The organism is Mesorhizobium ciceri biovar biserrulae WSM1271, assembly GCF_000185905.1.
GTDB lineage: Bacteria > Pseudomonadota > Alphaproteobacteria > Rhizobiales > Rhizobiaceae > Mesorhizobium > Mesorhizobium ciceri.
Genome location: NC_014923.1, coordinates 1697501 through 1922933, shown reverse-complemented (window position 1 = coordinate 1922933; position 225433 = coordinate 1697501). Strand labels below are relative to the sequence as shown.

Sequence of the window (225433 nt, the reverse complement as noted above, 5' to 3'; positions counted from 1 at the left end):
GGGCGATCGTCATGGCATAGACGACTATGGTGATGATGGCCGACAGTCCGATCCTGTCGGCCAGGATCCAGACCCCGAACGTGCCGGCAAATTGCACCACAGTGCCGCTCGCCGGGTCCTCGATCCGGCCCAGCGTCATCAGAGACAACCGGCCAAGCAGATAGCCGGCCGCAAGACTGCCGAGCGTGGACAGCAGGATCATCGGAACGGCGCTGCTCAGCAGAATGGAGCCTGCTGCCGCAGAAATCGCCATTCGGTAAATCAGCAGCGCGGTGGCGTCGTTAAGCAGGCTCTCGCCTTGCAGAATGGCAGTGATGCGATGCGGCACCTTGAACTGGCCAAGCACGGCCGATGCCGCAACCGCATCGGGCGGCGCCACGATGGCGCCAAGCGCTATGGCCGCGGCAATCGGCAGACCTGCCATCGCCCAGCCGGCCAGCGCCACCGTCGCTGTCGTGAAAAGGACGGCACCAAGCGCCAGCAGCACAAGCGGCACCTTGTAGCGGTTGAGATCGCGCAGCGACGTGTCATAGGCGGCGTCGAGCAGTACCGGCGCGATGAACAGGGCAAGCGCCAGTTCCGGGTCGATCTCGATGGTCGGCACGCCAGGCACGAAGGCGATGGCCACCCCTGCCAGCGCCAGCAAAGAGGGATAAGGAACCTGCACGCGCCGCGACAGCGCCGTCAGCGCAACGGCGATCAACAGCAGAACGAGTGTCAGTTCGAAAAGAACCATGGCCTCTTATAGCCGGGAAGCGAGATTCTGGCAGCGGCAAAGCGGCTGGAAATTGTTGATTGCCCGGCAAGCTCGAGCCGGCAGAAAATACCTCGAATTGCTTCCTGACAAATCGCCGTCCACACCGACATTGAAATCATCTGATATGGGGCTCGCTTAAACGCGGACTTCCCTGCACTGCAGCCCATGCCACGCGGGCGGAAGCATCCTTGCCCCTTCGCTAACCGGGATACAGCCATTCATTCCAAACAAGCGCAGCAGCCTAGTGCAGCACGAGCATATCGCTCGAAGAAAACGAGATCTCGGCCTTCTCACCAACTGCGGGGGGCGGCGTTGCCGGGCTGTTGAACGTGTCGAGCGAGACCGTGTTGCCGCCGATGCCGACACGAACCCGGATGACCGATCCGAGGAAATGCACTTCGGAGATTTCTCCGGAAAGGCTGGAGTCGCGGCCGGGCTGGCGCCCAAGCGAGATGGCTTCCGGACGCAGCGCCAGGGACAGCGTGTCGCCCGACTTGGAACCGTTGAGCTTGCCCTTGAGCGAGACCTGTTCGGAATTGACCCGCACCGTGCCCGCGGCGGCATCGGTGACGGTGCCTTCCAGCACATTCAGCGTGCCGACGAAATTGGCGACGAACTTGGTTGCCGGCCGGTTGTAGATCTCGAATGGCGTGCCGACCTGCTCGGCCTTGCCGCCATACATGACGGCGATGCGGTCCGAGATCGACAGCGCCTCTTCCTGGTCGTGCGTGACGAAGATGGTGGTGATGCCGAGCTTCTTCTGGATCGACCGGATTTCCTCGCGCAGCGACACGCGCACCTTGGCGTCGAGCGCCGACAGCGGCTCGTCGAGCAGCAGCAGCTTTGGCTTCGGCGCGATGGCGCGGGCTAGCGCGATGCGCTGCTGCTGGCCGCCCGAGAGCTGGTAGGGATAGCGATCCGCCATCTGCGGCAGCTTGATGATGCCGAGCATCTCGGCGACGCGGGCATCGATGTCCGCCCTCGGCATGCCGGCGACCTTCAAGCCGAAGCCGATATTCTGCGCCACGGTCAGGTTCGGGAACAGCGCATAGGCCTGGAACACCATGCCGACATTGCGCTGGTTGGGCTTCAGTCTCGTAATGTCCTTGCCGCTGACGACGATCGTGCCCGCGCTCGGCTCCTCGAAACCGGCAACCATGCGCAACACCGTCGTCTTGCCGCAGCCGGATGGCCCGAGGAAGGAGACGAATTCGCCGCGCTCTACGTCGAGATTGAAATCCTCCACCACCGTGGTGGCGCCGAAAGATTTTCGAACGTGCTGGATGGAGAGGAATGGGTCGGCCATGGCGTGGTTCTCTCGATCAATTTGGGCGGTTCGCCGATTTCGGCGCGAAGCGGGACAGGATCTGGATCAGCGACATGCAGCCCCAGGTGATGGCGAAGGCGATCACTGCAAGGGCTGCGGGCTCGTATGCACGGTTGGCGCCGATGTTCTGCAGATACGGGCCGAAAGCCGGACGGCTGAGCAGGCTGGCCATTGTGAACTCGCCAATGACGATGGCGAAAGTCAGGAATGCGCCGGACAACACCGCGATCAGCACATTGGGCAGGATGACGCGGGTGATGATGGTGCCCCAGCCCGCACCCAGAATTTGCGCGGCTTCGGTCAGCGTACGCACATCGATGGTGCGCAGACCGGTGTCAACGGCCCGATACATGTAAGGCAGAGACAGCGTCGTATAGCCAATGACAAGCAACGCGTTCGCACCCCAATTGCTTGCCAAGAATGGCAGCGGCGAGTTCGAGCCGTACATCCTGATATAGCCGAAGACGATGACGATTGCCGGAATGACCAGCGGCAAAAGGGTGATGAATTCGACGATTGGCCTGAGCTGAGGCAGACGCAGCCGGATCCAGTATGCCGCCGGCACCACGATCAGCACCCCCAGGATAATGGTGCAGAGCGCAGCGATGACTGAAAAGAGGAAAGTTGACTGGAAGCGCGCGTCTCCCAGCACGACTTGATAGGCGTCGAAGGAGTGGACGCCGCGCCGCATGCGCAGCGAGAACTCGACCGTCGCCATCAACGGAATAAAGAAATAGGCAGCCCCGACAACAAAGACGACCCAGGCCCAGAACTTACCCGACTTCATTTGAGCCACCTTTCGGACCGAGTCCGAAACCAGATGTAGAAGACATTCGCAAGCCCGGTGATGACGATCATGCCAAAGGCTATGGCATAAGCGAGTTGCGGGTTGTGCAGCACGTCGCCATTCATCTGCGAGTAGAGCTTGATCGGAACGATATTAAGCGTCGGACCGGCAAACGCATAAGCGGTGGCGATGGCGCCGAAGGCGTTCGCAAACAACAGGATGACCGTACCGAGAAAACTCGGCCATATCACAGGGATGACAACCATGCGCCAGTACTGCGCCTGCGTGGCACCGAGCGTGGCCGCAGCCTCGCCCCACTCCTTCTTCAGGCCGTCGATGGCTGGCACGATGATGACCACCATCAGGGGAATCTGAAAGAACAGATAGACCGCGATCAGGCCGGTTGTGGTGAGAAAATTGAAGCCCATCGCGTAAATGTTGATGTTGAGCACGTCACGCAGAAGCGTCGTGACGATACCGACACGGCCGAGCGTAGCCAGGAACGCGAAGGCGAGCGGCAAGCCGGCAAAATTCGAGGCGACGCCCGAAAACGTCAGGGTCGCGGAGCGCGTCCAGCTTGGCAGTCCGCCGCGCACGATCGCGATCGCGATGGCGAGCCCGGCAAACGCCCCGATGATGGCCGACCAGAAACTGATCTTGATCGAAGACCAGTAGGAATTGCTGATCGACGGATCGCTGACCAGCTGCAGAATATTGTCGAGCGTGAACCCGCCTTCACCGTTCCGGAAGGCTCCCACGACGAGATAGAGCGTGGGCAGGATCAAGAACATTAGGGCAAAGATGAAGAACGGCGCCACGCCTATCCATTGCGTCGGCAAGCGGAAGGCGGTCGCCTCCTTCGGCGGCACCGGCTTGGTGGCGAATGCCTGATTTGAAAGCGAGAGATCGGTCATGCGCCGGCTACCGTCTTCGAGGAAGGACCGGGCGGCCTCGCGGCCGCCCGGTGGATTTCAAGTCTTACTTGACGTTGGCGCCGACAGTGGCGTCCCAGTTCTTGCTGATAGCTTCCTTGGCCTTAGCCTGCTCGTCGAGCGACGGGAACGCGGCCGAGGCATAGGATTCCGCCGGCGGCAGCTTGGCCAGCACGTCCGCCGGGATCTTGCCGTTCTTGGCGAGATCGTTGAAGCGGATCGGGTGGCAATAGCCCTTCAGCCAGCCGATCTGGCCTTCGTCGGAGTAGAGGTATTCCATCCACAGCTTGGCTGCATTCGGATGCGGCGCGTAGGCGCTGATCGCCTGCACGTAGACGCCGGCGACGACGCCGGTCTTCGGCACGATGACGTCGACGGGCGGGTTGCCCTTCAGCGTGTCGCGGCCGGCGAGCGCGTTGTAGTCCCAGTTGATCAGGATCGGGGTCTGACCCTGGGCAAGCGTTGCCGGCTTGCCCACGACCGGAACGAAATTGCCGGCCGCGTTGAGCTTCTTGAAGAAGTCTAGGCCAGCAGTGCCGGCAGCTTCACCGGCTGCGGCGCCACCGGAAAGGCCGGCGGCGTAGACAGCCTGGATGGCCTGGTTTGAAACGCGCGGATCGCCGGCAAGAGCGACCGCGTTGGCGAATTCCGGCTTCAAGAGGTCGGCCCAGTCGGTGGGCGATTCCTTGATCAGGTCCTTGTTCACCATGAACGACAGAACGCCGTAATAGTCGCCGTACCAGAAGCCGTCGGCATCCTTGGCGCTGTCGGGGATCGAGTCCCAGGTCGACACCTTGTAAGGCTGGATCAGGCCATCGGCCTTGGCGGTCGGGCCGAAGGACAGGCCGACGTCGATGACGTCGGGCGCCTGCGGGCCCTTGTTGTCCTTGTTGGCCTTGATCGCCTCGACCTCGTCGCCGGAGCCGGCGTCGGGGTTGAGTTCGTTGACGGTGATTTCCGGATACTTCGCCTTGAAACCTGCGATGACATCGCCATAGCCGCACCAGTCATGCGGCAGCGCGATGGTGGTGAGCTGGCCTTCCGCTTTGGCGGCCTTGACGAGATCGTCCAGCGAATCCGCGGACGAAATCACCGTCGACGCGAAAAGCGCCGCGGCCGAAAGGGAAAGCACTTTCCCCGTGAACTTGAACATGTGTTCTCTCCGTTGAACTGACGCCGTTGGACGCCTGCGATGCGGTATCGTTTTCATGTGACAGCCAGATGAAAGCTTTGTGAAAGCGGCTGCTCGCAGTGCGAAAAAGTAAACTCTTTTTAACCTGATGTAGCAATCGCTCCGCGATTCTTTTTCCGGCTAACTAGTTTGTGCCTTGCCCGTCATCCTCCCCCTTGTTTTCATAGCCCCTTTTCAGATCACTTTGCGGCGCGGAAAACGCCTCAGACCGTGCCGGCAATGGCGTTTTCGAGCAAGGTCAGCGCCGCCTTCTTGGTCAGCTTGACCGGGTTACCGCCGGCGGTCGGATCGACCACCGCCATGTCGGCGATCAGCGCCTTGCGTTTCTTGTCCATGTCGAGCCCCTTGATAAGGCCCGGCAGCGCATGCGGCACCTTCAATTCCTTGCGCAGCTTGATAATCGCCTTGGCGAACCCGTCGAAGCCGCCCTTGATGCCGCAATAGGCGGCGAGCCGGCCGATACGCTCCTCGATGGAGTCACGGTTGAAGGCGAGCACATAGGGCATGAACACCGCATTGGTCATGCCGTGATGGGTGTCATAGAGCGCACCGACCGGATGCGACAGCGAATGGATGGCGCCGAGCCCCTTCTGGAAGGCAGTGGCGCCCATGGCGGCGGCGCTCATCATGTGGGCGCGCGCGACGAGATCCCTGCCGTTGGCATAGGCCTTCGGCAGGTTCTCGAAGACCAGCCTCACACCTTCGACGGCGATGCCGTCGGCCATCGGATGATAGCCCGGCGCGCAATAGGCCTCGAGACAGTGGGCGAGCGCATCCATGCCGGTGCCGGCGGTGATGAAGCCGGGCATGCCGACCGACAGCTCCGGATCGGCAATAACGATTGCTGGCAAAAGTTTCGGATGGAAGATGACCTTCTTGGTGTGCGTCGCCTCATTGGTGATAACGCCGGCGCGGCCAACTTCCGATCCGGTCCCGGCGGTGGTCGGCACGGCGATGATCGGCGCGATGGCGTCCGAATTGGCGCGCGTCCACCAGTCGTCGACATCCTCGAAATCCCATACCGGCCTGACCTGCCCGGCCTGGAAGGCGATCAGCTTGCCGAGATCGAGCGCCGAACCGCCGCCGAAGGCGATGACGCCGTCATGCTTGCCCTTCTTGAACACGGCGATGCCGGCGGTCAGATTGGACTCGACCGGGTTAGGCCTGACCTCGGAGAAGACGCCGTAGGGAACCTTGGCGTCGTCGAGTATCTTCAGCGTCGAGGCGACGACCGGCAGTTTCGCCAGTCCAGGGTCGGTGACGAACAACGGCCGCTTGATGCCGGTGGCCGCCAGCACCTCAGGCAATTCCTTGATGCGGCCGGCGCCGAAGCGGACGGTGGTGGGGTAGTTCCATTTGGAGATCAGCTTGGACATTTTTGTCTTTCAATAAATCAGATGGCTTCGCGCAGATGGAATGATTTCGGCCGGGTCAGATTGTCGTAGCCGATAGCCGACAAGCCCGCACCCTTGCCGGTGTCCTTGACGCCGGTCCAGACCAAGGCGGGGTCGAGGTAGTCGCAGCGGTTCATGAACACCGTGCCGGTCTCGACGCGGTTGCCGATCGTCACGGCATGCTCGGTATCGCGCGTCCAGATCGAAGCGGTCAGCCCGTAGGGACTGTCGTTCATCAGCGCGATCGCCTCTTCGTCGTTGCGCACCTTCATGATGCCGACGATCGGGCCAAAGCTTTCCTCGCGCATGACGCTCATCTGATGATCGACTTCTGTCAGCACCTCAGGTGCCAGATAAGGCGAACCAGCCTTGTCGTTAGCCACCTTCATGTTGATGTGCGCCTTGGCACCCTTGCGCAGCGCTTCCGCCTTCTGTTCACGGATCAGGTCAGCAAAGCGCGCCTGCGCCATCGGTCCCATCGTCGTCGCCTGGTCGAGCGGATTGCCGACGACATAGTTCTTGGTCTCGGCGATGAAGCCTTCGACGAATTCGTCATAGACCTTCTCGTGCACATAAACGCGTTCGATGCCGCAGCAGCACTGGCCGGAATTGTAGAAGGCGCCGTCGACCAGATTGGCGACCGCATGGTCCATCTTGGCGTCGGGCAGCACATAGGCCGGATCCTTGCCGCCAAGCTCGAGGCCGAGCGTCATGAAGGTGCCCGCCGCCGCCTTTTCGATGGCGCGGCCGCCGCCGACCGAACCGGTGAAATTGACGTGGTCGATCTTGCCCGAGCCGAGCAGCCTTTCGGTCTGGGCGTGGTTCAGCACGACATTCTGGAACACGCCCTTGGGCAGGCCGATCTTGTCGAAAGCCTGCTGAAAGCGCTCGCCGACCAGCAGCGTCTGCGCCGCATGCTTCAGGATCACGGTGTTGCCGGCCATCAGCGCCGGCACGATGGTGTTGACGGCGGTCAGATAGGGATAATTCCACGGCGCGATCACCATGACGACGCCGAGCGGGTCTTTCTTCACATAGCGGCGGAAACCGTCCTTCGGGTTGGAGGCCGGCACCGATTTGAGCGCCTGCTCGGCGATCTCGACCATGTAGTTGGTGCGTTCCTTGACGCCGCCGAATTCGCCGCCATAGCGCACGGGGCGCCCCATCTGCCAGGCGATCTCCGGCACGATCTCGTCGGTCATCGCGACCAGCGCTTCCAGCATAGCCAACATGTACTTGCCGCGCTCGACGATAGGTGTCTCAGCCCACTTCTCTTGCGCCGCCTTGGCGCGTTCCACTGCGGCGTTGATCGCCTGGTCTGTAGCAATCGGCCGCTCGGCATAGATCGAGTCATCGACGGGGGTAATGAGTTTGACCGTCTCGGTCATTTTGTAAGTCCTCGTATTCTACAACAAAATCGTATGGCCTGGCGCTGCCCCTCGTCTGCCTGCCGGCAGCCTCCCCCACGGGGAAAGGCTAAGAGTGAAGGGGGGGCGCCGACGAACCGTCGATACCTAATACCGCTCGAACCCTCTGTGCAGTTCCCAATCCGTAATCCGGCGGTCGTATTCGAACTGCTCCCACTTTGCGGTGTGGACATAGTGTTCGAGCACATCCTCGCCGAGCGCCTGCTTGAGCATCTTCGACTTCGCCAGCGTGTCGGTGGCATCGCGCAGCGTCTTCGGAATCTCCGGCAGGCGAGATGCTTGATAGGCATCGCCGACGAACGGCTTCTGCAATTCCAGCTTTTCGTCGATGCCGGCAAGGCCGGCGGCGATCAGGGCTGCGAAAGCAAGATACGGGTTGAGGTCGGCGCCACCGATGCGGCATTCCATGCGGATGCCCTTAGTGCCCTCGCCGCACAGGCGGAAGCCTGCGGTGCGGTTGTCCTCGCTCCACATGATCTTGGTCGGCGCGAAGGTGCCGGCCTGGAAGCGCTTGTAGGAGTTGATATAGGGCGCCAGGAACCAGGTGAATTCCTTGGCGTATTTGAGCTGGCCGGCGGCCCATTGCTGGCCGAGTGTCGACAGCGTCCAGTCGGCCTTTTTGTCGAAGAACAGCGGTGTCTTGCCGTCGGCGCTCCACAGCGAATTGTGGATGTGGCTGGAATTGCCGGCGAGCCCGTAATTATACTTGGACATGAACGAAATCGCCTTGCCCTCGGACTCGGCGATTTCCTTGGCGCCGTTCTTCAGGATGACGTGGCGGTCGGCCATGTCGAGCGCCTCGGCATAGCGCACATTGATCTCTTCCTGGCCAGGACCCCACTCGCCCTTGGAATTCTCGATCGGAATGCCGGCCGCTTCCATTTCGTTGCGAAGCCGGCGCATGACGCCTTCTTCCTTGGTGGTGATGCCGATCTGGTAGTCGCCGATATAGGGCGATGCGGTGTCGAGACCTTGCCAGTGCTTCTTGCGGGCCGAATCGTAGGTCTCGTTGAACAGATAGAATTCGAGCTCGGATGCGAAATAGCCGATATAGCCGCGCTCGCTCAGCCGCTTGACCTGCTTCTTCAAGATGGCGCGCGGCGAATGCGGCAGGTCGTCATGCGTGTGGTGATCGAGCACGTCGCAGATCACGAGCGCGGTCTTTTCCAGCCAGGGAATGCGCCGCAGCGTGGCGAGATCCGGCTTCATGACGAAATCGCCATAGCCCTTCGACCAGCTCGCCGCCTTGTAGCCCGGCACCGGCTCCATATCGATGTCTGCGGCCAGCAGATAATTGCATCCATGCGTTTCGTCATGCGCGGAATCGACGAAGTACTGCGCCAGGAAGCGTTTTCCCGCCAGCCGTCCCTGCATGTCGACGATGCAGGCCAGCACGGTGTCGATCTCACCGCTGGAGACCGCTTTCTTCAACTGATCGAACGAGAAATTTCCGGCCATTCCTTTGGCACTCCAGCGCTTGGGCTTTGAATGAGTTGAACGAAACCATGGCCGGCACGATGCCGGCCATGGCCATGATGGTCGAGGTCAGTGGCCGGTTTCGCCGACTGCCTGTTCGGCCGCCTTGATGGCCGCCTGACGCGCCGCAATGATGTCGCCGAGCGGCGGCCCCTGGAAGCGGCGCTTCTCGAAGCCGAACCAGACGACTGCCGTCAGGATGAAGAAGCCGACGGTGATGTAGAGCGCCCAATCGTTCGGCGGCTGGATGCCGATGATGAAGATCAGGATCATTGAGACGATCGACAGGAAGGCGAACAGCATGAACACGCCGCGCCCCATGTTCCAGGGACCCATCTTGTCCCACTTCGGCGTGCCCCAGGCGAGCATGCCGAGCACGATCGGCACGGTGAAGGAGAGGAACAGGAAGATGACGGTGCAGGAAACCACGATGGTGTAGGCCGAAGTGCCTGCGACCGAAACCAGCGTCGAACCCCAGACGAACAGCACCGACAGGATCGAAGCCGTCCAGATCGCCGCCACCGGCGTGCGGTAGGTCGGGCTGACCTTGGCGAGTGCCGCCGAACCCGGCAGGCCGCCGTCACGCGAGAAGGCGAAGATCATGCGCGAGGCAGACGTCACCGTGGCAAGGCCGCACAGCAGCTGTGCGACGAACACGACGAGGTAGACGAACTCCTTGATGCCGGGGCTTACGCGCTGGTCGAAGGCCCAGAAGAACACGTTCCAGCCCTGCTTGGCGGCATCGTCCATGTTCGGGATCATCAGCACGAAGGCGGCCAGGAACAGATAGCCGAAAACGGCCGACCAGATCACCGACATGACCATGGCGCGCGGCACGGAAGAAGCCGCCTTGATGGTTTCCTCCGAGGTGTGCGCGGAAGCGTCATAACCGGTGATCGTGTAGATCGGCAGCAACAGGCCGAGCGCGAACACCCAGGCATTCGAGACGGATGGCCACACGCCGGCGCCTGCGTCCCCGGAATAGTTCTTGAAGGTGAAGAGACGGCTGAAATCCCAGGTCTCAGCGGAAGCCAGGCAGACGATGGCGATCAGGATCGAGCCGAAGAAGATGAGATAGCCCGAGAAATCGGTCAGCTTCGCCGTCAGCTTGATGCCGAGATGGTTGATCAGCGCCTGCGCGCCGGTGATGATGATCAGAAAGATCATCTGGTTTGTCAGCGTGCCTTCGATTCCGAGCGTCGGGCCGAAAGCGCCGATGAAAAACGTCCAGGTGCCGACATTGATGGCGCCGAGCACGGTGATCAGGCCGAGCAGATTGAGCCATGCGGTGACCCAGCCGGTGCCGCGGTTGCCGAGGATCGAACCCCAGTGATAGAGGCCGCCGGCCGTCGGATAGGCCGAGCTGATCTGCGACATGGCGACGGCAAAGGTCAGCGAAACGAAGCAGCCGACCAGCCAGCCGATGCCGATGCCGATGCCGCCGGCGCCGGAGGTGGCCTGGGCCAGCGAATTGATGCCGCCCGACAGGATGCAGATGATGGAGAAGGAAACGGCGAAGTTCGAAAAGCGACTGAGGCGCCGCTCCAATTCCTGGGCATAGCCCATGCTGTGGAGGTGCTTTACGTCCTCCGCCTTGTCAACTTCAGTATAACCCGGTGCTGCCATTTTAGTGTCCCCTGTTGGTTTTCGGGTCGGGATGAGATCCCGCCCTAGCTAGCCGATTGAACTGACTTTCCGACTGAATGCGATCTGGTGTGTCCGGCCTCCTCTGGCTCCAGATCCGAAAAAATGCCCGTGAGCAGATCCGCCCATTTCCGCTGCCCGGTCTCGCCGGCGATTTCGTCATTGCGGATTTCGATCATCGTGCAGGGCAGTCCGCGCGAGCGCGCATGCCGTTCCAGCGTGAAATAGACGCGGTCATCAGGTGAATACGGCTCGTTGACCCCGACGGTGACACCGGAAAGCCGCTTCAGCGCCGATATCAGCGGCGCCGCCAGCCGGCGATCCTCGTCATGGATGATGCCGATATGCCAGGGCCGGTTGCGGCCCTTGTATACCGGCGTGAAGGAATGGACCGAAACCAGCCGCGTTTCCTGACCGTGTGACAGCCTGTGGCTGATGATATCCGCAATCGTATCGTGGAAAGGGCGCCACGAAAGCGCGACACGCGCGGCACGCTCACTTTCCGACAGGCCGGCATTGCCCGGTATGGCCGTTGTCTCACTGACCGGCGGCACCAGGTCGGGCGCGTCAAGCGGCCGGTTGCAGTCGATGACAAGGCGCGAAATGCGGGTTTCGACCAGCGTCGCGTCGAGCGCCTGCGCCATGCGGCGGGCAACCGGCAGCGCGCCGGGATCCCAGGCGATGTGGCGCGACAGGTCCTCGACAGCAAGGCCGAGCGTGCCGAATTCGGCGGGCAGGAAGTTCGAGGCGTGATCGCAGGTCAGCACGAAAGGGCTTGATCCGCCGGGGTTCGTCACCCTTACGGTATCAGACGATGCAAGGCTGGCGGGCCGTGCTTTCTCCATACTCTGCCGTCCCCGGGGAGCGCTGTATCGTATGTTACGTATTTTGCCTCATTGCGTCCCTGTGGATGATTTCATACAGTTTGTCCGGCTTTGTCAAATGCGATTTCGGAAAAGACCATCGACCGAGCCAGGGGTGGGGAAAAGATGATTTCCAACATTGCCGAACTGATCGCCGACCGCATCGGCACGATGCCGGCCAGCGAACGGCGCGCGGCCCAGACACTGATTGCCTTCTACCCGATGATCGGCTTGAAAACGGTCGCTGAATTCTCGGCCGCAGCCGGCGTTTCCTCGCCGACAATCCTGCGTTTCGTCGCCCGGTTGGGCTTTCAGAACTATCCGGAGTTCCAGTCGAGCCTGCAGGACGAACTGGCGGCGCAACTGCAATCGCCGGCGACAAGGACGCTCAATCCGCCCTCGCCCGGCGGCGGGACCGTGTCGCCGATGCTGGAAGCGACGCTCGACAATATGCGCGAGACATTCAGGCACCTGTCCGACAAGCAGCTTGCCGACATCGCCGCCCGGCTGGCGGACCGGCGCGGCAAGACCTTCCTGATCGGCGGCCGCTTCACCGATCCGCTGGCGCGCTACATGGCCGCCCACCTCGCCATCATCCAGCCGGATGTCTTTCACCTCGCCGGGCAGGAAAGCATGTGGCGTGACCGGCTGATCGACATGGGCAAGCGCGACGTGCTGGTCATCTTCGACATCAGGCGCTACCAGGACAGCCTCCTCCGCTTCGCCGAGAAGGCGCATCAGCGTGGCGTGCAGATCGTGCTGTTCACCGACCAGTGGCTGTCGCCGATCGCCCGCCTTGCTCGCCATGTCATCGCCGGACGAACCGCGGTGCCGTCGGCATGGGATTCATCGGCGGCCCTTTTCGTCGTCGCCGAAACGCTGATCGGCGCCGTCACCAGGCAACTGGAAGCAGAAGGCGCCAAACGCATTCGCGAGATGGAAAGTCTGCGTTAGTGCATATGCGATGATCCGAAGCGTTACGCATATTTTCTCAAACGTTACATATATTTAATGTGCGCAGCCCCCGGAGAATTGTCATAAAGACGCGATATCGAGGCGGCTTCTTTGCCTTACAATAGCCTCGCTGCGTCTGCTTCATTTCGGGAAACCGGTAGACGGAAGGATTGTTTTACCAACCGGAGTGCTGATGGCCGCCTGGAAACAGATACTTTTTGCACTCATGGTGCTGGTGGTGGCGGCAGCCGCCTGGCTGCGCTTTTATCCCGGCGCACCGGACGTGCTGGCACGTTGGGGCATCGACTGGGCTTACGCGGCAACGCCCCCGGCTGAAACCGGTGCCGCCAACGCGAGGCAGGCAAACGGCCGCAACGGCAACCAGCGGGTGAACGTGGTCGCCTTGGCGGCCACTTCGGCTGTTATCAACGACCGCCTGCAGGCGATCGGCACCGGCCGTGCCAACGCCTCGGTGACCGTCAATCCTTACAGCTCCGGCCGCCTCGCCGAACTGCTGGTCGAATCCGGCAGCCATGTCGAAAAGGGACAGATCCTCGCCACCCTCGATTCCGAGACCGAAGTGATCTCTCAGGACCGTGCCAAGCTCGCCTTGCAGGACGCTCAGTCCAAGCTCGACCGCGTTAAGTCCCTGCGTGCCTCCAATGCCGCGACCCCGGTAGCCGTGGCTGATGCCGAGGTGGTGCTGGCGGGCGCCAAGCTGGCGCTTCAGGACGCGGAACTTGCACTGCAGCGCCGGTCGATCCTGGCGCCGATCGCCGGCACCGTCGGCATCCTGCCGATCTCGGCCGGCAATTATGTCACCAACCAGTCGGCCATCGCCACGCTCGACGACCGGTCCTCGATCCTGGTCGATTTCCTGGTGCCCGAGCGCTTCGCCGCCGCCGTCAAGGTCGGTGCGCAATTGACGGCGACGCCGATCGCCAATCCCAGCAACGCCTATAGCGGCACCGTTTCGGCCATCGACAACCACATCGATGAAAAGAGTCGCACCCTGCTGGTCAAGGCCAAGATCGCCAACCCGGCCGATTCGCTGCGCGCCGGCATGTCGTTCGGCATCACCATGAAATTTCCGGGGCAAACCTATCCGGCCGTCAGCCCGCTGGCGATCCTGTGGGGGTCGGACGGCGCCTATGTCTGGCAGATCGAGGATGGCAAGGCCAGGCGGGTCCCGGTGCGCATCATCCAGCGCAACACCGAGACCGTGCTGATCGACGCCGAGATCGACAATGGCGACATGGTGGTCACAGAAGGCACCCAGAGCGTCAGCGAGGGCGGCGCGGTTCGCCTTGCCGGCGAAGAGCAGCGCGCCGCGGACGCCGCCGCAGGCTCATGACCGGAACCATCAACACCGCCAGCGAGACCGGCTTCACCGCCCTGTTCATCCGCAGGCCGGTCATGGCCTTCGTGCTCAACACGCTGATCGCGGTCGCCGGCCTGGCCGCTTTCTACGGCGTCGAGATCCGCGAACTGCCTGATGTCGACCGCGCGGTCGTCACTGTTTCCACCACCTTCGAGGGCGCGGCGGCCGAGACCGTCGACCGCGAACTGACCGACACGATCGAGGGCGCCGTCGCCCGCGTCTCAGGCGTCAAGTCGATCTCGTCGTCTTCCTCGTTCGGCTCGAGCCGCGTCACCATCGAGTTCAACGACGGCGTCGATCTGAATGTCGCCGCCTCGGACGTGCGTGATGCTGTCGGCCGCGTCGCCAACCAGATGCCCGACACCGCCGATCCGCCGCGCATCGTCAAGGCCGACGCCAATTCCGACGCGGTGATGCGACTGGCGGTAACCTCGGACAACATGTCGATCCAGGACATGACCGTGGTGGTCCAGGACCAGATCGAGGACGAGCTTGCCGCCGTGCCCGGCGTTGCAGACGTCCAGGTCTATGGCGACCGCGACAAGATCTTTCGCATCGATGTCGACCAGAACAAGCTGGCCAGCCTCGGCTTCACGGTTGCCGATCTCAGGGCCGCCCTTGCCTCGGTCGCTTTCGATTCCCCTGCCGGTTCGATCACCACGACCAACCAGGACCTGATCGTCCGCACGACTGCCGACGTGACCACGCCGGAAGAGTTCGAAAACATCATTGTCGGCGGCACGACGCGCATCCGCGACGTCGCCACCGTCACGCTCGGTCCCGACGTCGGCCAGACCACGCTGCGCTCGGACGGCAAGACCGGCATCGGCATCGGCATCATCCGCCAGGCGGAATCGAACACGCTGGACATCTCGACCGGTGTCCAGGCCGCCGTCGCCAAGCTGCAGGAAAACCTGCCCAAGGGCATGTCGATCAAGATCACCAGCGACGACGCCGTCTTCGTCAAGGGCGCGGTGCACGAGGTCGAGATCGCACTCGGCCTGTCCGTGACCATGGTGCTGATCGTCATCTATGTGTTTCTCCTCGACTGGCGCGCGACGCTGATCCCCGGCCTGTCGATGCCGGTCGCCATGATCGGCACCATCGCTGCCATCTATCTGGCCGGCTTCTCGGTCAACATCCTGACCCTGCTCGCTCTGGTGCTGGCGACGGGACTGGTCGTCGACGACGCCATCGTCGTGCTCGAAAACATCGTGCGACGACGCAATGAAGGCATGGGGCCCCGCGCCGCCGCCGTGCTTGGCGCGCAGGAAGTGTTTTTCGCCGTCATTGCCACCACCTTGACGCTGGTCGCCGTCTTCGTGCCGATTTCGTTCCTGCCCGGCCAGACCGGCGGCCTGTTCCGCGAATTCGGCTTCGTGCTTGCCATGTCGGTGCTATTGTCCTGCGTTGTGGCGCTGACGCTGTGCCCGATGCTCGCCTCGCGCATGCTGACCAGCGCATCGCTCCACCACGAAGGGGGCCATGGCATCGGCGCCCGCATCGGCGGCGCGCTCAGTACGGCCTACAAGCGCGGCCTACACGCCTGCCTCGACGCGCCATGGATCGTGCTTCTGGTGGCGGTGCTGTTTGCCGGCACCGCCTTCACGCTGTTCGGCACCATCCGCCAGGAGCTGACGCCGACCGAGGACCGCGCCGCCGTGCTTCTGCGCATCAGCGCCCCGCAAGGCGTCAGCCTCGACTATACGACGCAGCAGATGCAGAAGATCGAGAGACTGATCCAGCCGATGCGCGATTCCGGCGAGATCCGCTCGACCTTCGAGAATGCCGGCCAGAACGGCTCCTACAATTCCGGCTTCATGGTGATGACGTTGGCGCCGTGGAACGAGCGCAGCCGCAGCCAGCAGGAGATCATGGCCGAGATCAGCCAGTTGACCAGGCAGGTGCCGAGCGTGCGCATCTTCCCGGTACAGCCCAACAGCCTCGGCATCCGTGGCGCCGGCAACGGCCTGCAGTTCGCGCTGGTCGGCAACGACCGCAAGGCGCTCGGCGACGCAGCCGTGAAGATCATCGCCGAGATGCAGAAGGACGCGCGCTTCCAGACACCGCGCCTGTCGATCGACCCGACGCAACCGCAGCTCGCCGTGGCCATCGACCGCGAGCGCGCCTCCGACCTCGGCATCGACATATCGGGACTGGCCAACACCTTGCAGGCCATGCTCGACGGCAACGATGTCGTCGACGTCTACATCGCCGACCGCAGCTACGGCGTGAAGCTGGTCTCGACTACCAATCCGATCAACGATCCGACCGATCTGGAAAACATCTTCCTGAAAACATCAGACGGACGTTTCGTGCCGATGTCGACCATCGCCACGCTGACCGAACGTGCCGTGCCGCCATCGCTGTCGCGCGAACAGCAGCAGCCGTCGGTGGCGATCACCTCCAACCTCAGTGGCGACTTCGCGCTTGGCGACGCGCTCACCCGCGCCGAGGAGATCGCCACGCCGCTGCTGCCTGCGGGCAGCCGCATCCTGCCGCTGGCCGAGGCGGCGACGCTGGGCGAGACCAACAGCGCCATGGTCACCATTTTCGGCTTCGCGCTGGTCATCATCCTTTTGGTGCTGGCCGCCCAGTTCGAAAGTTTCGTCAGTGCCGTCATCATCATGGCGACGGTGCCGCTCGGACTGGCCTGCGCGATTTTCGCGCTTCTGCTCTCGGGCACCAGTCTCAACGCCTACAGCCAGATCGGCCTGGTGCTTTTGGTTGGCGTCATGGCCAAGAACGGCATCCTGATCGTCGAATTCGCCAACCAGCTGCGCGATCGCGGGCTTGGCGTGCGCGAAGCGATCGAGCAGGCCTCGATCATCCGCGTGCGGCCGGTGATGATGACGATGATCTGCACCGTGCTCGGCGGCTTGCCGCTGGTGCTGGCGAGCGGCGCCGGTGCCGAGGCGCGCGTCGCGCTCGGCTGGGTCATCGTCGGCGGCCTGGGGTTGGCCACCGTCTCGACGCTGTTCCTGACGCCGGTCGCCTATCTCCTGCTTGGCCGCTTCGTCACGCCGAAGACCCATGAGGAAGCGCGACTGAAGCGCGAGTTGGAGGAAGCCGCCTACACCAATGTGGAACCGGCGGAGTAAAGAAATCCAGGGAAAAGTGTGTAGCGGTTTTCCGTTCGGAATTTCGTAAAAAAAAATAGTTCCGCCTATCTCAAGAACCGGCCTTCGATCGACCAGCGCGCGGCGAGGAAATTCAGCACCGCCGCCACCACGACACCGGCGATCTTTGCCGGCCACACTCCGGCGATGCCGGCAAACAGCGCGATGGAGAGGCTGGAGACGCCGAGCGAAATCAGCCCTCCAAGCGAGGCGAAGCGAAGGAATGCGTCACGCAGCCGGATGGCTCGATTGCGCTCGAACGACCAGAAGCCGTTCGCCGCGAAGGAAAAGGTGACGGCGATGAACCAGGCAGCAACGTTGGCCGGCAGCGGCGAAGCACCGAGCTTGAGCAGCAGGAAGAAGCTGGCAAGGTCGATGGCTGTGTTGGCCAGTCCGACAATGGCAAAGCGGACGATCTTGTTGCCGGTCGAACGCGGGGGCCGCTCGGCGTCGTTCATCCCCTGCCATCCATGATTGCGACATTGGCGCGGGCCAGGCTGGCTCCGAACGCGTCCGATGCCAGGGCCGCGAATTCGACCTCGCGCGCACCTTGCATCGTGTCGCGCGCGCGCAGCGTCTCGTCGACATGGCCGGGATGGCACATGAACAGCCCTTGTTCCGGCAACCCTTCGACGGCGGCCTGCAGAACCGCAGTGAACTTTTCGGGCTGCCGCCAGTCATAGATGCCGGCGAGCGGCTGGAAAACGATGAAGCCGGCGCGCTGCATCGAACGGTTGAACCCGGCAGCGAGCGCGGCAATCGCGGCGACCTTCGACCCTGCGGCCAGCGCCGGGCCGCCGCGTAGGGCCGGCCTGTCGGCGCCTTCTGGAAACCGCGCGCGCAGCCATGTGCGCACGACGGGAAGGAAATGCACATGCTGATGCCCGTCGACGAAATCGGGGCGGCGGCCAAGCGCCTCGACGAAGCGGCTGTACTGGGCGTCAAGCTCGGCATGAACATGGCGCTCGCCGATGCGGCCGCGCAAAACAGGCAAGGCCAGTGCGCGGAGCGGTGGCAGCCGGCCTTCCGGCGCCAGGTTCGACCGGCCGGTAATGGCCAACTGGTCGGTCAAGGTGAGATGCAGCCCGACCGCGGCCCGGCCGCACAGCGGTTTTATGCGCGCTGCCTCCGCTTCCCATTCCGGAAACCCGGTCATGCAGCTGGTGCCGGTCAGGCGGCCGCGATCGAGCAGGTCGAGAATCGCGGCGGAAACGCCGGGCGCCAGGCCGTAGTCGTCGGCGATCAGGCGGATGCGCCGCGTCATCTGTTCGAAGTGCCCGGCTCCGGCCGATCGGCGGGGGCCACGCTGCGCACGACGTCGCGCACGAGATAGACCGGGCGATCCTTGCTCTCGCTGAGCGTGACCCAGACGTATTCGCCGATCAGGCCAAGCAAGGTCAGGTTGAGGCCGCCGAGCAGGACGACGGCAACCAGCAGGCTGGGGTAGCCCGGAACGGCAATGCCGTAGAAGATCACCTCGAAGAGCACCTTGGCGCCATAGAGCGCACCGGCCAACGCCGCGAGCAGCCCGCTGAGGCTGATGAGACGCAAGGGAATGACGGAAAAGGAAGTAAAACCTTCGAGCGAGAAGGCGATCAGGTTGAGCCGGCTCCATTTCGACGTGCCGCTGGCGCGGCCTTCCGGCGAATAGGGCAACGCCATCTGGCGAAAGCCGGCCCAGGCAAACAGGCCCTTGTTGAAGCGCCGCTTGTCGCGCAGGCTGGTCAGCGCGCGCGCCACGGCGCCGCGCATGACGCGAAAGTCGCCGGCATTTTCGGGAATATCGAAACGCTGGCTCGAGTTGATCAGGCTGTAGAAAAGCCGTGCAAGCTGGCTGCGCCGCCAGCTCGCCTCGCGGCGGTCGTTCTGCGCATAGACGACGTCGATGTCCGGATGGTCCACCAGCTCGGCGATCAGCTTCAGGCTGATGTCCAGGGAATGCTGGAGGTCGGCGTCCATGATCAGCACCATGTCGCCGCGCGACTGGTCGAGGCCGGCGAGCACCGCGACTTCCTTGCCGAAATTGCGGCTGAGGCGCACGATCTCCCACGACCCCGTCAGCGCTTGCGAAAACCGCACGGCACCATCGTCACGACTGCCGTCATCGACGAGGATCTTGTGTACGGTCATGCCGAAGCGTTGTGCCACGGCCACTTCGAGCTCGCCCAGCAGGCACGCGAAGGCCGATGCCGATGCCGCCTCGTTGAAGAACGGTGCGACAATATCGAGGCTCGGCCGCAACTCAACCATTCGCGACTCCCGCATTCACCACCTTTTCCCGTGCCTTGGCCCAGAACCACCAGATCAGCGAACCGGCGATAAAAGTGACGGCGACCGGCCGGAACCAGGGGAAGAGGAAATCGTGCACATGGCGCTCGACGCCGCTCAACCCGGTCACGAACAGCGTCGTCGACAGCACCGAGGCAAGGACGCCGCCCCGTTCTTCGCGCCACAACAGGGCGATGGCAAGACCGGCTGGTACCGCGATCATGGCAAAGGTGTTTGGCTCGACGCGCGGGTTGAAGACGCACATGTAGAAAGTGGCTGTCAGGAAGATCGCCAGCGCCGCCTTTCCCTGTTCGAGCCTGCGGTCGAACCAGATGACGGCAGAAAGCGTAAACAGGGCCATGACCATGCGCACGATCGTTGCGCCGATTTCCGGTATCGGCAGTCCTATCGTGGTGAACGGTGCCGTGAAATCGGTGGGCACGAAATGGCTGGTGTTGTCGACGGCCATGGAGGTCAGCATCTGGATGAAGACACGATACTGATCGTTGAGATAGCCGGCGGGAGCAAAAGCGTAAGGCAGTGCCAGCACGAACAGCAGCGCCAGCACCAGCACCGGTATCAACCGGAGCCGAAGGGCTCCTACCAACAACAGCATTATGATCGCGGTCGGCTTGGCGATGATGGCAAGCGAAGCCCAGAAGAACGTCTCCGCCCGCCGCCCTTCCAGCGCCGACAGGGTGAGAAGCCAGCAAGCGCCGGTCAAAAGGATCGTCGCCTGGCCGTTGCGGATCGCCCCCACCGCCATCGGCAAAGCGAGGAAAAGACCGAAAGAAAGCAGCCATGTCAGTTCGCCGCCGCCGAGCTTGCGCACCTGCCGCATCGCGGCGTAGGTCAGCACCGCAAAGCCAATGGAATGCCAAACCAAGCCGCCCAGATGCGGACCAAGCTTGACTATTGGAGTGTAGAGCGCGGCAAAGGCCGGCGCGTAGAGATACCCCATCTCGGACTGGGTGTCGTAGAGCGGCAGACCGGCCTGAAGCGCCACGCTGCCGTCGATATAGGCCTGCCATACCGTCCGCGTGTGCGGTGACCACAGGACCAGGGCAAGAACGACCAGGAACGCTCCGATCCACAGGCCAAACCCCAAACGGTCGAAAACCGGCTTGGAAATCGTCATCAAGGCGCTCCACACAATCCCGGAACTGGATCAGTCCAGCCTGTCCCGGCATTCGATGGCGGCGGCATATCACGGACGAAGCGGCGTGGCATAGGGGGCTGACGAACGTCAGGGCCGCACCTCCTTCGCCTCGAATATGCGTTCCCACCTTCATGGCTGCCGTCCGAGGCTGGCGACCTGACTAATCGTCAGTGAATTCGGGCAAACGAAAATAGGGGTTGCGCGGATCAAAGGGATATTTCGGCTCGCCCTTACCAGCAAGAACAGCCCCCGGAATCAGCACGCCTTTCGGCCCGAACTGATAGTCGATGCCGGCACAGAGGTGAGCGAGATCCTGGTAGTTGAAACTGCGCAACGCACTGCCACCTTCAAATGCAGCTGTTTTGAGTTGCTCAGGCATGAGCGGCCCGATCATCCTGTCGCGATAGGCTTTGATCTTGGCCTTGTTGAGTCTGGAGGCCTGACATTCGGCGCCGACGACCCGCGCCAGCATGATGTTCCTGACCGCAGTCCCGGCAGGATCATCCAGCGGGGCCGAATATTTCTTGAGAAAGTAATTCGTACCGGGATCGTTCGTCATCGCCTTGCGCCAAAACGGCGGGAACTTTTCGGCAGCCTGTTCTCACAAGCAGCCCCTTTTTTGCAGTAACTGGACTTCGCTCGCCAGCCATTTTCGTTCAAGGCCGGATGAACACCTTGCCGTTGGGTTTGGCCAGTTCGGCTGGCAGCCGCGCCATTGCTTCGGCAAGCGGCACCACCGCCGTCACGTCGGTCGACCAGCGCCCATCGGAAAAACGCTTCTGCGCTTCCAGGATCGCCGGGCCGCGACGGTCGCGGAACTGGCGCATCCACTCACTCAGCCAAAACCCTTCGATATGCTTGTGCTGGAAGATCAGTTGGCCGGGCTCGCGGATAACGGTGGCTTCGGGATCGAGCCGCCCATAGATGATCCAGCGCGACCGCTTCGGCATGACGTCGAAGATGGCGGAGGCAAGCGGCCCGGTTACCGCGTCAAGGAAGATGCGCGGCTGTTCGGCCTTCATCACCTCGCGCAGCGCCGCCTTGAAATCCGGCGCCCTTTCATTGAGCACGTGCGCCGCGCCAAGCGCATTCAGAGCCGCGATCTGGTCGTCGCGGCGCACGGTGACGATCGGCCGGAAACCCTCTTCGCTGGCCAGGCCGATGATCAGCTTGCAGAGCTGGCTGGCGCCGGCGGTCATGACGAAGGCCTTCTCGCCTTCCTCCTTGACGATGTCGAACATGGCGAGCGCCGTGAGCGGGTTGACGATCATCGCCGCACCGTCCTCGTCGCGAACGGTGTCGAGCAGCGGGATGCAGGCAGCCGCCTCGGCGACGGCATAGTCGGCCCACGAGCCCCAGTTGGTGACGCCGGTGGCAAAAGCCACGCGCTTGCCGATCAGGCTTTTGGGATAGGGCTCGTCCCCGCTGGCAACGACAATGCCGACACCCTCGAAGCCGGCCGGCTGGCCCTTGGCACGCGGCTGGCCGTACTGGCCCTTGACGAAGGCGACATCGGACGGATTGATCGAGGCGAGGCTGACCTTGATCAGCACCTGGCTGGGGCCCGGTGTCGGCACCGCGATGCTGCCCGGCTCGAGATAGGGCTCCATCGCCTCCAGCACACTGCCGCTCCGCGTCCTGGTGTAGCCATCGCCGACAAGCAGCAGCGCCTTCATTTCGGATGGGACGGTCATCGGAACACTCCTCGCTCGAGCCTCGGGTCGCGCCCGCATGACGATGCCGGCGCTCAGACCTTCTCCTGCGTGTATTTCCTCAACTCCGTCCGCGCCACCTGACGGCGATGCACGGCGTCCGGCCCGTCGGCAAGGCGCAAGGTCCGCAGATGCGTCCACGACCGCGCCAGCGGTGTGTCCTGGCTGATGCCTTGCGCGCCGAACATCTGCACCGCCTCGTCGGTGACCTTGAGCGCGACGCGCGGTGCGACCACCTTGATCTGGCTGATCCAGGGAGCAGCGGCCCGCACATCGCCCTGGTCGATCATCCACGCCGCTTTGAGGCAGAGCAGCCGCGCCATCTCGATCTCCATGCGGCATTCGGCGATGATGTCGAAATTGGCGCCGAGCTTTGCCAGCTTCTGGCCGAAGGCCTCGCGGCGCACGGAACGCTGGCACAGCATCTCGAGCGCCATCTCGGCCTGTCCGATGGCGCGCATGCAGTGGTGGATGCGGCCGGGACCGAGCCGCCCTTGCGCGATCTCGAACCCCCTGCCCTCGCCGAGGATCAGGTTCGACGCCGGTACGCGCACATTGTCGAAGCGAAGATGCATGTGGCCATGCGGCGCGTCGTCATCGCCATAGACCTGCATGGCCCGGACCTTGGTCACACCTTTCGTGTCTGATGGCACCAGGATCATCGAATGACGGCGGTGCTGCGGCTCCTCATCGCCATCGGTCCTGACCATGACGATGTAGATGGCGCAGCGCGGATCGCCGGCGCCCGAAGCCCACCATTTCTCGCCATTGAGCACATAGTCGCCGCCGTGGCGTTCACAACGCATGGCAATGTTGGTGGCATCGGATGAAGCGACATCCGGCTCGGTCATCAGATAGGCCGAGCGGATATTGCCGTCGAGCAGCGGTTCCAGCCATGCTTTCTTGTGGTCGGCCGAGCCGTATCGCTCCAGCACCTCCATGTTGCCGGTGTCGGGCGCCGAGCAGTTGAAGGTCTCGGCGCCGAGATGCGCCTTGCCCATCTCTTCGGCCAGATAGGCGTATTCGACGGTGGAAAGGCCATAGCCGCGTTCCGAGCCGGTCAGCCAGAAATTCCACAGGCCGCGCTCTCTTGCGGTCTTCTTCAGCCCTTCGAGGATCTCGCTCTGACGCGCACTGTAGACCCAGCGGCTGCCTGCCTTGCCCACTTCGCTGAGGAATTCATGGTCGAGCGGCATGATCTCGTCGCGCACCATGGCCGCGACGCGCGCGTGGATTGGCTTCAGCCGCTCGGTCATGCCGAGATTCATCTCCGTCATCGGTCGCTAACCCTTCATACACGCCAGGCATTTTGTCAGTGGCAAGGATGACCGTACTTCGGATAGCCTTGTCAACGAACTGTTTGCCCGCACGCCGAGCGCGGAGAATTGTGATGAGCTATCTGGACGAACTGTTTTCGGTGGCCGGCAAGACCGCGCTGGTGACGGGTGCGGCGACCGGCATCGGCCGCATGGCGGCGACCGCGCTTGTCAGGGCCGGCGCCAGCGTGATGATCGCGTCGCGCAAGGGCGAGGATTGTATCAAGGTCGCCGAAGAGTTGAACCAGCTTGGTGCACCGGGCCGGGCCGACGGCTTCGTCGGCGACGTTTCCAGCGAAGCCGGCATCGCCGCACTCGTCGCCGAGGTCAAATCGCGCACCGAACGGCTGAACATTCTGGTCAACAACGCCGGCGTCTCCTGGGGCGCGCCGCTGGAAAGCTTCCCCTATTCGGCATGGGCCAAGGTGTTTGGCGTCAACGTCACCGCGGTTTTCCACCTGACCCGTGAATTGCTGCCGCTGCTCGATGCCGCCGCCAGCGACGCCGATCCGGCCAGGGTGATCAACCTCGGTTCGGTGATGGGCACGCAGCCGCTGGCCGACGACGCCTATTCCTACACCGCCTCGAAGGCTGCGGTTCATCATCTGACGCGCACACTGGCGCTCGAGTTCGCCGCCCGCCGCATCACCGTCAACGCCTTTGCCCCCGGCCCCTTCCAGAGCCGGATGACGGCATTTGCCACCGCCACAGAGGAACAGGCCAGGCACGTCGGCAGCCATGTTCCGATCGGCCGTATCGGCGCACCGGATGACATTGCCGGCGCAACGCTCTATTTGTGCAGCCGTGCAGGCAGCTATGTCACTGGCGCCATCCTGCCGATCGATGGCGGACAGTCGGTGCAGCATGGGTTGACCTTGTTCAAGGAATGACATTTTCCGGCCACAGAAGCCGGGGGTGAACTGGAGGACATGAGCGTGGAACCGATCAGTCTCGATGTGCTTCTGGCCAGTGTCGGCAAGGAGGTCGGCGTGTCGCCGTGGCGGGTGGTCACGCAACGCATGATCGACCAGTTCGCCGACGCCACGGACGACCATCAGTTCATCCACTGCGATCCGGAGCGGGCGATGCGTGAAACGCCGTTCGGCGGCACCATCGCGCACGGCTTCCTGTCGCTGTCGCTGTTGTCGGCGATGACCTTCGAGACCATGCCGCCGCTGGAAAACGGCAAGATGGGCGTCAACCACGGCTTCGATTCGCTGCGCTTCCTGGCGCCGGTGAAAACCGGCGCGCGCATCCGCACCCGTTTCGTGCTGGCCGACGTCAAGGTCAGGCCGTCGGGCTGGGTGCAGACCGCGCATGACGTGACGATCGAGATCGAGGGCTCGAAGAAGCCGGCACTGACCGCGCGCTGGCTGACGCTGACCTTGATCGAACGCCAGCCCGAGACGGCATGAGTGATCCCGTTGTCGACCAGGCAGCGCTTGCGCCTTACCTCGAGGCGAACATACCGGGCTTTTCCGGGCTTGCTGCAGTCGAGAAGTTCAAATCCGGCCAATCGAACCCGACCTACCTTTTGACGGCGGCAAGCGGCCGTTACGTGCTGCGCGCCAAGCCGCCGGGGCAATTGCTGAAATCGGCGCACCAGGTCGACCGCGAATTCAGGGTGATGAGCGCGCTTGCCGGCACCGCCGTGCCTGTGCCTGCCATGCTGCACCTGTCGGCGGAAGGCTCGCCCATCGGCCGCATGTTCTACGTGATGGATTTCCTCGACGGCCGCATTTTCTGGGATCCGGCCCTGCCGGAGGCTGGCGACAATGATGAACGCGCCGCCATCTACGATGCCATGAACGACACCCTCGCCGCCCTGCACGAGGTCGATGTCGAGACTGTGGGGCTCGGCGATTTCGGCCGGCCGGGCAATTATTTCGAGCGCCAACTGGCGCGCTGGACGAGCCAGTACCGTGCCTCGGAAACCGGCACCGTCGCCGACATGGACCGGCTGATTGCCTGGTTGGAAACGCATATGCCCGTAGATGACGGCCGGATCTCACTGGTCCATGGCGACTACCGGCTGGACAATCTGATCTTCGCGCCGGACCGGCCAACGGTTCTGGCAGTGCTCGACTGGGAACTTTCGACATCAGGCCACCCCTTCGCCGATATCGCCTATCAATGCATGCAATGGCGGCTGCCGCACGCTTCCGGCTTTCGCGGCCTGGGCGGTATCGATCGTTCCGCACTCGGCCTGCCTTCCGAAGAGGACTACGTCGCCGCCTACTGCCGGCGGCGCGGGCTCACCGGTATCGGCAACTGGACGTTCTTCCTCGCCTTTTCCTTCTTCCGGCTGGCTGCAATCTGCCAAGGCGTCTTCAAACGGGCGCTGGACGGCAATGCCTCCAATCCCGAGAAGGCGAAAACCTATGGCGAGGCGGTGAAGCTGCTTTCGTGTCTTGCCGCAGAACTGATCGACAGGGAGGCGTGATGGGCCATTTCGAGAGAGGAACGGTGCTGATCACGGGGCTGCCAAATTACGACAAGCGTCGGCACGATCCGAAGCATACCGTTTGGGAACTTCCCGTGCCCTTGTCCGTTTCCGTACAGCGTATATAATTTAGCCAGTCACCAACCCAACCGAAGGCACCAGATCTTGCCGCAGAGCGTCCAGACACGCCGCGAGAAACAAAAAGCAGAACTGCGCTCCGAATTGCTCGAGGCCGCGCATAAGCTTGTCCAGGAAGAGGGCTATGAGGGCCTGACCATCCGCAAGCTGGCCAAGCGGGTCGGCTACGCCCCGATGTCCGTTTATTCCTACTTCGCCGACAAGCAGGACATCCTGTTCGCTCTGGCCGAGGACGCATTCGAGACGCTCGCTCGCCGCATCGAGGAGCATCCGTCCGATGATCCGATCGCAGCCTTGCAGGCGGTGATGACGGAATATGCCGCCTTCGGGCTCGGCAATCCCAACGAATACCGCACCGTATTCATGACCGAAAAGACCAAGCTGCCGGAAGGCAGGAGCTACGACGACATGGAAGAGAGCAACCCGGCGATGAAGGCGCTGATCAGCCGGGTCGAGGCCTGCGTTGCCGCCGGAAAATTGCAGGGCGATCCGCGCGCCATCGCCACCATGCTGTGGGCGGTCGGCCACGGCACGATCTCGCTGCTCATCACCTTTCCATTCTACCCCTTCGGCGACCCGCAGGCCTTCGTGAAGCGGATGTGCGATTTCACGCTCGCCACGCTCAGCACGCAAAACGTCCCGCCGTTGACCGAGACACCGGTCAACTGCTGAACGCCGTTTCCTTTCATTTCCATATTTTCTCTCTGCCCAGCCAAACCCTGGGGGGATTTCTTGGTTAACGAAAAATTTATCGTACGCGTACGGTTTTCCCTTGAATTCCCAATCGACGGTGTATACGTACAGCCTATCGTACATGTACGAGAAAAATTCACCCGTCGGTACGAATTGAATTCGACCCGGAAACCGGAGACTGACAATGAAAAAGACACTCCTCACCCTCGCCGCCGTGCTGGCACTTTCGGGCTCGGCTTTCGCCGCCAACACCACCCATCCGGTCAAGCATGCGCCGGTGGCGGCCTGCGTTGACACCAAGACCAATCTGAAGCTCGATTGCGCTTCGACCGGTTCGGTCGAGAAGAAGGGTGCCACGGAAAACACCGCTGAAGGCAAGGGCCCGCGGCTCGGCATCAGCATCAATCCGTGGATTGTGCCGAGCGCATTCTGATATCAGCAAAGATCACGTCTGGCCGGCACAAGCCGGCCAGCTTCAAGCGACCGAAATCGGCAGCTTCGCCGCTGAACTCTCAAAGGCTGCGTCGATCAGCTTCTGCATGTCGGCGGCGCGCCGGAACGACGGATCGCCATTCCGGCCTGCATCCAGCGCATCGGCAAAGCGTCGCGCATTGCGCTTGACACTGGGCAGATCCAAAGTCCGCCAGCGCTGAAGATCGACATCCCCGCCGAGGCAGGCCGACAGGCTCGATGCCTTGCCGTCGGTCTCGACCTTGATGGCGCCCTGGGTGCCGTGCAGGGCCAGCGACAGATCGTTGGCGTGGCCGGTCATATAGCGGCTCGCCACGATCGTGGCGAGCGCGCCGCAATCGAGCCGCGCCGTCATTGCCACGCTGTCATTGGCGTCCAGCACATAGTCGCCGATGCGCTCGCCCTCGGCCTTCGGAAACGTCACCAGATCGGCATGCAGGCTGACGATATCCTGGCCGGCGCCATAGGTGGCGAAATCCAGGATATGGATGCCGACATCGCCCAGCACGCCGGTCGAACCGTGCCGGCTGGACAAGCGCCACAGCCATTTGTCCTCGACCCGCCAGTCACCCCATGATTTGCTGACCAGCCAGCTTTGCCGGTAGCTCGCCTCGACATGGCGCAATGCGCCGATCTCGCCGGCCTGAACCATGCGCCGCGCCTTGTGGATCGCCGGTGAGTTGCGATAGGTGAGGTTGACCATGTTGATCACCCCGGCAGCCTCGGCCGCTTGCGTCATATCAAACGCGTCGGCGTAGTTCGGCGCCAGCGGCTTTTCGCAAAACACATGTTTTCCCACGCCGAGCAGCGCCAGCGTCGTCGCCCTATGCGCACCATCCGGCGTCGCGTTGATGGCGGCATCGAACTGGCCCCAGGCGATCGCCGCCTCCAGGCTCTCGAAAGAATCGCCGATCTTACTGGCCGCGGCGAACGCCGCAGCGCGACCGGGCACCTGGTCGACACAGGCGACGATGCTGCAGCCGGGAATCCCGGCAAACTCCTCGACATGATGCCCGGCGATACCGCCGGTGCCGAGCAGAAGAATTCGATGCATTAGCCCCAAGCCCCCAAAATCAACTCACGCCTTGGGCAACTCAGGCCCCGATCAGCTCAGGCCGCCCCAATCAGCTCAGGCCTTTGTCGCCATCGGCATGCAGGCGCAGCCCCTTCTGCACGATCTTCTCCTTGGCCGCATCCGTCGGCACGTTCGGCGCATTGGTGATGCCGGACCAGGCCGGCGCCGGGTTGTGCGCCCAATGGACTGCGTTTCGCAGCACCTGCTGCACGCCCTCATTGTGATAGATCGGATAGGTTTCGTGGCCTGGCGAGAAGTAGAAGATCCGTCCCGCGCCGCGCTGGTAGGTCAGCCCGGACCGGAACACCTCGCCGCCCTCGTACCAGGAGACGAACACCGTCTCCAGCGGCTCCGGCACCGCGAACGGCTCGCCATACATTTCGGTCTCGCCGATCTCCACGCACTCGCCAATGCCTTGCGCGATCGGGTGGCCGCGATTGATCGCCCAGACGCGCTCGCGCTCGCCCGCCTCGCGCCATTTCAGCGAACAGGGCGTGCCCATCAGCCGCTTGAAGATCTTCGAGTAGTGGCCGGAATGGAGCACGATCAGGCCCATCCCTTCCCAGACCCGCTTCTGCACCCGCTCGACGATCTCGTCCTTGACCTCGCCATGCGCCGCGTGGCCCCACCACAAGAGCACGTCGGTGGCCGCCAGGCGCTTTTCGCTCAGGCCGTGCTCGGGCTCCTGCAAGGTGGCGGTGGCCGCCTCGATGCCCTTGTCCTGATTGAGCGCGGCGGCGATGGTGCCGTGCATCCCCAAGGGATAGAGTTCGCGCACGGCTTCATTGGTCTGCTCGTGGACATTCTCGCCCCAAACGATCGCTTTTGTCGGCATTTTCATCTCCCAAAGCGCTTTAAATAGCATGTCCAAGGGGATTGAGAAGGTCCCGATGCCGCCTGGCCTGATGAAAACTACGTCTTGCGCTTGCGCCCCGGAACGGTCTTGGCCTTGCCCGGTTTCGCCGGTGCGCCGGGGATGGCGGTTCCGGTAATGGATACCGGATCGCTGGCCGGGAACGTGTCTTCGAGGCCTTCCTCGAGTTCCTCTTCGGCGCTCGGGGCTTCACGTCGCTCATGTTCGAGCGAGCGGACGGCCGATGTCTTTTTGACCGGCGACTTCGGCGCGGAATTCGACGGCATCGGCATTCTCCCTCGGCGTGCGGATGCAGAACGAGCGCGCCCTGCAAAACGTTCCGAGTTCAGACCGCCGCGTCCCGCGATCCCTCGGACAGGAAAGTAAAGACATAGTCCGAGAAGGAACGCCAGCATTCAACCCGGAAGGCGTCCGCGGCTGTGCGCAACAGCACGATCTCGGTCTTGCCCAGGATGGTGCGCGACGCCGCTCCAACCGGGAACGCGTCGAGCGACAGGTCTTGCGGGCAGCCCGCATTGATCGTCGCCGCTGCCCCCGCGCCCGTCACTGATATCGCGATGTTGCGATGCGAGATGCCGACCGCCGAGTGCAAAGCGGCAACCCCGGCGCAATCGGCCAGCGGATCGTTGCCGGCTTCATCGATGACAAGCCATTCGTCGGGGCCGAGCCACAAGGCGGTGCGCCCGCCCTTCGAGGCGGATGTCTTCGGCTTTTTCGGCAAGGTCACGCCGAGCGCCTTCGAAAGCGCTGCGGCCGAAGCCTCTGGCGCCCGCAATGAAACGCGCTCCACCGGCGGCAGCACCTCGACCTTGACGGCGGCGGCAGTGGTGCTGCGACCGGCCAGCGCCGGACGGCGTTCTACCGAAGACGATGCAGCTGGCGTCGTCTTTCTTGCAGCGGCCTTAGCCATTGAGGCGCCCTCCCGTTTCGTCGAAGAACACCATGCCGGTAACCTCCACTTCGATCACCCCGTTCGGCATCGGCACGTAGAGTGTCTCGCCGATGCGGTCGCGACCGCCGGCGACCAGCGCCAGCGCGATCGAGCGGCCGCAATTTTCCGACCAGTAGCTCGAAGTGACATGGCCGATCATCTTCATCGGGATCGCCTGCTTCGGATCCTCGACGATCTGCGCGCCTTCTTCGAGCACCACCTTGGGATCTTTGGTCTTGAGGCCCACCAGCTGCTTGCGGCCCTTGGCGACAAGGTCTGGCCGCGCCATGCCCCTGATACCGACGAAGTCGGTCTTCTTCTTGCCGACCGCCCAGTCGAGACCGGCATCGTTCGGCGTCACCGTGCCGTCGGTGTCCTGGCCGACGATGATGTAGCCCTTTTCAGCGCGCAGCACGTGCATGGCCTCGGTGCCGTAGGCGGCGGCGCCATGCTTCTGGCCTTCGGCCCACAGCGCTTCCCAGACCGCCTGGCCATAATCGGCCGGCACATTGACCTCGAAGCCGCGCTCGCCTGTGAACGACATGCGGAACAGCCGCGTCGGCACGCCGCAGATCTTGCCTTCGCGCACCGACATGTGCGGCAGCGCCTCGTCCGACATGTCGATGCCTTCGACCAGCGGCGCGATGATGTCGCGCGACTTGGGTCCCTGTACAGCGATGACCGCCCACTGCTCGGTGATCGAGGTCAGCCAGACATTGAGATGCGGGAACTCGGTCTGGAGATAATCCTCCATATGGTTCATGACGCGCGGCGCACCGCCGGTCGTCGTCGTCACATGGAAACGGTCGGGCGCCAGCCTGCCGACGACACCGTCATCATAGATGAACCCGTCCTCGCGCAGCATGATGCCGTAGCGGCAGCGGCCGGGCTCCAGCTTCTCCCAAGGGTTGGTGTAGAGCAGCTCCATGAATTTGGCCGCATCCGGCCCGACCACTTCGATCTTGCCCAGTGTCGAGGCATCGAACAGGCCGGCCGTCTTGCGCACGGCGACGCATTCGCGGTCGACCGCGGCATGCATGTCCTCGCCCGCCTTGGGGAAATACCAGGCGCGCTTCCACTGGCCGACATCCTCGAACACCGCGCCTTGCGCCTCGGCCCAGGGATGAATCGCCGTTTTACGCGTGGGGTCGAACAGCGGCCCGCGCGCATGGCTGACGATGGCGCCGAAGGTCACCGGCGTATAGGGCGCCCGGAACGTGGTCAGGCCGACCTCCGGGATCGGCTTTCCCAGCATCTCGGCGGCAATCGCCAGGCCGTGCATGTTGGAGGTCTTGCCCTGATCGGTGGCCATGCCGTTGGTGGTGAAACGCTTGACGTGCTCGATCGAGCGCATGCCTTCGTGCACCGCCTGGCGGATATCCTTGGCGGTGACGTCGTTCTGGAAGTCGACAAACGCCTTCACCGTCGTGTCCGGCCCGGCGCCAGGAGCCGCACCCAGCATGCCGCGCGACCAGCTCTCGGAGGCGTCGACCTTCGGCTTCGTACCCTTGGCGGTTTTCGCGCCCGCATCCCTGGCCGCTTTGGCGCCCGCGGCATAGGCCTCGTCGACCGTCGCCGATAGGCCGTCGGTACCATTGCAGGCGCCGACAGAGACGCAATCCTGCGCATAGGTGCCCGGCACGAAGCGCTTGGTCTCGTCGTTGAAGGCGACCTTGCCGCGCGACTGCGAGAACAGATGCACCGACGGCGTCCAGCCGGCCGACATCAGGATCGCGTCGACTGGAATGGTGCGTTCGCCGCCGCCATTCTTCGGCTGCACCGTCATCGAGGAAACGCGCAGCTTGCCGCCGGCGCGGATCACCGCGCGGCCGAAATTGACCTCGATGCCGAGCGCCCTCGCCTCGTCGATCACCGGTCCGGTCGGATTGTCGCGCAGATCGACGATCGCCGCCACGTTGACGCCGGCCTTCTTCAGGTCGATCGCCGCCGCATAGGCAGAGTCATTGGCGGTGTAGACGCCGACATTCCTGCCGACCGCGACGCCATAGTGGTTGAGATAGGTGCGCGCCGCGCCCGCCAGCATGATGCCCGGCCGGTCGTTGTCGGCAAACACCATGTGGCGCTCGATGGCGCCCGAGGCCAGCACCACGCGCTTGGCCCTGACCTGCCACAGCCGCTCGCGCGCCAGATCGTGGCCGGGAGCCTTCAGATGATCGCTGACACGCTCGACCAGGCCGACGAAATTCTGCGCGTAATAACCGAACGCCGTCGTGCGCGGGAGCACGCGGACATTGTCCATCGCAGTGAGTTTCGCCACCGCAGCTTGCGCCCAGGCAAAACCGTCCTGGCCGTCGATTTTCGCGCCGCTCTCGAAACGCAGGCTGCCGCCGAACTCGGCCTGCTCGTCGGCGAGGATGACGCGCACGCCGGTCTCCGCCGCTGCCAATGCCGCAGCGATGCCCGCCGCACCGCCGCCCAGCACCAGCACGTCGCAATGCGCGTAGCGTGACGAATAATGGTCGGGATCGGGCTGGTCCGGGGAAACGCCAAGCCCGGCCGCGGCGCGGATCTTTGGCTCGTACAGGCTCTTCCATGCCGCCTTCGGCCACATGAAGGTCTTGTAGTAGAAGCCGGCCGAAAACATCGGCGACGCGATGTCGTTGACCGCACCGACGTCGAAGGACAGCGACGGCCAGCGGTTCTGCGACTGCGCCTCGAGCCCGTCATAAAGCTCCTGCACAGTCGCGCGCACGTTCGGCGTCTTGCGTGCCGCGTCGCGCCTGATTTCGACCAGCGCGTTCGGCTCCTCGGCGCCCGCCGACAGGATGCCGCGCGGACGGTGGTACTTGAACGAACGGCCGACCAGATGGACGCCATTGGCGAGCAGCGCCGAGGCCAGCGTGTCGCCCTCGATGCCGGCATAGGACTGGCCATCGAAGCTGAAACGCGCGGTCTTGGCTTGGCTGAAGCGGCCGGCGCCGGAAATGCGGTGAGACGCGCCGCTCATTTGCCAACTCCTGGCAGCTTGGAGGGTTTGGGTTCGCCGGCCTTGTAGGTCATGACGAACCTGTCGGTGACGGTGTCGCGCACGGCGTTGAAGAAACGCGCGCAGCCATGCATGTGCCGCCACCGCTCATAGATGATGCCCTTGGGGTTGGAGCGGATGAAGAAGAACTTTTCGAAATCGTCGTCGCTCTCGCCGGCCATATTGGCCGAGCGCGCGATATGCGCCTCGCCGGCGTTGCGGAACTCGAGTTCCGGACGCTCTTCCTCGCAATAGGGGCAGCGGATGAGAAGCATTTGTTCGTTCCTACAATTCGCCGTGGCCGACGCGGGCGCCCGCCGGTTGATCGCAAAGCTTCTGTCCCAGGGTCGCGAACGGCGCGACGAGCCGGATGCGTTCCTCCACGCTTGCAGCGGGACGAAACAGATCGCGCGACGCCATGTTGCCGAGAGTGAGTTGCATCGGATCGGTGGTGACGATGACTTGACGCGGCTGGAATGTCTCGTCTTCGTCAAGCCCTTCGGGACGTCCCTCGAAGAACATCACCACCCGCTGGCCGCCGCTCCAGACGCAGGCCAGCGTGCCGTCGTCGACCGAAAACGGCCAGACGGTCTCGTTGCCGGTGCGGCTGATCGGTTGCGTGCGCACTTCGTCAGCCGACGGAAAATGGAACATGCCCCGTTCCCCCGCCAGCACGTGTTCCCCCGCCAGAATCAGCGGCATCGCGACAGCCATCCCAGCCATCATCAGTGCGCCACCGCCGCCGCCGCCGCCTCGTCGATGAGCCGGCCGGTGCGGAAGCGCTCGATGGTGAAGGGCGCATTGATCGGATGCGGATCGTCTTTGGCGATGGTGTGGGCAAAGACATGGCCCGAGCCCGGCGTCGCCTTGAAGCCGCCCGTGCCCCAGCCACAATTGACATAAAGCCCGGGCACCGGCGTCTTGGCCAGGATCGGCGAGCGGTCGGGCGTGACGTCGACGATGCCGCCCCACGAGCGCAGCATCTTCATGCGCGTGAAGATCGGGAACATCTCGCAGATGGCGTCCAGCGTGTGCTGCAATATGTGCAGGCCGCCGGTCTGCGAATAGGAGACATACTGGTCGGTGCCGGCGCCGATCACCAGCTCGCCCTTGTCGGACTGCGAGATATAGGCGTGCACCGTGTTCGACATGACCACGCAGGGCACCACCGGCTTGACCGGTTCCGACACCAGCGCCTGCAATGGATAACTCTCCAGCGGCATGCGCACGCCGGCCATGTTCATGATCACTGAGGAATGGCCGGCGGCAACGACGCCGACCTTCTTGGCACCGATGAAGCCGCGCGTCGTGTCGACGCCCAAAACCGCGCCATTGGCCGCCCGCTTGACCCCGGTGACCTCGCAATTCTGAATGATATGGACGCCGCGCGCCGAGGCGCCGCGCGCATAGCCCCAGGCAACCGCATCGTGGCGCGCCGTGCCGCCGCGCCGCTGCAGCGCCGCACCGACCACCGGATAGCGCGCATCCCTGGAGGTGTTGAGCGGCGGGCAGAATTCCTTCGCCTGCTCCGGCGTCAGCCACTCATTGTCGATACCGTTCAGCCGGTTGGCGTGCACGTGGCGCTTCAGCACCTGCACGTCGTGCACATTGTGCGCGAGCATCATGACGCCGCGCGCCGAATACATGACGTTGTAGTTGAGCTCCTGGCTCAGCCCATCCCACAGCTTCAGTGCATGGTCGTAGATGCCGGCGCTCTCGTCATAGAGATAGTTGGAGCGGATGATGGTGGTGTTGCGGCCTGTGTTGCCGCCGCCGAGCCAGCCCTTTTCCAGCACCGCGACATTGGTGATGCCGTGAACCGTGGCGAGGTAATAGGCGGTGGCCAGGCCATGGCCGCCGGCGCCGACGATGATGACGTCGTATTCTTTCCTGGGCTCAGGCGAGGACCACTGTTCTTCCCAGCCCTTGTGACCGCGCATGGCTTCACGGGCGATGGCGAATACCGAATATTTCTTCAACGTCCCAACCTCGCCCCAAAAAGGCTTCGCGAATGGCGGCCGGCGTTCATTCGGTCCCGGCGCGCGAGGTGTATCACTAGCGAAACAGCGCTTCCACCCTTGCGCTGTTTGCGACGGCGCTTGCCGTTTTGCGCCGTGGTGAAAAAGACGCATCCGGCGCGTCGGCGCTTTCCAGCATCTTGGCGAGTATCGGGTGGCTCGCTTTGCCTCGATCTGCGACCAAGCATCCCAACTGCCGGTCAAGCCGGCGCGAAGAAAAGGATGCAAAAATGTTCGCACTCGCCAACAAGGTCGCCATCGTCACCGGCGCCAGTTCCGGCATCGGCCGCGCCACGGCAAAACTCTTTGCCGAGGAAGGCGCCAAGGTCATCGTCGCCGCCCGCCGCCAGGCCGAGCTCGACGCGCTTGTCGCCGAAATCGCGGATGCCGATGGCATCGCCATCGCGCTTGCCGGCGATGTCCGCGACGAAGCCTACGCAAAGGCCCTTGTCGATCTGGCGGCCGAAAAGTTCGGTGGGCTCGACATCGCCTTCAACAATGCCGGCGCTGTCGGCCTGATGGGACCGATAGCCGAATTGCCGCTGGAAGGCTGGCGCGAGACGCTCGACACCAATCTCACCAGCGCGTTTCTCGGCGCCAAATACCAGGTGCCGGCAATGGTCGAGCGTGGCGGTGGTTCGCTGATCTTCACCTCCACCTTCGTCGGCCACACAGTCGGCATGCCAGGCATGACCAGTTATGCCGCAAGCAAGGCCGGCCTGATCGGACTGACACAGGTGCTTGCCGCCGAATACGGCCCGAAAGGCGTGCGGGTCAACGCGCTGCTGCCCGGCGGCACAGACACGCCGGCGGCAACCTTCAAGACCCCGGAATCACGGGCCTTCGTCGAAGGCCTGCATGCTTTGAAGCGTGTCGCTATGCCGGAGGAGATTGCCCGTTCGGCGCTCTATCTCGCCTCCGATGCCTCGAGCTTTACCACCGGAGCCGCTCTGTTTGCCGATGGCGGCGTGTCGATCAATCGGACGTGAAGACTTTTCGCGTCCGGAATGCATGCTCATAGCCGCCAGGCAGACGGCCGGTCTTGATTTTTCGCCGCGATTTGGCGATGCCGTTTCTGTCCAAAAGCGGGGTCTGGAACCATGTTGCTGATCAGAACCTATGTGACTGCGAGTGCGATCGAAGGCGTCGGCGTGTTCGCTGCGGAGCCGATCAGGAAAGGGGCTTCGATCTGGCGGCTCGATCCGGATTTCGACCGACTGGTCCCCATGGACAAATACGAAGCGGCCCCCCCGCATCTCAGGGAACTGCTCGACCGCTATGCCTATCCCAGCCCCGACCGGCCAGGTTTCATGGTCTATGAAGTCGACAATGGCCGCTTCATGAACCATTCCAGCAATCCGAATACGGATTTTTCGCAATATGGCGGGGCCACCGCGACCCGCGACATCGCCGTGGGCGAGGAGATCACCTGCGACTACGGCGAGTTCTTCGAGGATTTCGAGCTGCTGCACCTCGCGACGGCCTAGTCGGCTCCTTATCTCAAGGCAAACAGACTGCGGCTGACACCGCAAATTCATTTCCGCTGTGGACAGCGCGGCATGATTCTGCTATCAGCCGCCACAATTCGTGGTGTAAACCGCCGCGGAGGCTAGCGGCTATGATCGCTTGCCTGTTGATATCAAACCCGAAAGACAGGATTGCCCGTGCAGGTACTCGTCCGCGACAATAACGTTGATCAGGCGCTTCGCGCTCTCAAGAAGAAGATGCAGCGCGAAGGCATTTTCCGCGAAATGAAGATGCGCGGTCACTACGAGAAGCCGTCCGAGAAGCGCGCCCGCGAAAAGGCTGAAGCCGTTCGCCGCGCCCGCAAGCTGGCCCGCAAGCGCGCCCAGCGCGAAGGCCTGCTGCCGATGACGCCGCGCCCTGTTGCTGCCGGCGCCGCTGGTGGTGCAGCTGGCGCTCCGCGTCCGCCGCGGTTCTAACGCCAATTTTTCGTCCTTTTCGAAGGATATCAGAGGTGGCGCGATGTGGAATCGCCGCCACCTTTTTGTTTTGATGTGACCGGTCCGGAGGGGGAGCCGGATCTGAACGACGCGGCTTGAAGTGAGGACAGGGCAGACATGAACGCAACGAGCGTGGAGCGCGGGACCGCATTGCGTGGTTTCGCCCTGACAGCGGCCCTGCTCTCCGGACTGGCGCTTGCCGGCTGCCAAACGGCGGGCCCGACCGGTGAATTCAACAACATCGACAAGGCGCAAGGCTCGAGCGAGAACATTTCCTCGCTCTCGGCGGTCATCCAGCGCAATCCCCAGGATCCCGAAGGCTACAATGTGCGCGGCTCGGCCTATGGCCGTGGCGGTCAGTACCAGGCGGCGCTCAAGGATTTCAATCAAGCCATCCAGCTCAATCCGAATTTCTTCCAGGCCTATTCGAATCGTGCGCTCATCCAGCGCTTCCTCGGCAACCAGGAAGCCGCACTCGCGGACTACAACCGTTCGATCCAGATCAACTCGAACTATGACGCCGCCTATATCGGCCGCGGCAATCTCTACCGCAAGGCGGGTCGCACCCAGGACGCCTTCAACGACTTTCAGAAGGCGATCCAGCTCGATACGACCGACGCGCGCGCCTACCACAATCGAGGCCTGATCTATCAGAGCCAGGGCCAGCACAAATTCGCCATCGAGGATTTCTCGACCGCCATCTCGCTGGCGCCGGACGCCGCCGAGCCCTACAACGGCCGCGGCCTCTCCTATCTGGCGACCAATGACGAGGACAACGCCTTCTCCGATTTCAACATGGCGATCAAGCTCGACGGCAAGAACGCCGAGGCCTGGGCCAACCAGGCGCTGATCTACGAGCGGCGCGGTGACAAGGCGAAAGCCGCGAAATCCTATAAGGAAGCCGTTCGCCTCGACCCGACCTACCAGCCGGCCAAGGATGGCCTCGCCCGCGTCAGCTGATCTCGGTTTCGGCAAACGCTTCCCATACAAATCCGCGTGACATCCAAATGCCGCGGGATCCTTGGCGTGTCCGAAAAGACGCACTTCGCAACCGCGCATTAACCCCGGCAGGAGGCTTTCGGCCCCTGCCTTGATCGCGCCAAGTTTTCAGCGGAACGGTCTGGCCTCCCAAGCCGTTATCGAAAAGCAATTTGCGAAAGGACCCTCCCATGATCAAGAAACTCGGCTGCGCCGCTGCCCTCGCCACGACGATGTTCGCGGTGGCTCCAGCCAGCGCCGGCAAGCTGCAACTCGGCACGCTCGATTGCACCATCGACGGCGGCACCGCTTATATCGTCGCTTCCAACAAGGGCGTCTCCTGTGTCTTCCGGCCTCATCATCACGGGCCGTCCGAGGTTTACACAGGCGTCATCTCCAAGATCGGCCTCGATGTCGGCCAGACGCATCAGGGCCAGCTCGTTTGGGCCGTGCTGGCTGCGACCCGGGACCGTGACGGAGGCGATCTCGCCGGCAGCTATTACGGCCTCAACGCCGAGGCGAGCGTGGTGACCGGCGGCGGCGCCAATCTGCTGGTTGGCGGCTTGGACAGCGCCTTCATGCTGGAGCCGCTCAGCGTCCAGGCGCAGACCGGCGTCAACCTTGCCGTGGCCGTGACCTCGCTCCAGCTGATCCATTCATTCAAGTGATCGCATGGAGCCGTGCGCTCCATGACCCCTCACCCCGCGGCGCGGAACCAGATAGGATGGTTCCGCGCCGTTGATTTTTGAGGGGACCATCATGCTGAAGACAGCCATTGCTGCTGCCATATTCGCTACCGTGTTTGTCGGAGCAGCGCAGGCGCAGGACCGAGGCATAGAGCTCGGTACGCTTGACTGTGCCATTGGCGGCGGCACCGGCTTCATCTTCGGCTCGAGCAAGGATCTGAGCTGCACCTTCAACCCCGCCGACAAGAGCTTCGCGCCGGAAGCCTATTTCGGCGCCGTCAACAAATACGGCCTAGACATCGGCACGACGAAGCAGACGGTCATGCAGTGGATCGTGCTGACGCCGCTGAAGAACATCTACGCGCCGGGTGCGCTGGCCGGCGACTACATCGGCGCCAGCGCCGAGGTGACGGCCGCCGTCGGCGCCGGCGCCAATCTCCTGGTCGGCGGCTCCGCTCAGGCCTTCACCTTGCAGCCGCTCAGCTTGCAGACGCAGACCGGCATGAACCTCGCGATCGGCGTCAGCCAGTTCCAGCTGCGCAGCACCGAGAACTGATCGCGCAACGAACCCGCCAATCGGAAAGGCTGCCGCGCGAACGGTCCTCAAAAAACCGCTTGAGCTCAACCCCGGTTGAGGTTTTACAAGCCTGCCCCGAACGCAACAACGCCTCGATGCGGCGCCCGATCCGGCGCTGTCGAACCGCATGGTCCTGCCGGAAAGCCGCACTGGCTTCTGGCGTCCTGCGCTGGCGTCGAGATATGCAAGACAGGGGTGGAAATGACCGGGATCAGCACAAACAAGGTCGACTGGCGCGGATTATGGGCAAGCGGCGACCTGGCGCGCTTCTGCTTCATCAGCCTCGGCATCCTGTTGCACGCCACCAACGAGACGATGGTGGCAACGGTGATGCCGGCCATGGTCGGCGAACTGGCGGGCGTGCAGCTCGTCGGCTGGTCGCTGGCGATCTACGAACTCGGTGCCATCGTTGCCGGCGCGGCCGCCGGACGGCTGGTGAGTTATGTCCCCTTGCGCACCAACATGGTGGTCGCAGCCCTGCTCTACGCAGCAGGCGCCCTGATCTGCGCCACCTCGCCTTCCATGCAACTGTTCCTCGCCGGCCGCCTGATCGAAGGACTTGGCGGCGGTGCGCTGGTGTCGCTGGCCTTCGTCTCGGTCGAACGACTGTTCTCGCGCGCCATCTGGCCGCAGCTTTTCGGCATCATGTCGGCGATCTGGGGCGTCGCCGCCTTCAGCGGACCATTGCTCGGCGCGATCATGACCGAGCTTTTGTCATGGCGCTGGGCCTTCGGCATCTTCACCCTCGGCGGCGCAGCCATGGCGCTGGCAAGTTTCATCGTGCTCGACACGCCGGAGGCGACGAGGCCGAAGGCGAGCGCAGGCGGGGCGCCGCCCTTCCCGTTCGCGGCCCTTGCCTGCCTTGCCGTTGCCGTGGTGCTGATCGCCTCGGCCGGCGTCGACATCGCCTTGCTGCGCTCTTCGCTGCTGATGGCCTTCGGCCTCATCGGCCTGCTGCTGTTCTTCACCATCGACGCGCTGAAGCCGCTTTCGCGGCTGTTCCCGGCGCGGCTGTTCTCATGGCGCACGCCGGTCGGCGCCGGCATGACCATGGTTGCCGCCTTTTCGGTGGCCACCTGTTCCTTCGGCGTCTACGGGCCGCTGCTGCTGACCAGCCTTCACGACATTCCGCTGCTGACCACCGGCTACATCATCGCCGCCGAATCGATCGCCTGGTCGATCCTGTCGATCCTGGTCGCCAACGCGCCGCCGCGGCGCGAGCGGCTGATTATCATCGGCGGCGCGGTGATGATCGCGGCCGGCATCGCCGGCTTTGCCTACACGATACCCCTGGGTTCCATCCCGCTCATCCTGATCTGCGCCCTCTTGCAAGGCGGCGGCTTCGGCATCGCCTGGCCGTTCCTGACACGCGTCATCGTCGCCTCCGCCCCGAAGAGCGAGCAGACCATCGCCTCGGCGGCGGTGCCGACCATGCAGCGCATCGGCTACGCCGTGGGTGCAGCCCTTGCCGGCATCGTCGCCAATGCCAGCGGCTTTTCGCAAGGTTTGAACCACGACGCGGCGGCGAATGTCGCGTCCTGGCTGTTTCTTGCCTTCGTCCCGCTCGGCATTGTCGGCTGTCTCGCGGCCTTGCGGATTTCCAGGCCGCTTGGCCAGCAGCTGGAAGCTACTGGCTAGAAGCGCCCAACCCGCTCATTCGACCTCGCGCAGGCGGTAGCCGACGCCGGTCTCGGTGGTGATGTAGCGCGGCTGGTCGGGGCTCTTCTCGATCTTCTGCCTGAGCTGCCGCACATAGACCCTGAGATACTGCACGTCGGTCGAGTCGCCCCAGACCTGCTTCAACAGGAAATGGTGGGTCAGCACCTTGCCGGCGTGCTGCACCAGCATGCGCAGGATGTCGTATTCCTTCGGCGACAGCTTTACCTCCTTGCCCTCGACCTTGACGATGCGCTTGACCAGATCGACGCTGAGATCGCCGGTCTGGAAAATCGGCTTCTCTCCCTGCTGCTGGAACTTGTGGCGGAGCGCCACGCGGATGCGTGCGACCAGTTCGTTCATGCCGAAGGGTTTGGTGACATAGTCGTCCGCGCCGAGCTCCAGGGCCTGGACGATACCGGCCTCGTCGGTCCGGCTGGACAGGATGACCACCGGAATGTCGAGGCCGTCGTCGCGCCATTTGCGCAGCAACTCATGGCCACTCATGCCGGGCAGGCCAAGGTCGAGCAAGACGAGGTCCGGCTTCTCCGCCTCCATCAGCTCGATGGCCGCCCTGGCATTCGGCGCCTCGCTGATCGCGTAGCCCTGGCTGCCGAGGCCGACGCGCAGCAGCTTGCGGATCGGCGGCTCGTCATCGACGACCAGTATCCTGACGTTCGAGTTTGTCATGCCAGGTCACCCACATCGTCGGTATTCGAAGCGTCGAAATTGGGCGGATTTGCCGGCTTGGGCATTTTGATGGTGAAGACCGCGCCCGAACCGTCGGTCCGGTTTGCCGCCGTGATCGTGCCACCCATCGCCTCTATGAAGCCGCGGCAGATCGACAGGCCGAGCCCGGTGCCGGCGCGGATCTGGTCGCGCTTGCGCACCCGGTAGAAGGTGTCGAAAATCCGTTCCAGATCGCCGGGAGGAATGCCCGGCCCTTCATCCATGATCTGCAGCAGGACGGAGCCATTGTCGGTCCAGCCTTGGACGCGGATCGTCGAGCCGGCCGGGGCATATTTCGCCGCATTGTCGAGAAGATTGAACAACGCTTGCTCGAACAGCACCGGGTCGACCTTCAACATCGGCAAATCCCTGGGAATGTCCGTCTCGATCTTGTGCTCGCCGATGATTTTCCTGGCCCTTTGCAGGGCGGAGCCGACGATGTCGCCGACATAGTGAAAGGCGTAGTTCGGCTCCATCGCGCCGGACTCGATCTTGGTCATGTCGAGCAGATTGGCGATGAAGCGGTTCAACCGCTCGGATTCGTCGAGCACCGTCGACAGCAGTTCGGCCCGGTCCGGTTCGGGAAGTGCTGCTGAAAAATCCCGCAGCGTGCCAGCGGCGCCCATGATGGCGGCGAGCGGCGTCTTCAGATCATGGGAAATGGAGGTGAGCAGCGCCGAGCGCAGCCTGTCCGCCTCGGCGGCGAGCTTGGCCCGGTCGACGTCGGCGACCAGTTGGATACGCTCGATAGCGACCGCCGCCTGGTCGGCCAATGCGTCGAGAAGCCGCTGCTGCTCGGGCGTCAGCAGCGGCCCCTGCTTGTCGTTGTCGAGGCCGACGACCCCGATGGCCGTGCGTCCTGTCCGCAAGGGCAGATAGAGGCGCTTGGCGCCCGGAAGCGTGTCGGCGCCGCGACCCGCGGCACGATTATGCTCCCAGGCCCAGCGGGCGGCGGCGATGTCGGCTTCGGCCAGCGTGTCGTCAGGCGGATAGCCGGCCTTGACGGTGATCGTCCCGTCTTCCGGCAAAAGCAGCACCACGCGCAGCTTCAGCATCGAGGCGATCTGGAAGGCGGTGGCCCAGAGAACGTCGTCCAGCGTCCCGGCGCCGGCGAGCTTCTTCGAAAAGAGGTAGATATCCTCGGTCGCCCGCGCCCGCGAGCGGGCGGCGACCGCCTGGCGCTGCACGCGCGCCGTCAGATTGCTGGCAATGACCGCAACGACGAGAAAGACGCCAAGCGCGACGATGCTCTCCGGATCCCTGATCGTCAGCGTATAGCGCGGCTCCAGGAAGAAATAATTGAAAGCAAGGGCGCTGACGAAACAAGCATACAGAGCCGGCCACAGGCCGCCGGTCACCGCCGATGCCAGCACCCCGATGAGCAGAATGATCGCCAGATTGCGAACGTCGAGAAACTGATCGAGAAGGACGGCGAAGGCGAGCGAGCCGATGACAAAGGCCGTCGCCTTGAGATAGGGCCGGATTTCGAACTGCCGCTGCTCGTCGGCCGCCTTGACGCTCCGCGACGCCGCCTCGGTGCCGCGTTCGCTTCCCGAAATGACATGGACGCTGATATCGCCGGCATTGCGGATGAGATCGTAGGTGAGCGAGCCTTCGATCAATTCGCGCCAGCGCGACCGGGTCGGCCTGCCCACGACGATATGGGTAAAATTGTTCGCCGTCGCATAACGCACGATGTCCTGCGCCACATTCTGACCCGGAATGGTCGTCACCTCGGCGCCAAGCTGCTGGGCAAGGCGCAGGTTCGTCGCCAGCCGGTCCTTGTCATCCTCGGGCATGCTGGCCGAGCGCGTGCTGTCGACGTGCAGCGCCGTCCAAGGAGCACGCAGCCGGTCGGCCAGCCTGCGTGCATAGCGCACGCGGGCCGCTCCTCCAGGTCGCGCGTCGAGGCAGACGAGGACCCTTTCGCCTGCCGCCCACGGTCCGGGAATGGCGTGCGCCTGCATATGGATGAGCAACTGGTCGTCGACACGCTGCGCGGTGCGGCGCAGCGCCAGTTCCCTGAGCGCCGTCAGATTGCCCGGTGAGAAATAGTTCTCGATCGCGCGCTGCGCGGTGTTGGGGAAATAGACCTTGCCTTCCTCGAGCCGCTTGATCAGGTCGTCGGGGGTGAGATCGATGATCTCGACATCGTCGGCCTGGTCGATGATGGAATCGGGAACCGTCTCGCGGACCCTGACCTTGGTGATCTGGGCGACGACGTCGTTCAGGCTTTCGACATGCTGGATGTTGAGCGTCGTATAGACGTCGATGCCGTGCGTCAGGATCTCCTGGACGTCGAGGTAGCGCTTGGGATGGCGGCTGCCGGGCGCATTGGTGTGGGCGAGTTCGTCGACAAGAACCAGCGCCGGGCGCCGGGCGAGGATGGCATCGATATCCATCTCGTCGAGGATGCGCCCCTTGTAGTCGACCTTGCGGCGGGGAATGACCTCATAGCCCTCGACCAGGGCCAGCGTCTCCTTGCGGCCATGCGTCTCGACGACGCCGATCACCACATCCACGCCGTCGGCCAGCCTGGCGCGGCCCGACATCAGCATCTCATAGGTTTTGCCGACGCCGGGTGCCGCGCCGAGGAAAATTCTCAGGCGGCCGCGACCCTCCCGCTCGGCATGGTCAAGCAGTGCGTCGGGCGAGGGTCTGGTGTCGCTGCTTCTGTCGTCAGGCATCGGGATCGATCATGGATGGCGCCGGGGGTACTGTCGATCCCCGGCCGCCGCCATTCACTCTTTCGCTACGTCCAGCGCAAGGTTGAGGCCAAGCACATTGACCACAGGCTCGCCCATGAAGCCGAGTTCCCTGCCCTCGACTTGGGCATCGACAAGCGCCTTGACCCTGGCTTCCTCGATGCCCCTGGCCTTGGCCACCCGGGCGACCTGGAAGTAGGCGGCTTCCGGGCTGATGTCGGGATCGAGGCCACTGCCGGACGTCGTCACCAGATCCATCGGCACAGGCTGGTTCGGGTTTTCCGCTTTCAACTTCTCGGCCTCGCCCTTGATACGATCGATCAGCTTGGGATTGGTCGGACCGAGATTGCTGCCGCTCGAGGCGGCTGCATTGTAGCCGTCGCCGGCAGCCGAGGGGCGGCCGTGGAAATACTTGTCGCTGGCAAACCCCTGGCCGATCGATTCGGAGCCGATGATCTTGCCGTCCCTCTCGACCAGGCTGCCATTGGCCTGCCGCGGAAACAGCGCCTGGGCGATGCCGGTCATGCCCAGGGGATAGATCAGGCCGGTCAGGACCGTGAAGAAGACGATCATGATGATCGCGGGTCTTATCTGGGTGAGCATGGAGATGTTCCTCAAAGCAATTCCAGGAAAAGTGTGAAGCGGTTTTCCCTAGGGAATTGCGTTAAAACAAAGAGTTAAGCGAGGCCAAGCGTGGTGACGATCATGTCGATCGCCTTGATGCCGACGAAAGGCACGATGAGGCCGCCGAGGCCGTAGACGAGAAGATTGCGGCTGAGCAGCGCGCCGGCGCCGATGGCCCGATATTTGACGCCCTTCAGCGACAGCGGGATCAGCGCGATAATGATCAGCGCGTTGAAGATGATGGCCGACAGGATGGCACTCTGCGGCGTCGCCAGATGCATGACGTTGAGTGCCTGCAGCGGACCGGTCGTCTGTCCCGGTGCGACGTAGAAGACGGCGAACATCGCCGGGATGATGGCGAAATATTTGGCGACGTCGTTGGCGATCGAGAAGGTCGTCAGCGAACCCCGCGTCATCAAGAGCGCCTTGCCGATCTCGACGATCTCGATGAGCTTGGTCGGATCGCTGTCGAGATCGATCATGTTGCCGGCCTCGCGGGCGGCGACCGTGCCGGTGTTCATGGCGACACCGACATCGGCTTGCGCGAGGGCCGGCGCATCGTTGGTGCCGTCGCCGCACATGGCAACCAGCTTGCCCTTGGCCTGTTCGTCGCGGATCAGCTTCAGCTTGTCCTCCGGTGTGGCCTGGGCGAGGAAGTCGTCGACGCCGGCTTCCGCGGCGATCGCCGCCGCCGTCATCGGGTTGTCGCCGGTGATCATCACCGTGCGGATGCCCATGCGGCGCAGTTCGGTGAAGCGCTCCCTGATGCCGCCCTTGACGATGTCCTTGAGGTGGATGACGCCGAGCAGGCGGCCGTCGCGTTCGACCGCCAGCGGCGTGCCGCCGGACTTGGCGATCTCGTCGGCGATGGCCTGGAGATCCCTGACGGTATCGCTGCCGGGCCGCGTGGCATGGGCTGCGACCGTCGATTGGTTGACATGGGCAAGCACGGAATCCACGGCGCCCTTGCGCACCGACGAACCATCGATGTCGACGCCGCTCATACGGGTCTGTGCTGTGAAGGGCACGAAGGTGGCGTGCAGCGTTGCCATGTCGCGGGCGCGGATGGCGTATTTCTCCTTGGCCAGCACGACGATGGAACGGCCTTCCGGCGTTTCGTCGGCGAGCGAGGCAAGCTGGGCCGCGTCGGCCAGTTCCTGTTCGGTGACGCCCTTGACCGGGCGGAACTGCGTCGCCTGGCGGTTGCCGAGCGTGATCGTGCCGGTCTTGTCGAGCAGCAGCGTGTCGACGTCGCCTGCGGCTTCCACGGCGCGACCCGACATGGCCAGCACGTTGAATCGCACCAGACGGTCCATGCCCGCGATGCCGATGGCCGAAAGCAGCGCCCCGATCGTGGTCGGGATCAAGGTGACGAACAGCGCCACCAGAACGGTCACCGAAATATAGCCGCCCGAATAGGAAGCAAAACTCGGGATCGTCGCGGTCGCCAGCACGAAGATCAGCGTCATGCCGACGAGCAGGATGTTGAGCGCGATCTCGTTCGGCGTCTTCTGGCGCTCCGCACCTTCGACCAGCGAGATCATGCGGTCGAGGAAGGTGTGGCCGGAAGCCGCCGTGATGCGCACGCGAACCCAGTCGGACAGCACCTGCGTGCCGCCGGTGACCGCCGAACGATCGCCGCCGGATTCGCGGATCACCGGCGCGGATTCGCCCGTGATCGCGGCCTCGTTGACCGAAGCGACGCCTTCGATCACTTCGCCGTCGGACGGGATGATGTCGCCGGCCTCGACCAGCACGGCATCGCCGACCTTGAGGCTGGTGCCGGGCACAAGTTTGTATTTGGTGCGGTCTTCACCGGTCAAAAGCTTGGCCTTGGTCTCGGTGCGTGCCTTGCGCAGCGAATCCGCCTGCGCCTTGCCGCGGCCTTCTGCGACCGCTTCGGCGAAGTTGGCGAACAGCACGGTGAACCAAAGCCAGATGATGATCTGCAGCGTGAAGCCGAGATTGCCGCCGCCTGAGACCAGGTCCTTGACGAACAGCACCGTGGTGAGCGCCGAGACGACGGCAACGACGAACATCACCGGGTTCCTGGCCAGCGTGCGCGGGTCGAGCTTGCGGAAGGCGCCGCCGATGGCGGGAAGCAGGATGCCGGCATCCATGATGCTGGCTGATTTCGAGTTGCTCATTTTGAAGCTCCGGCTTCGGTGTTGTTGGACGGCACCGGATGATCGGATGCCGAAAAGAGATGGGGCGGCCCGTAGGCCAGCAGCCAGAGGACGAGCATGACTGCCGCAAGGCCGAGAAACGTCGATAGGGTCGGGAAAGGAGGAGGTCCCTCCTCCTTTCCGTGATCGTCCCTGTGGGCGACCTTGCGGCGCATGGCATTGAACCACGACATGGCGGCCTCAGAAGGTCTGCCCGTGAGCCATCGCCAGGTGCTCGATGATCGGTCCGACGGCGAGCGCGGGGAAGAAGGTGAGGCCACCGACGATCAGGATGACGCCGATCAGCAGCCCGACGAACAGCGGGCCGTCGGTCGGGAAGGTGCCGGCGGAGGCCGGAACCGTTTTCTTCGCCACCAGCGAGCCGGCAATGGCCAGCGCCGGGATGATGACCAGGAAGCGGCCCATCAGCATGCCGATGCCGATGGTGATGTTGTACCAGGGCGTGTTGCCGCTGAGGCCGCCAAAGGCCGAACCGTTGTTGGCCGCCGCCGACGTGTAGGCATAGAGGACCTCGGAGAAGCCATGCGGGCCGGCATTGCCCATCGACGCCACGCCGGTCGGCAGCACGACGGCGATGGCCGTGAAGATCAGCATCGCCAGCGGCAGGCACAGTATGGCCAGCATCGCCATCTTGACCTCCTTGGCCTCGATCTTCTTGCCGAGATACTCGGGCGTGCGACCGGCCATCAGGCCGGCGACGAAGACGGCGACGACGATGTACATCAGGATGCCATAGAGGCCCGCGCCGACACCGCCGACGATGACTTCGCCAAGCTGCATGTTGATGATCGGGATCATGCCGCCGAGCGCCGTGAACGAGCCGTGCATGGCGTTGACGGCGCCGCAGGAAGCGGCCGTGGTGATGACGGCAAACAGCGCCGACAAGGCGATGCCGAAACGTGTCTCCTTGCCCTCCATGTTGCCGCCGTCGATGCCCAGCGCATGCACCAGCGGGTTGCCGGCGGCTTCCGCCCAGTAGCAGATGGCGACACCGGCGATGAACATGACGCCCATGGCCGAGAGGATCGCCCAGCCCTGGCGCTGGTTGCCGATCATGCGGCCGAAGACATTGGTCAAGGCGGCGCCGATGGCGAAGATCGACACCATCTGGATCAGGTTGGAGATCGCGTCGGGGTTCTCGAACGGGTGCGCGGCATTGGCGTTGAAGAAGCCGCCGCCATTGGTGCCGAGCATCTTGATGGCCACCTGCGAAGCGACCGGGCCGACGGCGATGGTCTGCTGCGCGCCTTCGAGCGTCGTGGCGTTGACATAGGCGCCCAGCGTCTGCGGCATGCCGAGCCAGACATAGGCCAGCGTCAGCACGACGCAGAACGGCAGCAGCAAATAGAGTGTGGAGCGGGTCATATCGACCCAGAAATTGCCGATCGACTTGCCCGAAGCCCGGGCAAAGCCGCGGATCAGCGCGATGGCGATGGCAATGCCCGTGGCCGCCGAAACGAAGTTCTGCACCGTCAGCCCGGCCATCTGCACGAGATAGGACATCGTGCTCTCGCCACCATAGTTCTGCCAGTTGGTGTTGGTCATGAAGCTGGCGGCGGTGTTGAAGGCGAGCCCTGGTTCAACCGCTGTCATGCCGGCCGGGTTGTAGGGCAGGCTGCCCTGCAGGCGCTGCAGGGCGTAGAGCACCAGGAAGCCGGCGAGGTTGAAGAGCAGCAGGGCGACCGCGTAGGTGGTCCAGTGCTGTTCCTCCCGTTCGCTGGTTCCGCAAACACGGTACAGCCCGCGCTCGAGCGGGCCGAAGAGGGGCGAGAGCAGCGTCCGGTCGCCGTCGAAGACGCGGTGCATGTAGCCGCCGAGCGGCTTCACCAGCAATATCACGATCCCGCAATAGACCAGGATCTGTATCCAACCGTTCAGTGTCATGGCTGTGGCTTTCCGTGCCTTCAGAAGCGTTCTGGACGAACGAGCGCGTATGTCAGGTAGGCGAGCAGGAACAGCGTCACGCCGCCACCGAGAATATAGTCGACGATCATTTTTTCAGCCTCACTCTAGAGCGCGTCGCAAACTTTGATGTAGGCGAAACAAAGGGCGAAGAACAAAATTCCGATCCCGATAACGGATATATCCATTGTGTTATTCCTTTTGTTCTTTTGTACTTTGCGAATTCGACAGGAGATTTCGCAATATCTCGAAATTGTCCCGTCGTATCTTTGGCGACGAAACCGAATGTGTTTTCTGAAGGGAATATGGACCCGATCGCCATAAAGGTTCGAGACGGGGCGCAGTGGAAAGAAATAGGAATTTCATAAAGATTTTTGCGCGGGCTCTTCCCAACACTCCACGCAGGGATTGTCGCGCAAGGCAGGCGGCCAGCCACAGGATTGCGATTTGCTTGCGAGCTGCCGGAAACGGGAAAGCCCGGCTGGGGCCAGCCGGGCCTTCTATGGTGGTGTGGCTTTAGCCGCGCGGAGGGTATCGATCTTCAGGCGGCGTAGCCGCCATAGCCACGCGCAACGGCGTGCACGCCCGCCACCGGCTCGAGGTCCGGCCACAGGATACAAGAAGCTTGCGCAAACTGGACGAGCGCGTGGCGGGCCTGCTCGATGGTCACATAGCCTGGGATGGCGAGTTCACATGCTTCCACCGCGTTGCGGTAGAGCGGGCCGCGGCGGGAGGTCGTCCAATTGGTGAGGAAGTCGTGCATTTCGGCCAGCGACGCAATCTCGCGTTTGAAGCCAAGGCCGACCGAGAGTGCGACCGGGGAATGAAACAGCTTGTCGTGCATGAAGCGGGCTCCTGGTTTTTTTGCGCGCTTGGAGAGATATCCGGGCGGATCCGCGAACGGGACGCCGTGAAACGCGCAACGAGGCCGGAGGTTCCAGACTTGGGTCTTGGCAGTTTTTTGATTGTGCCTGGTCGGCGAAATTATCAATTTCGCAGCGCAACGATCGCGTGCCGGACGCTCAACGGCTCCGCAGTCCACTTGGCGACGGCAGGCTCTCCAAAATCCCGAAGGAGCCATCGAGATCGCTTGCCGCCCTGAGGCTCACGCCTTCTTCACGAACTCGGTCTTGAGCACCAGGCCTTTCACTTGCTTGGTGTTGCATTCGATCTCGCCGGGATTGCCGTTCAGGCGGATAGCCTTCACCAACGTGCCGCGCTTGATCGTTTCCGAAGTGCCTTTGACTTTGAGGTCCTTGATCAGCGTGACGGAATCGCCGTCATTCAATTGAGCGCCATTGCTGTCGCGCACGATTACATCGTTCGGCATGCCATCTCCTGTGATTGGCAGGTTTTTAGGGCAGAGCGCGGCGGGATGTTTACCGCCCTGCTTCGCGCAAAGGCTCGGGCTTGTCCTGCGAAGCTCGTAGAGCGAAGCAGGATGGCGGAGAGAGCGGGATTCGAACCCGCGTTACGGTCTCCCGTAAACACACTTTCCAGGCGTGCGCCTTCAACCACTCGGCCACCTCTCCGTCCATGCATGTCGCGTCGGCCGGTTTTGCCGCGCGGGTTGGGGAGATGCACCTCCCTTGGGGCAAGACGGAACTTTCGCCATCGGCGTCGCCAACCAGCAAACGCCTTCCCCTGCACCTGAGCCGTCGAAGCAACAGGCGCGGGGCTCATCTAGTCGATCCGACGGCGAATGCCAAGCCATAACGGCAGTCTATTCGCTTTGCCGGCCACACAGTCTTTCACGAGGCCGCCGGCATGCCCGTTTTTGCGGGCGCCGCCGCTGCAATGGTGTGCACAGGCAGGACCGCAGGGACGGCCGCCCTTGACTTCCCCCGGAGTTGCCTGTCGGGTGCCAAGGCTTTGCGGGGGCATTGTGCGGACATGACATCGAGCAATGGACAGACGCCAGTCAGGCGGCCGGACAGCGGACTGTCCTTCGTGCCGGTGGGCTGGCTTGTCTTCGTCATGGCGTGGTCAGTCTACGGCCTGATCTCCGTCTGGCCCGCGGTCGGCGCCACCGGCCTGCCAGACAGCGTGCTTTACCTTATCTATGGCGGGCTCGTCGTCGACATCGTCACCATCCTGTGGGGGCTTTACCTGCTCGGCCTCGCCTTCGGCCGCTCGGCCCGCTTCCCACGCCAGTTCACGATCTGGCAGATTGCCATAATCGTCGGGCTGCTGGTCATCCATGCCTATGCCCCTACGGTGCCGGGATTCGTCTTCTCGGGCCAGGCGCTTGTCATCACCGGCGCCGAAATCGCCATCGGCGCGCTCTGCATCTATCTGCTGCGCCATGGATCCGAAGCCGATGCCGTTTATGTCAATCCGAAAACCGAGAGCCCATCGGCCTTCGTCTCGGTCATCGCCGCGCTGCTCGGCATCGTCCTGGGCGCGGTCATCGGCGCCGTGGGCGGATTCGCCATCGGCTCGGTGATCGCCGATGCCACCGAGATGAGCTGTTTCGAGGGCGCCTGCGGCTATTTCGCCGTGTTCACCGGCCTGGCCGGTCTGGTGATCGGCGCCATCGGCGGCGGCGTCTTTGCTGTCTGGCGTGTCCACCGGCACAAAAGGAAGCCGGCCGCATAATTCGCGCGGGCAACAAATCCGGGTTCACACGGTCTTTGGAGACTTCGCCGGCGCGTCGGTTTGCGAGCACCAAACGCAAAACCCGCCTGTGCGGCGGGTCATCGGCGCAACTCGACGCCATACCGAAATCATTAGCATAGCTGCCCTCACATGTCAATGAAAAGCGACCCGACTGACTGTCGTCCGGCCCTCCGTTGACCTGAGTTTGGAGTCTGCAAATTCGCGTATGGCGATTGCGATCCAGCCATGCGCATTCTATCTCTGAAAAGTCCCTCGGGAGAGGACCAGCCCGGAGGAGGGTTCTGATGTTTCGCTTCGTCTTTCGTCTTGCCGCAATGGTCGCGCTGTCGATTTCCGTCATCATGGCGGTGCTCGACGCGACACGCACAGTGGCGGCCTCCGTGCTGGTGCTGACCCCGCTCAACAGCAGTTGGCTGGCGGTCTCGCCCGACACGCGGGCCGCCTTCGAGACCTTCATCCGAACCAAGACCAGCCCGCTGCTGTGGGATGGCGCCATCGCCTGGGTGCTGAACCAGCCGGGCTTCGCCGTGTTCGCGGTGCTGGCTTTCCTGCTCTATGCGATAGGCTACAGGCGGCAACGTCGCGCCGGACAGTTCGTCGCAAACTGATCCGCTTTCCGCGAAGAGAGGGAAACCCGCGCATGTTCTTTCTCAGCGATATGCTGAACAAGAAGCTCAATCTGCCGAAGCCCTCCGAGGCCCTGCCGGGCCGCGCCAGGGCGATCCCGACCGCATCCAGGCACAAGGTCTTGAAAAGACCGCTCAAGGGTCCTTATCCCGAGGGGCTGGAGACGGCCATGTTCGGGCTCGGCTGCTTCTGGGCTGCGGAGCGGCTGTTCTGGCAGATCGAAGGCGTCTGGGTCACCGCGGCCGGCTATGCCGGCGGCTTCACGCCCAATCCGACCTATCAGGAGACCTGCACCGGGCTAACCGGTCATGCCGAAGCGGTGCTGGTGGTTCATGACCCCGGGATCGTCTCCTATGCTGGGCTTCTGAAGCTGTTCTGGGAAAGCCACGATCCCACGCAGGGCATGCGCCAGGGCAATGATGTCGGCACCGCCTATCGCTCCGCGATCTACACGAGCGACGAGGCGCAACTGTTGGCGGCGAGCGCCTCGCGCGATGCGTATGAGACCTCGCTGCGCGGTGCCGGCCACGGCAGGATCACCACCGAGATCGCCCCGGCGGCCGAATTCTACTTCGCCGAAGCCGATCACCAGCAATATCTGGCAAAGAACCCTTACGGCACGTGCAACCTCAAAGGCACCGGTGTCGCTTGCGCCATCCCTGCCGCCGCCTCCGCCTGACACTTGGCGCAAGGACAAGCTGCGGTGCGGCTTGCCTGCACCAAGCTTTTCCAAAAGGTCAAAATTCCGCGTGAATTTTGTTTCGGGCCATGCCAGATTGCCGCCGAGCGGGAGGGAATACACTCCTGGCTGACGTCGCATGCCTGCCGGAGAACCGGGCCGGCATGCGGTGCGTAACGGAAAAAATAACCGACAGGGTGTGGATCACATGAAACGTATCGTTCTCGGCCTCCTGGCCGCAACCGCAATGGTTCTTCCGGCTTTCGCCGCGGATGTCCAGCCGGCCATCCTCTATGATCTCGGCGGCAAATTCGATAAATCCTTCAACGAGGCTGCCTATCACGGCGCCGAGAAATTCAAGACGGAAACCGGCACGGCCTACGTCGAATTCGAGGTCTCCAATGCCTCGCAGCGTGAGCAGGCGCTGCGCCGCTTCGCCGAGGACGGCCACAACCCGATCGTCATGGCCGGCTTCGCCTGGGAGGATGCGCTGAAGAAGGTCGCGGCCGAATATCCCGATCTCAACTTCGCCATCATCGACGACGCCGTCGACATGCCCAATGTCCGCTCGCTGGTATTCAAGGAAAACGAAGGCTCCTATCTCGTCGGCATCATGGCGGCGATGGCCTCGAAGTCGAAGAAGGTCTCCTTCGTCGGCGGCATGGACATCCCGCTGATCCGCAAGTTCGAATGCGGCTATGTCGGCGGTGCCAAATCGGCCGGCGCGACCGATGTCATCCAGAACATGACGGGTGACACGCCGGCTGCCTGGAACGATCCGGCCAAGGGCGGCGAGATCGCCAAGACGCAGATCGACCAGGGCTCCGACGTGGTCTATGCCGCGGCAGGCGGCACCGGCGTCGGCGTGCTGCAGGCGGCGGCAGATGCCGGCAAGCTCGGCATCGGCGTCGATTCCAACCAGAACGGCCTGCAGCCCGGCAAGGTACTGACCTCGATGCTGAAGCGCGTAGACGTCGCCGTCTACACCGCCTTCATGGACGGCAAGAACGGCACCTTCAAGGGCGGCGTCGAGAATCTCGGCCTCAAGGAAGGCGGCGTCGACTACGCCATGGACGAAAACAACAAGGCGCTGGTGACGGACGAGATGAAGGCGGCCGTCGAAAAAGCCAAGGCCGACATCATTGCCGGCAAGGTCGAAGTACACGACTATACGACTGACAACGCCTGCCCCTATTGAGCGGCACGAACACACAGCCATGATCTGCAAACCGCCGGGCGCCAGCCCGGCGGTTTTGCCTTTACCGGATCGAGCGAAACCTTCGCTCCGTGCCGGACACCGTTTCGAGATACAGATGCAGCCGACGATCGGACCCATGGGCGAGCACGACGTAGCAGCGGTCGCGCAACTGCGCCTGTCTGCCTTTTTCGAGGGAACCGGAAGGACTCTCGGGGAAGATGCTGCAGGGCTTCGCGACTTGATCGCCGGTGACGGTTTCGAGGCGGCATTCGTGGCCCGGATCGGCGACACCCCGGTCGGGACATGCCTGCTGGTCCGCCACGAATTGGAGCCCGCGCATGATCTGACGCCATGGCTGGCCGGGTTGGTTGTCGATGCAAGGTATCGACGCCAAGGCATCGCCACCGCGCTGGTCAAGGCAACGGAAGCCCATGCGGCGTCACGGGGCGTCGAGATGCTCTATCTCTACACATGGGATGCGCGTGGTTTCTACGCGGCCCTCGGCTGGAACATCGTTGAGATATGCAGTTCGGACGGCGAGACGATGGCTCTGATGTCTCGCCGGCCTCGCCTATAGCAGCTTCGCGACGAGACAACCGAGCGCGAACGCCACCATCAGTCCGGCGGCAACCACAAATCCACGCCGGCCGCCCAGCGCGTGGACGCCGACGCCGTATGGCCGCTGCGACAGGCTTCGGATCACGGTTGGCGGCCTGGCGTCGCTCAGGCCAGAACTACGCATCTGCGGCAGCTCGCCAATGCGCTGCGTGATCTGCTTCCAGCGCTCTTCGCCATCCCCCGGTTCGGCACGGTCGAAGACGTGCATGCGCTCGGCAAGTCGCACGACCTCGTCGCGGAAGGCCGGGTCGATCTCCAGATCACGTTCGGCCCGTTCGCGCTCCGCATCGTTCATCAGGCCACGCACATAGTCGCTGGCCCGTGCAATGCGATCGCTTTCACTGGCCATGGCGTGCGCCCTTCCCTTTTTCCTCACCAGTGCGGCGGCTTGGTTACAGGCACTTCATCTCCCGTCTGCTCCTCCAGCGCCAGGAAACGATCCGTCAGCGCGTCGAGCTTGCGCTGCATGCGCTCGATCACTTTCCACTGCTCGGCGATCTGGCCGGACAGTTCCTCGATGGTCTTCTCCTGCTCGGCGGCGCGGATTTCCAGCGTCGTCAGCCGGTCGGCGGGTATGGTCATGTGAATTCCCCAGTCTTCACCGCGATGTCTTGCGCCGCGATGTCTTGCGCCGCAATGCGAATTTCGGCTCCGTCATACTAGCGAATGTGAAGGCCCCGGCCACGTTGCAAATTGACAAGCGCACCGGGATTTGTCGAGAGTGAACCTGCTCCGCCAATTGGCACGGGCGGAGCGTCATGCTAGGCGTTTTGACCAAGCGATAAAAAAATAAGAGTGGGACAGGCTGCATGGCGCAAGCCGCAATCGAGTTGATCGGCATCAACAAGAGTTTTGGTGCGGTGCGCGCCAACCGGGACATCAATCTTGAGATCGGTCGCGGCACGATCCACGGCATTGTCGGCGAGAACGGCGCTGGCAAGTCGACGCTGATGTCGATCCTCTACGGCTTCTACCAGGCCGACAGCGGCGAGATCCGCGTTGGCGGCCAGCCGGCTTCGATCAAGACCCCCAATGACGCCATCGCGCTCGGCATCGGCATGGTGCATCAGCACTTCATGCTGGTCGACAATTTCACAGTGCTGGAGAACGTCATCCTCGGCGCCGAAAGCGATGCGCTCTTGAAGAAGAGCATCGCCAAGGCGCGCTCCGAACTGGAGCGGCTGGAGCGTGAATACGGGCTGGAAGTCGATCCCGATGCAATCATCGAGGAACTGCCGGTCGGCCTGCAGCAGCGTGTCGAGATCCTGAAGGCGCTCTATCGCGGCGCCGAGATCCTGATCCTCGACGAACCGACGGGCGTTTTGACGCCGGCCGAGGCCGACCATCTGTTCCGCATCCTTCGGCAGTTGAAGGACCAGGGCAAGACGGTGGTGCTGATCACCCACAAACTGCGCGAGATCATGGCCATCACCGACACGGTGTCGGTCATGCGCCAGGGCACGATGGTGGCAACCCGCGAGACCAGGAAGACGACTGTCGAGGAACTGGCCGAGCTGATGGTTGGCCGGCGCGTGCTCTTGCGGGTCGAGAAGGGCGAGGCAGAGGCCGGCGCCGTCAAGCTCGCAGTCAAGAACCTGACGGTCAGGGATACGCGCGGCGTCACCATGGTCGACGACATCTCCTTCGATATCAGGGCCGGCGAGATCGTCGGCATCGCCGGTGTCGCCGGCAACGGACAATCCGAACTGCTCGAGGCGATTTCCGGCATCAGGCGTGCCGTTTCCGGCTCGGTCATGCTGGATGGCAAGCCGATCGACCTGACCGGTGCCGCCGACCCCGGAGAGTTGCGCGACCGTGGCCTGGCGCATGTGCCGGAGGACCGCCATCACGTCGGGCTGGTGCTGGCCTTCGAGGAGAACGAGAATTCGATCCTCGGCTATCACGATGATCCCCGCTATTTGAAGGGGCCGTTCCTCAACATCGATGCCATCCGCAACGATGCCAGGGACAAGATCGCCAAATACGACATCCGCCCGGCCGACTGCCGGCTGAAGACCGCCAATTTCTCCGGCGGCAACCAGCAGAAGATCGTGCTGGCACGGGAGATGGAACAGGACCCGGGCGTGCTGATCGTCGGCCAGCCGACACGCGGCGTCGATGTCGGCGCCATCGAGTTCATCCACAAGCGCCTGATCGCCATGCGCGATCAGGGCAAGGCGGTGCTGGTGGTGTCGGTCGAGCTGGACGAGATCCGTTCGCTGTCCGACCGTATCCTGGTGATGTTTGCCGGCCGCATCGTCGGCGAGCGCGGCTCCGAAGCGACCGAAGGCGAGCTCGGCCTGCTGATGGCCGGCATCGAGCACCAGGAGGCAGCACTTTGAGCACGCCTTACGCCAAACTACCGGCCTGGGCCGACTATGGCCTGATCCCGCTGATCAATCTGTTCGTCGCCTTCGTCGTCGCCGGCTTCGTCGTGCTTCTCGTCGGCGAGAATCCGTTGCGCGCCGCCGTCATCCTGGTCGAAGGCGCCTTCGGCAAAGGCACTGGCATCGCCTTCACCCTGTTTTATGCCACCACCTTCATCTTCACCGGGCTTTCGGTGGCGGTTGCCGCGCATTGCGGCCTGTTCAACATCGGCACCGAGGGGCAGGCCTACATCGCCGGCCTTGGCATCGCCATCGTCTGCCTGAGCTTCGACAGTACACTGCCATGGTGGCTGACCTTCCCGCTGGCGATCATTGCTGCGGCGGCGGTGGGCGCATTGTGGGCGCTTATCCCGGCCTATCTGCAGGCCAAGCGCGGCTCGCACATCGTCATCACCACCATCATGTTCAACTTCATCGCCGCCTCGATCATGGTTTACCTGCTGGTCGGCCCGTTGAAGCCAGCCGCCTCGCAAGCGCCGCAGACGCGCAACTTCCTCGCCGGCGCGGAACTGCCCAAACTCAACTGGATCATCGAGCTGTTCGGCGCCAAGATCCGTTCGGCGCCGCTCAACGTCACCTTCCTGCTGGCGCTGGTCATGGCCTTCCTGGTCTGGCTGCTGATCTGGCGCACCAAGCTCGGCTACGAGATGCGCACCTACGGTCACAGCCCGAAGGCGGCACGCTATGCCGGCATTTCCGAAACCCGCATCATCATCACCGCCATGATGATCTCGGGCGCACTGGCCGGCATGATGGCGCTCAATCCGGTGATGGGCGATCAGCACAATGTCGCCATCGACTTCGTTTCCGGCGCCGGCTTCGTCGGCATCGCCGTGGCGCTGATGGGCCGCCTGCACCCTTTCGGCATCGTATTGGCGGCGGTCCTGTTCGGCATGCTCTACCAGGGCGGCGCCGAACTCGCCTTCGAGATGCCGGCAATCAGCCGCGACATGATCGTCATCATTCAAGGCCTGGTGATCCTGTTTGCCGGTGCCCTCGAGCACATGTTCCGGCCCTACATCCAGGCGCTGTTTGCCTCGTTCAGTCCGCGATCGGTCGGCATGGAAGCGGTCAAGGGGAAAGGTGCCTGAGATGGATGTGTTCAACGCGATCATCCAGACACTGGACTCCACCATCCGCCTCTCGGTGCCGCTGCTGCTTGCCTGCCTCGCCGGGCTCTATTCGGAACGCGCCGGCATCTTCGACATCGGCCTCGAAGGCAAGATGCTGGTCGGCGCCTTTGCCGGTGCGGCGGCCGCTTCCGTATTCCATTCGGCCTTTCTCGGCCTCGGCATGGCGGTCGTGATCTCGGTCGCCTTCGCCATGATCCACGGCTTTGCCTCGATCACTCATCGCGGCAACCAGATCGTCTCCGGCGTGGCGATCAATTTCATCGCCGCCGGCTCGACCATCATCCTCGGCCAGGCCTGGTTCCAGCAGGGCGGGCGCACGCCGGCGCTGCAACCGGGCGAGCGCTTCGAGGCCATCACCTTGCCGGGCGCCGAGGCCATCCGCGACGTGCCGATCATCGGACCGATCTATGCCGAACTCCTGTCGGGCCACTCGATCCTGGTCTATCTTGCCTTCCTGATGGTGCCGTTCACCTGGTGGGTGCTGTTTCGCACCCGCTTCGGCCTGCGCCTTCGCGCCGTCGGCGAGAACCCGGCCGCCGTCGACACCGCCGGCATCTCGGTCGCCTGGCTGCGCTACCGGGCGCTGATCTGCACCGGCATCCTCACCGGCATCGCCGGCGCCTATCTGTCGATGGTGCAGAATGGCGGCTTCGTGAAGGACATGACCGCCGGCAAGGGCTATATCGCGCTGGCCGCGCTGATCTTCGCCAAGTGGAAACCGGTCAACGCCATGTTCGCCTGCCTGCTGTTTGGCTTCCTGGACGCTGCGTCGATCCGCCTGCAAGGATCCCCGCTGCCCATCATCGGCAAGGTGCCGGCGCAGTTCATGCAGGCGTTGCCCTACATCCTCACCGTCATCCTGCTCGCCGGCTTCATCGGCAAGGCCATTCCGCCACGCGCCGGCGGCGTGCCTTACGTCAAGGAACGCTGAGCCGGAGCGACGCGGCGGCTTGGTGCCGGGTTTTGGACACGATCATCGGAGAGAACATTTGAATGTCGCATGATCTGTTCGAGGCCGCCAAGGCCGCCATGGCCAAGGCCTACGCGCCCTATTCGAAGTTTCCGGTCGGCGCTGCCCTGCGCACCGAGGACGGTCGCGTCTTTACCGGCGCCAACATCGAAGTCGCCTCCTATCCGGAAGGCTGGTGCGCCGAGACCACGGCGCTCGGCCACTACATCATGGGCGGCGGCGGCAAGATCGTGGAAATCGCCGTGCTTGCCGAACGCATGGCCAAATGCTCGCCTTGCGGCGGCTGCCGCCAGCGGCTTGCCGAATTCTGCCGGCCGGAAACAAAGCTCTATCTCTGCGACAATGCGGGTGTGGCCGAAACCGTGACCATGGGCGACATGCTGCCTTACGGCTTCCGCGGCGATATTTTGAAATGAGCAACAGGCTCAAATGAACAGCTGGCAACGATGACGGAAAAAGCCCTGGATCATCTCGTCGAAAAGCTGGACGGCCTGGCGCCGGCCACGGCACTGGTGCTCGGCTCGGGCCTCGGCGGTCTGGTCGACCAGATCGAGAACCCGATCCGCATCTCCTATGCAGACCTGCCCGGCTTTCCCAGAAGCGGTGTCACCGGGCACGCCGGCGAAGTGGTGGCAGGGCTGTTTGCCGGCGTGCCGGTGCTGCTGCTGTCGGGCCGTGCCCATTACTATGAGCACGGCAACGCCGCGGCGATGCGGCCGGTGCTGGAAGTGCTTGCCGGCATCGGCATCACGAAACTGATCCTCACCAATGCCGCCGGCTCGGTCGATCCGGACATGCCGCCGGGCTCGGTGATGCTGATATCGGACCACATCAATTTCTCGGGCACCAACCCGCTGATCGGCGAACCAAGCGACCGGCGTTTCGTCGGCCTGACCGAAGCCTATGATGCCGGCATCCGCCAGGCCATCGAACGGGCGGCAAAAGCGACCGGCACCACCCTGCACAAGGGCGTCTATATGTGGTTCTCCGGCCCATGCTTCGAAACGCCGGCCGAAATCCGCATGGCGCGCATCATGGGCGCCAATGCGGTCGGCATGTCGACCGTACCGGAGGTCATTCTCGCCCGCTTCCTCGGACTGCGCGTCGCCGCCTGTTCGGTCATCACCAATCTGGCGGCCGGCATGACCGGGGCCGAGCTTTCGCACCAGGAGACCAAGGACATGGCGCCGGTCGGCGGCGCGCGGCTGGCGACGATCCTGCAGCGCGTGTTCCGCGACGGACTGCTGGAGATCTGATGCTTCCCCAGGAAATCATCCGCCGCAAGCGCGATGGCCTCAGGCTGTCGGAGGAGGAGATCGCCGGCTTCGTCGCGGGCGTGACGTCAGGCGCCGTTACCGACGGCCAGGCCGGCGCCTTCGCCATGGCGGTGTTCTTCAACGGCATGAACCGCGACGAGGCCGTGGCGCTGACGCTGGCGATGCGCGATTCCGGCGATGTGCTCGACTGGTCTGACCTGCCTGGCCCGGTCACCGACAAGCATTCGACCGGCGGCGTCGGTGACAATGTCTCGCTGATGCTGGCGCCGATCGTCGCCGCCTGCGGCGCCTATGTGCCGATGATCTCGGGCCGTGGCCTTGGCCACACCGGCGGTACGCTGGACAAGATGGATGCCATCCCGGGCTACATCAGCCAGCCCGATGTCGCGCTGTTTCGCAAGGCGGTGCTCGAAACAGGCTGTGCCATCATCGGCCAGACCGCCGACCTCGCGCCCGCCGATCGACGACTCTATGCGATCCGCGACGTCTCCGGCACGGTCGAATCGGTGCCGCTGATCACCGCTTCGATCCTGTCGAAGAAGCTGGCGGCCGGGCTGCAATCGCTGGTGCTCGACGTCAAGGTCGGCAACGGCGCCTTCATGGAAAAATCGCGCGACGCCACCGCACTCGCCAACAGCCTGGTTGAGATCGCCAACGGCGCCGGACTGAAGGCCTCGGCGTTGATCACCGGCATGAACGAGCCGCTGGCGTCGGCCGCCGGCAACGCAGTCGAGGTGCGCAACGCCGTCGATTTCCTCACCGGCCGGTATCGTGACCGTCGGCTCGAAGATGTGACGCTGGCGCTGGCCGCCGAAATGCTGCAGTGGGCCGGGCTGGTGTCGTCCAACCAGGATGGCATGCGGCGCGCCACCGAGACGCTCGCCAGCGGCCGCGCCGCCGCCACTTTCGCACGCATGGTGGCCGCGCTTGGCGGCCCCGCCGATTTCATCGAGAAACCGGAAAAATATCTGCCTGCGGCGGCGATCGAACTTGCCGTCAAGGCGACCGCAAATGGCTTCGTCATCGGCATCGCCACCCGCGACGTCGGGCTCGCTGTGGTCGGCCTGGGAGGCGGACGCACGCGACCGGACGACAAGGTCGACCCCGCGGTCGGTATCACCAGGCTGTTGCCGGTCGGAGCCGAGGTTCGGGCTGGCGAGCCGTTGGCGCTGGTCCATGCCCGCTCATTGGCCGATGCCGAGGCCGCCGCCGACGCCGTGCTTTCAGCCTATACGGTCGGCGCTTCGAAGCCGGCCGCCGACAAGTCGGTCATCCGGCGGATTCTGCCGCGCGGCTAATGCAGGTCGCCCAAATGTGCGCAGCGGTTTTGGGAAAACGACATGCATAAAATCAAAGACCAAAGGCGCCTCGAACGCGACGCGCTTTAGTTACTGAACGAGCAGAAGCGTGCCGTTCTCGACCTGGTATTTGTCGAGCCGGTTGAGGAAGCTCATGCCGATCAGATTGGTGCGCAGCGCCCTGTCGTCGAGCACGATGGTCTGGACGTCGTTGACCGTGATGTTGCCGATCTGCAGGCGGTCGATCATGGCCACAGCCGCCTTGATGGTGCCGTTGGCGGTGTTGACCTCGCGGTTGAAGTCGGAAGCGTTCAGCGACAGGCCGATCCTGCGTGCCGTCGAAATGTTGATGGCGACCAATGTAGCGCCGGTGTCGATCATGCCGTCGACCTGACGTCCGTTGAGCTTGAAGGGTGACGAGAAATGCCCGCGTTCGTCTGCCGCGACGAGGACCTTGCGGCCCATCGGCAGCGGTGCCGCGGGCTTGTTGGGCACCGATGCCAGATTGACGTTCGGCTGGGCTTCGACCGCTTGTTTGCCCGGCACCGCCGACCTCAGCAGGTTTTCGACAAGTTGCGGATTCGACTGATACACAATCGGTATCGATGCCGATGTACCGGCGAAAACGGCGAGGATCAGAAGTTTGCGCAGCATGGATCGGCCTCGCCGCATGACCCCGAAAATCGGGAACGATTTTCGGAAAGGCTCATGCACAAAATCAAAGTGCTACAGCGTCCTTTGCGCGTCCGAAACGGACGCGCGGCGCTGTAGTGACAGCCGATCGTTAAGCCCGGATGGTGTTTGCCGCTTTAACGCGCGCCAAAACCGCGCCTTTGCGTAAATATTTGGTAAATCGTACCAGGCGACTTGGTCTGATATTACTTGGTCCCGTACATGCGGTCGCCGGCGTCGCCGAGGCCGGGCATGATGTAGCCCTTCTCGTTGAGCTGGCGGTCGATCGAAGCGGTGAAGACGGGAACGTCCGGATGCGCCTTGATGAAGCGCTCGATGCCTTCGGGCGCCGCCAGCAGGCAAAGGAAACGGATGTTGGTGGCGCCGCGCTCTTTCAGCTTGTCGATCGCCGCGATCGCCGAATTGGCGGTGGCCAGCATCGGATCGACGACGATCACCAGCCGGTCGGCGAGGTCGCTCGGCGCCTTGAAGAAATATTCGACCGCCTCCAGCGTTTCGTGATCGCGGTAGAGACCGACATGGGCGACGCGCGCCGCCGGTACCAGGTCGAGCAGGCCTTCCAGCAAGCCGTTGCCGGCGCGCAGCACCGAGGCGAAGACCAGTTTCTTGCCCTCGAGCGTCGGCGCTTCCATCGTTTCCATCGGCGTTTCGATGGTCGTCGTCGTCAGTTCGAGATTGCGGGTGACCTCGTAGCCGAGCAGCAGCGAGATTTCGCGCAGCAGCCGGCGGAAGCCCGCCGTCGAGGTTTCCTTCTTGCGCATGATGGTCAGCTTGTGCTGGACAAGCGGGTGGTCGACGACGGTGACGCCCTGCATGGTGTTCTCCTGATGCCTGCGCCCGAAAATGCGCGCATCGCCCTTTCGGACGCGCCGCTTCAAGCTGCCTGGGCGAACCCTAGCGGCAATGCGCCGGCCAAGGAACCGCTTGGCCCGCACCGACCACAGCTTTGTCGGCGGAAATCAGCGTGCCGCGCTGTTCAACCGGGCAAGAAGTGCCGTCTTTGTCTTTCTATCGACGAAAGCGGCCTCGATGGCCGTTCTGGTGACGGCGGTCAGCGCCTTGTCGTTCATCGAGAAATGCTCGGTAGCGATATCGTATTCACGCTTGAGCGAGGTCCAGAAATAGGGCGGATCGTCGGAATTGAGCGTCACCTTGCAGCCTGCCGCCTGCAGGGCCGGAAACGGATGATCGGCGAAACTGTCGAACACCTTGAGCGCGATGTTGGAACCGGGGCAGCATTCCAGCACGATGCCCTCGTCGGCGATGCGCCGGACGAGGTCCAGGTTCTCGATGGCGCGCACGCCATGGCCGATGCGGGACGGGCGGATGTGATCCAGCGCCGCCTGGACGGTCTCCCAGCCCGTCAGTTCGCCGGCATGGATGGTGATGCCGAGCCCGGCTTCGCGAGCGATCTCGAAAGCCCTGACATAGTCCTCCATATCACCGATCCGCTCATCGCCGGCAACGCCGAAACCGGTGACCAGCGGATGCCCGCAGCGCGCCGCGAAGCGCGCCGCCTGCTCGATCGACTCGACGCCGACATGGCGCACGCCGGTGACGATCATGCGGCCCTCGATGCCGGTCTTGGCCTTGGCGCGGGCCATGCCTTCGCCGAGCGCGTCGGTATAGGCCTTGGGCGACAGGCCGGCTTTTTTAGCGTGGTCCGGCGAGGTGAACACCTCGGAATAGATGGCGCCATCGCGGGCAAGGCTGGTCAGATAGTGGTCGGCCAGCCGCGCATAGTCCTCCTCGGTCCGGAACAGATCGGCGGAAAAATCATAAGCCGCCAGGAAGGAGGTGAAATCGTGCCAGACGAAGGAACCGTTCTGGATATAGGGCGAGGTGTCCTTGCCATATTTCTGCGCCTGGCGGATGACGAGTTCGGGCGCCGCTGCCCCTTCGATGTGGCAGTGCAGTTCCGCTTTCAAAGGCATTCAATCATCCCGTCGGTCCGTCCAGGTCTCGAAAACCCGCCACCTGGAAGCGCGGCTGAACACCGCGCCTTAAACAATAGCGCCCGCACCATCGATCGGCTATGGTCCCGCCGGTTTTATGACGGATCAAAAAAATGTCAGTTGAGAGAACCACGGCCGCGGGCGGCATGGAAACCTCCTATGGTTTCAAGCGTGTAGGGGCTGGCGACAAGCAGTCCCTGGTCAACGATGTTTTCCACAAGGTCGCCAACCGCTACGACCTGATGAACGATCTGATGTCGGCCGGCCTGCACCGTCTGTGGAAGGACGCCATGGTCACCTGGCTCAATCCGCCTAAACGGGCGGGCTGGAAGGTGCTCGACGTTGCCGGAGGCACCGGCGACATTGCCTTTCGCATCGTCGATGCCAGCCACGGCAATGCCCATGCCACTGTGCTCGACATCAATGGCTCGATGCTGGCTGTCGGCCGCGACCGGGCCGAAAAGAAGGGCCTGTCCGGCAACACCGATTTCGTCGAGGCCAATGCCGAGGAACTGCCCTTCCCTGATGCCACATTCGATGCCTATACCATCGCTTTCGGCATCCGCAACGTACCGCGCATCGAGGTGGCCTTGGGCGAAGCGTTTCGCGTGCTGAAGCCCGGTGGGCGCTTCCTGTGCCTGGAATTTTCCGAGGTCGAGATGCCGCTGCTCGACAAGGCCTATGAAGCCTGGTCGTTCAATGCCATTCCAAAGATCGGCAAGATGGTCACCGGCGACGGCGAGCCCTATTCCTATCTGGTCGAATCGATCGCCAGGTTTCCCAACCAGCAGAATTTCGCGACGATGATTTCCCGCGCCGGCTTCGACCGCGTTTCCTTCCGCAACTATTCCGGCGGTATTGCAGCACTTCATTCGGGCTGGAAGCTTTGAGGCCGGACCGCATTTCTCACAATCGACGCGTGCTATGCCGGTTCAAAGAGCCGGCAGGGTTGGCGCTGCCATGAGCAATGTCAGTGCAGGATTCCGGCTCGTAAGGGCCGGCTGGGTGCTGGTCCGCGAGGGTGTCGTCGCCGCTCTGCCGGGTGAGGAACTGTCCGGCCTGCCGAAGTTCGGCTGGCGGATGGCACGGCTGTTCACGCGCCGCCGCGCGCTGGCCTATGAGCGCAGCGACCGGCTGGCCAAGGCGGTCGTCCGGCTCGGTCCCTCCTATGTAAAGCTCGGCCAGTTCCTGGCGACACGGCCCGACGTCGTCGGCAACGACATGGCGCTCGATCTCGCCATGTTGCAGGACAAGATGCACACCTTTCCGAAGGCCGAAGCCATAGCGGCCATCGAAGCCTCGCTCGGGCGCAAAGTCGGCGATCTCTACGCGCAATTCGGCGATCCGGTCGCCGCCGCCTCCATCGCCCAGGTCCATGCCGCCGATGCCATGCATGACGGCGTTGCCACCAAGGTGGCGGTCAAGGTGATCCGGCCCGGCGTGCGCCGCCGCTTCTTCCAGGATCTCGAAAGCTATTTCCTTGCCGCTCGCCTGCAGGAGAAATACATTCCCTCCTCACGCCGGCTGCGGCCGGTCGAGGTCACCCAGACGCTGGCGCAGACCACCAGGATCGAGATGGATCTTCGCCTCGAGGCGGCGGCCCTCTCGGAGCTCGGCGAAAGCACCAGGCACGACCCCGGCTTTCGCGTGCCGTCCGTCGACTGGGAGCGTACCGGCCGCGACGTGTTGACCATGGAGTGGGTCGACGGCGTCAAGATGAACGACATTGCCGGACTGGTCGCGGCGGGCCACGATCTGAAAACCATCGCCACCAACCTGATCCAGTCGTTCCTGCGCCACACGCTGCGCGACGGATTTTTCCACGCCGACATGCATCCGGGCAATTTGTTCGTCGAGGCGAACGGCACCATCGTCGCCGTCGATCTCGGCATTGCCGGCCGGCTCGGCAAGAAGGAGCGCCGCTTCCTCGCCGAAATCCTCTACGGCTTCATCACGCGCGACTATCTGCGCGTCGCTGAGGTCCATTTCGAGGCCGGCTATGTGCCGCGCCAGCACAATGTCGCGGCCTTCGCGCAGGCGATCCGGGCGATCGGCGAGCCGATCCATGGCCAGCCGGCCGAGACCATCTCGATGGCCAAGCTTCTGACGCTGCTGTTCGAGGTTACCGAGCTCTTCGACATGGCGACGCGGCCCGAACTGATCCTGCTGCAGAAGACCATGGTGGTGGTGGAGGGCGTGGCGCGCACGCTCGACCCGGCCTTCAACATGTGGAAGACTGCCGAGCCGGTGGTCGGCGACTGGATATCAGGCAATCTTGGGCCGCGTGGCATGATGATGGATGCGCGCGATGGCGCCAAGGCGCTGCTGACGCTGGCCCGCCAGGTGCCCGAGCTTGCGGCGCGCACTGACCGGCTGTCGCGCGAGATCGACCTGATGGCCGAGCACGGCCTGCGCTTCGACGAGACCACCGCCCACGCCATCGGCAAGGCCGAGGCGCGCTACAGCCGTTCCGGCCGCTGGGCACTCTGGGTGATTGCCGTGACGCTGGTCTATATCGCCTGGAAGATGATCTGAGTTCTCGGTGACAGCAGTGCCGGCATTGCTATCATTGAAAGCATCGCTTTCATGGACTACGTTGAGGTAAGGAGCAAAAACATGAGCACACTTACCATCCGCAATCTCGACACCAACGTGAAGCAGAAACTGCGTGAGCGAGCTGCCGTGAGGGGAGTCTCCATGGAAGAGGAAGCGCGTAGCGTTCTTGCCAAGAGTGTTCTTTCGGACGGTGTGGACCAAGACCCTCGGGGAGAGTCACTCTATGCCGCGATTCGTAGGCTGGTTGAGCCCCATGGCGGTTTCGATGTCGAGTTGCCGGAGCGCGGCCCTACGCGCGAGCCACTGAAATTTGACTAACCATGTTCGTGCTGGATACGAATGTTATCTCGGAAACCTTCAAACCACGGCCGGATGCAGGGGTGGCTACCTGGATGGATAGCTCGCTCGCGACCCGCTCATATGTCACGGCGATGACCAAGGCAGAGCTGCTCGTTGGGCTTGCGAACATGCCGGACGGAACGCGTAAGGCTGCACTGGGTAGTGTCATCGGGGCCTTTTTCACCAAATGGCTCAAGACCCCAGTGCTCGCGTTCGGTGACCGCGAAGCCGAAGCATACGCGGAGATTGTTTCGAACAGACGATTTCTGGGACGTCCTATACGCGAATTTGACGCACAGATCGCCTCGGTTGCTCGCTCGCGGGGCTTTGCGATGGTGACTAGAAATGTTGCTGACTTTTCCGATTGCGGTATCAGCATAGTCAATCCTTGGGAGGGTGCATGAGCCTCTCCGGCAAGCGCATCCTGCTCATCATCGGCGGCGGCATCGCCGCCTACAAAGCGCTGGATCTGATCCGCCGGCTGCGCGAGCGCGGGGCCGCGGTTCGGGTGGTCATGACATCGGCCGCGCAGGAATTCGTCACCACGCTGTCGGTCGGCGCGCTCTCCGCCGACCATGTCTTCACCGAGCTGTTCGACCGCAATGACGAACACGATGTCGGCCATATCAGGCTGTCGCGCGAGGCCGATCTGCTGGTGGTGGCGCCCGCCACCGCCGACCTGATGGCGAAGCTCGCAAACGGCCACGCCAACGATCTGGCCTCCACCGTGCTTGTCGCCACCGACAAGCCGGTGCTGATGGCGCCGGCCATGAACCCCAGAATGTGGGCGCATCCGGCCACCCGCCGCAACCGCGCGACGCTGCAGAAGGACGGCGTCACCTTCGTCGGTCCGGCCAGGGGCGAGATGGCCGAAAGCAATGAGGCGGGCGAAGGCCGCATGGCCGAGCCGCTGGAGATCGTTGCCGCGGTCGAGGCGCTGCTCGATGTCGGCCCGAAGCCGCTGTCGGGGCGCAAGATCATCGTCACCTCCGGCCCGACCCATGAGCCGATCGACCCGGTGCGCTACATCGCCAACCGCTCGTCCGGCAAGCAGGGCCATGCGATCGCGGCAGCACTGGCCAGGCTCGGCGCCGATGTGCGCCTCGTCTCCGGCCCTGTCGGCATCGCCGATCCCCCCGGAGTGAAGACCATTCACGTCGAGCGGGCGCAGGAGATGCGCGACGCGGTGGAACGGCTCTTGCCCGCAGATGCGGCGGTGTTCGTCGCCGCCGTGGCCGACTGGCGCACCGAGAACTCGGCCGGTGAGAAGATCAAGAAGGTCGCGGGCGAAGGGCCGCCGGTGCTGCGCATGGTCGAGAATCCCGACATTCTCGCCGGCGTCGGCCATCACAGCCAGCGACCCGGCCTGGTTATCGGCTTCGCCGCCGAGACACAGGATCTCCTGCGCAACGCCGAGGCCAAGCTCAAGAAGAAAGGCGCCGATCTCATCGTTGCCAACGACGTGTCGCAGGGAAGCGGCGTCGGCTCTTCGGGCGTGATGGGCGGCGATCGCAACCGGGTGCGGATCGTGTCAAAGGCCGGTGTCGAGGAATGGCCGGAGATGAGCAAGGACGAAGTGGCGGCTCGGCTTGCCGCCCTGATCGCCGAACGGCTTAAAACAATCGTCGTTTGACTGAAAAATGTTCTGCTGCAGTGACGCACCGCCCTGCCGCGAGACTGCGTTCAGGCGGCGCGCGCTTTAAGTCCTGCGGCTCACATCAATTGGTCAAAAGCTCCGCGGTTCGGGCAAGTGCGCCGGCGAAGCCGTTGAGCGGAATGGAAAAGCTCACCGCTTGTCCGGTGTCTGCCGCGAAAGCGTCGATCTTCAGCGTGGTGCCTGATTTCAGCAGCGGCGTGACAGTCGCATCGAACATCACCGGCACCAGACAGCCGACGACCTGGCAGGTGTTGAACGCCAGGCTGCCGTCCAGCTTCTGATCGTCGATGGTCAGGCTCACCCCCTTGGCCAGCGCCAGCCCGAACGGCAGCGCAAGCGTTCCCGTGGCATCCTCGCCGGTCTTGCTCGACAGCTCGATCGCCAGCAGGCGCTGATTGTTTTGCTTGTTGAATTGCTGATGCGACAGGCTGCAGGTTTTGGTCGCGCCTGATATCTGGCAATTGACCGTCCAGTCGCCGTGGGTTTCGGACAGTGCCGACGCGCCACCGGGCAACTGCGGCGCATCGGCGGCAGCCGGTGCCGCGACCGCCTTGTCGCTCTTGGTTTGCGCCGCCACGGCCGGCACACCGACGGTGCAGGCAACACCCAGCATCGCCACGAAATACGCGAACTTCCTCATCAAGATCCCTCCCGCCCGGCTCCGCCTCGGGCCAGCTAGAAGCTAACCTTGAGAGACGCGCTGATCGCGTTCTGTTTAACCGTTTCGCCGAAGGCGCCATTATATCTGACGGACATGCCGACGCCATTGACGCCATTCAGTTCAAGGCCGGCGCCGACCCGATAGAGCGGCGAATCGACGGCCTCCGTCAAGTGCAATGCGGGGTTGCCAGGCAGATTCTCCGCCGCCGCGAAGCGACCTTCGATTTCCCACTCCTTGTTGGAAAACTCCGCCCCGGCCTTGCCGTAGACGCGAAGGCTGGCAATGTCGCTGAGCGCGATGTCGGTGCCGATCTCGATTGCAGGGGTTGCAGAATAGTAGGTGTTGGCCGAGCCATCGAAGTTGAAGGCGGCGACCGAACCCTCCTCCGTGCCTGAGACACGCAGCCAGCGCGCGTCGAACTGCACTGTCGGCTGCAGATAGAAGGCGCCCATCTCCCGGGTGAAACCCAACCGCGCCGAGCCGCCGAACATCGCGGTCTTCTGTGTGTAGGTGACGCTGCTGCCGATGCCAGGCAGCATTACCTCGTCGAGATAATCACCCGCCAACGTTTCGCCCGGAATGTAGAATGCCGGGTCGATATGGGTGTCGCGTTCGCCCTTGAACGAGCCCGTGCCGCCACCGAGTGCAAAGTCCACGAAGTAATTCTTGTTGGTATATTTGGCCAGCGCATAGGCCTGCCAGGCCTCACCGGTGGTCTCCGACAGCAGGTCGCCATTGAAGCCGATCTTGGAATCGAACTCTGTGCGGCCGATCGTGGCGCCAAGCGACCAGTTCTGGCCGATCTCGCCAATGCCGCCAAGCGACATCGTCTTCAGGACGTCGTCGCGGCTTGTAGTGCCAGCACCCGCGTCGCGGCCGTACTCGGCCTGCGGGCTGATCGTTGCCCAGACGCAGCGGCCGTCGGGATTCTTGTAGGCAGGCACACCAGTACACTCACGCGCCGCTTCCAGCATCATGTCGGCTTCGCGGTTGATCATGTCGAACGTATGCACGGCATAATGCGGTGTGAGCCGGGTCAATGCTGCACCCAGTTCCTCTTCATTGGGCAGGAAGCGCAGCATGTTGATCAGCCTGGCCATCGGGTTGTCCGGGGTCGATGCTGCCTCGACATCGTCAAGGTACTGCGCCATCTGGAACACGCCTGGATCGGTGGTGCCGGACCCCGGATCCTGCGCCAGTTCCAGGAATGTCGGGTTGTCGGCGTAAAGAACGAGATCGGTGCCGCCATCCACCCGGAACTGGAAGTTGAAGCCCACTGCCGGATGCAAGGTCTTCGCTGCTATGCCGGAGTCGGTCATCCCCGAGCCATTGGCGACCACATATTCCGTGAACAGCTTATCGATCGACAGGAAATTCAGCGGCGCTTCGCCGTTGAAGTCACCGGCCGCCGTTAGTGCCAGGGCATCCGTGATCTGGTTGTTGAGATCCACATCGGTGACGAAATCGCCGGAGAGGTTTTGTTTGAAGCCGCCGCCGACATCCACCTTCGCCACCACGCCGATGCCCTGGTTGGTATAGAGCCCGTCATTGGTGAACAGCCCGCCGCCGAGATCGATGGCTTTCAGTCCGACCATCGAGGCATCGGCAAAATTGTGGAAGCTGTTGTTGCCGCCGCCGAGATCGATGTTGCCGATGACGCGTCCCAGCGTGTCGCCCAGCCGCGAATTGTCGACATGGTCATCACCCGACGTGCCGGTAATGGCCAGCGGACTGAAATCGTCGAGCAGCGATTCCAGGATCGCATTGGTCGGCACGACGGGACCGGGCGCCAACAGGAAGGTCTGGAATGCCTGGATATCCGCTGCCTGGATCTCGAATGTCGGCGTCGCTCCCATTGCGTAGAGCAGGCTGTGGTTGGTCAGCGCGTTGTTGGCGCCGCCGACGAGCATGGCGGCAACGCCGGTTCCGGCACCGCCAATCGTGTAATGACCGTTGAGATTGATGGTGATGTTGCCTTTCGCGCCGTTGGCTGTGCTTTCGCCGTAGGCGGCCACGGAACCAGCACCCTGCGCGAACAGGCTGTCGCCCGCGGTCAGCGTAACCGCGTGCGCGTCGCCGATGCCGGTCGCGCTCTGTCCGAACATGGCATACGAGCTCGCACCCTTGACCCAGACCTGGCTCATGGCCGTCGCCGTCGCCGCCGCGGCATCGCCGATGCCACCGCCGGAACCGGCAGCGCCGGTGGAGAGCGTGCCGGCCAGGCCGCCGCCGCCGCCCACCGCCTGGGCCACGATGCCGTGCGCCCGCTCGCCATCGGTGACGATCTCGCCGTCCTGCTGGATGGTCACCGTGCCGCCATTGCCCTTGGCGCCCGCAAATGTGTTGAAGCCGATGGTGTTGTTGTCGATGCCGCTGCCGCCATCCGCCGTGGCGCCGAAGCGCCCGAAGCCGGCGCCGCCGATGCCGCCGCCGCCGCCGACCGACTGCGCGATGATGGCGACCGCATCGACACCATGCGTGGTGATGGTGCCGGTGCGGATCACGGTCACGTCGCCGCCATCGCCGCCATTGCCGCCAAGGCCGCCGATGCCGAGCGCGTTCGAGGTTTTACCTTTTGCGTCGCCGCCGACACCGCCGCCGCCGCCCACCGACTGCGCCACGACGCCATGCGCGCGGGCGCCGAAGGTTTCGATCGATCCGGAAACCTCAACCCTCACATCTCCGCCATCGCCGCCGTTGCCGCCCTTGCCGCCCAGGCTGAGAGCAAAGGAATCGGACCCGGCGAAGTCGGACGAAACCGTGCCGCCATATCCTCCACCGCCGCCGATGGACTGGGCGAAGATGCCGTATGACCCATCCTTGTGTGTGATGATCTCGCCATCGTTGGTGACGGTGACCTTGCCACCATCGGCCTCGTTGTCGGGGTCGTTGGGGTCGCCGACCACCGGGATCGGAATCCCGTTGGGTATGCTGGCACCGCCACCGATTGTCATGTCTGCTTCCGATGCGCCGGTCGCGGCACCCGAGGCACCACCGCCACCGCCGATCGACTGCGCAAAAATGCCGTGCGAGATATAGCCCAGTGTTTCAATCTTGCCGAAGTTGTTGACCTCGACCTCACCGCCGATGCTGCCACTGCCGCCTTGGCCGCCGATATACATGGTAACCGCCGTCTCGGCCTTACCGGTCTCCGTCGAGCCAGCGCCACCCGCACCACCGCCGCCGCCCACCGACTGTGCGAAGATGCCGTGCGAGTTGTCGTCCTGCGTCAGGATCGAACCGCTCTGGAAGTTCTGGACGTGAACCTTGTCGCTGGTACCGCCAGCGCCGCCAGCGCCGCCGAGGCTCAGCGTGATGGCGATCTTCGAGTCGGTGGATGACGTGCCGGACGCCCCGCCGACGCCACCGGAGCCGCCGATCGACTGCGCCAGGATGCCGTGGGAATTGGCCTTGTCGGTCTGGATTATGCCGCTGTTTTCGACATTGACCTTGCCGCCGTTGCCGCCGACCTCACCCGAGCCGCCAAGCGACAGGTTTACCGCGACCTCACCGCCATCGCTCTTGCCCTTGCTTTCGCCGGCACCACCTGCGCCGCCGCCGCCACCGACCGACTGCGCGAAGATGCCTATCGAGCGCTCCTGCTTGGTCCATATCGTTGCGCCGGCCATATTGACGACATCGACCTGGTTGCCATTGCCGCCCTTGCCACCCGCACCGCCAAGCGAGCCGCCGATTGCGTAAGTGCCAAGCACGCCAGAGCTGGACGAGCCGCCGACACCGCCGCCGCCACCGATCGAATTGGCGCTGATGCCATAGGAATCGGCGCCGTCCGTGACGATCAGATTGCGGTTGGTCACCGAAACCGTGCCGCCATTGCCGGCGCCGCCGGCACCGAGCGCGATCGCCGCGCCGATACCGACCGAAGTCTCGCCAGCATCGCCTGGGCCGACGATATCCTCTTTGGTCGAAGCCGAGCCGCCGCCGCCGCCACCGCCGCCGATGGACATGGCGAGGATGCCGACCGAGTTGAACCCGCTTGTGCGGATCTCGCCCAAATTATCGACTGCGACACCGACCTTGCCATCGAAACAAGTGGCATTGCCACCTGCGTCCGCGGCACAGGCGGCATCGTTGCCTTCGCCGCCATTGCCGCCGATGCTGACATTTGCGGTAACGCTCGTGCCGGCGGTGCCGCCGACGTGGAAGGCCTGCGTGTTTGTCGCACCGCCCATGCCGCCACCGCCGCCGATCGATTGGGCAACAATGCCGGACGAATAGTCGCCGTCGGTGGTCAAATTGGCGGAATTCGTAACATCCACGGCACCGGACTTGTTGCCTGTGCCACCCGCCCCGCCGACACCAACGTTGACGGCGACGTTGACGCCGTTTTCTGTACCGAGATCGGCCGTCGCGCCATTGGTCGCTCCGCCATTGCCGCCGCCGCCGCCGATCGACTGGGCAACGATCGCGGCGCTCATGTCCCCACCCGTCTTGATCGTCATGGCGTTGTGAACGGCGACATCGCCGCTGATGTTGCCCTTGCCGCCGCCGCCACCGATGGTGACCGTCGCATTGATGCTGGCGTTGACCCCGAAGCCGCCTGCAGCTCCCCAGGAATCGCCGCCATTGCCGCCGCTGCCGGCCACCGATTGCGCGAGGATGCCGATCGCGTTGGCGCCTTTGGTAACGATGCTGCCGCCGCCATTCATGCCGCTGTCGACGATGACGAGGTCGCTCTTGCCACCGTCGCCACCCCAGCCGCCAACAGTGACACCGAGTGAAACGCTGACCCCCGTGCTGGCTGCACCCGAAATCGTGGCAGCGCGGCCGCCATTGCCGCCGCCGCCGCCGATGGACTGGGCAACGATGCCGCCGGAACCGGCTGCGTCGGTGTCGGCAATCAGGTTGCCATCAGCCCGAACCGTTACCTTTCCACCATTGCCTCCGTTGCCGCCCTCGCCACCCACGGCAACCCCGACCGAAGCGGACACGTAGAGACCAGCGCTGACCGCGCCTGAATAAGCCGAACCGCCGTTGCCGCCACTGCCACCGACCGATTGCGCAAGAATGGCCTTCGAGCCCATGCCGCCGACATGAATGTCACCTTTGTGGGTGACCGTGACCTGGTTGCTGAGATTGCCATCGCCGCCACCGCCGCCGATCGCCACGGAAGCGGCGCCGAACAGACCGACGGCAAACGTTCCGACAGATCCGCCATTGCCGCCACCGCCGCCGACCGACTGGGCGAGAATGCCGTGTGAGAGGGAGCCCACCGTCGTGATGTTGGTGGTGTTCTTGACCTCTACCTCGCCGGCCGCGCCGCCGGCCCCGCCTTTGCCACCGATGCCGACCGCGGCAAAGGCGCCGGCCGCCATCGCAAACCCGCCGTCGCCGCCCGAGCCGCCGACCGACTGCGCGAAGATGCCGATCGACATATCCTTGTCCGTGCTGATCAGGCCTGTGTTTTCGACATAGACCTTCTTGCTCCCGCCGCCCGACGCGCCATCGCCGCCAAGCGAGAAGGACGGCCCGCCAACCGAGACGGCAAATCCGCCTGAGCCGCCACCGCCGCCGATCGACTGCGCCAGGATGCCATGAGACTGGACACCTTCGGTGTGTACCGCCGCGCCATTGGTGACATCGACGGTCCAGCCCGTGCCGCCGCCACCTCCCTTGCCACCGATTGTGACGTTGGCGCCGAGGCCGGCGGAAGCCGTGCCGCCGCCATTGCCGCCGCCGCCGCCGATCGACTGGGCGATGATACCCGTGGAGCGGTCACCAAGCGTGTGAATCAGCCCTGAATTGATGCCGACCGTCACTGCCTTGGCGTCGCTGGCAGTGCCGGCCTTGCCGCCGATGCTGACAGCAGCCACAAGACCCGCGCCGTTCAACGAGAAGCCGCCATTGCCACCGCCGCCGCCGACCGACTGCACGATGACGCCGGCCGAGTCCGACTGATGGGTCGTGACGTCAAGTGTTGTCGTCGAGAAGAACTTTGCCGTCCCGGCTTCGCCGCCCCCCGCGCCCGAACCACCGATGCCCACGCTTGCGTTGACGCTCAGGCCGAACTGGCCGCCGCCATTTCCGCCACCGCCACCGATTGATTGCACGATGATACCGGCCGACCTTTCGCGGAAAGTCTCGACCGAACCATTATAGGTGGCTTCCGTCGCCACGCCCTTGCCGGCCGCGCCGCCTCTTCCCCCCATGCCGAAGCCGGCAATCGCCGACAGTGTACCGGAAAAGCCGCCATTGCCGCCGCCGCCGCCGACCGACTGCACGATCAGGCCGGCCGAATCCGCGCCGTCCGTGGTGATCGATTGCATCGCGCCATCAGCCGTGCGCAGCGTGACGGCATCGGCATCGCCGCCGCCTGCGCCACTGCCGCCGACACCCACACTGGCGCCGAAGCTGGCAGCGCCGGAAAAGCCGCCATTGCCGCCGCCGCCGCCGATCGATTGGGCAACGATGCCGGTCGACCGATCCCCGGAGGTGTTGACGGTGCCGCCGACGGTCGCGTCGACCACGCCGCCTTTACCCGCCTTGCCGCCACTGCCGCCGACGCCCACTGCTGCGACGGTCGAGCCGGAAAGTGCAAACCCGCCGTTGCCGCCGCCGCCGCCCACCGACTGCATAAGCACGCCGATGGAATCGTCCCCGAGCGTGGTGACCTTGGCGTTCGCAACGTTGTAATTCACCTTGTCGCCGTCACCCGCCGCATCGCCTGATCCGCCTACCGACACACCCACCAGGCCGCCAATGGCAATGGCGCCGCCGCCATTGCCGCCGCCGCCGCCGACCGACTGTGCGATGATGCCGCTAGCGGAACGGCCGTTCGTCTCGACGGTCACACCGTTGCCGGCCTGATTGACGTTGACCACGCCACCCTTGCCGCCAGTGCCGCCGCCACCGCCGATGGCGACCGAAATTGCAGGCGCTACGCCGATGGCGTAGCCGCCATTGCCGCCGCCACCGCCGACCGACTGGATCAGAATGCCATGCGCGCCGTCGCCGCCGTTTCCATCGACGCCGGTCTTGATCACGCCGCCAATATTGCCGGTCGCCGTATCGCCCTGGCCGCCACCGCTTGCCTTGCCACCGATCGACACGAGACCTATAGCGCCGCCGCCATCGCCGCCGCCGCCGCCCACCGACTCGACCAGCATGCCGATGGCGCCCAGGCCACTGGTGGTGATGTTGCCGGTGTTGGTCCCCGTGGCTGCCCGGCCGTCATTGCCATCCGTACCCGCGCCGCCACCGCCGAACAGACCTAGACCGCCACCGCCGTCGCCGCCGCCGCCGCCCACCGACTGCACGACCATGCCGCTGGCAAAATCTCCCCGAGTTGTGATGGTCCCGGAATTTATCCCCTCGGCATTGCCGCCGATTGTCGGCACGCCCCCATTGCCGCCGTTACCCACGATACCGAAACCACTTGCACCATCACCGGCAACGCCGCCCGCCGACCGCACAAGCATACCCTTCGAGAAAGCCCCGTCCGTGGAAATGGAGCCGGCATTATCGCCTTTCGCGTCACCGCCGAAACCGCCATTGCCGCCATTGCCACCCTTGCCGGCACCGATCGCAGCGCCCAAGCCGCCATTGCCGCCGCGCCCTCCGCTGGAATTGACGGTGATGCCGTTCGAATTGACCCCGTGCGTGATGATATTGCTTTCGATCGTAGTGGTCACGGTCGCCGTGCCGCCATCGCCACCCCGCCCGCCGACGCCGCCCTTACCGCCTACCGCGATGGCGAATGCCCATGCGCCGTTACCACCATCCCCACCGCTGGCGTCGCCCAATATGCCGGGAGCATTGTCCCCCGATGTTTCGAGGGCGCCAGATGCGTTGTTTGTTATATCGACGGTTCCGCCCTTGGCGCCATCGCCGCCTTTACCACCCTTGATCTCCACAAAAGGCGGGACGGCTGTTGCATGGACAGCCGAGCCGCCATCGCCGCCGCGCCCACCCCGGGCGCTGCCAACGAAAGCGGCCTCCCCGGAGGTCGTGCGGCCGACACTATTCGTTCCCGTAGCCGGCGCCACCGGCGAATGGCCATCTCCGGCGTCAGCAGTACCGATTCCGTCATCACCATTGTCGCCCGGTGCACCATCCGTATTGATGGACAATTGCTGCGCATGGACCGGAGATTGAGCGTAAGGAAAGACCAGCCCCACCAGTGCCGTAGCGCAAAGCAATCGAGCTATCCGTTTGGGCAGAGTGGCGAGACATTGATTCGGCCGGCCGGGCAAACCCTTCTGAGTCGCCGCGGCATCACGAAGAACTTCCTCAGAACATGCCCTGGCTGAACCGTCGTCGGCCGATGCGCACGACAATACGGCAACGCGCTCTGTGAACAAAGCCATGCACTTACCCCCCGTTTTACGGGGGCGCGCCTCAATGCCTGCTTGAGTCCGACGCCACCGCTATGCTCTGCTCATGCAATTGCAATAAGGATGCCGGCACTGTGCAATAAGGTTCAATGCATTAAAACAGGGCATCCGTATTCCCACTTGCGGAGCTCTGACTCAATTAGAATACATTAACTTATGCCGGATGAAACCAAAAATTTACGTGGGGAACACTGACCAAAGCCACCGACGTTTCATAGTCATCATATGATGACTATCTGCCGTTTCGCGGCCGAAATCGCAGAACAAAGCGATTGGACCGCCCGATTTCGTGATACTCGACCCGCTGGCCATGGCATCGACGCGCAAACGCCCTATATCAAAGGACAGAGTTTTTGCGCGGGAATGAACGGATGTCGGCACTTCGGCCATCAACGATCTTCACAGTGGCAATGCTGGCCACGGCAGTGCTGGCGGGCGTTTGCCTGCCGGCTTCCGCGCAAGCGCTCAATCCCGCTACCGGCAACAATGCGCTGATCCGGCAGAACGACCTGCAAATCCTGCAAAACAGGATACAGCGGCAGCAATATCAACAGCAACAGCAGCAGAATCGCGCCCAGGACCGCCAGATCTTTCAGCAACCGCCACCGGTCGTGCAGCAGCTCAAGCCAAGCTGCCAGACACAGATAATCGGCACCACCGCCGTGAGCAATTGCCGCTGACATCAAGGCCTTTTTCGTTTATTTAGCCGACTTATGTATTTCGAGTGTCGTTGGCACATGCGAAAGTTTTGGTTTTGCAACGACGCCTTGTCGCGCTATGCGGCATTGCATCGACTGGATTGACGAATGGCAGCCACCAAGAAAAAGGCCGTACGCAAGGCAAAGAAGGGCGAGAGAATCCGCCAGGTGGCGGCTATTCCCTTCCGGCTGACCGCGCGTGGCGACATCGAGGTGATGCTGGTCACGTCGCGTACCACCAGGCGCTTCATCGTCCCCAAGGGCTGGCCGATGAAGGGCAAGAGCGGACGCAAGGCGGCCACCATCGAGGCGCAGGAGGAGGCCGGCGTGCTCGGCAAGACGCTGAAGCAGCCGGCGGGCACCTATTCCTACTGGAAGCGGCTGGCCAATCGCTTTGTCCGCGTCGACGTCATCGTCTACCTGCTCGAGGTGAGCGAGGAACTGGCCGACTGGCAGGAAGCCAAACGACGCCAGCGGGCCTGGCTGGCGCCAGCCGATGCGGCCATGCTCATCGACGAGCCGGATCTTTCAACGTTGGTGAAGACGCTGAAGATCCCCGTGCAGGTGGATCAGGCGTAGAGCCTCACTCGCCGGGGTCATCGCTTTCGGGAAACGGCCGCACCGGCGTGCCGGTATAGGCCCACAGCCACTCGCGCGGCAGCGGCCCCTTGTTTCGCTCGCCATGCTGCGACTGCTCCCAGGCATGCGCCAGGATGCCGACCGAGCGCGACAGCACGAAAAGCCCTCGCGTCAGCGGCGGCGGAAAACCGAGTTCGCCATAGATGACGGCGGTGGCGCCATCGATGTTAAGCGGTATTTTTTTCCCCTTGCGGCGTTCGACGTCCGCCTCGACCGCTTCGGCGATATCGGCGAAACGCCCATTGACGGCACCGCGTGCGGCAAATTCGCGGGTCAATTCCAGCAAGCGCGGCGCGCGCGGGTCGACGGGATGGAAGCGATGTCCGAGCCCCGGCACATAGCCCTTCTCCTCGGCGAAGAACCGGTCGAGCCGCGCCGAGACCGCCTCATTCAGCGTCATCCCGGCATCGATCGCCACGGCAATGTCACCATAGAAGGAAAGCGCCTGCTCGCCGGCGCCTCCATGCACGTCGCCGAGAACGTTGATGGCCGAGGCCATGGCGCTGTTGATACCGACGCCGCAGGTTGCAGCCATGCGCGCGATGGCAATCGATGGCGCCTGCGGTCCATGGTCGACGGCGGCAGCCAAGGCAATGCCGAGCAATTCTGCCTGGTCCTCGCTGGGCAGTTCGCCGCGCAGCATCAGCCAGATGACAGCCGGAAAGCTGACGCGGCCGATCAGATCCTGGATCTCGTAGCCGCGCAGCCGGATGACACCTGGCCGCATCTCGATGATGTCGGTCTGCCACCATTCCTCGCCGCGCTCACGGCCCGTCTTCTTCTCCGTGCCGCTCATGCGCGTGCCTTTGTCCTGGTGCGGGGCGGCAGGTCGGCGAACACCTCGCTCATATGTTCGCCGAGCGCCGGCGGCGGCTTTGTCGGCAAGGGCGCCTCGCCATCGACCATGAAGCCGCCGCGCAAAACGGTCAGCGGCTTGTCCATGCCAGCCACATCGTCGAAATGCGCGGTCACCTGGCGCTCGAGGACTTGGGGCTCGGCCAGCACTTGCGGGATCGTCAGCACCCTGCCGGCAGGCACGCCGGCGCGATTGAGCGTCTCTTCCCAGGCCGCCGCCGAGGCGCCCGCCAGGGCGTCCTCGATCTCGACTTTAAGCGCCGCACGGTTGCGCTTGCGCGTCTCGCGCTCTGCATAGCGGACATCGGAAGCCAATTCCGGCCGGCCGATCAGCCGGCACAGCGCCACGAACTGCTCCTGCTTGTTGGCGGCGATGTTGATGAGCCCGTCGCCGGTGCGAAACGCACCGGAGGGTGCCGCCGTCATGTTCTCGTTGCCCATCGGCATGGGGTCGATACCTGCGGTCAGATAGTTGGAAACCGGCCAACCAAGTGCGGAAAGTGTGCATTCGAGCATCGAAACGTCGAGAAAGGCACCCTCGCCGCTCGTCTTCTGCCGCACCAGCGCCGAGGCGATGGCGAACGCGCCGACCAGTCCGCCAAGCGTATCGGCGACGGGATAGCCGACCCGCAGCGGCGCCGCTTCCGGTGTGCCGGTGATGCTCATGATCCCAGACAGGCCCTGGATGATCTGGTCATAGGCGGGATTATCGCGCATTGGCCCGGTCTGGCCGAAACCCGATATCGCGCAATAGACGAGGCCCGGACGAACCGTCTTCAGTGCCTCGTAGCCAAGCCCCAGCCGATCCATCACGCCGGGGCGGAAATTCTCCACCAGTGCGTCGGCGCTGGCCACCAGATCGAAAAAGCGCTCGCGATCGGCTTGCTTCTTGAGGTCGAGCACAACCGACCGTTTGCCGGCGTTCTGAGCCAGGAACGAGGCGCCCATGCCGGCGCTGTTCAGCTTTGCCGAGCCGCCGAGCTGGCGGGCGAGGTCGCCGCCTTGCGGCGCCTCGACCTTGATCACGTCGGCGCCCAGCAGCGCCAGCTGGTAGGCGCAATAGGGGCCGGCCAGGACGTTGGTCAGGTCGAGGACGCGAATACCGGAAAGCAGTTCTGTCATGGCATCATGGATCGATCAGGCATCGCCGGGCACATGCTCCGGTCCGCGCCGACGACGATGCTCGATGAAGGCCCAGATATGCGGGCCGGCGAGGCCGATGAAGGCGAGCGTCAGCAGTGTCAGCGACAGTTTGTGGGTGTAGAACACGGACCAGTCGCCATTCGAGATGGTCATCGCCCGGCGGAACTGGGTTTCGGCGAGCGGCCCAAGGATCATGCCGATGATGACAGGCGCGGTCGGAAAATCGAACCGCCGCATCAGGAAACCGGCGGCCCCCAGCAGATAGAGGATGACGAGGTCGATGGGCGATTGCGAAATACCATAGGTGCCGACCGTGGCGAACACCAGGATGCCGGCATAGAGCTGCGGCGCCGGGATTTTCAGCAGCCGCACCCACAGCCCGATCAGCGGCAGGTTGAGGATGACCAGGATGACGTTGGCGATGAACAGGCTGGCGATCAGCCCCCAGACGAGGTCGCCCTGGGTCGTCAAAAGCAGTGGTCCGGGATTGATGCCGTAGCTCTGGAACGCCGACAGCATGATCGCCGCCGTCGCCGAGGTCGGCAGGCCAAGCGTCAGCATCGGCACCAGTACGCCGGCTGCGGACGCATTGTTGGCGGCCTCGGGGCCGGCAACGCCTTCGATGGCGCCGACCGTGCCGAACTCCTGCTTGTGCTTCGACAGCTTCTTTTCGATGGCATAGGACAGGAAAGTCGGGATTTCGGCGCCGCCGGCCGGCATGGCGCCGATCGGGAAGCCGATCGCGGCGCCGCGCAGCCAGGGTTTCCACGAACGCCCCCACTCGGCCGCCGTCATGTAGAGCGAGCCCTTCAGCGGCACGATCTCGTCCTTGCCGGCATAGCGGCGCGAGGCCATGTACAGCGTCTCGCCGACGGCAAACAGGCCAACGGCGGCGATGATGACGTCGACGCCGTCGAGCAGTTCGGTCATGCCGAAGGTGAAGCGCGGCTGGCCGGTCTGCAGGTCGACGCCGATCATGCCGATGACGAAGCCTGCGAACAGGCTGGTCAGGCCGCGAACGGAAGACGAGCCGAGCACCGCCGAGACGGTGATGAAGGCCAGCACCATCAGCGAGAAATATTCGGCCGGACCGAAGGCCAGCGCGAATTTGACCACCACCGGCGCCAGGAAAGCGACGCCCATCGTGCCGATCGTGCCGGCTACGAACGAGCCGATCGCCGAAGTGGCGAGGGCTGCACCGCCGCGGCCGGAACGCGCCATCCTGTTGCCTTCCAGCGCGGTGACGATGGTGGCGCTTTCGCCGGGCGTGTTGAGCAGGATCGACGTCGTCGAGCCGCCGTACATGGCGCCGTAATAGATGCCGGCAAACAGGATGAAGGATGCCTCCGGCGCCACCTGATAGGTGATCGGCAAAAGCAGCGCGATGGTCAGCGCCGGCCCAAGACCGGGCAGCACACCGATGGCGGTGCCAAGCGTGGTGCCGAGCAGGCACCACAGAAGGTTGACCGGGGTGAAGGCGACCGAGAAGCCGTGTGCGAGATGTCCGAGCGTTTCCATGGCGTCAGCCCCTCAACATGGTGATGAACGCATCGATGACCGCGTTCAGCTGGTTCTCGATGAAACCGGCACCGATGTTGACGCCGAGCGCCCTGGCGAAGCCGAAATAGGCGGCCAGCGCCAGGATAAGGCCGAGCACGACGTCCCGCAGCGTACGCTTGCTGCCGAAGCCGTAGCAGACGAGCACGAACATGATGACGGATGCCGCCGTGAAGCCGAGCGGTTGGATGAGCAGCAGATTGGCGATCAGGCCGATGACGACGAAGCCCATTGCCTTCCAGTCGGTCGGCGTCTCCTTTTCCTCCTCCGGCTGCCAGCCGCCGCGAAGCGCGGCAAGGATGAGCAACAGCGAAAGTACCACCAGGCCAACCATGGTAAGGTAGGGAAAGACGGTCGGGCCGACCTTGGAGTAGAGCGGCGACACCGGGATCGCCAGCGTCTGCCAGGCGACGGCGCCGGCGCAGGCCAGGAGCCCGATGCCTATCAACAATTCCGGCACGGCAAGCCGCGACGGCGCCGCCTGCTGGTCGCTGGTGCTCATGATTGTCCTCCCCAGGAGAGCTGGCCAAGTATGGTTGGCGGAAATGCCCGGCGCCGCATGCTTGCTCCCCACCGCAGGGTCATGCCGGCTTGCATTTCATGCGAGAAGGGGCGACCTGCGCCGCCCCTATGACGATGGATCAGGCGAGCCCGAGATCCTTCAGGATCGCCTCGATGCGGGCTGAATCCTCGGTGACGAACTTCGCATAGTCGTCGCCGGTGAGCAGGATCGGCGTCCAGTTGCGGTTCTTGCATTCGGTCGCCCACGCGTCGCTCTTGGCCATGGTCTCGATCAGGGTGATCATCGCTGCCTTGTCGGCGTCGGAAATGCCCGGCGGTGCGAAGACGCCGCGCCAGTTGAACAGTTCGACATCGATGCCGGCCTCCTTCAGCGTCGGCGCATCGATGCCGTCCTGGCGCTTGTCTGCCGAGATGGCGAGCAGCCGCAGCGCGCCCGCCTTGACCTGCTCGGAGAACTCGCCAAAGCCGGAGATGCCGGCCGCGACCTGGTTGCCGAGCAGCGCCGACAACGCCTCACCGCCGCCGGCGAACGGCACGTAGGACAGGTTTGTCGCCGGCACGCCGACAGTCTTGGCAATCAGGCCGAACAGGATGTGATCGGAACCGCCTGCGGAGCCGCCGGCGACAGGAACCTTTGTCGGATCGGCCTTGAGCGCGGCGACGAAATCAGCGGCCGTCTTGAACGGCGACTCCGCCGGCACGACCAAGGCCTCGAACTCGCCGGTAAGGCGGGCGATCGGGGTGACCTGCGTCAGATTGTTGGCGGCCTTGTTGGCAATGATGGCGCCAACCATGACCATGCCGGCAACCATCAGGGAATTGCCTTTGCCGTTCCACTGGCTGATGAATTGCGGCAGCCCGACAGTCCCGCCGGCGCCGCCGACATTGGTGATCTGGGAACCCGAGATGAGCTTTTCACTGCGCAGCACCTGGTCGATCGTGCGCGCCGTCTGGTCCCAGCCACCACCCGGTGCGGCAGGCACGAAGAGCTGTATCTGGGGCGCGCCTTCGGCCAAAGCGGGAGAAAGATGCGACGTCATCAGCCCGGCACCCACGGCTGCGGTGCTCATCAAAAATCTGCGTCTGTCCAGCATGGGATTCCTCCAAATCACGACACCTCCTCCGGTGCCCGCCAAAACGCGCCTGCATCCAGACCCGTCATCGATTTCAAGCAGATGTTACGGAGTTCTGTCAACGGAAACGATATTCTGCTGGACAGAACGATTTGGCGGCGCGACACAGTCGCGTCGCTCGGCTTTCTTCAAACTGGAACCGCCATGGACTCGCCAAGCAAATCGGCAGATGCGGAAATCGACCGCGCCGAAGGTGTTGCAGCACTCGATCGGGCGATTGCCATCCTCGATGCCTTCAGCACGGAGGACCGGTCGCTCAGCCTGGCCGAAATCGCGGCGCGCACCGGCCTCTACAAGAGCACCATCCTGCGGCTTGCGAATTCCCTTTTGCGCGGACGATTGCTCGAGCGCCTCGACAATGGGCGCTACCGCGTCGGACCCGCGACGTTTCGGCTCGGTGCGCTCTACCAACGTTCGGTCGTGGCGGTCGATATCCTGCTGCCGATCATGCGCGATCTTTCCGAGCGAAGCTGGGAAAGCGTTGCCTTCTACGTTCGCTCGGGCGATGTCCGCACCTGTCTTTACCGCGTCGAATCCAAGCACCCGATCCGCTACACGATACGCGAAGGCGACGTATTGCCTTTGCTGCTCGGCTCGGGCGGCCGCGTGCTCGCAGCGTTTTCGGGCCAGCAGGGCGAACCCTACGAGACCATCCGCAAGACCTGCAACTGTCTCGCCGTCGGCGACCGCGACCCCGAGACGGGGGGCGTGTCGGCGCCGGTATTCGGGCCAGGGGGCGTCCTGCTCGGCGCCTTGACCCTGGCTGGACCAAGCACGCGCGTCGACGCGGCCTTTCTGCAGCGCATGAAGCGTCCGCTGCTCGAGGCAGCGGCCCGCGCCACCCGCGCCTTCGGCGAGGACGCCTCAATGCTCGAGCAGGCAAGCCTGGCAGCGGACGCCCTGCCGTAGAATGCGGCCTGATTGGAAGGCTCGCCCAGTTCAACTTGACCAGAACCACACGGCGGTTCTTGGCGCGGCCCGCTTCGTCATCGTTGCTGGCGACAGGTGCCATCATGCCGGCGCCCGCAGCGGTCAGCCGCGCCGCTCAGGTCACCGCGCCAGCAGGATGGTCGGAGCGTCGTGATAGGTGGTCTTTACCACTTCCCGATAACCGCACTTGGCAGCCACCCTCAGCGAAGCGCCATTTTCCGGATCGATGATACAGACGGTCTTCTCGCGCCCGAAAATCACTTCGCCCCATGCCAGGACGCGGCCAACCACCTCGGTGGCGAAGCCCGCCCCGTGCACGGCCGGAACCAGCGCCCACCCGGCCTCGGGAATGCCTTCGATCGATGGTTCCATGTCGCGCTTCAGATCGTGAAACCCGGCCTCGCCGATGAAGCGCCCGGTCGCCTTCTCCTCGATCGCCCAGAAGCCATAGCCAAGCAACGACCACAGGCCGGCGTGACGCAGGAAGCGCATCCAGCTTTCTTCGCGCGTGCGCGGCTTGCCGCCGATGAAGCGGGTGACGACGGGATCGGTCCACATCGCGGCATAGGTGTCGAAATCATCCAGGCGGTGTGCCCGCAGGATGGTTCGCTTCGTTTCGATGACAGGAGCACTGGTCGCTTGCGGATTGTTCATGGGATCTGCCTCGCACGGATCGCCAGCGCTTAGCAAATCGCCGGTGCTGCGCAAGGGGCCAGGGCAACACGGCCCATCATCCAGGCGCCGCTATGGGAATTTTGCGCGACGATGTTATTTTTCACCGCAGGCTGATTCAACACCCGCCAGCGCGACCTTTTTTCAGGCGCGCATTGGTGGCGTCAAACCCAGGGAAAAGAGCATGGATACCACCGATCTTGTGCTTGCGATCTTCCATCATCTGCTGGTGTTTTCGCTGGCGGGGATCATCGGCGCCGAATTCGTCCTGATCCGCGGCGACCTGGGTGCTGCGACGCTCAAGAGGCTCGCCGGCATCGACCGCCATTACGGCGTCATCGCCGCGCTGATCATCGTCGTCGGCATCGGCCGCGTCTTCTATGGCCTCAAGGGCTGGGAATTCTACGTCTACAACTGGGTGTTCTGGGCCAAGATAGCGGCGTTCGGCGCTGTCGGCCTGCTGTCGATCATCCCGGCCGTCCGCTTCATATCCTGGAACAGGCAGGCGAGCGGCAATGCCTCGTTCCAGGTGCCGGCGACCGAACTTGCGTCCGTGAAAGACCTATATCCGCGCCGAAGCTTTCATCTTCCTGCTCATCCCGGTCTTCGCCGCGGCGATGGCGCGCGGCTACGGCTACTAGGGTGGCGATCACCCTCCGACATTATCCACCCATCGAGTGCGGATGTTTGCGGATATCGGCAGTTTGCCGCCCAGTTGCTATTTGCTAGCTTGCCCTAGTTGTTGCTTCATGCGCAGCCGGTGTTGAGAGGAGTTCCGCGCGGCGTTGGAGATTCATATCCCGGGAGGAGATCACGATGAGAAGATTTGTCGCCACTCTGGCTGCTGCCGCGGCCGTCACGCTTTATGGGTTCGCGGCCAGCGCGCAGACCTATCCTGAACGAACCATCACCGTTGTGGTGCCGTTTGCGGCCGGCGGTCCGACCGACACGGTCACGCGCCTCGTCGCCGAAGCGATGTCGAAGGATCTCGGCCAGCAGGTCATCGTCGAGAATGTCGGCGGCGCCGGCGGCACGCTGGGTGCCGGCCGCGTCGCCAACGCCGAGCCTGACGGCTATACGCTGCTGCTCCATCATATCGGCATGGCGACAAGTGCGACGCTGTACAGAAAGCTCGCCTACGACACGCTGAACGCCTTCGAATATGTCGGCCTCGTCACCGAGGTGCCGATGACCATCGTCGGCCGCAAGGACCTGGAGCCGGCCGATCTCAAGGGGTTGGTGGAGTACGCCAAGGCCAACAAGGATTCCATAACCGTCGCCAATGCCGGCATCGGTGCGGCCTCGCATCTGTGCGGCATGCTGTTCATGAGCGCCATCAAGACGCCGCTGGTCACCGTGCCCTACAAGGGCACCGGCCCGGCCATGACCGATCTCCTCGGCGGTCAGGTCGACATCATGTGCGACCAGACGACCAACACCACCAAGCAGATCCAGGGCGGCACCATCAAGGCCTATGCCGTCACCTCGCCGGAGCGCCTCGATGTGCTGAAAGACGTCCCGACGACGGTGGAAGGCGGCCTTCCCGAAGTGCAGGTCGGCATCTGGCACGGTCTCTATGCACCCAAGGGCACACCGGCCGGGATCACCGAACGCCTGTCGAAATCGCTTCAGGTCGCGCTGAAGGACCAGAACGTCGCGGCCCGCTTCGCCGAACTCGGCACCAAGCCATCGCCCGAGGCCGATGCGACCCCCGCCGCACTGAAGGCCAAGCTGGAAAGTGAGATCGCGCGCTGGAAGCCGATCATCGAAGCCGCCGGCCAGTACGCCGACTGAGGTTTGAACAGGGGCGCCGCCGGCGCCCCTGTTCGCTCGGCATCCGCTACGCACCGCGGCTTGGGAGAACCATCATGAAACCTTTCGCGATCGACAGGGTCAACGGCCTGTGCGCCGCCCTGTTCATCGGCTTCGGCGGATGGTTCGCGCTGCAATCGCTCGGCCTCGAAATCGGCACCGCGTTGCGCATGGGGCCAGGCTATTTTCCGCTGGTCCTGGCGATCGTGCTGATCCTGCTCGGCGCCGTCATTCTCGTCCAGGCTGTACGCGTCGAGGGCGAAGCGATCGGGCATATTGCGTGGCGCGGCATGCTGCTCATCCTGCCTGCTCCGATCTTCTTCGGCCTGACGGTGCGCGGCCTCGGATTCATCCCGTCGATCTTCCTGACGGCGCTGATCGCGTCGTTTGCCAGCCGCCGCATGAAGCCGTTGACCGCCCTCGTGCTGTCGGCCGGCCTGACATTGTTTGCATTCCTTGTCTTCAGCTACGCGCTTGGCCTGCCGTTCCGCCGCTTCGGCCCGTGGCTGGCCCCGTGGTTGGTGTCGTAAGGCGATGAGCATGGATCTGCTCGACAACCTTGCGCTCGGCTTTTCGACGGCGACGTCGCTGACCAACCTCGGTTTCTGCCTGATCGGCGTCCTTCTCGGCACGCTGATCGGCGTCCTGCCCGGCATCGGCGCCACCGCGACCATCGCCATGCTTTTGCCCATCACCTTCCAGATCGGCGACCCGGTTTCCTCCCTCATCATGCTCGCCGGCATCTATTACGGTGCGCAATATGGCGGCTCGACCACCGCCATTCTCATCAACATGCCCGGCGAGTCCTCGTCCGCCGTCACCGCGATCGACGGCTACCAGATGGCCAGGAACGGCCGCGCCGGGGCGGCCCTCGCGATCGCGGCCATCGGCTCGTTCTTTGCCGGCACCGTGTCGACGTTCCTCGTCGCCATCTTTGCCCCGCCGCTGACGGCGATAGCGCTGGAATTCGGCGCGGCCGAGTATTTTTCGCTGATGATCGTCGGCTTGGTTTCGTCCGTCGCGCTCGCCCACGGCTCGATCGTCAAGGCGCTGGCCATGGTCGTGCTCGGCCTGCTGCTCGGCATTGTCGGCACCGACATTTACACCGGCACGCCGCGCTTCACGCTTGGAATCCGGGAATATGCCGACGGGTTGAATTTCGTTGCGGTGGCGGTCGGTGTCTTCGGCGTCGCCGAGATCCTGCGCAACCTCGAAAACGAGGATGAGCGCTCCGTGATGATCCGCAAGGTCACCGGCCTTATGCCGACCCGCGAGGACTTTCGGCGCATGGCAGCGCCCATCGTGCGCGGAACGATCATCGGTTCGGCGCTCGGCATCCTGCCGGGAGGCGGCGCGATCCTGGCAGCCTTTGCCTCCTACACGGTCGAAAAACGCGTCTCGAAAAACCCGAAGGAGTTCGGCAAAGGCGCCATCGAAGGCGTCGCCGGACCGGAATCGGCCAACAATGCCGGTGCGCAGACTTCCTTCATCCCGATGCTGACGCTGGGCATTCCGGCCAACCCGGTCATGGCTCTGATGATCGGCGCCATGATCATCCAGGGCATCGTGCCCGGCCCCAATGTCGCAACCGAACAGCCGGCGCTGTTCTGGGGCATCATCGCCTCGATGTGGATCGGCAATCTGATGCTGATCATCCTCAACCTGCCGCTGATCGGGCTTTGGGTGAAGCTGCTGACGATCCCCTATTACGTGCTTTTCCCGATCATCATGGCGTTCTGCTCGATCGGCGTCTACAGCGTCAACAGCAACGTCTATGATCTCTACGCCGTCGCCTTCTTCGGCTTCCTCGGCTACCTCCTGACCAAGCTGCGCTGCGAACCGGCACCGCTGCTGCTCGGCTTCGTGCTCGGCCCGCTGCTCGAGGAAAACCTGCGCCGCGCCATGATCCTCTCGCGCGGCGACCCGAGCACCTTCGTGACCAGACCGATCAGCGCCGGCCTGCTGCTCATAGCGCTCGCCGTGCTCGCCGTCGTCTTCCTGCCGGCGGTCAAGAAAAAGCGCGAAGAGGTGTTTGTGGAGGAGAGTTGAACTACGCCGCCGTTCCGCCTCGGTCCTGAACCTCTTCGACCGGGTCGAGCGGTGCGATCGGCACCAGTGGTGCCGGCACATCGGTCGTCTTGACCTCGGCCTTGCAGATGTCGGCGATGACGCAGGCCGGGCAATCCGGCTTGCGCGCCTTGCAGACGTAGCGGCCATGCAGGATCAGCCAGTGATGTGCATGGCGCATATATTCGTCCGGAATGATCTTCAACAATCCCTGCTCGACCTGTTCCGGCGTCTTGCCGGGCGCCAGCCCGAGCCGGTTGCCGATGCGAAGAATGTGCGTGTCGACCGCCATCGTGTGCTGGCCGAAGGCCATGTTGAGCACGACATTGGCGGTCTTGCGCCCGACCCCGGGCAGCTTGACCAATTCATCTCGATTATCGGGTACCTCGCCGCCATGGTCGCGGATCAGCGCCTGCGACAGCGCAATCACATTCTTCGCCTTGTTGCGCCACAGCCCGATGGTGCGGATATATTCGCCGACCCTTGCTTCCCCCAGCGCCAGCATCTTGTGCGGCGTATCGGCGGCCCTGAACAGCGCCCGCGTCGCCTTGTTGACGCCTACATCCGTCGCTTGCGCCGACAGCACCACCGCGACCAGCAGCGTGAAGGCGTTGACATGTTCGAGTTCGCCCTTCGGCTCGGGCCGCTGGACGGAAAAGCGCCGGAATATCTCTTTCACTTCGGCCGGGCTGTAGCGTGACGCGCGTCGCACCGGCCGCGGGCGCGGCTTTGCGTTCGAACCATCGCGTCGTGCGGGCAACAGCTCTTTTTTGGACAGGGAAGAATCTTTGGACTTGGGGCTTGCCATTTCCCTCCTATAATATCCCCTCATGAGCGACACAAACGCCTCGTTTCAGGCCGACGAGCCATTCTTTCAGGCGCTACTGACCCCGCACCGGTCTCTGGGCCGGACAGGCTTCTTCGTCCTGATGGGCGCGCTGCTGTTCGGCTGGCTGGTGACAGGCGCGTTTTTCCTGTCGCGCGGCGCCTGGCCGGTGTTCGGCTTCTTCGGCCTCGACGTGGCCGCCGTCTACATCGCCTTTCGCATCAACTATCGTGCCGCTCGCGCACGCGAAGAAGTCTCGGTTTCGCGCACCAGCCTCGACATCCGCAAGACAGCCCCCTCGGGGAAATCGGAAGCGCATCGCTTCAATCCGTTCTGGGCGCGGTTTTCGGTGGCCCGTCACGCCGAGATCGGCATCACAGGCATGACGGTGCAAGGTGAAGGCCAGAACGTGCCGATCGGATCGTTCCTGGACCCCGATTCCCGCGAGAGTTTTGCCACCGCCTTTTCGCGCGCGCTGGCGACCGCCAAGACACGCTGAGGCAGCCGCGAGCGATTCCTGGACTCGAATCCGGTGCCTATCTGGGTATGCGCCGCAAGAAGGCAAGTTTCGGGTGGCGATCGACGCCCCGAGGGGCGATATTCCGGCTCAAGGAGACAGTCCCATGAGCACACACACCGCAGTCCTCAAAAAGGACATCACGCCTGAAGGCAGCGATTATGAGATCGTGCGCCGTGCCATCGAGAAGATCAGTCTCGACTATCGCGACCAGCCTTCCCTCGAAGAGCTGGCCGAGGAGGTCGGCGAGACGCCGACCGGCCTGCAAAAACTCTTCACCCGCTGGGCCGGCCTGTCGCCCAAGGCCTTCCTGCAGGCGGTGACACTGGACCATGCGCGCAGGCTGCTCGATTCCGGCATGCCGCTGCTCGAGACCTCATTCGAACTGGGCATGTCCGGCCCCGGCCGGCTGCATGACCTGTTCGTCACGCATGAGGCGATGTCGCCGGGCGACTACAAGACACGCGGCGCCGGGCTCACCATCCGCTACGGCTTCCATTCCTCGCCATTCGGCACCGCCCTGATCATGGCCACGGAGCGCGGGCTCGCCGGCCTCGCCTTCAGTGACCCCGGCGAGGAACGCGCCGCCTTCGCCGACATGTCCAGCCGCTGGCCGAACGCCCTCTATGTCGAGGACATGACTGCCACCGGCCCCTATGCCGCCCGTATCTTCGATCCGACGCTGTGGCGCCCCGACCAGCCGCTGCATGTCGTCATGATCGGCACCGACTTCCAGGTTCGCGTCTGGGAGGCGCTGCTCAAGATCCCGATGGGCAAGGCCCGCACCTATTCCTCGATCGCGGCCAGCATCGGCGCCCCGTCCGCCAGCCGGGCGGTGGGTGCGGCCAACGGCGCCAATCCGCTCTCCTTCGTGGTGCCTTGTCACCGCGCCATCGGCAAATCCGGCGACCTGACCGGCTATCATTGGGGCCTGACCCGCAAGCGCGCCATTCTGGGCTGGGAAGCAGGGCAGGTGTCGTAATATCGATTTTTCTCGATAGTGCGAAGAAAAACATGGATATACCGGCACTGATAAGTATAAGCGCGATTTCACTGTCTTTGCAACCGAGGGCAACCTCCGGTTCCTGTGATTGTTATTTAAGGAATTATTTTAGGTAACTCTAAATTAACCACGATAAAGTGATGATGCCCTCATATTAATCCGGACGATCCGGCTTGATAGGAGGTCCCGATGTCATTGGTTCGCGCCGCCTGCGCCGCAGCTCTGCTGGTTGCCGGCATCGACGAGGCCGCGTTGGCCACGACGCAGAATGTCATCTTCAATGGCACGATCGCGCCCACCTGCACGCTTGTCGTTGCCACCAACGGTACGATGACGGCCAGTCCCGATCTCCAATCCCTCAGTTCCCACAACGGCGGCGGCTCGGCTGGAACCGTGACGCTGACGACGACCGGAGGCGTGTCGCTGAGTGTCGACCCGGTCACCACCATGACGGTGCCATCCGCCGACAGCACGTCGACGACCTGGACACCGACCTACTCTGCCGCCGGCGCGCATGCCATCGGTGAGACCGGCTCGGCAACCAGCATCACCACCCCCGGCGCCGACCTCGTTTCGGTCCACCTTGCCGGCACCAAGGGCGGCAGCAATCGCTTCGCCAACGGCAATTATCAGGCAACGGTAACGCTGCGCTGCGAATGACGCGTGGCGAAGGAGGGTCGTTGAAACATGCTCGAATCCTGGCGACGGCATTGGCCGTCGGATTGGCGCCCATTGCCGCCAAGGCCCAATCGATGTCGCCGATGCGTGGCGAGATCAACAGCTTCACCGACGTCTTCGCGGTTCGCGTCTTTCCCGCCAATCCCTACGACCGGAAGATCCGGGTCGAAATCCATGTCTACGATCAGGATTTCCAGCCGGTGGATGCCAGGGTCTCTCCAAATGTCTTCCAACTGGCTTCCCAGGCCTCCCGTTCTGTCCTTGTGGTCGTGCCTTTTGACGGCGCTGCCGAGCGTAAGGTGCGTATCTGTACCGAAAGCATCCCCTTTCCCAATCAACAGACGCAGATAAGGGCACAGATATGCGGGAAGTTTTTTGGACGCCGCAAGTCCTGACACTGGCGCTCGCGGCTGCTTGGGCTTGTGCCTCGCCGGCCGGGGCCGAGGACGTCTACAACCTCAACCAGAATGAGAGCGGCTTCAACCTGCCCGGCGTCACCTTGCCCCAGGGCCAGGACGAGGTGCATGCCGCGGACGGCACCACTTGCCGTTCCGCCGTCTCCGGTTCCGGCGCCTATGTCGATCTCGGCGTCATCAGAGGCAACAGCCAGTCCGACAATGATGTCGCCACTTACGGCCGCGTGGTGATCCCGATCGGGCGTACGCCGAAGCGCGTCGATTGCAGCCGTCTCTACGAGCTTGAGGTCGAGCGCCTGCAACTGGAGCTGAAGCTCCTCAAAATGGGCCTCGGCGCCGACGGCCAGACGGCGAGCGTGGCCGCCAGCGCTTCCACGGCCGCGTCACCGGGGTGGGCCAACGAAGGCTGGAGCATCAGGACCGGAAATGGCGATGGCAAGAAAAAGAAGAAGCAGTAGCCGCGCGCTGTTTGCGATGGCTGCACTTGCCGGTTCCTGCCTTCCGGTGCAGGCAGCGATCATCGGCACCTGCACCATCATGGTCGGGGCGTCCGGAACGATGAAGGCCAATCCCGCCATCAGCATACTGGGCTCCAAACAGGCAGGCGGATCGAGCGCCAGCGCCACCGTAGTGGCAAGCTCCCTGTTGTGCTCGATACTTAACCTGCTTGACTGCTATTCGGTTTCGGCACCGGCGCCTGCCGCATTCTCGTCCGCGCCGAGCGGCGGCGGCACCAACGTGACCTTCGCTTCAGTTTTCCGCCTCGATGGCTCGGGGGCTGATGTCAACGGAAGTGTGCCGCAGAGGGTTTCCAACGGCACCCACACGATGCAGGTCGACCTCACCGCCACCAGGTCGAGCGGTATCTTTCCCGCCGGCAACTATCAGGGCACGGTCACCGTGCGCTGCGAATAGGCCACGACACCTCAAATCGGACTGGACCATGCGCGTGGTCTGGCAAGCCGCGGCCTTACAGGTTAGCTTTCACGCAATCGGAACGATCTGCGTTCGCCCGGACGCACGAAGACGCTCCGACATTTTGAATTTGCGTTGCCAGGAGGCCCTGCTTGATTATCGTCATCGGCTCGATCAACCTCGACCTTATCGCCAAGGTCGACCGCTTGCCGAGCCCCGGCGAGACGGTGGGCGGCTCGGCCTTCACCACCGCGCCTGGGGGCAAGGGCGCCAACCAGGCACTGGCCGCCGCACGCGCCGGTGCCTCGGTGCGCATGGTCGGCGCCGTCGGCAGGGACAGCTTCGCAGCCGAGGCACTGGCATTGCTGCGCGACGGCAAGGTCGACCTGTCCGGCGTTGCCGAGACTCACGCCTCGACCGGCACGGCACTGATCATGGTCGCCGACGACGGCGAAAACATCATCGCCGTGGTGCCGGGCGCCAACGCTTCCGTGGTGCCAGGCGATCTCTCCAAGGCCTTTCTGAAAAAAGGCGACGTCGTGCTGCTGCAAAATGAGATTCCGCTGGCCACCGTCGATGCCGCCCTCGACCAGGCAAGGGCGGCCGGCGCCATCACCGTGCTCAACACGGCGCCTTTTCAGGGGCAAGCAGCCGGCTTTATCGGCAAGGCCGACTATGTCGTCGCCAACGAAACCGAGTTCGACCTCTATGGCGAAGCGCTGTCGCTGCAAGGCCGCGACCGGGCGGCCCGCATGCGCGACTTTGCCGGAAAGACCGGCCGCACCGTCGTCGTCACGCTTGGCGGCGACGGCGTGATGGCGGCGACACCGAGCGAATTCCTCACCGTTCCGGCACGCAAGATCACCCCTGTCGACACGGTCGGCGCCGGCGATACGTTCTGCGGCTATTTCGCCGCCAGCCTGTCGTCGGGCCTCACGCTCGAACAGGCGCTGGCGCGCGCCGGCGCGGCCGGTTCGCTGGCCTGCCTGAAGCCTGGAGCCCAACCGGCGATCCCGCTCGCCAAAGACGTCGATCAGGCGCTGCAGGAAACCCGTTAAAATGCTGCGCCCGCACACGAAACATGCCGTGCCGCCGGCAAGCGACATCTGCCGCCTGTCCGCGGTCCAACTCGCCGGCGCGATCCGGGGGAGAGAGCTTTCCGTGCGCGAGGTGGTGGCGGCATTCCTCGATCGCATCGAGGCGGTCAATCCGCTGGTCAACGCCATCGTCTCCTTGCGCGATCGCGCCGATATCCTGCGCGAAGCCGATGCGGCCGATGCCAGCCTGTCGCGAACCGAAGCGGCGGGTCCGCTCTTCGGCCTGCCGATGGCCATCAAGGATCTCGCCTCGACCACGGGCCTCAGGACCTCCTTCGGCTCGCCGATCTTCGCCGATTTCGTGCCGCAGGAGGACGATTTCTTCGTCGAGCGCATCCGCAATGCCGGCGCCATTATCATCGGCAAGACCAACGTCCCCGAATTCGGGCTTGGTTCCAACACCTACAACGCCGTGTTCGGGCCGACACTGAACGCCTTCGATCCGGCCCTGACCGCCGGAGGCTCGAGCGGCGGCGCGGCCGTTGCCCTGGCGCTCGACATGGTGCCCGTCGCCGATGGCAGCGACTTTGGCGGCTCGCTGCGCAACCCGGCCGCCTGGAACAATGTTTTTGGCTTCCGCCCGTCGCAAGGACTTGTTCCTGGCGGACCCGATTTCGAAGTCTTCCATGCGCAGATGGGCGTCGACGGGCCGATGGGCCGCAACGTCGGTGACATGGCACTGCTGCTCGATGTGCAGGCCGGTTACCACCCGCACGCGCCATTGTCCTACGAGAAACCCGGCTCGTTCCTCGAAGGGCTTGGAATACCCGCAACTGGTGGCCGCATCGCCTGGCTCGGTGACCTCGGCGGTCATCTGCCGGTTGAAACAGGCATTCTCGGCCTGTGCGAGGCGGCACTTGGCCGCTTTGCGGAGGCGTCCTTCGCGACCGAGCCCCTGCTGCCGGATTTCGATTTCGAAGCGCTGTGGCAGGCCTTCGTGACGCTGCGCCAGGCCAGCAGCGGCTGCGCGCTCAAAACCCACTATGACGATCCCGCAAAGCGCCGCCTGCTCAAGCCGGAAGCCATCTGGGAAGTGGAGAACGCAACGCGGCTGACGGCGCCGCAGATCCGCGCCGCTTCGGTCATCCGCACGTCCTGGCATCGCACGCTTCTGTCGATCTTCGACCGCTATGATCTGATTGCGCTGCCGACAGCGCAGGTCTTCCCCTTCGACATCGATACGCATTGGCCGCGTGAGGTCGCCGGACGCACAATGGACAGCTATCACCGCTGGATGCAGGTTTCCGCCTTCGCGACCTTGGGCGGCTGCCCGGCGGCCAATGTGCCGGTCGGCTTCGACGATAGAGGGCGGCCGATGGGCATGCAGCTGATCGGCCGGCCACGCGGCGACCTTGCCGTGCTCAAGGCGGCGGCCGCCTATGAGGCAACGCTGCCCTGGCCGGCCGGCGCCTGAATCGCACGCGTTGGCGTGCCGAGGCGCTTCGCGCACCGGCTTGCATCGCTATCGCCGCCATGCATTGATTATCCTCAGCCGCGCCGCCTCGGCGGTATTCCTGGGGAAAAAAGCATGTCGCTCGAACTCTACGCCGCCTATGTCCTCGCTTGCATCGTCATTATCCTGGTGCCCGGTCCGACGGTCACGCTGATCATTGCCAACAGCATCCGCCATGGCTCGCGCGCCGGCCTCGCCAACGTCGCCGGCACGCAGGCCGGGCTTGCCGTGATGATCGCCATCGTCGGCATCGGCCTCAACACGCTGATCGCAGGCATGGGCCACTGGTTCGAATGGGTACGGCTGATCGGTGCCGCCTATCTGATCTGGATGGGTGTGCAGATGTTCCGTTCCAAGGGCACGTTGAATGCCGATGGAACAGCGAGAAAGCCGCGCGGCGGCTTCTTCCTGCAGGGCCTGCTGGTGGCGCTGAGCAACCCCAAGACGCTGATTTTCTTCGGCGCCTTCTTTCCGCAGTTCATTTCGCCGCAAGGCAACTACTCGCTGCAGATCGCCGTCATGGGTCTGACCGCCATGATCTTCGCCGCCTTCTCGGATTCGACTTACGCGCTGGCCGCCGGCCGCGCCGGGCGCCTGCTGTCGGCCGGCCGCATCAAGCTTTTGTCGAGGATCAGCGGCAGCTTCATGGTCGGCGGCGGCCTGTGGCTGGCGTTTTCGCGGTCGAAGTAAAGGCGGCCGAGCCGGCGCCGCAAGGAGTTGCAGCACCCTGGAATGGCAACAGATTGAAAGTGTGCTGTCCCACCACCACATGAATCTGGCTTGAGGGATTCATGTCTGTCTTTTGGACTTGGGATGGTTTGAAGAGGAACGCGCCTGGCGTGATCCTCTTTATTGGTGCGTTTGCGGTTATGATCATGTTGGCGGCAAACAAATGGATCAACGACGCCAGCCCGATCCGATCGGTCGACACAGTCGAGGCAAACGTCGAAAGTGTCCGGTTGGACCATGGCCGCGGCATATATCTGGTTTCTATCGAGAACGGTTCGTCTGTCCTTATCGATGACGATCACCCGCATCTGATCGGCTCGCGCACAAACATCGAACGCGTCACGCGCGACAATGGCTTCGTCTTCTACCGATTCGTGAATTGAATCATGGCAACAGTATCTTCTCTCAGAAACCGCCTGCTTCTGTTTCAGGCAGAATACCGAGACGCAGTCATTGGTGTCGTATTCTTCTGCGCACTGCCCCTGGCGGCGCTGATCCCGATTGCGATGAACCAGGACAATCCGGTTGTGGCAACTCAGCGTGTGATGGGCACTATCGAGTATGTGAGGTTAATGCCCACCAATCCGAAGATGGCTGCCGGGCGCGGGCTGTATTACACATACGATGTCCGCCTTGATGGCAACAGCGCGGTGACATCCATCGATGATGAAGTGGGGATGCCGCACCTTGTCGGTTCGGTCATCCCCATCGAGCGGCAACATCATAAGCGCGGCGGAGACACCTATCGGTTTCTCAATGAGTGAAGACGCGTGCTCACAAGTTCAGTTCTGTTCTGACGGTCAGTTAAGCCGCCCCAGCCTCTCCACCAGCAAGGCGAAAAACGCATCATGGTCGATGTCGCGCATCACCATGGCGTTCTTCGGCCGTTTGGTGACGCCCCACCAGTCGATCACGGTCATGCCCATGGTCAGTTCCGAGGCGGTTTCCACGCTGACGTTGCAGTTGCGGCCCTTGAACAGGTCCGGCTTCAACAGATAGGCGATGACGCAAGGATCGTGCAGCGGGCCACCGTCGGTGCCGTATTTCTCTTCATCGAAGCGCTCGAAGAACTCCAGCATCTCCGCGGTGGCGGTGCCGACCCTGGTGCCGAGCGCGCGGAAGGCCTGCGTGCGCTTGGCGGTGGTCAGCGCCTTGTGGGTGACGTCGAGAGGCATCATGACGATCGGAATGCCGGATTTGAGCACGACATCTGCGGCCTGCGGGTCGACATAGATGTTGAATTCGGCGGTCGGGGTGACATTGCCGCCTTCGAAGAAGCCGCCGCCCATCAGCACGATTTCCTTGATGCGCGGTGCAATGCGCGGCTCCCGGATCAGCGCCAGCGCAATGTTGGTGAGCGGGCCGAGCGCGCAAAGCGTGATCGTGCCGCTTTCTTCGCTCATCAGCGTCTCGACGACGAAATCGACCGCGTACTGGTCCTGCAGCTTCATCGTCGGTTCTGGCAATTGCGGTCCGTTGAGGCCGGTCTTGCCATGCACTTCCTCGGCGGTGACCAGTTCGCGCGTCAGGGGCCGGATGGCACCGGCATAGACCTTGATGTCCGGGCGGCCGGCCAGCTCGCAGATCTTGCGGGCATTCTTTTCGGTAAGCTTCAGCGGCACGTTGCCGGCAACGGCTGATATGCCGACGATCTCCAGTTCGGAGCTGCCGAGCGCCAGCAATATGGCGACGGCATCATCCTGGCCGGGATCCGTGTCGATGATGATCTTGCGTGACTGGGGCATTTCAATTCCTTGTTTGGCGAGGTCGTGGACTTGCATCGATCCGATCGGAACATCCAAATGACGCCGAAGCGGCCGCGAGCTGCCAGGCCGAACCGCTCGACCGGGGAAGACAATCCCGACCCGCGCGCTTTTCCTTGCATCTGCTCGCCGTTTCAAGCGCCATGTCTGTCATTCCTGTGAGTCCACGGCCTGGTCTTTTTGGGCGGGTCTGTTGACGGCTTGAACTTGGTCGCGGGGCGGACCATATCAAGGCCATCGGGAAAAATGCCATCTGGGTTTTTCCACTTTATGTCGCTCTTGAGAGGACAGTGTAACATGAGCCGAATGACGCCCTTTTCCAGCCCGCTTCTGCTTGGTTTCGACGCCATGGAAAAGACCCTGGAACGCCTGGCGAAGTCCGGTGACAGCTACCCTCCCTACAACATCGAACGCCTCAGCGGCGCCGACGGCAAAACCGAAAGGTTGCGCATCACATTGGCGGTCGCCGGTTTCGCCGAAAGCGATCTCGATGTCACCACGGAGGAAAACCAGTTGGTCGTGCGCGGCCGTCAGACCGACGACACCGAGCGCGAATTTCTTCATCGCGGCATCGCCGCGCGCCAGTTCCAGCGCTGTTTCGTGCTGGCCGACGGCATGCGGGTGATCGCAGCGGAGTTGAAGAACGGCCTTTTGGCGATCGACCTCGATCGGCCGGAGTCCGAACGGCTGGTACGGAAAATAAACATATCGGTGAAAGACTGATCTTTACCGATGGCTCTCATGCGGGATGGCCTTGAGCGGCGTCCTCGCACCAAGGAGGCTTTGAAATGACCAGAACTGAAACTATCACCATGACCAATGGCGAATTCGCTCATCTCGGCGAGGGCTCGGTCGCTTATCTCAGAAAGGTCTCGAGCGACGAATTGCTCGGCCGTTTCCCCAATCTCGGCGAAATCGCTCCCGGCATGGAACTGTGGGCGCTGTTTGCCGCCAATGGCCAGCCGATCCTGCTTTCCGACGCGCGTGACCGCGCACTGGCCGGTGCCATGGAAAACGACCTGACCACGGTCGCCATCCACTAAGGCCCAGCGCGCCGCCCTGTTAGGCGCGACCAGCAGGCTCAAACGCATAGGGCCGCCCGTGGCGGCCCTTGAATGTCGTCTCACCAGAAAAATCAGGCCGCGTGCGAGGCCTGGGTGTCCGATAAAAGCGCGTGGATAGCCGCGGCGTCGCGCGTACCCCTGATCTTGGCCACCGTGTCGGCGTCACGCAGCACTCGCGCGATGCGCGACAGTGCCTTGAGGTGATCGGCGCCCGCCCCTTCCGGCGCCAGCAGCAGAAACACCAGATCGACGGGCTGATCGTCCAGCGATTCGAAATCGACAGGCGTCTCCAGCCGGGCGAAAACACCTGCGATGCGCTTCACGCCGGCCAGCTTGCCGTGCGGGATGGCGATGCCGTTGCCGACGCCGGTCGAACCCAGCCGCTCACGCTGCAGGATGGTGTCGAACACCTCCCGCTCCGGAATGCCGGAAATCGCCGCGGCCCGTTCGGACAGCAATTGCAGCAGCTGCTTCTTGGAGTTCGCCTTCAACGCCGGCAATATCGCCGGAACGTTGATAAGATCGCTCAGATCCATGCTTGAAAATCCCTTGTTCGCCTGCCGTCACCAGTCCTCACCCCTCGTGCGGCCGGCTCTTATCCCAGTGCGACCTCGTCGTCACCGTGCGACCCTTGTCGTCACCGTGCGACCGTTGTCGTCACGCTTGTGCGACCTTGGTCGTCGACGGGTCGATCCAACCGATATTTCCATCGGGTCGGCGATAGACGATGTTGAGATGGTCGGTTCCCGCGTTGCGGAAGACGAAGACCGGGCTGTCCTTGGTGTCGAGCTCGATGACCGCCGACGCCACCGACATGGTCTTCAGCGTCATGGTTGATTCGGCGACGATGGCCGGCGCGAAATTCTCCGGAATGTCCTCGTCGTCATCGGCAAGCGGCGCCATCACCGTGTAGGCTATGTCGGTCGGCTGGCCGTTGGCGGCGCCCGAATTGTGCGATTTCAGCCGGCGCTTGTAGCGCCTCAGGCGGGTTTCCAGACGGTCCGCCGCCGCCTCGAAGGCAAGCGTCGGATCCTGGGCATCGCCGGTGGCCTGCAGCGAAGCGCCGGAATCCAGCCGGATCATGCAATCCGCCGAATAGCGCGAACCCGATTTGATGACCGTGACATGTCCGGCAAAGCCGCGATCGAAATATTTGCCGATCGCTTCGCCGACACGATCGTTGATGCGTGTCCGAAACGCATCGCCGATGTCCATGTGTTTTCCCGATATGCGCAGATTCATCTGAAAACTGACCTTCCTTGCTCAGGCTTCAAACTGGCCCGAGTTTATACTCGTGATCCGTGCGCACAAGCTTTGCGGCGTCACTTGCGCCGATTTTAAATCCAGACTTTCCGGTTGATCACAAGCCGCCCTTTGACCGTCCCGAGGCCAACGTCGTGACGGACCATCCGCATGCGGGCATCTAGCCCGTCTCATGCGGGCGGGCTTCTAGCCAGTTCACCGCGGCTTGTCAATGAAGTGCTGGCTTGTGGAAATCGACCCGCCTCAGCGCCCGGCGCTGGCCATCGCACGTTTCTCGCGCCGGCGCTGCACCGAGGAGGGGATATTCATGCCTTCCCGGTACTTGGCGACCGTACGCCTTGCAATGTCGACGCCACTTTCGCGCAACATGTCGACGATTGCATCGTCGGAAAGCACGTCGACGGGCTTCTCCTCGTCGATCAACTGCTTGATGCGGTCACGCACGGCTTCCGAGGAGTGCGCATCGCCGCCGCCCGATGCGGCGATCGAGGCGGTGAAGAAGTAGCGAAGCTCGAACACGCCGCGCGGCGTCAGCATGTATTTATTGGCTGTGACCCGGCTGACGGTCGATTCGTGCATGCCGATGGCGTCGGCCACCGTGCGCAGATTGAGCGGCTTCAGCTGCCGCACGCCATGGACGAGGAAGGCGTCCTGCTGGCGAACGATTTCCGAGGCGACCTTGAGGATGGTCTTTGCCCGCTGGTCGAGGCTGCGCGTCAGCCAGTTGGCGTTCTGCAGGCATTCGGCCAGAAAATCCTTTTCCGCCTGGTTCTTGGCCTGCGGAGAGACCTGGGCGAAATAGATATGGTCGACCAACACCCGCGGCAGCGTTTCGGCATTGAGTTCGACCGTCCAGCTGCCGTCATTGGCCGCGCGCACCTCGACATCGGCGACGATCGCGTCGCTGGCGCCGCCCGAAAACGCCATGCCCGGCCGGGGATCGAGCGCCCGGATTTCGGCCAGCATGTCGAGCAGATCCTCCTCGTCGACACCGCAGATCCGTTTCAATGCGTGAAAATCGCGCCGTGCCAGGAGTTCGAGATTGGCGACCAGCGCCTTCATCGCCGGATCGAGCCGGCTCCGCACGGCAAGCTGCAGCGACAGGCATTCGGCCAGGTCGCGGGCAAACAGGCCGGCCGGCTCGAAGGTCTGACACACCGCCAGCACCTTCGCCACGGCGGCGGCATCCGCACCGAGACGAGCGGCGATCTCTGCCAGATCGGCACGCAGGTAGCCGCTCTCGTCAAGGCCGTCGGCGAGGTCGGCGGCGATCAAACGTGCAGCCGGATCGGCGAAGGTTAGCGCTACCTGTTCACCGACATGGTCGCGCAGCGTGATCGCAGCAGTCGCCATATCGCCGGCGTCAAACCACTCGGATGAGGAACCCGCGCCATTGCCGGAAGCCGATTTCCATTGCGCCGTCAGGTCGGGACCGAGCCGCTCGCTGGTGCCCGGGTCGTCGGGAAACAGGTTTTCCAGCGACGTGTCGAGCTTGTCCGAGATCGCCTCCGCGCTCCACTGCGCCTCGTTTTCGAACCAGTCGCCTTCGGAGGTGGCTTGCGGCTCCGCCTCGATCTTCTGCGCCTGGTCGCTGGCGGCATCGTCCTGCGGCTCGGCGCGCTCCAGCAGCGGATTGCGCTCGATTTCCTCGTCGATGAAGTGCTCGAGCTCGACATGGGTGAACTGCAGCAGCCGAATCGACTGCATCAGTTGCGGCGTCATCACCAGCGACTGCGATTGTCGTAGCTGTAGTTTGGCCGCCAACGCCATGGTTCGGTTTCAAACGCCTCGTCTACGCATCCGGACTTCCGGAAAGGAATTTTGCAGCCGGCCATAGAAACTGGCCCGGCTTTTGCTTGTCAAGGCAATTGGTAGCAAAACTCGCTTACCGGAGCGTTATCTCGGAGCAAAATCGACGAAAAAGCGCCGCGCGAACCGCAAAAATCGTGTCAGGAAACAAATTTCACGCTCAGAGGGTGAAACCCTCGCCGAGGTAAAGTCGCCGCACATCCGGGTTTGCCACCACTTCGTCGGCCCTTCCATGGGTCAGCACCTGGCCGGCATGGATGATGTAGGCGCGGTCGATGAGGCCGAGCGTTTCGCGCACATTGTGATCGGTGATGAGGACGCCGATGCCGCGCGCCGTGAGGTGGCGCACCAGTTGCTGGATATCCGCGACGGCGATCGGATCGATGCCGGCGAAAGGCTCGTCGAGCAGCATGTAGGCCGGACGCGTCGCCAGCGCTCGCGCGATTTCCAAGCGTCGCCGCTCGCCGCCCGAAAGCGACATGGATGGCGCCTTGCGCAGATGGCTGATGTGGAATTCCTCGAGCAGTTCGTCGAGATTGCGCTCGCGCACCTTGCGGTCCTTTTCGACCACTTCCAACACGGCGCGGATATTCTGCTCGACATTGAGGCCGCGGAAGATCGATGCTTCCTGCGGCAGATAGCCGATGCCGAGGCGTGCGCGACGGTACATCGGCATCGACGTGACATCGAAGCCGTCGATCTCGATCGTGCCTTCATCCACCGGCACCAGGCCGGTAACCATATAGAAACAGGTCGTTTTGCCGGCGCCGTTGGGGCCGAGCAGTCCAACGGCCTCTCCGGCGCGCACGCCGATGGTGACGCCGCTGACGACCTTGCGGCCCTTGTAGCTCTTGGTCAGCCCCTTGGCGATCAGGGTTCCCTTGAACTTTCCCGCATCGACGGTCACCGTGGCCGGCGCCGAAAGCTTGCCGGCGGCCCGTCCCGGAAGACGCGCCGTCAGCGACGACAGGCTGGCCATCAGGGGTTCGTCGCTCCCGATTTCGGCGGCGGCGTGATCGACATCTGGACACGTTGCCCAGCGCATGGATCCACCTGAGCCAGCCCGCTTTTCATCTGCACGGTAAGTTTGCAGCCCACCAGAACGTTGTCGTTTTGCGACAGAACGACCTTTTTGCCCGAAAGCACCAGCACCTGGCTCTTCATATCGAAGCTGCCTTGATCGCCGGTCGCGATCTGCGCATCCGACTTGATATAGACCTTGTCGGAGATCTCCAGGTGATCGATGTTGGCCGAGCCCGTCATCGCCGCACCCGCGGCCTCCGTGCCCTTGGCAGCGGCGTTGGGATCCTTGACGTAGTAGACCGTCATCTTGCCGGCCTTCATCAACGTCGGCCCCTGGACGACGCTGACATTGCCCGTGAAGATGGCGACACTGTCGGCCTGGCGGACTTCCAGCTTGTCGCTCTCGATCTGGATCGGCTTGTCGCCGGACAGTTTGAGGCCTGATTGACTGGTCGTCTGCGCCCATGACGGCACGAGTCCGAGCAGCAGCAACGCTGAAGTTGCAGCCGCGAGCCGCGTCGAACTACTGAGCCGCATTGGTTTCTCCGCTGTTTCCCTGTGCCGCCTTCAGGGCGGCGGAATCGATGTTGACGCGCACTTTGTTCTCGAAAACCAGAATCTTGCCATTGTCCTGGACCGACATCGTATCCGCCGTGATCCGCGACCCGCCACGGCTGACATCGACGGGATCTCCTGTCTTCATAGTGCCTTTGCCCATGTCGAGGAAGACCGATTTGAACTTGGCCTGCATGCCGTCGGTCGTGGTGATCGTCACGTCGCTGGTCAGGTTCATCGTATTGCCGTCGCGATCGTAGGTGCCGTGCGAGGCCTTGACCGCCGCCACATTGTCGGACGCGATCGGCACCTTGGCGTCGATGCCTTCCAGCTCGATGATACCTTGCGTGCTGACATCCTGAATGGCACGCAGCGCCGTCATCGAATAAGGCTGCTTCTGCTTGGTGAAACCGTTGAGCTTGGGATTGGCCATCACCAGCTTGCCGTTGGAAAAGGCAGTGCCTTCCGCCTGAATCTTCACCGAGACGGGTGCGGCGAGATAGGAGTAGACCGGGAAAGCGACCGCTATCAGTGCTGCGGCCACCGGCACGGCAAATTTGAGAACGCGCACGCGGCGCGAATGACGCTGTGCACGGTCGAAAGCATCGCCGCGCGTCCGGCCGTCCGCCGGGGGAGCCAACACCGCCTCGGCGTCGGTCGGTTCAATCGGTCGCGCTAACATTCACTGCTTTCTTCTAACCCTGCCCGCCCTTGGGCACCGCCTATAGGTGGGACGCCGGCGCTTTCAAGCAAGCACAAGCCCACGAAAACTGCAAAAATGTGACAGCCGCCTTTGTACAGACGAAAACGAAGTCCGCACAACTGCGTGTTCTCCATAGCAGAAACAGACACGCGGCGTAAAATTTATCAGCCATCGGTCTCGTCGCCCGACCTGGTGGCGATTGCACGAATATGTGAGCAGACTGACGCCTGGAGAGGGCCCGACCCGGCCCCGTCGACTGCCGACGCAGATAGCCACCTCACGTCCAGGCGCCGACTTGTCTCGGCATGCGCAAAAGAGAACTGCTTCCAGATGGGAGGATCATGGTCTAAAAGCGTCTCCTCCCGCCGACTGAAAGGCTGACCATGGCACTGAGAGCCGACGACCTGATCGACCGCCGCCGTTTGCGGCGCAAGCTGACATTCTGGCGCGTCGTCGCCATAGGCATCGTAGCCCTTGGGGTGATTGCGCTTTCAACCTGGTTCTATGGCGACGATTTCGGCGGCTCGACGGTCGACCATATTGCCAAGGTCAAGATCGAAGGCACGATCACCGAGGACGAGGAACTGATCAAGCGGCTGGAAACCATCCGTCTTTCATCGAAGGTGAAAGGCGTGATCCTGTCGATCGATTCGCCTGGCGGCACCACCGTTGGCGGTGAATCGATCTATGAAGAAGTGCGCAAGCTGGCCGCCGACAAGCCGGTGGTGGCGGAAGTCGGCACGCTCGCCGCATCGGCGGGCTATATGATCGCCAGTGCCGCAGATCACATCGTTGCCCGCAAGACCTCGATCGTCGGCTCGATCGGCGTGCTGATCCAGTATCCCGACGTCAGCGGCCTGATGGACAAACTCGGCGTCAAGCTGGAGGAGGTGAAATCCTCGCCGCTGAAAGCCGCGCCCTCTCCCTTCAAGCCGACCAATGACGACGAGCGCGCCATGGTTCGCAAGCTCATCCTCGACAGTTACAACTGGTTCGTCGACATCGTCGCCGAACGCCGCAAGATGAGCCGCGAACAAGCGCTGGTGCTTGCCGACGGCTCGATATTCACCGGTCGCCAGGGCGTTGCCAACGGGCTGATCGACGCCGTCGGCGGCGAGACCGTGGCGATCGACTGGCTGGCGACCAAGGGCGTCGATGCCAAGCTCAAGGTCGTCGAGTGGAAGGATACCGAACGGCGCGGCGGCTTCCTGTTCTCGAAAGCGATGGCGCAAACGATCGGCAGTGCGCTCGGCCTGCCCGCCTACAGCAGCGACGTCATCCATGAACTCGGAGCCGACCGCTTGTTTCTTGACGGTCTCGTTTCCGTCTGGCACCCTTGAGAAGCCGTTTGGGGCAAGTGAAAAAAGCAAATAAAATCATCCTCATAATTTTGACCGCACTGCTTTCACGGGGACCCGTCTCATGATCAAGTCCGAACTTGTGCAGATTATTGCCACGCGCAATCCGCATCTTTTCCTGCGCGACGTCGAAAACATCGTCGGCGCGATCTTTGATGAAATCACCGACGCCCTTGCCGAAGGCAACCGGGTCGAGTTGCGTGGCTTCGGCGCTTTTTCGGTGAAAAATCGTCCCGCCCGCACCGGACGCAATCCGCGCACCGGCGAATCCGTCGAGGTCGAGGAGAAATGGGTGCCGTTCTTCAAGACCGGCAAGGAACTGCGTGAAAGGCTGAACGGCGGCAAGTAGGCGCGACGTCAGCGCCTGACGGCCTTTCGGACAGGCCAGCTTCCGACGGAAAACATCATGTTCAATCGCTTCATCCTTATCGCGACCTTCGTGCCCCTGGCGATCATCCTGATCGCACTCGCTGTCGCCAACCGCGAACTGGTCGCCTTCACGCTGGACCCGTTCAATCCCGGCAATCCGAAGCTGACCCTGACTTTGCCGCTGTTCATCTTCCTGTTCCTGGCGCTCGCCATCGGCATGATCGTCGGCAGTCTGGCTACGTGGGTCAAACAGGGTCGCTATCGCAAGCTGGCGCGCCAGCGCGGCGTCGAAGCCGAGAACCTGCGCCAGGCGGTCAGCCGTGCGCCGGCGGTATCACAAAGCCAGGCACCGGGGTCCGCCCAAGGGGCAGCATTGCCGAAGCCGACCGCTTGAGCCGCCAATCGGCGGTTTTGTCCTCACGGAGTTTTTCATGCTGACCATTTCGGCCGCAGAGGTCGACCATGCGCTGACCTTTCCCCGGCTGGTCGAGACGCTGCGCATGGCGTTTCGCGACGGCGCGGTGCAGCCTGTCAGGCATCATCATACGATCGAGCGGCCCGATGGTGCCGCCTCCACACTGCTTTTGATGCCGGCCTGGACCGATCTCAACGCGGCCGGCACGTCGGCCGGCGGTCACGTCGGCGTCAAGATCGTCACCGTGTCGCCCGACAACAATGCCATCGGCAAGCCCGCGGTGATGGGGCTCTATCTTCTACTCAACGGCGCCACCGGCGAACCCGAGGCCCTGATCGACGGCCAGCGGCTGACACAATGGCGCACCGCCTGTGCTTCGGCGCTCGCGGCCTCCTATCTCGCCCGCGACGATGCCTCGCGGCTGCTTGTGGTCGGCGCCGGCGCGCTGTCGCCCTTCCTCGCCAAGGCACACTCGGCCGTGCAGCCCATCAAGACCATCCGCATCTGGAACCGCACCCCGGCCAATGCCGAGAAAGTCGCGGCCGATCTGTGCGCCCAGGGCTTCGCGGCCAGTGCGGCAAGCGATCTCGATACGGAGCTTGGGCAGGCCGACATCGTCTCCTCGGCGACGATCACGACCACGCCGTTGATCAAGGGCGCATTGTTGCGGCCGGGAACCCATGTCGACCTGGTCGGCGGCTTTACGCCGACGATGCGCGAGAGCGATGACGATGCGATCAGGCTTGCCCGCGTCTATGTCGACACCCGCGCCGGCGCCACCAAGGAAGCCGGCGACATCGTCCAACCGCTGGCCTCCGGCGTGCTGAAGCCGGAAGCCATCGTCGCCGATCTGCACGAATTGGCGCGCGGCCGAAAGAAGGGCCGCGAGAGCGCCGGTGAGATCACGCTGTTCAAGTCGGTCGGAGCGGCACTCGAGGATCTTGCCGCCGGCATTGCCGTCTACAAGGCGCTCACGGCCTAGTTTACCGTTGCACCCATTTCGGCGCCCATCGCCTCGGCGATCACACGAAAATCGTGATCCCCGATTTCAAAAAGGCCAAAGCGAAGCTGATAACCCCAGTTCGACTTGGCCACGGTGAAATCCAGCCTGTCGAGCAGCGGCTTGATCGGCGCTTCCTCGGCCTTGGCCCATGCCACATCGCGGCGGAACGGCGTGAAGCCGGCGCCCATATCGCCCTGATAGGGCTCGCCTTCCCGCACGATGCCTATCGCCGTGAAAGCCTGCAGGCCGTCTTTCTCGCCCAAAACAGTGGTCGGCGAGTAGTAGACGACGCCATCACCCGGCTTGACGCGACGCAGCGGTGCCGCCTTGCCGTGGTTGACCTGCATGAAGCCGGCTGTGCGACCACGCCGGACATGTTCGGCCGACGCCACCGCGATCCAATACGCGCTCATTTCTGTTCCCCATTGGCCTGTTCCCCGTCGGACAGCCAGTAGACGCGCAGGCGATGATTATCGGGATCGAGCGCGACAAAAGTACGGCCGAAATCCATGTCGGTCGGCGTCTGCAGGATCTTCAGCCCGCGCCCGGACCAGTCGGCATGGGCGGCATCGACCGCATCGGGCGTATCCAGCGCAAACACGATTTCGGCGCCACCGCCTGACGTGGCGGCGGCCGGCTCCACCGTATGGCGCGACCACAGGCCGAGCTTGAAGCCGGCATCGAGCACGAACAGCACGAAGGTCGGCGAACTTTCGACCGGCTCACGACCGAGCAGCGCGCTGTAGAAGGCACCGCTCTGCTGCGGCTGGTCGACATAGAGGATGACGAAATTCGGGGTGGCCATATCTGCTCTCCAAGGTTCGGTGTTTCGACTTGGCGAACATAAGATAGGCTACTGTCAGAATATGGCAGCAGTCATCGCGAACCACGCGGCTTGTCGAGCGTCGTCCGCCATTCCTTGAGCAGCGCCTGGCGACGACGCGGATAGCGCGTGTCCATTGCTTGGAGTTCGGCGATGCGATCGGCGCGAAAATGCCGGAAATCCTGCCGCATCTCGCACCACGCCACCACCACCCGCACCTTGTCGAAGAAGCCCAGCGCAAATGGCCAGACGACGCGCTGGGACGCGGCCCCGCCGGCATCGCGGTAGAGAAAGCCGAGCTTGCGCTCGTTGCGGATGGCCTGCCGCACCAGACCAAGGTCGATGCCCTCGGTGGCCGCGGCAGGAGGCCCGACCAGCAGTGTGCTCGCGTCAAGATCCTCGCGCAGATCGTCGGGCAGCACGGCTGCGATCTTGGCCAACGCGTTGGCGGCGGCGGCCGAGAGACGCTGGTCCGGCTGCCTGGCGACCCAGCGCGAGCCGAGCACAATGGCTTCGATCTCCTCGTCGCTGAACATCAGCGGCGGCAGCATGAAGCCGGGCTTGAGCACATAACCCAACCCCGCCTCACCCTCGATCGGCGCGCCCTGGCCCTGCAGCGTGGCGATATCGCGGTAGAGCGTGCGGATCGAAACGCCCGTCTCGTCGGCAAGCATGTGCCCGCTCACCGGCCGGCGATGCCGGCGCAGGCACTGTATGAGGTCGAGTAGGCGTTCGGAGCGGGACATCGAGCAGATTTGCCTGTTTCTTTGACATTGGTCCATCGCCGGCAGACATAAACCGGAGAGGCCGACCTGTCGGACTTGGTTGCGAAGCCGGTTGCCCTATGTCAAAAGCGGCCACGCCGTTCGGAGTTGCCCCCGCTTGAAGTCTTTTCGCGACAAACGCCGCGACAACCGTCCACATCCATCCGCCAAGAGTGCGGCGGACGTGTCACGCCCGCGTCCCGGCCAGGCTCCTGCCAGACCGGAAGCGCCACCGCGCGAGCGCCATGAGGCGAAGACGGAAAATCGTTCCGAACCGAACTCGGCGCCGCGCATCCTGGCCCGCCGCGAAGGCGCTCTGCCCACTGAACATCTTCCCGTGATCCTGGAAGTGGCGCCCAATGCCGATTATGCGCTGCTCGACAGCGGCACCGGCCAGAAGCTCGAACAATATGGCCCCTACCGGATCGTGCGGCCAGAGGGCCAGGCGATCTGGCAAAAGGCCTTGCCGGCAAAGGAATGGGAGCGCGCCGACGCCGTCTTCACCGGAGACACCGACGAGGAGGGGATCGGCCGCTGGCGTTTCCCGAAGCTGCCGCTCGGCGAGACCTGGCCGATGAAGCATGACGGCATCGACTATCTCGGCCGTTTCACCTCGTTTCGTCATGTCGGCGTCTTTCCCGAGCAGGCTTCCCACTGGGACCACATGGCCGGGCTGATCGCGGCGGCGAAGCGGCCGGTCAAAGTTCTGAACCTGTTCGGCTATACCGGTCTCGCTTCCTTGGTGGCGGCTCGCGCCGGTGCCGAGGTCACCCATGTCGATGCCTCGAAGAAAGCGATCGGCTGGGCCCGCGAAAACCAGGAGATGGCCGGCCTCGGCAGCAAGCCGATCCGCTGGATCGTCGACGACGCGGTGAAATTCGCCGAGCGCGAGGAGCGCCGCGGCAGCCGCTACGATATCATTCTGTTCGACCCGCCGGCCTATGGCCGTGGCCCCAAGGGCGAGGTCTGGCAATTGTTCGAGGACCTGCCCGATTTGACCGACCTCTGCCGGGCGATCCTGACGCCGAAGCCGCTCGCCGTGGTGCTGACCGCCTACTCGATCCGCGCCTCCTTCTTCGCCATCCACGCCCTGATGCGCGATACCTTTGCCGGCATGGGCGGCAAGGTTGAATCGGGTGAGCTGATCATCCGCGAAAAGTCCGCCGGCCGGGCGCTATCGACCTCATTGTTTTCGCGTTGGGTGGCTGAATGAACGAGCGGCATGCAGGCGCACCCGGCCAGGTGAAGGAGGTCACCAGCCTCGCCAATCCGCTGGTCAAGGACATCAAGGCGCTCGCTCAGAAGAAATTCCGCGACCAGCAGAACGCCTTCATGGCCGAGGGATTGAAGCTGGTCATCGATGCGCTCGATCTCGGCTGGCAGATCAGGACATTGGTTTTCGCCAAGGCCGGGCGCGGCAACGCTGCGGTGGAGAAGGTGGCCGCACGCACGGTTGCCGCAGGCGGCATGGTGCTCGAAGTGTCGGAGAAGGTGCTGGTCGCCATCACCCGTCGCGACAACCCGCAAATGGTGGTCGGCGTCTTTTCGCAAAAATTCCTCGCCTTGAAGGATGTCCGCGCTGACAATGGCGACGTCTGGGTGGCGCTCGACCGGGTGCGCGACCCCGGCAATCTCGGCACCGTCATCCGCACCGTCGATGCCGTCGGCGCCAAAGGCGTCATCCTGGTCGGCGATACCACTGATCCATTCTCCGTGGAGACGGTGCGTGCCACCATGGGTTCGATCTTTGCCGTGCCGGTGGCGAAGGCGACAACCGAGGCTTTCCTCGCCTGGCGAGGCGGGTTTTCAGGCCTCGTCGCCGGAACCCACCTGAAAGGCGCCGTCGACTACCGCTCGGTCGATTTTTCCCGCGGGCCCGTGCTGCTGATGATGGGCAACGAGCAGCAGGGACTGCCCGAAAGCCTGGCTGCGAGTTGCGACAGGCTGCTCAGGATTCCGCAAGCGGGCCGTGCCGATTCGCTCAATCTGGCCGTTGCCACCGGCATCATGCTGTTCGAGATCCGGCGCGGCGCGCTGAAGCTCGAGCCAATCCTGGACCAGCAATGAAGGTTGCCTGCCCGTGAGATCATGGTCTCCCTACGCATTGCTCGTCGTCGCGGCCATCGCGCTCGACCAGTGGATAAAATACCTGGTCGAGGCCGATCTGCCTTTTCAGGAGAAGGTTGATCTGCTGCCCTTCCTGGCGCTGTTTCGCACCTACAATACCGGCATCGCCTTCTCGATGTTCTCGTCCTTCGGCGACACCGGGCTGATCGTCATTTCGCTCGCCGTCGTTGCCTTCGTGCTGTTCCTGGCGACACGGATCGCGCCGTCCCAGATCCTTGCCCGCACCGGCTTTGCGCTGATCGTCGGCGGCGCGCTCGGCAATCTGATCGACCGCGCCGTCTACGGCCACGTCATCGACTACATCCTGTTCCACACGCCGGTCTGGTCCTTCGCCGTCTTCAACCTTGCCGACGCCTTCATTTCGGTTGGCGCGGCGTTGGTCGTCTTCGACGAGCTGGTCGGCTGGCGGCGCGAACCCAAAGCCAGTCCTTCCAAGGATTGACCCCGTGCGGCCATCGCCGCACAGTTCATGTCGTCAAGATCGCGGAGAAAGACATGTCCGAAACCTTCAAAGCCATCCTCGTTTCGCGTGACGCCGAGAAAAAGCAGTCGGTCGCCGTGACCGATCTCACCGAGGCCGACCTGATGGAAGGCGATGTCACCGTCGCGGTCGAGGCAACGACGGTGAACTACAAGGATGGCTTGGCGATCACAGGCAAGGCGCCGGTGATCCGCCGCTGGCCGCTGGTGCCGGGCATCGATTTCGCCGGCACCGTCATTTCGTCCTCGCATCCCGACTGGCGCGCCGGAGACAAGGTCGTGCTGAATGGCTGGGGCGTCGGCGAAACCCATTTCGGTGCCTATGCAGGCCGTGCCCGCGTCAAGGGCGACTGGCTGGTGCCGCTGCCGCAAGGCATCAGCCCGCATGACGCGATGGCCGTCGGCACCGCAGGATATACCGCCATGCTCTGTGTCATCGCCCTGGAGCGGCACGGCATCCTGCCCGATCGCGGCCCGGTGGTGGTGACGGGGGCAGCCGGCGGCGTCGGCTCGGTCGCGGTCTCCATCCTGTCCAGCCTCGGCTACCATGTCATTGCTTCCACCGGCCGCAATGCCGAAAGCCCCTTTCTGATGGACCTTGGCGCCGCCGAGGTGATCTCGCGCGAGGAGCTTGCCCAGCCGGCCAAGCCGCTGGCCAAGGAGCGCTGGGCGGGCGGCATCGACGCTGTCGGCAGCCACACGCTGGCCAATGTGCTCTCGATGACCTCCTATGGCGGCGCGGTCGCCGCCTGCGGCCTGGCCGGCGGCATGGACCTGCCGGCCAGCGTCGCGCCCTTCATCCTGCGCGGTGTCTCATTGCTCGGCATCGATTCAGTGATGGCGCCGAAAGCAGTCCGCCTCGAGGCATGGCGCCGCATCGGCACCGACCTCGATCTGCAGAAGCTCGCCAGCCTGTCCAGCACCATCGGGTTCGACGGCATCGTCGATGCCGCGCGTGATATCGTCGAGGGCAAGATCCGCGGCCGCGTCGTCGTGGATATGTGACTCCGCCCAACCGCCGGAAGGGCGGATGCAATCGCCAGATCTGGTGGCAAACCCGCCGCGCCTCGGCAAAAAGCGCTCATCCGCTAAAATTGGAACGATCCGCCGCAATTTTCCATAAGCTCTGTCTGGCAAGAATTTCGCATGATCGCGCAATCCGGCAGCCAACAGGCGGACACTGGCGACGACGTCGATGCGGTGCTGCCGCCGGCGTCGACGCGGCGCTTCGTCGCCGCGCCGCCGCTGGTGCCCGAGCCGGAATTCTCCAGGCGCGAAGGCCTGTCCTTTCTGACATTCGTCGCCATCGTGGTGATGGCCGGGCTGGCGCACCTGACCGGGGCACCGATGTTCATCAGCGTTGCATTGCTCGCAACCGGCCTAGCCGGCCTTGCCATGCATCTGCGCGCCAGGCGGAGCGAACATCGCACCGCCGCCCTTCTTGACGAAACCACGGCCCGCAGCCGCGCCGAGATCGAGACGCTGGCCGACCGCATGTGGGAGATGCAGGAGAGCGATGAGCGCTTTCGCGGCCTGATCGACGCGCTTGGCGATCTTGTCATCCATCGCGACCGCGACGGCTACATCGTCTATGCCAACAAGGTCTTCGCCGATCTCGTCGAGATCGACCAGCGCGATCTTGCCGGCAAGACCCTGGCGGAACTGGGCATCGAGGTCGGCATGGTTCCCGATGCCGCCTTTTCCGACCATGAGTGCCTGAGTTCCACCGATGTCTCTATCAGCACGCCGAGCGGGCAGCGCTGGTTCTCCTGGATCGAACTGTCGGTGCGCGACAAGGACAGTGGCGCGGTTTCGCACCGCGCCATCGCCCGCGACATCACCGCCCGCAAACGCGCCGAGTCCTCGCTGATCACCGCACGCGAACGGGCCGAATATGCCAGCCAGGCCAAATCGCGTTTCCTCGCCACCGTCAGCCATGAAATCCGCACCCCGATGAACGGCATCATGGGCATGGCCAGGTTGCTCGCCGACACCAGCCTGTCGCCGGAGCAGCAGACCTATGTCGGCGCCGTCTCGACCTCAGCCAGCGCATTGCTTGCCCTGATCGAGGATCTTCTCGACTATTCCAAGATCGAAGCCGGGCGTTTCGACCCGGAGCCGCAGCCGATGTCGGTGCGCGAGATCGCCGACAACATCATCGAATTGCTGGCGGCGCGCGCCTTCGCCAAGGATATCGGGCTGGGTTGTCATGTTGAACCCGACGTGCCGCAATTGATCACCGCCGATCCAGGCAAGGTCAGGCAGGTGCTTCTCAACCTCATCGGCAACGCCATCAAGTTCACCGACAGCGGCGGCGTGCTGGTGAGCATTGCACGCGCACGCACCGAAACCAGCGACCGCATATGCTTTACCATCGCCGATACCGGTCCGGGCCTGCATGATGCCGACCTGGAGCGCATTTTCGAGGAGTTCGAGCAGGCCGACGGCACGTCGACACGCACACATGGCGGGGCCGGCCTCGGCCTTGCCATCTCCAGGCGCCTGGTGGCCGCCATGGGTGGCACGATCTCGGTATCCAGCCGGCTCGGCCAGGGATCGGAATTCGTCTTCGAAGTCCCTGCGACAGCGGCCACCGAAGCGCCGCAGGGCCGCCAGAATGCCCTCTCGGGCAGACGCGTGGTGATCCTGTCGAAGAACGCCGTCGAGGCCGACGCCATCGCCCGCACCATCCGCGCCAATGGCGGCGCGGTCGACATCGCCACCACCGCCGCACAGGCCGCGCCTTTCGCCGCCGGCTGCGACGCGATCCTGGTCGATGCAGCGATGGAGGAAGGCGACGGAAGGCTGCTCAAGCGCCTGCGCCAGAGCGGTTTCTCCGACTGTGAGGCGATCACACTGATCGCGCCGACCGATCGCGGCATGCTTGGCGAGTTCCGCGCCAGCGGCTACGCAACCTTCCTGGCCAGGCCGGTGCGCGGCGGAACACTTTTGCGTGTACTGTTGAGCAGCCATGCTCCGAGCCTCGGCCCGCCGCAGCCGGAAAAGCGCGGCGCGCCGACACTGCGCGCCGTCGGCAACCGCCAGCGCGGCCTGTCGGTGCTGATCGCCGAGGACAATGACATCAACGCCATGCTGGCCCGCGCCACGCTGCTGAAGGCGGGGCATCGCGTCAGGGTGGTCGGCAACGGCAAGGCGGCCGTCGAGGCTGTCACCGGCGCCGGGCACAAGGACCGCTTCGACGTGGTCTTGATGGATCTGCACATGCCGGTCATGGACGGGCTGGACGCGATTGCCGCCATCCGCCGCCATGAGGAAGAAAGTGCCGTGCGGCCGGTGCCGATCATGGTGCTGTCGGCCGACAGCCAGGAAAAGACCCGCCATGCGGTGTTGGCCCATGGAGCCAGCGGCTTTGTCACCAAGCCGCTCGACCCCGAGGCGCTGGTCAATGCCGTCGAGGGCCAGGTCATCGCGGCCTGAGCTTTCCACCGCCCATTCCGCACCGGGCGATCACTTAAACGTAGCCGGTTGATCGTATTCGCCAGCCGACGAAGTATTGCCCACGACGTCGTATCACGGTACTGTCACAATCCTGTTGCACCTACACCGTATCCCCGTGCCAAGAGGGATGGCTCGAAGGAGAATCACTCGTGCATACAGTTATGCCGGAATGTGACACTCGGCCGAACGCCAGCAGCGCCTTGCTTGCCGGACGTAACGTCGATTCCGTCATAAAGGGCGCGGCACTGGGCCGTATAGGCAATCTTGAAGTGCGGCTCGCTCGCAACGAGGCCGAGATCGCGGCCGCGCAGGAAGTGCGCTACCGGGTGTTCTACGACGAACTTGGCGCCAGGAAGGACCTGTTCCAGGCCCATGACCGCCGTGACGCCGACCGGTTTGATCCACTCTGCGACCATCTGCTGGTTTTGGACACCACGCTTTCCGGTCCCGAACATCGCCGCATCGTCGGCACATATCGGCTGCTGCGGCAAGAAATCGCGGCCACGGCCGGCGGTTTCTATTCCGAAGGTGAATTCGAGCTGACCAAGCTCATTGCCCGTCACCCCGGCCAGCGTTTCCTTGAACTCGGCCGCTCCTGCGTTTTGCCGGAATACCGCTCGAAGCGCACCATCGAAGCGTTGTGGCAAGGCATCTGGGCTTACATCAACCATTACGAAATCGGTGTGATGACCGGTTGCGCTTCCTTTCACGGCACCGTGCCGGCGGCGCATGCCGAGGCGCTCACCTACCTCGCCCACCACTGCCGCACAAATTCGGCCTGGGATGTACGCGCGGTCTCCGGGCGCTACTGCTCGATGGACCTGATGCCGATCGAGGCGGTCAATGCCAAGGCGGCGATCGCCGCGATGCCGCCTCTGGTCAAGGGCTATCTGCGTGTCGGCGCCCGCATCGGCGATGGCTGCGTCATCGATCGCGAATTCTCGACGGTCGATGTGTTCGTCGTGATGCCGGTCAAGGAGATCGGCGCACGCTACGTCAACTATTATGGCGGGGAAGCCCAGCGCTTCGCTGCGTGAGGCTAGCGAGTAGAAAGTAGCGGGAGCTATCTCGTTCAACCCCTATTCGCTATTCGCTTCCTTTTCACAAAATATCTTCCGGCCGCCTGCCGGGCCGGCTCTTGTAGGACGGAAACGACCAGCCGAATTTGAGCGCGCCGCCACGCACAAGGAACGCCGCCGCAAAACCGGCAAGGTCCGAGGCGAGCGGCGGCAGTCCGGCAAGATCGCCAAGCGTGTAAAGGCCGGCACCTGCAAGGGCCGCCGTGACATAGATTTCGGGCCTGAGCAGCACCGATGGCTCGCCGGCAAGGAGATCGCGCAGAATGCCGCCGAAAGTGGCGGTGAGCACGCCGGTGATGACGGAGACGACCGGCGAACCGGTAATCGCAAGCCCCTTGGCCGCGCCCATCACCGAAAAAGCAGCGAGCCCGATGGCGTCGAGCCAGAGCAGCCATTTCCAGCGCGATTCGACACGATGCGCGCTGAAGAAGACCAGCACCGCAACCGCGGCGCAGACCAGCACATAGCCGGAGTTGGCGACCCAGAAAACCGGCAGGTTGAGGATGACGTCGCGAAGCGTGCCGCCACCTATCCCGGTGACGCTGGCCAGGAACAGGAAGCCGATAATGTCGAGCTGCTTGCGCGAAGCCGCAAGCGCTCCGGTCGCCGCGAAGACGGCGACACCGGCATAGTCGAGAAGCGCGATGGGGTTCATTGCAGGCCAGGGGAGTAAGGGAATAGGGCAGTAGGGCAGTATGTTTAGCACGAAGCCGCACGGAAGGTGCGATTGCCCTTTTCCCTACTGCCCTACTGCCCTACTGCCCTACTCCCTTAACTATGCATCTTTCTCAGCCTGCTCGTTCACCGGCCCCGGCTCGACCGGCGCTTCAGCGGCGGCAAGCTTCGGACCGCCTTTGGCGACGCCGACCATGGCCGGGCGCAGCACGCGGTCGCCGATCGAATAGCCCGGCTGCACGACCTGGACCACGGTGTTGGCCGGAACGTCCGGATTGGGCACTTCGAACATCGCCTGGTGGAAATTGGGATCGAACTTCTCGCCTTCCGGCGCGAGCTTCTTGACCCCATGCCGTTCCAGCGCCGACAGCATGGCGCGCTCGGTGAGGTCGACGCCTTCGATCAGCGCCTTGAAGCCGGCGTCACCCGATGCCTTGGCCTCGGCGGGAATCGCATCCAGCGCGCGGCGCAGATTGTCCGACACCGAAAGCATGTCGCGGGCGAAATTCGCGACCGCGTAGGTGCGCGCATCGTGAACATCGCGCGCCGTGCGGCGACGCAGGTTTTCCATCTCGGCCGCCACGCGCAGCGCGCGGTCCTTCAGCTCTTCATTTTCCTTCAGCAGCCGGACAAGGGCTTCATAGTCGCCGTCGGTGCTGCCTTCCGTGCGCTCGGCTGCGGGCTCGGTCGCCTCGACTTCATCGGGCGCGCGTTCGTCTTTTGCCTGGTCGCTCATCGCCGTTTCCCGTCAATCTCGAATGATGTGGATTTTGTGCCCGATATCGATGTTTGGCAGCCAAAAATCAAGGGGTAAGCGATTATGGAAGCCACCGGCCAAGGCCGGACAATGACGGGCAAGACATTTCGATTTTAATTCAAATTTTACCTTAACTGCCGGCTTTGCTTGCCCCACAGGCAGGATGGGGGAACCATTCCCTTGCTGGAGGAGTTTCGAAGCCGACACAGGATTTTAAGATGATGACCCGCAACACGGGCGAAAAGGCAGAAGGGCTGGCCATCGAGGTCAGGCGCCAGTTGGGTGCCGAGGCGGTGACCCGCTTTCTACGCACCTTGCCGGCCTTCCGCACCGAGGCCGACATTCCCGACCGGCTCCGAGAACTGCTCGACCGCCTCGATGGGGCGGAGCGCGGTGACATCGGCTGGCGCCGGCGTTAACGCAACAATCGATCTTGGCAGCAAACCTCCTATCGGCAATAGCCGGGGAGAGCCGAACCATCTAAGGATAGATGTGTTGTGGTTCAAAATGGAGGACGTAGTGCGCAAGGTTTCGATCACCTCATCGCTGATGGCGCTTGTCGGCCTCGGCGCCATCACCTTGGCGGCTTTTCCGGCACAAGCAGACAATCTGCAGCTGCAATTGGGCAAACATGGCCCGCGGCTGAAGCTCATGGAAGATTGCGACCCCGCCTATGACGATTGCGAAGGCCCCCGTCGCGACGACCGGCGTGACCGCCGTCAACGAGGCTGCACGGAGGACCGGGCCCTCGACAAGGCAGACCGAATGGGCATCCGCCGCGCAAGGATAGAGTCCGTCGGCCGCCGGGAGATCACAGTCCGCGGCAGACAGGGTGGCGACCGCGTGCGCGTGACTTTTGGCACCGAGCGCGGCTGTCCCATCCTCGATCGCGAATAGCGATCGACCTCAGCGGAAAACCGACGCTCAGAATCATCAGCAGGTCGAACCGGCGGTTGGCTGGCTCGACCGCCGGGCCACGCGACAATTACGCACAGTAATTTTGCGTGATGTCGCCTTGCGGCGGCGAGGCACCCCGCCTATGCTTCCTGATGAACATGATTTCCCCTGAGACGGTCGCCAACAGCAAGCGCGCCTGGCTGAAGATTCTCGCCCGCTACAAGAAGCCTGACAGGCGGCGCAGCACCGTCGAACTCGCCATCACTCTCATTCCATTCGCCATACTCTGGGGCCTGTCCTCGGCGGCCTATGCCTATGGCCATTGGTGGGGACTTATCCTCATCCTTCCCGCGGCCGGGTTTCTGGTGCGCATCTTCATGATCCAGCACGATTGCGGCCACGGCTCCTTCTTCGCCAATCGCTACGCGGACGACTGGATCGGCCGCGCGCTCGGCATCCTGACGCTGACACCCTACGATTGCTGGCGGCGCGCCCACGCGACGCACCACGCCAGCGCCGGCAATCTTGACGAACGCGGCATGGGCGACATCCGGACGCTGACCGTTGCAGAATACCGGCAGATGTCGTGGCGAGGCCGCCTTGCCTATCGTCTCTATCGCCACCCGCTGGTGATGTTCGGGCTCGGTCCGATCTGGCTGTTCATCTTCGAGCAAAGGCTGCCCGTCGGCATGATGCGCGGCGGCCTGACCCCTTGGGTGTCGTCGATGACCACCAATCTTGGCATCGCGGTCGCAGCAGCCATCCTCATTTGGTTCGTCGGTCCCGGCGCGTTCCTGGTGGTCCACCTGCCGATCGTCATCCTCGCCGGTTCGGCCGGCATCTGGCTGTTCTATGTCCAGCACCAGTTCGAGGAAACGGAATGGGCGAAGGATGTCGACTGGGAATTCCAGCACGCTGCCTTGCACGGATCGTCCTATTACGACCTCCCGCCGGTGCTGAACTGGTTCACCGGCAACATCGGTGTCCATCACGTCCATCACCTCTCCGCCAAGGTGCCGTGCTACCGGTTGCAGGAAGTGCTGCGGGATTATCCCGAGCTGCGCGACATCGGCCGTGTCACGCTGCTGGAAAGCCTGCGCTGCGTTAAACTGGCGTTGTGGGACGAGAACCGCCGCAAGCTGGTGTCGTTCCGCGAGGCACGGGCGGCGGCTTAAGCAATTCCAGCAGAAGTGTGAACGGTTTCCAGGGAAAGCGCGTAGCGTTTCCCTGGAACAATTGCGTCAAACCAAGAAAAGTAAAACGACCGCCAGTCTATAGGCACCGCGCCTGGAGCTCCTATCAGGCAGTCCTGATCATGTCGGCGGCCTTTTCGGCGATCATGATGGTTGGCGCATTGGTGTTGCCACCAATCAGTGTCGGCATCACCGAGGCGTCCACGACACGCAAGGCTTCAAGCCCGCGCACCTTGAGTTGCGGATCGACCACCGCCATCTCGTCGACGCCCATCCGACAGGAGCCGACCGGGTGATAGACCGTGTCGGCGCGGGTACGGATATGGGTCATCAGATCGGCATCGCTTGGCTCGCCGGCGATGTGCATTTCCTTGTGCCGGTAGCGCGTCAGCGCCGGTGAAGCCAGCACCTGCCGGGTGATCCTCACGCCTTTCAACAGCAGCTCCGCATCGCGCTGGTCGCCGAGAAAGCGCGGATCGATACGCGGCGCGGCAAGTGGATCGGCACTGGCCAGCCCAACCTCGCCACGCGAGTGCGGCCGCAATATGCAGACATGACAGGAGAAGCCGAAGCCGTAGTGCAGCGTGCGCGCATGATTTTCGACCAGCCCGATGACGAATTGCAGCTGCAGGTCAGGGCGCTCAAGCGCCGGGTCGGATTTGACGAAAGCGCCGCTCTCGGCCGCCGGCGAGGCGATCAGCCCGGTCCCATCCCGCCGCCACTGCGCGATATGCCGTAGGAAACCCAACGCGCCGCGCGGGCTCATGCCAAGCATATCGGTGTCCTTCGATCTCCAGCCGACGATGAAATCGAGGTGGTCCTGCAGGTTCTTGCCGACGCCCGGCAATTCGTGGACGACGGGAATGCCATGCACGGCAAGTTCGGCCGCCGGGCCGATACCCGACAGCAACAAAAGCTGCGGCGAACCGAAGGCACCGCCACACAGGATCACCTCGCACGACGCCTGCGCCACTGCCTCGCCTTTGCGTGTCCGGTAGCGGATACCGGTGGCCCGCTTGCCGTCAAGGACGATGCCTGTGGCGTGCGCCCGCGTGATCACGGTCAGATTGGTCCGCTGCATCACCGGATGGAGATAGGCGGCGGCAGTCGAACAGCGCTCGCCATTGCGGGCGCCACCGGCAAATTGGGTCACCTGGAAATAGCCGGCGCCCTCTTGTTCCGGTCCGTTGAAATCGTCCGAGGCGCGAATCTGGTTTTCGGCACAAGCCTCTATGAAGGCCTTGGCGATTGGCCTCGGCGAGCGCTGGTTCGACACTTTCAGCGGGCCGTCCCCGCCATGCAGGGCATCAGTGCCGCGCTCATTGCCTTCGGCGCGCCGGAAATAGGGCAGCACCTCATCCCACGACCAGCCCTCACAGCCCAGATCGGCCCATTCGTCATAGTCGCTGCGATGGCCTCTGACATAGAGCATCGCATTGATGGCGCTGGAGCCGCCCAGCGCCTTGCCGCGCGGCTGGTAGCCCTTGCGGCCGCCAAGACCTTGCTGCGGCACGGTTTCGAAGGCCCAGTTGTTGATCCTGGGCCGGCCGGAAAGCATACCGATAATGCCAGCCGGAGCGCGGATCAGCATATCCCTGCCCTCGCCGCCAGCTTCGATCAGGCAGACCGTTTTCGAGGGATCTTCCGAAAGCCGTGCGGCAAGCGCACAGCCGGCGGACCCACCGCCGGCTATGACATAGTCGTAACGCATGAAGACCCCTCCCCGATCATTCCGGATTTTCCATCCGGACGCTCAAGAGAAGGCTTGAACAGGGGGCGTTGTAAAGACGCGCGGAATTACCGCAACGTCAGCCGCTGCGAACGCGCCGCCAGGAGTATTTCGGGCCTTTTGGTTCCGGCACGGCGGCTGGCTGGTAGTAGAGCCCCAATCCGCCGGTGCGGCCCTCCTCCAGACGCTTCAACAGCACGGAGTTCGATATCTCGAACTCGCCGAAGCCCAGGCGCAGCATATGCGGCAGTTGGTCGACCAGCACCTGGCCGGTAGCGCGAACGGCACCTTCGAAATGGTAGCGGCCGCGCAGCAGTTCTCCCTTGGAGAAGGAGCGGCCGTCGCTGAAGGCCGGAAAGGCCAGCGCCACCAGCGACAGCTGGTCGAGCAGGTCGGCGATCTTCTCGAGCTGATCACCCGGCTGCAGCAGGACGCCGAGCCTTTCCTTGGCCGAGCGGCGCACCTCCGGATCGAGATCGAGGAAGATTTGCAACGGCAGGATGAAGCGGCCGTTGCCGGACAGCGCATCGGCGCTTTCGGCATGCGTCCACTCATCCTCCTGAAAACCCGCAGGGGTCCAGAGCCGAGTTTCCGGTGTCGTCGGTCCAGTCATCAAAAAGTTCCTAAACAGTCAAACGAACCAAGGATGTGTTGAGATTCAGGTCAGGCTGCGCCGAAAATGGCGGCTTCCGAGAACCGGAGCGGAGCGTACTTGAAGTACGTGAGCACCGGAAGCGCAGGAAGCCGCCGTTTGCAGGCCAGCCTTACCTGAATATCAGCATATCCTAAAGGGATGCGTCGGTCAGCGACTTCTCCAGCCCCGACAGGTGAATGCCGCACTCGGTCTTGGCATGACCGGCCCAGCGGCCGCTGCGCGCGTCCTCGCCCGGCTGCACCGGCTGCGTGCACGGGAAGCAGCCGATCGACAGATAGCCATAAGCGACCAGCGGATTTTCGCGCAGCGCATGCGCGCGCATATAGTCGGCCTGGTCCGATGTCGTCCAATGCGCCAGCGGATTGATGCGGATGCGCGGCCCGACCGCCTCGAACACCGGCAGCGCTGCCCGCGTCTCGGCCTGAAAACGCTTGCGGCCAGTGAGCCAGGCACGAAATGGCGCGACACCGCGCGCCAGCGGCTCCACCTTGCGCACGTCGCAGCAGGCATCGGTATCGCTTTGGTGCAGATTGCCCGTCGGATCGATCCGTTCGAGTGCTGCTTCCTCGGGTTTGATCACCCTTATGTTGGTCAGCCCGAAATCGGCGGCAAGCGCATCGCGATAGCCGAGCGTCTCCTCGAAATGCTTGCCGGTGTCGAGGAAGATGACCGGCAGCGTCCGGTCGATCTTGGCGATCATGTGCAGCAGCACAGCCGAATCCGCGCCGAACGACGACACCGCCGCGATCTCGTCGAGGAACAGTTCGCGGGCCGAGCGTTCGATGATCTCGAGCGGCTTCAGATGACCATAGAGCGCATCGAGCCCCGCCGCTTTGGCGGCGATGCCGTCATCGACGTCTCCAATACGGTCAAGCGGCCTTGGCTTCGCCAGCATAGAGCGCCTCCTTGAACGGCGCGGGACCGACTCGGCGGTAGGCGTCGATGAATTTCTCTTGTGGGTCGAGCCGAAGGCCGAGATAGGTCTCGACGATCTGTTCGATGGCGTCGGTGATCTCTTCCGAAGAGAAGCCGCGGCCGATGATCTCGCCGACCGAGGTGTTCTCGTCGGCCGAGCCGCCCAGCGTCACCTGATAGAGTTCGGAGCCCTTCTTCTCGACGCCGAGGATGCCGATGTGGCCGACATGGTGATGACCGCAGGCGTTGATGCAGCCGGAGATCTTCAGCTTCAGTTCGCCGATCTCGCGCTGCCGCTCAAGCGAGGCGAAGCGGCGCGAGATTTCCTGCGCGATCGGGATCGAGCGCGCCGTGGCCAGCGCGCAGTAGTCGAGGCCCGGGCAAGCGATGATGTCCGATATCAGGTTGGAATTGGCCGTCGCCAGGCCGATGCCGACCAGCGCATCATAGACCGCCTTGAGGTCGGCGCGGGCCACATGCGGCAGGATCAGGTTCTGCTCATGGCTGACACGCAGCTCGTCAAAGCCATATGTCTCGGCGATGTCGGCGATTGCGTCCATCTGGCTGTCCGAGGCGTCGCCGGGCACCTCGCCGATGCCCTTCAGCGAGATCGTCACAGCCGCATAATCGGGATGGCGGTGCGTCACGACATTCTGGTCGAGCCACTCCGAGAACCCCTTGGAATCGAGCCGCGCCAGCTTGACCGCCTGGTCGCCTTCCGGCCGCTCAGCGAGTGCCGGTGGCGCGAAATAGGCCTCGATGGCGCGGATATCGGCTTCCGGCAGCTTCAGCTGGGCGTCTTTCAACTCTTGCCACTCGGCCTCGATTTGGCGGGTGATCTCCTCGACCCCGGTCTCATGGACGAGGATCTTGATGCGCGCCTTGTACTTGTTGTCGCGGCGGCCATAGAGGTTGTAAACGCGCAGGATCGCCGTGCAGTAGGACAAAAGGTCGGCTTCCGGCAGGAAGTCGCGGATTTTGCGGGCAACCATTGGCGTGCGGCCCTGGCCGCCGCCGATATAGACGGCGAAACCGAGTTCGCCGGCGGCGTTCTTCTTCAGGTGCAGGCCGATGTCGTGGGTCTGGATGGCGGCGCGGTCGCGCTCGGCCCCCGTCACCGCGATCTTGAACTTGCGCGGCAGGAACGAGAATTCCGGATGCACCGACGACCACTGGCGCAGGATCTCCGCGTAGGGACGCGGATCGGCGACCTCGTCGGCGGCAGCGCCGGCGAAGTGGTCGGCGGTGACGTTGCGAATGCAATTGCCGCTGGTCTGGATGGCGTGCATCTCCACGCTTGCGAGATCGGCCAGGATCGCCGGAATGTCCGACAGCGCCGGCCAGTTGAACTGGATGTTCTGGCGCGTGGTGAAATGGCCGTAGCCCTTGTCGTATTTGCGGGCGATGTGGCCGAGCATGCGCAGCTGCTTGCCGTTCAGCGTGCCATAGGGCACCGCGATGCGCAGCATGTAGGCATGCAGCTGCAGATAGACGCCGTTCATCAGCCTCAATGGCCGGAACTGGTCCTCGGTGATCTCGCCGGCAAGACGGCGCTGCACCTGGTCGCTGAACTCGGCGACGCGGGCCTGGACAAAATCGTGGTCGAACTCATCGTAACGGTACATGCTTGGTCTTTCGGGGCGCGTCCGCCCATGCCTGGTGTCTTGGTTATGCTGCCCGCGCAGCCTGCTTGCCGAGATCGTTGCGGATGGTCGGGCCGGCGGCGCGGATCTTCTCGCGCAGCCGCACCGGTTGGACGACGCCGTTGACGACTTCAGCGTCGATCAAATTGACGTCGACCACTTCGTTGGCGGCATAGGCCTTGGCGCCGATCGCCTCGAGCCTGTCATCGGCTGCCTTGTCATGGGCGAGGTCGGCATGATCCACCGTCTCGGCCCAGCCGCCATCGGCGTACCAGACGGCGATGCCGTCGGTGAGGCGGTTGGCGGTCAGTATCTTCATTGCTGAACTCCTTCGGCGACCGAACTGGACGCGCCTTCATGCCTGTGTGCCGCCAGCGGCTCGGACCGTTCAAAGTTGGCGCCGGCGACCGCATCGCCGATGATGGTCATGACCGGGCCGGAAAGATCGGCGCGCGCTTCCAGCGACGGCAGGTCGGCAAGCGTGCCGTGGAAGCGCCGCCGGTTGGCGAGGCTGGCATTCTCGACCACGACCACCGCAGTGTCCGGCGACAGGCCGGCCTCGATCAGCCGTCCGGCAACCTCGGCCGCCACCGAGCGGCCCATATAGACGGCGACGGTGGCGCCCGAAATCGCGAGCTTGGCCCAGTCGGGCAGCGAATTGCCCTTGAGGTCGTGGCCGGTGGTGAACACCATCGACGAGGAGACACCGCGCAAGGTCAGCGGCAGTTCGAAATCGGCGGCGGCGGCAAAGGCCGCGGTGACGCCCGGAACCACCTCATAGGCGATGCCAGCGTCGCGAAGTGCCGCCATCTCTTCGCCGGCCCGGCCGAACACCAGCGGATCGCCCGACTTCAGCCGCACGACACGCTTGCCTTCACGGCCAAGCTCGACCAGCAGCGCATTGATCTCAGCCTGGCTCTTGGTGTGGCAGCCCTTGCGCTTTCCGACCGGCAGGCGCTCGGCATCGCGGCGACCCATGGCAACGACCGCCTCGGGCACAAGGGCGTCATGGACGATGACATCGGCTTCCATCAGCAGACGATGGGCTCGCAAGGTCAATAGATCCTCGGCGCCCGGACCGGCGCCAACCAGCGCGATGTGACCGCAAGCGGGCGTGTTCGACAGCAGAAGATCGACGGCGGCGTCATGCGCCTGCGAAAGCTGGCCGGCTTCAGCCGCGCGCGCAGGAGCGCCAGAGAAGAAATCATGCCAGAAGCGGCGGCGGGCATTGCCTCTCGGCAGCAGCTTCTCGGCAGCCCCGCGAAACGAAGCCGCAAGAATTGCCAGCGGCCCGAGCGACGGCGACAGCATGCGGTCGATGCGGCCGCGCAACATTTGGGCAAGCACCGGGCCTGCACCCTCGGTGCCGATGGCGATGGCCACCGGCGCGCGGTTGACCAGCGCCGGGGTGAAGAAATCGCAAAGCTCGGGCCGATCGACGGCATTGACCGGAATGCCTAGGCGGCGCGCATCCGCGGCCACCCGGCGGTCGAGTTCCTCGTCGCCGCTGGCGGCAAACACCATGACCGCGCCTTCGAGCTGCGACGCCTCGTAAGCCGCGGCAAAATGCGTCGCGCCGGCCTGGGCGACGAAGGCGAGCAGGTCGGGCTCGGCATGTTCCGCGACGATCCGCAGGACCGCGCTCGACTGTCCGATCAGCCGCGCCTTGGCCAGCGCCTCTTCGCCGCCCCCGACGATGGCCACAGCTTCGCCCTCAACCCGCATGAACACGGGGAAGGCGTTGAGCTTGGGAGCAGTGTGCGACATGGACGCGAGCGGAATCCTCAATGAGCTGCAGTTCTACGCGCGAGCGCGAGAAACCAGAAGGAACGCACTCGCGCATCCCTTATCGGGATGCAATTGCTTTTCTGAAAGCATCCCGGCCAAGAGAAAAATATTTCTCATTTACAGATAGAGCGGATTCAAGCTGCTGTCGCAGGCCTTGATTTGTGGCTCTTTTAGCGCCCGGCGAGAAAAGCCGCAAAACTGTTTTTTCTAAATTCTACCAAGTTAGTAGATTAAAGTCGCAACCTCGGGATAGCCAGAATGTCCAACGCCGACGTGGCTGCCGACTGGAACATTACCGGCTCGAGGTGCGTTCTCAAAAGGCCCGTCATGTCGGATCGAAATCCGGCTGCGGAATGCCAACTAAAGGTCGCCACGCGGCTAAAAAGGAGCCCTGTCATCATGAACACAATCATACTCAAGCACGGTATCTGGGTGATCGTGGCCGATGGCGAGAAGGCGCTTTTCCTCAGGAACGCCGGTGACAACAAATATCCGAATCTCGAGGTGGTGCAGGAAATGCAGCAGGACAACCCGCCCACCCGCGAGCAAGGCAGTGACAGCCCCGGCCGATACAGTGATGGTCCCTCCGTACACCGCAGCGCAGTCGAGGATACGGACTGGCACCGCATCGGCAAGGAGCGTTTTGCCGATGAAATCGCCGCCCGGCTCTACAAGCTCGCGCATGACGGCGAGTTCAGCGAGATCGTGCTCGTCGCGCCGCCGGTGGTGCTTGGGACAATGCGCAAAAAGCTGCACAAGGAGGTCGGGGACAAGGTGACCGCCGAAATTCCCAAGACATTGACCAACCATGCCATACCGGAAATCGAGGCCTTGCTGCGGGCAGCCTGATCATCGATCGGCCCTGACGAATCGAGACGAATAGCTCCGCACAAATTCCGATCCGGCCGGCAGCTTCTCAGCTGCCGGTCAAATTTTCGCGGCAGCGCCGTCGATTTCACGGCTTTGCGGGTTGCATCGCCGACATACCATCCATCATATTGCAAACAGGCGGCGGCCTTGGGCGGCGCTCATCCAACATCGCTGACTTGAAAGGCGCTCCATAGACAATGCCGCATGACACGCCCCTTATCGCCACCATCGTCGCCGGTCTGGGGCTGGCTTTCGTCTTCGGGGCTCTCGCCAACCGCTTCCGCATTCCGCCCCTGGTCGGTTATCTCATAGCCGGCGTGCTGGTCGGGCCGAACACGCCCGGCTTCGTCGCCGATGCCGGGCTTGCCAACGAACTGGCCGAAATCGGCGTCATCTTGCTGATGTTCGGCGTCGGGCTGCACTTCTCGCTCAAGGATCTGCTGTCGGTGCGTGCCATCGCCGTGCCGGGCGCCATCGTCCAGATCGGCTTTGCCACCGCGCTTGGCGCTGGTCTTGCCTGGATGCTCGGCTGGTCGATGGGCGCGGGGCTGGTGTTCGGCCTGGCGTTGTCGGTCGCCTCGACCGTGGTGCTGCTGCGTGCCCTGCAGGAACGGCGGATGATCGAGACCGAGCGCGGCCGCATCGCCGTCGGCTGGCTGATCGTCGAGGATCTGGCCATGGTGCTGGCGCTGGTGCTGCTGCCGGCGCTCGCTGGCGTGCTCGGCGGCCAGGAGCAGGCCGACGCCCATGCCAGCGGCCTGCTGTCGCTGCCGGCCAGCTACGGCATCTGGGGCGTCGTCGGCATCACACTGGCCAAGGTCGCCGCTTTCGTCATCGTCATGCTGGTGGTCGGCCGCCGGGTCATTCCCTGGATCCTGCACTATGTCGCCCATACCGGCTCGCGCGAACTGTTCCGGCTGGCGGTTCTGGCCATCGCGCTCGGCGTCGCCTTCGGTGCGGCCAAACTGTTCGGTGTCTCGCTGGCGCTGGGCGCCTTCTTCGCCGGCATGATCATGAGCGAATCCGAACCCAGCCACCGCGCGGCGGAAGAATCGCTGCCGCTGCGCGATGCCTTCTCCGTGCTGTTCTTCGTCTCGGTCGGCATGCTGTTCGACCCGTTCAGCCTGATCAGCAATGGTTGGCCGATCCTGGCGACGCTCGCCATCATCGTCATCGGCAAATCACTGGCCGCGTTCGCCATCGTTGTTGCCTTCGGCTATCCCATCGCCACGGCGCTGATAATCTCGGCAAGCCTCGCCCAGATCGGCGAGTTCTCCTTCATCCTGGCTGAACTCGGCGTCGGGCTGAAGCTGCTGCCGGAACAGGGCCGCGACCTCATTCTGGCCGGTGCGATCCTGTCGATTGTCCTCAACCCGCTGATGTTCCTGGCCATCGACTGGATGAAGCCATGGCTGGAACGGCGCGCCGCCAGGACGGCACCACCGGTCGAGGCAAAACCGGTTGGTCCGGCGACGGAGCCGGGCCAGGTGGCCTCTGTCGCGGCAGCGGCGAAAAAGGAGGACGGGCCGCCGCCAAAGACGACACTCACCGGCCATGCCATCCTGATCGGCTACGGCCGTGTCGGTGGCCTGGTCGGCTCGGCGCTGAAAGGCGCGGCAATGCCCTTCCTGGTCATCGAGGACGCCGACAAGACGCTGGCGAAGCTGAAAACGGACAGCGTCGAGACCGTCGCCGGCAATGCGGCCAATGCCGAAGTGTTCGCCGCCGCCAATCCCGAGGGCGCCAGCCGGCTGATCCTTGCGATCCCCAATGCCTTCGAAGCCGGCCAGATCGTGCTCCGCGCGCGCGCCGCCAATCCCGCTATCAACGTCATCGCCCGTGCCCATTCCGATGCCGAGGTCGAACATCTCAAGGGTTTGGGCGCCGATACGGTGATCATGGGCGAGCGCGAGATTGCGCGCGGGATTGTGGAAGAAGTTCTCGGTTCCAAACCGGAGTTGAGGCGCGAAACCGCCGAGCCGTCGGTGGCCTGAGTCCCAAAGCCCAAGCTGCACTCTCGCACGCTGGCAACGTGATCGGCTCGACCACCCTTTCAAGCGAGCATCACGCCACGAATGCAGAGCCGCCATTTTGCGCGATACCGCTGAGGTATTTGGCCGGCGGCTTCCCAAGCGCCTTCTTGAACATGATGATGAAAGCCGTAACGGAACCATAGCCGAGATCGCCCGAGACCTGCTGGACACTCTTGCCGGAAGCCAGTTCCCGAATTGCAACGATCAAGTGCAATTGCTGGCGCCAGCGCCCGAAACTCAGCCCCGTCTCCTTTGCCACAAGGCGGGCGAGGCTGCTCTCGCTGAGCGCGATGCGGTTGGCCCATTCCGCCAGTGTGCTGCGGTCGGCAGGATCTTGCGCCAACGCTTCGGCGATCCTGTTCAAGCGTGGCTCGGACGAGATCGGCAGGTGCAATTGCTGGACAGGCATGCGTGGCAATTCGGTGAGCAGCATCTTGGTCAAGAGTTCGCCCCTCGCCCCGTCACCCTCCACCCGATCGGAAAGCTCGATGATCAATTCGCGCAGCAGGGGCGAGATTGAAAACGTGCAGCACCGCTCCGGCAGATCGGCGGCTCCCGGCTCTATGTAGACGAAAAAAATCCGGGCGTTGGCGGTTGCGACATTGCTGTGCTCCATGCCGCCGGGGATCCACACCCCGCAATGCGGCGGCACCATCCATAGACCGCTTGGAACGCGGCATGTGACGCCACCGCCGAGTGCGAAGACGAGTTGGCCTTTGCGGTGCCGATGGGCGGGGACTTCCGCTCTGGTCTCGGGGATGTCGACGCGCACGACAATCGCCGGCGCGGCAGGGTCATCCACATCGAGATCGAGCCAGGGGTAGCTGAGGGGTTGTCTCATGGTTGACTGTTATTAGCGATTAAACGCCACGATAGCTAAATTCTTTAACAGCGAAAGTCGATAAGCTCCGGCTCGTACTCAGCTTGCCGTGCTTTCCACAGCAAGCTGGCACCGACAAGCCAGCAACAAGGTACGCCATGCTCGCCCTGGTCATCTCTCCCGAAAGCGCGACCGGGTTGAGGCTCGCCGACATCGCCGAGCCTCAACCGGCTTCGAACGAAGCGCTTGTCTCTGTCCACGCAACTTCGTTGAACCGGGGCGAACTGCGCCTGCTTGCCATACGCCCCGAGGGCTGGATACCCGGCCAGGACATCGCGGGGATTGTCGAACGAAGAGCAGCCGATGGTTCCGGGCCAGCCGTCGGCGCCCGGGTTGTTGCTTTGGTCGACGAGGCCGGTTGGGCCGAACGCATCGCAGTCCCAATCGACCGTCTCGCCGTCCTGCCGGATGACGTCAGTTTCGTTTCCGCAGCCACGCTTCCTGTCGCCGGTACGACGGCACTAAGGACTCTACGCCATGGCGGCGACCTCGCCGGCCAGCAGGTCTTGATCACGGGTGCAAGCGGAGCGGTCGGCCGTTTTCAGATCCAGATCGCCCGCGAGCAAGGCGCCTCGGTGACGGCAATCGCCGCGGCCCGGCACGCCGACGATCTCCGCGGCCTCGGAGCCCGGCAGGTTGTCGAAGCGATCGATCTGGCCGAGGGGCCGTTCTCGCTGATCACCGAGTCGGTCGGCGGCCAAAGCCTCGCACGCGCGATCGAACGTATCGCACCTGGCGGGACCATCGTCATGTTCGGTTCGAGCAGCGGCGAGCTGACGCCCGTCGGATTCCGCCAGTTCGTTCCGGATCATGAAGGGGCAAGGCTTCAGACTTTTGCGTACTACACGTCTGGTCCAGGCATCGGCGAGGACATCGCCTCACTGCTCGCTCTGGTCGCAGCCGGCCGGCTCGAAACGCGCGTGGCCTTGACGGCGCCGTGGACAGACGTCGCTCAAGCGCTGGACGCACTGCGCCAGCGCAGCTTCAGCGGCAAGGCTGTTCTCACCATAACAGGATGAGCATCCTGTTTTGTCACACGTGCTGGCCGCCATTGATGTGGATTTCCGAGCCAGTCACATACGACGCCTGCTGCGAGCACAGGAAAAAGATGATGTCGGCGACTTCGGCCGTGGTACCAAGGCGCCTGAGAGGAATGGTCTCGACGATCTTGTCCGTGCCCGGCGACAGGATCGCGGTATCGATTTCGCCCGGCGCAATCGCGTTGACGCGGATGCCGTGCGGGCCGAAATCATGTGCCATCTCGCGCGTCAGCGAGCCGAGTGCCGCCTTCGATGTCGCGTAGGCCGTGCCTGCGAAAGGATGCACGCGGGTTCCGGCGATCGAGGTTACGTTGACGATCGAGCCCTTGGCCGCCGCCAGTTCCTTGAACAGCCCGCGCGCCAGCATGATCGGCGCGAAGAAATTGACCTGGAACACGTCGCGCCAGACATGCATCGGCGTGTCGATCGAATTCATGCGGCTGTTGCCGTCCTTGAGCTTCGGCGAAATGCCGGCATTGTTGACCAGCGCATGCAACTGGCCGCCATGCGCTTCCAGCCGGTGGCGAATTTCGGAGACGGCGATGCCGACATCCTCCTGATCGGCGAGATCGACCTTGATGTGGTCTTCCGGCCCGGCCGGCCACGGGCAGTCCTCGGCGAAAGCCTGCCTGGAGCAGGTGATGACGCGCCAGCCCTCGCGCGAAAAACGCTTGACGGTGGCGTGGCCGATGCCGCGGCTGGCGCCGGTCAGCACGATGGTCTTTCGGGTGTCGAGTTCAGTCATTTCAGGTCTCCAGCCGGCAGATGTAGCCGAACGCCGCCGAGGTGGCGAGAGGCCGAAATGTCACCACTCACCTCAAAGGAGGAACCGGGAAGCTGGCTCGCCGTTGGTCCTTGAATGCGGAAAGGGCGCGGGGTTCTGAATCAATCTATCAGGACAAAGCCATGACACAGACAGCACCCCTCGACATCGCCACTGCCTTCACCAAAGCGTGGACAGGACACGACCTCGAAAAGGCAGCATCCTATGTCGCCGACGACGTCGTTTTTGATGGGCCGATGCAACAGTCGACTGGCAAGGCCCCCTGCCTCGAGGGCCTGACCAAACTTTCACAGGATGTGACCGGTGTGCGCATGATCGCGGCCTTCGGAGACGATCACCAGGCGCTGCTTATGTATGAATTGATGACAAAGTCGTCCGGCGCGCTTTCCTGCGCCAAGCACCTCACCATCAGCGACGGCAAGATTCACAGCGACAAACTGACCTTTGACAGCAAGAAGCTGGGCAGCGCCAAATCAAAGGCGAATTAGCGGGTCTACTCAGCCGCCAAGGAGGTCGAGGATCGAGGTCTGCCGCTTCTTGCGCGGGCCGCCGACGTCGCCTGGCGGCACCGGGTGCTTGATCGACGCGGTGGCGCCGTCATCCCCCGGCATGGAAAGGCCATCGGCATCGACGGTTTGGGCGGGACGAGCCGCGCGGACCGGCGCTGGCGCTTGGGCAACCGGCGCTGTTGGCCGCGCCGGTGCCTGCTGACCGACCGACGTGGACGGAACCGGCGCCGTGTTGTTCGCCGAGGGTATCTCGTCGGGGACGATTGTGTCGGCCGGCGTCGACTTCCAGGTGCCGGGCAGCGGCCGCACCGGCACACCCTCGTGGGCCGCAACCATGAACTCGTGCCAGGCCTGCGCCGGCAGTGCGCCGCCGGTGACCTTCTTCATCGGGCTGCCATCATCATTGCCGAACCACACACCGGTGGTGAGATTGGCGGTGTAGCCGACGAACCAGGCGTCGCGCGAATTCTGACTGGTGCCGGTCTTGCCGGCCGATGGCCAGGCGAAAGCCGCTTTCCGGGCAGTGCCGATCTCAACCGTGCCCGTCATCATCGAGTTCATCATGCCGACGATCTCAGGCTTGACGACGCGCGGCGCGCTGCCGCCGCCGCTGTCGTAAAGCACCTTGCCCTCGGTGGTCGTCACGCGCCGGATGAAATGGATGTCGGGCTTGTAGCCGCCATTGGCAAAGGGGACATAGGCCGACGTCAGCTCCAGCGGCGTCACTTCCGAAGTGCCGAGCGCGATCGAGGTGTTGGCTGTCAGGTCGGACTGGATGCCCATGCGGTGCGCCGCCTCGACAACCGCGTTCGGCCCAACCTCCATGGTCAGCTGCGCTGCCACCGAATTCAGAGACTTGGCCAGCGCGGTGGCCAGCGTCACCTTGCCGAAATACTTGCCGCCGTAATTGTCGGGCGTCCAGTTGCCGATCTTGATCGGCGCATCGTTGCGGATGCTGTCGGGCGTGCGGCCGGCTTCAAGAGCGGCCATATAGACGAACGGCTTGAATGCCGAGCCCGGCTGGCGACGTGCCTCCGAAGCACGGTCGAACTGGCTGGTCGAATAGTCGTAGCCGCCGACCATGGCGCGCACCGCACCGGAATCGTCGATCGACACCAGGGCGCCCTGGCTGACGTTGAGTTTCTTGCCGCTGTCGTCGATCAGCCTGCGGATCGATTGCTCGGCGAGCTTCTGCAGGTTCAGGTCGACGGTGCTGTCGATGACGATATCGCCGCGTACGTCGCCGATCAGGTCGGGCAGTTCCTCCATGATGGTATCGGCGACGTAATTCTCCGAGCCGGTCCAATAGGAAGGCGCACGCGTTGCCGGCGCGCTCATCGCCGAGGTCAGTTCCTTGGCGCTGATCTTGCCCTCGTCGCGCATGGCGGCAAGCACCAGCTGCGAGCGTTCCTCGGCGGCCTTCGGATCGCGTGCCGGGGACAGCCGCGACGGCGCCTTCAGCAGGCCGGCAAGCAATGCGGCTTCCGACAGGGTGACGTCGCGCGCGCTCTTGCCGAAATAGCGGCGCGAGGCGGCTTCGACGCCATAGGCGCCGGAACCGAAATAGACCCGGTTCAGGTACATTTCGAGGATCTGGTCCTTGGTGTGCTTGTGCTCCAGCCATAGCGCCAGCAGCACTTCCTGCACCTTGCGCTCCAGCGTGCGGTCGGGTGTCAGGAACAGGTTCTTGGCCAATTGCTGGGTCAGCGTCGAGCCACCCTGCGAGAAATGCCCGCCAAGCACATTGGTGACCATCGCGCGGGAAAGCCCGATCGGGTCGATGCCGAAATGCGAGTAGAAGCGCCGATCTTCGATGGCGATGACGGCTTCCGGGATATAGGGCGACATTTCGTGCAGGCCGACCGCCTCGCCGCCGCTCATGCCGCGATTGGCGAGCAATTGGCCATCTGCCGAGACGATCTTGATGTTGGGGGCGCGGTCGGGAATCGACCAGGTCGTCGCCGCCGGCATCTTGGCACCGTAGTAGATGACGATGCCGGCCACGGCGATGCCGCCCCAGATGGCGAGCACGAAGCACCAGTAGAATAGCCGGCCGAGCACGCCGAACAGGCCGCGCCGGCTTCTGCCGCGCTTGACCCGCGACGATTTCCCTTTGGCCGGCTTGCGTTTTGCGGAGGCTTTGCGATTGCTCGGCACGACGCGATCCTCCTCGTTCACCGAAAGACCCGCCGAGGACCGCGCCTGCGGCGGCCCCTCGAAACTGGGTTCGATGCGACTGTCTCTGCGGTTCGCCATGCGCTGTGCTTGATGTCCCCGATGCCTATGGCGTTCGGGTTGAAGAGTAGATGCGGCGATTTAAGGGCGGGTTAAGTCGTGTTCGAATGCCGGCCTTGGGGTTGGGCAGCCAAAAAGGCCAGCGTCTGCTCTTTGCAGGTTACTGACGCCACGCTGTTCGCTGTCTCGTTCAGATGGGCTCGAACTTCACATCCGGCTGGTCGGGACCGCCGGCTTGCCGCAACAGCGCGACAATGTGTTCGCCCCTGTCGACCGGCTGTCGCCTCCAGTTCGAGGCGTTCGTGACGTGCAGCCAGCCATCGACAATCATGAAAAAATCCTCGGATTGATCATGTCCGGCGCCGAAGCGAAGCGATTTGTTTTCAGCGAATCGAATCAGCGCCGGATCGATCGACCTGTAGAGCACAGGCCAGTTGCCACCGCCGGAATCCATATGAAACTTGTAGCTCGGGGCGAAATCCAGTCGTCGCCGCAACAGGCTTCCGTCGAAAAAACAGAAGCCGGGCCACAGGAACCAGCCGCCTGGCGTCGGCGTATCGCGCCGCACGCTGCCGTAGAGGCTTTTGCCCTCCATCCGGGCGCGGATCGAAAACGGTTCAGTCGGAAAGATGTCATGATCGATGAAGCCGAACAGCTTCGGCCCGAACCTGGGCAAGAAATTCCGCACGATCCAGTTGAGCGCTTGACCGTGCGATCTGCTGACGACCAGCCTGTTCTTCGGCAATGCGACATAGGGGACATGCTGGCGACGGCAGAGATCGCGGATTGCTTCCCTTGCCTCGCCCTTGTTGCTGTTGTCGAAAACGATGTAGCTTTCGTGCTCGGCCAGGTATCGGCGTACCAGGTGGATCTGCCATTCGATCATTTCGGGCCGGTTGAAGGCCACAGTGGCGACGACCGCATCGCGGAATACCTGCTCTTGCCCCTGCAATTCGCTGACCGGTGCGGATGTCCTCAGAAAGCGAAACACCCGCCAACGATAGCGCAGCAGCGCCTCGCGCCTTGGCGGTCTGTTCAGCCTCTCCCATTCCGCCACGGTGATCGGGGGCTGATCGACGTCTTCCGGGGCGTCAGAAGCAACCATGTCGCGCCCCCGCATAGCTTAGTTCTGCTGGATCGAAATGCCCTTGTCGTCGATCTTGAGCTCGACGCCCTTGGGTTTGGTCTGCTCGCGATAGACATAGATACCGAGCGCGATGACCACGACGACGAGCGCGCCGATGACGAGATAGAGCGTATTCTGTTTCATGGCGCGCTCTTTGCGTTGTCGAGCCTCAGGCTCGTTTCAGAACCTTGACCAGCACCAGCAGGATGATGGCGCCGATCGTGGCATGGATGATCGCGGCGAGAGTGCCGCCGCCGATAGAAAAGCCGATCCGCGGAAACAGCCAGCCGGCGATGAACGCACCGACGATGCCCACGATGATGTTGCCGATCAGGCCGAAGCCGAAGCCGGAAACGATGAGACCGGCGAGCCAGCCGGCGATGGCACCGATGATGATGAAGACGAGCAGGCTTTCGACACCCATAGCGATTTCCTCCGAGCAAGAGGGCGACCGCGGACCGGAAAGCCCCGAATCGGCCTCGATATCAACGGCTTCAGGCTATTCGAAAGCAGCCGGCCTCACCAGCGGCGCGCTCATTGATCGTCGTCGTCGCTTGCGGCAGGGCGCCAGCTGGTCGGCTCGACCTTCTTTTGCGTGTGACTGTCGATATAGACCCACCAGCCGTCGTCGCGATATTGCGCGATGGATTCGTTGATGACGCCGTCACTGTCCTTCCAGGTCACGGAGACCTTGGAGCCGTCTGTCGGCGCGGTCGCAATCGGCTTTCTGTCCGCCATGTCATTATCCCCAACTGCACCGACAAACTGAGCCGACAGAACGCGACGGCCTGTATCCGGTTCCAAACGGTCACCGGCTCGCGGAGCGCGCCAACGGCCCTCAGCTATGGGCGAAGATATCCTCTTCGTCCCAGCCCATCAGGTCAAGCTTGGCACGCGTCGGCAGGAAGCGGAAGCAGGCATCGGCCTCCTTGGTCCGCCCATCGCGCGCCAGCCGTCCGGCCAGTACATCGCGCAACCGGTGCAGATAGAGCACGTCGGAAGCCGCATATTCGAGCTGTTCGGGCGACAGCGTCTCGGCCGCCCAGTCCGACGATTGCTGCGCCTTGGACAGCCCGACGCCGAGAAGCTCGAAGCAGATGTCCTTGAGCCCGTGGCGGTCGGTGTAGGTGCGGGTGAGCCGCGAGGCGATCTTGGTGCAGAACACCGGCTCCGGCATGACGCCGAACGCATTGTAGAGAACGGCAAGATCGAAGCGGCCGTAGTGGAACAGCTTGGTTACGCCACGGTTCCTCAGCAGGCTGACGAGGTTCGGCGCCTTCTTCTGGCCGGGCGCGATCTGGATGACGTCGGCGCTGCCGTCGCCGGGCGAAATCTGCACCACGCACAGCCGGTCGCGATGCGGATTGAGCCCGAGCGTTTCGGTGTCGATGGCCACTGCCCCGACATTGTAGTGCGAGAGGTCGGGCAGGTCGTTTTTATGGAAACGGATATCGGCCATTGTCTTCTCCGGTCGAGCCCTACAGTGCCCCCTGACCCGCAGGGGATGCTGCAGCGCTTTATCTTGTGGCCCGTCCTCGCCGCGATCGGCTGAAAAATCAACAGGAAAACAGGGGTTCCGCTGCTCAGCGCGTCAAGGCATCGAGAATCCGCGCCCAGGAGCGCTGGCCCTTGTGGAAGGAGCTGAGCTCGTATTTCTCGTTGGGCGAGTGGATGCGGTCGTCGTCGAGGCCGAACCCGACCAGCAGCGATTCCATGCCGAGATAGGTCTGGAAATCGCCGACAACCGGAATGGAGCCGCCGCTGCCCGTCGTAACCGCCGGCTTCGGCCATTCGTCGGACAGCGCATTCTTGGCCTTGGCCAGGAAGGGCGAGTCGTAGGAAAGCTGGATTGCCGGCGAGCCGCCATGCGGATGGAATTCGACGGAACAGTCGGCCGGAATGCGCTCCTTGACGAACTTCTGGAACGCGGCCCGGATTTTTTTCGGGTCCTGCTTGTGGACGAGGCGAAAGGAGACCTTCGCCGAGGCTTCGGCCGCGATCACCGTCTTGAAGCCCTTGCCGGTATAGCCGCCGATGATGCCGTTGAACTCGGCCGTCGGCCGCGCCCAGGTCAATTCCAGCACGGAGCGGCCCTTTTCGCCCGACGGGATCGACAGGCCGACCGGTCCCAGGAACGTCTCGGCAGTCTCGCCGAGCGTCTCCCATGATTTCAGGATCTGCGACGGCGTTTCCTCGACGCCATCATAGAAGCCGGGAATGGTGATGTGGCCGTCCTTGTCGTGGATATCGGCCAGCACCCTGGCCAGGATGCGGATCGGGTTGGCGGCGGCACCACCATAGAGGCCCGAATGCAGGTCGCGGTCGGCGGCCTTCACCGTGATCTCCTCACCCACCAGCCCGCGCAATCCGACGCAGATCGACGGCGTGTCGCGATCCCACATGCCGGTATCGCAGACCAGCGCGAAATCGGCCTTGAGTTCGCCGGCATTGGCCTCGAGGAACGGCTTCAGCGAAGGCGAACCGGATTCCTCCTCGCCCTCGAACAGGATGGTGATGCGGCAAGGCAGATTGCCATGCACCTGTTTCCAGGCGCGGCAAGCCTCGACGAAGGTCATCAACTGGCCCTTGTCGTCGGCCGACCCCCGACCGACGATCACCTTGTGGTCCGGCCCGACCTCCTTGACAGCAGGCGCGAACGGATCGCTTTCCCACAATTCGATCGGGTCGACCGGCTGAACGTCATAATGGCCGTAAAACAGCACATGCGGCGAACCGGCCGGGCCGTCATGGTGCGCAACCACCATCGGGTGGCCGGGCGTGTCGCGAACGCTGGCGTCGAAGCCGATCAGCTCGAGTTCGGCCACCAGCCATTCCGCCGCCTTGCGGCAGTCGGCGGCATAGGCTGGATCGGTGGAGATGGACTTGATCCTGAGCAAGCCGAACAGGCGCTCGAGGCTCTGGTCGAGATTCTTGTCGAGACGGTCGAGGACGGGGGAAACTGCGGACATATGTGAAGCCTTTCGATTCAGAACCGGAACCGTAAAGGCATGACGGGAAAACGAAAAGCCCGCGATCATTGGACCACGGGCTGCAAACGTCTCTGCGAGGCAAAAAAAGACCGCCGTGGTGGAGGGGGAACCACGGCGGCCTTCTACTCGAAACGATGCGGCAGCCCGGAGAGGGGGGATAGGCTGCCGCAGGTGTCCGGGATAGGCGGGGGACGGGCCTTGCTCCGGACTCGGCGAAAACTGCCGATGACGTGTATTTGGGTCTCTGAACGTGGCGATTCAAGGGCACGAAAATTACAGTTTTGTAACATGGGCGTGAGCAGGGTGACGGCGATCTGTCAGGGTGTTGCCGGAACCGATAGTCGAGGCTGCCTTTGGCATGGACCAAGCCGCCGCGCCGCGCTATCCCTGCCGGCATGAAAAAAGGCGATCATCTCTTCCTTGTCGACGGCTCCGGCTACATCTTCCGTGCCTATCACGCGCTGCCGCCGCTGACCCGCAAATCCGACGGCCTGCCGGTCGGCGCCGTTTCCGGCTTCTGCAACATGCTGTGGAAGCTGATGCTCGACGCCCGCAATACCGATGTAGGCATCGTGCCGACGCATTTCGCCGTCATTTTCGACTATTCGTCAAAAACCTTCCGCAACGACCTCTACCCCGAATACAAGGCCAACCGCTCGGCACCGCCGGAAGATTTGATCCCGCAATTCGGCCTGATCCGCCAGGCGACCAGGGCGTTCAACCTGCCCTGCGTCGAGATCGAAGGCTACGAGGCTGACGATCTGATCGCCACCTATGCGAGGCTCGCCTGCGAAGCCGGCGGCGATACCACCATCATCTCCTCCGATAAGGATTTGATGCAGCTGGTTGGCGATACGGTCGCCATGTACGACCCGATGAAGGACCGCCAGATCGGAATTCCGGAGGTCATCGAGAAATGGGGCGTGCCGCCGGAGAAGATGGTCGACCTGCAGGCACTGACCGGCGATTCGGTCGACAATGTGCCTGGTGTGCCCGGCATCGGGCCGAAGACGGCGGCGCAACTGCTCGAACAGTTCGGTGACCTCGACACGCTGCTGGCCCGGGCCGGCGAGATCAAGCAGGACAAGCGCCGGGAATCGATCATCGCCAACGCCGACAAGGCGCGCATTTCTCGTCAGCTGGTGACGCTGATGAACGACGTACCGGTGACCGAGGGTCTGGAGGATTTCGTCCTGCACGCGCCCGACGGCCCGAAGCTGATCGGTTTCCTCAAGACCATGGAATTCACCTCGCTGACCCGCCGTGTCGCGGAAGCGACCAGCACCGAGGCCGGCGACGTCCAGGCCGTCGCGGTCACCGTCGAACGCGCCGATCATGCCCATGGCCCAGACGTTGGCGCCGGTTTGCCGCCGGTTGCCCGAAACGCGCCTGGCACTGAACCGGACGAAGCCGGCGGGACGGCGGAGACGTCAAAACAAGGCGATACCCCCTCCCTGCTCGCGGCACTAAGGCTGGAGCGCGCGGCCACCGGCAAGATCGACATTTCGGCCTATCACTGCATCCGCGATATCTCGACCCTGAAAGCCTGGGTCGCCGAGGCACGGGAGGCTGGCATCGCCGCCTTCGACGTCAGGGCGACATCCGCCGATCCGATGCAGGCGGAACTGATCGGCATGGCCATCGCCACGGCTCCCGGACGCGCCGCCTACATTCCCTTCGCCCATATGAGCGGCAATGGCGACCTGCTCGGTGGTGGCGCGCTCGAAAACCAGATTCCGCTGCGCGAGGCGCTGGCGGTGCTGAAACCGCTGCTCGAAGACAGATCGGTTCTCAAGATCGCGCAGAACCTGAAATACGATCTTGTCATCATGAGCCGCTACGGCGTCGATGTCGCACCGTTCGACGACACGATGCTGATCTCCTACGTGCTCGATGCCGGTACGCCCCATGGTCACGGCATGGATGCGCTTGCCGAAAAGTGGCTCGGTCATACCCCTCTTCAGCTCAAGGACGTGACCGGCTCGGGCAAAAGCTCGGTCGGTTTCGATCAGGTCGACATCGACAAGGCGACGGCTCATGCCGCCGAAGACGCCGATGTGACGCTGCGGCTCTGGCTGGTGCTGAAACCGCGGCTTGCCGCCAAGGGCCTGGTGTCTGTCTATGAGCGGCTGGAGCGGCCGCTGGTGCCGGTGCTGGCGCGCATGGAACAGCGCGGCATCTCGGTCGACAGGCAGATCCTATCGCGGCTCTCCGGCGAATTGGCGCAGGGCGCCGCTCGCCTCGAAGAGGAAATCTACCAGCTCATCGGCGAACGCATCAACATCGGTTCGCCAAAGCAGCTCGGCGACATCCTGTTCGGGCGCATGGGCCTGCCCGGCGGTTCCAAGACCAAGACCGGCCAGTGGTCGACGTCGGCGCAGCTTCTCGAAGATCTCGCCGCCGAAGGTCACGAACTGCCGCGCAAAATCGTCGACTGGCGCCAGCTGACCAAGCTGAAATCGACCTATACCGATGCGCTGCCCGGCTTCATCCATCCCGACACCAAGCGCGTCCACACCTCCTACGCATTGGCCGCGACGACGACGGGACGCCTGTCGTCCTCCGACCCGAACCTGCAGAACATTCCGGTGCGCACCGCCGAAGGCCGCAAGATCAGGACCGCCTTCATCACCGACAAGAGCCATCGGCTGGTCTCGGCCGACTACAGCCAGATCGAATTGCGGGTGCTCGCCCATGTCGCCGAGATCCCGCAACTGCGGCAGGCTTTCGCCGACGGCGCCGACATCCACGCCATCACCGCGTCGGAGATGTTCAACGTGCCGGTCGAAGGCATGCCCTCGGAGGTTCGCCGCCGCGCCAAGGCGATCAATTTCGGCATCATCTACGGCATTTCGGCCTTCGGTCTCGCCAACCAGTTGTCGATCCCGCGCGAGGAAGCCGGCAACTACATCAAGAAATATTTCGAGCGCTTCCCCGGCATCCGCGATTACATCGAGGAGACCAAGGCTTATGCCCGCGAGCATGGCTTTGTCGAAACGATCTTCGGCCGCCGCATCCATTACCCCGACATCCGCTCCTCGAACCCGTCCCTGCGCGCTTTCAACGAGCGAGCCTCGATCAACGCCCGCCTGCAAGGCACCGCCGCCGACATCATCCGCCGTGCCATGATCCGCATGGAGGAGGCGCTGGAAAGAGCAGGGCTTTCGGCACGCATGCTGCTGCAGGTGCATGACGAACTGATCTTCGAGACCGTCGAGGCGGAAGTCGAGGCGACGATCCCGGTCGTGCGTCATGTCATGGAAAACGCGGCGATGCCGGCGGTCTCGATGTCGGTGCCGCTGCATGTCGACGCGCGCGCCGCCAACAATTGGGACGAGGCGCATTAGCACCAACGCAAGGTGTGTTGAGATTCAGATCAGGCCGAGTCGAAAATGGTGGATTCCGGGAGCCGGAGCGGAGCGTACTTTTCGTACGTGAGCACCGGAAGCGCAGGAAGCCGCCATTTGCAGGCCGGCATCATCTGAATATCAACTCACCTCAAGCCGCCTCAGCCAAACACTTGGCACATGTCCCGCGAAACTCGATCACCGCCTTCTTGGCGGCGAAGCCGGTGGAGCGCACCCATTCGTCCAAGCTGTGGCCGACATCGTGGTCGGACATCTCGGTGACCTGCCCGCATGTGTCGCAAATGGCGAAGGCAGTCATCGAATGGCTGTGGTCATGCGGCTCGGCGCAGGCGACGAAGGAATTGATGCTTTCAAGCCGATGCACGAAACCTGACTTCACCAGCGTGTCGAGCGCGCGATAGACCTGAAGCGGTGCGCGAAAACCGCGCTCGCGCAATTGGTCGAGCAAGGTGTAGGCACTGAGCGGTCCGCTGGCGGTCTCGAGTTTCTCGAGCACGCACAGCTGGTTTTTCGTCAGCACATCCCTTGCCGCCATGATCCTGTTTCCAACTCGCCTTGCGTCGCTTGCGCCGCGCACAAACGATCCATGTCCCCCCAGATAGCGACGAACAGGCATTTTTGCTACTGTTTCCAGCATTCTGCCCGCAAGGCGGCCGAGAACATCGATCGGAGCGGGGCAACAGGCAGGTTGCCCGCCGTTTTTCGCTTTGCCGGCTTATCGAGCGGACCTATTTCCTCGGCGGGCCTTTGCGCTCGGCAGAAGCCGCCCACAGATTGATGTCGGATTCGCGCGCGTAGGTGTCGATCTCGGCGAGTTCGGCATCGCTGAAGTCGAGCGCCTTGAGCGCGCCGACGCAGTCCTCGACCTGCTCCGGCCGGCTGGCGCCGATCAGTGCCGAGGTCACCCTCCCCTTGCGCAGCACCCAGGCCAGCGCCATCTGCGCCAGCGTCTGTCCGCGCCTGCCGGCGATGGCGTCGAGCGCCTTGATGTTGGCGATGGTCTTGTCGTTGATGAAGGCTGTCTTCAGCGACTTGCCCTGCGACGCACGGCTGCCGTCCGGAATGCCGCCGAGATACTTGTCCGTCAGCATGCCTTGCGCCAGCGGCGAGAACACGATGGAGCCAACGCCGAGCCCTTCGAGCGTGTCGAGCAAGCCGTCTTCCTCCACCCAGCGGTTCAGCATCGAATAGCTCGGCTGGTGGATGACGCAAGGCGTGCCAAGCTGCTTCAAGATATCGGCCGCCTCGCGCGTGCGCTGCGAATTGTAGGACGAGATGCCGGCATAGAGCGCCTTGCCCGAGCGCACGGCATGGTCGAGCGCACCCATCGTTTCTTCCAGCGGCGTGTCGGGATCGAAACGGTGCGAATAGAAGATATCGACATAGTCGAGCCCCATCCGCTTGAGGCTCTGGTCGAGGCTGGCCAGAATGTATTTGCGCCCACCCCATTCGCCGTAGGGCCCGGCCCACATCTGGTAGCCGGCCTTGGTCGAGATGATCAATTCGTCGCGGTAGGCAGCGAAGTCGGTGCGCAGGATCTCACCGAAGGCGGTTTCGGCAGAACCGGGCGGCGGACCGTAATTGTTGGCGAGGTCGAAATGCGTGATGCCGAGGTCGAAGGCCTTGCGCGCGATCGCCTGCTTGGTCTTATGCGGCGTGTCGTTGCCGAAATTGTGCCACAGGCCCAGCGAGATCGCCGGCAGCTTCAGGCCGGAGCGGCCACAGCGGTTGTAGACCATTTTCTCGTAACGGTTTTCGGCGGGCGTGTAGGGCATCGGAAAATCCTCGAATGGAAACGAGCCGGTCGGCTGCATTCGTCACAACGCGGCGAGTTGGCTCTGCCCCCCACCCTTACCCTCTCTCCGTCGAAACGGGGAGAGGGTTGAGGTGTGCTGCCCTATTTCTTCTTCGCCAAAAGCGCCTTGGCTTCCTTGACGCCAAGTGCGGCCGGCCGTTCGCAGGTGGTCTGCATGGCGACGAACTTGCCGGTTTCGCCGGAACGCAGCAGGCCGGTCATCACGTCGACGGCGTGCAGCGCCAGCTCCATCGAACAGCGGTGCGGCCGGCCTTCCGCGATCGCCACCGCCATATCGGCAAGGCCTGACGTGCGGTAGTTGGCCATCATGCCTTGCGAATGCATCTCGTTGGGCACGCCGAACGGATGCGGCCAGTTCGGCAGCTTCTTGACCGGTTTGGCCGCGACGGTGAAGCGAACGTCACCACCGAAGAAGTTCGGGTCCGGCACAAACACCGTACCCGCCTCGCCATAAAGCTCCATCGGCGCGTGGCCGTGGGCCCAGACGTCCCAGCTGGTGTTGAGCGTGATAACGGCGCCGTTCTCGAACTCCAGCAGGCCATGGATGGTCGTCGGTGTGTTGACCGGTATCTTTTCACCCGCGCGCGGCTTTGAACTGATCGTGCGCTCCTTGGCTGGCGTCGTGGCGAAGGCCGCGACCTGCTTCACCGGCCCGATCAGCTGGATCAGATTGGTGATGTAATATGGTCCGATGTCGAGCACCGGCCCCGCGCCTGGCTGGAAAAAGAAATCCGGATTGGGGTGCCAGTGCTCCATGCCGTGACCCATGACATGGCAGGTACCGCTCGTGACCTTGCCAAGCTTGCCGGTGTCGATCAGGTTGCGTACCAGCTGGTGCGCGCCGCCGAGGAAAGTGTCTGGCGCCGAGCCGATGCGCAGACCCTTTTTCTCCGCCCGCTTCTTAAGGTCGAGCCCTTCCTTGACCGACAGCACGAACGGCTTTTCCGAATAGACGTGCTTGCCGGCGTCGAGGATCTGCTTTGACACCTCATAGTGCACCGCCGGGATGGTCAGATTGACGATGATGTCGATGTCGTCGGCCTTGAGCAGGTCTTCGACGGTTTCGGCGCGCAGCTTGAACTCCTTCGCCCGCGCCTTGGCCGCCTCCATGTTGATGTCGGCGCAGGCACGCATCTCGATGCCGCGGAACAGCGGCGCCAGCGAAAAATACGCCTTCGAGATGTTGCCGCAGCCGATCACGCCGATGCCAAGTTTCTTTGCCATGCTGATTGCTCCTAATAGGTTTTGGCGGCTGCGATGGAGCGGCGGGCGAAACGCTCGATGTCGTTGGGGTTGTCCTGTTCCATGACGTAGTATTGGGCAGCACTCCTGGCACGCAACACCTTGATCAGGCCGGCCCAGTCGATGGTGCCATGGCCGACATCCGACCAGCCATCCTCATCCAGCCCCTCGCCGGGCTTGGCCATGTCCTTGACGTGGACGGCGCTGATGCGCTTGCCGTGTTTCTCGATCCACGGCAGCGGATCATCGCCGCCGCGCACCACCCAGGCAACGTCCATCTCCCAGCTGACATCGGGCGCGGATGACAGGATGTGGTCCTGCGGCACCGATCCGTCGGCAAGTTTCTTGAACTCGAAATCATGATTGTGCCAGGCAAAGCCGTAGCCGGCCTTTTTCGCGGCATCACCGACCTTGGCCAGGCGTTCGCCGAAACCACGCCAGCCGGCCACGTCGGATGGCCGCTGGTCGGGCATCAGGAAAGGGCAGATGAGCAGCGTGATACCGAGTGCGTCGGCGGTTTTGCGCACGCCGTCAAAATCGTTCTCGAGCGCGTCGATCGAGAAATGCCCAGTCGGCATGGCAAGCCCGTTCCTGTCGAGCTCGGCACGGAATGCCTTGGGATCATCATAGACGCCGCCGAAACCTTCGACCTGGGCGTAGCCGAGCTTGCCGAGCATGGCGAGCACACCGTCCCAGGGTTGGAAATTGCGGGCGCTGTAAAGTTGGAATGACCAATTCATCGTCTCTGTCCGTTTTGCTTGGGGATCGTCGTTGGAAGGTTGGTTCTCGGAAGCTAGATGCGTGTGCCGGTTGCGGTGTCGAAAAGCGAGGCGCGCATCGGATCGAATCCAAGCGTCACCGCCTCGTCGTTCTTGGGCGTGCGTTCCGAGGTCACTCGGACGCTGAAATTCTGCTGGGCAAGCTTCAGCCAGACCAGCGTGTCGGAGCCCATGGGTTCGACCACCTCGACATTGGCGGCCATCGAGAACGGCCAGCCGGTGCCGCTGTTCAGGCTGACATGCTCGGGCCTGATACCGAATGTGACGGGGCCGGGAGCCGGAGGCTTGGCAAAGTCGTAAGTGCCGAGCGGGATCTTGATATCCCCGGCCGCGAACCGCCAGCCGCCGTCGGCGTCTTCCAGGTGGCCATCGACGAAGTTCATTGCGGGCGAACCGAGAAAGCCGGCGACGAAACGGTTGACCGGACGGTTGTAGATGGTCTGCGGCGCATCGAGCTGCTGGATGACGCCGCCCTTCATCACCGCGATGCGGTCGGCCAGCGTCATCGCCTCGATCTGGTCGTGGGTGACGTAGATCATGGTGTTCTGCAGCTTGCGATGCAGCAGTTTGATCTCGACGCGCAGTTCGGCGCGCAGCTTGGCATCGAGATTGGACAGCGGCTCGTCGAACAGGAACACGTCGACATCGCGCACCAGCGCCCGTCCGATGGCGACGCGCTGGCGCTGGCCGCCGGAAAGTGCGGCCGGCTTACGCTGCAGCAGCGGCTCGATCTGCAGGATTTCAGCCGCCCGCGCGATCCGCTTGGCGATCTCTTCTTTTGGCGTGCCGGCGACACGCAGCCCGAAGGACAGGTTCTTCTCCACCGTCATTTGCGGATAGAGCGCATAGGACTGGAACACCATGCCGATGCCGCGGTCCTTGGGCTCTTCCCAGGTGACGTTCTTGCCCTTGATGAAGATGCGGCCTTCGGAAACGTCGAGCAGGCCGGCAATGCAATTGAGCAAGGTCGACTTGCCGCAGCCGGACGGCCCGAGCAGCACGATGAACTCGCCATCGGCGACATCCAGATTGAGCGTCTCCAGGACGGTCACCGCGCCGAAATTCAGCGACAGGTCCTGGATCGAAACGCTGGTATCGTTGGCTGCCGTCATCGCCATCACCCCTTCACCGCGCCGGCGGCGATGCCGCGTACGAAAAGCTTGCCGGAGATGAAGTAGACGATGAGCGGCACAAGCCCGGTCAGGATGGTTGCGGCCATATTGACGTTGTACTCCTTCACGCCTTGCACCGAATTGACGATGTTGTTGAGCTGCACCGTCATCGGATAGGTGTCGGGGCGGGTGTAGACGACGCCGAACAGGAAGTCGTTCCAGATGCCGGTCACCTGCAGGATGATGGCAACGACGAAGATCGGCAGCGACATCGGCAGCATGATGCGCAGGAAGATGCCCCAGAAGCCGGCACCGTCGACACGTGCCGCCCGGAACAGCTCCTCCGGCATCGAGGAGAAATAATTGCGGAACAGCAGCGTCAGGATCGGCATGCCGAAAATGGAATGGACGATCACCAGCCCGCTGAGGCTGCCATAGAGGCCGATCTCGCGCAGGATGATGACGATCGGATAGATCATCACCTGGTAGGGAATGAAGGCGCCGACGATCAGGATGATGAAGAACGTATCGGCGCCCTTGAAGCGCCAATTGGCCAGTGCATAACCGTTCACCGAGGCGATGGCGATCGACAGCAGCACTGACGGCACGGTGATGCGCACCGAATTCCAGAAGCCGCGCGAAAGTCCGTCGCAGTTAAGGCCGGTGCAGGCAGTCGACCACGCCTTGACCCACGGTTCGAAAGTGATCTCGAGCGGCGGTGAGAAGATGTTGCCGAGCCGGATCTCCGGCATGCCCTTGAGCGAGGTGACGACCATGACGTAGAGCGGCAAGAGGTAGTAGACCGCCATGACGAACAATGTGCCGTATAGGAAGACGTTGCGGCGCGAAATCACGCGGCGCGGCTTCGGGCCGTAGGGATCGGTGATGCCCTGGCGCGCGCCGGCGGCGGTGCTCGCTTGAGCGGTGATGTCTGCCATGCTCATTTGCGCCGCCCGAACTCGAGATAGGCCCAGGGCACGATGACGATCACCACCGAGAGCAGCATCATGGTCGAGGCAGCAAAGCCCTGGCCGAGGTTCTGGGCGAAGAACATATAGTCGTAGACGTATTTGGCCGGCACTTCGGAGGCGATGCCCGGGCCGCCGCTGGTCTGGGCCACGACGAGGTCATAGACCTTGACGATGCCGGCAGCGATGATGACGAGCGTGGTGATGAAGACCGGCCGCATCATCGGGATGACGATGAACAGATAGGTCTTCCACATCGGGATCCCATCCACCCGCGCCGCCTTCCAGATGTCCTCGTCAATGCCGCGCAGGCCGGCCAGCATCAGGCACATGATGAGCCCTGTGCCTTGCCACAGCGCCGCGATCGATATGCCGTAGATGACGATGCTGGAATTGTAGAGCGGGTCGAAGCTGAAGCTCGTCCAGCCTAAGTCACGGACCACATGCTGGATGCCGAAATCCGGATTGAGCAGCCACTGCCAGACCAGGCCGGTGACGATGAAGGAGAGCGCGAAAGGATAGAGGAAGATGGTGCGCAACGTGTCCTCGAAGCGGATCTTCTGATCGAGCAGTGCTGCAAGCAGGAAGCCGATGACCAGCGAGAACACCAGCGAGATCGCGCCGTAGATCAGCAGGTTTTCGATCGAGATCAGCCAGCGCGGCGTCGCCCACAACCGGTAGTATTGGTCGAGCCCGACGAAATTCAGCCGCGGCAAGAGCTTCGAATTGGTGAAGGAATAGAGCACCGTCCAAACGGTGCCGCCGACGAAAACCACCATGGCGGTGAGGATCATCGGGATCGAGGCGACCTTCGCATTGAGGTTGCGGAACAGAAGGTTGGGGCGTTCGCTCTTGCTCATCTCGTCAGCCGGCTGGGTAAGGGCGGTGCATTCCCGGCCCTGCATTCGCAAGGCCGGGAGCGAGGTGGGTTGCCGCCAGCGTCAGTCCGCCGAAGCGATGAGGTCGGCGAAGCGCTTCTGTGCGTCTTCGACGGTCAATTCCGGCTTGGCGAAGAATTCGGCGAAAAGGTCTTCCTTCTGCTTCTGGGTGTCCTGTGAAAGCAGTTGGTCCGTCCATGGAATGACGGCGCCCTTGGCGAGGATGGCGAGGCCTTTCTTCATGCAGTCGTTCGCCGCGTTGAGATCGACGTCGCCGCGCACCGGCAGGGAACCCTTCTTCAGATTGAAGGCAACCTGCGTCTTGGGATCGAGCAGCGTCTCGGCCAGCACCTCCTGCGCCTTGCTCTTGTCGGCATCCTTGAGCAGCGGGAAGTAGAAGGCGTCGCCGCCCGTGGCTATGACCTCGTTCAGCCCAAGGCCCGGCAGGCAGGTATAATCCTTGCCGGCGGTCTTGCCGGCAACCTGGAACTCGCCCTGTGCCCAGTCGCCCATGATCTGGCCACCGGCCTTGCCGGTGATGACCAGGTTGGTCGCCTGGTTCCAGTCCTGCACATTGGTGTTCTTCGCCATCTTGCGGGCATCGTCCGCGGCCTTGAAGACCTTGGCGACTTCGGGCCCGGCGGCGAACTTGGCATCCTTGTCCTTGTAGACCTTGAGGAACGTGTCCGTGCCGCCCACAGCCGCAAGCAGCACGTCGAAGGCACCGGAGGATTGCCAGGCTTGCCCGCCGACGGCGAGCGGGATGATGCCGGCCTTCTCCAGTGCCGGCGCTGCCGCCACGAATTCATTCCAGTCCTTCGGCAACGGCACGCCGGCCTTCGCGAAGGCTTCGTTGGACAGCCACAGCCACTGCCAGGAATGGATGTTGACGGGCACGCAATAGATCTTGCCGTCGATGGTGCAGCCGTCGAGCAGGCTCTTCGGCCGCACGACATCAGTCCACTTGCCCTTGGTGGCGACGTCGGTGAGGTCGCGCATCAGGCCGGCCTGCACCAGCTCTTCCGCCTGCCGGCCGTGGTTGAATTGCGTGGCGCCCATCGGATCGCCACCGGTGATGCGGCTGATCATGATCGGCCGCGCCGTGCCGCCGGAGCCGGCAATGGCGCCGTCCACCCAGTGGTTGCCGGTCGCATCGAATGCCTTGGCAAGTTCCGCAACCGCCGCGGCCTCGCCGCCTGAAGTCCACCAATGGGTGACTTCCAGGTCCGTCGCGGCCGCCTGACCGGCAAATTGCAGTGCAGCCGTCGCCGCCAGGGCAGCGGTCAAAAATCTGTATCGCATTTCGGCTCCTCCCAGAATCTGAAACGTTACAGATTTTCGATACGGCAATTGTGCGGGCTGTGCAACCCATCAACGAAGCGCCCTTGATATTTTTTCGGGCCGCGAACAAATTCGCCTGAATGATCGCGCTTCTCATGCACTGCAGCATGGTTTGCTGCGGCGCAAACACCGAAATGCCGCCTGATACGGGCAAAAGGCGGCGGCAGGGCGATTTCTCCTGGAATCCCAATGCGTTTCGCAAAAAGAGCCATCCACCTCGTGACGAGGACATACATCTCGATACTGGCAACCTGTAACGTTTCAGTATATTGACGCTTTGCCGGGGCTGGGACGCATATCGTATCGCTATGACGGCGATTGCCGACATGGCCCGCGGCTGCTATGCGCCTGACGGGCGGGACGAATGGACAGACAGCGTACGGACAAGAACGGGGAGAACTCGGCACAAGGGCGGCCGACGTTGAAGACGCTTGCCTTCATGACCGGGCTCGGCGTCACCACCGTGTCACGCGCCTTGAAGGATGCCCCGGAAATCGGCGCCGAGACCAGGCGCCGCGTCCAACTCGTCGCCAAGCAGATCGGCTACCGGCCGAACCGCGCCGGCGTGCGTCTGCGCACCGGCAGGACCAATGTCATCAGCCTCGTGCTCAACACCGACCGCGAGATCATGAGCTTCGTCTCGGACATCATCTACGGTGTTTCGGAAGTGCTCGCCGAAACGCCCTATCACCTGATCGTCACGCCTTATTCCCGCTCGCAGGATCCGATGGAGCCGATCCGCTATCTCGTCGAGACCGGCTCGGCCGATGGCGTCATCATCTCGCGCACCCAACCGAACGATCCACGCGCCCGCTACATGCTCGAGCACGGCATGCCCTTTGCCACGCATGGCCGCACCGATATGGGCCTCGTCCACCCCTACCATGACTTCGACAACCATGTATTCGCGATGGAAGCCGTGCGCCGCCTGGCGAGCATGGGCAGGCGCAAGCTGGCGCTTCTGTCGCCGCCACCCGGGCTGACCTATTATGGCCACACGCTGAACGGCTTTGCCGATGCGCTGAGCGAGGTCGGCGCCAGCGAAATTCCGTTCAACACCGTTTCCATCGATCACACGATCGAGCAGATCAGGACCAGGACCGCGCAGGTGATGCGCCGCGAAAACAGGCCGGACGGCTTCGTCAGCAGCGCTGCCGCCGCGACACTGGCTATCGTCGCCGGCATCGAAGATGCCGGCCTCAAGCTTGGCCGCGACGTCGATGTCGTGTCCAAGCAGTCGTCGGACCTGTTGCACCTGTTCCGGCCGGAATTGCTCGTCGTCAACGAGAACTTCCGCCTGGCCGGCTCCGATCTCGCCCGCTCCGTGCTCGGCTGGATCGGCGGCGCCGCACCCGGATCGTTGCAGCGCCTGGTCGCCACCAGCGAGGTTCAGGCGTTCAGCCCGCCGGTTTCCGTTTAGGCTCTTGGGCCGGCTTGTCAGCCAGCCGCACCGCTTCCCCACGGCCCATGGAACGCGCCTTTGTCGTCGATACGCTCGAAGCCGTGCGCGCCGAAGAAGTCGCGTTGCGCCTGGATCAGGTTCGAGGTGCCGCGGCCTTGGCGATAGCTGTCGAAATAGGCAAGTGCGGAAGACAGCGCCGGAACCGGCGAGCCGGCCTCCGAAGCCCTCGCCACGATGCGGCGCAGCGACGGATGCGCTCCCTGCATCAGCGAGATGAAGGCCGGCGCCATCAGAAGGTTGGTCGAGGCGCCGCCCTTGCTGAAGGCTTCCGCCATGGTGTCGAGCATCTGCGAGCGGATGATGCAGCCGGCGCGCCAGATCCTGGCGATGGTCGGCATCGGCAGGTTCCAATTGAATTCATTCGACGCGCCGCTCATCACCGCAAAACCTTGGGCGTAGGCGGCGATCTTGCCGGCGAACAGCGCCAGTTCCAGATCTTTCAGCAAGGCGTCCTTGTCACCGGAAATCTTCGTCACGCCGATGTTGCCATAGGCCTTTTCCGCCGCCAGTCGCTCGTCCTTGATCGACGACAGAACGCGCGCCGCCACCGCCGCCTCAATCGCGGTGGCCGGGATGCCGAGCTGCTGCGCCTCGATGACCGACCATTTGCCGGTGCCCTTCTGGCCGGCGCGGTCGAGGATGATGTCGACCACCGGCTTGCCGGTCTTCGGATCGTCAGCCGCCAGCACCTTGGCGGTGATCTCGATCAGGTAGGAGTTGAGCCGGCCCTTGTTCCAGTCGGCAAACACCGTGCCGATCTCTTTCGGACCCATGCCCAGGCCGTCGCGCAGGATGCCGTAGATCTCCGCGATCATCTGCATGTCGGCATATTCGATGCCGTTGTGGATGGTCTTGACGAAATGTCCGGCGCCGTCGGTGCCGAGCCATGCCGCGCAGGGTTCGTCCTTGAATTTGGCGGAGATCGCCGTCAGCACCTTCTCGACGCGCTTCCATGAGTCCTCCGTGCCGCCGACCATGATCGACGGCCCGTGGCGTGCCCCCTCCTCGCCGCCGGACACGCCCATGCCGATGAAGGTGAGACCCGAACCGGAAAGCTCGGAGAAGCGCCGCATCGTGTCGCGGAAATTGGCGTTGCCGGCATCGATGACGATGTCGTTGGCCGACAGCACGCCACGCAGTGCCGCGATCTGTTCGTCGACCGGCTTGCCGGCCAGCACCATGATGATGATCGGGCGCGGCGGCCGGATCGCGGCGGCGAGCTCTTCAAGGCTGTAGCAGGGCACGACCATGTCCCTGAGCGCGCCGGCATTCTCGACAAAGGCATCGGTGCGCGCCCTGGTGCGGTTGAAGACAGCGATGCGGTGCCCGTGCTCGGCGATGTTGAGCGCCAGGTTGGAGCCCATCGTGCCAAGGCCGATCAGGCCGATTTCGGCTTTTTCCATCGTTTCTTCCCTGCTCTCGGATCGTTTGTTGAGACCGCGATTTTGCGGGCGATGATTGACGGGCCTTGAGGCCTGCGTCAACCGCCTCGCCGAATTGTGTTGCCCGGATTGTCGGTCGTGCCCGTGTAGAGGTACCTGGCAGTCCCGCCTACGGCCTGATGTCGACGGGCGCCTCGATCTTCACCATCTGAAAATCCGAGACCAGTATGTCGATGCGCACCGTCCACCGGCCGGGCACCGGAATGACGAGGTTGTCGACGCGCCAGCTGCCGTCGCCGGGCTTGGTCGCCGTGCGCTTCAAGGGTTCGATGCCGGAATCGGGCTTTGACAGCACAAGCGTTACCTCCTTGGCGTCGAGCGGGCCGAAATCGCCGCTCATGATGACCATCGAGGCAACGACCGGGCCGGCATGGCCGGGAGTGAAGTTGAGATCGGCCATCGCTTGCAGCGCGTGGATATGGACCGACACCGGTTGCGCTGCCGCGATCGCCAGGGCTCGTGGCGGCGGTGTGAAGCGCCAGCCCGCGGCAACGCCGAAAATCGCCAACACGATCAACATCTCGACGTGGATCGAGCGGACCAGCCTGCGTTGAACTTCCGTCGATCCCGCCTCGGCCGATGCCGTGAGTTTCCAGCGGTTGACGGCAGCGAGCGTGAACAGAAAGACCAGCAGCCCGAGCTTGATCAGCAGCAGCCTTCCATAGGCGGTGTCGACCAATGCCGCGGGCGTTTGCACCTGGATGACGGCAAGCACGGTGCCGGCAGCGGCAAGCACGGCCACCACGGGCAGGATCGCCCAAGAAAATCGCCGCAGGAATGGCGTGGCCTCCGCCGATTGCCCCTTGAGCGCCAGCCCGAGTGGGACCAATGCGCCGACCCACGACGCGATGCAGACGCCATGCAGGAACACCATCGGCCGCGTCAGCCATTGCGGTTCGGCGGCACTGGCATGGCCGCTGGCGGCAAGGGCAATCCCCACCCCGGCCAGGCCGGCCAGCGCCAATGGCTTGGCGGTGGCACGGGGACCGGCCAGCGACAGCAGGCCAAGCCCCAGCGCGATCAGCGCGACCAGCACCGTCCAGCCGAAGCTGGTGCCGAGCCCGGTCCGCCAGATGACCGATTGTGCCAGATGGGAGAGCGGCGCCCCGAGTGCATCAAGCCCCTGCAATCCGAGCGACAGGGACGACGCGACCAGCCCGCTCAGGATTGCAGCTACAACGAAGCGTTGCCCGGCACGGGCACTTCCGGCCAACCAGGCAAGCGCGAAGGCGCCGCCAACGCCGAGGAAGAGGCCGACGTAGAGAAAGATTTTGCCCGCCCAGATAGCCGACCGCAACGGCCAGTCGACGGCTTCGGATACGGCCGGCGGTTCGCTGGGCGCTCCGATGGAAAACAGCAGCGATCCGCCGACGGGATGACCGTCTGCGGAGATGACGCGCCAGCTCAAGACATGCGTGCCCGACTTGAGCGGCTGCGGATTGTCGATCTCGACGGTCTGGTCGCTGAGACGAAAGGCGGTCAGTGGAACCGGCTTGCCGTCGGGCTTCACCAGCGTCAGCACCAGAGGCGAGACCGGCTCGCTGAAGGTCAGCGAGAACTGCGCCGGTCCCTGTGCCAGCACCGCGCCGTCGGCCGGGTCGGTCTTGATCAGCGCGGCATGGGCAAAGGCCTGATCTGACACGGCAAGGCTGGCAAGAAACACGATCACAGCCAACAGGCCGACGGCAAGCCGGCCGGTGCGTTTGCCGGTCATGCAAGCCGTTTGCAGGAGGGAGGTCGTGCTCATGTCACCGCCACGAAAAAAGAGCGGCGCACTCGAAAGAGCGCGCCGCCTGGGAGATCATTTCTTCGGCAGCAGCTTGATGCCGGGTGCCGGGCTTTCCAGTGCGTCTTCATCCTGCCCTGCCGCTGGAATCTCGATCCAGCGATCGGCTGCACCGTCGCATTCCTGCACGACCGGGAAATAGAGTTTTTGGCCGACGGGGAGATCCGCCGTCAGCGTCGCGCGGAAAACGAACTCGTCATAGAATTCATCGGGCAGGTTGCCGCCGCTCCAGTCGACCTCCTTGACCCCATCGGTCACCGCCTGACCGTAGAGCTGGTAGGATTTCTCGTACTTGCCCTTCTTGGTCTGCAGCGTCCAGCCGGGCTTCGGCATCGGCTTGATCGCGATCACCCCTTCCGGAATCTGCACGCGCACGGCGGTCGTCGCCTTGCCGTCGCAGCCATGCGGCACGCGCAAAACGGCCTTGTAGGTCGAGCCGACCGCCGCCTCCTGGGTTTCGAACGTGATATGCGCGAAGGCGGCGCTGGTTCCGAGCGCGAGAAGTGCGCCGGCCGACAAAAGATATTTGTTCATGATGGTCCCTCGGATTTTCAAGATTTGTCGAGCTGGCGCGGTCAATTGGCGTGATCGTCCACGGCGCCGCCGCCCATGCCTTCGACGGCGAAATCGACGCTGACGGCGCCGGCCTTTTCGAAGGTCAGGGTGGCGGAGAACTTTTCGCCCTGTTTGGGTTGCCGCTTCAGGCCCATGAACATCAAATGATAGCCGCCAGGTGCAAGGGCTACCTTGCCGCCGGCCGGAATTTCCAGGCCGCCGGCAACCGGCCGCATGGTCATGACGCCGTCCTTGACGCCCATCTCATGCAGCTCGGCCTTTTCGGAGACATCGGAGGAAATCGACACCAGCCGATCCGGCGCACTGCCCTTGTTGGTGATGGTGAAATAACCGCCGGCCACTTTGGCGCCGGCCGGCGTGGCGCGCGACCAGGGGTGGCCGATCTCAAGATCGCCAACCTTGAACTCATGCGCGAGGACGGACTGGGCGCCTGTGAACAGCAGCGCAAGAGCCAGCACGGCAATGCCGACACGCTCTTCGATGCCGCGTAGAATGCGGCCGGCCATAGGACGCGCGGCGTCAGGGAAAAAATAGGACATGGTTGCTCCATGAAGTGAAGGTCGCGCCGTTGCCGGTCGCGAGCAGTTAGATCTTTGGATGGGTACGCCCACGAAAGGTTCCGCCGGGCAAACAGGCTCAGGCCGTCAGCGGCGGCGCGCGCGGGTTCGACGGCGAGCGCTCACGCGCAAAGTCGAGATGGATGGCCGCCGGGAAGACAAAGGCGACCGTTTCAAAGGAAAGGCTGCCCGGCGCCAGACCGGCATTGGGCGGCGGCGCAAAGGCCGCCGAAACCATGCTGCAGCCGAGCACGCAGCATGCCGGCAGATGGGACGGCGGCTGGTTGCCGCCCGGAAGCTGGGTTGCGCCGTCATGGGTACAGATGACGTTGCCGAAAGCGTCGAGTTGCGATGCATTGGGACCGGCGCCGAAGGCGAATGCACCAAGCGTCGACTGGAGCAACAGCAGATAGGCCGCGACAAGCGCGACCGGCATGCTCCATCGTCTCCTCGATACGCCCAAAGCCCTGCCTCTTCGCAGCAACCAACCATATCTAGCACGGGGCCGGCGGGTGGAAAATCGCCAAATCGCCGCGGCGGCAACGCGGCAGGCCCAAGGCATGTCGCCCAGAAGTGTATAGCGGTTTTGGGACAACATGCATGAAACAAGGCTCCGAGCCGCGATGCGGCTCAGTGTTTTTGCAGCGACCGGCTCTCCGGGATCGAGGTCAGCAATGTCTGGCGCGCCGACTTCAAATGCTTGCGGCAAGCGGCGTCGACCTTGCCGAGATCGCGTGATTTCAGCGCTTCTATGTAGACCAGATGCTCACCGATCGCGACTTCGTTGCGCTCGCGTTCCTGCGCCTTGTTCCACTGGTAATGGTAGTGGAAGATCATGGCGATGACATCGTAGAAATCGACGATGAAGCGATTGCGCGATGCCCGGTGGATCAGCCGGTGGAAGCGCTCGTCGAGTTCGGAGAACTCGGTGAAGCGGGCGGCTATGTCGTTTGCCAGCTGGCGATGCTCGTCTTCCAGGCGGTCGAGATCGGTCCAGACTGCGCTGTCCTGCGGTAAAGCGGCAAAGGCGGCCGCCGAGCGCAGTTCGAACATCTCGCGGATTTCGGTCAGCTCCAGCGCGAAGGCGCGCGTAAAGCCCTTCAGCACCCAATGACTGTTGCGACGTTTCTCGATCAGGCCGAAGCGGGAGAAGCGGATCAGGAACTCGCGCACGCTGGTGGTGCCAACGCCGATCTCGCGCGCCAGTTCGAGTTCGTTGATCTGCATGCCGGCTTCGGCGCCGCCGGCGAGCAGCCGACGCATGAACGACCGTTCGATGATCTCGGCCAGCGTGTCTGTCTCTTCCTCGGGGAAGAAATCATCGGGAAGCGGTTCGCGCAGCACCGTCTTGGCGCGCTTGTTCCAGGCGATCAGCCCGGTCTCTTCCATGCGCGCGAGAATGGTGCGCACCGTGGTCCGGCTGACGCCAAGCAAGGTGCCCAGTTCCGGCTCCGAAGGCAGGCTGCGCGTTTCGTCGAGCAGCCGCAGGCAGCGGTTGTAGGCATCCTTGTAGACGTTGTTGCTCTTCGACATCCCTGACCCGTTGCACGCCGTCGCTTGCAGCGGACGGTTTGAAGCGCAATATGACGTTCGCATGGCTCTGAGAAGCGAAATTGCTTCCCGGAACAACCCGGAGACATGCGGAACTCCCCACGAAAAAACAATTGACGCAAAACTGTTTTTTCACGATAAAAGACAATATCTCTAAACAGGCGCGTGTCAATCCGCCCCGCGCAACCCAGGATCACCCAGGAAACCGCCCGTGAACGCCTCCAACTGCATTCTTCTGTCCCCCGCCGACAATGTCGCAGTCGCGAACGGCCGCATCGAGATCGGCACCGCGCTGCCGGGCGGTGCCGTCGCCAGTGCGCTGATCGAGCCCGGCCACAAGGTGGCGATCAAGCCGATCGCCGCCGGAGAGGCCGTGGTGAAATACGCCCAGGCGATCGGTCGCGCGACACAGGACATCGCAGCCGGCGAGCACGTGCATTCGCACAATCTGGTTTTCGAATCCGGCCGCTTGCCGGTCGTGCCGCCGAGCGAGGCCGAGCACGCGACGGAGGCCGACCGCGCCCGCACCTTCATGGGCTATCGCCGCGCCGATGGCCGCGCCGGCACGCGCAACTTCATCGGCATCGTCGCCAGCGTCAATTGCTCGGCCACCGTCTGCCATTCCATCGCCGATACCGCCAACCGCACGCTGTTGCCGAAATACCCCGGCATCGACGGCTTCGTGCCGATCGTGCACGGCCAGGGCTGCGGCATGAGCGGCACCGGCGACGGCATGATGGTGCTGCACCGCACGCTTGCCGGCTATGCCCGCCACCCGAATTTCGGCGGCGTGCTGATGGTCGGCCTCGGCTGCGAGGTCAACCAGCTCACCCTCTACGGCCAGAAGGGCGTCGCTGCCGGCAAGCGCCATTTCAACATCCAGGACGCCGGCGGGTCGCGCAAATCGGTGGAAAAAGCGATGGGCGTGCTGGCCGAGATCGCCGAGGAAGTCGGCCAGTTGAAGCGTGAGCCGATCCCGGTCAGCGAGATCGTCGTCGGCCTGCAATGCGGCGGCTCCGACGGCATGTCGGGCATCACGGCCAATCCGGCGCTGGGCGCGGCTGTCGACATCCTGGCCGGTGTTGGCGGTATCGGCATCCTCTCCGAGACCACGGAAATCTACGGTGCCGAGCATCTGCTTGCCTACCGCGCGGCAACGCCGGAGATTGCGCAGAAGCTCGACGGCTTCGTGAAGTGGTGGGAGGACCACGTCGCCAAGCATGGCGCCTCGATCGACAACAATCCCTCGCCCGGCAACAAGCGCGGCGGCCTCACCACCATCCTGGAGAAGTCCCTCGGTGCGGTCGCCAAGGGCGGCCAGACGCCGCTCAACGGCGTCTTCGGCTACGCCGAAAAAGTCACCGGCAGTGGCCTCGTGTTCATGGATACGCCTGGCTACGACCCGGTTTCGGCGACCGGCCAGGTGGCGGGCGGCGCCAACGTCATCGTCTTCACCACCGGCCGCGGCTCCTGCTTCGGCTGCCGTCCGACGCCGTCGATCAAAGTCGCCACCAACTCGACCATGTACCACCAGATGGAAGAGGACATGGACGTCAATTGCGGCGTCATCGCCTCCGGCGAAAAAACCATCGCCGGCATGGGCCGCGAGATCTTCGAACTGATCGTCGAGACGGCTTCCGGCCGCAAGACCAAGAGCGAGGATTTTGGCTACGGCGACAACGAGTTCGTGCCCTGGCATCTTGGCGCAACGCTTTAGATTTTACTGATATAAAGTAGACTGCGCGCCGGTCAGCGGCGGGCAACGGGGAGGTTTTGCATGGAAAAACGCCGTATCGGTCGGACAGCTCTGGAGGTCACCGAAGTCAGTTTCGGCGGCGCCGCACTTGGCGGCCTTTACCGCGCCTGTTCGCGCGAAGCGGCGATGGAGACGCTGCAGGGCGCCTGGGATGCCGGCCTGCGCTATTTCGACACCGCACCCTTCTACGGCTTCGGACTGTCGGAGCGCCGCTTCGGCGACTTCCTGCGTTACAAGCCGCGCGATTCCTATGTGCTGTCGACCAAGGTCGGCCGGCTGTTTCGCCCGGTGCCGGACGATCAGGTTCCCGATCACTCCTATGTCGATCCGCTGCCCTTCGCGCTCGACTACGACTATTCCTATGACGGCATTATGCGGTCGGTCGAGTTCAGCTATGCGCGGCTTGGCCTAAACAGGATAGACATCCTGTTTGTCCACGACATCGGCGCCTACACCCATGGTATCGAGAAGACCAAGCTGCATTTTCGCGACCTGATGGATGGCGGCCTCAAGGCACTCGAAGAGCTGAAACGGACTGGCGTCATTTCTGCCTATGGGCTTGGCGTCAACGAGGTGCAGATCTGCCTGGACGTGATGCGCCGGGCGCCGCTCGACTGCATCCTGCTCGCCAGCCGCTATTCCTTGCTCGACCGCAGTGCCGAAGCGGAGTTGCTGCCGCTATGCCGGGCACAGCAGACCTCCTTGGTCATTGGCGGCGTGTTCAACTCCGGCATCCTGGCAACCGGCCCGGTGCAAGGCGCACATTTCGACTACCGCCCCGCCAGCCATGACGTGCTCGACCGCGTCGGCGCAATGGAGAGGATCGCCGCCGAGGGTGGCTATCCGCTCGCCGCCGCAGCGTTCCAATTCCCCTTGCATGAAGCTGCCGTCGCCACCGTACTGACCGGCACCGCCAAACTGGCAAATCTGACGCGCAACCTCGAGCTGCTCGACATCGACGTACCGGAAACGGAATACGCCAAATATCGTCCCTACACGCTGGTGCAGGAGCTGGTGTGAAACTTCATGTTCCTGCGGCACATGGAGGAATGGATATTCCATATTGACGAATTGGTGGAATTAATATTCCATACGTTCCCAGAACGGAACGGAAGCGTGACGGCGCCAATGGGAGAACAGGGCGGGGGATCTGCCTCTGCCAGGCCTCGCAACGACTGATCAAACACCGCTTGCATCGATCTGTTCGATGCACTATCAAAACAGGGCAACTGTTTTTTATTGATAAAGTTCTGTTTGGGACCGCGCCTATCCGAACGGAGCTTCCGTATCGTTCACCGGGCGACTTAGGGAGGAAACCTCATGAAATTCGTGACCAGCATTCTCAACCGCCGCGCCGTCATGGCGCTGGCAGCAGCTTCAATGCTCGCCGGCGTCATGCATTCGGCGCCGGTTTCGGCGGCGGACGTCACCATTCCGATCATCGTCAAGGACACCACGTCCTTCTACTGGCAGATCGTTCTGGCCGGCGCCCGCAAGGCCGGCAAGGATCTCGGCGTCAACGTGCCGGAACTCGGCGCCCAGGCTGAAACCGACGTCAACGGCCAGGTCTCGATCCTCGAGAACGCCGTTGCCAGCAACCCGGCGGCCATCGTCATTGCGCCGACCGAGTTCAAGGCGCTCGGCAAGCCGATCGATGAAGCCGCTGCCAAGGTGAAGGTCATCGGCATCGACTCCGGCGCCGACTCCAAGGCCTTCACCTCGTTCCTGACCACCGACAACGTCCAGGGCGGCCGCGTCGCTGCCGACGGCCTCGCAGCCGCCATCGGCGCCGCCAACGGCGGCAAGATCGAGGGCGACGTTGCCCTGATCACCAACGCACCTGGCGCCGGCTCGCTCGAACAGCGCAAGCAGGGCTTCACCGAACAGCTGGCCGCCAAATATCCGGGCCTCAAGCTGGTTGCCGACAAATACGCCGACGGCCAGGCCACCACCGGCCTCAACATCGCCACCGACCTGATCACCGCCAACCCGAACCTCAAAGGCATCTTCGCTTCCAACCTGATCATGGCGCAGGGCGTCGGCCAGGCCGTCGCGGAAAACAACCTTGGCGGCAAGCTGGCGCTGGTCGGTTTCGACAGCGACGAGAAGCTGATCAAGTTCCTCAACGACGGCGTCATTTCCGCCCTCGTCGTCCAGGATCCGTACCGGATGGGCTATGACGGCATCAAGACCGCGCTCGCCGCCTCCAAGGGCGAGAAGGTCGAAGCCAATGTCGACACCGGCGCCAACCTGGTGACCAAGGACAACATGAAAGACCCCAAGATCGACGCGCTGCTCAATCCGAAGCTCTGAGCCGTCGCATCCGCAATCGTCTCCGGGGCACCTCGCCCCGGAGACACAAACTGCCGCACAAACGGCTTGGCAATCCGCACGCCTGAGCCAGGCTGTTTTCGAGGCATATCCCTGCCTCGCCGCGTGCCAATCGTGAGGCCAGCCTGGGAAGCCAATCCGGGAGGCCAATCTGGGAGGATTGTCATGATTTCGACGGCGCAGGAACTGCATCCCGCACCCGTTCTGGAACAGGGGCGGACTATCCTCGAATTGCGTGGGCTGGAGAAGCGCTATCCCGGCACCCACGCGCTGAAACCGGTCGACCTCGCCTTCAAGTCCGGTGAGATCCACGCCATCGTCGGTGAAAACGGCGCCGGCAAATCCACGCTCATCAAGCTTCTGACCGGCGTCATGCCGCGCACCTCCGGAGAGATTGTCTGGGAGGGCCAGCCGGCCGCCCTGGCGACGCCGCACGAGGCGATGGCGCTCGGCATCAATGCCGTGCACCAGGAAGTCGTGCTGTGCCGTCACCTGACGGTCGCCGCCAACATGTTCCTCGGCGAGGAGAATTCGCGCTTCGGCATCCTGCAGCAGCGCGCCATGGTCAGGCAGGCGCAGACGATCATCGACGACCTCGGCTTCGACCTGCCGGCGCATGTCACGCTCGGCGACCTGACCATCGGCCAGCAGCAGCTGATAGCCGCCGCCCGCGCCACCGTGCGCGGCACCAAATTCCTGATCTTCGACGAGCCGACCGCCTACCTCACCCGCAAGGAGGCCGACCAGCTCTTCACGCTGATCCGCCGTCTGAAGGGCGAAGGCGTGACGATCATCTACATCAGCCACCGTATGGAGGAAGTGTTCGAACTCGCCGACCGGGTATCCGTGCTGCGCGACGGCACGCTGGTCGGCACCCGCAACATCGCAGAGACCAACGATGCCGAACTGGTCAAGATGATGATCAACCGCTCGATCGAGCAGGTCTATCACAAGGAGCATTTCACGCCGGGCGCCGCCATCATCGAGGCGAGAAACCTGTCCGGCAAGGGCTTCGAAAATGTCTCGATGACGGTCCGCGCCGGCGAGATCGTCGGACTCTATGGGCTGATCGGCGCCGGACGCAGCGAGTTCGTCACCACGCTCTACGGCCGCCACCGCAAATCCGCCGGCCAGATCCTCTGGGAAGGCAAGGAGGTACAGGTCAATTCCGAACATGACGCGATCAAGCTCGGCATGGCGCTGGCGCCGGAGAGCCGCCGCGACCAGGGCCTCTGCCTCAACCTGCCGGTCGGCTTCAACCTCAACCTGCCGATCTACAAGCGCATCTCGAACAATCTGCTGATTTCGAGCACGCAGGAGAAGACGCAGGCCGATCGCCAGATCGCCGATCTGCGCATCAAGACACCGACACGTGGCGCGCTGGCATCCAGCCTGTCGGGCGGCAACCAGCAGAAGATCGTCATCGGCAAATGGCTGGCGCACGGCGCCAAGCTGTTCATCTTCGACGAACCGACCGTCGGCGTCGATGTCGGCACCAAGGCCGAGATCTACCGCCTGTTCGGCGCGCTTTTGTCAAAGGGCGCCGGCATCATCCTGATCTCGTCCTATCTGCCGGAAGTCTATGAACTCGCCGATACGCTGCATGTGTTCCGGCGCGGCAAACTGGTGGCGACGCACGGTTTTCACGCCGCCAGCCACGAGGATATTCTCACTCAGGCGCTCGCCGAGAAACAAGAAAAGCTGGGAGGACAGATATGAGCACCGAGGCGATCGCCGTCGAAAAACCGAAGCGCAACTATAATGTCCTGTTCGGGCTGACGCTATTGGCGCTGCTGGTTCTGCTCTGGATCCTCCTCTCCGTGACGACGACGAGCTTCGCCTCGGCCAACAACATAGCCAATCTCCTGCGCCAGGGCTCGATGATCGCCATCATGGCGGTCGGCCAGACCTTCGTCATCATCACCGGCGGCATCGATCTGTCGGTCGGCGCCGTGGTCGGCTTCGCCACCGTGGTCGTGGCCATGATGATCAATGCCGGCTTCCCCATCTGGCTCGCCATTCTGGTGACGCTGCTGGTCGGTGTCGCCATCGGCATGTTCCACGGCTTCGGTATCGTCAAGATGGGCCTGCCGCCCTTCATCATCACGCTGGCGACGTTGACCTCGCTGCGCGGCATCGGCCTTTTGATGACCAACGGCAATTCGATCAACATCAACAGCGACACCTTCACCGCCTTCTCGCGCAATTCCTTCATCGGCATCCCCAACCTGTTCTGGATGGTGATCCTGGTCGGCATTCCGGCCTATATCTTCCTGCACCACAGCCGCTGGGGCAGATACCTGTTTTCGGTCGGCTCCAACGCCGAGGCCTCGCGCCTGTCCGGCGTCAATGTCCAGCGCACCATCTACATGGCCTACACGCTGTCGGGCCTGTGCGCCGCCTTTGTCGGCGTGCTGCTGGCCGCCCGCATCGGCATCGGCAACCCGACGCAGGCCGAGGGCTGGGAACTACAGGCGATCGCGTCGTCGGTCATCGGCGGCACCTCGCTGTTCGGCGCCGTCGGCTCGGTGCATGGGCCGCTGCTCGGCGCCTTCATCCTGGCCACCATCAACAACGGCGCCAACCTGCTCAACGTCAATTCGTTCTGGCAGCGCATCATCACCGGCGCGCTGATCATCATCATCGTCTACTTCGACGGCCTGCGCCGCCGCGGCAAGTAGCGACCCCGCAATCAACCGCCGGTCCGCCACACCAACGGGCCGGCGATTTCATGACTGGATTAGCGCATGAAAGCCGTCCTCTGCCGTTCGCCCGGCGATCTTGTCCTTGAAGACCGGCCCGCACCCGAGACACCGCCTCCCGGCTGGGCGCTGGTGGCGGTCAGCCATGTCGGCATCTGCGGCACCGACTACCACATTTTCGAGGGCAAGCACCCGTTCCTCGCCTATCCCCGCATCATGGGTCATGAGGTCTCGGGTACCGTGATGGAGACCGGCGAAGGCGTCGAACTGGCCATTGGTGAGCCCGTCGTCGTCAACCCCTATCTTTCCTGCGGCAAGTGCATCGCCTGCCGGCACGGCAAGCCCAATTGCTGTGTCAGGATCGAGGTGCTTGGCGTGCATCGCGACGGCGCCATGTGCGAACGCATCCTGGTGCCGGCGCAAAATCTCTATCCGGCCAACGGCCTTTCGCTGGCCGACGCCGCTGCCGTCGAGTTCCTGGCCATCGGCGCGCATGCCGTGCGGCGCGCCCGCGCCGACCCCGGCGCCCGCACGCTGGTCATCGGCGCTGGCCCGATCGGGCTCGGCACCGCCATCTTCGCCCGCATCGCCGAACTGGACGTGACACTGCTCGACATGAGCAGTGAAAGGCTCGCCTTCGCTGGAAACGAGCTTGGTTTCCAGACCCTAGACGGCTCGCGCGGCGCGGTGCCCGATCTGGTCAGGGAAGCGACATCAGGCGAAGGCTTCGATGTCGTCTTCGACGCCACCGGCAACACCCAGTCGGTGCAGTCGGCCTTCGCCCATGTCGCGCATGGCGGAACGCTGGTGCTGGTCTCCGTCGTCAAGGACGATATCAGCTTTTCCGACCCGGAATTCCACAAGCGAGAGATGACGCTGATCGGCAGCCGCAACGCGCTGCGCGCCGACTTCGATCATGTCGCCGCCTCGATCCGCAACGGGGCCGTACCACTGGCCAAGCTCGTCACACACCGCACCACACTCGCCGCCACGCCGCGCGATCTGGCTCGTTGGGCGCATGAGAAATCCGGCCTGATCAAGGCTGTGATCGAGGTGGGGTTATAACATGGCAGGCGGCGAACCCAGCCCGAACTGACGACGCCCGAGCCAGGTCGACCCCCACTCCGTCTCGGCGAAGCCGAGACGGAGTGGGGGAAGGCGGTCCTCAATCGCCAAGACGCAAGTGAGCGCGACCGAGCTGGTCTGATATCAGCGTGAGTCAGATAAATCACGGTCTCGTATAAGCCCGTCACTCCCTACAGCGCCGACAGCTTCAGCTCCACCCGTTCGGCCGGGAAGCGCGACTCGGAAAACTGGATTGGTTGGCCGTCCGGCGTGACGTTGACGGCGACCGTGACCAGTACGATGGCGCCCGGCTGCAGGTCGAGGTCGGCAAGGTCCGCCGCATCGGCATGGCGCGCCGACAGCACGGTCGATTGCCTGAGGTAATCGTCTATGCCGAACCGCGCCAGCGAGGCGGTGATCGAGCCGGTCTCGGCCATCGCGGCATCGATGCCGGCAAAGCGCCGGGCTTCGAACCAGCCAGCAGCGCGCGACACCGGCCGTCCATCGGCTTCGCCGCGCGTTTCCAGGCGGATCACATCGGCTCCCTTGGCAAGACCCAGTCCCTCGGCGACGCGCTGGCTGGCCGGCTCGACCGACGAGGCGAGCAAGGCGATGTGCCGTTCCGTCGTCTGCGCTTGCAGCCCTGTCGAAAACCGTGTGCGCGCCCCGATCGGATAGGACAGCCGCTTGCGCGACAGCACGAAGGTGCCGCGCCCCTGCTCGGCCCGCAGCACGCCTTCCCTTACGAGGGCTGATATGGCGCTGCGCACCGTGTGGCGGTTGACGCCATAGCGCTCTGCCAGCGCCACCTCCGGCGGCAGCGCTGCATTCTCCGTGAAATCGCCGATGGCGATCGCATGCAGCATCTTGTCGGCAATCTGCCGCCACAGCGAAACGCCACTGCGCCGCTCGATGCTGTCCGCTGCTAGCCGCCCGACCATCATTGCCCCAATCTTCCAGCGCCCAGTCTTCTATCGCTGTCATCCACCCGTCATGGACACCCGTTAGATAATAGGTATAATTTGTATAGTTGTCTATATCAATAGACAAATTTAGCCACGAGGACTACAGCTCATGCGAGGACAGGAAGCCCGCGACCAGGCCGAGCGCAAGGCCGCCATGGCAACCCTTGCGCAATCCAGCGGCGATGACATCGTGCGGCTCTGGAATGAGGCCGGACTGCCTTCGGACGCCGAGCTGTTGCGCGGCCCCGAAACCGGCCTTGTCACCCTGCGCGGCCGCATCGGCGGCGGCGGCGCCCCTTTCAATGTCGGCGAGGCGACCGTCACCCGCGCCACGGTCAGGCTACCCACCGGACAGGTCGGCCATTGCTATGCGCTTGGCCGCGACAAGCAGAAGGCGAAGCTGGCGGCTATCGCCGACGCCCTATGGCAGGACCCTGCCCGCCGCAATGAGGTCGAGACCGGACTGATAGCGCCTCTGCAGTCGGCTCTGACCATGGCGCACGAAAAACGCCGCGCCGAGACGGCGGCAACGAAGGTGGATTTCTTCACCATGGTTCGCGGAGAAGACTGATGGACGCAGCTGTGCAATCGATCGAGGGCGGGTTCGCCGATCCGGTCTTCAACGCCCAGACCGTGTTCCGCGCCGTGATGGACGCAATGGCGCGGCCGGGCAGCGTGCAACCGCTGCCGGCCTTCGCCCGCCCGCCGGTGCCGCTCTCGGCTACCGCCGGCGCCATCGCACTGGCGCTGTGCGACAATGACACGCCGCTCTGGCTCGACCCGGCTTTGCAGGCCTCCACCGCGATCAGATCATGGCTTGGGTTCCATACCGGCGCGCCATTGGCCAACACACCGGCCGATGCGCATTTCGCCTTGATCGCAGCACCTGCCGAGATGATGGCGCTCGATGGCTTTTCGCAGGGCACGCAGGATTATCCCGACCGCTCGACCACGCTGATCCTGCAGGTCAGCGATCTGGTCTCCGGCACGCCGCTATTGCTCGAAGGTCCTGGCATCGAAACCAGCGCCACGATCGCGCCGGCGCAGATACCACGCCATTTCGTCGAGCAGTGGAAGCAGAATATCAAGCGCTTTCCGCGCGGCGTCGACTTCATCCTCGCCACATCAGGCGGCATCGCCTGCCTACCGCGCACGACGGGCATCAAGACGATGGAGGCGTAAGATGTATGTCGCGGTAAAAGGTGGCGAAGCGGCAATCGCCAACGCCCACAGCCTGCTGGCCGACCGCCGGCGTGGCGACCGTTCGGTGCCCGCCCTTCGTCTCGACCAGATCATCGAGCAGCTGGCGCTCGGCGTCGACCGGGTGATGAGCGAAGGCTCGCTCTATGATCGTGAACTGGCCGCGCTCGCCATCGCCCAGGCGCGCGGCGACATGATCGAGGCGATCTTCCTGGTGCGCGCCTACCGCACCACGCTGCCGCGCTTCGGCTACTCCAGGCCCATCGACACCGCCAACATGCTGGTCGAGCGGCGCGTGTCGGCGACCTACAAGGATCTGCCCGGCGGGCAGTTGCTCGGACCTACCTTCGACTACACCCACCGGCTGCTCGATCCCGAGCTTGCCGCCGGCGCCGATGTCGCCGAGCCCTTGCTGCGCGAGACGGAAGCGCAAGCCATGCCGCGCGTCTCGGCGATCCTCGCCCGCGAAGGCTTGATCGAACCGGATGGCGACATGCCGCAGGACCATGTCCCCGGCGACATCACCCGCGAGCCGCTCGAATTCCCGATGGCGCGCGACATCCGCCTGCAGGCGCTGTCACGCGGCGATGAAGGGTTCCTGCTGGCGCTCGGCTATTCCACCCAGCGCGGCTATGCCCGCAACCACCCCTTCGTCGGCGAGATCCGCATCGGCGAAGTCGAGCTGGAGCTCGACGTGCCCGAACTGCCCTTCTCGGTGCCGCTCGGCACTGTCCGCGTCACCGAATGCCAGATGGTCAACCAGTTCAAAGGCTCGGCCAAGGCGCCGCCGCAATTCACCCGCGGCTACGGCCTGGTCTTCGGCCAGAGCGAGCGCAAGGCGATGGCCGTGGCACTCTGCGACCGGGCGCTGCGCGCGAAAGAGCTCGGCGAGGATGTCGTCGCCGCGGCCCAGGACGAGGAGTTCGTCATCTCGCACTCCGACAATGTCCAGGCGACCGGCTTCGTCGAGCATCTGAAGCTGCCGCACTATGTCGACTTCCAGGCAGAACTCGATCTCGTACGCCGCATGCGCACCGAATATGACGCCCGCCAAAACCCCGTGAAGGTCGAAGAGAAGCGGGAGGCCGCGGAATGATCGAGGGCCTTTCCCACATGACCTTCATCGTCCGCGATCTCGAGCGGATGACCGAAATCCTCGAGGGCGTATTCGACGCACGCGAAGTCTATGCCAGCGACGCCAGGCAGTTCTCGCTGTCGCCCGAAAAATTCTTCCTGATCGGTGACATCTGGGTCGCCATCATGGAGGGCGAACCCTTGCCGGAGCGCAGCTACAACCACATCGCCTTCAAGATCGATGACGCCGATTTCGACCGCTATGCCGAGCGCATCGGCAGGCTCGGCCTCGACATGCGCCCGCCGCGCCCGCGCGTCGAGGGTGAAGGCCGCTCGATCTATTTCTACGACGAAGACAACCACATGTTCGAACTGCACACAGGCACGCTCAATGAGCGGCTGGCGCGCTATGCAAGGGGATCGGAGGCTGCGGAATGAATTTAGTGCCCGACGCCACCATGGCCGCCACCATCGTGGGAATGACCGCCATAGCCGTCATACCCGGAGTAATCACCATTCCCGACGCCCACGGACTCACCTTGAGAACCTTCTTTGGGGCCGGGCAAAATCATGCGCCGAAGGAAGAAGAGAACGACGCCGGCGAACACCACCAACAGAATTCCGAGATGCATCCATCCGGTCGAGTTCATCTGAATTCGCCCCTGTATCCGCGTCCTGGACGCCAATTCGATAGCACAATGTGGATGTGATCGCCATGACCGACATCGCCACCTACAACTTCGCCTATCTCGACGAGCAGACCAAAAGGATGATCCGCCGGGCGATCCTCAAGGGCATCGCCATTCCCGGCTACCAGGTGCCGTTCGCTTCGCGCGAAATGCCGATGCCCTACGGCTGGGGCACCGGCGGTGTCCAGGTCACCGCTTCGATCATCGGCCCGGACGATGTGCTGAAGGTCATCGACCAGGGCGCCGACGACACCACCAATGCGGTGTCGATCCGCGCCTTCTTCAAGAAAGTCGCCAATGTCGCGGTGACGACCGACACTGCCAGCGCCACCATCATCCAGACCCGTCACCGCATTCCCGAGCATCCGCTGACGGCGGCCCAGGTGCTGGTCTACCAGGTGCCGATCCCCGAACCCCTGCGCTTCCTCGAGCCGCGCGAGACCGAAACGCGCAAAATGCACGCGCTGGAGGAATATGGCCTCATGCACGTCAAGCTCTACGAGGACATCGCCAAGCACGGCCGCATCGCCACCACCTATGCCTATCCGGTCAAGGTCGAGGGCCGCTATGTGATGGACCCCTCGCCGACGCCGAAATTCGACAATCCCAAGATGCACCGCTCGCCGGCCCTGCAGCTGTTTGGCGCCGGCCGCGAAAAGCGAATCTACGCGGTGCCGCCTTTCACCGAAGTGGTCAGCCTCGACTTCGAGGATCATCCGTTCGAGGTCCAGACCTTCGACCAGCCCTGCGCGCTGTGCGCGGCCGAGAACGTCTATCTCGACGAAGTCATCCTCGACGACCATGGCGGTCACATGTTCGTCTGCTCCGACACGGACCATTGCGAGAAGCGGCGGGCGGACGGCCATCGCGGCCACCTTGCTCCAGAAAGCCATCTTGCCTCGGGAACAAGGGAGCCGGCGCAATGACCGACGAACCGCTGCTGCGTGTCGCAGCACTTTCTAAATTCTACGGTTCGCGCGTCGGCTGCGACAACGTCTCCTTCGACCTGTGGCCGGGCGAAGTCCTGGCTGTCGTCGGCGAATCCGGCTCCGGCAAGACGACGCTGCTCAACTGCCTGTCGACCCGGCTGCTACCGAGCTCCGGCACCGCCAGCTACCGCATGCGCGACGGCCAGTTCCGCGAGCTCTACCGCATGAGCGAGGCCGAGCGCCGCTTCCTGATGCGCACCGACTGGGGTTTTGTCCATCAGAACCCCGCCGACGGCCTGCGCATGACGGTGTCGGCGGGCGCCAATGTCGGTGAGCGGCTGATGGCGGTCGGCGACCGTCACTACGGCAGGATCCGCGCCACCGCCGTCGACTGGCTGTCGCGCGTCGAGATCGACGAGGACCGCATCGACGACGAGCCCCGCGCCTTTTCCGGCGGCATGCGCCAGCGCCTGCAGATTGCCCGCAACCTCGTCACCGGGCCGCGCCTGGTGTTCATGGATGAGCCAACAGGCGGCCTCGATGTCTCGGTGCAAGCCCGCCTGCTCGACCTGCTGCGTGGTCTGGTCACCGATCTCGGTCTGGCGGCCATCGTCGTCACCCACGACCTTGCCGTGGCACGGCTCTTGTCGCAGCGCATGATGGTGATGAAGGACGGCCGCGTCGTCGAAAGCGGCCTCACCGACCGCGTGCTCGACGACCCGCGCGCGCCTTACACGCAATTGCTTGTTTCCTCGATTCTGCAGGTTTGACGATGGCGCCAAGGCACCCCCCTCTGGCCTGCCGGCCATCTCCCCCTCAAGGGGGGAGATTGGCTATCGTCCTCGGTTTCGCCACTCTCCAACGTTGCAGAACAAGCGCAACGAGAAAGCTGCCGATCTCCCCCCTTGAGGGGGAGATGCCTGGCAAGGCAGAGGGAGGCGTTGGCCCGCAAACGAACGACAATTGGAGGCCCTTCTGATGGCAACCCCCCTCGTTGTCTCCGACGTCGCCAAGAGTTTCACCATGCACCTGCGCGACGGCATCAAACTGCCTGTTGTCGCCGGTGTCTCGTTCTCGATCAGGGCTGGCGAATGCACCGTGCTCGGCGGTCCTTCCGGTGCCGGCAAGAGCTCGATCCTGAAGATGCTCTACGGCAACTACGCCGTCGACGAAGGCCAGATCATCGTCACGCATGATGATGGGCTGATCGACCTCGCCACCGCCAGCCCGCGCACCGTGCTGGCCATACGCCGGCAAACGATCGGCTATGTCAGCCAGTTCCTGCGCACCGTGCCGCGCGTCTCGGCGCTCGACGTCGTCGCCGAACCGCTGGTCGAGCGCGGCGAGGATCGCGAGATTGCCCGCGGCAAGGCGCGCGCCTTGCTGGCGCAGCTCAACCTGCCGGAGAAACTCTGGGCCTTGCCGCCTGCGACCTTCTCCGGCGGCGAGCAGCAGCGCGTTAACATCGCGCGCGGCTTCATCACCGAGCATCCGATCCTGCTGCTCGACGAGCCGACAGCCTCGCTCGATGCCAGGAACCGCGATGTCGTGATCGAACTCATCGCCGCCAAGAAGGCTGCAGGTGTCGCCCTGCTCGGCATCTTCCATGACCACGATGTACGCGAGGCGGTTGCCGACCGCATCATCGACGTCACCGCTTTCGCGCCCGGAAAAATCGCCGCATGACCAGGAAATTATCCGAGACGCCGCTGGTCCACCCGACGGCGGATGTACAGAATTCGACGCTCGGCCGCTGGACCGAGATCGCCGACCGTAGCCGGGTCTCGGAAAGCGAACTTGGCGACTATTCCTACATGATGCAGGACTGCTCGGTCTGGTGTGCGACGATCGGCAAGTTCGCCAACATCGCGGCCAGCGTGCGCATCAACGCCACCAACCACCCGACCTGGCGGCCGACGCTGCACCACTTCACCTATCGCGCCTCGGACTACTGGGACGATGCCGAGCACGAGAGCGAATTCTTCGCCCAACGCCGCGCCAAGCGGGTCACCATCGGCCACGACACCTGGCTTGGTCACGGCTCGACCATCCTGCCCGGTGTCACCATCGGCGATGGCGCCGCGGTCGGCGCCGGCGCTGTCGTCTCGAAAGATGTAGCGCCCTATACGATCGTCGCCGGCGTGCCGGCAAAGCCGATCCGCGAGCGCTTCGATCGCCGCACGGCCGAACGCTACCAGGCGCTGGCCTGGTGGCACTGGGACCATGCAAGGCTGCGCGCTTGCCTTGAGGACTTCCGTGAGCTGTCCGCAGAGGCATTTCTGGAGAAGCATGGTTGACGCGAATGGTGCTTTCATCGAACTAATAATCACCCAACCCAGAGCCATGGAGCATATGTGACCTTTATTGTCGTAATACCTCTTTTCATTGGACTGGGGTTGGTCGCGTTGGGAATTTTGGTGATTAAGCTTGCAGCTAAGCGTTGGAGGCAATCCGACGTTGGCTCTTCAATAACGTTGATGATATTAGGCTGTGTTTTGTTCACGGCGGCGATAGCTCCACTCTATATGCTGTGGGTCCTTGCGCAACTTACAGGTAAGCCAGGCTGACAAGCTAAGGCCTGTGGAGCGTAACAAAACTGACATCATCGCGACACGGCAGGTTCATGTGGCTGCGTTAGGCGAGAGCCTGACGATCAATGGTCCCGGACTGGAACCTGCCCCCATGCCAGCAAATTCCGCCACGCTCGAAATCCGCGGTGTCACCCGACGATTTGGCAAGAACACTGCCGTCAGCGACATCAACATCGCGATCCCGCAGGGTCAGATGGTTGGCATTATCGGCCGTTCGGGCGCCGGCAAATCAACCCTCCTTCGCATGATCAACCGTCTCATCGATCCCAGCCAGGGGTCGATTTTTTTTGACGGCGCCGAGGTCTCGAAGCTGAGCGGCTCGCCGCTGCGGCGCTGGCAGCGCGACTGCGCCATGATCTTCCAGCAGTTCAACCTGGTGCCGCGCCTCGACGTGCTGACCAATGTGCTGCTCGGCAAGCTGAACCACCGCTCGACCATCACCAACCTGTTCGGCATGTTCTCCCGCGCCGAATGCGCCGAGGCGGTCGCGGCACTCGAGCGGCTCGACATCGCCCGCACCGCGCTGCAGCCCGCCGGCACCTTGTCGGGCGGCCAGCAGCAGCGCGTCGCCATCGCTCGTGCCATGATGCAGCAGCCCAGAGTGATCCTCGCCGACGAGCCGATCGCCTCGCTCGACCCGCTCAACGCCAAGGTGGTGATGGATTCGCTGCAGGACATCAATCTGCGCGAAGGCATCACCGTCGTCACCAATCTGCACACGCTGGACACCGCCCGCACCTACTGCAACCGCATCATCGGCATGGCTGCCGGCAAGGTCGTCTTCGACGGCCCGCCGGAAGAGCTCAACCGCGAGGCGGTGCGCCTCGTCTACGGCGCCGACAGCAATGGCCAGGAAATCTCCGAGGCCATCACCTCGACCAGCGTTGCCTTCAGCCGAAAGATCGCCGCATCCGCCGGACCGCTCGAGCCCGCATTCCCGGGATATTGAGAGCGGTTGGGATCGCCAGCCCACGTCAAGGGCACCTGTCAAAATCGATAACGCTGCCGGCGCGGGGCCGGAACCTACAGGAGAAATATCCAATGTTCAGGAAGATGGTCTTTGGCGCCGTTTCCGTGCTCGCCATGGCGACCAGCATGGCCCATGCCGCCGACATGAAGGAATTTCGCGTCGGCATTCTCGGCGGCGAAAACGAAACCGACCGGCTGCGCAACTACCAGTGCCTCGCCGACCATCTGAAGGCCGAATTCGGCTTCGAAAAGGTCTCGCTGTTCCCCGCCGCCGACTATGACGGCGTCATCCAGGGCCTGCTCGGCGGCACGCTCGACTTCGCCGAACTCGGCGCTTCCGGCTACGCCAGCGTCGCTCTCAAGGACCCGAAGGCGGTCACCCCGATCCTCACCACCCAGCAGACCGACGGCGCCACAGGCTATTATTCGATCGGCCTGGCGCTGAAATCCTCCGGCATCACCGACATCAAGTCGGCCAAGGGCAAGAAACTCGGCTACGCCGATCCGGATTCGACCTCCGGCTATCTGATCCCGCTGACCCAGATCCCGAAGGACACCGGCGCTTCGAACGAAAAATTCTTCGCCTCGACCCAGTTCAACGGCGGCCACGAGAACAACGTTCTGGCCGTGCGTGACGGCAAGGTCGACGTGGCGGTGGACGATTCCTCCGGCATCGGCGACTTCAAGGACGGCTACACCTCGGGCACCTTCCACAAGGAAGTCGCCAAGGGCGCTGTCGACCCCAACGACTTCGTCGAAGTTTGGCGCTCGGGCCTGATCCCGAACGGCCCGCTGGTCGTGCGCACCGCGCTCGGCAGTGAAATGACCGCCAAGCTCGCCGACTTCTTCACGCAGTTGCCGAAGAAGGACAAGGCATGCTTCGAAGGCGTCGAGGGCGGCGATTTTACCGGCTACGTCCCGGTGAAGGCGGACTTCTACAACGTCATCGTCGAAGCCCGTAAGGCAGCCATCGGCGGCTAACGGCGAAATCAGGAAGGGCGGCGTCGAGAAAACGCCGCCCTTCTTGCATGTCCGATCATGACCCTTTCCGTGACAGCCCCTTCCGGCGCCACTCATCAGATGGCCGACGCCTGGCGTCGCCAGACGTCCTTGCGCCGGCTCTACACCGCCATCGGTGTCGGCCTGCTCATCACCGCGCTCGGCAGCACCATGTGGTTCGCCGACGAGGCCAATGCCGGGCATTTCTTCGACCGGTTGCCGCATTTGCTGGATTTCCTGAGCTGGCTCGTCCCCAAGGACTGGAACGATGTCTGGCGGGCGATGTTCGACATCGCTTCCCCGCATGACACCGGTACCCAGGAATTCAATTTTCCGCTTGGCCGCGCCTATGTCTGGGGCAGCTTCTACATCCCCGAATATTTCGAGCTGATGCTGACCACGCTCAACGTGGCGCTGGTCTCGACCTTCATCGGCTTCGTCTTCGCCGTGCCGTTCTCCTTCATCGCGGCGCGCAATTTGACGCCGCATCCGGTGCTGCGGCTGATCGTCAAGCGCCTCATGGAACTGCTGCGCGCCTTTCCCGAGATCGTCATCGCCGGCCTGTTCGCCGCCATCGTCTCGATCGGCCCGATCGCCGCCATCATCGCCATCGGCCTGCATTCGATCGGCGCGCTGGGCAAGCTGTTCTACGAGATCAACGAGAACATCGACATGCGCGCCGAGGAAGGCCTGAGGGCCGTCGGCGCCAACTGGTTCGAGCGGGTTCGCTTCGCCGGCCTGCCGCAGGTGCTGCCCAACTTCATGTCCTACACGCTGCTGCGTGTTGAGATAAATGTCCGCATTTCCACCATCATGGGCGCGGTCGGCGGCGGCGGTATCGGCGAGGAGTTGAAGCTGTCGATCTCGCGCGGCTTCGGCGCCAAGACGATAGCCCTCGTGCTGCTCCTGTTCACGACGATCTTCATCGTCGACCAGTTCTCCGCCTGGCTGCGCCGCAAGCTGGTCGGCGAGCAGGCTTTCGTGATGAGCGCTTGACCATGGCCACCATGACCGCCGATCAGATCCAGTCGATCGAAGAGCGCTTCCCGCAGGTATTCCAGCGGCCGTTCCACAAGCGCTTCGGGCCGCTGATGCTGCTTGGCGGCATCTTTCTCTACCTGCTGTACGCATTGTGGTTCTTCAACCTGCCGCAGGTCATGCGGGAATCGCACTGGGAGCGCCTGCCGCTGTTCCTGACCCAGTGGATCAGCTACGACGTGCAGCCGATCTTCCGCCTCGACGAACCGCAGATCACTGCCAAATATCCACGCTTCTCGGTGCTCGGCCCGAACCCGGATCCGGACTGGGTCAAGACCAATGCCGATGGTTCGGTGACGATCCTGATCGACGGCACCGCCAAGTCGATTACCTTCACCAAGACGCAAGCGACGATAATTGCCAACGGTGAGACCGTTGCGGTCGCACTCGGCACCGGCAAGCCGCTGATCTCGGGACCGGTTCCCGGCTGGATCACCGCGCATGAGGATGAGGTCGTCGCCGACATGGGCTTTGCCGGCGAGGCCCGCGTCGCCGTTGACCGCGTCAGGATCCGAAAGCGCTTTCTAGGCTGGGCAAACTTCGTCTTCGACACGCGTTCGCCTTTCTTCGGCAAGTCGGCAAGCGAAGTCGCTTCGCTGATCGTCTCCGGACCGGAACTGAAACCAGGCACGTCAAATCTGGCGCTGGCCGGCGACAACATCTGGAACAACGCCCAGTGGCAGCATGGCGATGTCTGGACGAAGCTCCTGCAGACCATCGTTATGGCCTTTCTCGGCACCATGCTGGGCGGCATCGTCGCCTTCCCGCTGGCCTTCTTCGCCGCCCGCAACATCACGCCCAGCCGGCTGGTCAACCAGGTGCTCAAGCGCTTCTTCGATTTCATGCGCTCCATCGACATGCTGATCTGGGCGCTGTTCTTCACCCGCGCCTTCGGGCCGGGACCGCTGGCTGGCAGTGCGGCGATCTTCTTCACAGAGGTCGGCACGCTCGGCAAAACCTATTCCGAGGCGCTGGAGAACATCGACGACAAGCCGCGCGAGGGGATTATCTCGACCGGAGCCAACGGCCTCCTGGTGCAGCGCTACGGCGTGCTGCCGGAAGTGGTGCCGGTGTTCATCAGCCAGACGCTCTATCAGTGGGAATCCAACACCCGCGGCGCCACCATCATCGGCGCTGTCGGTGCCGGCGGCATCGGCCTGAAGCTGTGGGAAGCAATGCGCACCAACTCCAACTGGGCCAACGTCTTCTACATGGTGCTGCTGATCCTGGCCGTCGTCTTCATCTTCGACAACATCTCCAACTTCCTGCGCCGCCGGCTGAGCCGGACCATCCACGACTACAACAGGATCCAGGCTGAGCAGGGGTAGGCTTGCGATGCAGACGCGCAAGTCGTCTCGACCGGCGCCAAAGGATAGACCCCCACTCCGTCGAGCTTCGCTCGACACCTCTCCCCCGATCGACGGGGTAGAGGAAAGCGCCAGGCTGTCCGAGCCGACGCCTGTCCTCTTAGGCCGAGTGTCCTCCCAGGCCGAGGCTTCCTTCCTCTCCCTCCGGAGGGGGGAGAGGTGGCTCGGCGAAGCCGAGACGGAGTGGGGAACCACCTGGCAACCGCCGCGAACGCAAATAGAAAATGGGCCAGGGCGCCTAAGCCGCCTTCTTCCACCCGCTCTTGATATGCCTATACCCCTCCCGATAGACCGCTTCCGGGGTCTCTGAAAAATCCCGCCACACCTTGGTCGCCGCCGCCAAATCCTTGAGTGAGCGGCCGAACGCCTCGATCGTCAGCCAATCGTCATAGCCGCTCTTGCGGATGGCGGAAAACGTTTCGGTCCAGGGAATGTTGCCGCGCCCCGGCACGCCGCGATCATTCTCCGAAATATGGATATGCACGACATTCCGGCGGTGTTTCGTGTAGGCGCCGATCGGGTCGGCCTCCTCGATATTGGCGTGGAAGGTGTCGTACATCGCCTTGATGTGCGGCCGGTCGATGGCGTCGATATGCTCCGACAGGTCCGCCATCGTGTTGACGAGATAGCATTCGAAGCGGTTCAGCGCCTCGAGCCCGATGGTGACATTCCTCTTGCCGGCATGGTCGCCGACGGCGCGCTGCGAGCCGACGGAGCGCTTTTTCTCCGCAGCGGTTGGCCCAGAGCCGGAAAAGGACCCGAGCGTCGAATGCAGAGGGCCGCTCAGCGTGCTGGCGCCAAGCGCCTGCGCGCAGTCGATCGCCCATTTCATGTAGTCGACACCGGCCTTGCGGGTTGCCGCGTCGGCCGCGATCAAATTCATCGCCGGATCGCCCATGGCCGAAACCGCAGTCCGCTCCAGCCCGATGCGGTCGAGCAGATCGCCGAGCTTTTTATAATCGTCCGGCGTGCCGGCGAAGATCGGTATCTCGACGCCATCGAAACCGGTCGCCTTGATGTCGCGCAGCAGCGGCTCGTGTTTCTTCGACACCGCCGTCGTCCACAAGAACATGCACATGCCGATTTTCATCGAAGCCCCCTCCCTTTGACGGCGCACTGGCTGTTCCGCCGCTTCGCGCCATGCCCCCTCATCCGGCCGCTTCGCGGCCACCTTCTCCCCGCTGGGGAGAAGAGACTTGGCGTCGCGCCATCTCCTCCTCCTCTCCCCTCGGGGAGAGGTCGGATTGCCCCGAATTGCCCTTCGCAATTCGGCTGGCAATCCGGGTGGGGGGCCTTCGTTACCCGCCGCGCCACTAAAGCTTCGTCCACGCCCCGTTTTTCTTCGACGACTTCACGCAAGCCTCGATGAAGGCCATGCCCTCGACGCCGTCCTGTATGGTCGGGAAGACGACATCCTTTGCCGGCTTGCCGCCCTTGCGGCGTGCCGCCCGGATGGCGCGTGCGGCCTCCTGGTAGATGTTGGCGAAACCTTCGAGATAGCCCTCGGGATGGCCCGACGGGACGCGGCTGACACGGCCCGCCACCGGCAGCGCGCCGGCGCCATTGCGGGTGATCAATTGCTTTGGCTGGCCAAATGGGGTGTACCAGAGATAGTTCGGGTCGGCCTGCACCCATTCCAGCCCACCCTTCGAGCCATAGATGCGCAGCTTCAGCCCGTTCTCATGGCCGGGCGCCACCTGGCTTGCCCAGATCATGCCCTTGGCCGGGTGCGTCTTGCCGGTAGGCTTGAAGCGCAGCATGACGTTGACGTTGTCATCCAGTAGCCGTCCCGGCACGAAGGCGTCGAGATCGGCCGACAGGGAGTCCAGTTCCAGCCCCGAGACGAAGCGGGCGAGGTTGTAGGCATGCGTGCCGATATCGCCCAGCGCACCGCCGGCACCTGCCTGCTTGGGGTCGGAGCGCCACGCCGCCTGCTTCTGGCCTGTCGCCGCCAAATCCTCGGTCAGCCAGTCCTGCGGATATTCGGACTGCACGATGCGGATGTCGCCGAGCACGCCCTTGGCGACCATTTCGCGTGCTTGCCGCACCATCGGATAAGCGGTGTAGTTGTGCGTCAGCACGAACACCTTGCCGGTCTTCTCGACTATCGCCGCAAGCTTTTTCGCCTCGGCCAGCGTCGTCGCCAGCGGCTTGTCGCAGATGACGTGGATGCCGGCCTCGAGGAAAGCTTTTGCCGCTGGCACATGCACATTGTTGGGCGTGACGATGGCCACCGCCTCGATGCCGTCGGGGCGCTTCGCCTCGGCCTTGGCCATCTCGGCATAGGATGCGTAGCTGCGTGAGGGGTCGAGCCCCAGTTCGGCGGCCGAGGCCTTGGCACGGGCCGGGTCGGCTGACAAAGCGCCGGCAACCAGCACGAACTCGTTGTCCAGCCGCGCCGCGATCCGATGCACCGCGCCGATGAAGGCGCCTTGCCCGCCGCCGACCATGCCGTAGCGGATCGGGCCGCCTCCCGTTTCCGACTTCGATGCGCCGACCATATCTTGCTCCTCGCTGTTGCTTACCCCCTTGAGGGGAGGTCGATCCGCGCAGCGGATCGGGTGGGGTCGTTGAGGCAGAGCGCGGTGTGAACCGACCCACCCGGCCTTTGGGCCACCCTCCCCGCGAAGGGGAGGGAAAATCGAGCTAGATTCCCATCATGGCGCGCAGCAACTTCTTGTCGGTGGTGCCAGCGGCGAAGTCGTCGAATGCCTTTTCCGTCACCCGGATGATGTGGTGCTCGATGAAAGGCGCGCCTTCGGCCGCACCATCCTCCGGATGCTTCAGGCAGCACTCCCACTCCAGCACCGCCCAGGAATCATAATTGTACTGCGTCAGCTTGGAGAAGATGCCGCCGAAATCCACCTGTCCATCGCCCAGCGAACGGAAGCGCCCGGCGCGGTTGGTCCAGCTCTGATAGCCGGAATAGACGCCTTGCCGGCCGGTCGGGTTGAACTCGGCGTCCTTGACGTGGAACGCCTTGATGCGCTCGTGATAGATGTCGATGAATTCGAGATAGTCGAGCTGCTGCAGCAGGAAATGCGACGGATCGTAATTGATGTTGCAGCGCTTGTGGCCGCCGACCGCGTCGAGGAACATCTCGAAAGTGGCGCCGTCGAAAACGTCTTCAGACGGGTGAATTTCATAGCCGACATCGACGCCGTTGTCCTCGTACACGTCGAGAATCGGCTTCCAGCGTTTGCCGAGCTCGCCAAACGCTTCCTCAATGAGTCCAGCCGGCCGCTGCGGGAACGGATAGAGGTAAGGGAAAGCCAGCGAGCCGGTAAACGACACTGAAGCATTCAGGCCTAGATTACGCGATGCTTTAGCGCCGAACTTCATCTGCTCGACAGCCCACTTCTGCCGGGCTGCGGGATTGTTGTGCACCGATGGCGGCGCAAAGCCATCCATCTGCGCGTCATAGGCAGGATGCACCGCCACCAATTGCCCCTGCAGATGCGTCGACAATTCCGTGATCTCGACGCCGGCGTCGGCGCAAATGCCTTTCACCTCGTCGCAATAGGCCTTGGAAGAGGCCGCCTTCTTGAGATCGAACAGCCGCGCGTCCCAGGTCGGGATCTGCACGCCCTTGTAGCCGAGACCGGCCGCCCATTTGGTGATCGACGCCAGTGAGTTGAACGGCGCGGCGTCGCCCGCGAACTGCGCCAGAAACAGCCCCGGGCCCTTCATTGTCGTCGGCATCGGCATCCTCCCTCATTTCTCTCGCGACCGAGCATAGCGCCGATTGGAAACAGGGCCAGCCACTTTGGTCTTTTCTCAACGGGCGCTTGCACGCACCACCATTCTGGTATTACCAAATGTGGAATTTTGGTCAAGCCTTGCAATGCGCCATCATGACCCCAAAACCACCCGGCGCAGGCATATATATCTCAATATAATCAAGGAAATACTCCACAGCGAAAGTTGCATCCCGGCGCTTCTTGCCGATCCGGATAATTTGCTGTAGACCTCGCTTCAGGCCCAATTGGTCGAACCAGTTTGCGAGAAAAGGCTGGGAACGCCTTGGGGAGGAACCTTTGTGTCGCCTTTTGGCGATGCATGTCGCAGGCGAACCATAGAGACGAGTTGGGAAGGACAGACCATGCATCTTTCGACGCACAACTGGATGCGCGCGGAACCCTTGGAAACGACGCTCAAGCGCATCAAGAAATTCGGCTATGAGTCGATCGAGATTTCCGGCGAACCCGAGCAGTACAAGACCAGGGAGACCCGGGCGCTTCTGAAGGAGCATGGCATTCGTTGCTGGGGCGCGGTGACCCTGATGCTGGGCGAGCGCAACCTTGCCGCCAGGAACCAGGGCCAGCGCGAGCGTTCCGTTCAGTATGTCAAGGACGTGCTGACCATGGTCAGCGAACTCGATGGCGAGATCATCACGCTGGTTCCGGCGACCGTCGGCAAGGTCGTGCCTGACGGCACCGAGGAAGAGGAATGGAAGTGGGTCGTCGACGCCACCCGCGAATGCTTCACCCACGCCAAGAAGGTCGGCGTCAAGATCGCTGTTGAACCGCTCAACCGCTTCGAGACCTATCTGTTCAATCGCGGCGCCCAGGCGCTGGCTTTGGCCGACGCGGTCAGCCCCGAATGCGGTGTCTGCCTCGACGCCTACCACCTCCATATGGAAGAATTTAACGTCTATGACGCGATCCGGCAGGCCGGAAAGCGCCTGTTCGACTTCCATGTCGCCGACAACAACCGCTTCGCCGCCGGTCTCGGCCAGATCGACTGGCCGAAGATCGTCGCCACCTTGCGCGAGATCGGCTACGACGGCGCGCTGACCAACGAGTTCGTCGCGCCCGTCGACCGGACGCCGGCGGCCCCCTATCCCGACATGGTCGAGCGCAATCCGGTCGATATCTCGCCCGAACAGCTGAAGTTCATCCAGGACCACGGCTCCAGCGTGCTCACCGAGAAATTCTACACCGACCAGATGCGCATCAACGCCGAAACGTTGCTGCCGCTGATCAAGTAGTCGACTGCCTCAGGGAAATTCGCCCTTCCGCCCTGACCGGCGCAGGGCTGGGGAAGAATATGCGTATCAAGTCCGTCCAAGCCTGGTGGATCCGCGTTCCGATCGAAGCCGCTCGGCAGCACCGCAGCGACTTCGGTCAGGTGACGACCTTCGACGCCGCCATCCTGCGCATCGAGACCGATGACGGGCTGGTCGGCTGGGGCGAAGGCAAGAACGCCGCCGGCAGTGCCGGCAGCTACGGTGCACTCGTCCACATGCTGAACCATGAAGTCGGGCCGCAGCTGGTCGGCCGCGATCCGGCCGACATCGGCATCATCTGGGAGATGCTCTACAATGGCGTGCGCCACGACAGCGCCGCACGCGGCGGCCACGCCATGCCGCAGCTGGCGCGGCGCGGCATGAGCATCGCCGCGATCAGCGCCGTCGACATCGCGCTGTGGGACATTCTTGGCAAATCGCTTGGCGTTCCGGTCTGGCGGCTGCTCGGCGGCCGCAAGCTCGATCGCATGCCGGCTTACGCGTCCGGCGGCTGGGCGGCCGCCGACGCCATCGGCGAGCAGTTGAAGTCCTATATCGCCAAGGGCGGTTTCAAGGCACTGAAGATGCGGGTTGGCGCCATGGACGGCGCGGCGCACATTTCCGCCACCCGCGTGCGCGCCGCACGGCAGGCGCTCGGCCCCGATGTCGAACTGATGGTCGACGCGCACGGCACCTACACGGTGGCTGAAGCCAAGCGCTTCATCCACCTTGTCAACGATTTGGACCTCGCCTGGTTCGAGGAACCTATCATCGCCGACGATAAGCCGGGCATGGCCGAAGTGCGGGCAAGTGGCGCCGTTCCGATCGCCACCGGCGAAAGCGAGGCGACCCGCTACGCCTTCCGCGACCTCGCCGTGCTCAAAGCCGCCGACATCTTCCAGCCCGATCCCGCCTTCTGCGGCGGCATCAGCGAAGCGATGAAGATCGGCACCATCGCCAGCGCCTTCAATCTGCGCTTTGCACCGCATTTGTGGGCCGGCGCGCCCTGTTTTTTCGCAGGCTTGCATGTCTGCGCCGCCTCGCCGTCGAGTTTCACCGTCGAATATTCGCTCGGCGCCAACCCGATGATCCATGATCTGGTCGAAGAGACTGTCGAAGCCAGGGACGGTATGATAGCGATCCCGGAAAAACCGGGTCTGGGATTCACCATTTCGGAGCGGTTCCTGGAGGCGCACGCGCAACGCGGTTGACGATGAAAGAAAAGAACCTTCTCGCGGAACTCGCTGCCTACCTGTTCTCCCATTCGGACAAGGAGAGCGGCCGAACGCCATCGGAGCGCGAACTGGCGGAGCATTTCGCCGTCAGCCGCGGTCAGATCCGCGAGGCGCTGGCCATCCTGGAGGCCATGCGCATCGTTGAGCGCCGGGCCAAATCCGGCATCTACATCGACACCAAGCAGGCCAGTGTGGAGGCCATGGCGCTCTTTGCCCGCGCGGGCCTGCCGCTCGACCCGATCCAGATCTACGAGACGGTCGAACTGCGCAAGATCCACGAGATCAAGGCGGCCGAACTTGCCTGTTCGCGTGCCACCGAGGAGAATTTCGAGCGGCTGCGCGAAATCCTGAAGGCTTCGGAAGAGCGCATCGCCGCCGGCGAGGGGCTTGCCAGGGAAGACCGCGAATTCCACCTCGAAATCGTGCGCGCCACCAAGAACAGCGTCTTCCACAATGTCTGCAGCGTCTACTACATGATGGGCGAGCAGCGCCTGCCGATCTATTTCAACGACCCCGAGCGCAACGTGCGCTCGCATGCCGAGCACATCCAGATCTATGAGGCGCTGCTGCGCCGCGACGGCAATCTCGCCCAGGCGCTGATGAGCGCCCATCTGCAGGGCGCTGAGAGCTACTGGAAGGGCCTGATCGAGGGCCATGGCGAGGAGCCGCAAAGCCCGGCGCTCGAAAAAGCCTGACCGACATGGCCCGTATCCTCACGACCCACGCCCTGCACCCGCGCGCCTCGGCCATGCTGGCCGGCGCCGGAGAGCTCGTCGTCGCCTCCGCCATCGATCCGGCCACGCTGGCCGCCGAAGCCAGGAATGCCGACATCGTCATCGTGCGCGCGCCGCTGCCCCCACAGCTTTTCGACGGCGCAAAGCTGCTGCGGGCGGCAATCCGTCATGGCGCCGGGCTCGACATGATCCCGATGGAAGCAGCGACGGCCGCCGGCGTGCTGGTGGCGAATGTGCCGGCGGTCAATGCCCGCTCGGTTGCCGAACACGTCATGTTCGTGGCCCTCGCCTTGCTGCGCAACTTCCGCGTCGTCGATCGCGACCTGCGCGCCAAAGGCTGGCTCGCCGGCCGCGAGCACGCCAACGCCAACAGCGAGCTTGCCGGCAAGACGATCGGCATTGTCGGCCTCGGCGCCGTCGGCCAGGCGGTCGGCCATATCGCCGCGCACGGCTTCGACCTGAAAGTGGTGGCAACGACGCGCAGCATGCAGCCGGCGCCGGACAAGGTCGGCTTCCTGTCGATCGACGCTCTCGTCGAGCAGAGCGACATCATCGTTCTGTGCTGCCCGCTGACGCCGGAAACGCGCGGCCTGATCAACCGTGAGCGGATCGCCCGCATGAAGCCGCAGGCGTTGCTGATCAACGTGTCGCGCGGACCGGTCGTCGACGACGACGCGCTGATCGAGGCCTTGCAGAAACGGCGCATCGGCGGCGCCGCGCTCGACGTGTTTGCGACGCAGCCGCTGCCGTCGAACCATCCCTATTTCGGCTTCGACAATGTCATCGTCACGCCGCACATGGCGGGGATCACCGAGGAATCGATGATGCGCATGGGCGTCGGCGCGGCGGGCGAAGCCCTGCTGGTGCTGGCGGGCAAGCTGCCGGTCAATCTGCGCAATCCAGAAGTGGTCGATCACTATCGGCGGCGGTTTCCGGCGAGCCTGTAACACATCGCGGTTTCGCCCCAATTCTCCGCGACGTTGAGAGCCATGTCCGGTCTAGCCTTCCTCTTTGTCGCTGCCTGTTCGCTCTGTGCCATGCCGGCATTCGCGGCCGAGAGCAGTTATGTCTATTGCGACAACGGGCTGCGCTGCTTCAAGGCGCCCTGCCCGTCCAACAGCGCACTCGACCTTGCCACCGGGGCGATCATCAAGGGCGTGTCGATCGACCCCAGCGGATTGCCGCAGGCCGACAAGGCCATAACCGATCTTTCCGACGCGCTTCATGCTGGCAAGATCGTCGTCAAGGGCTCGATCGAGCACCGCACCCAGACGATCGCCGGCAAGGAGTACAATTTGCCCTGGCTGGTCGCGACCCGTATCGTACGGACCGCCAAGGACAGCGAACGCAAGCACTGTTCGTCGCGCTGATGGGCGGTTCAGCCCTGCTCACGCGCCAAGCAGCTGCTCCACCTCTGCTGCTATGCGCAGCAGGCGTTGGTCATGGCCGTTGCGCGCCACCAGCATCAAGCCGGCGGGCAGCTGAGTGCCCGGCATCGGCAGCGAGATCGCGCAGAGATCGAACTGGTTGGCGACCTGCGTGTTGCGCAGCAGCAGGCCTTCGGTGCGGTCACGCAACCCGGCGTCGTCAGACATCGAGACGATAGTCGGCGCCGTCACCGGTGTGGTCGGCAAGGCCAGCACATCGACCGAGGACAGCCGCTCGTCCATGGCGGCGGCGAGCGCTGTACGACGGCGCATTGCCCGGATGTAGACAGGCGTCGGCAGCATGGCTGCCCGCGACAAAGGTCCGCTGACATGCGGGTCGACCGGTACCGAAGCTCCTGTCGCCAGCCAGTCGGCATGCACTTCGGCCCCTTCCATCGCGGCGATCGAACCACGCTTGGTGGCCGCGCGCAAATCGGCAAGCAGATCGTCGATCGACAAATCCTCGATCCGCGCGCCCGTCTGCTCGATCTTGCCAAGGCAGCGGTCGAACGCGGTCGCCACCTCGTCTTCCGTCTCTTCGAAAAGGACGCCGCGCGGAATGCCTATGCGAAGCCCTGCCAGGGCAATCGGCGTCAGCGCGGTCGGCACCTCACCGGCCATCACGGCGTCGGCGGCGGCACACTGGGCGACGGTTCGGGCAAGCGGACCGATCGAGTCCAGCGTGGCCGACAGTGGGAACGCGCCGGCGAGCGGCACACGTCGCGCCGTCGGCTTGAAGCCGACGACACCGTTGAGTGAAGCCGGAATGCGTATCGAACCGCCGGTGTCGGAACCGATCGATATTTCGCTCGTGCCCTCGCCGACGGAAACGCCGGCGCCTGAAGAAGAACCGCCCGGAATGCGGCTGGCGTCCACAGCATTGCCGGGCGTACCGAAATGCTGGTTATCGCCGATCGCGGTGAAGGCGAATTCGGTCATGTTGGTCTTGCCGATGATAACCGCGCCGGCCTGCCGCAGCCGGCTGACGATCACGGCATCGCGCAGCGGAGGTGCTGTGGTCCTGAGCATCAGCGAGCCGGCCCTGGTCGGCTCGCCGGCGACATCGAGCAAATCCTTGATCGAGACGATGGTGCCGTCGAGCGGCCCGAGCGTCACGCCGGCTTGGCTGCGCGCATCGCTGGCATCGGCCGCGGCCCGCGCGGCTTCGGCATAGAGCTTCGTGAACACACGCTCTTCGCCGGCACGGGCGGCGAGGCGCGCAAGGATGGTTTCCAGATGATCACGGACGGATTGCATTTTCGGTGTCGGACTCCGGACGCCTTGAACGTCTTAAGGGATAGCGGCCAGTGCCTGGCTTGCCGAGACTTAACCCGGCGCAGACGGTTTTGCACCCTGTTGAATGCGAGGAAAATCCGATGCTCTACAAAGGCAGTTGCCACTGCGGCAAGGTCGCCTTCGAATTCAAGGCCGAACTGACCGGCGCCATCAGGTGCAATTGCTCGATCTGCTCGCGCAAGGGCGCCCTGTTGTGTGCCATCCCGCACGAGACCTTGCGGGTCCTGGCCTGGGGCGACGATTTGGGCACCTACACATTCGGCAATCATGCCATCGCGCACCGGTTCTGCCGGGCCTGCGGCATCCATCCCTTTGCGGAGGATGTCCGCGAGGGCCGTGAACGCAGCGCCTACATCAACGTCAACTGCGTGGCCGATCTCGACCCCTCGACACTGTCGGTCTTCGATTTCGATGGGCGGTCGGCCTGAGTTCGTTCGTCGCTGCCGTCACAACGGCGTCGACCGAAAACCGTGATGGTTCTCGGGCCGACGCGCAGGTGTCAGGGAAGCCTGATTGCGGCGAGGCTACTCGGCCTGCTTCGGGCCGCGCAGGAACACCACGCTGGCCGCCAGCAATGTCGCCGCGCCGCAATGGGCGAAGGCACTGGCGACGCCGGTGTGGTCGACCAGCAGGCCGCCGAAGACGGCGCCGAGCGCGATCGCCACCTGGAACGTCGCCACCATCAGTCCGCCGGCGCTTTCTGCCTGGTCGGGTGCTGCACCTCCGGGCCGAGGAACAGGCCGATATCCGCCACGCCAGCTGACGCACAGGGTTCCGAACTCAGCTTGACAAAGGCAGCAGCCAGTTCGGCGGCAGCGTTTGTGCTCGGCAGCTTTTCACGATAGGAATTTTTTCTTGACTAGGTGATCTCAGCTATGGTACATATTTGCCTATGGTGCTGATTTGCGCCAGCGACCCGCCGCACAGGCGGGTTTTTCGTTTGATGCTCCGTCAGCCAACGCCCGGCGAAGGAACCCGTCGACCCGAGTTCGTTGCCCTGAGCTGACGCATGCAGGCCGTGACGGACTGGCGATTCCAGGCTAAAAAAATCCGTATGGTTTTCACCTCGCCCAAGACTGGCCTGCCGGCCTCGGACGGTCCGCTCACCGACATCTTGCGCGGATTGCGGCTTGAAGGCGTCGACTATGGCCGCTGCGAACTTTCAGAGCCGTGGGCCGTGCTGTTTCCAGCCCAGAAGGCAGCAAGGTTTCACTTTATCGGCCGCCGCCAATGCTGGCTGCTCTCGCCATCCGGGGAATGGATCGAGCTGACACCCGGCGATGCATTGCTCTTGCCGCGCGGCGCCGAGCATGTCGTTGCCAGCGCGCCTGGCATTCCTGCCGTGCCGATCGAAAGCTACACTGTCGAGCCTTTGCAGGACAATGTCTTCAGTGTCTCGAACGGCGGCCACGGCCCGAAAACCTTGCTGTTTTGCGGCAGCATGCACTTCAACCTGGACGGATCGCACCCCTTGCTGGGCATGATGCCGGACATGATGCGCGCCAGGGAATTGATGGCTGGTGAGCCCGGTATTCCGCATCTGCTGGAAGCCATGGCCGGAGAAGTCACCATGAACCGGGCCGGCTCCGGCGGCATGCTGGCGCGGCTGGCCGACGTGCTGGCTGCGAGCATCATCCGTTCCTGGGTGGAAAACAGTGGCGGCGACACCAGAGGCTGGATCGCGGCGATCAAGGATCGCGACATCGGCCGCGTACTTGCCGCCATTCATCTGCAGCCCGACAGGAACTGGACCGTCGAAGCGCTCGCGCGCGAAATGGGCGCCTCGCGATCGGCCTTCGCCGAACGCTTCACGGCCATCGTTGGCGAAACACCAGCGAGATATGTCGCCCGGATACGCATGCACCAGGCGCGGCAATGGCTGATCGACGATCGGATGCGGGTTTCAGTGGTCGCCGCCAGACTGGGTTACGATTCCGAAGCGTCGTTCAGCCGGGCGTTCAAGCGTATCATAGGCACCGCGCCCAGCCAGCTGCGCGCCGTCGACGGCATCTCCGAAAACCGCTGAGGCGATCCCGGATCCGCGGCCGTGGATCGCCGGGTCTGGATGAATTGCCAAGCCTTCCGGACGCAATGCCATTGCCGGGCCAACCGCATGCAATAGCTTGCCAGAACCAGGCAGCCAGAGGCCGGCGGCAAGCCGGTCCGAAGAGGAGAACCAATGCCAAATCATCCGAAGCTCATCGCACTCGCCGTCATGCTTGCGGTTCCCGGGCGCGCCTTTGCCCTCGAGGACAGCTACCTGCCGGCCGACAAGATCCCCTATGTGGCGGAAGTACCCGACCAGCCGCATCGTCTTGGCCCATTGTGGGGCGAGCGGGCCAAGGGTCCGGCAGGCACGTTGCTGAAGGTTCCCGGCAACTGGCGCGCACCGGTCCATGCGCACACCGCGGATTACCGTGCGGTGGTCATAAAGGGGATGTGGGCGCACTGGCAGATGGATGGCGGCGAGGCGACCAAGGTCGAACTGCCTCCTGGATCCTACTGGACCCAGAAAGCCAATGAGATGCATGACGACGCCTGCGTCTCCGACACGGAATGCGTGATCCTGCTGATCAACGACACGCCCTACGAAACCTACTTCCAGAAATAGGCTGGGATGCGGCTACGAGGCGTGACGCAAGCTGACGCCGCTGCCCTTGTCGAACAGCACCACCTTGTCGGGGTTCCAGGCAAAGCGCACCGCCTGCTCGATGGCGACGTCGGTCCTGGCCGGCACGGTTGCACGCAGTGTCGCGTCGCCGACGCGCAGCGTCAGGATCTTTTCGACGCCGTGGTTCTCGACGTCGTGGACACGCGCCTCGACCGGCGCGCCGCTCTCGAGATAGACGTCCTCGGGACGAATGCCGAAGACGAGCGGGCGACCGTCGGTCGCCCCGCCCGCTTTGGCTCCCCCTGAAAAAGGCAATTCGAAATTCAGCGGCGCCATCACCGCGCGGCCGTTCACGAGCTTGCCGTCGATGAGGTTCATCGGCGGCGAGCCGACGAAGCTCGCCACATAGGTGTCGCGTGGATTGTTGTAGATCTCATGCGGTGTGCCGGTCTGGACGATTCGGCCATGGTTGAGCACGCCGACCTTGTCACCCATCGACATCGCCTCGATCTGATCGTGGGTGACGAACAGGAAGGTGGCGCCGAGCTGTATCTGCAGGTTCTTCAGTTCAGTCCGCAGGGCCTCGCGCAGCTTGGCGTCGAGCGCAGACAGCGGCTCGTCCATCAGGAACACACGCGGCTTGCGCACGATGGCGCGGCCGATCGAGACGCGCTGCATCTCGCCGCCGGACAGCCGATCCGTCTTGCGGTCGAGCAGATGCTCGATCCGCAGCGTACGGGCGGCACGGTCGACACGGTCCTTGATCTCGGCGTCGGGCAGCCGGCGAATTTTCGGCTTCAGCGGGAATTCGAGATTTTCGCGCACCGTGTAGCGCGGATAGAGCGAATATTGCTGCAGCACCAGCGCCACGTCACGCTCGGCCGCACCCCAGTCGGCAACGTCGACGCCGTCGATGAAGACCTGGCCTTCGCTGGGCTTCTCCAGGCCGGCGATAAGCCGCAGCGTCGTCGTCTTGCCGGCGCCCGTCTCGCCCAGCAGCACGAAGAACTCGCCATCGGCAATATCGAGATCGAGCCCGGTGAGCGCCGTGTGGTTGCCGAAGGTCTTTGAGATGTTCTTGAGCTGGATATGGGCCATCAGAGTCTCACCTCGAGCGACTTGCCGCTTGCCTTGTCGAAGAAATGCGCCTGGGTCGGGTCGATCCTGGCGAAGACCCTTTCACCGGGTCCGGCAACGAAGCCGCTCTTGGTGCGGGCCCGCAGCAACTCGGTTCCGACCTTGAGATCGACGATGTCGAAGGAGCCGAGCGGCTCGACGATATGTGTGTCGACAGGCACGAAGCCCTCGGTCGCCTCGCGCCGGATGAGCACGCCTTCCGGCCGTATGCCAAGCGCCAACTGGCCGCCGGCATGGCCGTTGAGCTTCGACAGCAGCGCTCGCGGGAACTCGAAGCCGGCGGCGGCTCCACCGACCGTCACCGAAACCGAGGACGCCGTCTCGGCCACCGCCGCATCGGTGACATTCATCACCGGGCTGCCGACGAATTGCGCCACGAACAGATTTGCCGGCTGCGAATAGACCTCGTCGGGCGTGCCGACCTGCTGCAAGACGCCTGCGTGCATGATGACGATGCGGTCGGCCAGGCTCATGGCCTCGATCTGGTCGTGCGTGACATAGATGGTGGTCGAGCCCTGCTTGATGTGCAGCCGCTTGATTTCCGCGCGCATCTCCTCGCGCAGCTTGGCGTCGAGCGCGCCGATCGGCTCATCCATCAGCATGGCCTTCGGTCGCCGCACCAGAGCGCGGCCAATGGCGACGCGCTGCATGTCGCCACCCGAGAGCGCCGACGGCTTCTTGTCCAGCAGATCGGTGATCTGCAGCGTCTTGGCGACCGAACGCACCTCGCTGTCGATCTCCGTCTTGCTCTTGCGCGTGGCGCGCAAGGGGAAGGCGATGTTCTCGTAGACGCTCATATGCGGATAGAGCGAGAACGACTGGAACACCATGGCGATGTCGCGGTCGGCGGCCTTCAAATGCTGCACCGGCTTGCCGTCGATGAAGATGTCGCCCTCGTCGATGGTTTCCAGCCCGGCGATGGCGCGCAGCGTCGTCGTCTTGCCGCAGCCCGATTGGCCGAGCAGCACGATGAACTCGTTGTCGGCGATCTTGAGGTTCAGGTCCTTGATGACCTGGACGGCGCCGAAGAATTTCTGGACGCCGCGAAGCTCGATCTGGGTCAATGCTGTGCTCCCGGATTGCGCACCTGGCCGGTGCCGGCCTTCTCCTCGGGCGCGATCTTGGAGGTTACGTTGAAGCCGACGAGCCCGATCAGGATGATGGTCAGGCCATAGCTGTGCAGCAGCATGTTCCAGGGCTGGCAGAGCGCGACGATGCCGAGCACCATCAGTATCTGCGACCCAGGCTCAAGGTATTTCTGGTTGAAGGCGCGAAAACTCATTTGCGGATCGCTCCGAAGGACATGCCGCGCAGCAGATGATTGCGAAGCAGGAAGGTGAAGATGGCGACCGGCAGCAGGAACAGGAAGGTTCCGGAGGCGATCACCGTCCAATCCGGCAGGCCCGAACCGACCTGGCTCGGGATGAAGGGAGGCGCGGTCTGGGCGCGGCGGTTGGTCATGATCAGCGCAAAGGCGTATTCGTTCCATGCGGTGATGAAACAGAACACGGCGGTGGCGGCGATGCCCGTGGCGGCCTCCGGCAGCACGATCTTGAAGAACGCCTCCATGCGCGTGTAGCCGTCGACAAGCGCTGCCTCCTCATACTCCTTGGGGATTTCGTCCATGAAACCCTTCATCAGCCACACGGAGAAGGACAGGTTGAAGGCGGTGTAGAGAATGATCAGGCCCAGATGCGTGTCGTTGAGCCCGACTGCCCGGTACATCAGGAACATCGGGATGGCGACCACCACCGCCGGCAACATGCGCGTCGACAGGATGAAGAAGAGCAGGTCCGCCTCCCCTTTCACCTTGAAGCGCGAGAAGCCATAGGCGGTGAATGTCCCCATGCCGACCGCCAACACCGTCGAGGTGATGGCGATGATAAGCGAGTTCAGGAAGCGGCTCGGATATCCCGACCATTGCACCTGGCCCTTGCCGTCGCGCACGATCTTCTCGCCGCCGTCGAACACGACGCGTTCCCACCACGGGGCGGCGGCATATTCTTCGGCCGACGGCGGGCTGCGCAACTGTGAGCGCTTTGTGAAAAGTTTGACGAAAGGCGAGATGGTCGGCTCGAACATCACCGTCGGCGGGATCGTCGTGGCGAGATTGCGTGGCTTGAACGAGGTCGCCACGATCCAGTAGATCGGCGCCAGGAAGATGATCGTCACCAAAAGGACGGCGACAATAGCGACCTTGTTGAGCGCCCGTTCACCCGAAGTCTGGACGGCCGCCATCTCAGCGCTCCTTAACTTTGTTGAGGTATTTCACATAGATGTTGGTGATCGCCAGCACCATGATCAGCACGATATAGGCAAGCGCGCAGGAGCGCCCCGTCTGCCATTCCTGGAAAGCCATCTTGTAGAGACGGATGGAAATCACCTCCGTGCTCGGCTGCGTCGACAGCACATAGGCAAGATCGAAAGTCTTGAAGGCTTCCATGGTGCGGAAGATGACCGCGATCATCAGGATCGGCGCGACCAGCGGCAGCGTGATGCGGAAGAAGGTATAGAACGGCCCGGCGCGGTCGATCGCGGCAGCTTCGTAAAGATGCTTCGGCACCGCCGAAAGCCCGGCGAGCGATAACAGCATGACGAAGGGCGACCACATCCAGATGTCCGTGAACGCGACCGCGTAGAGCGCCATCTTCGGGTCGCCGAGCCATTGGAATTTGCCGAGGTCGAGCACGTAGTTGATGACACCCCAGGACGGATCGTAGAGCAGCTTCCAGAACAGGCCGACCACCGCCATCGAGAGCATCATCGGCAAGAGCAGCAATGTCGTGATCAGGCCCTTGAGCGGAATGGTGCGATTGAGCAGCATTGCCGTTCCAAAGCCGACGACAACCTGACCGACGACCGAGACGATGACGTATTTCGCGGTCACCGCGAAATTGTTCCAGATATACGGGTCGCTGAGGAGCTCGCGATAGTTCTTCAGTCCGACGAAATTGGCCGGCGCATTGGTCGATGCGCGGAAGTCAGTGAAGGAATAGCCGAGCGAATAGATCAGCGGAAAGATGTTGAAGACGATCAGGAACACGATCGTCGGAATGATGAAGAGGTTGCGTATCGAAATGTCGCTGAGGCCGCGAGAGGCGGCTCTGGAGGAGGTATTCAGCGGTGTGATCATTGTGGTCGCCAAGACCTGCTCCCATTCCTGAAAAAGAAAACGGAGGAGGCGCAGGCCTCCTCCGCACTACATGTCGGCTATTGGCCGCGGCCGTATTTCTTGAACGTGGCGTCCCAATCCTTCGCCAGCGCATCCAGCATTTCCTTGGCCGTACCATCGCCGTTTACGATGTACGGATAGACACGCTGGTTGAGCTGCTGCAGCAGTTCCGCATACTCCGGCACCGCCCAGAAGTCCTTGACCTTGAACATCGTGTCGTAGAAGGCCTTGTTGTAGGGCGTGGCGTTCTGGAACTCGGCCGATTCCAGCACGGCCTTGTTGCAGGTGTAGCCGCCGAGGGCCGCCCACTTCTTCTGCGTATCGTCCTGGATGAACCACTTCAGGAATTTCATCGCCTCTTCCTTGTTGTTGGAATAGGAGACGACGGAAATGCCCTGGCCGCCGAGCGCGGCGAACTGCTCGCCACCTGGACCTGCCGGGTTGGCGAAGAAGCCGGTGTTCTTGGCGTTCGGGTTCGACGCCTCGTTGATCAACGAGGGGAAGAAGGCGAAGTAGTTCATGCTCATCGCCGCCAGGCCTTCGGTGATGGCCTGGTTGTTCTCGACGAAAAAGGCGTTGGTCCAGCCCGGAGGCGTGAAGCCGAACAGCTTGCGGTAGTTTTCCGCCGCGGCCACCGCCTTGTCCGAGTTGATGATGCCGTCGACCTTGTAGGTGCCGAAGTCGCCGAGCTCACCGCCATACGAGAACAGCGCGTTCTCGAAGCCCATCGCCAGGCCGTCATACTGGTTCTGGGTGTAGATGGCGATGCCGTAGCGGTTCTGGTCGGGCCTGTTGAAGAACTCCGCGATGTCGGTCATTTCCTTGAAGGTCTTCGGAACGGCAAGGTCGTAGCCATACTTGGCCTTGAACGCTTCCATTTCCTTCGGATCCTCGAACCAGTCCTTGCGGTAGGCCCAGCCCACGGCGTCGCCCTCGGCCGGGATCGACCAGTATTTGCCGCTGTTGCCGGGATATTCGGAGTAGAACTTGACCGTCGCCGGAGCCATCTTGTCGAGAACCTTGTTCTCTTTGACGAAGTCGGTGAGGTCGACATAGTGACCGCCCTCGGAGGCGGCACCAAGCCATTGCGAGTCGCCGACGACCAGGTCATAGGCGCTGCCCTTGGCGTTGAACTCGGTAAAGGCCTTGGTCTGGAAATCGGCCCACGGGGTGGTTTCCACCGTGATCTTGACGCCGGTTTGCTTCTCGTACTCGTTGCCGAGCTCCTGCAGATAATTTGCGGGATCCCATTCAGCCCAGAAGATGGTGAGTGACTTTTCCTGCGCGTAAACGGACGTTCCGCAGGCAAGCGTTAAGCCGATACCAGCAAGTACGCTGGTCACTAACTTGCGCATAATGATTTCCTCCCTTGTGCGCGTTCTACCTTATCGTGCGAGCCGGCAACGTGGCCGGCCCTGGTAGTTCCTCCCGTGATCGCACCTTTCCGGTTTCGAGCCTCCTCGCCCCGCCGGAAAATGGATCGCAGCCCTCACTTTCGATCCGCTTTTCTGATCCAATCTGGTATTACCAATTTTGCATGCGCGTCAAGCCCTTTCTTGGCAGCTTGACGTGGCCATTTCCATCGGATTACCGCTTTATCTGCCTGTTTTACCAAGATTTTCCTACTCAGTGATATGATCGGGTATTGTCCAATACCCCACCCAACCGCTAAGATCAGTAGTGTGCATGCCAATCTGGTCGAACCAGTTAGGCTCTATTTCACGACTGCCTTCGGATCGAGGCTGCCTCCTTCATCGACCGATTCCGCCACTGCCGCACGCACCAGCGCCCCGGCCGCCCACTGTGCGACCGACATCGTCCGGCGGCTGTCCAGCCCCCAGATATCCTTGAGCACGATCAGCACCTCGACGCCGAAGATAAGCGACAGCGCCTGTGCCAGCCGCTTGAAGTCGCGCGGCGGCAAACGGCCCTTGAGCGGCGCGATCGCATCCTTCAGCAGGTCGATGCGGTGGCCACGCGTAAAGGCGGGCTCACCGCCCAGCGTGCCGGCCTGACGCCGCGCCCATTGATCGAGCGACAGCTTCAGTGCTGCCTTGAACGTAGCCTCGAAGGCTTCGATGCGCGGCATGGCCGTGTCGAACAGCTCGGCGACCCGGCGCTCGGCATCGGCGGAGGTCGATTGCCAGGTGAGGATTGGCCCCAGCCCCTCGTCGACGACGGCCTGCACCAGTGCCGACTGGCTCGGGAAGTAACGATAGGCGGTGGCGCGGGAAACCTCGGCCGCCTCGGCGACCTCGCTGACCGAGGGCGTGACGCCCGCCTGCATCAGCCTTGTTGCCGTCTCCAGCATCAGCCGTTTGGTCCGCGCGCGTGGCCCACGTTCGGGCACTGGGCCGGTTGCCCGTTCAGCCTCGTCGCTCGCAGCGGATTGTTGACGTGAGACATTCATACCAATACGATACGCGCGTCTCAAAAATTTGCAATGGCGTCCGCATCGTCGAGTGGCCCGGGCAATGAGCGATGGGGGCGGCATCGCGCCTGCCAGGATTGGGAGAGCGCAATGAAGCGTATTTATGTGGTGGGTACCGCGGACACCAAGGGCGAGGAACTCGCCTTCCTGGCCGATGCAATCACGGCTGCGGGCGCCCTCGTTTGTCGTGTCGATGTCGGAACGCGCGACGCAACCATCCCCGTCGATATCAGCGCGAGGGAAATCGCCGACCATCATCCCGGCGGCCGTGAAACCGTGCTCGGCGGCAATGATCGCGGCGCCGCGGTCGCCGCGATGGGCATCGCCTTCGCCCGCTTTGCCCAATCGCGCAACGACATCGCGGCCATGATCGGCATTGGCGGCGGTGGCGGCACATCGATCGTCACGTCGGGCATGCGCGCCCTGCCGCTCGGCCTGCCCAAGATCATGGTCTCGACGCTCGCCTCCGGCGACACCGCTCCCTACGTCGATGTCTCCGACATCATCATGATGCCTTCTGTGACCGACATGGCCGGACTGAACCGGCTCTCCCGTGTCGTGTTGCACAACGCGGCTCAAGCCATATCAGGCATGGCGGCCAGCCCGGCGCCACCACCCGACGGCAAACCATCGATCGGCCTCACCATGTTCGGCGTCACCACGCCTTGCGTGACCGCCATCGCCGACCAGCTCCGTTCCGGATATGACTGCATGGTCTTCCACGCCACCGGCACCGGCGGCCGCAGCATGGAAAAGCTGGCCGACAGCGGCTTGCTGTCCGGCGTCGTCGACATCACCACGACCGAAGTCTGCGATCTTCTGTTCGGCGGCGTGCTGCCGGCGACGGAGGATCGTTTCGGCGCCGTCGCACGCACGGGGCTGCCCTATGTCGGCTCCGTCGGCGCGCTCGATATGGTGAACTTCTGGGCGCCTTCGACCATCCCGGAACACTATCGCGACCGGCTGTTCTACGAACACAATCCCAATGTCACGCTGATGCGCACCACGGCGGACGAATGCCGTGCGATCGGCGAGTGGATCGGCACCAGGCTCGCCCGCTGCGGGGGACCGGTGCATTTTCTCATCCCAGAAAAAGGCGTCTCGGCGCTCGACATCGAAGGCGGCGCCTTCTTCGACCCGGAAGCCGACGCCGTTCTGTTCGATGCCATCGAGCGCACCATCAAGCCCAACGGCAAGCGCCGCGTGACGCGCCTGCCGCTGCATATCAACGACCCGGAATTCGCAAAGGCAGCAACAGCGGCCTTCCTCGACATCGCCAGACAGTGAGAGACCTCAAAAAATGCCCGCCATACCGCGCAAGGACATCTTGAAGAAATTCAGGGGAATGATCGACAAGGGCGTGCCGATCGTCGGCGGCGGCGCCGGCACCGGCCTGTCGGCGAAGGCCGAGGAGGCCGGTGGCATCGACCTCATCATCATCTACAATTCCGGCCGCTACCGCATGGCCGGGCGCGGCTCGGCCGCCGGCCTGCTCGCCTATGGCAACGCCAACGAGATCGTCAAGGAAATGGCCTATGAGGTGTTGCCGGTGGTCAGACACACGCCGGTGCTGGCCGGCGTCAACGGCACCGACCCGTTCGTCATCATGCCGCTGCTATTGGCAGAGCTGAAGACGATGGGCTTTTCCGGCGTGCAGAATTTTCCCACCATCGGCCTGTTCGACGGCAGCATGCGGCAGAGCTTCGAGGAGACCGGCATGGGCTTCGGCCTCGAGGTCGACATGATCGCCGAGGCGCACAAGCTCGACCTCTTGACCACGCCCTACGTCTTCAACCCGGATGAGGCCCGCGCCATGACAAAAGCCGGCGCCGACATCGTCGTCGCCCATATGGGTGTGACGACAGGTGGCTCGATCGGCGCCACGTCGGCCAAGTCGCTCGACGACTGCGTTCAGGAGATCGACGCCATCGCCAATGCCGCGCGCTCGGTGCGCAAGGATGTCATCCTGCTTTGCCATGGCGGCCCGATTTCGATGCCCGACGACGCCCGTTACATTCTCTCCCAGGCCAAGGGCCTGCACGGCTTCTATGGCGCCAGCTCGATGGAACGGCTGCCGGCGGAAGCCGCGATCGCCAAGCAGACGGCCGATTTCAAGGCCGTCGCGCTCGGCGGCCAGAAGACCACATTCAAGAAAAAGAAGGGATGAGTGAGATGACCGACAAGAGCAAAGTGTTCGTGTACCCGAAGGACGTCAGCGCCTTCGGCTTCGACTGGGGAAAATTGGCGCTGACGGTGGCACCCGAAGTGAATGGCGCAACCCGCTTTTCCGGCGGCGTCGTCGACCTGCCTTCCGGCAAGGGCCACACGCGCCACAACCATCCGGGCGCGGAAGAAATCATCTTCGTCATCTCAGGCCATGGCGAACAGATGGTCGAGGACGAGAAGGGCAATCCGATGGTCGAGAAGGTCGGCCCTGGCTGCACCATCTACGTGCCGGAAAGCCGCTTTCATTCGACGCTCAACACCGGCGACGGGCCGATGCAGCTGTTCGTCGTCTATTCGCCGGCAGGACCTGAACTGGTTTTGCGTGAGCTGCCGGATTTCAGGCTGATTCCGCCGGGGCAGTGATCTTTCCTCGGTTCCGGCTCCGACCTCTGCCCTCGGGGAGAGGTCGGATTGCCCCGAATTGCTTTTCCCGGATGGCAATCCGGGTGAGGGGGCAGCAGCCTCAATACCAGCTAGGCCGTCCCACCCCTGTTCCACCCCCGGCCCCGATCACCGAACATCACGTATCCGCTCTCCGTCACCGCCAGCGTGTCTTCCAGCTTGATGAAGCCCCGTGTCGGGTGAAGCATGGTCGTCTCCACCGACAGCACCATGTTCTTCTCCAGCGGTTTGGCCGCATAGGTGCCTTCATAGGTCACCGGATGGTTGGTCATCAGGAACGGCGCCTCGTGAGTGATCAGGCCCATGCCATGGGCGAAGAAATCCGTGTAGGGCGCGACCTTCGAAGCCTTCAGCACGCCCTCGGCATGCGAAATCATGTCGCCGCCCAGCGTGCCCGCTTTGACTTTTGAGAAGGCCGCCTGCTGCACCGTCTCGACCTCGGCCAGCAGATCTTCGAGCTCGGCATCCGGTTCGCCGAGAATGCCCATCCGGCAGAGGTCCCCTATATAGCCGTGATAATTGCCGCCGGAATCGATTGACAGCACCTCGCCTTTTTCCCACGCCTGCGGTGAAGCGGCGCGGTTGTGGCTGGCACCCAGCGTCAGCAGGCAATATTCGAAATGGATGCCGCGATTGGTTTCCTCGCGCCGCAGCTGCTCGATGATCTCGCTTTTAGTCGTGCCTTCACGCGCCCAGGCAATGGTCGCCAGCATGGAATCGGTGATCAGTTCGGAGGCCGTGCGCAGCTTCTCCAGCTCCGCATCGGTCTTGATGGCGCGCATGCGCTCCAGCATGTCGGTCGCATCGATCAGCCTGGCATCCGGCAACGCCTTGCGGATCAGCGTATAGGCGTCCGATGGCAGGAAGCCAGGCTCGATGCCGATGCGCGCGCCGGCCTTGCCGATCTTCTGCAGGTGCTCGACCGCAAGGTTGGCGGCGTCGAGCGTGCCCCAGCAGGCGGCGTGCAGCGTCGGCGTCCAGAACGGATTGTTCTGGTGCTCGCCGCCCTCCATGCGGTTGCCGATATAGGCGGCATGGTCCGGCCCGCCCTTTTCGTACACGACGATCGGCAGGTACCGGCTGTGGCCGATCGCATCCATGGCGGCGAAGAAGATGAACTTGTAACCGCCCAGCAGGTATTGCGTGTTGTGCTTGGAGGTGGCGAGCAGCACATCGATGCCGGCCTCCTCCATCAGCCGGTCGACCCTTGCCTGGTCGAACGGGATATTGCCGACGGCATTCTTGCCCGGAGCAATGTTCATCTCTCTCTCCCTGAATTGCCTGGGACCGCCGGCCGTTCCGCTCGCGATCCCCTGGCCATGACTCAAATCTGCACCATTTTGCCCGTTCTGGTCCAGCCAGAAATAGGGAAAACAGCACCGTTCGATGTCATCATACCTTTGTCCGCCGTATATCCCATCAATTTGGTCCTACCAGATTGACGTGATAGAAGCGCATATTCCAAACTGGTCCAGCGGACGAAAATTTCAAAGCCAAGCGAGGATGCGCCAATTCCGTCTCTGGCGAAACCCTCGGCAAGGCTCATAATCGCCGCCGCAAGGATGCTGGCGGGCTTGCCGGCGTCCGAGGGGTATTGGCGCGCCCAACCGGGTCGCGGAGAGGACGGAGTTCGATCATGTCAGGTTTCACGATTTCCAGACGCACGATGCTTTCCGGCTCGGCAATGCTGCTGGCCTCCACCGCCATCCCGACACCGGGCTGGGTGCAGACGCCGAAGAAGGGCGGACGACTGGTGCTTGCAGCCGATTCCGAACCGCGCAACCTCAACCCGGCGATCGTCGCCTCCAACGGCGTCTTCTTCATCTCCAGCAAGATCGTCGAAACGCTGGCCGAAGCCTCCTACGACGGCAAGGACGGACTCGCGCCAAGGCTGGCGCTGAGCTGGGAGGGTGCCGCCGACGGGCTCTCGGTGACGTTCAAACTGCGCGACGGCGTCAAATGGCATGACGGCAAGCCGTTCACCTCGGCCGACGTCGCCTTCTCGGCGCTGCAAATCTGGAAGCCGCTGCAGAATCTCGGCCGCACCGTGTTCAAGGATCTGGCCAGCGTCGACACCCCCGACGATCTCACCGCCGTGTTCAAATTCGCCAAGCCGACGCCGTTCCAGCTGATCCGCAACGCGCTGCCGGCGCTGAGCAGCGTGGTGCCGAAGCACATCTACGAGGTTGGCAAGATCGAGGACAACCCGGCCAACAACGCGCCCATCGGCACCGGACCGTTCAAATTCGGCGAGTACAAGGCCGGCCAGTATTACCGGCTGACCAAAAACACCGACTACTGGGGCAAGGACGAGCCCTATCTCGATGAGATCATCTATCAGGTGCTGCCGGATCGCACGTCCGCGGCCAGCGCGCTGGAGGCCGGAGAGATCCAGCTGGCGGCCTTTTCCGCCGTGCCGCTGGCCGACCTCGACCGCATCTCGAAAGTGCCGGGGCTGAAAGTGATCACCAAGGGTTACGAAGGGCTGACCTATCAACTCGTCGTCGAGATCAATCATCGCCGCAAGGAACTGGCCGACGTCAAAGTGCGGCAGGCGATCGCCCATGCCATCGACAAGGATTTCGTCGTCAAGACGGTGTTCCTCGGCTATGCCGCGACAGCCACCGGCCCGGTGCCGAAGAACGATCCACAATTCTACACCGCCGATGTGCCGACCTATGCCTTCGACGTCGCCAAGGCCAACGCGCTGCTCGACGAAGCCGGCTACAAGAAAGGCCCGGACGGCAAGCGCTTCACGCTGAAACTGCTGCCTGCGCCCTATTTCAACGAGACAAAACAGTTCGGCGACTATTTGCGCCAGGCGCTCGCCGCCATCGGCATCGACGCTGAGCTGGTCAACAACGACTCGGCCGCGCACATCAAGGCGGTCTACACCGACCACGCCTTCGATCTCGCGGTCGGTCCGCCGGTGTTCCGCGGCGACCCGGCGATCTCGACCACCATCCTGGTGCAGAGCGGCATTCCCGACGGCGTGCCGTTCTCCAACCAGGGCGGCTACAAGAACGATGCGCTCGATGCGCTCATCGCCAAGGCATCGGAGACGCTCGACGCATCAGCCCGCACCGACCTCTACAAGGAATTCCAGAAGGCGGTGGCTGCCGACCTGCCGCTGATCAACGTCGCCGAATGGAGTTTCATCAGCGTCGCGCGCGACACCGTCGGCAACATCGCCAACAACCCGCGCTGGGCGGTGTCGAACTGGGCGGACACGTATCTGGAATCGTGACAGAATTGCGCGGATGAGAATTCGCGAAATCATCGTAGGCGTTGAGTTCTACGAGGTCCCCCTCTGTCCTACCGGACATCTCCCCCTCAAGGGGGGAGATTGGCCGCTTGTCTGTCCCGCGAATTCTTCAACGTTGGAGATTGGCGAAGCCAAAAGAGACAGCCGATCTCCCCCCTTGAGGGGGAGATGTCCGGCAGGACAGAGGAGGGTGCTTAGGCGCGGTCCTAATCAACGTATCGCCAACCCATCGACGCCCCCATGAACCGCGCCCTCACCCTTCTCCGCCGCCGCCTCGTCGGCAGCGTCTTCGTGCTGCTGATCGTCGTCATCGGCACGTTCCTTTTGCTCGAGGCCGCCCCCGGCGACGCCGTCGACGCCTACATCGTCTCGACCGGCGGCGACGCCGGCATGATCGAATTGCTGCGTCATCGCTGGGGCCTCGACCAGTCGGAGCTGACGCGGCTGGCTAACTACCTCTGGGCGCTGTTGCATCTCGACCTCGGCCAGTCGGTGACCTTCTCCCGACCGATCCGCGATGTGATCCTCGAACGCCTGCCCAACACGCTGCTGTTGATGGTCAGCGCCACCGCGCTCTCCTTCGGGCTCGGCTCGGCACTCGGCATCTATGCCGGCGCCCGGCCGGGCAGTTTGCGCGACCGCTTCCTGTCGATCGGCTCGCTGGCGCTCTATGCCGTGCCGGGTTTCTGGCTCGGACTGGTGCTGATCGTCGTCTTTGCCGTCGACCTGCGCTGGCTGCCGATCGGCGGCATCGAGACCCTGGCTTCCGACAAGACCGGCCTTGACCGCGCAGCCGACATCGCCGTCCATCTTATCCTGCCTGTTTCGGCCCTCGGCTTCATCTACCTGGCGCTCTATCTGCGCATGATGCGCGCCGGCATGGCCGAGGTCTGGCGGCAGGATTTCGTCTTGGCCGCGCGCGCCAAGGGATTATCACGCCGCCGCATCGTGCTCGCCCACGTCGCCCGCAATGCACTGCTGCCGCTGGTCACCATGCTCGGCCTGCAGTCGGCGCAGATGCTCGGCGGCAGTGTCGTCATCGAGAGCGTCTTTTCCGTGCCCGGCCTCGGCCGGCTGGCGCAGGAGGCAGTCGCCTCCCGCGATACGCCGCTTCTGCTCGGCATTATTCTCACCAGCGCCCTCCTGGTCATTGTCATCAACCTTGCCGTCGACATCGCCTATGCCTTCCTCGACCCGCGCGTCGGCGCCAGCGAGGCCGGCGCATGAGTGCCCTCCGCCGCTTTCTGCGCACGCCCGAGGCGGTCGCCGGCGCCATCCTCCTGGCGGCGCTGATCGCCATGGCGCTGTCGGCGTCGCTGCTGTTCCCCGGCGATCCGCAAGCGATTGCCGGGCCGGCGCTGCTGCCGTCGTTCCAGGACTGGTCGCTCCCGCTTGGCACCGATCGGCTTGGCCGCGACGTGCTGGCCGAGCTTTTTCATGGCGCCCGCACATCGCTGGCTGTCGGGATCGCCGCCGCGGCCGCCGCACTTGTCGTCGGGGCAGTGGTCGGCACATTGGCCGGCTTTGCCGGCGGCCTCGTCGACGAGGTGCTGATGCGCATCACCGACGCCTTCCAGACCGTGCCGAGTTTCCTGCTGGCACTGGCCTTCGTCAGCGTCGTCGGACCGTCGCTCGGCATCGTCGTGATCGCCATCGCGCTTGGCACCTGGACCGGACCAGCCCGTGTCGCCCGCGCGGAAGTCCTCTCCATTCGCGAACGCGATTATGTCGCCGGCGCCAGGGTCATCGGCATGCACCCGCTGGCGATCGCCTTTCGCGAGGTGCTGCCCAATGCCTTGCCGCCGGTGCTGGCGATGTCGTCGGTGATCGTCGCCGCGGCGATCCTCACCGAGGCGGCCTTGTCGTTCCTCGGCCTGGGCGATCCCAACCGGGTCACCTGGGGCGGCATGATTGCCGAGGGCCGCGCTGTCCTGCGCACCGCGCCCTTCTTGTCGATCGTCCCGGGCATAGCGCTGGTGCTGACCGTGCTCGGCGTCTATCTCGCCGGTGAAGGCCTCGTCGAGACGACGGCGGTCAGGAGAGGCCTGTCGTGACCACCCTGGCTTCGATCCGCGACCTGACGGTGACCTACCGCCGCGACGGCAACGAGGTGGCGGCGCTGAAGGATGTCGGCCTCGACATAGAGGCTGGCGAGCGCTTGGCCATCATCGGCGAAAGTGGCTCGGGCAAGAGCACGCTGGCGCTGGCGATTGCCGGGCTGTTGCCGGCTTCTTCGAGGATTGATGGGCGGGTCGACTGGTTCTCGTCCTCGTGGGATGCCAAGGCACCCCCCTCTGTCCTGCCGGACATCTCCCCCCTCAAGGGGGGAGATTGGCAGTTCCCTCGCCGGCCCTCTTTCTGCATCCTTGGCGATTGGCGAAAGTGGAGACAAGGGCGCAATCTCCCCCCTTGAGGGGGAGATGTCCGGCAGGACAGAGGGGGGCCTCATAGAGCGCAGACCGCAAAAATCCGCCTCCAAACAGAGCCACACACCCCGCGGCGGCCGCGATATCGGCTTCGTCTTCCAGGACCCATCCGCCAGCCTCGACCCCGTAATGCCAATCGGCAAACAAATCGCCGAAGTCGCCCGCACCCATCTCGGCCTCACCTGGTCCCAGTCCTATGCCAGGGCCAAAACCCTGCTCGAACGCGTCCGCCTGCCCGATCCTGACTCGGCCTTGCGCGCCTTCCCGCACCAGCTTTCCGGCGGCCAGAAGCAGCGTGTGGCGATTGCCGCCGCCATTGCGGCCGGTCCGAAATTGCTGATCGCCGACGAAGCGACCAGCGCGCTCGATACCATCGTGCAGGCCGAGATCGTCGCCTTGATCCGACGCCTGGTGACCGAGGACGGCATGACGCTGCTGTTCATCAGCCATGACATCGCGCTGGCGGCCGAGCTTGCCGGGCGCATCGCCGTTTTCCGCCATGGGCAGTTGGTCGAGCTTGGCATGACGGCGCAGATTGTCGACGCCCCGGCCCAGCCCTATACGCGCGCATTGCTCGATGCCCATATCGGCCTCGACACCAAGCCGCTGCTGAACCGAGCCGGGCTCCACGCATGAGCCTGCTGGCGGTGTCCAATCTCACCAAGCGCTACCGTCGCGGCGACAACACCATCGCTGCAGTCGACGATGTCTCCTTTCACATCGAGCCGGGCGAAACGCTGGCGTTGGCCGGACCCTCCGGCAGCGGCAAATCGACGATCGCGCGGGTGGTGCTGCGATTGATCGAGCCGGACGACGGACGCATCGAGTTCGAAGGCGACGATTTCCTGGCCCTGCGCAGCGCAGCACTGCGTGCCCGCCGCGCGCGCCTGCAAATGGTGTTCCAGGACCCGCTTGCCGCCTTCAACCCGCGCGCCACGGTGGCGCGTGTGCTCGACGATCCCTTGCGCATCCATGGCATCGCTTCTCGCAGCGAGCGCCCGCGCCGCATCGCCGCCTTGCTGGAGCGCGTCGGGCTGACGGCGGACCTCGCCCCGCGTGCCATCCATGAAATCTCAGGCGGCCAGCGGCAGCGCGTCGCCATTGCCCGCGCCATCGCCACGAAGCCGTCGCTGATCGTGCTCGATGAAGCGGTGTCGGCGCTCGACGTTTCCGTGCGCGGGGAGATCCTCGAGCTTTTGCTCGACCTGCAGCGCCAGGAAAAGATCGCCTATCTCTTCATTTCACATGATCTCGGCGTCATCCGGTCGATCGCCCACCGCGTTATCCTTCTCGACGCCGGCCGGGTTGCCGAGAACGGCGATGCCCGAACCGTCATCGACGCACCGCAATCGGCCATTGGAAAGGCGCTGGTGGCGGCAGCACCGAGATTGAACCGGACCCTGATGCGGCTGGCGTCGGCCGGCCTCGATTGAGACCCGGCCGCCACCATCCGTTCGCTCAATAGCCGACGGTGAAGCGCTGCCTGATATGGGCCGGCTTCTCGATCTCGTCGACCATGACGATCGCGTAGTCCTCGAAGGAAATGCTGCTGCCCTTGTCGGAGGCGAGAAGCGTGTCCTTGCCGAGGCGGAATTTGCCGGTGCGCTCGCCTGGGACGAACATGGCGGATGGCGACAGGAACGTCCAATCGAGGTCGTCGACCGTCTTCAATCTGTCCAGGAAGTCGGCGCCCTTCTGCGCTTCTGCCTTGTAGATCGCCGGGAAGTCGGGGCTATCGACCAGCCGCTTGCCGGGCGCGACTTCGAGACTGCCGGCGCCGCCGACGACGAGATAGCGCCTCACGCCGGAGGCGCGCACCGCCTCGATCAGCGCATCGGTATCGCTGTCCAGGAAATGCACAGAGCTGATCACAGCGTCATGGCCGCGGATCAGGTCCGCGAGACCTTCTGTGTCGAAGACATCGCCCTTCCTGGCCGTCACGCCCGGAAGCGCGACAATCTTTTCCGGGTTGCGCGCGATGCCCGTGACGGTATGGCCGCCATCGGAGAGTTCCCTGAGAAGGCGCGAACCGACAGCGCCCGATGCACCAATGAGAGCGACTTTTGCCATGTCTGTTTCCTTATGCTTGGGGGTCTGGAGGATGGGGTCACGCCGCCGCGATGTGGGCGACGAGATTGTCGAAGCTGCCGAACAGCGCGTTCGAACCGATGAGCCGGGGCGCATCGTTGCGGATGACCGCGAGCGAAGGCACGCCATCGGCATGCAGGCGCTGGAACAGCGCACGGCCACGGCCAACCTGGTCGCGGTGAGCCGTCAGCAATGTTTCGGTTGGCGCCTTAAGCATTTCGGCGGCGTCCGCCATGCCGTCGGCGGCGAGCACCTCGGCCACACCGCCGATCGTCACGACATCGCGTCCTTCTACATAGCGCGCATGCTGGATCGTCTTCAGCGCCGCAAACCGGCGGCTAGGGTCCTCCAGGCCAGCGGCAGTGATGCCGAGTGTGGCGGCATGTGAGTCGAGCAGGGTGCCACGGACATTGAGGACATTGTGCCGGTAGGCCGGCGTGAACGATTGTCCGGTCAGGCGCTCGATGCGCTGGTCGTTCGCCCAGGCGTGCGCCGCAAAACCTTCATCCATCGGACGCGCGCCGGCGCCGGAAAACAGGCCGGTCGGCAGCAGCTCGACGCGCACGCCGGTGGCCGACAACCGGCCGAGCATCCGGGTGGCACCATAGCACCAGCCGCAGAGCGGATCGAAAAGATAGGTCACTTCTGAATTGTTCATAGTCGCTGCTACCCATGATCCGGCTGCCGGCTTGATCGAATGCCGTTGGCTGATATGTGGCAGGTGGGGGTCTTGCGATAAATGGCACCCAATAATACAAACTGTATGATCTGATCGTACAAATGGCAGCAGCTTGGCCGAACTTCTGAACCTCAATCGGCTCGCCTACTTCACCACGGTGATGGAAACCGGCTCGTTCACGGCCGCAGCCAACCGGCTTGGCGTCGCCAAGGCCGTGGTCAGCCATCAGATCGGCAAGCTCGAAGAGGAACTGGGCGCAACGCTGCTGCAGCGCACGACCCGGCGTGTCACGCCGACCGAAGAGGGGCGCCTCTTCTATGACCGCGCGATGATCATCCTGCGGGAAGCGGAGGCCGCCTATGGCGAAATCTCGCGCGGGACCGTCGAACCGAGCGGAACGCTGAGGCTGACGGCGCCGCTCGACTACGGCACCAAGATGGTGGCTCCGGTCATGGCGGCCTATCTCAGAACCTATCCGCAGATGCGCGTCGAGGCGATCTTCGACGACGCCGTCAGCAATCTGGTGGACGAGCAGATCGATCTCGGCATCCGCGTCGGCTGGCTCACCGATTCCTCGAACCAGGCGCGGCGGCTGGGGACGATCCGGCAAATCGTGGTGGCGAGCCCTGGCTTCGCGGCGAGCCTGCCGCCGGACCTGACGCCGCGCCAGGCAAGATCGCTGGCCTGGGTCGGCAACACCCAGTTGCGCGGCATCGGCCAATGGCTGTTTTCCAGGGATGGCGAAACGGTGCTGACCGAGCTCAATCCGGTCCTCATGTGCGACAAGAGCCCCGCCGCCCTTGCTTGCGTGCTCGTCGGCATCGGGCTGGGCGTCTTTCCGGACTACAGCGTCAGCGACGATATCGCCGAGGGGCGGCTGGTGCCGGTATTTGCCGACTGGAGCCTGCCGTCAGGCGGCATCCACGCAGTCTTTCCGCCGGCCCGGTTCCGGCCCGCCAAGGTGCGCACCTTCGTCGATCTGCTCGCGGCGGCCGAGAAGCGGCGATCGCGCGGTGTTGCCACGGCTTGAAGCCGATGGCGGTCAGCGGGCCTCTTGCAGGATCATCTCGGCTGCCTTCTCCGCGATCATGACGACCGGCGAGTTGGTGTTGCCCGAGACGATTGTCGGCATGATCGAGGCATCGACCACGCGCAGCCCGGCAAGCCCGTGAACACGCAGGCCGTCGTCGACCACCGCCATCGTATCCGAACCCATCTTGCAGGTGCCGACGGGGTGGAAGATCGTCGTGCCGATATCGCCGGCCTTGCGGATGAGCTCTTCATCGCTGTCATACTGCGTGCCGGGCAGCATCTCTTCCGGCGCAAAGCGCGCCACCGCCCGAGCCTTCATCAAACTGCGGACATGGCGCAACGACGCGACGGCCACGCTGCGGTCTCCCTCGGTGGAAAGATAGTTCGGCCGGATCCTCGCCGCCTCCCGCGCGTCGGACGAAGCCATGTGCACGCTGCCCCGGCTTTCCGGACGCAGATTGCAGACCGAGACGGTGACCGCGGGAAAGCGATGCAGCGGCTCGCCCAGACGGTCGGTGCTCAGCGGTTGCACATGATATTCCAGATCGGGCGTTGCGAGGCGCGGATCACTCCTGGCGAAGATGCCGAGCTGGCTTGGCGCCATCGACAGCGGCCCGCTGCGCTTGAGCGCGTACTCCAGCCCCATCGACGCACGGCTGACCAGATTGTGGTAACGCTGGTTGAGCGTGGCAGTGTTGGCGACCTTGAAGACGGTGCGGATCTGCAGATGGTCCTGCAGGTTTTCTCCGACGCCCGGCAAAGCATGACGAACATCCACGCCGATGCCCGAGAGCAGGTCGGGGCGACCCACCCCCGACAGTTCGAGCAGCTTGGGCGAGTTGATGGCGCCGGCCGCAAGGATCGTCTGTCCGGCGCGGACCTGATGCAGGCGGCCGCCTTGGCGGAAAACCAGTCCGGTGACGCGCCGGCCGTCGAATTCGAGCCGTTCGGTTTCCGCGCCGAGCACTACGCGCAGGTTCTTGCGCCCCGCTATACCGCGCAAAAACGCCTTCGATGTGTTCCAGCGGACGCCCTTCCTCTGGTTGACCTCGAAATAGCCCGAGCCTTCATTGGTGCCGGTGTTGAAGTCTTCGGTGCGCGGAATGCCGAGTTCCTCGGCCGCGTCTCGGAAGGCGTCGAGGATCGGCCATGAAAGCCGCTGCCGTTCGACCCGCCACTCGCCGCCGCTGCCGTGCATGGCGCTCTTGCCACCATGGAAGTCTTCCGACTTGAGGAAGTAAGGCAGGACATCGTCCCAGCCCCAGCCTGCATTGCCGGCCTGGCGCCAGCCATCATAGTCGGCAGCCTGGCCGCGCATGTAGATCATGCCGTTGATCGATGAACAGCCGCCAAGCACCTTGCCGCGCGGATAGTTGAGGCTGCGTCCGTTGAGACCGGCTTCCGGCTCGGTCTTCATCATCCAGTCGGTACGCGGGTTGCCCATGCAGAAGAGGTAGCCGATCGGGATATCGACCCAGTGATAGCGGTCGCTGCCGCCGGCCTCGAGCAGCAGCACCTTGTTGCGCGGATCGGCCGAGAGCCGGTTGGCGAGCACGCAGCCGGCGGAGCCGGCACCGACGATGACGTAGTCGTAACTGCCGAACGGAGACGGTGAAGCTTCGGTCACGTGCGCGCCTGCTGTCCGGCGATGCGCTCCCACATCGGGGTCATCGCCTGGTTGATCTCGCCATAGAGTCGATACCGCCGTGCGTATGCGTGAGCAACCGTCTCGTTGGGCACAAAATGTCGGGCGGCCGCTGTCATGGCGGCTGCACCGGCACTGTAGTCCGCGAAAATGCCGACGCCGGTGCCCGCCGCGATCGCCGCTCCCAGCGCGCCGGTTTCGCGGCTGCGCGCCACGGTGACGGGCACGCCGAGCACATCGGCGAAAATCTGCGGCCAGATGCTGCTGCGCGAGCCGCCACCGGACAGCACCACCTGGTCGAAATCGGCGCCCGCTTTGTGCAAGGTCTCGACATGGCGCTTATGCTCGAAGGCGACCCCCTCGAACAGCGCACGCAGCAGATGGGCTCGGCTGTGCCAGCCGGCGATGCCGTAGAAGCCGGCGCGCGCATGGCCATTCTGCTGCGAGCCATAAAGGAAGGGATGATAGATCGGGATGTCGCTGTTGGGATCGACGGACGCCACCAGTTCGCTGCACAATTCGAATGGCGACTTGCCGGCTTCGCCGCCATGTTCGAGGAATTCGCGAACGATCCATTCGAGATTGGCGGCCGAGGTGGCACTGGATTCGATCGCCAGATAGCGCTGGCGATCGAAAGTCGACAGCATGAAGATCGAAGGGTCGCGGATCGGCTTGTCGGTGATGACCTGGTTGATGCTCCAGGTTCCGGCGATGACAGAGGCGGCACCGGTTCTGGTCACGCCCGAACCGACCGCGCTGGCGACGACATCGAACAGCCCGGCGACGACCGGCGTGCCGGCGCGCAGTCCCGTCAGGGCCGCCACCTCCACGCTGACATGGCCGGCAATGTCGGCCGATTCCAGCACTGGCGGCAGCAGGTCCATGCAATCGCCGAGCCCATAGGCGGCAAGCAGGTCCGGCTCGTAGCGGCGGTCCTGCATCTGCAGCAGGCCGCAGCCCGACATATCTGAAGTATCGCTGCTGCGCGCACCTGTCAGGCGGTTGACGACGAAATCCTTGCACAAGAACACAGTTCCAATGCTGGCAAACAAAGCCGGCGAAAAGCGCTTGAGCCAGGCAAGCAGGGTCGGCGTCTGCGCCGCCCACGGCCGCTGCAGGCAGTGTGCGTAGGTGCGGTCGCCGACATTCTGTTCTGCCCATTCGGCAACGATGTCGACGGCGCGTGTGTCGAGCGACTGGATGCCGATCAATGGCGCGCCCGCACGATCGAGCGCGTAGAGCCCGTTGCCATGGCCGGCGCAGCCGATGGCGACGATCTCGCCGGCGTCGATACCGGCTTCAGCGATGCATTGACCAATGACCGAGACCGCATTGCGCCAGAGTTCGTCGAGGTCGCGTTCGACATGTCCGGGCTTTGGCATGGACGAGCGGCCGTCACGGGCGGCGAATGCCAGTTCGCGGCCCGACTGGTCGAAGAGGATGGCCTTGATGACGGTGTTGCCGGCATCGAGACCGAGGATATAGCTTGCCATTGGCGCCTCCCGAGGCCGCAGCCTATGCCTGGTTGTACAGATCCCAGGCTGCGCCGCCATCGGCATCTTCGTGAATGATTGCCATCAGCCCGCGCACGACAGCGCTCGGGTTGGCATGCTGGTAGATGTTGCGGCCATAGACCATGCCAAGCGCACCCTGTGCCATCAAGGCGGCCGACTTGTCGAACACGGCACGCAGATCCTCCTTGCCGCCGCCGCGCACCAGCACCGGGCAGCGCGCCGCCTCGACGACGCGGTGGAAGTCGTTGGGATCGGTGGTCGGGTCGGCCTTGACGATATCGGCACCCATCTCGCGGGCAAGCCGGGTCAAGGTGACGATCTTATCGGCGTCGCCGTCGACCATGTAGCCGCCATGCTCGGTGACCGGCAGCATGGCCAGCGGCTCGATCATCAGCGGCAGGCCGTATTTCTCGCAATCGGCGCGCACGCGGGCGATGTTCTGCACGCATTGCCGGAACAGGTCCGGCTCGTCGGGTAGCATGAACAGATTGACCACGACGCAAGCCGCATCCATCTCGATGGCGCCAAGCAAGGGCTCGGCTTCGTTCTGCAGCACCGCCCACATCGCCCGGTGGCGTATCCTGTTATAGGGATTGCCCATGTCGATGCGCATCACCAGCGCCGGCTTGTCCTTGCCAGGCACGGCCTGCAGCAGGTCAGCCTGGCCGTAGTTCATCTGGATGGCGTCGGGGCCGGCCTTGACCAGCTGGTTGACCACGCTGGCCATGTCTTCCAGCCCGGCAAGGAAACTCGGCTCGTTGCAGACGCCATGATCGATGGCGACGTCGAGGCAGCGGCCGCCGCCGAACAGCCGGTTCATACGGACTTTCTTGTTTACGCGCATAGGGCGCTCCTTTGATGTGTCTGGAGGTCGATGCCGTGCCGGTCGGCCAGCAACGCGAGGAAGGTCGAGCGCTCGGTGGCAGCCTCGCTGGCGCTCCAGTCCTTGTGCGCCGCCAGCATGTCGAGAACGGCGTTGACGAGGTCGAAGCTGAGACCGCCTGAAATGGCGATGGTGGTGCGGCGCAAGAACAGGTCGGCAAGGCACTCGACCTGCTCGCGCTCGATGATGCGCCCCATCTCGCTTGCCGAATAGTCCGACTGCGGCAGCATCTGTTCGCCCGCCGGGTGCGAAACGAAATCCCTGGCCGACGTGCCATAGCGCTGCAGAAGCGTTTGCGCGCGCTCGACCGTCAGGCCATGCTCGGCGGCGAATGATGCGCACCAGGCGTCCGGATCGGCCGGAAAATCACGGCCGCCACCGATGGCCATGTCCTGCGTTCCCTGGCTGCGCGCGAGGCCGAGCCGCTTCAGTGCCATATCGGCGGCCAGCGCTCCAAACGAACGGAAGGTGGTCCACTTGCCGCCGATCATGCACAGTGTCGCCGGCAGATGCCCGCTCGCTTCTACGAACTCGCAAAAATGATCGCGCGGTATGCGGCTGGTAAAACTGTCCTCGCTGGCGGGCAAGGGTCGCACGCCGGCGAAGCGGAACACGATCTGGTTTTCAGCTACTTTGATCGAGGGGAATACAAAGGCGAGCGACTGCAGGATGTAGCGCTGCTCGTCCTCCTCGCAACGGACCTTGTCCGGATCGTCGACCCGGATGTCGGTCGAGCCTATCAGCACCTTGCCGAGATAGGGAAACAGGATGCAGATGCGCCCGTCCTCGTTCTCGTAATAGACCATATGGCCGCCGAGCGCGTCGAACAGTTCTGCATTGTCGACGATGAGATGCGAGCCCTTGGTGCCGCCCATCATCGTCTGCGCCGCCGCCCCGATGGCCTTGTTGGTCAGGTCGATCCAGCCGCCAGTGGCGTTGATGACCAATTGCGCCCGTACCGGCAGTTGTTCGCCCGTCAGCGTGTCGGTAATGGCGAGGCTATCACCTGTCGACGATACCTGAGCGTAGTTCAAGGCGCGGGCGTTCGCCGCGCTCGCCGTGGCGTCCAGCAGCATCTCCAGGCCGAGGCGTTCGGGCCGGCTCACCCAGGCGTCGTAATAGGTCGCCGAATTGCGGATCGCCGGATTGATCGCCGGCCATTTTCTCAAGGTTTCGGCGCGGCCCCTGAACCTGTGCGTCGGCATCAAACGCCGTGCGGCGGTGAACAGGTCGTACATGGCAAGGCCGGTCTTGATGACCAGCGCACCACGCCGGCTCGGCCGCCGCGTCAGACCCAGGAAACGCACCGCACCGTTGGCAAGGCCGGAGAAAATGTCGAAGATCGGCACCGTCGTCGGCAACGGGGCCACATAGTGCGGGGCATTCCTCAGCAGCCGGTCACGTTCGAGCAGCGATTCGCGCACCAGTTTGAATTCGCCGTTTTCGAGGTAGCGCAGGCCGCCATGCACCATGCGTGAAAGGGCGGCACTGGCGCCGCTGCAATAGTCGCCCTTTTCCGCCAGCACGACATCGACGCCTTGCAGCGCCAGTTCGCGAAAGACGCTGATGCCGTTGATGCCGCCACCGATGACGAGCACGGCGATATCAGGCCGGTCGCGCAGACCGGCTAACGTATGGCTACGGTTCATCGGGGCTGTTGCCTTTTTTTCTCAGGCATCCATCGCAGTGAGATGCGCGGCTGCCGCGGCGTCGATTGCCGCAAGCTCGCCTGCCGCAAGCGTGATCTCCCCGGCCCGTGCATTGTCGAGCGCCTGTTCGGGATTGCGCGCGCCGCACAGGGCGAAGGTGATGCCCGGCTGGGCGAGCGTCCAGGCGATGACGATCTGCGCCGTCGACGCCTGGTGGCTCTCGGCGATAGGGGCGATGGCCTCTTTCAGCTTTGCCACCTTCTGCCGGTTGGCCGTGGAAAAGCGCGGGTTGTCCTTGCGCTGGTCGTCGCCGCCGAATGTGCGGCCGGGTTCGACCGTGCCGGTGAGCAGGCCCAGCGCCAGCGACGAATAGCTGAGGGTGGCGATGTCGTGCGCGCGAGCAATCGGCAGCAGGCTGCTCTCGATGTCGCGGTCGATCATCGAATAGCGCTCCTGGATCGCATCGAGCTGGCCGGCATCGATATAATGGCCGAGATCCTCGGCGCTGATATTGCTGGCGCCGATGGCGCGGATCTTGCCGGCTGCCTTGAGCTTTTCCAATGCCGCCATCGTCTCGGCGATCGGCGTCGTCGGGTCCTGCCAATGGGTGATGTAGAGGTCGATATGATCGGTGCCGAGACGCCGCAGGCTCTGCTCGACCTCATAGGCGATGCCGTCGGCGCCGAGATAGCGATGCACTGGCTTGTCGTCCTGGTCGAAGAAATGCCCGCCCTTGCCCGAATGCCAGTTCAGCCCGCATTTGGTCGCGATCACCACCTTGTCGCGCTTGCCCTTGATGGCGGTGCCGACGATCGCCTCGCTGCGGCCAAGACCGTAGGCCGGCGCTGTGTCGATCAGGCTGAGGCCGGCATCGATCGAGGCTTCGATCGCCCGCACCGACTCCTTTTCGTCGGTGCCGCCCCACATCCATCCGCCAATCGCCCAGGTGCCCAGGCCCACGGCCGACGCCGATATGCCGGACTTGCCGATCTGCCGCTGGATCTGTCGAGAATTCATGCTGCCTCCTGTTCGGCCAGCTCGAGGATCTGGAGCCCCGTGGCCTCGTCCGTGACGATGGTGTCGAGATGATTTCCGCGCATTGCGGCGAGGATCGGCGCGACCTTGCTGGCGCCACTTGCAATGCCGATGGAGCGCGGGATGGTCGCGAACTCGTCAAGCGTCAACGAGACCAGCGAACGGTTGAGCGAGTAGTTGCAGAGCTTGCCCCGGCGATCGATGAGATGGGCGAGCAGCTCGCCTGTTGCCCCGGACTTCTCGATCGCCTGGCGATCGGCATTCGAGGACGGATGCAAATCGTAGTAACTGGAATCGTCGGTCAGGATGGAGCCGACACCCACCACCGCGACATCGGCCTCGCGCGCCTTGCGAAACACGTCGGCGACGGAGCTGATGCCCATCAGCATCTCGCGCTGCGGCGCGGTATCGGCAAACAACGGCGCATGGATCTGGTAGGCGCGGCCGCCGAGCTTGTCGGCCATCAGCGAGGCGACGTGGTTGACATCGGTGTAGTGCTTGCCCTGCACCAGCCCGGTGGCGGGAATGACTTCGACGTCGTAGCGGCGCCCCGGCTTGAGACCGGCGACCAGCGCGCTGACGCCCTTGCCGCCGGTGATCGAAATCGTGTCACCGTCCTTGATGGTGTCGAGCAGCAGCCCGGCCGCCGCCTCGCCGACCCGCTGCAGGGCGGTGTGTGGGTTGTCGGAGACCGACGGCACCACCATCGCCCGTTCGATGCCGCCCAGCGCCACCAACCGCGCTTCCAGCTCGACCAGATGGTCGATCGGCGACTTGATCTTGATCTCGACGAGACCGAGCTGGTGGCCGCGCTTGATCAGCCGGTTGACGGTCGCATGCGAGATGCCGAGTTCCCCGGCGATCTCGGCCTGGGTCTTGCCTTCGACATAATGCAGGACAAGCGCCTGGTGCATCTGACGAACAGCGGCGATGTCGTCGCGGGTGTTGGGAGGGGCCATGGTCTTGCTTCGCCGCCTTTGAGGTTCAGGACTTCTTGCGGTGCAGGAAGTGATCGATCGACACCGCTGCCAGCAGGATGCATCCCTTGATCATGTCCTGCCAATAGACCGAGACATCGAGCAGGATAAGCGAGCTCGTCACCACCGACAGCAGAGCCATGCCGAGGATCGCCCCGAAGATGGTGCCCGAGCCGCCATTCAGCGAGGCGCCGCCGATGACGGCCGCGGCGATGATGTTGAGCTCCATGCCGGCGCCGAAGGTCGGCGTCGCCGCGCCGAAGCGCGCCATGTAGATGACGCCGGCCACTCCGGCGAGGGTCGAGCACAGCACCGTGACCCAGAACTTCACCTGATTGGTCCTGATGCCGGAGAACTGCGCGGCCTTCTCGTTGGAGCCGGTGTAGAAAACCTTGCGGAAGGCCGTGGCGCGACGCAGCAGGAAGTCGAAGATCGCCACCACGACGATGAAGATCAGGATGACATAGGGGATGTTGTTGAAACTGCCCTGGCCGATGGCCTTGAAGGCCGGCGGCAAGGTGAACAGCGACAGCGGCGTGCCCTTGGTGACCACCAGGCACATGCCGCGCACGATGACCATGGCGGCCAGCGACGTGATGAAATGATTGAGCCCTATCACGGTCACGAAGAAGCCCATGGCCGCGCCGATCAGCGCGCTGACGCCGATGCCGATCAGGCTTGCCGTCCAGGGATCGAGCCCGGCGAGGAACAGCGCACCCGAGACCACCATCGAGAAACACACGACCGAGCCGACGGAAAGGTCGATGCCGCCGACGATGAGCAGGACGGTCATGCCGACGACGACGATGCCTTCGATGGAGAAGCTCATCAGCATGGCGCGGAAATTGCCCCATGTCAGGAAGTGCGGCGAGGCGAAGCTCATGGCGATGCACAGCGCCAGGATGATGACGATCAGCCCGGCCTCGCGCATCGAGGCGAGGTGAGCGAAGTTGATGCGCCGCCCGGCGGACTTGATCTCGGCGTGCACCAGCGCTTCTCCTGATTCCCTAGGCGACATTCTGGGCCTGCCTTTGAATTGAACTGTCCTGGACGCCCGAGGCGAGCATGATGATGGCTTCCTCGCCGAGCTCGCTGGCGGCGAGTTCGCCGGCGATCCTGCCTTCGCGCACCACAAGAACGCGGTCGCACAAGCCAATCAGCTCCGGCAGTTCGGACGAGATGATGATGACGCCGACACCGCTGCCGGCTAGCTGGCGCAGCAGCCGGTGAATCTCGACCTTGGCGCCGACATCGATCCCGCGCGTCGGCTCGTCCATGATGATGACCTTGGGACTGACGGACAGCTGCTTGGCGATGGCAACCTTCTGCTGGTTGCCACCGCTCAGCGTCGACACAGTGGCCTCGATGCCGGCCATGCGCACGCCGAGCCTGCCGGTCAGCTCCCGCGCCTGACGATCCTCGGCCTTGCGGTCGAGCAGGCCGAGGCGCCCGGTGAGCCGGCCGAGGTCGAGCGCCGATATGTTCGCCGCGATCGGCAGATCGAGGAACACGCCGGAGCCTTTGCGATCCTCAGAGAGATAGACCAGCCCCGCCTTGACCGCATCGCCATAACTGCGCAGCCGCAGCTGCTTTCCGTCGAGCGCGACGGTTCCAGAGATCATTGGCCTGAGGCCGCAGACCGTCTGTGCGATCTCGCTGCGGCCGGCGCCGATCAGGCCGCCTATGCCCAGAATTTCGCCAGCGCGAAGCTGCAGATCGACGTCGGCGAAGCGGCGCCCATCGGAAAGCCCCTCGACCGACAGGAGAAGGCGCCCAGGCTCTTGCGGCGCCAGCTTGTCGGGATAGAGCTGGGTGATTTCGCGGCCCACCATTTTGCGCACGACATCGTCGGGTGAAACGGCGGCTATCGCATCGGTCGCCACGTAGCGGCCGTCGCGGAAGACGGTGACGCGGTCGCAGAGCGAGAAGATCTCGGCCATGCGGTGGCTGATATAGACCACCGAAATGCCACGTTCCCTAAGCCCGCGCACGATCGAGAACAGGCGTTGCGCTTCGCTTTCGGTGAGTGCGGCGGTCGGCTCGTCGAGCATCAGCACCTTGCAGTCGAGCGTCAGCGCCTTGGCGATCTCGACGAGCTGCTGGTTGGAAATGGAGAGGTCGGCGACCCTGGTGCGCACCGGAATGGGCGCGAGCAGGTCCATGACCTTCTGGGCGTCAGCGTAGAGCTTCTGGAAATTCATCAGCGGTGCGCGCCGGCTGTTGATCGCGGCCATGTAGATGTTTTCGGCAACGGTGGCGTCCTGGCACAGCGCGATCTCCTGGTGGACAAGCGCGATGCCGAGACGTTGGGCGGCCGCGGGCGAGTGGATCGAAACACGCTCGCCATCGATCAGGATGTCGCCCTCGTCGGGCTGCAATACACCGGCGATCATGTTCATCAGCGTCGACTTGCCGGCGCCGTTCTCGCCGCACAGCGCATGGATTTCGCCGCGCCGCAGCTCGAACCGCACGTCGTTCAGTGCCTTGACCGGGCCGAACGCCTTGGACAGACCGCGGATTTCAAGAATGGGCGACTGGGTCACGCCATGCTCCTGCGATGCTTGCGGGGGAGGAAGGAGGCCGAAGCCTCCTTCCCGGTTGGTCCGGCCTTGTGGAGGCCGGGGCGGCGATCGAGACTATTCCTCGATGCCCTTGGTGCCGCGACGCTTGAGGTACTTGTCCCAGTAGAAGTCGTCCGCATTGTCCTTGGAGACGATGGAGAAGCCATTGTCGACGAAGGGCACGCTCATCGGGTTGAAACCCGAACGCTTGGCGTCGTTCATCGGATCGATCAGGCCGGGATGCTTGGCCATCCACAACAGCATGAAGCCCATATAGCCCTGCATGCCCTGGTTGGGATTGACCGAGCCGAAGATCTCGCCGGCCTTGATCATGTCGAGGATCTTGGCGTTGACGTCGGCGAGCATGACGCGGATCTTGCCGCCGCCTTCCTTGGCGGCCTGGGCAGCACCGATGGCCGAGTTGGCCTCCGGCATGAACACGGCGCCGAGGTCCGGATGCGCCTGGGCCAGGCTCAAAACCGCCTGATAGGCCTTGGTCGGATCCTGGTTCGAAGCGGCGCGGCCGACGAGCTTCATGTCGGGCCATTTGGCTTCCATGCGGGCAACGAAGGCGTTGACGCGCTTGTCGTGGTTGTCCTGGCCGGGATTCTCCAGCACCGCATATTCGCCCTTGCCATCCATCGCCTTGGCAACGGCGTCGGCGGCATAGGTGCCTTCGGCATTGTTGTCGGAGGTGATGTAGGAGACGCGCTTGGAATTCGGCGAGTCGGCGGCGAAGGTCACCACCGCGGTGCCCTGCTCGATGGCGCGGTTGATCGGCTCGATGAACGGATCGGAGTTCATCGGGTGTACCAGTATGCCGGCCGGCTTCTGCGCCAGTGCCTGGTCGAAGGTCGCGATCTGCTTGTTGACGTCGTATTCCGGCGTACCCGTATAGGCGGTCTCGCAGCCGAACTGCTGGCCGGCCTGCTTGAACATTTCATAGACCGGGAACCAGTATTCGACGCCCGAGACCATCACGTTCATGACGTATTTTTCACCCGGCTCGCATTTGAACGGGTTAGGGGTTTCGGCGCGTACCTGCATCGACCCGAAGCAGGTCGATGCAGCCGCCGCGATTGCGAGCGTGCTCAGAAATTTGCGCAAGTTTCCTCCCTTGGCCGAAGCCATCCTCAATGACCGTTGCAGGCACTCAGTGAGCGCTGCCGTATGGATTTGATGATGCCGACCTTCCTCCGAAAGCCGACGATCGGAACATTACAGCCCGGGCGCGCATTGTCAATATAATTCACATAGTGAAATATATTTCATAGCCTACTTCAAGGGGATTCCTACGCTCCGGTCGACGAGGCTGGGCGCGGCCGCCAAGATGCCGTACGGGCTGGGCAAGGCCTTACCGGCCTTTGGCCGCGAAACCGGAGAGGGTGGTGGAATATCCGCACGGGGGCTCGCATGGTACCCTCCCGCCGGCCGCGTCTTTATCGCCTGAAGCCCCCGATCCTGTCTTTGATAGATCTGTTCCGGGCGCAGCGTGACGCTCTCCATATGTCCGCTTGGCCAGAAAGTCGGCTGCAGCTTCGGCTTCGCTTTCGGGGGCCTGAGCCTGGGCAGATCGATGGCCACCCCAGCCGCATATCAAAACGGCGCGCGGGCATTTGTGGCTGGCGGGCTGTTTTTGAAGTTTGGTTTTGGGGAGAGGATTTGTTTTCTGTCTGGCGGCTTGGCTTGGCTGGTTGCGGGCGCCTGATGACAGGCCGGCAGCACAGCACGGCATAAAACAAAAGAGCCCGCACGATGGCGGGCTTTTTGAATTTGGTTGCGGGGACAGGATTTGAACCTGTGACCTTCAGGTTATGAGCCTGACGAGCTACCGGGCTGCTCCACCCCGCGTCAATTTTTGTGTAAGCCGAGGCCTACAAATAGGTATATGGCTGACCAAATGAAAGGGCCGCTTACGCGGCCCGTGATCCCTTGGCGGGCCATTTCATAAAGAGAAGATTTCTCTCCATCCGATTTGGATGTGAGATCAACGTGCGTTTGGCAGACCTGGCAGCGACCTACTCTCCCGCGTCTTGAGACGAAGTACCATCAGCGCTGGAGCGTTTCACGGCCGAGTTCGGAATGGGATCGGGTGCAGCCGCTCCGCCATAACCACCAGGTCGGCAAAACGCACGTTGTTCGAGAAGCTTTTGAGCGAAGGGCACAAAGAGACATCGGCAGCGGAGCTGTCGGGTGCCTCTCGGGGCTGTTCGCTGGTCTTTGTGTGCCTTTACGGTTCTTGGTCTGGCGCCTTTCGAAGCGAAGCTTCGCAAGGTCGACCGTCGGCGCTGATGCGCCGCACCCACGTAGCGCCGCCCGCAGGGCGGAACAAGCGTGAGTGAGAACAGACCATCTGACTTTGTCAGATGGGCATAAGGAATGAGAACGATCAAGCCGATCGAACTATTAGTACCGGTAAGCTTCAAGCGTTGCCGCTCTTCCACACCCGGCCTATCAACGTGGTCGTCTTCCACGGTTCTCAGGGAATACTCGTTTTAAGGTGGGTTTCCCGCTTAGATGCCTTCAGCGGTTATCCCGTCCGGATATAGCTACCCTGCTATGCGGCTGGCGCCACAACAGGTCCACCAGAGATCCGTCCATCCCGGTCCTCTCGTACTAGGGACAGATCCTTTCAATATTCCTACACCCACGGCAGATAGGGACCGAACTGTCTCACGACGTTCTGAACCCAACTCACGTACCGCTTTAAATGGCGAACAGCCATACCCTTGGGACCTGCTCCAGCCCCAGGATGCGATGAGTCGACATCGAGGTGCCAAACAACCCCGTCGATATGGACTCTTGGGGGTCATCAGCCTGTTATCCCCGGCGTACCTTTTATCCGTTGAGCGATGGCCCTTCCACGCGGGACCACCGGATCACTATGACCGACTTTCGTCTCTGCTCGACTTGTCAGTCTCGCAGTCAGGCAGGCTTATGCCATTGCACTCAGCGAACGATTTCCGACCGTTCTGAGCCCACCATCGCGCGCCTCCGTTACTCTTTAGGAGGCGACCGCCCCAGTCAAACTACCCACCATACATTGTCCCGGACCCGGATAACGGGCCGCGGTTAGACATCCATAGTAATAAGGGTGGTATTTCAAGGGTGGCTCCACCTGAGCTGGCGCCCAGGCTTCAAAGCCTACCACCTATCCTACACATGCCACTACGAATGCCAATGTAAAGCTATAGTAAAGGTGCACGGGGTCTTTCCGTCTAACCGCAGGAACCCCGCATCTTCACGGGGAATTCAATTTCACTGAGTCTATGCTGGAGACAGCGGGGAAGTCGTTACGCCATTCGTGCAGGTCGGAACTTACCCGACAAGGAATTTCGCTACCTTAGGACCGTTATAGTTACGGCCGCCGTTTACTGGGGCTTCGATTCAGAGCTTGCACCCCTCCTCTTAACCTTCCAGCACCGGGCAGGCGTCAGACCCTATACGTCGTCTTGCGACTTCGCAGAGCCCTGTGTTTTTGATAAACAGTCGCTACCCCCTGGTCTGTGCCACCCTCCTCTACTTGCGTAGAAAAGGGTCACGCTTCTTCCGAAGTTACGCGTGCAATTTGCCGAGTTCCTTCAGCATAGTTCTCTCAAGCGCCTTGGTATACTCTACCAGACCACCAGTGTCGGTTTCGGGTACGGTTTATAAGGAGGAGCTATTTCCTGGAACCACGCAGCAGCCCGTTCAATCCGATAAGATTGGACTACCTCAATGATCCGTCACTACCTCCAAGCCCACGAATATTAACGTGGTTCCCATCGACTACGCGTTTCCGCCTCGTCTTAGGGGCCGGCTAACCCTGCTCAGATTAGCTTTAAGCAGGAACCCTTGGTCTTTCGGCGGGGGAGTCTCTCACTCCCCTTACGTTACTCATGTCAGCATTCGCACTTCTGATACCTCCACCACCCCTCACGGGTATGGCTTCATCAGCTTACAGAACGCTCCGCTACCGCTTGGCCCTTGCGGACCAAACCCTAAGCTTCGGTGTATGGCTTTAGCCCCGTTACATTTTCGGCGCAAAGACCCTTATTTAGACCAGTGAGCTGTTACGCTTTCTTTAAATGATGGCTGCTTCTAAGCCAACATCCTGGTTGTTTTGGGATCCTCACATCCTTTCCCACTTAGCCATAACTTGGGGACCTTAGCTGTAGGTCAGGGTTGTTTCCCTTTTCACGACGGACGTTAGCACCCGCCGTGTGTCTGCCGACTAGTACTCCCAGGTATTCGGAGTTTGGTTAGGTTTGGTAATCCGGTGAGGACCCCTAGCCCATCCAGTGCTCTACCCCCTGGGGTATTCGGTCGACGCTCTACCTAAATAGATTTCGCGGAGAACCAGCTATTTCCGAGTTTGATTGGCCTTTCACCCCTAGCCACAAGTCATCCCGAACTATTGCAACAGTTATGGGTTCGGTCCTCCAGTAAGTGTTACCTTACCTTCAACCTGCTCATGGCTAGATCACTCGGTTTCGGGTCTAATGCGACGAACTGAACGCCCTGTTCAGACTCGCTTTCGCTGCGCCTACACCTAGCGGTTTAAGCTTGCTCGTCACACTAAGTCGCTGACCCATTATACAAAAGGTACGTGGTCACCCAGGACGAACCTTGGGCTTCCACTGTTTGTAGGCAATCGGTTTCAGG

General features: G+C 63.4%; 221 protein-coding genes, 2 tRNA genes, 2 rRNA genes and 2 pseudogenes (2 of these 227 cut by a window edge). 107 read left to right on the top strand and 120 right to left on the bottom strand.

Annotation, left to right across the window (positions count from 1 at the left end; translation table 11 throughout):
• The 10 genes from MESCI_RS09275 to MESCI_RS09230 all read right to left on the bottom strand — a co-directional run.
• Positions 1-736 carry the 5' portion of a cation:proton antiporter gene (locus MESCI_RS09275; RefSeq protein WP_013529689.1) on the bottom strand. It extends 815 nt beyond the left edge of the window, so the window shows 736 of its 1551 coding nt (coding positions 1-736); its start codon is at positions 734-736; its stop codon lies beyond the left edge, outside the window.
• 262 nt (positions 737-998) lie between these two features.
• On the bottom strand, positions 999-2063 hold the full coding sequence (locus tag MESCI_RS09270) for an ABC transporter ATP-binding protein (protein WP_013529688.1): 1065 nt from the start codon (positions 2061-2063) through the stop codon (positions 999-1001).
• Between the two features lie 16 nt (positions 2064-2079).
• Complete coding sequence (locus tag MESCI_RS09265) at positions 2080-2871, bottom strand: ABC transporter permease (RefSeq protein ID WP_013529687.1); 792 nt, start codon at positions 2869-2871, stop codon at positions 2080-2082.
• Positions 2868-3662: an ABC transporter permease gene (locus tag MESCI_RS09260; protein WP_224621361.1), complete on the bottom strand. Its 795-nt coding sequence runs from the start codon at positions 3660-3662 to the stop codon at positions 2868-2870. The genes MESCI_RS09265 and MESCI_RS09260 overlap by 4 nt, the downstream gene beginning before the upstream one ends.
• A gap of 187 nt (positions 3663-3849) precedes the next feature.
• Positions 3850-4956 (bottom strand): ABC transporter substrate-binding protein, encoded by a 1107-nt coding sequence (locus tag MESCI_RS09255; protein ID WP_013529685.1) that lies wholly within the window; start codon positions 4954-4956, stop codon positions 3850-3852.
• A 242-nt stretch (positions 4957-5198) separates the two neighbouring features.
• Entirely contained in the window at positions 5199-6371 is a 1173-nt protein-coding gene (locus MESCI_RS09250; RefSeq protein ID WP_013529684.1) for an iron-containing alcohol dehydrogenase, read from the bottom strand.
• A 17-nt stretch (positions 6372-6388) separates the two neighbouring features.
• The gene (locus tag MESCI_RS09245; RefSeq protein ID WP_013529683.1) at positions 6389-7777 is read right to left on the bottom strand and encodes an aldehyde dehydrogenase family protein; all 1389 of its coding nucleotides are present in this window, start codon (positions 7775-7777) and stop codon (positions 6389-6391) included.
• A 126-nt stretch (positions 7778-7903) separates the two neighbouring features.
• Entirely contained in the window at positions 7904-9274 is a 1371-nt protein-coding gene (locus tag MESCI_RS09240; RefSeq protein WP_013529682.1) for a glutamine synthetase family protein, read from the bottom strand.
• A gap of 87 nt (positions 9275-9361) precedes the next feature.
• Positions 9362-10918: an amino acid permease gene (locus tag MESCI_RS09235; protein WP_013529681.1), complete on the bottom strand. Its 1557-nt coding sequence runs from the start codon at positions 10916-10918 to the stop codon at positions 9362-9364.
• 44 nt (positions 10919-10962) lie between these two features.
• The gene (locus MESCI_RS09230; RefSeq protein WP_013529680.1) at positions 10963-11781 is read right to left on the bottom strand and encodes an N-formylglutamate amidohydrolase; all 819 of its coding nucleotides are present in this window, start codon (positions 11779-11781) and stop codon (positions 10963-10965) included.
• A 144-nt stretch (positions 11782-11925) separates the two neighbouring features.
• Here MESCI_RS09230 and MESCI_RS09225 point away from each other — a divergent pair, with 144 nt between their 5' ends.
• From MESCI_RS09225 to MESCI_RS09215, 3 genes are all read left to right on the top strand, one after another.
• On the top strand, positions 11926-12753 hold the full coding sequence (locus MESCI_RS09225; RefSeq protein ID WP_013529679.1) for a MurR/RpiR family transcriptional regulator: 828 nt from the start codon (positions 11926-11928) through the stop codon (positions 12751-12753).
• 193 nt (positions 12754-12946) lie between these two features.
• The gene (locus tag MESCI_RS09220; RefSeq protein WP_013529678.1) at positions 12947-14107 is read left to right on the top strand and encodes an efflux RND transporter periplasmic adaptor subunit; all 1161 of its coding nucleotides are present in this window, start codon (positions 12947-12949) and stop codon (positions 14105-14107) included.
• Positions 14104-17235, top strand: a complete 3132-nt coding sequence (locus MESCI_RS09215; protein ID WP_013529677.1) for an efflux RND transporter permease subunit — start codon at positions 14104-14106, stop codon at positions 17233-17235. Before MESCI_RS09220 ends, MESCI_RS09215 begins: the two co-directional genes overlap by 4 nt.
• 65 nt (positions 17236-17300) lie before the next feature.
• On the opposite strand, the gene MESCI_RS09210 is transcribed toward MESCI_RS09215, so the two are convergent.
• From MESCI_RS09210 to MESCI_RS09180, 7 genes are all read right to left on the bottom strand, one after another.
• Positions 17301-17711 (bottom strand): GtrA family protein, encoded by a 411-nt coding sequence (locus tag MESCI_RS09210; protein ID WP_013529676.1) that lies wholly within the window; start codon positions 17709-17711, stop codon positions 17301-17303.
• Entirely contained in the window at positions 17708-18517 is an 810-nt protein-coding gene (locus MESCI_RS09205; protein ID WP_013529675.1) for a ChbG/HpnK family deacetylase, read from the bottom strand. Before MESCI_RS09205 ends, MESCI_RS09210 begins: the two co-directional genes overlap by 4 nt.
• Positions 18514-19503, bottom strand: a complete 990-nt coding sequence (locus MESCI_RS09200) for a glycosyltransferase family 2 protein (protein WP_013529674.1) — start codon at positions 19501-19503, stop codon at positions 18514-18516. Before MESCI_RS09200 ends, MESCI_RS09205 begins: the two co-directional genes overlap by 4 nt.
• Positions 19496-20659 (bottom strand): glycosyltransferase 87 family protein, encoded by a 1164-nt coding sequence (locus MESCI_RS09195; protein ID WP_013529673.1) that lies wholly within the window; start codon positions 20657-20659, stop codon positions 19496-19498. The genes MESCI_RS09200 and MESCI_RS09195 overlap by 8 nt, the downstream gene beginning before the upstream one ends.
• A 181-nt stretch (positions 20660-20840) precedes the next feature.
• Positions 20841-21239, bottom strand: coding sequence for a hypothetical protein (locus MESCI_RS09190; protein ID WP_013529672.1), 399 nt, complete (start codon positions 21237-21239; stop codon positions 20841-20843).
• 97 nt (positions 21240-21336) lie between these two features.
• On the bottom strand, positions 21337-22374 hold the full coding sequence (locus tag MESCI_RS09185; RefSeq protein ID WP_013529671.1) for a zinc-binding dehydrogenase: 1038 nt from the start codon (positions 22372-22374) through the stop codon (positions 21337-21339).
• 53 nt (positions 22375-22427) lie between these two features.
• Entirely contained in the window at positions 22428-23669 is a 1242-nt protein-coding gene (locus MESCI_RS09180; RefSeq protein ID WP_013529670.1) for an acyl-CoA dehydrogenase family protein, read from the bottom strand.
• Between the two features lie 113 nt (positions 23670-23782).
• On the opposite strand from MESCI_RS09180, the gene MESCI_RS09175 reads away from it, so the two are divergent.
• From MESCI_RS09175 to MESCI_RS09155, 5 genes are all read left to right on the top strand, one after another.
• Positions 23783-24598, top strand: coding sequence for an SDR family oxidoreductase (locus MESCI_RS09175; RefSeq protein ID WP_013529669.1), 816 nt, complete (start codon positions 23783-23785; stop codon positions 24596-24598).
• Between the two features lie 39 nt (positions 24599-24637).
• Complete coding sequence (locus tag MESCI_RS09170; protein WP_263484965.1) at positions 24638-25123, top strand: MaoC family dehydratase; 486 nt, start codon at positions 24638-24640, stop codon at positions 25121-25123.
• Positions 25120-26151 carry a phosphotransferase family protein gene (locus MESCI_RS09165; RefSeq protein WP_013529667.1) on the top strand — a complete coding sequence of 344 codons (1032 nt, stop codon included), beginning with the start codon at positions 25120-25122 and terminating at the stop codon, positions 26149-26151. Before MESCI_RS09170 ends, MESCI_RS09165 begins: the two co-directional genes overlap by 4 nt.
• Before the next feature lie 165 nt (positions 26152-26316).
• Complete coding sequence (locus MESCI_RS09160; RefSeq protein ID WP_013529665.1) at positions 26317-26961, top strand: TetR/AcrR family transcriptional regulator; 645 nt, start codon at positions 26317-26319, stop codon at positions 26959-26961.
• Positions 26962-27166: 205 nt separating this feature from the next.
• Positions 27167-27415 carry a DUF680 domain-containing protein gene (locus MESCI_RS09155; protein WP_013529664.1) on the top strand — a complete coding sequence of 83 codons (249 nt, stop codon included), beginning with the start codon at positions 27167-27169 and terminating at the stop codon, positions 27413-27415.
• A gap of 42 nt (positions 27416-27457) precedes the next feature.
• Here the strand turns inward: MESCI_RS09155 and MESCI_RS09150 are convergent, their stop codons facing one another.
• The 8 genes from MESCI_RS09150 to MESCI_RS09115 form a co-directional block, all read right to left on the bottom strand.
• On the bottom strand, positions 27458-28507 hold the full coding sequence (locus tag MESCI_RS09150; protein ID WP_013529663.1) for a Gfo/Idh/MocA family protein: 1050 nt from the start codon (positions 28505-28507) through the stop codon (positions 27458-27460).
• A gap of 70 nt (positions 28508-28577) precedes the next feature.
• Positions 28578-29363 carry a ThuA domain-containing protein gene (locus MESCI_RS09145; protein WP_013529662.1) on the bottom strand — a complete coding sequence of 262 codons (786 nt, stop codon included), beginning with the start codon at positions 29361-29363 and terminating at the stop codon, positions 28578-28580.
• 77 nt (positions 29364-29440) lie between these two features.
• Positions 29441-29668 carry a hypothetical protein gene (locus MESCI_RS09140; RefSeq protein ID WP_013529661.1) on the bottom strand — a complete coding sequence of 76 codons (228 nt, stop codon included), beginning with the start codon at positions 29666-29668 and terminating at the stop codon, positions 29441-29443.
• Positions 29669-29727: 59 nt separating this feature from the next.
• Positions 29728-30312, bottom strand: coding sequence for a sarcosine oxidase subunit gamma (locus tag MESCI_RS09135; protein ID WP_013529660.1), 585 nt, complete (start codon positions 30310-30312; stop codon positions 29728-29730).
• Positions 30305-33301, bottom strand: a complete 2997-nt coding sequence (locus tag MESCI_RS09130; RefSeq protein ID WP_013529659.1) for a sarcosine oxidase subunit alpha — start codon at positions 33299-33301, stop codon at positions 30305-30307. The genes MESCI_RS09135 and MESCI_RS09130 overlap by 8 nt, the downstream gene beginning before the upstream one ends.
• Positions 33298-33594, bottom strand: coding sequence for a sarcosine oxidase subunit delta (locus MESCI_RS09125; RefSeq protein ID WP_013529658.1), 297 nt, complete (start codon positions 33592-33594; stop codon positions 33298-33300). Before MESCI_RS09125 ends, MESCI_RS09130 begins: the two co-directional genes overlap by 4 nt.
• Positions 33595-33604: 10 nt before the next feature.
• Positions 33605-34045: a hypothetical protein gene (locus tag MESCI_RS09120; protein ID WP_013529657.1), complete on the bottom strand. Its 441-nt coding sequence runs from the start codon at positions 34043-34045 to the stop codon at positions 33605-33607.
• Positions 34045-35298: a sarcosine oxidase subunit beta gene (locus MESCI_RS09115; protein WP_013529656.1), complete on the bottom strand. Its 1254-nt coding sequence runs from the start codon at positions 35296-35298 to the stop codon at positions 34045-34047. Before MESCI_RS09115 ends, MESCI_RS09120 begins: the two co-directional genes overlap by 1 nt.
• Positions 35299-35567: 269 nt before the next feature.
• On the opposite strand from MESCI_RS09115, the gene MESCI_RS09110 reads away from it, so the two are divergent.
• From MESCI_RS09110 to MESCI_RS09080, 7 genes are all read left to right on the top strand, one after another.
• A complete protein-coding gene (locus tag MESCI_RS09110; protein ID WP_013529655.1) occupies positions 35568-36326 on the top strand; it encodes an SDR family oxidoreductase in 759 nt (252 codons plus the stop codon).
• 111 nt (positions 36327-36437) lie between these two features.
• Positions 36438-36824, top strand: a complete 387-nt coding sequence (locus MESCI_RS09105; protein ID WP_013529654.1) for an SET domain-containing protein — start codon at positions 36438-36440, stop codon at positions 36822-36824.
• A 177-nt stretch (positions 36825-37001) separates the two neighbouring features.
• A complete protein-coding gene (rpsU, locus tag MESCI_RS09100; protein ID WP_013529653.1) occupies positions 37002-37280 on the top strand; it encodes a 30S ribosomal protein S21 in 279 nt (92 codons plus the stop codon).
• A 138-nt stretch (positions 37281-37418) separates the two neighbouring features.
• Positions 37419-38261: a tetratricopeptide repeat protein gene (locus tag MESCI_RS09095; RefSeq protein WP_013529652.1), complete on the top strand. Its 843-nt coding sequence runs from the start codon at positions 37419-37421 to the stop codon at positions 38259-38261.
• 209 nt (positions 38262-38470) lie between these two features.
• Positions 38471-38947: a DUF992 domain-containing protein gene (locus MESCI_RS09090; protein WP_013529651.1), complete on the top strand. Its 477-nt coding sequence runs from the start codon at positions 38471-38473 to the stop codon at positions 38945-38947.
• Between the two features lie 91 nt (positions 38948-39038).
• On the top strand, positions 39039-39521 hold the full coding sequence (locus MESCI_RS09085) for a DUF992 domain-containing protein (RefSeq protein ID WP_013529650.1): 483 nt from the start codon (positions 39039-39041) through the stop codon (positions 39519-39521).
• Positions 39522-39743: 222 nt separating this feature from the next.
• On the top strand, positions 39744-41180 hold the full coding sequence (locus MESCI_RS09080) for an MFS transporter (RefSeq protein WP_013529649.1): 1437 nt from the start codon (positions 39744-39746) through the stop codon (positions 41178-41180).
• A 15-nt stretch (positions 41181-41195) separates the two neighbouring features.
• Here the strand turns inward: MESCI_RS09080 and MESCI_RS09075 are convergent, their stop codons facing one another.
• The 10 genes from MESCI_RS09075 to MESCI_RS09030 form a co-directional block, all read right to left on the bottom strand.
• Positions 41196-41888 carry a response regulator transcription factor gene (locus tag MESCI_RS09075; protein WP_013529648.1) on the bottom strand — a complete coding sequence of 231 codons (693 nt, stop codon included), beginning with the start codon at positions 41886-41888 and terminating at the stop codon, positions 41196-41198.
• Complete coding sequence (locus MESCI_RS09070) at positions 41885-44614, bottom strand: sensor histidine kinase (RefSeq protein WP_013529647.1); 2730 nt, start codon at positions 44612-44614, stop codon at positions 41885-41887. The genes MESCI_RS09075 and MESCI_RS09070 overlap by 4 nt, the downstream gene beginning before the upstream one ends.
• A gap of 54 nt (positions 44615-44668) precedes the next feature.
• Entirely contained in the window at positions 44669-45235 is a 567-nt protein-coding gene (gene kdpC / locus MESCI_RS09065) for a potassium-transporting ATPase subunit KdpC (RefSeq protein WP_013529646.1), read from the bottom strand.
• Positions 45236-45309: 74 nt separating this feature from the next.
• Positions 45310-47403 carry a potassium-transporting ATPase subunit KdpB gene (gene kdpB, locus MESCI_RS09060; RefSeq protein WP_013529645.1) on the bottom strand — a complete coding sequence of 698 codons (2094 nt, stop codon included), beginning with the start codon at positions 47401-47403 and terminating at the stop codon, positions 45310-45312.
• On the bottom strand, positions 47400-47615 hold the full coding sequence (locus MESCI_RS09055; RefSeq protein ID WP_013529644.1) for a hypothetical protein: 216 nt from the start codon (positions 47613-47615) through the stop codon (positions 47400-47402). Before MESCI_RS09055 ends, kdpB begins: the two co-directional genes overlap by 4 nt.
• Before the next feature lie 7 nt (positions 47616-47622).
• The gene (gene kdpA / locus MESCI_RS09050; protein ID WP_013529643.1) at positions 47623-49326 is read right to left on the bottom strand and encodes a potassium-transporting ATPase subunit KdpA; all 1704 of its coding nucleotides are present in this window, start codon (positions 49324-49326) and stop codon (positions 47623-47625) included.
• Between the two features lie 20 nt (positions 49327-49346).
• On the bottom strand, positions 49347-49436 hold the full coding sequence (locus MESCI_RS09045) for a K(+)-transporting ATPase subunit F (protein ID WP_032808122.1): 90 nt from the start codon (positions 49434-49436) through the stop codon (positions 49347-49349).
• A gap of 449 nt (positions 49437-49885) precedes the next feature.
• A complete protein-coding gene (locus MESCI_RS09040) occupies positions 49886-50188 on the bottom strand; it encodes a DUF982 domain-containing protein (RefSeq protein ID WP_013529642.1) in 303 nt (100 codons plus the stop codon).
• 261 nt (positions 50189-50449) lie between these two features.
• On the bottom strand, positions 50450-50674 hold the full coding sequence (locus MESCI_RS09035) for an alkylphosphonate utilization protein (protein WP_013529641.1): 225 nt from the start codon (positions 50672-50674) through the stop codon (positions 50450-50452).
• 112 nt (positions 50675-50786) lie between these two features.
• Positions 50787-50876, bottom strand: a tRNA-Ser gene (locus tag MESCI_RS09030).
• A 361-nt stretch (positions 50877-51237) separates the two neighbouring features.
• Here MESCI_RS09030 and MESCI_RS09025 point away from each other — a divergent pair.
• From MESCI_RS09025 to MESCI_RS09005, 5 genes are all read left to right on the top strand, one after another.
• The gene (locus MESCI_RS09025; RefSeq protein ID WP_164919868.1) at positions 51238-51942 is read left to right on the top strand and encodes a hypothetical protein; all 705 of its coding nucleotides are present in this window, start codon (positions 51238-51240) and stop codon (positions 51940-51942) included.
• A gap of 305 nt (positions 51943-52247) precedes the next feature.
• Positions 52248-52571 (top strand): hypothetical protein, encoded by a 324-nt coding sequence (locus MESCI_RS09020; RefSeq protein ID WP_013529639.1) that lies wholly within the window; start codon positions 52248-52250, stop codon positions 52569-52571.
• Between the two features lie 32 nt (positions 52572-52603).
• The gene (gene msrA / locus MESCI_RS09015; RefSeq protein WP_013529638.1) at positions 52604-53269 is read left to right on the top strand and encodes a peptide-methionine (S)-S-oxide reductase MsrA; all 666 of its coding nucleotides are present in this window, start codon (positions 52604-52606) and stop codon (positions 53267-53269) included.
• A gap of 208 nt (positions 53270-53477) precedes the next feature.
• The gene (locus MESCI_RS09010) at positions 53478-54467 is read left to right on the top strand and encodes a BMP family lipoprotein (RefSeq protein WP_013529637.1); all 990 of its coding nucleotides are present in this window, start codon (positions 53478-53480) and stop codon (positions 54465-54467) included.
• Between the two features lie 115 nt (positions 54468-54582).
• Positions 54583-55044, top strand: coding sequence for a GNAT family N-acetyltransferase (locus MESCI_RS09005; protein WP_013529636.1), 462 nt, complete (start codon positions 54583-54585; stop codon positions 55042-55044).
• Here the strand turns inward: MESCI_RS09005 and MESCI_RS09000 are convergent.
• Together MESCI_RS09000 and MESCI_RS08995 are read right to left on the bottom strand one after the other, a co-directional pair.
• A complete protein-coding gene (locus MESCI_RS09000) occupies positions 55039-55434 on the bottom strand; it encodes a hypothetical protein (RefSeq protein WP_013529635.1) in 396 nt (131 codons plus the stop codon). The two genes, MESCI_RS09005 and MESCI_RS09000, sit on opposite strands and share 6 nt — an antisense overlap.
• Positions 55435-55457: 23 nt before the next feature.
• Positions 55458-55667, bottom strand: coding sequence for a SlyX family protein (locus MESCI_RS08995; RefSeq protein WP_013529634.1), 210 nt, complete (start codon positions 55665-55667; stop codon positions 55458-55460).
• A 227-nt stretch (positions 55668-55894) separates the two neighbouring features.
• On the opposite strand from MESCI_RS08995, the gene MESCI_RS08990 reads away from it, so the two are divergent.
• The 6 genes from MESCI_RS08990 to deoA all read left to right on the top strand — a co-directional run bounded on the left by MESCI_RS08990 (position 55895) and on the right by deoA (position 62150).
• Complete coding sequence (locus tag MESCI_RS08990) at positions 55895-57427, top strand: ABC transporter ATP-binding protein (RefSeq protein ID WP_013529633.1); 1533 nt, start codon at positions 55895-55897, stop codon at positions 57425-57427.
• Entirely contained in the window at positions 57424-58563 is a 1140-nt protein-coding gene (locus MESCI_RS08985; RefSeq protein ID WP_013529632.1) for an ABC transporter permease, read from the top strand. The genes MESCI_RS08990 and MESCI_RS08985 overlap by 4 nt, the downstream gene beginning before the upstream one ends.
• 1 nt (position 58564) lies before the next feature.
• Complete coding sequence (locus MESCI_RS08980; RefSeq protein WP_013529631.1) at positions 58565-59536, top strand: ABC transporter permease; 972 nt, start codon at positions 58565-58567, stop codon at positions 59534-59536.
• Positions 59537-59598: 62 nt separating this feature from the next.
• Complete coding sequence (cdd, locus tag MESCI_RS08975) at positions 59599-59991, top strand: cytidine deaminase (RefSeq protein ID WP_013529630.1); 393 nt, start codon at positions 59599-59601, stop codon at positions 59989-59991.
• A 30-nt stretch (positions 59992-60021) separates the two neighbouring features.
• A complete protein-coding gene (locus MESCI_RS08970) occupies positions 60022-60831 on the top strand; it encodes a purine-nucleoside phosphorylase (RefSeq protein ID WP_013529629.1) in 810 nt (269 codons plus the stop codon).
• On the top strand, positions 60831-62150 hold the full coding sequence (gene deoA / locus MESCI_RS08965) for a thymidine phosphorylase (RefSeq protein ID WP_013529628.1): 1320 nt from the start codon (positions 60831-60833) through the stop codon (positions 62148-62150). The genes MESCI_RS08970 and deoA overlap by 1 nt, the downstream gene beginning before the upstream one ends.
• A gap of 90 nt (positions 62151-62240) precedes the next feature.
• Here the strand turns inward: deoA and MESCI_RS08960 are convergent, their stop codons facing one another.
• The 3 genes from MESCI_RS08960 to MESCI_RS08950 form a co-directional block, all read right to left on the bottom strand.
• Positions 62241-62804, bottom strand: coding sequence for a TIGR02281 family clan AA aspartic protease (locus tag MESCI_RS08960; RefSeq protein ID WP_013529627.1), 564 nt, complete (start codon positions 62802-62804; stop codon positions 62241-62243).
• Between the two features lie 224 nt (positions 62805-63028).
• Positions 63029-63658: a uracil phosphoribosyltransferase gene (gene upp / locus MESCI_RS08955; RefSeq protein ID WP_013529626.1), complete on the bottom strand. Its 630-nt coding sequence runs from the start codon at positions 63656-63658 to the stop codon at positions 63029-63031.
• Positions 63659-63802: 144 nt separating this feature from the next.
• The gene (locus tag MESCI_RS08950; RefSeq protein WP_013529625.1) at positions 63803-64777 is read right to left on the bottom strand and encodes an adenosine deaminase; all 975 of its coding nucleotides are present in this window, start codon (positions 64775-64777) and stop codon (positions 63803-63805) included.
• A 134-nt stretch (positions 64778-64911) separates the two neighbouring features.
• Between MESCI_RS08950 and ubiE the strand changes: the two genes are divergently transcribed.
• The 5 genes from ubiE (at position 64912) to coaBC (ending at position 69326) form a co-directional block, all read left to right on the top strand.
• Positions 64912-65688, top strand: a complete 777-nt coding sequence (ubiE, locus tag MESCI_RS08945; protein ID WP_013529624.1) for a bifunctional demethylmenaquinone methyltransferase/2-methoxy-6-polyprenyl-1,4-benzoquinol methylase UbiE — start codon at positions 64912-64914, stop codon at positions 65686-65688.
• A 70-nt stretch (positions 65689-65758) separates the two neighbouring features.
• The gene (gene ubiB, locus MESCI_RS08940; RefSeq protein ID WP_013529623.1) at positions 65759-67333 is read left to right on the top strand and encodes a 2-polyprenylphenol 6-hydroxylase; all 1575 of its coding nucleotides are present in this window, start codon (positions 65759-65761) and stop codon (positions 67331-67333) included.
• 81 nt (positions 67334-67414) lie between these two features.
• The gene (locus tag MESCI_RS08935) at positions 67415-67672 is read left to right on the top strand and encodes a FitA-like ribbon-helix-helix domain-containing protein (RefSeq protein ID WP_013529622.1); all 258 of its coding nucleotides are present in this window, start codon (positions 67415-67417) and stop codon (positions 67670-67672) included.
• 2 nt (positions 67673-67674) lie between these two features.
• Positions 67675-68097: a type II toxin-antitoxin system VapC family toxin gene (locus MESCI_RS08930; RefSeq protein WP_013529621.1), complete on the top strand. Its 423-nt coding sequence runs from the start codon at positions 67675-67677 to the stop codon at positions 68095-68097.
• Positions 68094-69326 carry a bifunctional phosphopantothenoylcysteine decarboxylase/phosphopantothenate--cysteine ligase CoaBC gene (gene coaBC / locus MESCI_RS08925; protein ID WP_013529620.1) on the top strand — a complete coding sequence of 411 codons (1233 nt, stop codon included), beginning with the start codon at positions 68094-68096 and terminating at the stop codon, positions 69324-69326. Before MESCI_RS08930 ends, coaBC begins: the two co-directional genes overlap by 4 nt.
• A gap of 85 nt (positions 69327-69411) precedes the next feature.
• Here the strand turns inward: coaBC and MESCI_RS08920 are convergent, their stop codons facing one another.
• Together MESCI_RS08920 and MESCI_RS33045 are read right to left on the bottom strand one after the other, a co-directional pair.
• Complete coding sequence (locus tag MESCI_RS08920) at positions 69412-69990, bottom strand: invasion associated locus B family protein (protein ID WP_013529619.1); 579 nt, start codon at positions 69988-69990, stop codon at positions 69412-69414.
• A gap of 35 nt (positions 69991-70025) precedes the next feature.
• Positions 70026-78101 carry an autotransporter outer membrane beta-barrel domain-containing protein gene (locus MESCI_RS33045; protein WP_210161357.1) on the bottom strand — a complete coding sequence of 2692 codons (8076 nt, stop codon included), beginning with the start codon at positions 78099-78101 and terminating at the stop codon, positions 70026-70028.
• Between the two features lie 635 nt (positions 78102-78736).
• On the opposite strand from MESCI_RS33045, the gene MESCI_RS08910 reads away from it, so the two are divergent.
• Together MESCI_RS08910 and MESCI_RS08905 are read left to right on the top strand one after the other, a co-directional pair.
• A complete protein-coding gene (locus tag MESCI_RS08910; RefSeq protein WP_013529617.1) occupies positions 78737-79045 on the top strand; it encodes a hypothetical protein in 309 nt (102 codons plus the stop codon).
• Between the two features lie 126 nt (positions 79046-79171).
• Positions 79172-79642, top strand: coding sequence for an NUDIX hydrolase (locus MESCI_RS08905; protein ID WP_013529616.1), 471 nt, complete (start codon positions 79172-79174; stop codon positions 79640-79642).
• Positions 79643-79646: 4 nt separating this feature from the next.
• Here MESCI_RS08905 and MESCI_RS08900 read toward each other — a convergent pair whose 3' ends face one another.
• The 5 genes from MESCI_RS08900 to MESCI_RS08880 all read right to left on the bottom strand — a co-directional run bounded on the left by MESCI_RS08900 (position 79647) and on the right by MESCI_RS08880 (position 84873).
• On the bottom strand, positions 79647-80498 hold the full coding sequence (locus MESCI_RS08900; protein WP_013529615.1) for a citryl-CoA lyase: 852 nt from the start codon (positions 80496-80498) through the stop codon (positions 79647-79649).
• Positions 80495-81679 (bottom strand): CaiB/BaiF CoA transferase family protein, encoded by a 1185-nt coding sequence (locus MESCI_RS08895; RefSeq protein WP_013529614.1) that lies wholly within the window; start codon positions 81677-81679, stop codon positions 80495-80497. Before MESCI_RS08895 ends, MESCI_RS08900 begins: the two co-directional genes overlap by 4 nt.
• 15 nt (positions 81680-81694) lie before the next feature.
• Positions 81695-83218 carry a tripartite tricarboxylate transporter permease gene (locus MESCI_RS08890; RefSeq protein WP_013529613.1) on the bottom strand — a complete coding sequence of 508 codons (1524 nt, stop codon included), beginning with the start codon at positions 83216-83218 and terminating at the stop codon, positions 81695-81697.
• A gap of 4 nt (positions 83219-83222) precedes the next feature.
• A complete protein-coding gene (locus tag MESCI_RS08885) occupies positions 83223-83759 on the bottom strand; it encodes a tripartite tricarboxylate transporter TctB family protein (RefSeq protein WP_013529612.1) in 537 nt (178 codons plus the stop codon).
• Between the two features lie 139 nt (positions 83760-83898).
• Positions 83899-84873: a Bug family tripartite tricarboxylate transporter substrate binding protein gene (locus MESCI_RS08880; RefSeq protein ID WP_013529611.1), complete on the bottom strand. Its 975-nt coding sequence runs from the start codon at positions 84871-84873 to the stop codon at positions 83899-83901.
• A 183-nt stretch (positions 84874-85056) separates the two neighbouring features.
• Between MESCI_RS08880 and MESCI_RS08875 the strand changes: the two genes are divergently transcribed.
• Entirely contained in the window at positions 85057-85821 is a 765-nt protein-coding gene (locus MESCI_RS08875) for an IclR family transcriptional regulator (protein WP_013529610.1), read from the top strand.
• Positions 85822-85962: 141 nt separating this feature from the next.
• Here the strand turns inward: MESCI_RS08875 and MESCI_RS08865 are convergent, their stop codons facing one another.
• The gene (locus MESCI_RS08865) at positions 85963-86496 is read right to left on the bottom strand and encodes a GNAT family N-acetyltransferase (RefSeq protein WP_013529609.1); all 534 of its coding nucleotides are present in this window, start codon (positions 86494-86496) and stop codon (positions 85963-85965) included.
• Positions 86497-86698: 202 nt separating this feature from the next.
• Between MESCI_RS08865 and MESCI_RS08860 the strand changes: the two are divergent.
• From MESCI_RS08860 to MESCI_RS08845, 4 genes and pseudogenes are all read left to right on the top strand, one after another.
• Positions 86699-87155: pseudogene (locus MESCI_RS08860) on the top strand (DUF2214 family protein).
• A gap of 175 nt (positions 87156-87330) precedes the next feature.
• The gene (locus tag MESCI_RS08855; protein WP_013529607.1) at positions 87331-88308 is read left to right on the top strand and encodes a tripartite tricarboxylate transporter substrate-binding protein; all 978 of its coding nucleotides are present in this window, start codon (positions 87331-87333) and stop codon (positions 88306-88308) included.
• Positions 88309-88382: 74 nt separating this feature from the next.
• Entirely contained in the window at positions 88383-88856 is a 474-nt protein-coding gene (locus tag MESCI_RS08850) for a tripartite tricarboxylate transporter TctB family protein (RefSeq protein WP_013529606.1), read from the top strand.
• A 10-nt stretch (positions 88857-88866) separates the two neighbouring features.
• Complete coding sequence (locus MESCI_RS08845) at positions 88867-90375, top strand: tripartite tricarboxylate transporter permease (RefSeq protein WP_013529605.1); 1509 nt, start codon at positions 88867-88869, stop codon at positions 90373-90375.
• A gap of 1 nt (position 90376) precedes the next feature.
• On the opposite strand, the gene nth is transcribed toward MESCI_RS08845, so the two are convergent.
• Complete coding sequence (gene nth, locus MESCI_RS08840) at positions 90377-91201, bottom strand: endonuclease III (RefSeq protein ID WP_013529604.1); 825 nt, start codon at positions 91199-91201, stop codon at positions 90377-90379.
• A gap of 22 nt (positions 91202-91223) precedes the next feature.
• Here nth and MESCI_RS08835 point away from each other — a divergent pair, with 22 nt between their 5' ends.
• From MESCI_RS08835 to MESCI_RS08785, 11 genes are all read left to right on the top strand, one after another.
• Entirely contained in the window at positions 91224-91718 is a 495-nt protein-coding gene (locus MESCI_RS08835) for a DUF2244 domain-containing protein (RefSeq protein WP_013529603.1), read from the top strand.
• Positions 91719-91842: 124 nt separating this feature from the next.
• Positions 91843-92718 (top strand): methylated-DNA--[protein]-cysteine S-methyltransferase, encoded by an 876-nt coding sequence (locus MESCI_RS08830; RefSeq protein WP_013529602.1) that lies wholly within the window; start codon positions 91843-91845, stop codon positions 92716-92718.
• Positions 92719-92928: 210 nt separating this feature from the next.
• Positions 92929-93399: a hypothetical protein gene (locus MESCI_RS08825; RefSeq protein WP_013529601.1), complete on the top strand. Its 471-nt coding sequence runs from the start codon at positions 92929-92931 to the stop codon at positions 93397-93399.
• A 20-nt stretch (positions 93400-93419) separates the two neighbouring features.
• Positions 93420-93812 carry a hypothetical protein gene (locus tag MESCI_RS08820; RefSeq protein ID WP_013529600.1) on the top strand — a complete coding sequence of 131 codons (393 nt, stop codon included), beginning with the start codon at positions 93420-93422 and terminating at the stop codon, positions 93810-93812.
• Positions 93779-94291, top strand: a complete 513-nt coding sequence (locus MESCI_RS08815; protein WP_013529599.1) for a hypothetical protein — start codon at positions 93779-93781, stop codon at positions 94289-94291. The genes MESCI_RS08820 and MESCI_RS08815 overlap by 34 nt, the downstream gene beginning before the upstream one ends.
• Entirely contained in the window at positions 94266-94748 is a 483-nt protein-coding gene (locus MESCI_RS08810; protein WP_164919867.1) for a hypothetical protein, read from the top strand. The genes MESCI_RS08815 and MESCI_RS08810 overlap by 26 nt, the downstream gene beginning before the upstream one ends.
• A 152-nt stretch (positions 94749-94900) precedes the next feature.
• Positions 94901-95806, top strand: coding sequence for a ribokinase (locus tag MESCI_RS08805; RefSeq protein ID WP_013529597.1), 906 nt, complete (start codon positions 94901-94903; stop codon positions 95804-95806).
• A 1-nt stretch (position 95807) separates the two neighbouring features.
• Positions 95808-97259, top strand: coding sequence for an amidase (locus MESCI_RS08800; protein ID WP_013529596.1), 1452 nt, complete (start codon positions 95808-95810; stop codon positions 97257-97259).
• Between the two features lie 114 nt (positions 97260-97373).
• On the top strand, positions 97374-97988 hold the full coding sequence (locus MESCI_RS08795; RefSeq protein WP_013529595.1) for a LysE family translocator: 615 nt from the start codon (positions 97374-97376) through the stop codon (positions 97986-97988).
• A gap of 101 nt (positions 97989-98089) precedes the next feature.
• Entirely contained in the window at positions 98090-98410 is a 321-nt protein-coding gene (locus tag MESCI_RS08790; RefSeq protein WP_013529594.1) for a hypothetical protein, read from the top strand.
• Positions 98411-98413: 3 nt separating this feature from the next.
• On the top strand, positions 98414-98791 hold the full coding sequence (locus MESCI_RS08785; RefSeq protein ID WP_013529593.1) for a hypothetical protein: 378 nt from the start codon (positions 98414-98416) through the stop codon (positions 98789-98791).
• A 36-nt stretch (positions 98792-98827) separates the two neighbouring features.
• Here MESCI_RS08785 and MESCI_RS08780 read toward each other — a convergent pair whose 3' ends face one another.
• Entirely contained in the window at positions 98828-99772 is a 945-nt protein-coding gene (locus MESCI_RS08780; protein ID WP_013529592.1) for a nucleoside hydrolase, read from the bottom strand.
• A 315-nt stretch (positions 99773-100087) separates the two neighbouring features.
• Between MESCI_RS08780 and MESCI_RS08775 the strand changes: the two genes are divergently transcribed.
• Both MESCI_RS08775 and MESCI_RS08770 read left to right on the top strand, forming a co-directional pair.
• Positions 100088-100513 carry an Hsp20 family protein gene (locus MESCI_RS08775; RefSeq protein ID WP_013529591.1) on the top strand — a complete coding sequence of 142 codons (426 nt, stop codon included), beginning with the start codon at positions 100088-100090 and terminating at the stop codon, positions 100511-100513.
• A gap of 65 nt (positions 100514-100578) precedes the next feature.
• Positions 100579-100833, top strand: a complete 255-nt coding sequence (locus MESCI_RS08770; RefSeq protein WP_013529590.1) for a BQ00720 family protein — start codon at positions 100579-100581, stop codon at positions 100831-100833.
• A 92-nt stretch (positions 100834-100925) separates the two neighbouring features.
• Here the strand turns inward: MESCI_RS08770 and ptsN are convergent, their stop codons facing one another.
• The 6 genes from ptsN to lptC form a co-directional block, all read right to left on the bottom strand.
• Positions 100926-101390: a PTS IIA-like nitrogen regulatory protein PtsN gene (gene ptsN / locus MESCI_RS08765; protein WP_013529589.1), complete on the bottom strand. Its 465-nt coding sequence runs from the start codon at positions 101388-101390 to the stop codon at positions 100926-100928.
• 121 nt (positions 101391-101511) lie between these two features.
• On the bottom strand, positions 101512-102096 hold the full coding sequence (hpf, locus tag MESCI_RS08760) for a ribosome hibernation-promoting factor, HPF/YfiA family (RefSeq protein ID WP_013529588.1): 585 nt from the start codon (positions 102094-102096) through the stop codon (positions 101512-101514).
• 264 nt (positions 102097-102360) lie between these two features.
• Positions 102361-103887 carry an RNA polymerase factor sigma-54 gene (rpoN, locus tag MESCI_RS08755; RefSeq protein ID WP_013529587.1) on the bottom strand — a complete coding sequence of 509 codons (1527 nt, stop codon included), beginning with the start codon at positions 103885-103887 and terminating at the stop codon, positions 102361-102363.
• 199 nt (positions 103888-104086) lie between these two features.
• Positions 104087-104905, bottom strand: a complete 819-nt coding sequence (gene lptB / locus MESCI_RS08750) for an LPS export ABC transporter ATP-binding protein (RefSeq protein WP_013529586.1) — start codon at positions 104903-104905, stop codon at positions 104087-104089.
• On the bottom strand, positions 104905-105486 hold the full coding sequence (locus tag MESCI_RS08745) for an LptA/OstA family protein (protein ID WP_013529585.1): 582 nt from the start codon (positions 105484-105486) through the stop codon (positions 104905-104907). The genes lptB and MESCI_RS08745 overlap by 1 nt, the downstream gene beginning before the upstream one ends.
• On the bottom strand, positions 105473-106186 hold the full coding sequence (gene lptC, locus MESCI_RS08740) for an LPS export ABC transporter periplasmic protein LptC (protein ID WP_013529584.1): 714 nt from the start codon (positions 106184-106186) through the stop codon (positions 105473-105475). The genes MESCI_RS08745 and lptC overlap by 14 nt, the downstream gene beginning before the upstream one ends.
• Positions 106187-106590: 404 nt before the next feature.
• Here lptC and sppA point away from each other — a divergent pair, with 404 nt between their 5' ends.
• The 4 genes from sppA to lhpI all read left to right on the top strand — a co-directional run bounded on the left by sppA (position 106591) and on the right by lhpI (position 109331).
• Entirely contained in the window at positions 106591-107547 is a 957-nt protein-coding gene (sppA, locus tag MESCI_RS08735) for a signal peptide peptidase SppA (protein ID WP_013529583.1), read from the top strand.
• A gap of 82 nt (positions 107548-107629) precedes the next feature.
• On the top strand, positions 107630-107914 hold the full coding sequence (locus tag MESCI_RS08730) for an integration host factor subunit beta (RefSeq protein WP_006200394.1): 285 nt from the start codon (positions 107630-107632) through the stop codon (positions 107912-107914).
• A 57-nt stretch (positions 107915-107971) separates the two neighbouring features.
• Positions 107972-108328 carry a LapA family protein gene (locus MESCI_RS08725; protein WP_013529582.1) on the top strand — a complete coding sequence of 119 codons (357 nt, stop codon included), beginning with the start codon at positions 107972-107974 and terminating at the stop codon, positions 108326-108328.
• Between the two features lie 37 nt (positions 108329-108365).
• Positions 108366-109331, top strand: a complete 966-nt coding sequence (lhpI, locus tag MESCI_RS08720) for a bifunctional Delta(1)-pyrroline-2-carboxylate/Delta(1)-piperideine-2-carboxylate reductase (RefSeq protein WP_013529581.1) — start codon at positions 108366-108368, stop codon at positions 109329-109331.
• Here lhpI and MESCI_RS08715 read toward each other — a convergent pair.
• From MESCI_RS08715 to MESCI_RS08705, 3 genes are all read right to left on the bottom strand, one after another.
• Complete coding sequence (locus tag MESCI_RS08715; protein ID WP_013529580.1) at positions 109328-109765, bottom strand: EVE domain-containing protein; 438 nt, start codon at positions 109763-109765, stop codon at positions 109328-109330. The two genes, lhpI and MESCI_RS08715, sit on opposite strands and share 4 nt — an antisense overlap.
• The gene (locus MESCI_RS08710; RefSeq protein ID WP_013529579.1) at positions 109762-110157 is read right to left on the bottom strand and encodes a VOC family protein; all 396 of its coding nucleotides are present in this window, start codon (positions 110155-110157) and stop codon (positions 109762-109764) included. Before MESCI_RS08710 ends, MESCI_RS08715 begins: the two co-directional genes overlap by 4 nt.
• A 71-nt stretch (positions 110158-110228) precedes the next feature.
• On the bottom strand, positions 110229-110921 hold the full coding sequence (locus MESCI_RS08705; RefSeq protein ID WP_013529578.1) for a helix-turn-helix transcriptional regulator: 693 nt from the start codon (positions 110919-110921) through the stop codon (positions 110229-110231).
• 136 nt (positions 110922-111057) lie between these two features.
• Between MESCI_RS08705 and MESCI_RS08700 the strand changes: the two genes are divergently transcribed.
• The 6 genes from MESCI_RS08700 (at position 111058) to olsB (ending at position 118042) form a co-directional block, all read left to right on the top strand.
• Complete coding sequence (locus MESCI_RS08700; RefSeq protein ID WP_013529577.1) at positions 111058-112152, top strand: RsmD family RNA methyltransferase; 1095 nt, start codon at positions 111058-111060, stop codon at positions 112150-112152.
• Complete coding sequence (locus MESCI_RS08695; protein WP_013529576.1) at positions 112149-113006, top strand: TrmH family RNA methyltransferase; 858 nt, start codon at positions 112149-112151, stop codon at positions 113004-113006. Before MESCI_RS08700 ends, MESCI_RS08695 begins: the two co-directional genes overlap by 4 nt.
• A 13-nt stretch (positions 113007-113019) precedes the next feature.
• Positions 113020-113508, top strand: a complete 489-nt coding sequence (gene lspA / locus MESCI_RS08690) for a signal peptidase II (RefSeq protein WP_013529575.1) — start codon at positions 113020-113022, stop codon at positions 113506-113508.
• 53 nt (positions 113509-113561) lie between these two features.
• Positions 113562-114551 (top strand): acrylyl-CoA reductase (NADPH), encoded by a 990-nt coding sequence (acuI, locus tag MESCI_RS08685; protein WP_013529574.1) that lies wholly within the window; start codon positions 113562-113564, stop codon positions 114549-114551.
• A gap of 141 nt (positions 114552-114692) precedes the next feature.
• Positions 114693-116984 (top strand): PAS domain-containing hybrid sensor histidine kinase/response regulator, encoded by a 2292-nt coding sequence (locus MESCI_RS08680; protein WP_013529573.1) that lies wholly within the window; start codon positions 114693-114695, stop codon positions 116982-116984.
• 182 nt (positions 116985-117166) lie between these two features.
• Positions 117167-118042, top strand: a complete 876-nt coding sequence (olsB, locus tag MESCI_RS08675) for a l-ornithine N(alpha)-acyltransferase (protein WP_023812526.1) — start codon at positions 117167-117169, stop codon at positions 118040-118042.
• A 64-nt stretch (positions 118043-118106) separates the two neighbouring features.
• Here the strand turns inward: olsB and MESCI_RS08670 are convergent, their stop codons facing one another.
• Both MESCI_RS08670 and grpE read right to left on the bottom strand, forming a co-directional pair.
• Complete coding sequence (locus MESCI_RS08670; RefSeq protein ID WP_013529571.1) at positions 118107-118739, bottom strand: trimeric intracellular cation channel family protein; 633 nt, start codon at positions 118737-118739, stop codon at positions 118107-118109.
• Between the two features lie 120 nt (positions 118740-118859).
• The gene (gene grpE, locus MESCI_RS08665) at positions 118860-119495 is read right to left on the bottom strand and encodes a nucleotide exchange factor GrpE (RefSeq protein ID WP_013529570.1); all 636 of its coding nucleotides are present in this window, start codon (positions 119493-119495) and stop codon (positions 118860-118862) included.
• A gap of 239 nt (positions 119496-119734) precedes the next feature.
• Here grpE and MESCI_RS08660 point away from each other — a divergent pair, with 239 nt between their 5' ends.
• The 3 genes from MESCI_RS08660 to MESCI_RS08650 all read left to right on the top strand — a co-directional run bounded on the left by MESCI_RS08660 (position 119735) and on the right by MESCI_RS08650 (position 121588).
• Complete coding sequence (locus tag MESCI_RS08660; RefSeq protein ID WP_013529569.1) at positions 119735-119935, top strand: hypothetical protein; 201 nt, start codon at positions 119735-119737, stop codon at positions 119933-119935.
• Positions 119910-120413, top strand: a complete 504-nt coding sequence (locus MESCI_RS08655; RefSeq protein WP_318014183.1) for a hypothetical protein — start codon at positions 119910-119912, stop codon at positions 120411-120413. The genes MESCI_RS08660 and MESCI_RS08655 overlap by 26 nt, the downstream gene beginning before the upstream one ends.
• Positions 120414-120565: 152 nt before the next feature.
• Entirely contained in the window at positions 120566-121588 is a 1023-nt protein-coding gene (locus MESCI_RS08650) for a fatty acid desaturase (protein ID WP_013529567.1), read from the top strand.
• A gap of 124 nt (positions 121589-121712) precedes the next feature.
• Here MESCI_RS08650 and MESCI_RS08645 read toward each other — a convergent pair whose 3' ends face one another.
• The 6 genes from MESCI_RS08645 to cysG all read right to left on the bottom strand — a co-directional run bounded on the left by MESCI_RS08645 (position 121713) and on the right by cysG (position 128315).
• Positions 121713-123317, bottom strand: a complete 1605-nt coding sequence (locus tag MESCI_RS08645) for a GMC family oxidoreductase (RefSeq protein ID WP_013529566.1) — start codon at positions 123315-123317, stop codon at positions 121713-121715.
• 97 nt (positions 123318-123414) lie between these two features.
• The gene (locus tag MESCI_RS08640) at positions 123415-123948 is read right to left on the bottom strand and encodes a DUF934 domain-containing protein (RefSeq protein ID WP_013529565.1); all 534 of its coding nucleotides are present in this window, start codon (positions 123946-123948) and stop codon (positions 123415-123417) included.
• A gap of 172 nt (positions 123949-124120) precedes the next feature.
• Positions 124121-124885, bottom strand: a complete 765-nt coding sequence (locus tag MESCI_RS08635) for a phosphoadenylyl-sulfate reductase (RefSeq protein WP_013529564.1) — start codon at positions 124883-124885, stop codon at positions 124121-124123.
• Entirely contained in the window at positions 124860-126530 is a 1671-nt protein-coding gene (locus MESCI_RS08630) for a nitrite/sulfite reductase (RefSeq protein WP_013529563.1), read from the bottom strand. Before MESCI_RS08630 ends, MESCI_RS08635 begins: the two co-directional genes overlap by 26 nt.
• A gap of 43 nt (positions 126531-126573) precedes the next feature.
• Entirely contained in the window at positions 126574-126867 is a 294-nt protein-coding gene (locus MESCI_RS08625; RefSeq protein WP_013529562.1) for a DUF2849 domain-containing protein, read from the bottom strand.
• Complete coding sequence (cysG, locus tag MESCI_RS08620; RefSeq protein WP_013529561.1) at positions 126864-128315, bottom strand: siroheme synthase CysG; 1452 nt, start codon at positions 128313-128315, stop codon at positions 126864-126866. Before cysG ends, MESCI_RS08625 begins: the two co-directional genes overlap by 4 nt.
• A 420-nt stretch (positions 128316-128735) precedes the next feature.
• Here cysG and MESCI_RS08615 point away from each other — a divergent pair, with 420 nt between their 5' ends.
• Positions 128736-129185, top strand: coding sequence for a baeRF12 domain-containing protein (locus MESCI_RS08615; protein ID WP_013529560.1), 450 nt, complete (start codon positions 128736-128738; stop codon positions 129183-129185).
• A gap of 218 nt (positions 129186-129403) precedes the next feature.
• Positions 129404-131200, top strand: a complete 1797-nt coding sequence (locus MESCI_RS08610; protein WP_013529559.1) for a cation:proton antiporter domain-containing protein — start codon at positions 129404-129406, stop codon at positions 131198-131200.
• A gap of 70 nt (positions 131201-131270) precedes the next feature.
• On the opposite strand, the gene MESCI_RS08605 is transcribed toward MESCI_RS08610, so the two are convergent.
• Positions 131271-132080, bottom strand: a complete 810-nt coding sequence (locus MESCI_RS08605) for an AraC family transcriptional regulator (protein ID WP_013529558.1) — start codon at positions 132078-132080, stop codon at positions 131271-131273.
• Positions 132081-132217: 137 nt separating this feature from the next.
• Here MESCI_RS08605 and MESCI_RS08600 point away from each other — a divergent pair, with 137 nt between their 5' ends.
• Positions 132218-133138 carry a zinc-binding dehydrogenase gene (locus tag MESCI_RS08600; protein WP_013529557.1) on the top strand — a complete coding sequence of 307 codons (921 nt, stop codon included), beginning with the start codon at positions 132218-132220 and terminating at the stop codon, positions 133136-133138.
• A gap of 13 nt (positions 133139-133151) precedes the next feature.
• Here MESCI_RS08600 and MESCI_RS08595 read toward each other — a convergent pair whose 3' ends face one another.
• Positions 133152-133904 (bottom strand): SDR family NAD(P)-dependent oxidoreductase, encoded by a 753-nt coding sequence (locus MESCI_RS08595; protein ID WP_013529556.1) that lies wholly within the window; start codon positions 133902-133904, stop codon positions 133152-133154.
• 161 nt (positions 133905-134065) lie between these two features.
• On the opposite strand from MESCI_RS08595, the gene MESCI_RS08590 reads away from it, so the two are divergent.
• On the top strand, positions 134066-134431 hold the full coding sequence (locus MESCI_RS08590; protein WP_013529555.1) for a nuclear transport factor 2 family protein: 366 nt from the start codon (positions 134066-134068) through the stop codon (positions 134429-134431).
• Between the two features lie 9 nt (positions 134432-134440).
• On the opposite strand, the gene MESCI_RS08585 is transcribed toward MESCI_RS08590, so the two are convergent.
• The 7 genes from MESCI_RS08585 to MESCI_RS08560 all read right to left on the bottom strand — a co-directional run bounded on the left by MESCI_RS08585 (position 134441) and on the right by MESCI_RS08560 (position 140782).
• Entirely contained in the window at positions 134441-136708 is a 2268-nt protein-coding gene (locus tag MESCI_RS08585; RefSeq protein WP_013529554.1) for a transglycosylase domain-containing protein, read from the bottom strand.
• A gap of 169 nt (positions 136709-136877) precedes the next feature.
• Positions 136878-137792: a hypothetical protein gene (locus MESCI_RS08580; RefSeq protein ID WP_013529553.1), complete on the bottom strand. Its 915-nt coding sequence runs from the start codon at positions 137790-137792 to the stop codon at positions 136878-136880.
• Positions 137793-137810: 18 nt separating this feature from the next.
• On the bottom strand, positions 137811-137957 hold the full coding sequence (locus MESCI_RS32245; RefSeq protein WP_013529552.1) for a hypothetical protein: 147 nt from the start codon (positions 137955-137957) through the stop codon (positions 137811-137813).
• Positions 137958-137982: 25 nt separating this feature from the next.
• Positions 137983-138237 carry a GlsB/YeaQ/YmgE family stress response membrane protein gene (locus MESCI_RS08575; protein ID WP_013529551.1) on the bottom strand — a complete coding sequence of 85 codons (255 nt, stop codon included), beginning with the start codon at positions 138235-138237 and terminating at the stop codon, positions 137983-137985.
• Positions 138238-138347: 110 nt separating this feature from the next.
• The gene (locus MESCI_RS08570; RefSeq protein ID WP_013529550.1) at positions 138348-138551 is read right to left on the bottom strand and encodes a hypothetical protein; all 204 of its coding nucleotides are present in this window, start codon (positions 138549-138551) and stop codon (positions 138348-138350) included.
• Between the two features lie 100 nt (positions 138552-138651).
• A complete protein-coding gene (locus MESCI_RS08565) occupies positions 138652-139272 on the bottom strand; it encodes a ribonuclease D (RefSeq protein WP_013529549.1) in 621 nt (206 codons plus the stop codon).
• Positions 139273-139396: 124 nt separating this feature from the next.
• Complete coding sequence (locus MESCI_RS08560; RefSeq protein WP_013529548.1) at positions 139397-140782, bottom strand: M20/M25/M40 family metallo-hydrolase; 1386 nt, start codon at positions 140780-140782, stop codon at positions 139397-139399.
• 416 nt (positions 140783-141198) lie between these two features.
• Here MESCI_RS08560 and polA point away from each other — a divergent pair, with 416 nt between their 5' ends.
• Positions 141199-144150 carry a DNA polymerase I gene (polA, locus tag MESCI_RS08555; RefSeq protein ID WP_164753475.1) on the top strand — a complete coding sequence of 984 codons (2952 nt, stop codon included), beginning with the start codon at positions 141199-141201 and terminating at the stop codon, positions 144148-144150.
• A 151-nt stretch (positions 144151-144301) separates the two neighbouring features.
• On the opposite strand, the gene MESCI_RS08550 is transcribed toward polA, so the two are convergent.
• The 9 genes from MESCI_RS08550 to MESCI_RS08510 form a co-directional block, all read right to left on the bottom strand.
• Entirely contained in the window at positions 144302-144706 is a 405-nt protein-coding gene (locus MESCI_RS08550; protein ID WP_013529546.1) for a Fur family transcriptional regulator, read from the bottom strand.
• Positions 144707-144899: 193 nt separating this feature from the next.
• Positions 144900-145946, bottom strand: coding sequence for an L-glyceraldehyde 3-phosphate reductase (mgrA, locus tag MESCI_RS08545; RefSeq protein ID WP_013529545.1), 1047 nt, complete (start codon positions 145944-145946; stop codon positions 144900-144902).
• Between the two features lie 122 nt (positions 145947-146068).
• The gene (locus tag MESCI_RS08540; RefSeq protein WP_013529544.1) at positions 146069-147211 is read right to left on the bottom strand and encodes a Gfo/Idh/MocA family protein; all 1143 of its coding nucleotides are present in this window, start codon (positions 147209-147211) and stop codon (positions 146069-146071) included.
• A gap of 11 nt (positions 147212-147222) precedes the next feature.
• The gene (locus MESCI_RS08535) at positions 147223-147969 is read right to left on the bottom strand and encodes a sugar phosphate isomerase/epimerase family protein (protein WP_013529543.1); all 747 of its coding nucleotides are present in this window, start codon (positions 147967-147969) and stop codon (positions 147223-147225) included.
• Positions 147970-148022: 53 nt separating this feature from the next.
• Positions 148023-149120, bottom strand: a complete 1098-nt coding sequence (locus MESCI_RS08530) for an ABC transporter ATP-binding protein (RefSeq protein WP_013529542.1) — start codon at positions 149118-149120, stop codon at positions 148023-148025.
• A 5-nt stretch (positions 149121-149125) separates the two neighbouring features.
• The gene (locus tag MESCI_RS08525; protein ID WP_024504414.1) at positions 149126-150058 is read right to left on the bottom strand and encodes a carbohydrate ABC transporter permease; all 933 of its coding nucleotides are present in this window, start codon (positions 150056-150058) and stop codon (positions 149126-149128) included.
• Positions 150059-150060: 2 nt separating this feature from the next.
• Positions 150061-150948, bottom strand: a complete 888-nt coding sequence (locus tag MESCI_RS08520; RefSeq protein ID WP_024504415.1) for a carbohydrate ABC transporter permease — start codon at positions 150946-150948, stop codon at positions 150061-150063.
• Between the two features lie 81 nt (positions 150949-151029).
• Positions 151030-152268, bottom strand: a complete 1239-nt coding sequence (locus MESCI_RS08515; RefSeq protein ID WP_013529539.1) for an ABC transporter substrate-binding protein — start codon at positions 152266-152268, stop codon at positions 151030-151032.
• 26 nt (positions 152269-152294) lie between these two features.
• Positions 152295-152519, bottom strand: a complete 225-nt coding sequence (locus MESCI_RS08510; protein ID WP_164919866.1) for a hypothetical protein — start codon at positions 152517-152519, stop codon at positions 152295-152297.
• A 152-nt stretch (positions 152520-152671) separates the two neighbouring features.
• Between MESCI_RS08510 and MESCI_RS08505 the strand changes: the two genes are divergently transcribed.
• Positions 152672-153727, top strand: coding sequence for a LacI family DNA-binding transcriptional regulator (locus MESCI_RS08505; protein ID WP_013529538.1), 1056 nt, complete (start codon positions 152672-152674; stop codon positions 153725-153727).
• Positions 153728-153744: 17 nt separating this feature from the next.
• Here the strand turns inward: MESCI_RS08505 and gndA are convergent, their stop codons facing one another.
• From gndA to MESCI_RS08475, 6 genes are all read right to left on the bottom strand, one after another.
• Positions 153745-155172, bottom strand: a complete 1428-nt coding sequence (gndA, locus tag MESCI_RS08500) for an NADP-dependent phosphogluconate dehydrogenase (protein WP_013529537.1) — start codon at positions 155170-155172, stop codon at positions 153745-153747.
• A 148-nt stretch (positions 155173-155320) separates the two neighbouring features.
• Positions 155321-156958, bottom strand: coding sequence for a copper resistance CopC/CopD family protein (locus tag MESCI_RS08495; protein ID WP_013529536.1), 1638 nt, complete (start codon positions 156956-156958; stop codon positions 155321-155323).
• A 54-nt stretch (positions 156959-157012) separates the two neighbouring features.
• On the bottom strand, positions 157013-157531 hold the full coding sequence (locus MESCI_RS08490) for a YcnI family copper-binding membrane protein (protein ID WP_013529535.1): 519 nt from the start codon (positions 157529-157531) through the stop codon (positions 157013-157015).
• A 41-nt stretch (positions 157532-157572) separates the two neighbouring features.
• Positions 157573-158112: a copper chaperone PCu(A)C gene (locus MESCI_RS08485; protein ID WP_013529534.1), complete on the bottom strand. Its 540-nt coding sequence runs from the start codon at positions 158110-158112 to the stop codon at positions 157573-157575.
• A gap of 97 nt (positions 158113-158209) precedes the next feature.
• On the bottom strand, positions 158210-158566 hold the full coding sequence (locus MESCI_RS08480) for a DUF2946 family protein (protein WP_013529533.1): 357 nt from the start codon (positions 158564-158566) through the stop codon (positions 158210-158212).
• A gap of 194 nt (positions 158567-158760) precedes the next feature.
• Positions 158761-159663, bottom strand: coding sequence for a GntR family transcriptional regulator (locus MESCI_RS08475; protein ID WP_013529532.1), 903 nt, complete (start codon positions 159661-159663; stop codon positions 158761-158763).
• Between the two features lie 229 nt (positions 159664-159892).
• Between MESCI_RS08475 and MESCI_RS08470 the strand changes: the two genes are divergently transcribed.
• The 6 genes from MESCI_RS08470 to MESCI_RS08445 all read left to right on the top strand — a co-directional run bounded on the left by MESCI_RS08470 (position 159893) and on the right by MESCI_RS08445 (position 167535).
• Positions 159893-161398, top strand: coding sequence for a UxaA family hydrolase (locus tag MESCI_RS08470; RefSeq protein WP_013529531.1), 1506 nt, complete (start codon positions 159893-159895; stop codon positions 161396-161398).
• A 60-nt stretch (positions 161399-161458) separates the two neighbouring features.
• Complete coding sequence (locus tag MESCI_RS08465; RefSeq protein WP_013529530.1) at positions 161459-162457, top strand: aldo/keto reductase; 999 nt, start codon at positions 161459-161461, stop codon at positions 162455-162457.
• 300 nt (positions 162458-162757) lie between these two features.
• On the top strand, positions 162758-163750 hold the full coding sequence (locus MESCI_RS08460) for an ABC transporter substrate-binding protein (RefSeq protein WP_013529529.1): 993 nt from the start codon (positions 162758-162760) through the stop codon (positions 163748-163750).
• Between the two features lie 183 nt (positions 163751-163933).
• A complete protein-coding gene (locus MESCI_RS08455) occupies positions 163934-165487 on the top strand; it encodes a sugar ABC transporter ATP-binding protein (protein ID WP_013529528.1) in 1554 nt (517 codons plus the stop codon).
• Positions 165484-166449 carry an ABC transporter permease gene (locus MESCI_RS08450; RefSeq protein WP_013529527.1) on the top strand — a complete coding sequence of 322 codons (966 nt, stop codon included), beginning with the start codon at positions 165484-165486 and terminating at the stop codon, positions 166447-166449. Before MESCI_RS08455 ends, MESCI_RS08450 begins: the two co-directional genes overlap by 4 nt.
• Before the next feature lie 66 nt (positions 166450-166515).
• Complete coding sequence (locus MESCI_RS08445) at positions 166516-167535, top strand: zinc-binding alcohol dehydrogenase family protein (protein ID WP_013529526.1); 1020 nt, start codon at positions 166516-166518, stop codon at positions 167533-167535.
• 191 nt (positions 167536-167726) lie between these two features.
• On the opposite strand, the gene phnF is transcribed toward MESCI_RS08445, so the two are convergent.
• Positions 167727-168476 carry a phosphonate metabolism transcriptional regulator PhnF gene (gene phnF, locus MESCI_RS08440; protein WP_024504427.1) on the bottom strand — a complete coding sequence of 250 codons (750 nt, stop codon included), beginning with the start codon at positions 168474-168476 and terminating at the stop codon, positions 167727-167729.
• A gap of 133 nt (positions 168477-168609) precedes the next feature.
• Here phnF and phnG point away from each other — a divergent pair, with 133 nt between their 5' ends.
• The 13 genes from phnG (at position 168610) to phnE (MESCI_RS08375) (ending at position 179317) form a co-directional block, all read left to right on the top strand.
• Positions 168610-169071 (top strand): phosphonate C-P lyase system protein PhnG, encoded by a 462-nt coding sequence (gene phnG, locus MESCI_RS08435; RefSeq protein WP_013529524.1) that lies wholly within the window; start codon positions 168610-168612, stop codon positions 169069-169071.
• A complete protein-coding gene (gene phnH, locus MESCI_RS08430) occupies positions 169071-169682 on the top strand; it encodes a phosphonate C-P lyase system protein PhnH (RefSeq protein ID WP_013529523.1) in 612 nt (203 codons plus the stop codon). The genes phnG and phnH overlap by 1 nt, the downstream gene beginning before the upstream one ends.
• Before the next feature lies 1 nt (position 169683).
• Positions 169684-170796 carry a carbon-phosphorus lyase complex subunit gene (locus MESCI_RS08425; protein ID WP_013529522.1) on the top strand — a complete coding sequence of 371 codons (1113 nt, stop codon included), beginning with the start codon at positions 169684-169686 and terminating at the stop codon, positions 170794-170796.
• Entirely contained in the window at positions 170793-171212 is a 420-nt protein-coding gene (gene fosX, locus MESCI_RS08420) for a FosX/FosE/FosI family fosfomycin resistance hydrolase (RefSeq protein WP_013529521.1), read from the top strand. Before MESCI_RS08425 ends, fosX begins: the two co-directional genes overlap by 4 nt.
• The gene (locus MESCI_RS08415) at positions 171209-171484 is read left to right on the top strand and encodes a hypothetical protein (RefSeq protein ID WP_013529520.1); all 276 of its coding nucleotides are present in this window, start codon (positions 171209-171211) and stop codon (positions 171482-171484) included. The genes fosX and MESCI_RS08415 overlap by 4 nt, the downstream gene beginning before the upstream one ends.
• Positions 171485-171489: 5 nt before the next feature.
• A complete protein-coding gene (locus MESCI_RS08410) occupies positions 171490-172389 on the top strand; it encodes an alpha-D-ribose 1-methylphosphonate 5-phosphate C-P-lyase PhnJ (protein ID WP_013529519.1) in 900 nt (299 codons plus the stop codon).
• Entirely contained in the window at positions 172386-173162 is a 777-nt protein-coding gene (phnK, locus tag MESCI_RS08405) for a phosphonate C-P lyase system protein PhnK (RefSeq protein ID WP_013529518.1), read from the top strand. The genes MESCI_RS08410 and phnK overlap by 4 nt, the downstream gene beginning before the upstream one ends.
• A gap of 208 nt (positions 173163-173370) precedes the next feature.
• Complete coding sequence (gene phnL, locus MESCI_RS08400; RefSeq protein WP_013529517.1) at positions 173371-174078, top strand: phosphonate C-P lyase system protein PhnL; 708 nt, start codon at positions 173371-173373, stop codon at positions 174076-174078.
• Complete coding sequence (locus MESCI_RS08395; RefSeq protein ID WP_013529516.1) at positions 174075-174689, top strand: DapH/DapD/GlmU-related protein; 615 nt, start codon at positions 174075-174077, stop codon at positions 174687-174689. Before phnL ends, MESCI_RS08395 begins: the two co-directional genes overlap by 4 nt.
• A gap of 385 nt (positions 174690-175074) precedes the next feature.
• On the top strand, positions 175075-175932 hold the full coding sequence (phnC, locus tag MESCI_RS08390; RefSeq protein ID WP_013529515.1) for a phosphonate ABC transporter ATP-binding protein: 858 nt from the start codon (positions 175075-175077) through the stop codon (positions 175930-175932).
• A 92-nt stretch (positions 175933-176024) separates the two neighbouring features.
• Positions 176025-176933, top strand: a complete 909-nt coding sequence (gene phnD / locus MESCI_RS08385) for a phosphonate ABC transporter substrate-binding protein (protein WP_013529514.1) — start codon at positions 176025-176027, stop codon at positions 176931-176933.
• 57 nt (positions 176934-176990) lie between these two features.
• Positions 176991-177947: a phosphonate ABC transporter, permease protein PhnE gene (gene phnE / locus MESCI_RS08380; RefSeq protein ID WP_013529513.1), complete on the top strand. Its 957-nt coding sequence runs from the start codon at positions 176991-176993 to the stop codon at positions 177945-177947.
• A gap of 2 nt (positions 177948-177949) precedes the next feature.
• Entirely contained in the window at positions 177950-179317 is a 1368-nt protein-coding gene (gene phnE / locus MESCI_RS08375) for a phosphonate ABC transporter, permease protein PhnE (protein WP_013529512.1), read from the top strand.
• 277 nt (positions 179318-179594) lie between these two features.
• Here the strand turns inward: phnE (MESCI_RS08375) and MESCI_RS08370 are convergent, their stop codons facing one another.
• The 3 genes from MESCI_RS08370 to MESCI_RS08360 form a co-directional block, all read right to left on the bottom strand.
• On the bottom strand, positions 179595-180446 hold the full coding sequence (locus tag MESCI_RS08370; protein WP_013529511.1) for a sugar phosphate isomerase/epimerase family protein: 852 nt from the start codon (positions 180444-180446) through the stop codon (positions 179595-179597).
• Positions 180447-180669: 223 nt separating this feature from the next.
• Positions 180670-181857, bottom strand: coding sequence for a Gfo/Idh/MocA family protein (locus tag MESCI_RS08365; RefSeq protein WP_013529510.1), 1188 nt, complete (start codon positions 181855-181857; stop codon positions 180670-180672).
• A gap of 145 nt (positions 181858-182002) precedes the next feature.
• Positions 182003-183058, bottom strand: coding sequence for a sugar phosphate isomerase/epimerase family protein (locus tag MESCI_RS08360; RefSeq protein WP_013529509.1), 1056 nt, complete (start codon positions 183056-183058; stop codon positions 182003-182005).
• 400 nt (positions 183059-183458) lie between these two features.
• Here MESCI_RS08360 and MESCI_RS08355 point away from each other — a divergent pair, with 400 nt between their 5' ends.
• Genes MESCI_RS08355 through MESCI_RS08335 form a run of 5 tightly spaced genes read left to right on the top strand, consistent with a single transcriptional unit; the run spans position 183459 to position 187703 of the window.
• The gene (locus tag MESCI_RS08355; protein ID WP_013529508.1) at positions 183459-184346 is read left to right on the top strand and encodes a sugar phosphate isomerase/epimerase family protein; all 888 of its coding nucleotides are present in this window, start codon (positions 183459-183461) and stop codon (positions 184344-184346) included.
• 59 nt (positions 184347-184405) lie between these two features.
• Positions 184406-185575: a mandelate racemase/muconate lactonizing enzyme family protein gene (locus MESCI_RS08350; protein WP_013529507.1), complete on the top strand. Its 1170-nt coding sequence runs from the start codon at positions 184406-184408 to the stop codon at positions 185573-185575.
• A 2-nt stretch (positions 185576-185577) separates the two neighbouring features.
• Entirely contained in the window at positions 185578-186294 is a 717-nt protein-coding gene (locus tag MESCI_RS08345) for a FadR/GntR family transcriptional regulator (RefSeq protein ID WP_013529506.1), read from the top strand.
• A gap of 5 nt (positions 186295-186299) precedes the next feature.
• Positions 186300-187280 carry a hydroxyacid dehydrogenase gene (locus MESCI_RS08340; RefSeq protein WP_013529505.1) on the top strand — a complete coding sequence of 327 codons (981 nt, stop codon included), beginning with the start codon at positions 186300-186302 and terminating at the stop codon, positions 187278-187280.
• Positions 187281-187322: 42 nt separating this feature from the next.
• A complete protein-coding gene (locus MESCI_RS08335; protein WP_013529504.1) occupies positions 187323-187703 on the top strand; it encodes a hypothetical protein in 381 nt (126 codons plus the stop codon).
• Positions 187704-187721: 18 nt separating this feature from the next.
• Here the strand turns inward: MESCI_RS08335 and MESCI_RS08330 are convergent, their stop codons facing one another.
• On the bottom strand, positions 187722-189017 hold the full coding sequence (locus MESCI_RS08330) for an amidase (RefSeq protein WP_013529503.1): 1296 nt from the start codon (positions 189015-189017) through the stop codon (positions 187722-187724).
• Positions 189018-189136: 119 nt separating this feature from the next.
• Here MESCI_RS08330 and MESCI_RS08325 point away from each other — a divergent pair, with 119 nt between their 5' ends.
• Complete coding sequence (locus MESCI_RS08325) at positions 189137-189484, top strand: GFA family protein (RefSeq protein ID WP_013529502.1); 348 nt, start codon at positions 189137-189139, stop codon at positions 189482-189484.
• 96 nt (positions 189485-189580) lie between these two features.
• Here the strand turns inward: MESCI_RS08325 and MESCI_RS08320 are convergent.
• Positions 189581-189775: pseudogene (locus MESCI_RS08320) on the bottom strand (MFS transporter); the annotation flags it as partial.
• Positions 189776-190110: 335 nt separating this feature from the next.
• Here MESCI_RS08320 and MESCI_RS08315 point away from each other — a divergent pair.
• Both MESCI_RS08315 and MESCI_RS08310 read left to right on the top strand, forming a co-directional pair.
• The gene (locus MESCI_RS08315) at positions 190111-191082 is read left to right on the top strand and encodes an AraC family transcriptional regulator (protein WP_164920016.1); all 972 of its coding nucleotides are present in this window, start codon (positions 190111-190113) and stop codon (positions 191080-191082) included.
• 153 nt (positions 191083-191235) lie between these two features.
• On the top strand, positions 191236-191667 hold the full coding sequence (locus MESCI_RS08310) for a DUF4437 domain-containing protein (protein ID WP_013529500.1): 432 nt from the start codon (positions 191236-191238) through the stop codon (positions 191665-191667).
• A 12-nt stretch (positions 191668-191679) separates the two neighbouring features.
• Here the strand turns inward: MESCI_RS08310 and MESCI_RS08305 are convergent, their stop codons facing one another.
• The 7 genes from MESCI_RS08305 to MESCI_RS08275 form a co-directional block, all read right to left on the bottom strand.
• Positions 191680-192765 (bottom strand): ABC transporter ATP-binding protein, encoded by a 1086-nt coding sequence (locus MESCI_RS08305; protein ID WP_013529499.1) that lies wholly within the window; start codon positions 192763-192765, stop codon positions 191680-191682.
• A complete protein-coding gene (locus tag MESCI_RS08300) occupies positions 192765-193868 on the bottom strand; it encodes an ABC transporter ATP-binding protein (RefSeq protein WP_013529498.1) in 1104 nt (367 codons plus the stop codon). The genes MESCI_RS08305 and MESCI_RS08300 overlap by 1 nt, the downstream gene beginning before the upstream one ends.
• The gene (locus MESCI_RS08295) at positions 193865-194086 is read right to left on the bottom strand and encodes a hypothetical protein (protein WP_013529497.1); all 222 of its coding nucleotides are present in this window, start codon (positions 194084-194086) and stop codon (positions 193865-193867) included. Before MESCI_RS08295 ends, MESCI_RS08300 begins: the two co-directional genes overlap by 4 nt.
• Positions 194083-195042, bottom strand: coding sequence for a carbohydrate ABC transporter permease (locus MESCI_RS08290; protein WP_013529496.1), 960 nt, complete (start codon positions 195040-195042; stop codon positions 194083-194085). The genes MESCI_RS08295 and MESCI_RS08290 overlap by 4 nt, the downstream gene beginning before the upstream one ends.
• A 1-nt stretch (position 195043) precedes the next feature.
• Positions 195044-195949: a carbohydrate ABC transporter permease gene (locus MESCI_RS08285; RefSeq protein WP_013529495.1), complete on the bottom strand. Its 906-nt coding sequence runs from the start codon at positions 195947-195949 to the stop codon at positions 195044-195046.
• Between the two features lie 65 nt (positions 195950-196014).
• Entirely contained in the window at positions 196015-197331 is a 1317-nt protein-coding gene (locus MESCI_RS08280) for an ABC transporter substrate-binding protein (protein ID WP_013529494.1), read from the bottom strand.
• Positions 197332-197690: 359 nt separating this feature from the next.
• A complete protein-coding gene (locus MESCI_RS08275) occupies positions 197691-198386 on the bottom strand; it encodes a TetR/AcrR family transcriptional regulator (protein WP_013529493.1) in 696 nt (231 codons plus the stop codon).
• Between the two features lie 111 nt (positions 198387-198497).
• Here MESCI_RS08275 and MESCI_RS08270 point away from each other — a divergent pair, with 111 nt between their 5' ends.
• The 3 genes from MESCI_RS08270 to MESCI_RS08260 are packed head-to-tail and all read left to right on the top strand — an operon-like array spanning position 198498 to position 200996.
• Positions 198498-199694: a Tm-1-like ATP-binding domain-containing protein gene (locus MESCI_RS08270; RefSeq protein WP_013529492.1), complete on the top strand. Its 1197-nt coding sequence runs from the start codon at positions 198498-198500 to the stop codon at positions 199692-199694.
• A gap of 13 nt (positions 199695-199707) precedes the next feature.
• Complete coding sequence (locus MESCI_RS08265; RefSeq protein ID WP_013529491.1) at positions 199708-200574, top strand: phosphoenolpyruvate hydrolase family protein; 867 nt, start codon at positions 199708-199710, stop codon at positions 200572-200574.
• Positions 200575-200579: 5 nt separating this feature from the next.
• Positions 200580-200996: a cupin domain-containing protein gene (locus MESCI_RS08260; protein WP_013529490.1), complete on the top strand. Its 417-nt coding sequence runs from the start codon at positions 200580-200582 to the stop codon at positions 200994-200996.
• 110 nt (positions 200997-201106) lie between these two features.
• Here the strand turns inward: MESCI_RS08260 and MESCI_RS08255 are convergent, their stop codons facing one another.
• Both MESCI_RS08255 and MESCI_RS08250 read right to left on the bottom strand, forming a co-directional pair.
• Complete coding sequence (locus MESCI_RS08255; protein ID WP_013529489.1) at positions 201107-202297, bottom strand: M24 family metallopeptidase; 1191 nt, start codon at positions 202295-202297, stop codon at positions 201107-201109.
• Between the two features lie 62 nt (positions 202298-202359).
• Positions 202360-202581, bottom strand: a complete 222-nt coding sequence (locus MESCI_RS08250; RefSeq protein WP_164919865.1) for a hypothetical protein — start codon at positions 202579-202581, stop codon at positions 202360-202362.
• A 90-nt stretch (positions 202582-202671) separates the two neighbouring features.
• On the opposite strand from MESCI_RS08250, the gene MESCI_RS08245 reads away from it, so the two are divergent.
• The 6 genes from MESCI_RS08245 (at position 202672) to MESCI_RS08225 (ending at position 208159) form a co-directional block, all read left to right on the top strand.
• Positions 202672-204282 carry an ABC transporter substrate-binding protein gene (locus MESCI_RS08245; RefSeq protein ID WP_013529488.1) on the top strand — a complete coding sequence of 537 codons (1611 nt, stop codon included), beginning with the start codon at positions 202672-202674 and terminating at the stop codon, positions 204280-204282.
• A 258-nt stretch (positions 204283-204540) separates the two neighbouring features.
• On the top strand, positions 204541-205527 hold the full coding sequence (locus MESCI_RS08240; RefSeq protein WP_013529487.1) for an ABC transporter permease: 987 nt from the start codon (positions 204541-204543) through the stop codon (positions 205525-205527).
• Positions 205524-206354: an ABC transporter permease gene (locus MESCI_RS08235; protein WP_013529486.1), complete on the top strand. Its 831-nt coding sequence runs from the start codon at positions 205524-205526 to the stop codon at positions 206352-206354. The genes MESCI_RS08240 and MESCI_RS08235 overlap by 4 nt, the downstream gene beginning before the upstream one ends.
• Positions 206351-206713 (top strand): ATP-binding cassette domain-containing protein, encoded by a 363-nt coding sequence (locus MESCI_RS33040; RefSeq protein WP_013529485.1) that lies wholly within the window; start codon positions 206351-206353, stop codon positions 206711-206713. Before MESCI_RS08235 ends, MESCI_RS33040 begins: the two co-directional genes overlap by 4 nt.
• Positions 206595-207362, top strand: a complete 768-nt coding sequence (locus MESCI_RS08230; RefSeq protein ID WP_276325702.1) for an ATP-binding cassette domain-containing protein — start codon at positions 206595-206597, stop codon at positions 207360-207362. The genes MESCI_RS33040 and MESCI_RS08230 overlap by 119 nt, the downstream gene beginning before the upstream one ends.
• Positions 207359-208159, top strand: coding sequence for an ABC transporter ATP-binding protein (locus tag MESCI_RS08225; RefSeq protein WP_013529483.1), 801 nt, complete (start codon positions 207359-207361; stop codon positions 208157-208159). Before MESCI_RS08230 ends, MESCI_RS08225 begins: the two co-directional genes overlap by 4 nt.
• A gap of 25 nt (positions 208160-208184) precedes the next feature.
• Here the strand turns inward: MESCI_RS08225 and MESCI_RS08220 are convergent, their stop codons facing one another.
• Together MESCI_RS08220 and MESCI_RS08215 are read right to left on the bottom strand one after the other, a co-directional pair.
• The gene (locus MESCI_RS08220) at positions 208185-208796 is read right to left on the bottom strand and encodes an NAD(P)-dependent oxidoreductase (protein ID WP_013529482.1); all 612 of its coding nucleotides are present in this window, start codon (positions 208794-208796) and stop codon (positions 208185-208187) included.
• Between the two features lie 37 nt (positions 208797-208833).
• Complete coding sequence (locus tag MESCI_RS08215; protein ID WP_013529481.1) at positions 208834-209472, bottom strand: DsbA family protein; 639 nt, start codon at positions 209470-209472, stop codon at positions 208834-208836.
• Positions 209473-209605: 133 nt separating this feature from the next.
• Between MESCI_RS08215 and MESCI_RS08210 the strand changes: the two genes are divergently transcribed.
• The gene (locus MESCI_RS08210) at positions 209606-210523 is read left to right on the top strand and encodes a LysR family transcriptional regulator (RefSeq protein ID WP_013529480.1); all 918 of its coding nucleotides are present in this window, start codon (positions 209606-209608) and stop codon (positions 210521-210523) included.
• A 12-nt stretch (positions 210524-210535) separates the two neighbouring features.
• On the opposite strand, the gene MESCI_RS08205 is transcribed toward MESCI_RS08210, so the two are convergent.
• The 12 genes from MESCI_RS08205 to MESCI_RS08150 form a co-directional block, all read right to left on the bottom strand.
• Positions 210536-212152 (bottom strand): GMC family oxidoreductase, encoded by a 1617-nt coding sequence (locus MESCI_RS08205; RefSeq protein ID WP_013529479.1) that lies wholly within the window; start codon positions 212150-212152, stop codon positions 210536-210538.
• On the bottom strand, positions 212149-213663 hold the full coding sequence (locus tag MESCI_RS08200; protein WP_013529478.1) for an FGGY-family carbohydrate kinase: 1515 nt from the start codon (positions 213661-213663) through the stop codon (positions 212149-212151). Before MESCI_RS08200 ends, MESCI_RS08205 begins: the two co-directional genes overlap by 4 nt.
• 22 nt (positions 213664-213685) lie before the next feature.
• Complete coding sequence (locus MESCI_RS08195; RefSeq protein WP_013529477.1) at positions 213686-214528, bottom strand: class I fructose-bisphosphate aldolase; 843 nt, start codon at positions 214526-214528, stop codon at positions 213686-213688.
• Positions 214519-216216, bottom strand: a complete 1698-nt coding sequence (locus MESCI_RS08190) for a glycerol-3-phosphate dehydrogenase/oxidase (RefSeq protein WP_013529476.1) — start codon at positions 216214-216216, stop codon at positions 214519-214521. Before MESCI_RS08190 ends, MESCI_RS08195 begins: the two co-directional genes overlap by 10 nt.
• 21 nt (positions 216217-216237) lie before the next feature.
• A complete protein-coding gene (locus tag MESCI_RS08185) occupies positions 216238-217233 on the bottom strand; it encodes an aldo/keto reductase (protein ID WP_013529475.1) in 996 nt (331 codons plus the stop codon).
• Entirely contained in the window at positions 217230-218210 is a 981-nt protein-coding gene (locus MESCI_RS08180) for a sugar-binding transcriptional regulator (protein WP_013529474.1), read from the bottom strand. Before MESCI_RS08180 ends, MESCI_RS08185 begins: the two co-directional genes overlap by 4 nt.
• Before the next feature lie 25 nt (positions 218211-218235).
• Positions 218236-219159, bottom strand: coding sequence for an ABC transporter permease (locus MESCI_RS08175; protein ID WP_224674565.1), 924 nt, complete (start codon positions 219157-219159; stop codon positions 218236-218238).
• Positions 219160-219235: 76 nt separating this feature from the next.
• The gene (locus MESCI_RS08170; protein WP_013529472.1) at positions 219236-220771 is read right to left on the bottom strand and encodes a sugar ABC transporter ATP-binding protein; all 1536 of its coding nucleotides are present in this window, start codon (positions 220769-220771) and stop codon (positions 219236-219238) included.
• Positions 220772-220864: 93 nt separating this feature from the next.
• Positions 220865-221896, bottom strand: coding sequence for a substrate-binding domain-containing protein (locus tag MESCI_RS08165; protein ID WP_013529471.1), 1032 nt, complete (start codon positions 221894-221896; stop codon positions 220865-220867).
• Positions 221897-222563: 667 nt separating this feature from the next.
• Positions 222564-222640, bottom strand: a tRNA-Met gene (locus MESCI_RS08160).
• Positions 222641-222794: 154 nt separating this feature from the next.
• Positions 222795-222909, bottom strand: a 5S ribosomal RNA gene (rrf, locus tag MESCI_RS08155).
• Between the two features lie 265 nt (positions 222910-223174).
• Positions 223175-225433: ribosomal RNA gene (locus MESCI_RS08150) — 23S ribosomal RNA — on the bottom strand; it runs 563 nt beyond the window's last position.

Coding starts and splice junctions, on each gene's coding strand:
- MESCI_RS08325 (WP_013529502.1), top strand. CDS start 189,137: ATGCTCTACAAAGGCAGTTGCCACTGCGGCAAGGTCGCCTTCGAATTC.
- kdpC (WP_013529646.1), bottom strand. CDS start 45,235: ATGCTCACCCAGATAAGACCCGCGATCATCATGATCGTCTTCTTCACG.
- kdpA (WP_013529643.1), bottom strand. CDS start 49,326: ATGACACTGAACGGTTGGATACAGATCCTGGTCTATTGCGGGATCGTG.
- MESCI_RS08550 (WP_013529546.1), bottom strand. CDS start 144,706: ATGGCGGCAAGGGATGTGCTGACGAAAAACCAGCTGTGCGTGCTCGAG.
- MESCI_RS09255 (WP_013529685.1), bottom strand. CDS start 4,956: ATGTTCAAGTTCACGGGGAAAGTGCTTTCCCTTTCGGCCGCGGCGCTT.
- MESCI_RS09155 (WP_013529664.1), top strand. CDS start 27,167: ATGAAAAAGACACTCCTCACCCTCGCCGCCGTGCTGGCACTTTCGGGC.
- MESCI_RS09185 (WP_013529671.1), bottom strand. CDS start 22,374: ATGACCGTCCCATCCGAAATGAAGGCGCTGCTGCTTGTCGGCGATGGC.
- sppA (WP_013529583.1), top strand. CDS start 106,591: ATGGCACTGAGAGCCGACGACCTGATCGACCGCCGCCGTTTGCGGCGC.
- MESCI_RS08185 (WP_013529475.1), bottom strand. CDS start 217,233: ATGAATTCTCGACAGATCCAGCGGCAGATCGGCAAGTCCGGCATATCG.
- MESCI_RS09130 (WP_013529659.1), bottom strand. CDS start 33,301: ATGAGCGGCGCGTCTCACCGCATTTCCGGCGCCGGCCGCTTCAGCCAA.
- MESCI_RS08275 (WP_013529493.1), bottom strand. CDS start 198,386: ATGAATGTCTCACGTCAACAATCCGCTGCGAGCGACGAGGCTGAACGG.
- MESCI_RS09145 (WP_013529662.1), bottom strand. CDS start 29,363: ATGCCGACAAAAGCGATCGTTTGGGGCGAGAATGTCCACGAGCAGACC.
- MESCI_RS09205 (WP_013529675.1), bottom strand. CDS start 18,517: ATGACGCGGCGCATCCGCCTGATCGCCGACGACTACGGCCTGGCGCCC.
- MESCI_RS08880 (WP_013529611.1), bottom strand. CDS start 84,873: ATGCTGGACAGACGCAGATTTTTGATGAGCACCGCAGCCGTGGGTGCC.
- MESCI_RS09200 (WP_013529674.1), bottom strand. CDS start 19,503: ATGGTTGAGTTGCGGCCGAGCCTCGATATTGTCGCACCGTTCTTCAAC.
- MESCI_RS08780 (WP_013529592.1), bottom strand. CDS start 99,772: ATGCCCCAGTCACGCAAGATCATCATCGACACGGATCCCGGCCAGGAT.
- MESCI_RS08335 (WP_013529504.1), top strand. CDS start 187,323: ATGTCCGGTCTAGCCTTCCTCTTTGTCGCTGCCTGTTCGCTCTGTGCC.
- MESCI_RS09150 (WP_013529663.1), bottom strand. CDS start 28,507: ATGCATCGAATTCTTCTGCTCGGCACCGGCGGTATCGCCGGGCATCAT.
- MESCI_RS08855 (WP_013529607.1), top strand. CDS start 87,331: ATGAGAAGATTTGTCGCCACTCTGGCTGCTGCCGCGGCCGTCACGCTT.
- phnE (WP_013529513.1), top strand. CDS start 176,991: ATGACCCTTTCCGTGACAGCCCCTTCCGGCGCCACTCATCAGATGGCC.
- MESCI_RS08560 (WP_013529548.1), bottom strand. CDS start 140,782: ATGTCCGCAGTTTCCCCCGTCCTCGACCGTCTCGACAAGAATCTCGAC.
- MESCI_RS09135 (WP_013529660.1), bottom strand. CDS start 30,312: ATGGCTAAGGCCGCTGCAAGAAAGACGACGCCAGCTGCATCGTCTTCG.
- ptsN (WP_013529589.1), bottom strand. CDS start 101,390: ATGGATCTGAGCGATCTTATCAACGTTCCGGCGATATTGCCGGCGTTG.
- gndA (WP_013529537.1), bottom strand. CDS start 155,172: ATGGAAAAAGCCGAAATCGGCCTGATCGGCCTTGGCACGATGGGCTCC.
- MESCI_RS09230 (WP_013529680.1), bottom strand. CDS start 11,781: ATGGAGAAAGCACGGCCCGCCAGCCTTGCATCGTCTGATACCGTAAGG.
- MESCI_RS08705 (WP_013529578.1), bottom strand. CDS start 110,921: ATGTCCCGCTCCGAACGCCTACTCGACCTCATACAGTGCCTGCGCCGG.
- MESCI_RS08340 (WP_013529505.1), top strand. CDS start 186,300: ATGGCCCGTATCCTCACGACCCACGCCCTGCACCCGCGCGCCTCGGCC.
- MESCI_RS08815 (WP_013529599.1), top strand. CDS start 93,779: ATGCGGGAAGTTTTTTGGACGCCGCAAGTCCTGACACTGGCGCTCGCG.
- MESCI_RS32245 (WP_013529552.1), bottom strand. CDS start 137,957: ATGAAACAGAATACGCTCTATCTCGTCATCGGCGCGCTCGTCGTCGTG.
- MESCI_RS09140 (WP_013529661.1), bottom strand. CDS start 29,668: ATGCCGTCGAATTCCGCGCCGAAGTCGCCGGTCAAAAAGACATCGGCC.
- MESCI_RS08290 (WP_013529496.1), bottom strand. CDS start 195,042: ATGGCGGCCGTCCAGACTTCGGGTGAACGGGCGCTCAACAAGGTCGCT.
- MESCI_RS08835 (WP_013529603.1), top strand. CDS start 91,224: ATGAGCGACACAAACGCCTCGTTTCAGGCCGACGAGCCATTCTTTCAG.
- MESCI_RS08920 (WP_013529619.1), bottom strand. CDS start 69,990: ATGAGGAAGTTCGCGTATTTCGTGGCGATGCTGGGTGTTGCCTGCACC.
- MESCI_RS09190 (WP_013529672.1), bottom strand. CDS start 21,239: ATGACGAACGATCCCGGTACGAATTACTTTCTCAAGAAATATTCGGCC.
- MESCI_RS08235 (WP_013529486.1), top strand. CDS start 205,524: ATGAGTGCCCTCCGCCGCTTTCTGCGCACGCCCGAGGCGGTCGCCGGC.
- phnL (WP_013529517.1), top strand. CDS start 173,371: ATGGCAACCCCCCTCGTTGTCTCCGACGTCGCCAAGAGTTTCACCATG.
- mgrA (WP_013529545.1), bottom strand. CDS start 145,946: ATGCCCTACACGCCCGCCGAAAACCGTTACGAGAAAATGGTCTACAAC.
- MESCI_RS08595 (WP_013529556.1), bottom strand. CDS start 133,904: ATGACTGAACTCGACACCCGAAAGACCATCGTGCTGACCGGCGCCAGC.
- MESCI_RS08990 (WP_013529633.1), top strand. CDS start 55,895: ATGGCGCAAGCCGCAATCGAGTTGATCGGCATCAACAAGAGTTTTGGT.
- MESCI_RS08345 (WP_013529506.1), top strand. CDS start 185,578: ATGAAAGAAAAGAACCTTCTCGCGGAACTCGCTGCCTACCTGTTCTCC.
- MESCI_RS08905 (WP_013529616.1), top strand. CDS start 79,172: ATGGCAGCCACCAAGAAAAAGGCCGTACGCAAGGCAAAGAAGGGCGAG.
- MESCI_RS08625 (WP_013529562.1), bottom strand. CDS start 126,867: ATGAAGATACTGACCGCCAACCGCCTCACCGACGGCATCGCCGTCTGG.
- MESCI_RS09175 (WP_013529669.1), top strand. CDS start 23,783: ATGAGCTATCTGGACGAACTGTTTTCGGTGGCCGGCAAGACCGCGCTG.
- MESCI_RS08910 (WP_013529617.1), top strand. CDS start 78,737: ATGTCGGCACTTCGGCCATCAACGATCTTCACAGTGGCAATGCTGGCC.
- MESCI_RS08415 (WP_013529520.1), top strand. CDS start 171,209: ATGAATTTAGTGCCCGACGCCACCATGGCCGCCACCATCGTGGGAATG.
- polA (WP_164753475.1), top strand. CDS start 141,199: ATGAAAAAAGGCGATCATCTCTTCCTTGTCGACGGCTCCGGCTACATC.
- MESCI_RS08565 (WP_013529549.1), bottom strand. CDS start 139,272: ATGGCCGATATCCGTTTCCATAAAAACGACCTGCCCGACCTCTCGCAC.
- MESCI_RS09120 (WP_013529657.1), bottom strand. CDS start 34,045: ATGATGGCTGGGATGGCTGTCGCGATGCCGCTGATTCTGGCGGGGGAA.
- MESCI_RS08810 (WP_164919867.1), top strand. CDS start 94,266: ATGGCAAGAAAAAGAAGAAGCAGTAGCCGCGCGCTGTTTGCGATGGCT.
- MESCI_RS08790 (WP_013529594.1), top strand. CDS start 98,090: ATGTCTGTCTTTTGGACTTGGGATGGTTTGAAGAGGAACGCGCCTGGC.
- MESCI_RS09245 (WP_013529683.1), bottom strand. CDS start 7,777: ATGACCGAGACGGTCAAACTCATTACCCCCGTCGATGACTCGATCTAT.
- MESCI_RS08475 (WP_013529532.1), bottom strand. CDS start 159,663: ATGTCGAAGAGCAACAACGTCTACAAGGATGCCTACAACCGCTGCCTG.
- MESCI_RS08175 (WP_224674565.1), bottom strand. CDS start 219,159: ATGCGCGAGGCCGGGCTGATCGTCATCATCCTGGCGCTGTGCATCGCC.
- MESCI_RS09010 (WP_013529637.1), top strand. CDS start 53,478: ATGAAACGTATCGTTCTCGGCCTCCTGGCCGCAACCGCAATGGTTCTT.
- MESCI_RS08845 (WP_013529605.1), top strand. CDS start 88,867: ATGGATCTGCTCGACAACCTTGCGCTCGGCTTTTCGACGGCGACGTCG.
- MESCI_RS08365 (WP_013529510.1), bottom strand. CDS start 181,857: ATGGTCGGCGCATCGAAGTCGGAAACGGGAGGCGGCCCGATCCGCTAC.
- MESCI_RS08245 (WP_013529488.1), top strand. CDS start 202,672: ATGTCAGGTTTCACGATTTCCAGACGCACGATGCTTTCCGGCTCGGCA.
- MESCI_RS09250 (WP_013529684.1), bottom strand. CDS start 6,371: ATGTCCAAGCTGATCTCCAAATGGAACTACCCCACCACCGTCCGCTTC.
- MESCI_RS08645 (WP_013529566.1), bottom strand. CDS start 123,317: ATGCGTTACGACTATGTCATAGCCGGCGGTGGGTCCGCCGGCTGTGCG.
- MESCI_RS08515 (WP_013529539.1), bottom strand. CDS start 152,268: ATGCGATACAGATTTTTGACCGCTGCCCTGGCGGCGACGGCTGCACTG.
- MESCI_RS09090 (WP_013529651.1), top strand. CDS start 38,471: ATGATCAAGAAACTCGGCTGCGCCGCTGCCCTCGCCACGACGATGTTC.
- MESCI_RS08240 (WP_013529487.1), top strand. CDS start 204,541: ATGAACCGCGCCCTCACCCTTCTCCGCCGCCGCCTCGTCGGCAGCGTC.
- cdd (WP_013529630.1), top strand. CDS start 59,599: ATGTCGCATGATCTGTTCGAGGCCGCCAAGGCCGCCATGGCCAAGGCC.
- MESCI_RS09220 (WP_013529678.1), top strand. CDS start 12,947: ATGGCCGCCTGGAAACAGATACTTTTTGCACTCATGGTGCTGGTGGTG.
- MESCI_RS08730 (WP_006200394.1), top strand. CDS start 107,630: ATGATCAAGTCCGAACTTGTGCAGATTATTGCCACGCGCAATCCGCAT.
- MESCI_RS09070 (WP_013529647.1), bottom strand. CDS start 44,614: ATGCCTGACGACAGAAGCAGCGACACCAGACCCTCGCCCGACGCACTG.
- MESCI_RS08315 (WP_164920016.1), top strand. CDS start 190,111: ATGGTTTTCACCTCGCCCAAGACTGGCCTGCCGGCCTCGGACGGTCCG.
- fosX (WP_013529521.1), top strand. CDS start 170,793: ATGATCGAGGGCCTTTCCCACATGACCTTCATCGTCCGCGATCTCGAG.
- coaBC (WP_013529620.1), top strand. CDS start 68,094: ATGAGCCTCTCCGGCAAGCGCATCCTGCTCATCATCGGCGGCGGCATC.
- MESCI_RS08305 (WP_013529499.1), bottom strand. CDS start 192,765: ATGGCCCATATCCAGCTCAAGAACATCTCAAAGACCTTCGGCAACCAC.
- MESCI_RS08260 (WP_013529490.1), top strand. CDS start 200,580: ATGACCGACAAGAGCAAAGTGTTCGTGTACCCGAAGGACGTCAGCGCC.
- MESCI_RS08600 (WP_013529557.1), top strand. CDS start 132,218: ATGCTCGCCCTGGTCATCTCTCCCGAAAGCGCGACCGGGTTGAGGCTC.
- cysG (WP_013529561.1), bottom strand. CDS start 128,315: ATGTCGCACACTGCTCCCAAGCTCAACGCCTTCCCCGTGTTCATGCGG.
- MESCI_RS08585 (WP_013529554.1), bottom strand. CDS start 136,708: ATGGCGAACCGCAGAGACAGTCGCATCGAACCCAGTTTCGAGGGGCCG.
- MESCI_RS08980 (WP_013529631.1), top strand. CDS start 58,565: ATGGATGTGTTCAACGCGATCATCCAGACACTGGACTCCACCATCCGC.
- MESCI_RS08220 (WP_013529482.1), bottom strand. CDS start 208,796: ATGGCAAAAGTCGCTCTCATTGGTGCATCGGGCGCTGTCGGTTCGCGC.
- ubiE (WP_013529624.1), top strand. CDS start 64,912: ATGTCAGTTGAGAGAACCACGGCCGCGGGCGGCATGGAAACCTCCTAT.
- phnG (WP_013529524.1), top strand. CDS start 168,610: ATGCGAGGACAGGAAGCCCGCGACCAGGCCGAGCGCAAGGCCGCCATG.
- MESCI_RS08935 (WP_013529622.1), top strand. CDS start 67,415: ATGAGCACACTTACCATCCGCAATCTCGACACCAACGTGAAGCAGAAA.
- MESCI_RS08215 (WP_013529481.1), bottom strand. CDS start 209,472: ATGAACAATTCAGAAGTGACCTATCTTTTCGATCCGCTCTGCGGCTGG.
- nth (WP_013529604.1), bottom strand. CDS start 91,201: ATGGCAAGCCCCAAGTCCAAAGATTCTTCCCTGTCCAAAAAAGAGCTG.
- MESCI_RS08610 (WP_013529559.1), top strand. CDS start 129,404: ATGCCGCATGACACGCCCCTTATCGCCACCATCGTCGCCGGTCTGGGG.
- MESCI_RS08970 (WP_013529629.1), top strand. CDS start 60,022: ATGACGGAAAAAGCCCTGGATCATCTCGTCGAAAAGCTGGACGGCCTG.
- MESCI_RS08520 (WP_024504415.1), bottom strand. CDS start 150,948: ATGAGCAAGAGCGAACGCCCCAACCTTCTGTTCCGCAACCTCAATGCG.
- MESCI_RS08525 (WP_024504414.1), bottom strand. CDS start 150,058: ATGGCAGACATCACCGCTCAAGCGAGCACCGCCGCCGGCGCGCGCCAG.
- MESCI_RS09265 (WP_013529687.1), bottom strand. CDS start 2,871: ATGAAGTCGGGTAAGTTCTGGGCCTGGGTCGTCTTTGTTGTCGGGGCT.
- MESCI_RS09040 (WP_013529642.1), bottom strand. CDS start 50,188: ATGCACGACAAGCTGTTTCATTCCCCGGTCGCACTCTCGGTCGGCCTT.
- MESCI_RS09080 (WP_013529649.1), top strand. CDS start 39,744: ATGACCGGGATCAGCACAAACAAGGTCGACTGGCGCGGATTATGGGCA.
- MESCI_RS08465 (WP_013529530.1), top strand. CDS start 161,459: ATGGAAAAACGCCGTATCGGTCGGACAGCTCTGGAGGTCACCGAAGTC.
- MESCI_RS08680 (WP_013529573.1), top strand. CDS start 114,693: ATGATCGCGCAATCCGGCAGCCAACAGGCGGACACTGGCGACGACGTC.
- MESCI_RS09005 (WP_013529636.1), top strand. CDS start 54,583: ATGCAGCCGACGATCGGACCCATGGGCGAGCACGACGTAGCAGCGGTC.
- MESCI_RS08225 (WP_013529483.1), top strand. CDS start 207,359: ATGAGCCTGCTGGCGGTGTCCAATCTCACCAAGCGCTACCGTCGCGGC.
- MESCI_RS08425 (WP_013529522.1), top strand. CDS start 169,684: ATGTATGTCGCGGTAAAAGGTGGCGAAGCGGCAATCGCCAACGCCCAC.
- MESCI_RS08745 (WP_013529585.1), bottom strand. CDS start 105,486: ATGCGGCTCAGTAGTTCGACGCGGCTCGCGGCTGCAACTTCAGCGTTG.
- MESCI_RS08590 (WP_013529555.1), top strand. CDS start 134,066: ATGACACAGACAGCACCCCTCGACATCGCCACTGCCTTCACCAAAGCG.
- MESCI_RS08630 (WP_013529563.1), bottom strand. CDS start 126,530: ATGTACCGTTACGATGAGTTCGACCACGATTTTGTCCAGGCCCGCGTC.
- MESCI_RS08450 (WP_013529527.1), top strand. CDS start 165,484: ATGAGCACCGAGGCGATCGCCGTCGAAAAACCGAAGCGCAACTATAAT.
- MESCI_RS08900 (WP_013529615.1), bottom strand. CDS start 80,498: ATGAGCGGCACGGAGAAGAAGACGGGCCGTGAGCGCGGCGAGGAATGG.
- MESCI_RS09025 (WP_164919868.1), top strand. CDS start 51,238: ATGACATCGAGCAATGGACAGACGCCAGTCAGGCGGCCGGACAGCGGA.
- MESCI_RS08615 (WP_013529560.1), top strand. CDS start 128,736: ATGAACACAATCATACTCAAGCACGGTATCTGGGTGATCGTGGCCGAT.
- MESCI_RS09085 (WP_013529650.1), top strand. CDS start 39,039: ATGCTGAAGACAGCCATTGCTGCTGCCATATTCGCTACCGTGTTTGTC.
- MESCI_RS08885 (WP_013529612.1), bottom strand. CDS start 83,759: ATGAGCACCAGCGACCAGCAGGCGGCGCCGTCGCGGCTTGCCGTGCCG.
- MESCI_RS09110 (WP_013529655.1), top strand. CDS start 35,568: ATGTTCGCACTCGCCAACAAGGTCGCCATCGTCACCGGCGCCAGTTCC.
- MESCI_RS09180 (WP_013529670.1), bottom strand. CDS start 23,669: ATGACGGAGATGAATCTCGGCATGACCGAGCGGCTGAAGCCAATCCAC.
- phnF (WP_024504427.1), bottom strand. CDS start 168,476: ATGGTCGGGCGGCTAGCAGCGGACAGCATCGAGCGGCGCAGTGGCGTT.
- MESCI_RS08295 (WP_013529497.1), bottom strand. CDS start 194,086: ATGAGTTTTCGCGCCTTCAACCAGAAATACCTTGAGCCTGGGTCGCAG.
- MESCI_RS09045 (WP_032808122.1), bottom strand. CDS start 49,436: ATGATCGTCGACTATATTCTCGGTGGCGGCGTGACGCTGTTCCTGCTC.
- lptC (WP_013529584.1), bottom strand. CDS start 106,186: ATGTTAGCGCGACCGATTGAACCGACCGACGCCGAGGCGGTGTTGGCT.
- MESCI_RS08890 (WP_013529613.1), bottom strand. CDS start 83,218: ATGGAAACGCTCGGACATCTCGCACACGGCTTCTCGGTCGCCTTCACC.
- MESCI_RS09235 (WP_013529681.1), bottom strand. CDS start 10,918: ATGGCAGCACCGGGTTATACTGAAGTTGACAAGGCGGAGGACGTAAAG.
- MESCI_RS08875 (WP_013529610.1), top strand. CDS start 85,057: ATGGACTCGCCAAGCAAATCGGCAGATGCGGAAATCGACCGCGCCGAA.
- phnH (WP_013529523.1), top strand. CDS start 169,071: ATGGACGCAGCTGTGCAATCGATCGAGGGCGGGTTCGCCGATCCGGTC.
- phnC (WP_013529515.1), top strand. CDS start 175,075: ATGCCAGCAAATTCCGCCACGCTCGAAATCCGCGGTGTCACCCGACGA.
- MESCI_RS09215 (WP_013529677.1), top strand. CDS start 14,104: ATGACCGGAACCATCAACACCGCCAGCGAGACCGGCTTCACCGCCCTG.
- phnK (WP_013529518.1), top strand. CDS start 172,386: ATGACCGACGAACCGCTGCTGCGTGTCGCAGCACTTTCTAAATTCTAC.
- MESCI_RS09195 (WP_013529673.1), bottom strand. CDS start 20,659: ATGACGATTTCCAAGCCGGTTTTCGACCGTTTGGGGTTTGGCCTGTGG.
- MESCI_RS08535 (WP_013529543.1), bottom strand. CDS start 147,969: ATGAATTGGTCATTCCAACTTTACAGCGCCCGCAATTTCCAACCCTGG.
- MESCI_RS08280 (WP_013529494.1), bottom strand. CDS start 197,331: ATGCGCAAGTTAGTGACCAGCGTACTTGCTGGTATCGGCTTAACGCTT.
- MESCI_RS08570 (WP_013529550.1), bottom strand. CDS start 138,551: ATGGCGGACAGAAAGCCGATTGCGACCGCGCCGACAGACGGCTCCAAG.
- MESCI_RS08190 (WP_013529476.1), bottom strand. CDS start 216,216: ATGAACCGTAGCCATACGTTAGCCGGTCTGCGCGACCGGCCTGATATC.
- MESCI_RS08510 (WP_164919866.1), bottom strand. CDS start 152,519: ATGGCTCTTTTTGCGAAACGCATTGGGATTCCAGGAGAAATCGCCCTG.
- ubiB (WP_013529623.1), top strand. CDS start 65,759: ATGAGCAATGTCAGTGCAGGATTCCGGCTCGTAAGGGCCGGCTGGGTG.
- MESCI_RS08660 (WP_013529569.1), top strand. CDS start 119,735: ATGATGACCCGCAACACGGGCGAAAAGGCAGAAGGGCTGGCCATCGAG.
- MESCI_RS08480 (WP_013529533.1), bottom strand. CDS start 158,566: ATGCCGGTCGCGCTTGTCGCGGCCTATCTGCTGTTGCTCCAGTCGACG.
- MESCI_RS08505 (WP_013529538.1), top strand. CDS start 152,672: ATGGACAGACAGCGTACGGACAAGAACGGGGAGAACTCGGCACAAGGG.
- MESCI_RS08960 (WP_013529627.1), bottom strand. CDS start 62,804: ATGCTGCGCAAACTTCTGATCCTCGCCGTTTTCGCCGGTACATCGGCA.
- MESCI_RS08670 (WP_013529571.1), bottom strand. CDS start 118,739: ATGAACCCCATCGCGCTTCTCGACTATGCCGGTGTCGCCGTCTTCGCG.
- MESCI_RS08330 (WP_013529503.1), bottom strand. CDS start 189,017: ATGCAATCCGTCCGTGATCATCTGGAAACCATCCTTGCGCGCCTCGCC.
- MESCI_RS09270 (WP_013529688.1), bottom strand. CDS start 2,063: ATGGCCGACCCATTCCTCTCCATCCAGCACGTTCGAAAATCTTTCGGC.
- MESCI_RS08850 (WP_013529606.1), top strand. CDS start 88,383: ATGAAACCTTTCGCGATCGACAGGGTCAACGGCCTGTGCGCCGCCCTG.
- MESCI_RS09055 (WP_013529644.1), bottom strand. CDS start 47,615: ATGTCGTGGTTCAATGCCATGCGCCGCAAGGTCGCCCACAGGGACGAT.
- MESCI_RS08950 (WP_013529625.1), bottom strand. CDS start 64,777: ATGCCTTTGAAAGCGGAACTGCACTGCCACATCGAAGGGGCAGCGGCG.
- MESCI_RS08865 (WP_013529609.1), bottom strand. CDS start 86,496: ATGAACAATCCGCAAGCGACCAGTGCTCCTGTCATCGAAACGAAGCGA.
- MESCI_RS08995 (WP_013529634.1), bottom strand. CDS start 55,667: ATGACCATACCCGCCGACCGGCTGACGACGCTGGAAATCCGCGCCGCC.
- MESCI_RS08825 (WP_013529601.1), top strand. CDS start 92,929: ATGTCATTGGTTCGCGCCGCCTGCGCCGCAGCTCTGCTGGTTGCCGGC.
- MESCI_RS08410 (WP_013529519.1), top strand. CDS start 171,490: ATGACCGACATCGCCACCTACAACTTCGCCTATCTCGACGAGCAGACC.
- lptB (WP_013529586.1), bottom strand. CDS start 104,905: ATGGCCAGCCTGTCGTCGCTGACGGCGCGTCTTCCGGGACGGGCCGCC.
- MESCI_RS08355 (WP_013529508.1), top strand. CDS start 183,459: ATGCATCTTTCGACGCACAACTGGATGCGCGCGGAACCCTTGGAAACG.
- MESCI_RS08255 (WP_013529489.1), bottom strand. CDS start 202,297: ATGAACATTGCTCCGGGCAAGAATGCCGTCGGCAATATCCCGTTCGAC.
- MESCI_RS08455 (WP_013529528.1), top strand. CDS start 163,934: ATGATTTCGACGGCGCAGGAACTGCATCCCGCACCCGTTCTGGAACAG.
- MESCI_RS09210 (WP_013529676.1), bottom strand. CDS start 17,711: ATGAACGACGCCGAGCGGCCCCCGCGTTCGACCGGCAACAAGATCGTC.
- MESCI_RS08775 (WP_013529591.1), top strand. CDS start 100,088: ATGAGCCGAATGACGCCCTTTTCCAGCCCGCTTCTGCTTGGTTTCGAC.
- MESCI_RS09170 (WP_263484965.1), top strand. CDS start 24,638: ATGAGCGTGGAACCGATCAGTCTCGATGTGCTTCTGGCCAGTGTCGGC.
- MESCI_RS08695 (WP_013529576.1), top strand. CDS start 112,149: ATGAACGAGCGGCATGCAGGCGCACCCGGCCAGGTGAAGGAGGTCACC.
- MESCI_RS08795 (WP_013529595.1), top strand. CDS start 97,374: ATGTCGCTCGAACTCTACGCCGCCTATGTCCTCGCTTGCATCGTCATT.
- MESCI_RS09075 (WP_013529648.1), bottom strand. CDS start 41,888: ATGACAAACTCGAACGTCAGGATACTGGTCGTCGATGACGAGCCGCCG.
- MESCI_RS08265 (WP_013529491.1), top strand. CDS start 199,708: ATGCCCGCCATACCGCGCAAGGACATCTTGAAGAAATTCAGGGGAATG.
- MESCI_RS09165 (WP_013529667.1), top strand. CDS start 25,120: ATGAGTGATCCCGTTGTCGACCAGGCAGCGCTTGCGCCTTACCTCGAG.
- MESCI_RS08370 (WP_013529511.1), bottom strand. CDS start 180,446: ATGAAAATCGGCATGTGCATGTTCTTGTGGACGACGGCGGTGTCGAAG.
- MESCI_RS09020 (WP_013529639.1), top strand. CDS start 52,248: ATGTTTCGCTTCGTCTTTCGTCTTGCCGCAATGGTCGCGCTGTCGATT.
- MESCI_RS08495 (WP_013529536.1), bottom strand. CDS start 156,958: ATGAGCACGACCTCCCTCCTGCAAACGGCTTGCATGACCGGCAAACGC.
- MESCI_RS08250 (WP_164919865.1), bottom strand. CDS start 202,581: ATGAGCCTTGCCGAGGGTTTCGCCAGAGACGGAATTGGCGCATCCTCG.
- MESCI_RS08785 (WP_013529593.1), top strand. CDS start 98,414: ATGGCAACAGTATCTTCTCTCAGAAACCGCCTGCTTCTGTTTCAGGCA.
- MESCI_RS08195 (WP_013529477.1), bottom strand. CDS start 214,528: ATGCGCGTAAACAAGAAAGTCCGTATGAACCGGCTGTTCGGCGGCGGC.
- MESCI_RS08800 (WP_013529596.1), top strand. CDS start 95,808: ATGCTGCGCCCGCACACGAAACATGCCGTGCCGCCGGCAAGCGACATC.
- MESCI_RS09095 (WP_013529652.1), top strand. CDS start 37,419: ATGAACGCAACGAGCGTGGAGCGCGGGACCGCATTGCGTGGTTTCGCC.
- MESCI_RS08575 (WP_013529551.1), bottom strand. CDS start 138,237: ATGGGTGTCGAAAGCCTGCTCGTCTTCATCATCATCGGTGCCATCGCC.
- MESCI_RS08725 (WP_013529582.1), top strand. CDS start 107,972: ATGTTCAATCGCTTCATCCTTATCGCGACCTTCGTGCCCCTGGCGATC.
- MESCI_RS09125 (WP_013529658.1), bottom strand. CDS start 33,594: ATGCTTCTCATCCGCTGCCCCTATTGCGAGGAAGAGCGTCCGGAACTC.
- MESCI_RS09240 (WP_013529682.1), bottom strand. CDS start 9,274: ATGGCCGGAAATTTCTCGTTCGATCAGTTGAAGAAAGCGGTCTCCAGC.
- MESCI_RS08605 (WP_013529558.1), bottom strand. CDS start 132,080: ATGAGACAACCCCTCAGCTACCCCTGGCTCGATCTCGATGTGGATGAC.
- MESCI_RS08460 (WP_013529529.1), top strand. CDS start 162,758: ATGAAATTCGTGACCAGCATTCTCAACCGCCGCGCCGTCATGGCGCTG.
- MESCI_RS08530 (WP_013529542.1), bottom strand. CDS start 149,120: ATGACGGCAGCCAACGATACCAGCGTTTCGATCCAGGACCTGTCGCTG.
- MESCI_RS08270 (WP_013529492.1), top strand. CDS start 198,498: ATGAAGCGTATTTATGTGGTGGGTACCGCGGACACCAAGGGCGAGGAA.
- grpE (WP_013529570.1), bottom strand. CDS start 119,495: ATGAGCGACCAGGCAAAAGACGAACGCGCGCCCGATGAAGTCGAGGCG.
- phnE (WP_013529512.1), top strand. CDS start 177,950: ATGGCCACCATGACCGCCGATCAGATCCAGTCGATCGAAGAGCGCTTC.
- lhpI (WP_013529581.1), top strand. CDS start 108,366: ATGCTGACCATTTCGGCCGCAGAGGTCGACCATGCGCTGACCTTTCCC.
- MESCI_RS09035 (WP_013529641.1), bottom strand. CDS start 50,674: ATGCCGAACGATGTAATCGTGCGCGACAGCAATGGCGCTCAATTGAAT.
- rpoN (WP_013529587.1), bottom strand. CDS start 103,887: ATGGCGTTGGCGGCCAAACTACAGCTACGACAATCGCAGTCGCTGGTG.
- MESCI_RS08710 (WP_013529579.1), bottom strand. CDS start 110,157: ATGGCCACCCCGAATTTCGTCATCCTCTATGTCGACCAGCCGCAGCAG.
- MESCI_RS08830 (WP_013529602.1), top strand. CDS start 91,843: ATGAGCACACACACCGCAGTCCTCAAAAAGGACATCACGCCTGAAGGC.
- upp (WP_013529626.1), bottom strand. CDS start 63,658: ATGCAGGGCGTCACCGTCGTCGACCACCCGCTTGTCCAGCACAAGCTG.
- MESCI_RS08445 (WP_013529526.1), top strand. CDS start 166,516: ATGAAAGCCGTCCTCTGCCGTTCGCCCGGCGATCTTGTCCTTGAAGAC.
- phnD (WP_013529514.1), top strand. CDS start 176,025: ATGTTCAGGAAGATGGTCTTTGGCGCCGTTTCCGTGCTCGCCATGGCG.
- MESCI_RS08580 (WP_013529553.1), bottom strand. CDS start 137,792: ATGGTTGCTTCTGACGCCCCGGAAGACGTCGATCAGCCCCCGATCACC.
- olsB (WP_023812526.1), top strand. CDS start 117,167: ATGCCGGAATGTGACACTCGGCCGAACGCCAGCAGCGCCTTGCTTGCC.
- MESCI_RS08485 (WP_013529534.1), bottom strand. CDS start 158,112: ATGTCCTATTTTTTCCCTGACGCCGCGCGTCCTATGGCCGGCCGCATT.
- MESCI_RS08180 (WP_013529474.1), bottom strand. CDS start 218,210: ATGGCCCCTCCCAACACCCGCGACGACATCGCCGCTGTTCGTCAGATG.
- MESCI_RS08640 (WP_013529565.1), bottom strand. CDS start 123,948: ATGACTGGACCGACGACACCGGAAACTCGGCTCTGGACCCCTGCGGGT.
- acuI (WP_013529574.1), top strand. CDS start 113,562: ATGTCCGAAACCTTCAAAGCCATCCTCGTTTCGCGTGACGCCGAGAAA.
- MESCI_RS08650 (WP_013529567.1), top strand. CDS start 120,566: ATGAACATGATTTCCCCTGAGACGGTCGCCAACAGCAAGCGCGCCTGG.
- MESCI_RS08895 (WP_013529614.1), bottom strand. CDS start 81,679: ATGACAGAACTGCTTTCCGGTATTCGCGTCCTCGACCTGACCAACGTC.
- MESCI_RS08395 (WP_013529516.1), top strand. CDS start 174,075: ATGACCAGGAAATTATCCGAGACGCCGCTGGTCCACCCGACGGCGGAT.
- MESCI_RS08350 (WP_013529507.1), top strand. CDS start 184,406: ATGCGTATCAAGTCCGTCCAAGCCTGGTGGATCCGCGTTCCGATCGAA.
- MESCI_RS08930 (WP_013529621.1), top strand. CDS start 67,675: ATGTTCGTGCTGGATACGAATGTTATCTCGGAAACCTTCAAACCACGG.
- MESCI_RS09105 (WP_013529654.1), top strand. CDS start 36,438: ATGTTGCTGATCAGAACCTATGTGACTGCGAGTGCGATCGAAGGCGTC.
- MESCI_RS08360 (WP_013529509.1), bottom strand. CDS start 183,058: ATGCCGACGACAATGAAGGGCCCGGGGCTGTTTCTGGCGCAGTTCGCG.
- MESCI_RS09225 (WP_013529679.1), top strand. CDS start 11,926: ATGATTTCCAACATTGCCGAACTGATCGCCGACCGCATCGGCACGATG.
- MESCI_RS08770 (WP_013529590.1), top strand. CDS start 100,579: ATGACCAGAACTGAAACTATCACCATGACCAATGGCGAATTCGCTCAT.
- hpf (WP_013529588.1), bottom strand. CDS start 102,096: ATGAATCTGCGCATATCGGGAAAACACATGGACATCGGCGATGCGTTT.
- MESCI_RS08310 (WP_013529500.1), top strand. CDS start 191,236: ATGCCAAATCATCCGAAGCTCATCGCACTCGCCGTCATGCTTGCGGTT.
- MESCI_RS08715 (WP_013529580.1), bottom strand. CDS start 109,765: ATGAGCGCGTATTGGATCGCGGTGGCGTCGGCCGAACATGTCCGGCGT.
- msrA (WP_013529638.1), top strand. CDS start 52,604: ATGTTCTTTCTCAGCGATATGCTGAACAAGAAGCTCAATCTGCCGAAG.
- MESCI_RS08200 (WP_013529478.1), bottom strand. CDS start 213,663: ATGGCAAGCTATATCCTCGGTCTCGATGCCGGCAACACCGTCATCAAG.
- MESCI_RS08490 (WP_013529535.1), bottom strand. CDS start 157,531: ATGAACAAATATCTTTTGTCGGCCGGCGCACTTCTCGCGCTCGGAACC.
- MESCI_RS09000 (WP_013529635.1), bottom strand. CDS start 55,434: ATGGCCAGTGAAAGCGATCGCATTGCACGGGCCAGCGACTATGTGCGT.
- MESCI_RS09260 (WP_224621361.1), bottom strand. CDS start 3,662: ATGTTCTTGATCCTGCCCACGCTCTATCTCGTCGTGGGAGCCTTCCGG.
- kdpB (WP_013529645.1), bottom strand. CDS start 47,403: ATGAGCAACTCGAAATCAGCCAGCATCATGGATGCCGGCATCCTGCTT.
- MESCI_RS08540 (WP_013529544.1), bottom strand. CDS start 147,211: ATGGCAAAGAAACTTGGCATCGGCGTGATCGGCTGCGGCAACATCTCG.
- MESCI_RS08635 (WP_013529564.1), bottom strand. CDS start 124,885: ATGCTGGCGAAGCCAAGGCCGCTTGACCGTATTGGAGACGTCGATGAC.
- deoA (WP_013529628.1), top strand. CDS start 60,831: ATGCTTCCCCAGGAAATCATCCGCCGCAAGCGCGATGGCCTCAGGCTG.